Origin of the sequence: Caballeronia sp. LZ035 (assembly GCF_031451175.1) — a bacterium.
Taxonomy (GTDB): Bacteria; Pseudomonadota; Gammaproteobacteria; order Burkholderiales; family Burkholderiaceae; genus Caballeronia.
This window is the reverse complement of record NZ_JARUXS010000004.1, coordinates 1-200,977: the sequence shown is the minus strand read 5'-3', so window position 1 is coordinate 200,977 and position 200,977 is coordinate 1. Positions and strand designations below refer to the sequence as shown.

The window sequence follows — 200,977 nt, the reverse complement described above, 5'->3', positions numbered from 1 at the left end:
ATCTGTCGAGCTTCATGGAATTGTGGAGAAGCGGATGGGTTGCAGTATGTTTGCATCCGAACATAAGAGTCTGAGCGGAGACTGTTTGGCGCCTGATGCGGTCAACGTCATGAACGGCCCGAAGCCGTTGTGGTCTCAAACATCGAGGTTGACTTACGGGAGCCGATGTACCGCAAGGATCAGACGATCGCCCGCCGCCGGTCGATCGTGTAGGGCAAATCCGTGCTGTATAGAGAAAAAGAAGTCAGGCAGGTGCACCCACCTGCGGGGCTCCTATCATGCGAGGATTTACCTCGTTGGAGACGGAAGTCGTCTCGATCGTGGGCGTCTTGCACGGCGGCCAGGGCTATGAGGCAAGGCTTGCGCCGGATGACGGGTAGACGTTGGCAGGTAGCGAGTACAGACTGTACAAACGCATCGGTTGAACTCCTAGAGGTTACAAAATACTTGCTATCGAATTTTGTTAGCCGCCGCCCGGTTCGGTCGGTCGCTGGCCGAGCAGCTCCGACATTTCTCTCGCGACGTAGGCTCGGAATGCCTCGATACCCTCTGCGGGCATAAGCATTCGCACACCTTGTTCGCTCACTTGCGTAGCGGCGAGCGAGCCTGTCAGCCAGCCCTCGGCGCGGCCGATCTCCTTGGCGTCGTTGTAGATCGACTCCACCAACGTCAGCAGTTCATAGGTGCCGGACGCGGATACCTTGCGTCCGCCCAGCTCGCGCTCAATCGTGGTCACGAGCATCTTCACGATATCTTCTGGTTCAGTCGCGATAGCTGCTCCTAGAATTCGGGCCGGATTGCATCGGCGTTGCCTCTGCGGTCGACCAATCGCCGCGGCTTAGCAGGTGGTGTTCCCTGAATATGGACTCTCGACAGGCGCCGTTTGACATTATCGAGGAAATATAAAGCTGAAATGGTCGATAAATCAGTGGGTTGGCATGGAAAGGCGAGCATCGTAGTGAGCCTGAGGCTGGCTCAACTGGTTGCCGTTAGTTCGGCAAAACGCCTATAATAGATCGGCATATTGCCGAACGGAGGTTCCATGGCGACGATTGCATTTACGCCAACGGGGGGCGGTAACGTCCGACGAGCCGAATTCGCGCTGCTCGGCGAGCTACTGGATGCGCGCGTCCAGGATGACGCGGATCTAGCCGGGCTGGCGCGTGAGCGGGTCAACATCGATGTGATTGATCGCCTGGTGGCCCAAGGTTTAAAGGCGGATGAACTCGTCTTCATCATTCCGCGACGCACGCTGACGCATCGTCGGCAGCAACATGAACGTCTCTCGACCGAGGAGTCGGACCGAGCTATTCGTCTGGCGCGGATCGTCGCACAGGCGAATACGGCGTTCGGAGGCAACGACAAGGCGTTGGGCTGGTTGCGCAATCCGCAAAAGCGTTTCAAGGGCCGCACCGCTCTCGAGATGGCGGCGACCGAGCAAGGCGCTCGTCTCGTGGAGGTTGCACTGGTGCAGATCGACGAGGGATATTTCGCCTGATGGTGCTGTGGAGAATCAGCAACTACGCTGACTTGAAGGGCACAGGCGGTCTGCGTGCTCCTGGCCGCTGGCATTTCGCGGGTAGACCAGTGGTCTACCTGGCCGAACATCCCGCCGGCGCATTGTTGGAAACGCTGGTGCATCAAGAAATCCGTTCCACGGCGGATCTCCCCGACACGTATCGACTTCTTCGCGTCGCAGTTGGCGTTGAGGTTGGAATTGCGGAATTGGGCGAGGCCGCTTTACCTGGGAATTGGAGGGAGGACGCAGCGTACACACAATCCGCAGGCAGCGAATGGCTCGAAAGCGGATCAACGGCCTTGCTCAAAGTACCCAGCGCGGTGATGCCATATGCATACAACTACCTCCTCAACCCTGTACATGCGGATGTAGGCGAAATCAACGTTGAGGCGGTGATCGATGTGCGGCACGATCCGCGCATCTTGCGCTTACTCGCCCGTCCGTGATCGAGCATGACAGTCGAGTCGGTGCGACCGAACTACGGACGAAGGTGAGAATTCTGACTGAGCAAGCCAAGGCCATCTATCGAGCTCATTTGATCCACGCGCAAGCGACGGGGAATCGCCGGAGTGGAGGAGTGATGTTGCGGTTGAGAACAAGCGTGTCGTCTTTGCCTTGACTGAACGAGAGGCCAGAGCAGAATCGAATGGTGGTATCACGACTGGTCGTTGTACTCTAATACGCCGCTCGCGGGAGCGAGACGGATTCGTGGTGCCGCGCGAGCTTTGAACTTGTGCACCCAACCCTGACGCGAAGAGGCGGCGTTCCTTTCCGAGCACCTTTGACTTCTGAGCTACATGCGCATGGAAAAGGGCTCCGTCTCGCAGGAAAAGTGATCGTTCTGCGCATAGCTCGAGCGGACAGTAATCTCTAAGACCGAAAGATGCGTGACACGCCCGCGTAGCTGCCTCGATCGGTTGTCATTCTCACCTAAGCATCTCTCGTTAGTCTGTGGATCTTGTTTGTCTATCCAATTCGAGGTGAATCATGATTCGCAGATGGCCTATGCATTTGACGGCTCTCGCTGCATGCCTGCTGATGACGGCATGCGCCACCCCGGCCCAGCGCGCCACTCAAAAAGACGATCTTTTGTCAGCCGCCGGGTTCCACATCGTCCCGGTCACGACGGACCAACAGCGCCAACAACTGAAAACCTTGCCGCCGAATCGCGTGGTCCAGAAGATCAAGGACGGCAGGCCAATCTTCGTGTACGCAGACCCTTATGCATGTGGGTGCTTGTACATCGGCGACGAAACTGCATGGGATACCTTCAAGCGCGACCAACTACAACAGAGCTTCCTCGATCAGGAACGCATGAACGCCGAAATGAACGAGAACGCGGCCTGGAACTGGGGCTTGTGGGGGCCTGGCTGGTGGGCGTATTGAGGGGCGCGGGCGCGGGTCAAACATGCAGCGGTTGTCACTTCACACGGGCGTCGAATCGAAAGCCCGCGTAGGACGCGGGTTCAATCCTGGTCGGCAACTTGATTCTCTCCCAAGTAAGACAGGCGGCGGGCAGCCTTCGCTTTCTCTCTGTGCCGGCATGCCCTCGGTATGAAGACGCATACGCAGATTTTTCGTTTCGTCCCACGCCAGAGTGTTCATCATGCGCCGCATCGCAGTCCGCAACTCGCCGATTCACGGTCGTGGTGTTTTCGCCGTGGCGACTTCTCCGTTGGTGACCCGAACCTCGAATACAAAGGCGAGATCATCTCGGCGAAAGAAGCACAGCGCCGATATGAGCGATCCACCGCAGAAGACGGACATACTTTCTTCTTCGGGCTTGACGACGGACGCATGATCGATGGCGCACAGGGCGGCAGCTCCGCGCGTCGAAAGAGAGGTTCATGAGCGCGCGTTGAACGAGACGATGCGTCAGCATACGTCAATGCGACGCGCTTTTCCTCCGCCTCGATAAGTGCCAGCGCTGTCCCGAAGACGCATCAGCAGTTGAGCGTTTCAAGAAGCACGATGCGTGTGTGGTCGCATGCAGTGATCGACAGCGCCGCCTCGTTGCGCGCCGCCGCGCCATCGCGCGCCGCGAGACAGACATCGTTCACTCGTATGCGCCCGGTCATGGGCACGAGATAGGCCTGCGCATCCTTCGCCAAAGCGCGCGCACGGCATTGTCCATTGCGCATGTCCGCGACCAGCAGGCGGGCATCGGCATCTATCGGTAGAGCGCCGGCGTCAACGTCGGCGGATGCACCGCTCGCCACGATGACGAAGCCTGCCTCAGTCTGGCCCAGACCAAAACTTCGCCGGGCCCATCGCGGTTCAGCGTCGCGAGTGCGCGGCGTCAACCAGATCTGAAACAGCTGCGCGGGCTCTTTTTCTTCGTTGCGCTCGGCATGCCGAATACCGCGTCCGGCGCTCATCACCTGGACATTGCCTGCCTCGATGCGACCCGTGTTGCCGAAGCTGTCCTCGTGCGTGATCGCGCCCGAGCGCACCAGGCTCACGATCTCGACGTTCGCGTGCGCGTGCATGCCAAAGCCTGACTGCGGCGCGAACGTATCGTCGTTCCAGATATACAGCGGGCCGAGCGCCGAGTGCTCCGGCCGACCGATCTCGCCGAAGCGAAAATGCAGGCGCGCGTCGAGCCAGTCTCGCTCGATACGCCCGAGCGTTTCAAAGGGGCGGTGCTCGATCATGGCGTTCCTCGTCAGACGCGTATGGCAAGGCAGTCTCGCCTTGCCACACCAGGAAGCCGCCTCAGACTTGCGCCTGACCGCCGTCGACGAACAACTCTGCGCCGTTCACGAAGCTCGCGTCGTCGGATGCCAGGAACAGCGCCGCGGCAGCGATCTCGTTCGGGTCGCCCACACGGCCCAGCGGGATGCGCGACGCGAGGTAATCCAGCAAGCCTTGTTGCTGGGTAGCGTCCGGCCCGGCAAGCTCGACCAGACCGGGCGTTTTGGTCGCGCCGGGACTGATGGTGTTGACGCGGATGCCGCGGTCCTTCAGGTCGAGAATCCAGCTGCGCGCGAAGTTGCGGATCGCGGCCTTGGATGCCGAATAGACGCTGAACGCCGCCGTGCCTTCGATGGTCGTCGTCGACCCGGCGAGGATGACCGATGCGCCTTTCGACAGAAGCGGCAATGCCTTCTGCACGGTAAAGAGCGTGCCTTTCACGTTGCGGTCGAAGGTGTCGTGGTAGTGCGCCTCGGTGATTTCGCCGAGGGGGATCATCGCGCCGCCACCTGCATTGGCGAACAACACGTCCAGCCGGCCTTGCTCCTCACGGATCTGCGCATACAGCGCATCCAGCTGTTCCAGCTTCGACGAATCGACGCGTACACCCGTCGCGTTGCCGACTTCCACCACGGCCGCATCGAGTTCAGCCTGGCGACGGCCGGTGATGTACACATGCGCGCCCTCTGCCGCGAAGCGCCTGGCCGTCGCGAGGCCAATGCCGCTGGTGCCGCCGGTGACGAGAGCGATTTTGCCTTCGAGCTTGCCTGCCATGGTGTTTCTCCTTGAGCGTTCGGTTGAGTGCTTCGTTGAAGCGATGGGAGAAGAATATCGACGCACCGATCTTTTCGAAATAGAATCGCCTGCAAACCATCATTGCAAAAATGAAATGAACCGATTCCCGGATTTTGAAGGGCTGGCGATGTTTGCCAAGGTGGCCGAGGAGGGCTCTTTTGCGGCGGCGGCTCGGGCCATGGGCGTGTCGGTCGCTACTGTCTCGCGGGGTGTCGCGCGGCTGGAAGAGCGGCTGGGCGCGCGGCTGTTCAATCGGACCTCGCGGCAACTTGCGCTCACCGAGTTCGGCGGAACGATCGCCGGGAAAGCCGGAGACATCTACCGGCAAGCCGAGGAAGCGGAAAACGCGGCCCGTGAGATGTCGGTTCAGCCGCGTGGCCTCGTGCGTCTGGCCGTGCCCATGTCGTTCGGCTTGCGTTGGGTCGCGCCGTTATTGCCGGGCTTCTTCGAGGTCTGTCCTGAGGTGTCGATCGACCTGCATCTGTCCGATGCCACGGTCGATATCGTGGCGCAAGGCTTCGATGCGGCGTTGAGGATCGCCGCCTTGCCGGACTCGTCGCTGGTGGCCAGACGCCTGTGTCCGATGTCGCAACTGGTCGTCGCGTCTCCCCGATATTTGCAGCGACACGGTCGTCCGATGCATCCTCGTGAGCTCGTCGACAGGCCATGCCTGTCTTATGCGTACCGCGCGCGCAGCGACGTGTGGCGTTTCGTGAACGATGCAGGCGACGAAGAGCCGATTACGCCCGTCGGTCCGCTGCGGGTGACCAACTCCGACGCGCTGCTGCCCATGCTGCTCGAAGGGCTCGCCATAGCGGAACTGCCGGAGTTCATCGCGGGTGAATATCTGGCGGACGGACGCCTGGAATCGATTCTGACGGACTGGCACCTGACGAGAGGCGGACTGTTTTTCGTGACGCCGTCGGCGCGCGCGCGACCGGCCAAGGTCACAGCGCTGGCCGATTACTTCGCGCAGCATCTGTCTGCGCCAGTCTGGAATCAGGTGTTGTAGGAGGCGGAATGAACGAACCTGGTGGCGAGTGTTTTTGGAGACCATCGGCCAATAAATAAAGCCAGGAAGCGACGTTCATTCTTGCCGAGTGTGGGCATTTCATCGTCCGTGACACCTTGATGGTACTCAGTCGAATGAAGCAGCGAGCTAGCCGGAAACCGGCCGAATGTCGTCACGGTGCGGGCGCAAGGAGAATACTGCAGGGCATGTCGAAAAGCTTGTTGAGTTGCGATGCAACCATGCGCAGATCCGTAAGGTCGATGGTCGCGATACTCAGCACCGCGCCCTCGCCAGCATGGGTCCCACGCGCCGCGCTGTTGAGCCGGAAACGCCGCCGGACGCCGGGTTCGTTGCCGAGCTGAACATCGTGCGGATAAAGAAGCAGCATCGTCGTGCAGCCATAGCAGTGCGCATAGGCGTACATCTGATAAAGATCCGCCTGCGCGACGCCTTCCTTCGACTCCTCCGGCGACAAGCGTTTCCATTTCGTATCGACGATCAGTTTTGCCAGCGCGCCTTCTGTCGCGACGAGATCGGGTTTCATCGCGAATACAGGTTTCGCTTCGGCCATGTCGTTCGCCACATATTTTCGGGGGCCCTGAAGCCGTCCGCGAAGCCCGCGCTTTCGCAGCACAGGCAATGACATTCGGCCGATGTATTGCTCGAACAGTACGTTCATGTCGAAGAACAACGAGAAGCCGTGTGCGTTGCCCGCTGTGACATCGGGCGATGTCTGGTGGAGAAACATCCGCGCAAGCCTGAAAACCGGCTGGTAGCGCTCGTTGAGTCGGTCGAAGCGCACGCGTGACCAGGGTAGCGACGCGATCGAGCAATCACTGACGCCTTCGAACGCAAGCAGCAGTTCCGAGAGCAGACGTTGATTGCCGGACGAACGAGAATGCCGCAGCAGCATTCGGAGCGACGCTTTCAGAATGATGTTCAACGGGTTATCTTCCCGAAACTCCTCGAAACGGCAATACAGGCGTTCAGGATTTGCGGCGTTCCTTCGTGTCTGGTCCGCGATCGACAGGCGGCCGCGCACGAATGCGAGATTCTCTTCATGCGCTTCGTAGCGTCGCACGAGGCCGCGGCGCAATTGCTCGGACAGCTTGTCACAGTAGAGGCGGATGAGCACTTCCAGCAAACTCTGCGTCTGTTTTCGGACGCGTGCCATCTCGCCTTCGCCTATCTCCAGGTCGAGCGCGACGTTGAGCATGCCGACGAGATTGCGGCGCACCTGATTGTCCTCGCCAGCGATTTTCGGCAAGACCTCGATAGTCTGCGATTCAGTCTGAAGCACGCCGACGTACTGCTGCGCCGCGATGGTTGTGGCGTTGACAAACCTGAACACTTCGAAGCCGTATTGCTTCTTGAGTGACGTGAGTTGCGAAGCCGCCCTGGCCGACACGAAGGCTCGCCCCTGATCCAAATCGGCCGAACCGACGCGAATCTTGCCGTGTTCACGAACAGAGAGAAGGTTCACACCGAATACTGGTAGATATTCATGTACGCCTGCAACCCGAAAGGTTCGGGATTCACGCGAAAGCGCGTGCGCATCTCGACCTCGTCACGCTCCTCCGACATGCCCTTCGGCAGCCAATTGCTCGTTTGAATGAAACCGCCGCTCGTGTCGTTGAGCGCAAGCCGTACTTTGGCCCAGTCTTCATGGAAATACTCCTGAAGCAGCGGAATAATCTTTCGCCTGAACGCGCGGTCGAGATCTTCCATACTGGCGGAACCGAGTAGATAGGCATGTCCGATCGTATGGTCGCGGTCGTAGAGAAATTCCACACGTTCGTTGATCGCCTCAAGCATTTTCCCGAGGTCGATGCCAGCAATCACGCGCTCCGACAACGCTGTATATACCGGTTGCAATTCCTCGAACTCGAAGCGGCGCCGCAAGGCCGTGTCCAGCAGCGCGATCGACCGATCGGCAGTATTCATGGTGCCGATGAGATGCAGGTTAGGCGGCACGCTGAAGTCGTCGCCCGAATAGGGCAGCCTGACCGTCACCGCGTTCAACGCGCCTTCGCGCTTGTCCGGTTCGAGCAGCGTAATGAGTTCGCCAAAGACCTTGGAGATGTTGGCGCGATTGATCTCATCGATGATCAGCACATAAGGAAGATTGCTCGCCGTGCGCTGCGCCTGCACGAGCGCGTCGAGCGCTTCGGTCTTGATGAAACCCGAGTTGAGCCGGTACAGCGCCGGCATCGAAAACGAGCGGTCGTAGATTTCGCTGACGTCGTGCGCCTTGTCGAGCACTGCAAGCCATCGGACCGGGCGCATCTGATGATTGGCAAACACACCTTCTTCGAGATACTCGTACTCGCCCGTCACTTCCCCGATTGCACGGAAGGCGCTATTGCCCTTCGAGACGATGATCAAGTCGCCCAATCGGACTTCGTTCTTGAACACATTGACGAAGCGCGTGTGCGAATTGATTCGATTGTCTTCCGGCCGTTCCTCCTTGACCCGCTCGCGGACCTGGGCTTCCGTATCGCATTCCGAGAAGTCGATGTCCTTGCCCCAGCCGAGCAGCACGTAACCCTTCTCGATGCACGCGTTGAACATGGCGCTGCTCTTGGCCCAGCCGACCGCGCCGAGCGACATCTTGTAGACGGTGCGCTCCTTTACTGGCGCGCCGTGAAGTCCCGAACGGACGACGGTGTTGAGCCGGGCGGCATCGGCCACCATGCGGAACACGCCTGGCTGGATGTCGTAGGAGATCTGGCCGCCATTCCCGACGTTCGGGCGCAAGCCTTCCACGAAGTCTTCGTAGCCGTAGGACTGGTGGAAGGTCACGAAGTTGATCCGTCCTTCGCGGCGCAGGGCTTCGTAGCGGGCCATGAGCGCTTCGCGTGAGAGGCTCGCGGAGCCATCGCAGAGCGTGACTGCGATTTCGGCGGTCCGATAGGTTTTACCCGTGCCGGGCGGCCCGAAGAGGATCGTGTTGGTTGGTGATTTCATGCGGTGTTCAGGTGCGGAATCGGGAAGGGCAGTTGACGTTGGGCTCGGAACCGACACAGGCGACTGGCCTTTCATTCGGCTGATCGCCAGTTCGAGATCGGCAAGTTTGACGATTCGATAACGGTGACTCGACGCCCCGTCCGTGTCGTGAGCCAGAAGACAGTGCGACAGTCCGGGCACGGCCAGCGCCATCTCGATGGCGATGACGTCGTTCTTGAACTCGATATCGATCGGAGCCGCATTCGGTTCGAGCCGATACGACCGACGAGTCGGCGCAGTGTCACGCACCGACCGAAAATGAAAGTTCGCGTCGAGCAGGTCGAGCGCGGCGTGCCACAGTGGCCAGTCGACTTCAGCCGCCATGCTTTGTACGCTCCTGCTCGATGAAACTGCGGCTCACTTCTTCGACGTCGCCCGGCTGGCACGTCACGGTGCCGATATTGCCGCGCTCGTTGCGCCGTCGGAAGCGCGGCTGCTCCATCGCCAGCAGCTTGTCGAGGGCTGTCCAGTAACCCTCGATGCCTCTTTCTTTATCTCTTCGGCGCGCACCAATTTCATAGCCGCCGGACAGGCGGCAGTCTGGAAGGAAGAAGGTCTTCTTGCCACTGTCTTCCCGATAGAAGGGAACACGCACGAAGTGATCAGCCACGGTGGCCTCCCGCAGCATCCGTTTGCGCCAATTGCTCTTGCAGATATCTCAGGCTGACGTCTTCGGCATTGCCAGGCTGGCAGGTCACAATGCCTCGGTTGCCGTTCCCGTTCGGGCGGCGGAATGCGGGCGAGGCCATGCCCTTGAGAAAGGCCAGCGCCTCCCAGTAGTCGCTGATGTACTGTTCTTCTCCTTTCCTGCCGACCTGATATCCCTTCGGATGCTTCAATGCCGGCGCAAAGAAAGTCTTCGAACCATTCCCCTCGACATAGAACGGAACGGAGATGAAGCCGCCGGTCGTCCGTGCCGGACGCGGGTTGGCGACTGCAACGGGCGTCGTCAGTTCGCGCCACGCATCGAGGAACGCCGCCAGTTCGTCTTCCGAGCTGATGCCCACGCGCTTGTAACCATAGCGCGCGTTCTCGTGCACCTGGCGGCCGGTCGCGGCCCGGCGGGCTTCGACCCAGGCTTGCAGTTGCGCCGCATCGTGATTGATCGCAGCCGCGACCGCCTCGACGTTGAACGCGACTTCAATCGCATTGGTGCCGATCTTCTCGCCATATACAGCGATCGTTGTCACCGACGAACTCCCGATTCTCCGTTGAAATCTGAAATACCCCGACTCCGCTTGCGACGCCGTTCCGACGGTGGCGAATGCGTGCGTGAGCGTCTCTCTTGTTTCAAGCCAATCCATTCTGCTACCGCCCTTTACGCGTTCTGATTATTTTCATTGCATCGATCGGGTGAATACCGGCCTCGCAGACAAGTATTTTCGGCAACTCGGCGCGAAACTTGATCAGAAAGTGCTGTGTAAGCGCTAATCCACAAATCAGTCGGAAACTTTTTGTAACATCCTGTTACAACCTGAAAATTCGTGTGTATAGTACTTCGCTATGCAAGCGGGGATGGGATGATCAAGAAAAGAATATCGGTCAGTTTCCGGGTTTCTCCGCGCTTCAAGGCATTGCTCGAACTTGCCGCGGACCGTGAGAATCGCAGTCAGACCAATCTGCTCGAAACCCTGTTATTTGACTTTTGTTGCGCACAAAAAATAGAAACAGACACCGAGAGACCAAACACCGTGAGTACCTGACCCATCCCCAGCCGGGGCGTTTGCTGGCGGCGACATTCGCTGCACTGCGTCCATCGTTTTACGTCGATCGCATCTACCACGCTCGTCGCCGTGCGATGGCGCCTGCTCATCCGCGCCTCGCCTGATCGCTGCGTTTTGATGCGCTAGTGTTTTGGTAACCCAGGTTCCGTGCGTTCATGAACTTATCGTCCGATTCGCTCTCGCATTTTCTGCATTACTTCGTCTTTATCTCGCTGTCGGTCGCGTTCGTATTGTTTCTATGGCAGTTCGTTTTGCCATTCTTTCGCGTGCGCGCCCAGTTGCTCGGCGTAACCCGGGCAATCGCGGCACTGAAGTCGGCGGCCGGGCATGTCGATGCCGACCAGATCGGCAACACCATCCGGAACGAGGCGCTGCGGCATTGCTGGGACGAATATCGCGACACGCTTCACGCGCAGAAAATGATCAATGCGTCGGGCGTCACGGAAACTGGGCGCTGGCGTGCGACCGCCATTGCGAGCACGTTCTTCACGGAGCAGGCGCTGATCAATGCGCCTCTTCGCACCGAGTTCTACAAGCATTTGCCCGGCATTCTGACGGGGATTGGCATTATCGGGACGTTCGGCGGGCTGATCCTCGGCCTCAACGACTTCAAGATCACCGACGACCCGCTCGTGGTCCGCACCAGTCTCGAATCGCTGGTGGCGAGCGTGGGCGGCGCGTTCAAGCTCTCTGGCCTTGCCATCGTGCTGGCCATGTTTATCACGACCGTCGAAAAGTCGATGATCAACAAGCTGTACACGCATCTCGACCTGCTGTGCGGCCTGATCGACGGACTGTTCGAATCTGGCGCCGGTGAAGAGTATTTGCAACGCCTGGTCGAAGCGTCCGAAACGTCCGCCACTCAGGCGATGCAGATGAAGGAATCGCTCGTCACCGATCTGAAACAGGTGTTGGGCGAACTCACGCAACAACAGATTCAGGCCATGCGCACGACGAGCAGCGACCTCGGTGCATCGATCACAAACAGTCTGTCCGAAGGTCTCGCTGAACCGCTTGCGCGCATCTCCAACGCCGTGCAGTCGGTCGGCAACAGTCAGGGCGAAGCGGTCAGCCGTATCCTGACCGATGTCTTGTCGAGCTTCACTGCGCAGATGGAAAACATGTTCGGTTCGCAGTTGCGCGGCATGAACGAAATGCTGCTGAAGACGGCGAATACCATCGAGTCGGCGTCGCAGGGTTTCGGCGCACTCGCCGCGCAGATCCAGGATGCCGGCACCGGCGCCGCCGATGCCATGGCGCGACGCGTCGAAGAGGCGCTCGGGCAGATTCAGAGCCGGCAGAGCGAGGCCAACGCGCAGATGCAGGCCTTCGTCGACAGCCTGAAGGACAGCGTGGCGCGCGGCCAGGCGGAATCGGCGGACCTGACGCAGAACATGCTGCGGCAGATGAGCGAGAGCACGGCTTCGTTTGTCAAAACGCTGCAGGACCAGAACCAGGCAAGCCACGCACAAGCCGAAGCGCAACAGAGCGAAGCTAATGCCCGGATGCGTGCCTTTGTCGATGATCTGAAAGACGGCGTGACGCGCGGTCAGGCCGAATCGGCGGACATGACGCGCGACATGCTCCGTCAGATGAGCGAAGGAGCGTCGTCGTTCGTGAAGGAATTGCAGGAGCAGAACCATGCCAGCCACGCTGACGCGGCCGCGCGCCAGGCCCGCGCCAGCGAGCAGATGCACGCCTGGATGGAAGCGACGCGCGTGAACATGGCGAAGGGCCAGAGCGAAGCCACGGAAGCATCGTCCCGTCTGATTGGCCAGTTGGGTGACAAGGCGAGCGAGATGATCGATGCACTGAAGGCACAGACCTCCTCCGCCCACGAAGAGCACGGCAGGCGTCAGGCGCAACTCGCCGCACAGATTGCCGATTTGCTCGACAAGCAGACCAGCCAGATCGACAAGGTGACGCTGGCCGTGCAACAAGGCAGCCTCGCGATGAGCAACGCGATCGACAAGCTGAATGCGGCGACGCAAGGCAACATCGAGCGCATGGGACAGGGTGCAGAACGTCTGCACGACGCATCGACGCGCTTTGCCGACAACCTGCAGGGCATGAAGGCTGCCACCGACGGCGTGGCGAATACGGCCGAGCGCTTCAGCCAGGCGGCAGCTTCGCTCGACGGATCGCTCGGGGCCGTGCAGCAGGCACTGGCGGATCAGCGCACCGTGCGCGACACGCTCGCGGGCATGGTGACAGAACTGCGCACCGTGATCGAAACGGTGTCCTCGGAGGCCACGCTCAAACGCGATCTGGTCCAGTCGATGGAACAGGCGGGCAAATCGCTGCGCGAGGCGCAGGACGCGACGCGCGGTCATCTCGACGATCTGATCGAAGATCTCGCGGAGGTGCATCAGGAATTTGCGGATCAGGTCAGAAAGACATTGCGCGAGAGCAACAGCGCATTCCATTCGGAACTCGCGCAGGCGACCGGGCTGCTGAAGAGCGCGATCGTCGATCTGGGCGACGTGTTCGACCGTCTGCCCGCAGCGGCCTGATTCGACCTCGAGGTGACGCATGTTGGGAATTCAGACACCGGCGCGCCGCCGGAGCCGCGACGACGGCGAGAAGCCATTTTGGATCTCGTTTTCCGACCTGATGACCGCGCTGATGGTGTTGTTCCTCGTTGCGCTGAGCGTCGCGCTGCTTGCCGTGACGAAACACGTTTCGGAGGCGGAGCGCGAGGAGAAGCAGCGCGCCGAGCAGATCAACGCGCTGATGCAGGAGGTGCGGCGGGTGGCGGAACAGTTCGACGGCGTGCGCGTGATCGGCACGACAATTGATTTCGGACCGCGCGGGCGCTTCGAGCGTGAAGGGCAGAACACGCTATCGGAGCCGCAGCGCGCGCTGCTGCGCGCGTTCACGCCGCGTCTGCTCGAACAATTGCGGACCACGGACGCGGGCAAGCACTGGTTCAAGCGCGCGACCGTGGAAGGCTACGCGAGCCGCAGCGGCAAGTATCTGTTCAATCTGAACCTGAGCCTCGAACGCAGCGAGCGCGTGCTGTGCGAACTGCTGCGCGATCCGGGGCACGATGAACCCACGTTGTCCTTCGCGGACCGCGCACTGGTCGCGACGCGCTTCTTCGTCGGCGGCGCGTCGTTCAACTCGTTGCGCGCGACGGCGGACGACAGCCGCCGCATCGAAATCAAGCTGGAATTCAAGTCGCGTCAGGAACGCAAGGACGAAGCCGCGCAGCACTCGCCCGGCGCGGACGACGGCGCACTCGAACAAGCTCTCGACCCGAAAGAACGATGCCCGCTGAGCGACCGCTGACCCCATCCGGCGCGCGGCTGCGCGAGGCCTTGCTGCGCAGCGGCTCGTCCCTGACGGCGGATGGGCGTGTCATGAGCCTGGCGCTGAGCGAGATCAGGCGGGCCTTCGGCGGCCGCGACGACGCGCCGTCGCTCGATCAGTTGAGAATCGCGCTCCGCGTCTTCTTTGCGGGCCATCAGGAACTGAGTCCGACACAGATTCGTTATGTCTGCCATGGCGTGGCGGTTCCGCTGGACGAGCAGCAGGGCGGACGGCTGATCGACGATAGCGCGCTGTTCGAATCACTGATGGCGCTACTGGGCAAGTATGAACGGCAGGAACGGCGCTTTCGCAAGTTCTATCAGGGCCTGTTGCAGGGCTACTTCAGCTTTACGAATGATGCCGGCCCGCAGTCCAACGCGCAAATCAACTGGACCGGGCTGCGCCGCTATCTCGACGAGCATCTGCCTGCCTTGCATGCTGATGCCCGTCGGCGCGGCATCGTTCCCGAATGGCTGGATACGCTGCGCGACCACGCCAACCTGCTCACCGATGATCCGTGCAGCCGTTACGCCTCGCATCTCGCGACAGGTGAGACGGCCGAGCTTACGCAAGTGTTCGATGGACTGGGCATCGACTCGAATTCCTGGGTCTGGGAAGAAGTGGTCATGGCCTACGTTCGCTCGGTCTGCGAACGTGACGACGCGGGGTTTCAGGACGCGCTCGGCGACGTCCTCGCGTATGTCAACGGCCGAGCGCACATCAAGCTGCCGCAATTGCTCGCAGTACGTGCCGCGGCGCTTGTGGTCAGGCGCTATTCGGACTGCCGCGAACGCCCGGAGCATGAACGGCTGCGCGACGCCTGTCTGACGCTGATCGGCAATCCGTGGATCGATCCCACCGCCTGGGACGCGCATGTGAACCACGAACCCGCGCGGCAGATGGTGGAAGGCTGGCTGAAGCGCCGCCTGATCCGTGATTTCTTCGAACTGCTGGCCAAGGACGGCGCCGCGGATCTGCGGCGGCTGAACTACTGGCTGAAGTGGGAGCCCGAGATTTCCGACATGTGGTTCGTGCTCGGCCGGGACGCGCAACGAAACAAGAGCGCGGCGTTCACCAATGTCCGCAAACGGATGGCCGGCAAGGACCGCCGGCTCACCGACGCCACCGACGACAACAATGCCTTCGTCATGCGTATCGGCTCGTTGCTGGTGGTGGAATTCGGCGTGACCGGCAATGCCTGCTATGCCTTCGAAGCATCGCGTTTCCCCGTCGATCTCGACGCGCCCGCTTTTAGTCTCTACGCCATCAAGAACCGCAGGGTGGCGGCACTCTGGTTGTCTCACAGCGGCTACTCGTGGGAACAGAATTTCGATGTAAAGCTGCGCGGCCTGCTGCGCACCACGCCTGTGACGCCTGTGACGCCTGTCGCGCCTCGCGCCACGGCTACGCAGTCACGCGCTGCTCCTACGCCGCCGCGCCGCCCGTCGCCAACCCCGCCGCCCGTTCCCAACACGTCGAACCGCCCCGCCGGTCCATTCGATGGCCTCATGCCGCGCGTAGCGCCGCCGCTCATGTCCCCGCCGCCCGAGCATCCCGCCGCGCCGCTCGCGGGCGTCGTCCCGCGCGATGCCCGCCGAACCCGCTCGGAGTCTTTCGAACATGAACTGCGGGATGCCCTGTCGCTGTGCGAAGCGAGCGGATTCGAGTGGGAAGACAACCGGTCCAATGGCGGCGCGCTGTGGGTATTGCTAGAACAGCGACGCCAGCGTCCGCATCTCGCCAATCGGCTCGATGCGCTCGGTTTCGAATTCAAGCCCGGCCAGGGATTCTGGCTGAAGTGAAGGAACGATGATGCTCGCGAAGATCTTTGGCTGGGGAAAAACAGGGAAATCGGATGCAGGAAAAAAATCCGCCGTCGACGCCGTTGCCCCGCTACCAACGATCGACGAAGAGGGCTTACGTTACGCCTCGCCCGCGCCGCTTGCCCGACAATGGCTCGCTGCGCCGTACGACTATCCCGCTCACGCCGAACTCGGCGCGCACCTCGCGCTGGTCGTGCAGGAAGGCTTCGGCGTCGCCGTCGGCTCGGGCGTGCTGCTGTCGTGGGAAAACGTCTTCGGCATCTTGAGCCGCGAGGAGTTGCGCGCCTTTCGCGCGCCGTTGCGCTTCCCGCCCGACACGCTCATGCGTCCGCGCGTAATGAACGCTGGTGCTCTGGGCGACGCGGACTTCGGGCTTCACATCGACGAATGGGTGGACGCGCAGGGACGCGGCGCGCGGCCTGCGCCACGGCTTGTCGGCAAAGTGCTGCGCACCGGCGATACCGACGCGCTGCTGCCGGCCGCCGTCAGCGAGATGCTCGACATGTTGGCCCGCTTTCGCGCCACGCCCGTCGACGCGCGCACGCTGTCCTTAAAGGAGCACATTTACGGGCGCGTGCGCGCGCTCGCGGCCGAGAGCGGCAGCCCGGTTTCTGACTACATGGCGAGCACTATCGTGCTGGCGCCCGATCATCTCAGGCTCGAAGTCGAGCGACGGGGCGAGGGAGCCGCCGCGGTGCTCGAAGTGTCGCCCGGATTCGAAGGCGCGCCCGGCAACTGGATTACGCATTTCGACCGTCTGCCGCTCGACGATCGCTACAACATTCCCGAGGGCCCGGCGCTCGTGCGCGTCGTGCCCACGCCCGAAGTGAAGGCCGTGCTCAGCGAGATCAAGCGCAGCATGCCTGGCCGGCGCGTGACGGGCACGCGTGCGCAGGCGTTCGTGCGCAATCCGTTCGCAACGCTCGGTGAAAGCGCGCGCGAGGTGCTCGACGCCGGCGAGTTCGAAGCCGCGTGCGAGGCGGCGGGCATCGTCTTCAAGGCGTTCGTGCCGCAAGTGGAGCGCGGCGAGCGCGGTGAGATCGAGCGCGTCGGCCTCCTCGTGCAACCCCTCGCAGCCAGTGACGAGCCTGCTGCGATGACGTGGTTCACGTCCCCCGATGAACTCGCGCGCTTCACGGGCCGCCTGTCGCGCGCACTCGACGACGGCTCGCAATGCACCGTCTGGAACGACGACGAACTCGAAATCATCGGTGACACGGTCGAGCATGTGCAGGTGCTGTCCGGATGGCTGCGCGAGTGGCTAACGCCCGTGCTGTGGACGGCGTCTGAAGTGCTCGATCTGCGTCACTATTCGGAGCGCATCGACGAGATTGGGGTGGAGAAAGCGTTCGCGGTGCCGGTCATCGCCAAGAATCGAGAAGAGGGTGGATGGTTCGAGCAGAACACGTCGATCGGACTGCGCGTCGACGATCCGTCAGGCGGCACGCGCTACGTGCCTTTCGAGTTCGGTGAAATTCCGTCGCTTCAGGAGTCCGTGAACGCGGCGCAGGCAGCTGGCGCGGATCTCATGACGCTGCCCGGCCTCGTGCAGCCGATTCCCGTCTCGGAGGCGCAGCGCGCACTCGAAGCCCTTGCGCGCGCTGCCGCCGACGTGCAGCGTGGCACGTTCCCGCCGCGCGCCGCCGTCTTGCCATCTGCGAAGAAGCGGCTCATCATCAAGCGCAATTTCGAGGAAATCGAATACAACGAGGTGCGCGCCGACGCGCTCCAGATGCCGCCGCACCACGTACCCGCGATTCCGCAGACGCTCAGGCCGGAAGTCGTGCTCAAGCCGCATCAGGAAACCGGCGTGGCGTGGCTCCAGCATCTCTGGTCACTATCGCCCGCCGCGTGCCGCGGCACGGTTCTAGCCGATGACATGGGCCTCGGCAAGACCTTGCAGTTGCTCACCTTCATTGCGTCGTGCTTCGAACGTGAGCCACAGCTCGAACCGGCGCTGATCGTCGCTCCGGTCGCGTTGCTCGAAAACTGGCGCAATGAACTCGCGCGCTTCTTCGCGCCGGACACGCTGCCGCTGCTCCTGCTGTATGGCGACACGCTCAAATCCTTGCGGGCGAGCCGTCAGGAGATCGATGAAAGTCTCGCCGCGCAGGGCGTGACGCGTCTGCTCAAGCGCGACTGGACTGGCGGCGCGCGGCTCGTATTGACGACTTACGAAACCATGCGCGACCTCGAATTCGCGATGGCGCGTCAGTCGTGGTCGATCATGGTGTGCGACGAAGCGCAGAAGATCAAGAATCCTGCCGCGCTCGTCACGCGCTCGGCCAAGAAGCAAAAAGTGCGCTTTCGGATCGCCTGCACCGGCACGCCGGTCGAGAACACGCTCGCAGATCTGTGGTGTCTGTTCGACTTCGTGCAGCCCGGCATGCTCGGTGCGTTGAATCACTTTTCGCGGACCTATCGACGGCCGATCGAGGCGAAGACCGAGGAACAGCAGGCCAGGGTCAACGCGTTGCGTAAGGTCATCCAGCCGCAGATCCTGCATCGGAAAAAGACGGATGTCGCAAAGGACCTGCCAGTGCCGGTCGAAAACAAGACGTGTAAGCAGCTGCCCATGTCGCCGTATCAGCAACGCAACTACGAGAACGCGCTCGCGACCTTGCGCGCGCAACGTGAATCGAACCCGTCCGCGCAATTGCAGGCGCTGCTGGCCATCCGCAAGATCTGCACCGATCCGCACGGTTTCGCGGAGCCCGACGTGCGCGACGTGCCGATCACGCGCCTGGTCGATGAATCGCCCAAGATGGGCTGGCTCGTCGACACGCTGAAAATGCTCGCCGCCGATGCGCCGGGGCGGCACAAAGTCATTGTGTTTTGCGAGTTCAGAGAGTTGCAACTGGTTTTGCAGCGTGTTGTGGCCGCGATGTTCGGCTTCGCGCCGAGCATCGTAAACGGCGATACGTCGGCAGACCCGCGCGCCATAGGCAACCGTCAACAGCTCATCGATGCCTTCCAGGCAAGCGAAGGGTTCGACGTCATCATTCTTTCACCGTTGGCGGTCGGATTTGGCGTTAATATCCAGGCGGCCAATCATGTCATACACTTCACGCGCACGTGGAATCCGGCGAAGGAAGATCAGGCCACGGCGCGTGCCTATCGTATCGGGCAGACGCGGACAGTTACGCTCTACTACCCTGGCGTGGTCAGCGAAGTCTTTCCGAGTTTCGATGTCCGTCTGGACGCACTGTTGCAGCGTAAGCGCGAGCTGGCGGCAGACATGCTCAACGGATGCAGTGACATTACGGCAGCCGACTTCGCCGATTTCGGCTGACATGCGCCTCGTCGTGTTTCTGGCGACAGTGAACCATTACCCTCAAAACTACTGGGACGCCACGTGGATCCAGTCCTAACTCGTCTTTGATGAAACGTTGGCGCGACGCATTGCCCCAGACGCAGGCTGAGGCGCTGTTACAGGTGTGCGAGTCAAAGTGAGTGGTCGGAAGGGAAATATCAACCGAGAAAGAAGCGGCCGACACTTTGTTAGTCGTTTAGCCGTTGGCGAGGAAGAGCCGTAACGCACTATCCTGAAGCGTACCGAGATGCGACGCGGGAGGGCGAGCCACCCGTTGAGATACGCACGGAGAATTCAGTCAACCCTCACCAGGCTCTCGGAGCCTACCTGGACCGTCCATGATTGCGCCAGACGGGAGACCTTGAATATGCCGAATCAGCATGGCGAGCCGTTGCTCGAGGCGCTTTGCCTCTTCATGCAAGTCGGTCACATGCGTGAGGACGTTGAATGTGGCGGATTGCACCGCATAGTCTATGCGGATTCTCATCTCATTCTCGATGAGTGGGTGAACGCAATGAGCTCGGGCGTTTCAGACAGGCCGACCAAGCGAGCCTCTTCCATGATGTCTTCGATTGTCAGCATTGAAGTATCCTTTGCGCTTGTGTTCTATGTGATCATTTCCAGCTACATCTGGGCAGTCGTTTTCTCAACGGTGTTCCCGGACTCTTCGGACGCGACCTCGAGGACTGAAAAGTACCCACAGAGGCGAAAACCTCAAGGCAAAGATCTGCATGGAGAATTTCGCGGACTTAGACAAAATCTGTCCGACGTGCGTCAATCACTGTTTGCCAAAGGGCGATCGCAACGTGCATGCGACCGCCTGCACGAATTCGCCGTTAGCCTCCGCGGTACCGCACGTTCAAACCCGCACGCATGATCTCACGTCCACGCAAGGCGCCGAGCGCCAACAAACAGAATCTTCTTGTTCATGTCTGCCGCTACCGACAATCCAGACAGTGATTGTTCTTTTCGCCGGTATTACGCGCGAGTCAGTCAAAGACATTTGCGTGTAGATATTTATTGCATACGTGCTGGCGTTGTTAGCCGCGTTTGACGTCATCTCAGCGATCGCCGATGTCCCAGTCGGCATCGAAATATGCACCGCATTGCGGGCACAGCACGTTAGTGATCTGATCGGCGACCGTGTTGTGATAGGTCCATCGCGTACCGTTCTTGAACAGCGACGCCGTTCGGCACGAATAACAATGCGTTCGATTCGATCGCGCCTGACACTGCGCGCAGTGAAAGTGCCAACTTGTGGATTTGCCCCGCGTCGCGCGCGCATCGATGCCGGCTTCGGTGTCAGGTTCGCCGCATTCCATGCAGAAACCTTCGGATTTCCAGCGCGGCTCTCCATCCGGATGCGTTCCCGCTTCAACGGGAGCAGGAACAGCCTTCCGAAAAAACATGATGAGCAGTCGTTTTAGATGATGCACGGAGGCAGCTCCCGCGAACGACTCGCCTGCCTGCACCCAGCCGCTTTCATGCGACTTGGTGCTGCCGTAGTTGCAATGTCTTCCTTTTCGGTCAGCGTAGCCCGCGGCGCCGGATTTGCCGAATACCCGGGGGGAGATCCGCGACTGTCCCAGCCGCAGGCCTGCGCATCGCTGATTGGCGGCTTTGCCGATCATGGTCTTCAGCCGCCGCGGGAGGTGGAGGGCGGATTGATGCTTCCCGGGCGACTGGGTTCGGAATTCAACGCGCCTTGTTGCGATGTGCAGTGCCGATGGTCCAGGCGTATCCCTGCTACTCGGGGACTTTCGCAGCGAACCCATTCCGGGCACACGCGCTCTTGCACGCTCTTGCGAGACCTTTCTCAAGCAGCCCCCGCGCCCGCGTGTCCTTCTCCGTCCCCCTGTATCTGCATCCTCCGTTTGATGGACGCGGGAGCAGTCTGCGATCCATCTGCTTTTGCACACTTGGGTGCATGCAGTGGCGCGCTTTCCTCTGGATCTTCATTGCGTCTTCGCGGGCGATCGCCGGCGGACGGTGCGCGTGCGACAAATAGCGCCAGTCGATCCGCACCCGCGAGGCGCGCATGTCTCCGATCAATGTGCTTCTGGTGGCCGTATCTCCGGACGTGAAGGCCGAGGGAATCAGTGCGTGCATTGCGGACCGGCCTGACATGCTCCTGGTTGGCAACGGCATCACCACGGTCGAGCAGGCCAACGCGCAACTCTTCGACCTGCCGGTGGATCCGCAGTGCGCGGTGATCGTCGTCGGATTCGCGGAACAGACCGCCAGGCTGGCGGAGCAATGGCTTGCCGCACGCACGGATCTGGTCGTGCTGTGTGTCGATATCGTCGAGGACTTTGTCCGCCTGTCGTGGCGCGATCCATCGCTCGACGCGTTGCTGTCTGCGCTGTGCGGCCTCGTGCAGCGAGCAGGCTCCTACGGCGATGATCGCGTGTCGCGGATCTCGTTTCCGGCGATGGCGCTCGGAGGTCCTTCCCGCGCCCGCGCCGCGCCCGGGCAAGCGCTGATCGACGCGCTGCTGCACTGGGTGCACGAGGCGCTGTACGAGGCGATCCTGCGCAACCCCGGCGAGCAGGGCGATATCACGGGCCTGTCGGTCACGGCGCGAACGCTTCTGCGGATGCTCGACGACGCGCGCGAGAACGCCGAACCGGAAGCGCCGCAGCAGCTTGCGGAAGCCAAGGCGTGCTTCAGCGACGCCCTGGCGCGTGCCGATACCGAAGCAGAGCCGTTCGCCGGGCTCTGCCGCCGGTTGAGATTCGATGTTGCGGAAGCGCGCATGCTGGCGCTCGCGCTTGCGCCCGAACTGGACTTGCGCTGCCAGCGCTGTTTCGGATTTCTCCTCGACGATATGAGCCGTCGCACGGGAACGATCGTCCTGTTCTCATCGCTGGTCGGCACGGCGACGCGCGTACGCAGTCAATTGGCGAGCACGCGCTCGCTCACGCGCTGGCGCATCTTCGACAGCGCTTGTCGCGGCATGCTCGCCGCCGACGAGGCTGCGCGGCTCGATCCGCCTCTGGCGGCTTGGCTGCTCGGCGACCGTGATGCGCTCGATGAAGATGCCCGCGTCCGCCACGCGATGCGTACGGCCGCATGGCCAGGCGCCGCGTTGCTTGACGTGTTGCCACGCGCGCGTGCGTGCTCGCTCATCGCGCGCCTGCGCGAGGCGCCCGCGCCGCACTGGAGCGTGGTCGCGGAGGCGTCGCCGACGTGTCGCGCGATGATCGAGTGCGGAGCGGAACATTCGGGTGTCCGGCTCGCGCGCGTTGAAACGCATCGGCTGGTGGGACTGGATATCGGCGAGATCGAGGAAACAGCGGTTCGGATCGCGCGCCTGGCGCACCTCACCGGCCGGCTCATCGCGATCGACGTCACGCCGGGCGAAAATGCGTCGGACGAGGACGAAGCCCTGCGTGCGCTGTTCGAGAGCATCCATGCAAGCGCGGCTTCGGCCATGATCGTGTGCCAGGACGGTGCGCGCATCGCGCGGCTGCTGGCAGACATGCCGTACACGCTGATTGACGTGGGCGCCTTGCGGTCCGATGAACACGAGCGCGCCGTTGCGCTTGCAGCGCGCACCGCCGGCATCGAGCTCGATGCCGGCGAAGCAGCGTGTTTCGCGGCCCGCTATCCGCTCGGCATCGACGGATTCGCGGAAGCGGGGCGGCTCGCGAGCGCCCACTCTCCGCGAACCGACGGCCACGATGACAGCGACAGCGACGGTGCGTTGCGCGAACGGTTTGCCGAGGCGTGCAAGCTCGCATCGGCGCGCGGCAATGCCGATCTGTTCGAGCGTATCGAGCCGGCGTTCCGGCTGGACGATATCGTGCTGCCCGTCGCGGCGCGCCTGCAGCTCAAGGAAGTCGTCGACAGCGTGCGGCTGGCCGGGCGCGTGCTGGACGAGTGGAAATTCGGTGCGCAGCTTCCCTACGGCCGCGGCGTTACAGCGTTGTTTCACGGCCCGAGCGGCACCGGAAAGACGATGGCAGCGCTCGGCATCGCACGCGAGCTTGGCGTCCAGGTGCTGCGGATCGACCTGTCGCGGGTGGTGAGCAAATACATCGGCGATACGGAAAAGCATCTCGATCGCGTGTTTGGCGACGCACAGCGTTCCGGCGCAGCGCTTTTGATCGACGAGGCCGACGCGCTGTTCGGTAAGCGCGGCGAAGTGCGGAACGCGCATGACCGCTACGCGAACATCGAAGTCGCGTACCTGCTGCAACGCGTGGAAGCGTTCACCGGGCTCGCGATGCTGACGACCAATCTCAGCGAGAACGTAGATGCGGCGTTCCTGCGCCGTCTGCGCTTCATCGTCGAGTTTCCGCGGCCTGATCTCAACGCCCGCATCCAGATCTGGCGCCGCTGCTTGCCGAACGGCTCGCACACGCTCGACGACGCTGCTTTCCGCCAGCTCGGTCGCTCGATCGAACTCACCGGCGGACATATTCGGCAGATCACGCTCAGGGCGGCCTTTCTGGCCGCGGCGGCGGGCGCGCATATCGATACGACGCATATTGCGCACGCAGCGCGCGCCGAACTCGCCAAGCTGGGCATGCCGCTCGCCGATTTTCCGTTCGCCTGCAGGCGGAATGCAGCATGAGCGCCGACGCCATCCATCAGGTGACGCACGCGCTCAGCGCGCGGCTGGAGCGTGCGCTCAAGCAGGCGAGCGACCCGGGACGGGTGTTCATCGGCCCGCTCGATGATGTCAAGGCAAAAAGCGCGTCGCTGATCCTGTTCCTCTATCGCATCGCGCCCTGCGCGAGTCTGCGCAACCGGGAACATCGCGTGACATCGAGCGCTCCGCCGCCACCCGTGCTGGTGTTCAGGAACGCGCTGCCGCTCGATCTTGGCTATCTGCTGACCATCGGCGATACGCGCGAAGGCGCGAGCGAAGAGATTCGGCTGAGCTCGCTCGGCTACGCGATGCGCGAGCTGAACGTCGATCCCGATCTGACCGGTCCGGAAGTGGGCAACGAAACGGCGCACATATCGCTCGATGTGCTTTCGCTCGAAGACATGAGCCGCGTCTGGGCGCTGTTTCCGCAAGTGAACTACCGCACGTCCGTGGCGTATCTCGTGACGCCGGTGTGGATCGATCCGCCGCTCCCCGAACCGGCCGCGGCCCGGGTGCTGCAGGACTCGCTGTCGGCCGGTCACGTCGATGCGGAGGCCGGTCATGTCTGACAGCTTCCTGCGTGGGTCCATCGAGCAGAGCTATGTGCGACGCGTGCTGTTTGCCGTGGAGATCGTCGATGCGGTCACGCTCGATCCGGTGACGACAGATATCGTCGTTTCGGCGGAAGGGCTGTTGCGCAAGCCGGTCGTCAATCATGCCGGTCTGTACGTGTTCCTCGCGGAAGGCGATGCGCTGCCGGCGAATGTCATCGTCAGCGCAGAAGGATCACCGTACGAAAGCGTCACGGTGGCCGCGCCCGTCCCGCCGGCGCGGATGGTCCGGGTTCAGCTGGCGCCCCGCTACGCGTATCCGTTCGTGGCGGGCGTCACGGCGATGCGCGGAGCGCTGATCGAAAGTGTCGCGGATGACCGCGTGCCGGTCGTGGATGCGGTGATCGGCCTGCAATGGCTCGATCAGCTCGACGATGCAGGCGTTGTTCCAGACGCGAGGGCCGGGGATGAAGCCGACCTCGGCGGCCCTGATGACGACGTCAACCCGAAGGCCATCTGGATCGATCCGGGCCTGCGTTCACACAGCGCCGCGACCGGGGATTTCGCTGCCGTTCTGCGCCTGACGCCGTCCGACCGACCGGCCAGGACCATTGACGGCGCGCTGCGGGTACGGCTGCGCGTGGAGCGCGGAAACGCGGTCCGCATGTCCGATGAATTCCCGCTTTGGCAAGGCCGCGTCGCGGACGCGTTGCCACCATTTGCCTGGGACGAGCTTGAGCTCTGAGTCCGCTATTCAGGAGGCTGACGCCATGAATCAAGAGCCGAATCCGCCCCAGGGCCAGGTACCCTCGGAGCATCCGTGCGCCACCCCGCAGCCGCCCGCGCCGGTATCCACTCCGCAGCCCGCGACTTGTCCGCCCGTGCCGCAGCCCGCACCCGAGCCGCAGCCCGCACCGTGTCCGCCCGTGCCACAGCCCGCACCCGAGCCGCAGCCCGCACCGTGTCCGCCCGTGCCGCAGCCGACGCCCGAGCCGCAGCCCACGCCTTGTCCGCCCACGCCCACGCCTTGTCCGCCCACGCCCGCGCCGGCGCCGCAACCTCCGGCGCCTCCGACCTCCAGGTGCGCGCCGCTGCCCGCGCCGCCGTGCACACCGAAACTTCCCGATCCTCCATCGAGTGAGCCGCGCTGCTGCTGTCCCGCCAAACCCACGTCGGGCGTCTCCTGCTTCGACGGCCTCATCAGCTCGCAAGCGAAGCTGCTCGCGGAAGCGGATCGCGCGAAGACGTTCAAAAGCGATCTGGAAGACATCCGCAAGAAGGCACTCACGGCGCAGCAGCAGTACACGGTGGACAAGCGCGAGGCGCAACTCAAGTTATGGACCCGGACCGATACGGACATCGTCGCGCTGATCAGCACCCTGGCGTGCTCGCTGACGTGCTGGGAATGCCTGATCGAGTGCAGGCTCTGTCCGCTGATCTGCGACATCCGCAATCTCGAGAACCGCCTCCACGGCACCGGGGGGCTTACCCACGAGGTGTATTCGCTGTACGACCTCAACAACTGGCAACTGCGCAATCAGACCATCCGGAAGGACGTGTTCGAACGTATCAGGGACGTGCTCAGAGCTTGGGAAACGCCGGCGCAGACAATCGACAAGGCGCTCGCCGATAACAGCAAGCTTTATGGCGAGATCCAGCTGAGCATCGCCAAGGAACCGGCGGGGGCGCTCGTCGATCTGGTCACGCGCCTGGTGCCGAAGCACATCGCGATTGGTCCGCGCGACGCCAGCGGCAAGGTGAGCACGGGCATCGACGTCCGGTTCATCGATCTGTGCGGGTGCGACACCTGCGTGCCGGACAACTGCTGCGGGCCAGACGTGGGCCGCGTGCCGGTCTTGATGGAAATCACCGGGCCGCAGCCGTACCTGATCGAGCCCGACAAGCTGTTCGACGTCATGTGCTGCCTCGTCACCGAGCGTTACGAACCCGCAAAACAGGCACTGGCGCAGGCGGATTCCGCCGTGGCCGCGAGCAAGGCCGAGATCGACAAAGCCATCGCCGACATCGCCAGCAAGAAGAATTCGCTGACGGCCGACTTTCTCTTCGGTCTGGAAAATCCGGTCGATTGCAGGAACTACCACCCGAAGACGCCTGCGTGCAACGGCGCCCCGGCGCCTGCCGATCCGCCGTGCAACTGCACGAAACACGACAGCGACAATCCGGCGCCGCCGCGCTGAACGCTTTCGCTCATCGCGAACTTCGCGCCCGAACCCGAGCGCTCCAGTGAACCCGGAGAATTCTCATGTCCGAATATCTGCATCCCGGCGTTTTTATTGAAGAGATCGAACGCGGACCCCGGCCGATCGAAGGCGTTCCGACCAGCACCGCCGCGTTCCTCGGGGAGACTGAGCGCGGGTCCATCAGGCCCCGTCTCGTCACGAGCTTCAAGGAATACCAGCGCTGGTTCGGCGGCGTCTATGGGCCTGACAAGTTTCTGCCGTACGCAGCAAGCGGCTTCTTCGAGAACGGCGGCACGCGGGTGTATGTGTGCCGCCTGGTCGGACAGGCCGCGACGCCGGCGCAAGCCGCGTTCGGCGATTTCTTCGTGCGCGCCGCCGGACCCGGCAGCTGGGGCCGGCGCGTGTGGGCAACCATCCAGGACAGCACGACCAGAAACAAGGACAACCTGCCGGTCGGGTTCCGGCTGCGCCTCGCCTATTGGGTCGACGGCCAGGAGCCGTTCGATCCGTTCACTCCGGAAGGACGGACCAGGACGCCCCAGCCGTCGTACGCCGAAGACTTCGACGATCTGGTGGTCGACGAAAATTCGCCGGACTACTTCGGCAAGCGCGTGCCCTTCATCGATCTGGACAAGGGCAATGTGAATCAGGGTCCTGAGAGTTCGTCGCTCGGCATGCTCGTGCGCAACGCGGGCGCCGCCGCGGGCACGCGACCCGACAACAACAGCCAGGTGCTGGGCGATGCGGGCGCGGACGATCCGAATCCGCTCGGCAGCGACGACTATGTCGGCCTGCCCGCCGACGCGCGTGTGGACGCGCAGGGGCTTTCCGCGCTTGAACTCGATCCGTACCGGGACGTCGCGCTGGTCTACGCGCCAAACGTCGCCGACGACATCGCGCAGAAGATCATCGATCACTGCGAGCTGCTGCGCTTTCGCTTTGCCGTCATCGACAGCCCCAAGGGGCAAAACGATTCCGGCGCGCTCGACCCGCGCACCAACATGCCGACCGATTCCAGCTACGCCGCGTTTTATTACCCTTGGATTGTCATCTCCGACCCGCTCACGGGAGCGCGCAAGCTCGTACCGCCCGGCGGCCATTCGATCGGCGTCTATGCGCGCACCGACACCGAACGCGGCGTGTTCAAGGCGCCCGCCAACGAAACCTTGCGCGGCGTGCTCGACCTCGAATACGACATCAAGGACGCGACGCAGGACGTGCTCAATCCGCGCGGCGTCAACGCGATCCGGCGCTTTCCGGGCCGGGGCATCCGGGTGTGGGGCGCCCGCACGCTTACCTCGAACCCGCTCTGGAAGTACGTGAGCGTGCGGCGCCTGTTCATCTTTCTTGAACGTTCCATCTACGAAGGCACGCAATGGGTGGTCTTCGAGCCGAACGATACGCGCCTCTGGGCGCGCGTGACGGACACGGTTCGTCTGTTCCTGCGCACGCAATGGCGACTCGGCGCGCTGTTCGGGCGCACCGAGGAGCAGGCGTTCTTCATCGTCTGCAACGAAACGGTGATGTCGCAGGATGACATCCTCAACGGCCGCCTGATCTGCGAAATCGGCATCGCGCCGGTCCGTCCCGCGGAATTCGTGATCTTCCGCATTTTTCAGAACACCGCGGAATCTCAACGATAGGAGCGCGTCATGGCACGCATCGATCCACTTCGCAATTTCCGGTATCGGCTGGAGATCGACAACATCACGCAGGCGGGTTTCAGCGAAGTCGCCATCGCCGAGACCACCATCGACGCGGTCGACTATCGCGAGGGCACCGATCCGCCGCACATGCGCAAGCTCTCCGGACTCACGAAGTATGGAAGCATCACGCTGAAGGCCGGCATGACCGTCGGTGCGAGCGGGCTGGAACTGTTCAAGTGGCACAGCGATATATCGGCCGGCCAGATCAAGGACAAACGGAAGAAAGTGGTGATCGTCGTGCAGGACGAGTCCGGCGACGAAAGCGCCGGCGCGCGTTTCGTGATCACCGATGCATGGCCGATCAAATACGACCCGAGCGATCTCAGCGGCAAGGGCAACGAGGTGATGATCGAGTTGCTCGAACTGGCCAACGAAGGCATCGAGCGCGTTAAGTAAGACGGAGGACATCATGAATGCGACCGCTCATCCCGCGTTTCAGACCGAAGTCGACTTCGAATTGCCCAAGGGCTATGTGGACGCCGAAGGCGTGCTGCATCGCCGGGGTGTCATGCGGCTCGCCACCGCCGCCGACGAGATCCTGCCGTTGCGCGATCCCCGCGTGCAGCAGAACGAAGCCTATCTCGTCGTGATCGTGCTGGCGCGGGTGATCGTGCGGCTCGGGTCCCTGCAGGACATCCATCCGGGCGTCGTCGAGGGCCTGTACGCATCCGATCTCGCCTATCTGCAGCGGCTCTACGACCGCCTCAACGCCGCCGACGACACCGAACCGGAAGCCGCGCCCCTGCGCGCATCCATGGGCGGCGCAGGCGCAGCGAGCCCGCGGAGGATCACCGCGCTGGGGGAGGCGTGAGGGCCTATCCCGCGAACTGGCTTTACGAGGAGATGGCCTTCATCGCGCATCACTTTCACTGGAGTCATGCGGACCTCGTGAGTCTGGAGCATCGCGAGCGCCGCCGCTGGTGCCGCGAGATTTCACGCATCAACCGTACGCTCGACGGCGTACCCGCGAACCCGTTCGACGTTTGAAGGAGAGCGACGATGGACCGGCAAGACCCGCTGCGTGGATTTCGCTATCTCGTCGAAATCGAAGGCATCACCTCGGGCGGATTCGTGCGTGTCAAGGGCATGCAACGCGAGGTGAAGCACGAGTCGTTTCGCGAAGGCGGGGTGAACGACTACGAGCACAAGCTCATCACGCAGGTGTCGTATCCGTCCGTGGTGCTGGAGCGGGGACTTGCCCTCGACGACCTGTGGAACTGGGCGCAGGCGGCCGCCGACGGCGAGGTTACGCGCAAGACCATTCGCATTCGCCTTCAAAACGAAGCCGGTGAGAAGGCTTGGGCATGGCAGCTCGATTACGCCATTCCGGTGAAGTGGTCGTCGTCCGATCTGGACGCGACCAGTCCGCAAGTGGTGATGGAAAGCCTCGAAATCGCCCATCACGGATTGAGGAAAGCGACATGAGACTGAGCGCCGCCGTCGCCGCCGGCCGCTTCGCGGCGCGTCGGCCAAAAGCGCCGGCTGCGCGAGCGCGAGCCGGGCACGCCCGTGTGCTGCTGCGCTGGCGCCGCGCGGCGCGGCGCCACGCGCGCGCGGCGTCCCGGTTCGCCGGGACGGCTGCGCGCAAGCGCGATGCCAGTTGGACCCTGGCGCTGCACATGCACTGCGTGATGGCGCGAGAGGGCCGTCCGCGCATGCCGGAGTCGAGCGCACCTCCGGCACGCGGCGCGTGGCGCGCGTGGACCGGAACGGCGCATCCGGTGCGCCGGCCGTTCGTGCCATCGCGGACGCTGCCGGCAGGCTCAAGGATCAAGGCTGCGTTTGCCACGGCGCTGCCTCGCTCCGGGCATCGGCCGATGCCGCGCGTTTGGCCTGCCCGGCAGATCGATCGGGCGTCCATGGCACAGGCGGGGCCGCACGCCGTTTGTATCGAGGCGGCGCGTCCGTCGGGTCGCGGCATGCGGCGACCGGCCGGAATGCGTGTCGCGCAAATCGCGCGCATCGGCATGCGCTCGCTCCCGGTGCGCGCCGGCGCTCCGGCCGCGCACCGTTCCGAGCGGTCGCCGCTCCGGCGTGCGTCGATGATCGGACCGGTCAGTCACTCGACGCCATGGATGCCACAGGCGAAATCGCCCACGGACGCACCGCGCGGCCTGCGGCCACTGGCGATGGCGCGCGCGCCCGAGCTCGTCTGGCGCAAGCACGCCACGTCCGACACGGGCGTCGTGCATCACGAAATTCGCGGAGAACTCGCCCCGCGCCGATCCTCCACGCCCCCATCCGCGCTCACGGCACGCACCGGCTGGCCGGCCGATATGCCCGCTGCGGCCATGACCGCAGCGGCAAACGCGGCGCTGGACGCGGCCCAGGTGCAGCGCATCGCGGATGACGTGATCCGCCGCGTGGAGAAGCGCGTGCGTATCGAACGAGAAAGAAGGGGGCTTTGACCCGCATGAGCCAGAACCATCTCCAGAAGGCGACGATCACGGTCCTCGAAGGCGTGGACAGCAACAAGGTCATCACCGTGCTGTTCAACCCCGCCGAGTACAGCTTCGAGCGCACGAACTCCTACAAGTCGACGCCGATCCCGGGTCTTGGCGCGCCGCTGCTGCAGTTCGTGAACGGCGAATGCGACCAGCTCAGCATGGAGCTGTTCCTCGACGACTACACGGATCCGCAAGGCCCGACCTCGCAGCGGCAGAAGGAGTCCGATCCCGTCATGAAGCGCCTGCGCGATTTGACCAGGCTGCTCGAGATCGATCGCACGCTGCACGCGCCGCCGCCGGTTCGCTTTAACTGGGGACCCATGGAATTCGTTGCCGTCATCGAGAAGCTCGGGCGCAAGGTCACCAAGTTCCACCCCGATGGCACGCCTGCGCGGGCGTCGTTGTCGGTCAGCTTCAAGGAGTACCGGACACTGCGCGAGCAACTCGAGGATCCGCGCCGGGAATCAGCGGACAAGACCAAGCGGCGCGTCGTCGTGGGGCGCGACAGCCTGTGGGCGCTCGCCGCGCGCGAATACGGCGACGCGACCGAATGGGTGCGCATCGCCCAGGCGAACGACCTCGACGATCCACGCGACATTGCACCGGGCGACTGGCTGGAGTTGCCGCCCATCGAGAATCCAGATGGAACTGTCTACACTTTCTGAGCGGTACGCAAATTTTCGCGCGCCCGCCTTCTCGGTCCGCATGGGATCCAACGATCTCACCCGCGATCTTCTGCTCGCCATCAGCCAGGTCGAGGTGGACCTGACACTCGGCGCGTCGGCACGCTTCAACTTCACGGTCCCTCAGGCGTACGACATGGAAGCGCGCACGTTTCTCACAGGACGCGGCAGCCGCGTGCTGGATCTGCTGAAATTCGGCGCGCAGGTGGACATCTGCATGGGCTACGGCGATGCGCGCACCGTGCCGCTTCTGGCGAGCGGGGTGATCACGGAGATCACCACGAGCTTTCCCGAGTCAGGCGCGCCAGAACTGTCGATCGCCGGCTATGACCACGCCTTCGCGTTGACGGTGGGCAAGAGTTCGCGCGCGTGGAGCAAGGCGCTTGAGAGCGATGCGGTGCATCAGATCGCGAGCTTCCACAACCTCGGCGCGCGCATCGAATCGACGCAGGAGCGGCTGGATCAAATCGAGCAGAACCAGGAGAGTGATTTCGAATTCCTGAAGAAGCTCGCCGATCGCAACCACTTCGAATTGTTCGTGGACGAGCGTCGCACGCTGCATTTCCACAAGCCGAACGACACCGCGCCGCCCGTCGTGCGTCTCGCATGGGGCGAGGGCCTGCTCTCGTTCAAGCCCGAGGCGAATCTGGCCGGACAGGTGACGCGCGCCGAAGTCTACGGCTGGGATCCCAAGCGCAAGGTACGGGTCGTGGGCGTTGCGACGGCCGGTGAAGAATCGGGAAAGAAAGCGAGTGACGAGAGCGCCGCGCAGTACCTGAAGACATTCGTGAAGGATCCCGACAAGCAGCCGGTATTGCGTCTGCGCCAGCCCGTGACGAGCCAGGCCGAGGCGGAGAAGCGCGCGCTGGCTGCCCTCAACGAGCGCGCCAAGCAGTTCCTCACCGGTGAAGCCGAGGCGATCGGCCTGCCGGAACTGCGGCCCGATCGCAACGTGACGCTCGACAACCTCGGCGCGCCGTTCTCGAAGTCGTATTACATCCAGCAGACGACCCACAAGGTCGATGCGAGCGGCTACCGGACGCGCTTCAAAGTCAAGGAGACCGGACTATGACCCTGCTTGCGCAAACCTCGCCGCGCGAGACCGAAGTCGAGGCGGGCGGCTACGTGAAGGGTGTGGCGATCGCGGTGGTCACGCAGAATAAGGACCCGGACCACCTTTGCCGCGTGAAGGTCCGATACCCATGGCACGAGAAGCCGCGCGAGAGCGACTGGGTCCGGCTCGCCATGCCGATGGCGGGCAAGGGGCGGGGCTTCATGGCGATTCCGGAGGTCGGCGACGAGGTGCTGGTGGCGTTCGAGCGCGGCGACCTGACCCAGCCGTATGTGCTCGGCGTTCTATGGAACGGCGAGGACAAGCCGCCGGGCGCCAACGACGACGGCCGCAACGATCAGCGACGCTGGGTATCGCGCAAGCGCCATTACCTGTCTTTCGATGACGGCGAGCACGGCGTGGTCGAGCTCGCGCACGAGAAGGGCCGCAAGGTGCTGATCGACGACAGCGGCGTGTCCATGGAGGACGAGCACGGCAATCAAGTCACTATCGACAGCGACAGTGGCGCGATGACGATCAAGGCGAGCGGCGACCTGACCATTCAGGCGCGCAACGTGAGGATCGAAGCGTCGGGCACGCTTGACCTGTCCGCGCAGACTTTTCTCACCGTGAGCGGCTCGCAGGTGAAGATCAACTGAACGGAGATGAAGACATGGGACAGCCTGCCGCACGCGTGATGGATCTCACCGGCCACGGTTTCCCCCTCGTCCCGGGCCCGGGTTGCCCGACCGTGCTGATCGGCGGCCGTCCGGCCTGGCGTGCGACCGCCGACGCGATGCAGTGTCCGCTCATCGACGGCGTGAAGCCGCACGTGGGCGGTGTCGTCGGCGCAGGGAGTATGACGGTGACGATCGGGGGCGTGCCGGCTGCGCGCCAGGGCGACCTGGTGATCGAGGCGGGCGCACCCAATCCGATCGTCCAGGGCGAGCCGACGGTGCTAATCGGATAGGGGCGCGAGATCATGGACGAGCGCAAGGATTTTCTCGGACGTGGCTGGGCGATGCCGGTTCGGCTCGACCCGCGCACCGGTCTCGTGGCGAGCGCCGAGTATGAGGAGGACATCCGCCAGTCGATCCGCATCATCGTGGAGACCGCGCCGGGCGAGCGGGTGATGCGGCCGAATTTCGGCTGCGGCATCCACGAACTGGTTTTTGCCGCCATTGACAGCACGGCGCTGCAGCGCATCCGCTCGAACATCGAGGAAACCCTGCGTCGCTGCGAGGCGCGCGTCGAGGTGCTCAACGTCAACGTCGACGAGGATCCGGACGCCGACGGACTGCTGCTCATCGAGCTCGAATATCGCGTGCGCAAGACCAATCAGATTGGCAACCTGGTGTTTCCGTTCTACTTCCGCGAGGGCGGGCGGCCATGAATGCGCGCAAGCCGCCCGGGCTGGAGCCGCGTCGCTTCGACGATTTCCGTCGGGAGCTGTTCGCGCGCGCCCGGGTATGGCTGCCTGCATGGGGCTTCGAGGACAATGAGGGCGATTTCGGGCGCGCGCTGCTGGAAGTTGCGGCCCGGTTGAGCGCCGAGGTCGCCGAGCGGCTGGACCGGGGCGGCGACAAGCTTTCTCGCGCGTTTCTCGACTGGCTTGGCGTGCGCGGGGCGGCCGCCCGTCCGGCGCGCGTGCCGGTGGTCTTCAAGCTCGCCGACACGGCCCTCGAACCGGTGCCCGCGCCGCCGCCGGTGCGCATGCAGACCGACGTCCGGGACGCGACGGTCACCTTCGAGACGCAGGCTGACGTATGTATCGTCCCGGGCCGCACCGATGCGGTCATCGCCGTCGATCCGGCCGCCGACGCGTTCTACCTGGCGCCGCCCGGGCTGGGCGATCCCGCGCCACGCCCCCCGACGCCCGACCGCTGGCGCCTGAAAAGCTTCGCCGGGCCGCAGGCGAACACGCTGCAACTCGATGCGCCGGCAGACCTGGCGCCGGGCATGATCGTGGCGATCGGCGGGACGCAATACCGCATCGCCTCGGCAAAGGATGATCTCGTGGGCATCGATCCGCCGTTGCAGACGGGAGACGGCCTGGCAGCGGGAACGGACGTCGTTCGTGTCGATGCCTTCGCGCCGTTCGACGGCGCGCGCAACCAGCAGCAGCACCTGCTCTATCTCGGTCATGCCGACCTGCTGAACATCGAGGCCGACGCTGTCATCGACGTAGTCGGCGCGCAGACGCTCGGCGCCGGCGTGACATGGGAAATCTGGAGCAAGGCAAAACCGGCAAAGGACACGCAAGGCGACGTCGGCGAACGCGTGGACGATGCCGCCGCCAGGTCGGACTGGCGTGAGTTGAAGCCAGCGGAGACGCAGCGCGAGGACGCGCTTGTGCTCGTCAAGCAGGCGGGCGAGGTCGAGCCGCTGCAGCTAGGGGGGGCGCAGGCCCGCTGGATCCGCGCACGCGTTGCGCATCTCGAGGGCGCGATGCCGTCGCTGACAGCCAACGGCATCGCGCTGCGCATCAACGCGACGCCGCAAAACAACATTGCAGTGCCGTTCGGGTCGCCGGTGGACGGCGCGTCCGCGCAGCCGCAAGTCGAGGTCATGGTCAATTCGACGCCCGATACGCCGCGCGGTTTCTATCCGCTCGGTCGCGAGCCGCGCATGTTCGACACGCTGTACATCGGATGCGCGGAGGCGTTCTCGAAGAAGGGCGCGCTGGCCACCGTGGCCTTCGACCTCGCCGACGGACGCTTTGTTTCCTTCAGCGCGATCCATGCCGGCGCGATCGGCCGCGTGCTGGCCGGCGTCGACAAGGCAGGCGCGCTGCATCTCTATACCCTGTGCGAGGACACCCGCACGGGCACGCTGACCGCCGTGCGACTGCGGGAGCCGGTCATGCCGCCGGGCCGAAGCGTGAATCCGGCGCCGATGAGCTTTCCTCCCGTGATGTGGACGGAAGGCGACACGTTGAGCGTGGCGTTGGCGGCGTCCGGTCAGGTGTTCGTCCTGGCGGGAATTCGCCCGGACGGGACGTCGAAAGACTGGCTCGCGCTCGGCGCGCCGCCGCACCCGAACCAGCCGGACGCGCCTGTCACGGGTCTCGTGACGGTCTCGGCATCGCACGCGCTGGGCGTTCGCGGCAGCGCGACTCTGGTTGCCCTGCGTGATGGCCGCCTCTACCAGCTGGTGCCGGTGGAGAGCGAAACGTGGTCGCGTGTGGGCGACGAGGCGCTGCACGTCCAATCCATCGCGCAGGTTCGGCACGAACTGTCCGACACGCTGCCCGAGCACTTTCTGGCGATCGTTGACGACGCGGCGGACGGGTTGTCGCTGCAAGCCGCCGACGCGTCCGGAAAGCTACAGTCCATGCTCACCGGCATTGAACCCGCAGTTGTCCCATTCGGCATGCAACGCTCGGGCGGCGAGCTTCTGGCGGTCGCCGCGAGCACGGACGGCCGGGCCCTCTCGGCGACAACTCAGGGCGGCGACCCGACCAGCGCTAAGCTGCCGGAACCGTACAGGCTGACGGGCGGCGCGCTCGATGGCGCCGTCGAAAATGGCCAGGTCACGGTGCGTGGCGTGCTCAGGTCGTCCGACGCCGACGCTGACGCCGCGGACACGGCCCTGCTCAGCTGGCGTCCGTCCGATCCGAAGTACGGCGGCATCGTCTTCGCGTCCACTTGCGACGCGGGCGTGGGCCTACCGGCAGGGCACGTGGCAGCGTTGACCGACCTCGCGCTCATGCCGGGCGCCAACGAAGCCACGGTGCTTGCGGCGCGCTATACGGCCGCGGCCCCGCCCTTGACAGCGCCCGTGAAGGCGTTTGTCTCGGCGCTGGCCGTGCCGCATCCCGCGCCGGCACTCGACGCAGGCGACACGATCGTCAGCTTGGTGGCAAAGAGCCGCCATTGGGCCCGTCTCGCGGATGCCGTCCCGGTGATCGGGCGCGGCCGGCATGCGAGTGAGCATTTCTTTCTACTGGATAAATCGCTCCCGGAACCCTCTCATGCCGATGGCTTGCTGCTCGCCAGGACGGCGAGCCAGCCCTTTGCCGGCGCGTACTCCGACCCGTCCGCGTCCGGTCCCTTCAAGAACATGACGCTCGACAACGACGACGCAGACCTTCCCGAAGTGCCCTTCTGGCTCGTCATCGCCCGCGACGGCGCGAACACCCGGCCGCTCGGCGCGTTCGAGGTCGAAACGGTCTCGGAGAACCGAGTGGCCGTGCTCAGGCAGCCGCTGCCCGCGCCGTCGGGCAACAAGAAGCTCGTCTACTGGCACGCCGCGCCGCTTGCCGCGAACCTGCATCCGGCGTTGCGCCTCGACTCGAGCAACAACCAGTGGCCGCTCACCGCGCTCACGCATGGAGCGCTCTATTTCCCGGATCTCGTGCCGACGCGCCAGGTCGTAAGCGCGCTCGCCAGCAGCGACGAACAGCCGCCCTTGCCCCGCTGGCTCGCGCTCGATGCCGCGTGGGACGTAAAACCGGCGCCCGCCGCGGCGGCTGTGTCGTTCCTCGTCGATGGCACGCTGTCGGACTGGGTGCAGGTACTGGGTGACACGTCGTCGAATCCGGCGCTTTCGTGGGAGTACTGGAATGGCACCGGCTGGTGGCGGCTACCGCTCACGCAAGAAGACACGGGCAACCTGCGTAACTCGGGACCGGTGCGCTTCGTCGTTCAGAGCGATCTCGCGCCGCTCGCGTGGGCGGGACGCACGAATTACTGGATTCGCACCCGGCTCGTCGGGGGCGACTTCGGCAAGGAAACGGTCACGGTTCTGACGCGGCCCGCACTGCTCGGTGACGGCACCGTGCAGACCGTCACGCGCACGACAGAAGGCGTACGCGCGCCTTTCGCCACCGATATCCGGGTGAGCTACGAGGTGAACCAGCCCGCGCTGCCGACCTTCGTGCTGACGCAGGACAGCGGCAATCTGCGCGATCAGAGCGATGCGAACCGGGCGAAGGATGCATCGGTCGATGTGTTCACGCCGCTCGCCTATACGCTGCGCCAAATCGACCGCGCGGGTATCACGCCTGAGCCAGGGTCTTCGGACGGGGCCTGCTGCGGCGGCTGCGCGGGAGGCAGCCACGACCCGGCGCAAGACCTCTCGCGACGGTGCGCGCCCCAGGCCGGCGCGCCCGGCATGTCCGGGCCGGAAGACACGCCGGCTCAGGCGGACGCACGCGGCGATCGCCGGGCATTGTTCGTCGGGGTGAACGGCAGGCTGTCCGGCGAGCCGGTGAACATCCTGATGCGCGTCGAGGAGGAGCGGCCGCACGACGCGTTCGCGCCCCTCGCTTTCGACGCGCTCGCTGGCGGCCGCTTCACGCCGCTGATCGCGTCGGATGAGACGCGTGCGCTGGGCGAGTCCGGCATCGTGTCGATGTCGCTCGCGGTCATGCCGACGCCCGCCGAACTGTTCGGCCGTAGTCTGTCGTGGGTCCGCCTGACGCCCGCCACTGCCGCCGGCGCCTGGCGGCCGTCGTTGCGCGGCGTCTATCTCAACGCGGCCTGGGCGCTCGCGGCGGAAACGCTGACGCGCGAACTGGTCGGTTCGTCGCAAGGAGCGCCCGGACTCGCGTTGCAGCTCGCCCGCCCGCCGCTGCTGCGCGACTCTCTCGAATTGCGGGTGCGCGAGCCGCTCGGCGATGAGGATCGCGAGGCATTGCTGCGCGACGATTCGCAGCGCGTCAAGAGCGCCGAGCCGAATCTGCCCGGCGACTGGGTGCTTTGGACCGCGGTGCCGGACCCGGCCGATTGCGACGCGCAAGCGCGCGTCTATGCGCTCGATGAGGACACGGGCGTCATCACGTTCGGCGATGGCCTGCATGGCATGATTCCGCCAATCGGCGAGGGCTCGATCGTCGCGTTCGCGTATCAGCGCACGGAACCCGCTACGGACGGCGTCGTGCCTGCGAATCAGGTCGTCGCGGGCGCGCCGCTCAATCTGGTTACACCGATCGAGAATGTCGAGTCCGCCATCGCCGCCGATCAATCTGCCGGCGGCGTCGCGCCCGAGGACGCCGGACGCGTGCTGCGCTTCGGAGCGGCGCGTCTCAGACATCGCGGCCGGGCGCTGTCTGCGCGCGATTTCGAAGATCTCGCGCTCGAATGGTTTCCGGACATCGCGCAGGCACGCTGCGTCGTCGAGCGCGGCAGCGTGCGGCTCGTCGTCGTGATGCGCGGCGACACCGTCGCGCCGCCGCGCGCGAAACTGCGCGAACTGAGGCGCGCGTTGCTCGAGGTCGCGCCCGGCTGGATCGGCGCGGCCGGGGCACTGCGGATCGAAGGGCCCGTGCCGCGCCGCCTGCGCGTGAAGCTGACGCTGCGCGCCGCCACGCTCGACGTCACGGGCCGGCTCGCGACATGGGTCAAGCGCCGCTTGCGCACCTGCTTCGATCCGTCGGCGGATGACGCAAGTCCATGGCCGCTCGGCTCGAGCCCGAGCGAGGACGATATCGCCGGGATGCTGCTTGACGCGCCTGACTTGCGCGGGATTGTCGCCAGCGCGCTGTTCGAGGTGGACGGCGAAGGCGACGAAACGCCGTGGCCCCTGTCGCTGGCGCCGGACGAGCTGGCTCTGATCGCGGACGACGGCGTTCGCATCGCCTTCGACATCGTGGAGGCCGTCGAATGAACCGGCTCGCGCCCAATCTCTTCGATCGCCGCTTCGACGATCTCATGCAACTGGCGCGTTCGCGCCTGCCCGCGCTCGCGCCGGGTTGGACAGACTACAACGCACATGACCCAGGCGTCACCTTGCTGGAATTGCTCGCATGGGTGGCCGAAGCACAGTTGTATGCGCTCGGCCGCGATCGCCGCGACGAGCGCGCGGGCTTCGCGAGGCTGATGGGGCTCGCGCCGCGTGGTCCGCGCCCGGCGCGTGGTCTGATCTGGCCGGACCACGGCGACGCCGGTGCGCAGGCCGCGTCGCGTCATCCACGCCTGATACCACGCGACGCGCTCGTGCATGTCGTCGATACGCCGGTGCCCGCGTTCTCGCTCACGCATGCAATCGCGCTTGCGCCCCTGCGCATCATATCGCTGACGTCGCATCTCGCCGGTGGCGGAGTCGTCGATCAGACTGCCGCGAATGCGCGCGGCCGGCTCGCGTTCATGCCGTTCGGCGCGTCCGCTGGGCCGCGCGATATCCTGCGTATGACCTTTGAGCCGTCAGGCGACATGCCTTTTCTGCCGCCGGATCCGGACGGCGACGCGCGTCTCGCGATCGGCGTGCGGGTGGACGGCCCGTACGACGCTCCGCGCGATGACGAGACACCCGCCGCGCCTGTGGAAGTCACGCTCGTCGGAGCCGATGCGCGCCGCGTGCTGCCCGTCGTCGAGGACACGACCGGCGGCTTCTTGCGCACCGGCGTATGCGTGCTCGATGTCTCCGGCGTCGATCGCGGAGCGCCGCCGGTCGCGCTCGAATTTCGCGCGTCGCGCGGTTTCGAGCGCGCGCCGAGGATCGTGCGCATCGAGCCGAACGTCTTGCCGGTCGAACAGGGTCGCGATATCAAGCGCGAACTGCACGTCGCGCAAGGGCTTCCGGCACAGAGCTTCGATCTCGAGGCGGCCGGGATCGCGTTCGATCCGCAGCGCCCGGCCGTCGTGCTGGAAGTCGCCGGAGAGGGCGAATTCGCGACGTGGCGTCAGGTCGAACGCCTCGGCGAGTGGGGCCCGGACGACCGCGTCTACTCGCTTGATCCCGTGGCTGGCCGGGCGCGTTTCGGCAATGGTGTCAATGGCAGCGTGCCGCCAGCCGGCGCGCAGATTCTCGCATCGTATCGCGTGAACGATGGGGCCGCCGGCAACGTCGCGCGCAACCGCCGCTGGGCCGTGGAGGGCTTTGACGTGGCGATCGGCGTCAATCCCGATCCGGTCGCAGGCGGCGCGGCGCTTTCCGGCTGGCGCGACGACCGGCGCGAGGCGCGGCGCGAAGCGCAGGAGGCGCATCCACTGGTGAGCGCCGCCGATCTCGAGCGCGCCGCGCTGGCGCTGCCGGGACTGGCCGTCGGGCGCACATGGATGCTGCAGCCACGCGCGGGCGCGCCGCGCGCGGGTACGCTGACGCTGGTCGCCATGCAGACGCGCGCCGGCGGTGTCGAACCGGCCGCGATAGCGGAGACGCCGCGCTGGCTGGAGGCCGTACGCAAGCGGCTCGCATCGCGCATTCCGCTGGGCGCGCAGCTTGCCGTCGTCGCGCCGCGCTATGTGACCTTTGGCGTCGTGTGCCGTGTGGAAAGCGCTCACGAACGCGATCCCGTCGCTGTCGCCAAAGCGGTCGAGACCGCACTGCGCAACCGGCTCAGTCTCGTCGGGGGCACCGCCGTCGCGCCGCAGCGGCCCTTCGGGCTGTCGCTGACACGGCGCGATGTCGTCTCGTGGCTGCAGAGGCTTCCCGAGGTGCGGCGTGTGCAGTCCCTGAAGCTCGTGCGCGTGGACGGAACGCCGGTGGATGAAGTGAAGGTCGCGCGCCACGGTTTGCCGCGCATCGATTTCTCGCTGAGCTCGATCGAAGCCGTACGCGCGGCGGGAGGGGCGCAATGAGCCAGCCCGCCCTCGACGGATACCGCTTCGCCACGGCGGCACAGTTCGGCGCCTGTATCGGAACAGGCGCGGATATCTCGGCCGCGGGGCTCCAGCCCTTCGCGCCCTATCCGGGCGCGGCGGTGCGCCTCTCGTCGGCGGGCGGCCACGCGCCGGCGGTCACGCGCGCGGGCGATCTGCTATGGCGCGACGATACCGGGCGTCTGTACCGGCTTGCCTACGCGGACGCCACGTCATCGGAGGTGACGGCTCCCGTGGAAATCGCGCAGGCGGCACGTCTCGTCGCAGGTGCCGACATCTTATGGGCCGCGGGCAGCGCCGAAGGCTCAATCGCCGCGTTCGATATCGACGGCCTGGCGCGGCGTTTCGTCGTCGATATCGCGGATTCGGAAATCGTCGATATCGCCGGCGATGCCCGCGACGGCGTCTTCGCGCTGCTCAGGCGCGACGGTGCGGTGCAAGTCGCGCATGTCGACTGCGCGGGACGACTCGTGGCGCGCTTCGACCTGCCAGGCGCGGGCGATGCGGTGCAACTGACGTATCTCGCGCGCGGCGAGCGGCTTGTCGTGCTGACCTCGCCGAGTCCGGCGCTCATGGGGTTCGTGACGAAGGCCGGCGCGGCTGAGTTCGCTTTCAGCATGTTGATCGCCGGCCTGCGTCCGTGCTTCGACGCGTGGGCGCTGTCCAGCGATGCCTGCGCGCGGCTATTCATCGCCGGCACTGATGGCGCGCCCATGGGTGGCCGTCATCACGCACTCACGCTCGACGCCGAGGGCGAGCTCGTGGCCGATCTGATCATGGACGAACGGCCGGCGGGCATCGCGGGCGACCGGTCCCGGCTCGTTGTTGCCGACGCGCGCGGCCTCGTGCGCTTCGAGGCGGGCGCAGCCGGCGCGCCGGCCTCGTCCGATACGCGCGCGGAGCTCCTGACGCCGCCGCTCCGTTCGCCGTCGCAGGACCGAACCGCGCGCTGGCTCCGCATCGATGCGCGGGTGCATCTGCCGCCCGGCGCCATGCTCGAGATTGCCTGGGCGAGCACCGACGATCCCGAGCGGCTGGCGCAGGCGCAGAGCATCGCCAGCAACGGCAAGCTCACGCGCGCACGGCGGCAGCGCGCGCTGCGAGACCTGCTCGGGCCGTGGAAGACGCTGAGCTTCCACGGCGACGAAACACCGCTTGCGGATGAATCCGTGCCGTTGTCCGCGCCGCTCTTCGACGTGGGCGACGCCTGGCTATGGGTGGACGTTGCGTTGAGCGCGCCGGCGGGCGCGGGCATGCCCTCGCTTTCCGAATTGATGGTGCTGTATCAAGGCGGCACGCTGCTCGACGAACTGCCCGCCGTGTACCGGCGGGACGACGCGGACGGCGGGGGCGGCTTCCTGCGCTCGCTCGTCGGACTGCTCGAATCCACCACGCAATCGCTCGATGCGCGCATCGCGCACATGGCCGCGAATGTGAGCCCGGACACCGCGCCCGACGCGTGGCTCGATTTCGTCGCGCGCTGGCTCGGCCTGCCGTGGGACGACGCGTTTTCGCCCGGGCAGAAGCGTGCCATCCTCGCACGCGCGGAAACCATCATGGCGGCGCGCGGCACGCGCACGGGCGTCGAAGCGCTGCTCGACGGCCTCTTGTCCGATGCGGCTCCTGGCTCGCGGCGCCGTTTTCGAATCGTCGACTACACCGCCGACTACGGCATGGCAAGACTGAATGGCGCGCAGTGCGCGGGCAGCCGGCTGCCCGCGATGCTCGGCGGCCTGCCCGCAACGGCGACCGAACTCGGCATGAAGGCGGTGCTCGGCTGCGCGCGTCTGCCGCAGGAAAGCGACACCGGTTCCGCCTCCAATCCGGTCCAGCGCTTCGTCGGCCGCATCAGTATCGAACTGATGGCGAGCCCGCGCGAGCAGGTGGCCTGGGAGCCGTGGCTCGCGGCGCTGATCGGCGACTTTGTGCCGGCGAACGTACGCGTGAAGCTGCGCTGGCGGGGCGCGACGTCGGACCGCAGCGTTCCGGTACTCGACGATTTCGTGCTGGAGGCCCCCCCCGCTCCCCGCCTGGGCGACAACGCGGTCACGGGCGTCGCGCGTCTCACGGAAGGACGCGGCAGCGCGCTGCGGGGTGCGGGCGCCGCGCCGGACAGTTCACTCTACTGACGCGCGCCGCGCGCGGTCATGAGGGGTTGACGACCCGAACGAAACCGGATTGCTGCACAGGAGGACATGATCATGGACACGCCCACCGCCAACGGCGCGGCATCGACGCCGCGTACCGCGCGTCCCGGCAAGTGCGCCGACGCGGCGTGCGTCTCCGGCAGCCGCAATCGTTATTTCGTCGGCAAGCGCATGACGCCCGACGCACTCGGCGTCGAGCAGGGCTATCTGATCGGTCGGCGCAGACTGCTCAATCGCGCAATTCACGGCTGGGGAGTCGTGTATGGCTTTCCCATCGCGATTCCCGCCGCCGACGCCTCGTCCTGCGCGTCGGAACCCGGCACGCTCCAGATCGGCGAAGGTCTCGCGCTCGACGAGGCGGGCCGCGAACTGGTGCAGCCGGACGCCGTCACGCTCACGCTCGACGATCTCGTCGTGCTGGACAGGCAAGGCGCGCCGGTGCGAACGACGGGTGGCGGCGCAACAGGCGGCATCGCGTCGATGCAGCCGAAGGCCGATGAGTGCTGGCTGTTGCAGGTCCATTACGCCGAACGCCGCATCGGCCCGGTCACGCTGCGCGATCCGTGCAGTTGCGAGCGCTGCGAGTGGAACCAGATCTGCGAGACGGTGTGTTATTCGCTTCAGCGTGTCGACTGTGCCGGGTGCTGCATCGATCACCCTTGCGAACTGACCTGCGATTGCGGCAGCGGCCCATGCTGCGAGACGCACGCGGATCGGACGGGCGCGCCGAAACGGGGCGGCAGCCAGTGCCTGTGCGAACACCTCACCGCGTTGTCGCCTAACCCGCCGTGCGAATGCCTGCAGGACCTCGACGAGATCACCCGCGCGGATCTGTGCAACGGCGTGGCGCTTGCCTGCGTGACGCTCGAACCGGATGCCCGCTGCGGCGGCTGGCGGCTGAAATCGGTGTTCGACGCCTGCGGACCGAGGCGTCTGGTCAAGCGAAATGATGCGCTCTACGACCTGGTACGCGGCTGCGACCTCACGACCATCAGCGCGTTCGGCTGGGAGAGTCTTGTCACGGAGGCCCAGCCCGCCTCATTCGATGCATTTTCCAAGGCATTCGGACCCGATGGCATCGACGAACCCGAATACGTCACGGCGCTGTTCTGGGTGGAGTTCTCGCGCCCGGTGCTCGCCGGCACGCTGTTGCCGTCCTGCTTCGCTATAACGGTCATCGGTCCCGAGGACGAGGGCAAGTGGTGGGGCGTTCAGCGCGTGCCGATCGTGGCCGTGCAGACCGACCCCGTCCCGGGTAAGGATGCCACCGGCCGGTACACGCGGCGCGCAACGATGGTTGTGAACGGCGGATGGCTCGAGAGCGCCATGCGCGGGCGCGACAGCATTTTTCTTGATGGCGTCACGCATATCGAAGTGCAGGTGCATGGCGATCTGATCGTGGACTGCAATCAGCAGGCGGTGGACTGCGGCGCACGCGGCGCCGTGCCGGCGGGGAGCGGCGTGCCCGGCGGGACCTTCTTGTCGGTATTCACGGTTGCGCGCCGTCCCGAACTTCCGCCGAAGCAGAAACCCGTCGCATCGTCTCCATCTTCTGGAGGAGCCTCGTCATGAGCGCGAATGGAAAGATAACCGACCCGGTGACGGGCAATGCAAGTCTAGTGCGGCCGCGCTTCAGTCCAGGGCTGCTTCTGCGCGACGATGACCTGAATCAGGCGATCGACTACACGCGCGATCTGAGCCGGCTGCTGTTCCGCACGATGTTCGGCTGCGGCGTCGTATGCGGCCTGCGTGTGAGCGTGCAGCCGTTCTGCGATGGCGTGAGACTAACGGTCGGTCCGGGCGTGGCGCTAGATTGTCACGGTGACCCGATCCACGTCCCGCAATCGCGAACGCTGACGCTCGATCCCGCATGCGGTGCGCGCAAGGTTCCGTCGATTTTGTGGGTCGTGCTGCGACGAACCGACAAGTCCTGCGCGCCGCGTTCGTCCGTATGTTCCTGTGAAGACGACGACACCGACACGACAGTCTGCACGCGCGAGCGCGACTGCTACGAAATCGGCGTGCTTGGCGAGCGCCCGCGGTGCGTATGCGGATGCGAGATGCCGTCCGGCGAGGTGAGCCAGGAAGAGAGCAACAACGGGGGGGGCCGGCAACTCGGAGACGACACGAACGACCCGGCGGCGGATACGTCGATGGCGTTGCGCTCCCGCGCGGCCGGTGGGGGCGCCCCCTCGCCGGTGGAGACCGATTGCCGCTGCGCCGATCCAGCCAGTGCTTGCTACAAGGACCACTACGACGGGCTGTGCGCGTGCGACTGCTGCGACTGCACGAATCAGTGGGTCGTGCTGGCGCTCGCTCAAGCCACGCAGATCGACAAGAAGACCAGCAACGGCGCAACCGCGGATCCGGCCGCGCGCAACTGGCGCATCGATCATCGCGTGCGACGCTTCGTGCGTCCGGTGCTCATGCGCGATCCGGTCGCGTGGGAAGAGCAGCACCCCCAACCGGCGGCTCGCTGAACGGCGCTGCGGAGCCATCATGGCGCAGACGCGCACCGGACAGGCCAGGACGCCCGTGATCGCGCGCCGCGCGGCGCCTGCGGCGACACGGCGCGGCGGCCCGACTGGCGCGTCGGCGGCAGGCGCGCAGGCGCTACGCCAGCGCGGGGGCGTCGAAGGCGCGCAGGCGCTGATGTCGCGCGCGAGCGGCGCCTCGGCACCCGTGCCGGTGTCGCTGCGCGCGCCACCGGCGGTGCAATGCGCGCGCGTGTCGACGCCGTCTGATCCCGCTGAGCGCGAAGCCAGCGAAACCGCGCGCAAGGTCGCCCGCATGAGCGAGCCCGCGCGCCGCGCGGACGTGCGGCGCGACGAGGAGTCCGGCAAAGGCAAGGTGCAGCGCGCGCACGCTCCGGCGTCCCTCGCGCTGCCGCCGAGCGCAACGCCGCCCGCTACCACACAGGTTGCCGCGAGCGGTGGCGCGCCCTTGCCAGCGACCGTGCGTGGCTTCATGGAACCGCGTTTCGGCGCGGATTTCGGCAACGTGCGCGTGCATACCGACGAAGAAGCCGCCCGGCAAAGCGCCAGGCTCAATGCCCATGCGTTCACCATTGGCCAACATGTGTATTTCGGGCGTGACAAGTTCCGGCCGGAGAGCGGGCAGGGCCGCGAGCTGATCGCGCACGAGCTCGCGCACACGATCCAGCAGGGGGCGGCGCCGCAGCGTCACAACCCACCCCGCGTGGCCACGCGGGAGAGCACACACATACAGCGTGATTTCATCGAGATTCCGGATCCGCGCAAATATTTCGCCGACAAGGCGAGCCACATCCCAGGCTACACGATGCTGACCGTCGTGATCGGCTTCGATCCGATCAGCGGAGCGCGCGTCGAGCGCAGCGCGGGCAACATCCTGAAGGGTGCCATCGAGCTGATTCCCGGCGGCGCGTTCATCACCGACGCCTTGAACAGTCATGGCGTCTTTGCCAAGGTGAGCGCGTGGGCGCAGGACCAATTCGATGCGCTCAAGGACATCGGCAGCGGCGTGTCGCAGGAAATCGACGGCTTCCTGCAGCAGTTCACGCTTTCCGATCTGACCGATCCCGGTGATCTCTGGAATCGCGCGCGCGCCATCGTCGACCGGCCTGTCGCGCGCATCACCGCGTTCGCGATCGCCCTCAAGGACGGTATTGTCGGACTGATCAAGGATGCCATCCTGTTGCCGATCGCGGCATTCGCACGCACGACGAACGGCTACACGCTGCTCTGCGCGGTCATGGGCAAGGATCCGATCACAGGCGAAAGTGTTGCGCAGGATCCGGAATCGCTGCTGGGCGCGTTCATGAAGTTCATCGGCGAGGACGAGATCTGGGACAACATGCAGAAAGCCAAGGCGGTGCCGCGGGCCTTCGCGTGGTTCAAGGGAGCGATCGCGGCGCTCAAGGGTTTCATCAGTGAAATTCCCGGGCTGTTCGTGCAGGCATTCCATGCGCTCGAGGTCGTCGACATCATTCTCATACCGAGCGCGTTCGGGAAACTGGCCGGCGTGTTCGGAGGCTTCGCGGGGCGCTTCATCAACTGGGGCGCGACGGCGGTCTGGAACCTGCTCGAGATCATCTTCGATTCGGTCAGTCCCGGAGCGCTCGCTTATATCAAGCGCACCGGTGCGGCGCTCGGAAGCATCCTGCGCGATCCGCTGCCCTTCGTGGGCAACCTCATCAAGGCGGCGAAGCAAGGCTTCTTGAATTTTGCCGATCATTTCCTCGATCATCTCAAGGCCGGTCTGATCGACTGGCTGACCGGCTCACTGCCAGGCATCTACATCCCGCGTGCGTTCTCGCTGGTCGAGATCGCCAAGTTTGCTCTATCGGTGCTTGGGCTCAGTTGGGCGAACCTTCGTCAAAAACTCGTCAAGGCGACGAACGAAACCTTCGTCAAGGGACTGGAGACGGGGTTCGACATCGTGGTCGCGCTGGTGCGGGACGGGCCCGCCGCAGCATGGGACCAGATCAAGGAGCAACTGGCCGATCTAAAGGAGATGGTAATTGGCGGCATTCAGGATTTCGTCGTCGACATGGTGGTCAAACGCGCGATTCCGAAGCTCATCGCGATGTTCATTCCGGGCGCCGGATTCATCTCCGCGATCATCTCGATCTACGACACCGTCATGGTCTTCGTGCGCAAGCTGTCGAGCATCGCGCAACTCGTCGCGGGCTACATCGATTCAATCGTCGCCATCGCGAGCGGAAACATCGGTGCGGCGGTGGCGCGTGTGGAAGGCGCGCTGGCGAGCGGGCTTTCCCTCGCGATCAACTTCCTCGCAGGCTTTGCTGGCCTCGGCAAGGTCGCCGACAAACTGATGGGCGTCTTCAACAAGGTGCGCGCTCCGTTCGACAAGGCGCTCGACTGGCTCGTCGGGTGGATCGCCAAAGCCGCAAACTGGGTCAAGGCGGGCGCACAACGCGCGGTGGCGGTGGGAAAAGAGGTAGTCGGAAAGCTCTTTAACTGGCTCGCCGTGAAATCCGGGTTCAAGGACGAAGACGGCGAAAGTCATTCGGTATTCGTGCAGGAGAAGGGCGCAGAACCTCATCTGGCGATTGCGAGCCAGGAAATGGCCGCCGAAGCGTTCCTCGATGCCTACGTCAAGAAGCGGGGCGCGGAATTTGCCAGGAGCAAGACCGCGGAAATCGCGGCGGCCCGCACGGCCATTGCCGCCGCGCAGCGGCTGATCAAGGAGGTCGTCGCAGCGCAGAAGAAGGGCGCCGGGCACGAAGCCGCGTTGGGCGAGCTGCAAAAGCAGTTGCTTGACAAGAACGTCGCTGTCTCGGCGGCCATCAGCAAGATTGTCGGGGCGGGCGAATTGCCCGTCGACATTCGAGACCGCTATCTGCTCGAAGGTCTCACCGGAACATATGGGTCGATGCCCAAGCCCAAGGGCGACAACTTTACGGCGGATCATCAGCCCCAGGCCGCGGTGCTGCAGGCGGCGCGCGAGTTCCCTTATTTCGATCCCAAGGGCAACCTGTATTCCCGTGCGGCTAACCGTGCTCAGGAGGGTTATGCGATCAATCTGTACAAAGTCCGGCACCAGGCTGGCGCGACCTATGGCAGCAAGGGCAAGGCCACGAAGCAGGAGTTCATCAATCGCGTCCAGAAGAAGGTGGCGAAGAACGCGACCGTGCTGGAGCAGCGACGCGCGGTCATTGCGGAGCTCCGCCTGGATCTGCATCGGGATGTCGTGGAGATGCGGGAAGCGAGTGCGCCCGGCAAGGAAGCCAACTGGGCCGATCTGTCGCCGGAGAAGTCCGGGCTGAGCAAGGCGCAGAGCACCAGGCTCATCGGAGAAGTCAGCGAGCGCATCATCGCGGGCGAGAACCAGATCGAGAAGCAGGACCTCGACTCCCTGCTCGATTAACTCGCGATCCTAATCATGCGACTCCCGCGCCGGACGAGACATTGAAATACCCACTGCTCTGTCCTATAAAGTTTTCAGACGACAATTGCGAGGCTTTCGGACGCATTCCAGCGACACAAGGGAATCGGACGTTTCGCACCGCTGCTCCCGGAAAGGAAGAACCGTTGACGGTGATGCCGCCAGAAACGGCGCCGATGATGCCGGGCATGCGGGAGGGCTCATGGCCTGCTTGCAAACCAATCGACTAGAACGCGTCGTGCGCGCGCATCCGGTTCGCGCGTTCCATCGCTCTGCATTTTTTGACGTTACTGGGGCGGCGCAGTTTCGGCAAGCACGGGGTTGCCCATGAACGTCATCGTGCTCACTCCGGTGCGCCTGCTCGGTGACGGCCTCAGGGCATGCTTCAGCCGGCGCCCCGAGATCACGCTGACAGCGGTCGTCAAGGACCTGACAGCCTTGCGCGACGCCTTCGGCGCGAGTTCGGCCGACCTTGCGCTCATCGATGTCACACAAGGCATCGATCTGTATGATGTGCGCGCCGTGGCGGTCGAATGGCCGGACGTTGCGCTGGTCGCCCTCGGGCTCGCCGAACAGCGGCAAGAGGTCATCCGGTGCGGACGGGCGGGTTTCAGCGGCTATGTCGCGCGTGACTGCTCGATCGACGCGCTTTGCATCGCGCTCTCCGATGTGGTGGTGGGACGGCTCGCGTGCCCCGCGGAGATCTCCGGTGGCCTCTTGCGCGCGCTGTTTCGCATGGACAGCACACCGGAAAGAGTAGTCTCCGACCAGATGCTCACGCGGCGCGAAGGCGAAGTGCTGCATCTGATCGGCTGCGGACTCACCAACAAGGAGATCGCGCGCGAATTGTGCCTGAGCGTGGCGACGGTCAAGCATCACGTTCACAGCATTCTCTCCAAGCTCGAGCTACCCGGCCGCATGCATGCGATGCGAACCGTGCGGGAGGCACCCTGGCTCGCGACGTCATCGCCCAAGCGGCGGCAGTCGGCGCGCTCGCAGTCGAAATCATGAGCGCGGCGGCTCCCGCGAACGACTTGACGATCTCATTGATCTGTATCATCCGACCGTCTGCCGGGACCGGCTGGTAGATGGTTGCTGGAGCGTTTTCGAGCGTGTCGAACTCGGTTGCCCGGTATCAGTAGGGAGGCGTTAGGGCAATGCATTGATAAGGTTGTCACCCACTGCTCGCGTCGACGTTATATTTTACATAAGGTTGATGATCAATTTTTTTGTTGTATGTCCCAGATTCGAATGTCGCGTTTCCGCCAAATAAATGGAATAGTCGCCTCCCGCCCTAACGGTCTTCAGTCGCCGCATCTCCGTTGACGGAAGCTTGCGACATTGCTTTCGGCATGCCCGCCGCAAAGGAGAACCAGATAGAACGTTTAATCATCCCAATCGCTCTGTCCAAGGACGTCTTCCAGATTCGCTGCGTCGATCCTCAAAGCGGCGCGGTTCACAACAATACGCTCAAAGGTGCACAGTCAACCAGCCGGCTTGCCGAGTCTTCAAGGAGGCCTACGTCAGCGCTCATCATTGGGCCCGAACTCTGGGACGACTCGGCCACGACGTGTGGCTTATAGTGGCCCAGTTGGCGTGGCCGTTCGTGCAGTCGAACAAGAACGACGCGGCTTATATCGCCGCGATCTGAGAAGCCGCCCAGCGCCCCAGCATGCTGTTCGTCTCAATCAAGACGATCAGCAGGCCGTGATCGCCCTGCACCGGATCCGGCAAGATCAAGTCTTGCGACTCCATACGCTTGACGAGCAAATCGAACGGCTCAAACGTCGCATTCAGGATTGGTGGCGCAATGACGAAGCACGTCGCCGCCTCTCCAGAATAACAAGATGGCACGAACGATTTGGGCGCTGCTTGCGTACGGATGAACGTATCAAGCGTGGCCATCGCCGTTAGCAAACGCCGCAACTTGAAAACCCATCCACGATTGCATGGGTAGATTGAACGATGGCAAGACAGATTGGACCGCCCAAAGGCAAGCCTGAGACATTTCTCGGACTTCAAGACCGCCAATTAGATGAGGACCTTTGCAGCGAAATCTATCAGGACCGACGGGCACGCCCGCGATCGAGTCGGATATAGGTCCGCAATCACCCTCCTCGCCACGCAAAATCACCTTGCAAATCGGAGGCGACCCTATAAGAAATGCCGTGTGTTGCCGTAGCTTGTTTGCCGGACAAACGTTTGAGGAGCGCCCGCGATGAACACGACCGGGATCATGCCAATACTCGCCACCGTACGACTCCGATCGATGCGCGTCAGATAAATACGTGGAGCACGACAGTCAGGATAGGCAAACCGTGTCAGATCGTGCAGGATACGACTTTTCTTTGTCCGCGCTCCGGCATTACGATGGATGTACGCCAACTCAGGTATTTTGTAGCCATCATCGACTCGGGCAGCATGTCGAAGGCGGCGGAGCGCTTGTTCGTCGCTCAGCCGTCGCTCAGTCAGATGATGGTCACGCTGGAAGCCGAACTGGCGGAACCGCTCCTGATCCGCAGTCCGCAAGGCGTCACGGCCACGGAGGCTGGCAAGTCGCTCTATCAGCTCGCACGCGACGTGCTGCGTCGCATGGACGAAATTCCGCAGCGCGTGAAGTCGGGCGGAGGCAGCGAATCGGGCACCGTCGCGATCGGCTTTCCCACCACCATCGCGTCCGTGCTCGCTACGCCGCTCTTCACCAGCATCGCGGACAAATACCCCGGCATTCGCCTGCAGATCTTCGAGAGCATGAGCGGCTACATCACCGAGTTGCTCGCCAACGGGCGACTCGATCTCGCCATTCTGTTCCGCGATACGGAAAGCCTCGGCGTTTCCGTGCATCCCCTGTTCGATGAAGACCTGTATGTCGTCGGCGGCACCATCGACGGTTTGCCGGCCGAAGCCGATACCTGCTCGCTTTCCTTGCTCGCGAACATGCCGATGGTCGCGCCCGGCCGCTCGAACGGTCTGAGGCTGCTAATCGAGCGCACCTTCTTTCAGGCGGGCGTGGATCTGAATATCGTCGCGGATATCGACTCGTTGCCGACGATGCTGGAAATCGCCGAGTCCGGGATGGCCTGCACGGTATTGCCCGCGTCGGCGCTGGCGCGGCGGCACTTTCAGAAGAAGCCGCGGATTGCGCGTATCGAGACGCCGCGCATGACGCGTGCCGCGAGCCTGTGCTGGTCGAAGGCCGTGCCGATGATCGCCGCCACGCAGGCCGTGCGCAACACGATGATCGAACTGATCCGCGAGTTGCAACAGAACGGCGCGTGGCAAGGCATTACGCTGCGGGTCTAGGCCCCGCGCAATCCGTCTCCATCCCGAGGATGCGCTGCGCCTTGCGCGCGACGGGTGCGTCGACCATCTTGCCGTCGACGGTCGTCGCGGCGCCCTGGCTTGCCGCCAGGGCTTCCATTACCCGCTGCGCCCAGTCGCGTTCTGCCCCGCTGTAGTCGAAGGCCGCGTGAATCGACGCGATCTGCCGTGGATGGATGCACAGCTTCGCGCCGAAACCGAAGTCGCGTGCGTAGCGTGTTTCGTCGAGGATGCGGCGCTCGTCGTCGATCGATTCGGTCACGCCATCGACCGGTGTGCCGATTCCCGCCAGAACGGATTCGAATGTCAACATCGAGCGGAAATAAAGCAGTGTCTCGCGCACGCCGCGCACGCCCGTGTCGACTTGAAAATCCAGTGTGCCGAATAGCAGACGCGCCACGCGCGGCGAGCGGGCGATCTCGCGCAACGCGTCGAAGCCGGCGGCACTTTCGATGAGCGGCAAAAGCACCGCGCCATCCGGAAGACGCGCGGCCAGTTCATGCAGTTGCGCACCCTGCGCCGCCTTCGACACGACCACGCCCTTCAGCCCGCCTTGCGTGACAAGACAGGCAATGTCGTCCGCGTAGTACGGCGTATCCGCGGCATTGATGCGCACATAGGCGCGGCCGCCCTGCGCCAGCCACGCGCCGACCGACTCGCGTGCCGCCGCCTTGTCAGCGGGCGCGACCGCATCCTCGAGGTCGAGAATGACGGCATCCGCGCCGCTTGCACACGCCTTGTCGAAACGCTCCGGCCGGTTCCCGGGCACAAACAGGTAGCTGCGTTCACTCGTCAGTGTTGCGGAGGCGTCATGCGTTCGTTGCATAATCCTCGTTCTCTGCGCGCGCGAACCCCAGTTCCTTGAGGATCGCAGCCGTATGTTCGCCCAGCGCGGGAATCGGGTCCATGCGCGGCATGAAGACGTCCGGCACGCCGGGTGGATACATCGCCGGCATCTTGCCCGCCGGACTGTCCACTGTGGTCCAGCGGCGGCGCGCTTCCAGTTGCGGATGACGCCATACGCCATGCATGTCGTTGACGTTGGCGTTGGCGATGCCCGCCGCATCCAGACGCGCGATGATCTCCGCGCCGGTCATCGTGGACAGCGTCGCGGTGATGATGGCGCGCAATTCAACCTTGTGCGCCACGCGCTTGTGATTGGCGTCGAAACGCGCATCGGTGGCGAGTTCCGGCTGCTCCAGCACCTGCCGGCAGAAGACCTCCCATTCGCGCTCGTTCTGCAGGCCCAGCATGACCGTGCTGCCGTCGCCGGCATCGAAAGGCCCGTATGGAAAGATGGTCGCGTGCGCGGCGCCCGAGCGCGGCGGCGGCGCCTGTTCGTCCATCGCGTAGTACAGCGGGAAGCTCATCCACTCCGCCATGCTTTCCAGCATCGAGACGTCGATGCGGCAGCCCTCGCCCGTCTTCTGCCGCCGCAGCAGCGCCGCCAGCACATTGGTGAACGCGTACATGCCTGCGGCGATGTCCGCGACCGAACACCCCGCCTTCGCGACCTCGTCGCCCGAACCGGTGACGGACAGGAAGCCTGCCTCGCTCTGGATCAGCAGGTCGTAGGCCTTCTTGTCGCGATACGGACCATCCGGCCCATACCCGCTGATGTTGCAGACGATCATGCGCGGATAGCGCTCGCGCAAGGCCTCGTAGCTCAGGCCCAGCCGGTCCGCCGCGCCGGGCGCGAGGTTCTGTACCAGCACGTCGGTATCGGCGAGCAGCGCGTGCAGGATGGCATCGGCGTCGCTGCTCTTCAGGTCGAGCGCAAGGCTCTCCTTCGAGCGGTTGGTCCAGACGAAGTGCGACGACATGCCCCGCGCGCGCTTGTCATAGCCGCGCGCAAAATCGCCGACGTCAGGCCGCTCGATCTTGATGACGCGCGCGCCCAGATCGGCGAGCTGCCGTGTGCAGAACGGCGCGGCAATCGCGTGCTCCAGGGCGACTACCTTGATTCCGTCGAGCGGCCGCATGCTTGGCTCCTGTAGTGATGTGTGTCGATGCCCGTTCAGCGAACGAAGCGGTTGACGTAGTCCGCGCCCAGCCCGATGCGCTCGTAATGCGCGCGGCAACTTTCGATCTTGGTGAAGACGTCTTCATAGCCGATCGCCTTACCCTTCTCGTCGAGATAAACATAGCCGCCGGTCGCATGAAACAGCGTGATCATTTCCTTCACGTCTTCCGGCACGAACAGCGTGTGGATCTCGCCCGGCGGCTCGAAGGCATAGCCGCCCGCCTCCGCGACCCAGTCGTGTTCCAGGTAGTACCAGCGGCCCTTGATCGGGAACGCATGCACCGGCCCCGTGTGATGGTGCACGGACAGCACGCCCGAGCGCCGCACCCGCAGCAGGTTGATGAAGTAGCCCTGCGTCGCGTGCAGCATGATGGGCTTGAAACTGACGCCTTCCGACTGCGGCACCCACAGATGGTCATCGTCTTCCGCGCCGGAAATGGCGGCGGGCAGCACCAACCCCTGGGCATCGTGGAATTCACGGGGATACTTGAAGGCTGCCGGTTCCGGCAGGCCGTTGTTGCGGTTCATGGCTCGATCGTTCATGTTCGTGGGACCTTTTTGTGGTGTTGCGTGTCATGTCATCAACCAGCCGCCGGCCACATCCACGACCTGGCCGGTGACGAATCCTGCTTCTTCCTTCGACGCGAGATAGAGGCACAGCGAGGCCACCTCGCGCGTTGTGCCGAGCCGTTGCAGCGGCGTCTGTGCAACGTACGCGGCGTTGGTCGCCGCGCCCGCCACGGCCACCATCTCGGTGTCGATGCGGCCCGGCGCAATCGCGTTCACGTTGATGCCGAACGGCCCGAGCTCGCCCGCGAGCTGACGCGTGAGGCCGATCACGGCCGCCTTGGTCGCGGCGTAATGCACGGCGCAGACGTCGAGATACGCCTTGCCCGCGACTGACGACATCGACACGATGCGGCCGAAGCGCTGGCGTTTCATCGCCGGCACGGCCAGCTTCGCGAAATAAAAAATACCGTTGAGATTCACATCCACCACGCGTCGCCATTCGTCGATATCCATGTCATCGACGCTCACGCCGCGGCCGTTGGTCTTCGGCGAGATGCCCGCATTGTTGACGAGCGTGTCGATGGAACCGATCAGCGCCGTGGCACGCTCGTACGCGGCCTGACATGAGTCGAAGCGGCCGACATCCGCCGCCACGAAATGCACGCGCGCGTGCTCCTGCCGCAAGCGGCGTTCGGCTTCGCGGCCGAGCTGTTCGTCGTAATCGACGAAGACCACGCTCGCGCCGCTTTCGAGAAATCCGCGCACGATACCCAGTCCGATGCCGCGTCCGCCGCCGGTCACCAGCACGTTGCGTTCATTGAAGTTCATGACCCTGTCCTCGCCCCGACGCGGTTCACAACACGACGACCATCTTCTCGACCTCCTGCGGATGGTCGATCGAATAGTCCATCATGGCGGGCAGCGTATCGAGGCCCTGCGAGATGGAGATGATCTGCTCCACCTTGGCGACGTTGCGCTGCATGAGCGCGACGGCATCCGCGAACACGTTCGAACTGTTGCGCGAGCCGATGATGTCGATCTCCTTCGCCACCACGCTGCTGATCGCGATCGGCAGGTTCTTCCCCGACATGCCCACCAGCACATAGCGCCCGGCGGCGCGCAGCACGTCGATGCCGAGCTTGATGGCCGGCTCCACCGCGACGGCATCGATCACGGCCGTCACGCCGCCGCCCGACCATGCGCGGATCGCTTGCGGGTCGTCGCGCTCCGGATTGAAGACGTGGTCTGCGCCCAGTGCCGTGGCCTTGTCGAGGCGCGAGGCCATCACGTCCGAGATGACGACGCGTGCGCCGATGTCCTTGCACGCCAGCACCGTCGCAAGCCCGATCGGGCCCGCGCCCAGGATCAGCACGATATCGTCCGCCGTGATGCGCCCGCGTTTGACCGCCTGCACCGCGATGGACAGCGGCTCCGCGAACGTGGCCACCTGCGGCGCGACATCGCCGCTTGCATGCATCAGATACTCCGGCACGACCACGCGCTCCTGGAACGCGCCCGGCCGGTGCACGCCGAAGATCGCCAGACTCTCGCAGCAGTTATAGCGCCCTTGCTGGCAGGCGTAACACGTGCCGCAACGCAGCAGCGGTTCGATCACGACCTGGCTGCCCACCGGAAGCGCCTGCTTGCAATCAGGCCCGTAGGCAAGGATGCGCGCGCAGAATTCGTGGCCCTGCACCATCGGCAGCTTTGCGTAAGGATGATGGCCGAGATAGATGTGATGGTCCGAACCGCAGATGCCGACCGCGCGCACTTCGAGGAGCGCCTGACCCGGTCCCGCCTGCGGTTCGTCCACTTCGGCCAGGGTGAGCTGGCGGGCTTTTTCGGTAACGTAAGCTTTCATGCGTCTCTTCTCTTTTTAGTGGTCTTGCGAGAGTGGGGAGCGTCAGGTCCGGTTCAGCCGAGCGATTCCGTGCTCGCGGCGGGCAACGCATTCGGGCGGAACGTGTAATACAGCCCCTTGATGCCGATAGCCGAAGCCGCGACGGCAGCCGGCGCGGCGAGCGCCATGAAGATCTCGTGCGACTCCCAGCCGCGCGACATCAGGATGCCGCCCATCGATGCGCCGAAGACTCCGCCGAAGCGGCCGATGCCCAGCACCCAGCTTACGCCGGTCGCACGGCATTGGGTGCGGTAGAACTGGGTCGCGAGGATCACGGTCTGCACCTGGCTGCCCATCGCGAAGCCCGCAAGGAAGACGAGCGCTTCCTGCATCGGCACGTCATTGAGCGGATGCATCGCGATGGCGACAAGGCACAGCGCCGAAGCCGCATACGCCGTCGCGATCACCACATAGCCGCTCATGCGGTCCATCAGCCAGCCCATGATGATGTTGCCCACGGTGCTGCCGGTCAGGAACATGCCCGTGACAATGGCCGCCTGCGCAACCGGCACGCCGGCGTCCCTCATCATCGTCGGCATCCAGCCGGTCACCGTGTAGACGATGATCAGCCCCATGAAGTAGGTCAGCCACAGCATGACGGTGCCGAGACCGTTGTTGTTCTGGAACAGCGCGATCACCGGCGACGACGATGCATTCTGCGGATTCACGCTTTCCGGCAGCACAAAGCGCGCATCGGTGAAATCGGTCTGTGCGGAAATGCGCCGGAGAATGCGCGCGATCTTCTCGGCCGGCGCATTGCGCACCACGAGAAAGCGCACGGACTCGGGCATGATGAAGGTGAGGAACGCCACGCAGATCAAAGGCAGCACGCCGCCGATGATCAGCAGGCTGCGCCATCCATGCGAGGGAATCACCGCGGATGCGACGAATCCCGCCGAGGCGGAGCCGATCGACAGGCCGCAAAACATCAGCGTGGACAGCAGCGAACGGCGGCGGTGCGGCACGTATTCGCTCATCAGCGTGACGGTGTTCGGCAACGCGGCGCCGAGGCCGAGACCGGTGACGAAGCGGAACAGCGTCAGCGACCACAGCGACCACGCCGCCGCGCTCGCCAGTGTCATGAGGCCGAACAGCAACGCGGAAATGACGATGACCTTCTTGCGGCCGAAGCGGTCCGCGAGCGGCCCGGCGGTCAGTGCGCCGAACGCGAGCCCTAGCAGCGCTGCACCCATGACAGGCGCGAGCGCGGCCTTTGAGACATTCCACTCCGCAATCAACGAAGGCGCGATATAGCCCATGGCGGCGGTATCCAGGCCGTCGATGGACACGATCAGAAAGCAGAGGATAAGGATCGTCCATTGAAAGGGCGAAAAGCGGTTGTCGTCGAGAAACTGCTCGACATCGATTATTTTTTTACTCACGGAGTTGTCTCCTCAAATGTCCTGAGAGTGGGTGTTTCAGGTCCTGTGCCGGAATTATTCTTTGACGACGAACGGCGGTACTGAGTGGCTGAAATGCTAAACGGATATGCGCGAGCCCAGGAAAGACGAATTTTCCATACCCGCTATCGGTTCAGCCTATCGCTTCTATTGGGGCTTCTTTTGGTGCATCCAATGGGCATTTGGCGCATCGGAATAGCTCACTGAAATAAAGCCCAAACCAAGGGTTTGCCCTGCTACGAATCCGAAAAATGATTCTTTAGCATTCGTATCGCCTGCCGCATGCAGGCGCTTCGCAAAGGCCCCAAAGGCGTGGCCGCGCGAAGCCGGTTTGCCACCTTTGCTGTTCTACGTCGACAAGGGCGTCGACGTTCTGGCCGGATTCCCGGCACGCACCCACTACTCGAATACCACCCATCCGCGCGATCGTTCGCGACGGCTTGCATGCGCGCGTTCGCGTCCATGTCGGTCGTTCGTCCGGCCTCGCCACAGGAGCGCATTTCATGCCCGTGAATCGCCGCCGCTTCCTTTCATCATCCGCCGCCACGGCAGCCATGCTCGGTCTCGCGGGAACGCGGGCCATTGCCCAGACCAGCGACAAGATCACGGTCGATGCCATCTACGACCTCTCCGGTGGTCTCGATATCTACGGAAAGCCGATCGTCAACGCCCTGCATCTCGCAGCGGAAGAAATCAATGCATCGGGCGGGTTGCTCGGACGCCAGCTCAACTTCACGGTCTTCGATCCGCAGTCCAACATGCAGCTTTATCCGCAGTTCGCGCAGCAGGCGGCGCTGCGCGACAAGGCGGCAGTCGTGCTGGGCGGCATCACGTCGGCATCGCGCGAAGTCATGCGGCCCGTGTTCGACCGCTTTCGCACCCTGTACTTCTACAACAACCAGTACGAAGGCGGCGTGTGCGACCGCAACTACTTCGCCACGGGCGTTACGCCGGCACAGACCGTCGCGAAGCTGGTGCCGTGGGCGGTGCACAACTGGGGCAAAAAAGTCTACATCGTCGCGGCGGACTACAACTACGGCCAGATCACCTCGGAGTGGGTGAAGAAGTACACCGCGGACGCGGGCGGCAAGGTCGTCGCGACGGAGTTCTTTCCGCTCGACGTGACCAACTTCGGCGCGACCATCTCGAAGATCCAGGCAGCATCGCCGGACTTCATCTATTCGGTGCTCGTCGGCGGTGCACACATGGCGTTCTACCGGCAATGGAAGGCGACCGGCATGACGGGCAAGATACCGCTCGCATCCACCTCGTTCGCCGGCGGCAACGAGCACATCATCCTGTCGCCGGAAGAATGCAACGGCTTCATGGTCTGTCAGAACTATCTGCAGGAACTGCCCGGCCCGACCAACGCGGACTACGTCAAACGCTTTCATGCACGCTTCGGGCAGAACTACCCGTACATCACTGAACTGGCGACGGCTGCCTATCAAGGCTTCCACCTGTGGGCGGCGGGCGTGCGCCGCGCGGGCAGCGTCGAGCGGATGAAGGTCGTCGAAGCGCTCGAATCCGGCCTGTCCATCGACGGACCGAGCGGCAAGGTGACCATCGATCCGCAAACGCATCACTGCGTGCTCGACGTGCACATTGCGCGGGTCCAGAACCACAAGCTCGAACTCGTCGAAAGTTTTCCGCAGCAGAGGCCTGCGGATACCGCCGCGGTCTGCGACCTCAAGAAGAATCCCGCGGATAGCCGCCAGTATCAGATCAAGATCTGAGCACGCTGATGATCCTCGCCACGGAGCCGGAATGGACCTGATCCTGATCTACGCAATCGATGTGATCGGCGCAATCGCGATGCTCGCGCTGCTCAGCATCGGGCTGGCCGTCGTGTTCGGCATGATGAAGATCATCAACCTCGCGCACGGCGACTTCATGATGCTCGGCGGCTACGTGACGATCCTTGCGACCAACAAGCTCGGCGTGCCAATCTGGATCTCGATGCTCGTGTTGGCGCCGCTGGCGGTCGGGCTGTTCGGAATCATCGTTGAACATCTGATCGTGCGACATCTGTACGGACGCATGATCGACACGATGCTGGCGACCTGGGGCCTGAGCCTCGCTATCGTCGGACTCGGCACGATGATCTTCGGCAACACGACGCTCGGCATTTCGACCCCGCTCGGCAGCGTGACCATCGGCGCCCGGCAGACGAGCGGCTACACGCTGTTTCTCGTTGCGCTCGCGTGCGTCGTCTCTGCCGGCGTCTACGCCGCGTTGCGCTTCACGAGCGTCGGCATGCGCGCTCGCGCTTGCATGCAGAACGCCGACATGTGCGATGCGCTCGGGATGAATCCCGATCTCGTCTACAAGCTCACCTTCGGCGCCGGCGCCGCGTTGTCGGGACTCGCGGGTGCCGCGTTCGCACCGTTGAGCGGCGTGATCCCAACCATCGGCGCGGCTTATGTGGCGAAGGCCTTCATCACCGTGATCTGCGGCGGTACGGCGGTCGTGGCGGGCACGCTATCGGCGTCGAGCCTGTTCGGCATCGTAAGCCAGGCGGTGACCTTCGTGGCGACGCCCGTATTCGGCGAGATATCGGTGTTCATCGCGGCGATCGTCCTCGTGCGTCTCCTGCCGCAAGGCATCACGGGACGCTTCTTCAGGCGGGCCAGCTGATGCCAACGTCCACGCAAAAGTCGATGCAAACGTCTTCGTCGATCCGAGCCGTCGCGGGCGTGGCCGCCGTGGCATGCGCCCTCGCCGTTCCGTATCTCGCCGATACGTTCACGGTGCTTGCCATGACGGTCTACGTCGTCATGGCGATCCTCGCGCTGAGTCTCGCCTTTGTGTGGGGTCACGGCGGCATCCTGTGCTTCGGCCAGTCCGCATTCTTCGGGCTGGGCGCTTACGGCTACGCGATCGCCTCGCTCAATCTCGGGCCGGGCGTGGGCGCCATCGTCATCGGAATCGGTGTCGCGACGCTGGCGGCGCTGCTGCTCGGCTACTTCATGTTCTATGGCGGCATCAGCGACGTCTATCTCGGCGTCATCACGCTTGCGGTGACGCTGATTCTGTTCAACGGCATGAACTCGACCTCGGGCGATGCCTACCGGATCGGCGCGGCGCCGCTCGGCGGCTTCAATGGCATTCCGTCCATTCCGGCGCTGCTGCTCCCCGGCTTCGACGAACCGCTCTCGCCCGAAGCCATGTTCAAACTCGCGGCCTTGGTGCTCGTGTTCGTCTACTTCGGCCTGTGGCTGCTGCAACGATCGCGCTTCGGCCGGATCGTCGCCGCCGTGCGCGAGAACGAACAGCGCGCACTGCTGCTCGGCTATCACGTGAACCGCTTCAAGCTCGCGACCTTCGCCATTGGCGGCGGTATCGCGGGACTCGCGGGCGTGCTGTACGCCAATTGGGGCGCCTTCGTCAGTCCGGGCGTGTTCGGCATGTCGCAGTCCGCGCAGATCATCATCTGGGTGCTGGTCGGCGGGCGCGGCACGCTCATCGGGCCGGTGATCGCGTGCATCGGCCTGCAGTGGCTCGTCGCCGCGCTCGGCACCCAGCAGGTCGTCGATACCGGTCTTGTGCTGGGTGCGATCCTGACGCTGTTCGTGCTCGCCATTCCGCGGCATTGCGCCGACGGTGGCGGATGCCTGCCGACGCATCGGCGCACGCCGCACGGCCCACGCCATCGAGGCCGAGTCGCAAGCCCGGAGGGACGCCACATGAACGACATCCTGTTGGAGACGCGCGGGCTCGGCGTGAGTTTTGGCGGCGTACATGCCGTGCGCGACGTCAATTTCGCGCTCGCGCGAGGCGAAGTGCGCTGCCTGATCGGCCCGAACGGGGCCGGCAAAAGCACCTTCTTCCGGATGCTCTCGGGTCAGCTCGCGCCCACGCGCGGCGAGATCACCTTCGACGGAGTGCGTCTCGACCGACTCGATACATGGGAAGTCGCGCGCCTGGGCATAGGCATCAAGACGCAGGTGCCGAGCGTGTTCGAAGGCCTGTCGGTGCGGGAAAACCTCGCGCTGGCGGCCGCGCGCCGCCCCGGCGCGCACGGCAGGCGCGATATCGCGGCCATCGTCGACGAAACACTCGCGATGACCGAACTCGCGGCTTTCGCCGAAGTTGCCACCAATACGCTCGCTCACGGGCATCGTCAGTGGGTCGAACTGGGCATCATCCTCGCGTCGCGCCCGACACTCGTGCTGCTCGACGAACCGGCGGCCGGCATGACCTTCCGCGAAGTGCGGCGCACGGCTGAACTCGTCGGCGCGATCAATGCGCACAGCACGATCGTCGTGGTCGAGCACGACATGGCGTTCATCGGTCTGATCGCGCAACGCGTGACGGTCTTCAACCAGGGCTCGATCCTGGCCGAAGGCACCTTCGAAGAGATCACGGCGCACCCGGAAGTGCGCGCCGCGTATCTGGGACAACATGGAGGCCGGCATGCTTGAAGTCGACGATCTCCATGCGGGCTATGGCCGCGTTCCTGTGCTCAACGGCCTGCGTTTCGGCATGGTGGCCGGCGAGTTCGTCGGCGTGTTCGGACGCAACGGCATGGGCAAGACCACGCTCATGCGCGCGCTGATCGGCGCGCTGCGAACGACACGCGGTCTGGTGCGCTTCGAGGGCGGCGACCTGACCAACCGGCGCGCGCATATTCACGCGCGTGCCGGTATCGGTTATGTACCGCAGGGCCGGCAGATATTCCCGACGTTGAGTGTGATCGACAACCTCCGCATGGGTTGCGTGAAGGCGCCGCGCGAAGCGGAGGCGACCGTAATGTCCGTGCTCGAACTCTTCCCGCGTCTGCGCGGATTGCTCGAACGCACGGGCGGCAGTCTGTCCGGCGGCGAGCAGCAACTCGTGGCGCTCGCCCGCTGCCTGTGCGGCAAGCCGCGCCTCATGCTGCTCGACGAACCCACGGAAGGCATTCAGCCATCCATCTGCGACGAGATCATGGAAACGCTGGCGCAGCTGCGTGAACGGCACGGCATCGCCATACTACTGGTCGAGCAGGACATCGATTTCCTGCGCGCGTTGTCGGATCGCATCCTCGTGATCGAAAGAGGCGAGATCATCGCGGAATTCCCATCCGGGTCGATGTCGACGGAGGACATCGCGCACCGATATGGCGGCCTTGGTGCCGCAAACCTGAAATGACCATGCGAACAGCGCACCGCGACGGCCATCATGTTGGCCTTCTGTTTTCGAAAGTCAGCATCACGGCTGCGAACGAAACGACCCAGGAGAACGCCAGCCGGCTCGCCATCGACGAAATCAACGCCGAAGGCGGCATTCGCGGCGTGCCGCTGGTGCCGGTAGCGCCCGAGGTTGGCGTGAGTCCCGAGGCGTTCCGGATTGCCGCCGAATGGCTGTGCGACGTGCAGAAGGTTCCGGTGATCTTCGGCACCCATATGTCAAGCACTCGCAAGGCCGTGTTGCCCGTGGTCGAAAGCCGGCGCACGCCGCTTTTCTACGCCACACTCTACGAAGGCTTCGAATATTCGCCCTACTGCTTCTACACCGGCTCGGTGCCGAACCAGAATTCGGTGCTGCTCGCGAGCCACGTGATCCGCCACTACGGCAACCGCGTGATGTTCATCGGGCACCAGTACGTGTATCCGCGCGAGTCGAACCGCATCATGCGCGAACTCTACGAGCACGCGGGCGGCACGGTCGTCGCGGAAACCTATCTGCCGCTCGATGCACCGGAGGAAGATTTCGAGCGCGTGCTCGCGCATGCTCGCGACCTGCGCCCCGATGCGATCTATTCGACGGTTGTAGGCCACGACATCGTCAAGCTCTACCGAGCCTATCGCAGGCTCGGCTACGACCCGGCGACGATGCCGATCGCAAGCCTCGCCACCATCGAAACCGATCTCGCGGCCATGCCCTCGGAAGCCTCGGAAGGTCACGTCACCGCCGCGCCGTGGTTCGACACGCTCGACACCGAGCGCAGCCGTGGATTCGTCGCTCGATATCGCGCCCGCTTCGGCGCCGACGCGCCCATCACCGCGTGCGCCGAGGCTGCCTATTTTCAGGTGCATCTCGTGGCGGATGCCGCACGCCGCGCCGGCACGCTCGACGCGGCCGAACTCGTTCCCGCACTCGACGGCGCGCATTACGACGCTCCACAGGGACGAGTCACGATGGACGGCGACACGCATCACACGTGGCTATGGCCGCGCATCGCGAGGGTCAACAGCCGGCGTCGCTTCGACATACTCTATTCGTCGCCCACGGCAGTGCGCCCCGTGCCCTATCTCGTCGATCACGCGCTGAACTTCGACGCGCACTCGCTGCGATGAACGGCGGCCCTATGCGTGCGGTCATGCAAAACACGCAGCCCACCCTGCGCGAACTCAACGACCTCCGCGTGCTCGTGATTCATCCGCACGACGGGGAGGCGCAGTTGCTGGTCGCCCATCTGCGTCGGATCGGCTGCCGGCCCACGCATCAGTGGCCGATGCCTGTGCGCCTGGGCACTGACACAGATGTCGTGCTGCTGACCATTGAGGAAGGTCATCGCGACGCCATTCTGACGCTCGCCACGGGCTTCGACGAATGGGGGCCGCCTGTCATCGGCATCGTCGAATACGAGAATCCGGCCACCCTGCAACTGATCCTGCAAAGCGGCTGCGCGGGGGTGATCGAGCGGCCCGTGCGCCCGTTTGGCCTGCTTACGCAACTACTTTTGGCGCGCACCGCGTGGAAGCAGCGCCTCGCCAGGCTTGCGGCGCTCGATGCCCTGCGCGCCGATGCGCACACGAGCCTCCTCACGACCGCCAAGACCTTGCTGATGACCCGCGAAGGCATGACGGAAAACGAAGCGCATCGCTCGATTCAGGCGCGTGCGATGCACGCCCGCGCATCGCTTCACGACATGGCGCGGATCGTCATCGACGAGATGACTTGAGCCGAACCTGGCTCGATACGAGTCGACCTTCACACTCACTTAGGATCACAGATGACCATCAAGCGCCCCACCCTGAGCCAGCTAAGCGACGTCGCGTCTGATCTCGGCATGCATCTGTCGGATGCGCAGTTGCGCGACTTCGACGCCGTGATGCAGGCGAGCTATGACGCCTACGATCTTGTCGATGCGCTGCCCGACTTCGTGCCACGCGTGACGTATCCGCGCACGCCGGGATATCGGCCCGGCGCTGAGGAAAACCCATACGGCGCGTGGTACGTGAAAAGCGAAGTGCGGGGCGCGCCGGAAGGCAAGCTCACAGGCAAGACGGTGGCGCTGAAGGACAACGTCTGTCTCGCAGGCGTGCCGATGATGAACGGCGCGTCGACGCTGGAAGGCTATGTGCCGGATATCGATGCGACCATCGTGACCCGGTTGCTCGACGCGGGCGCGACCATCACCGGCAAGGCCACCTGCGAATATCTCTGTTTCTCCGGCGGCTCACATACCAGTTCGCCGGCGCCGGTGCACAACCCGCGACGTCACGGTTACTCGGCGGGTGGCTCGTCGTCAGGCAGCGCGGCACTCGTTGCGGCGGGCGAAGTCGACATGGCCATCGGCGGCGATCAGGGCGGCTCGATCCGCATGCCGGCATCTTATTGCGGCATCTATGGCATGAAGCCCACGCATGGTCTTGTTCCCTATACGGGCATCATGCCGATCGAACTCACGCTCGATCACACCGGGCCGATGACCGCCAGCGTCACAGACAACGCGCTGATGCTCGAAGTGCTCGCCGGTCCCGATGGCCTCGATCCGCGCCAGTACGCGGAGCGTCCGTCGCAGCCGTATCGCGAGTTGATGAAACGCGGGGTGGAGGGCCTCAGGATCGGCGTCGTACGCGAAGGCTTCGGCTGGCCGCATTCGCAGGAGGCATCCGATGCGAAAGTGAGCGAAGCAGCCAGGCACTTCGCGGAACTCGGTGCGCAGGTGTGCGAGGTGTCCGTGCCGATGCATCGCGTGGGTCCGGCGATCTGGTTGCCGGTCGCGTGCGAAGGCGCGACACAGCAGATGATGAAAGACAACGGGATGGGCTTCAACTGGAAGGGTCTGTACATGACCGGCCTGCTGGATTTCCACGCGAACTGGCGCCAGCGCGCCGATGAACTGTCGGACACGCTGAAGATCACGATGCTGTTGGGCGAATATTTCATCAAGCACTATCGCGGCCACTACTACGCCAAAGCGCAGAACCTGTCGCGGCAGCTCAGGCTCGCCTACGACGCGGCGCTCGCCAACTGCGACGTGCTGCTCATGCCCACGCTTCCGCTCACCGCCACGCCACTACCCAAGCCCGGCGCGCCGCTCGACGAAGTGATCAGCCGCGGCACTGAACTCACGACCAACACGTGCCCGTTCGATGTGACCGGACACCCCGCCATGAGCATTCCGTGCGGCACGGTCGACGGCTTGCCAGTCGGCCTCATGCTCATCGGGAAGCACTGGGACGAGGCGGCGATCTATCGCGCGGCCTACGCCTTCGAGCAGTCGGTTGACTGGACGGCGCTGTAACGCGCAACAGGACACGAGAGGACACGACTGACATGACTCACGACACACTGCCGCAATTCATGCGCGATCGCGGCGCGCTTCGCGGCGTGACCGTACTCGACCTGACGCGCGTGGTCGCAGGCCCCTACTGCGCGATGCTGCTCGCCGATCTCGGCGCGACGGTCATCAAGATCGAGCATCCCGCCGATCCAGATCTCACCCGCGAGTTTCCTCCCTTGCACGACGAAGACGGGGAACCCGTCAGCGGCTTCTTCGCGCAGTTCAACCGCAACAAGCTCGCCGTGTCCCTCGATCTCAAGCAACCCGACGGCCGCGCCACGTTCTTGAAAATGGTCGAAAAGGCCGACGTGGTCATCGAAAATTTCCGGCCGGGCACGATGGACCGCCTCGGCATCGGCTACGAGACGCTGAGAAAGATCAACCCGGCGCTCGTGTTCACGGCGATCAGCGGCTTCGGCCAGCGCGGCCCCAATGCGGCGCGACCGGCCTTCGACAGTAGCGCGCAGGCATCGGGCGGCTTGTGGTCGATGAACGGCACCGTGGAGGAGCCGATGCGCGTGGGCACGGTCCTGGGCGATCTGTCGGCGGCGCTGTACGCGGCCATCGGCACGCTCGCCGCGTTGCGCGAAGCCGAACGTGGCGGGGCCGGAACCGGATCCGGCCAGCTAGTCGATATATCGCAGCAGGACTCCATCGTCTCGCTCACGGAGAACGCGCTCGTCACCTACACGGCGACGGGGAAGGTCACTGTACCCGAAGGCAATGGGCATCCGTTCGTCAAGCCCTACGGCCGCTATGCGTGCAAGGACGGCTTCGTCTTCTTTGGCGCCTACACCGACAAGTTCTGGCGCGAGGCCTGCACCGTGTTCGGCGACACGGAGTTGGCGAACGATCCCGACACCGCGACGATGGCGAAGCGCTTTCTGCCAGAGAACTATCGACGCAAGGTCGACCCCGCCGTGCGCCGCTGGCTTGCGGAGTACACCAAGGCCGAACTCGAAGCAATGACCGGCGACCGGTTTCCGCTCTCGCCGATCAAGGGCATCGACGAAGTCGTTGACGATCCGCATCTGCGCGAGCGTGACATGGTCGTGCCGGTGCGCTATCGAGGGACGACATTCGACGTGTTCGGCAATCCCGTCAAGCTCTCGAACGGCACCTTCGAACACGGCGCGAGCGCGCCCGTTGTCGGGCAGCACAACGACGCGGTGTATCGCAGCTGGCTCGGCCTGTCTGAAAGCGAATACGCCGCGCTTCGTGCGCAAGGAGCAATCTGATGCCTGGCCCGAGCCTCATCACCGAGGACATGCGCAGCCGTATCGGCGCGACGCTGCCGCCCTTTCGCTTCGAAATCAGCCGCCAGGACGTGCGCAAGTACGCGGTCGCCACAGGTCAGCGTCAGGCCCGCTTTCTGTCGGGCGACGAAGCGCCGCTGCTGTTTCTCTTCAGTGCGATGATGCCCGTGCTGCCGCTCGATGCGCTGCGCGCCGATGGTCACGCGCCTGACAATCCGCTGATTCCGGAGCTGCCTCTCAAACGGATCATGGCCGGCGGGAGCGAATACGAGGTGCGTGGGCGTTTGCGCGCAGGCGATGTGCTGCACTGCACGCAGACGCTCGTCGATCTCTTCGAAAAGCAGGGAAGCGACGGTCCGCTGATTTTCCTCGTGTTCGAAAACCGCTTCGACGACGATTCGGGACATACGGTCGTGATCGAACGACTGACGAGGATCGCACGATGAAGTACGACCACGACACGAACGACCTTCGGCTGCCGTTGCGCGAACACCGGGCGGATGCCGTGCAGCTTTTTCTCTACAACGCGGCGATCTGGAACGCGCATCGCATCCACTACGACCTGCCGTATGCGCAAGAGAAGGAGGGCCATCCCGCACTGCTGGTGGACGGTCCCTTGCAGGGCGACTGGCTGATGCAACTCGTCTACGACTTCATGCGCGAGGACGACGAGCTACTCGCGTTCAGCTACAGCAATCGCCGCGCGGCATACGCGAACGAGTTGCTCACCGCGCACGGCGAAGTCGTGGACGAAGACTCGCAGCGTGTGCGGCTCGCGCTGCGCCTGGTCAATGCCACGGGCGATGTGACCACGACGGCCAGAGCGGATTTCCGGCGATCGCCGCGAGGTTAATCGCCTCTATAGCGGTATGGCGCGCTTCGCATATCAAATGTGGGAGGCCTTGATTGGCGGGGCCACTACAAGCCCGCCAGCTTCGTCAACGCGGGCACGCTCAGCACGGCCGTGTAATAGCCCATGAACTGCACGCCTGTATTGAAGCCGAAGTGCCGAGAAAGCAGCCCGCCCAGCAGCCCCATGCTCAGAATCACAAGCAACCCGAGCAACGCGCCTTCCCACACGCTGATCACGACGATCAACCCGACGAAGGTTGCGATGATCGCCTCGTGACTCAGCTTCCTCGCCACGAACGACGCCGCGCGATGCGCATAGTTCATCGACAGCGGATACGCGATGAGCGCCGCCAGCACTACCGCCAGCAAGCCGTAGCCCAGGAACTGCCACGTGGTCATCATCGTGTGGAGATTGTTGATGTGTCCGGTCGCGGCATCGACGGTGAAGCGCGGCGGCGCATTGAAGAGCGGCGCGGCCGGCCCGGCCGCCACGGGACTCAGCGGCAGGCCGAACGCGATCAACGGAATCAGGGCCTCGGCGATATACGTCGCCTCGGTCACGCCGTTGCGCGCGGCGATGACCGTCGTCAGCCGGTGATACGCATGTTTCACGCGCGAGCCGACCAACTCGCCCAGCACCACCGTCATCGCAACCGGGCTGAACACGAAAGTCGCGCTGGATACGGCAGCGGTGGCGGCGGTCCATGCGCGTTGCTGACCGTCGAGGACCTTCAGCGGATTCGGGAAATACCCGCTCCAACCCTTGACGTCGGGCGCGAGCGAAAACGTGCGTACGCGTTCCCGGCTCATCTGCTTGCGGCCCGCGGGCGAGAGAATGGAGAACAGATCGGCCACGAGCGGCCCGATCGCGATGCCCAGAAAATAGCTCACCGACAGCTTCACGCCGTACTTGCCCGTCAGCGCCTGCAACGCGACGATCACCAGCACGAACGGCACGAGCAGCAGCACGGCAGCCCATCGTCCGGCGGAAAAATACGCGATCAGAATCGCCGCGATCAGAAACACCCAGGGCGCGGCCTTTGTGATGATCGGGCCGAACGGTGCGAGCAGCACCGCGAACAGCACGGCCAGCGGCACCGCGACGAAAGCGGCGATGATTGCGCCGGAAATCATCTTGCGCAGCGCGATATGCGGCACGCCGAGATTGCGCAGCATGGTCGCCTGTTGCAAAAGGGGCGTGGCGAGCGTGTCGCCTGGAATGCCGAGCAACGCGGTGGGGATCGCATGTGTCATGTGCTTCGACACCGCGCCCGCCATGAAAAACGAGAATACGCCCACAGGCGGCACGCCGAGCAGCACGACGAGCAGCGTCAACGGAGCGAGCGTGGTGGTCTCGTCAGTGCCGGATATCAGGCCGATACCCGCGAACACGACTGCGCCCATGAGTCCCATGCCCAGCGCGACGGCGAACTGACTGATCAGCGGTTCCATCATTGCGCTCCCGGTCGGCTCACGTTGCACTTGTCATCGCGCTTGTCCTCGCGCTTTTCATATTCGGCGAAAAGCTCGTAGAGACCCAGTTCCTTCATCTCCGCGACGACGGCGGGCGGCAGGTCGGCCACGCGGCCGAGACCGCCCGCTTCGTTTGCCAGTTGCGCGAGCACTTCCTGGCGGCCCGCATCTCCATGCGCCTCTTCGATTACCTCGCGTTTGGGCTTGAAGAGCCTGGCGCAGACGGCGCCGGACAACAGGCATCCGCCGAGTCCCACGAGCATCGCGTACGCGCGGGCCATCGCGGGATCGGGCACCGTGCTCCCGAGGATGCGGTTGGCGATCAGAAACGCGCCGAAGCTGATGACCACGCCGAGCACGACGGACCAGGCGAGATGCCGCGTATCGACGGTATCGCCCCACACTTCCACGAGTTGGTAATTGGCGCTGGCGACGCTCGCCGGCCGAAAGCCGCGTTCGTGCGCGGCGATTCCCTGTTCCATGTCTCTCGTCCTTTATCGGAGTTTCGTATCGTTTTTAATGCTCGACGATGCCGGCCATTCACGTGATCCGGTCAGTTGCGCTTCGAAGAATCAGGCATCGCGCGGGCCTTGCAGCAGCGTCATTGCGTGATCGACGCTCACGTTGCGCGCCGCCACCATCTTCTTCACCACCCAGTCGATATCCTGCCCCGCCGCACCCGCCGACAGCGCGATATTGCGTGCATGCAGTGCCATGTGGCCGCGCTGGATGCCCTCGGTCGACAGCGCGCGCAATGCGCCCATGTTCTGCGCGAGACCGACCGCCACCGCGGTCTCGCCCAGGTCCTGCGCCGAGCGCACGTCCATGACCTTGAGCGCGAGCCGCGAGAGCGGATGGGTCTTGGTCGCGCCGCCAACCAGTCCCACCGGCATCGGCATTTCGATGGTGCCGACGAGGTCGCCGTTGTTGGCCACTTCCCACGTGGTGAGCGACGTATAGCGACCGTTGCGGCTCGCATACGCATGCGCGCCCGCCTCGACCGCGCGCCAGTCGTTGCCGGTCGCGAGGATCACCGGATCGATGCCGTTCATGATGCCCTTGTTGTGCGTCGCTGCGCGATACGGATCAATGGCCGCGAACAGGTAGGCATCGACCACGCCCGCGATCACGTCTTCGCCTGAATACTCCTTCGTTTGCAGCGTCGCGGCGCTGTAGCTCACCTGCGCGCGCGCCAGTCGCAGATCGGCGAGATTCGACAGGATACGCAGGCGCACCTTACCGCCCGTAATCTCCTCGATACGCGCCGCGACCGTCTCGGCCATCGTGTTGACGGTGTTCGCGCCCATTGCATCGCGCACATCGACAATCAGATGCGCGACCACCATCGCGCCGCGCGGCGTGTCCGGGAACACGTGGACTTCGACATCGCGGCAGCCGCCACCGAGCCCGATCAACACCTGGTCACGCGCGTTCGCCATCTCGATCAGTTCGTCTCGATGCTTGAGGATCGAAAGGCGCGCGCCGTAGGGATCCGACACGCCGACCACTTGCACCTGCGCGCGCATCAGCGGCCCCGTGCTCGATGTCCGGAAGCCGCCCGCCTCGCGTGACAGCTTCGCCATGAACGAAGCCGCCGCAACGATCGAGGGCTCTTCCACCGCCATCGGCACCAACACGTCACGTCCGTTGATCTGGAAATAACCCGCGATCGCCATCGGCAACTCGAAGGTGCCGACCACGTTCTCGATCATGCCGTCCGCCGTCTCGATGGTCAGCGCGCCGGGCTTCTCCAGGAGCGCGCGCTCGGCCTCGTTCAGTCCGGCGATCTCCGCGATGTGATGCAAGCGTTGCGACGGCGACATGGCGCGGAAATTCGGCAGTTTCGAATCGATCATCGGTGTCTTCCTCTTCGCTCAGGCGTTTGAATTTGATGGATGCGCCGGGCTTGCGACCCGACGGCAAGTGAGCGAATATTAGGCCGACTGTACCTGCTCGAAAGATACAATTATGGGGAACAGTCTGGTATCTGTACCTGGTACGGATACACTCACTCTTCAAGCGGAGACTCGGATGCGCACCGAAAAGCCCAGCCTGTCGGCGACACTGGCGGACAATTTGGCTAAACAGATCACAGACGGTCTGCTGCGTGCCGGCGAACGCCTGCCCTCTATCAGGGAATATGCCGAGGCGAACGGTTGCTCGAAGAACACCGTGATCAGCGCCTTCGATGTGCTGACAGCCAACGGGCTGATCGAGCCGCGCCGGGGTTCGGGCTTCTATGTGTCGAGCGTGACCGCCCCGCCGCTGCAAACGGAAGACGCGCCGACACTCGATCGCGCGATGGATTCCGTCTGGCTGATGCGCGAACAGTTGCAGAGCAAACCGGATTTTCTGAATCTCGGCGAAGGCTTTCCGCCGATGGCGTGGCTCGAAGATACCCGGCTCGATCACTTTCATCAGCGCGTGGTGCGCACGGGCGTCGCGTCGCTGTTCAGATACGGCAGCCGTTTCGGTTATCTGCCCTTGCGCCAGCATTTGCAGCAAAAGCTCGCCGGCTACGAGATCGAAGCCGCGCCGCCGCAGATCGTGCTCACGCACGGCGCCAATCAGGCGATGGACATGGTCGTGCGTTACTTCGTCCGCGCGGGCGATACCGTGCTGGTCGACGATCCCGGCTATTACGCGCTGTTCGGCAAGCTCAAGTTGTCGGGCGCGAATATCGTGGGCGTGCCGCGCGGTGTGGATGGACCGGACATCGAGGCGCTGGAAGACCGTTTGCGGACGCATCGCCCGAAGCTGTTTTTTACGCAATCGGTCGGCCACAATCCGACCGCGACCGATATCAGCGCGGCGAAGGCTCATCGCATTTTGCAGCTGGCTGAAGCGTACGATCTGATCGTCGTCGAAAACGATTCGCTCGCCGATCTCAAGCCTCGTTCCGCTACGCGCATCTGCGCGCTCGACCAGTTGCGCCGCACGATTTATATCGGCAGCTTTTCGAAGTCAGTGTCTGCGGCGTTGCGGGTGGGCTTCCTGGCATGCGATGCTGCCCTCGCAAGCGATCTCGCGGACGTGAAGATGCTCACGCACGTCAGCAGCTCTGAATACTGCGAACGCACGCTGGATGCCATCCTCAGCGACGGCCACTACCTGCGGCATACCAATCGCCTGCAGGAGCGGCTCAAGCGCGCGACCGCCAACGGCGTGGATATTCTGACGGGACTCGGCGCGGAGATTTTCAAGGTCAGCGATCAGAGTCTCTATCTGTGGGCACGATTCCCCGGACGCGACGACTCCATTGCCTTCGCAAGCGAGATGCTCCAGCGACACGTTATTCTCGCGCCGGGAACGATCTTCTCGGCACAGGCGAATCGTGTTTCGCCATGGTGCCGGTTCAATGTGGGTTATCTCGGCGACACGCGGTTCTCACGAGCGCTCGACGGCTGACCGGGGTGGTTGGCATGTTAGTCCCTGGAAAGGCGTCTGTTGAAGAACTGAAGCCCTCGCATCAATCCCAAAGCGTCCATCCGTGTTCGGCTGAAGTGATGTTATGCATCGGCTTGACGACGCGCTCGACCAATGTCAGCAGAGAAGACTGTCACACGCGAGCTGCTTCACCAACGACAAATCGACATGCAGCAACGCCTTCTTGGTCACGAATCAAAGTTATCCGTCGGCATATCCGGGTTATCGATTGCCGCGACATGAAAGTCGTCGAGCGGCTCAGAAAGGCCGAGAATGATGCGATGCCCTTCGATCGCCGCGCCGAGCTCGTCGATCTTTTTACGATGTGCGACTGGCTGCGCATCGGTTCGGCAAGGGTCCGCTCAAATGGTCCGACGTCTACATGTCGGCGCTCGCAGCACAGCGCTCGCCGCGCCGCGCCGTATTAGTCGGAATGCCGATGTGATGCAGTGTGCAGGTCCCGCCTCCCCGTTCCACGGCTGCCCTTTTCTCGACCGTTGAATCTGCAAGAGCGTATGGGAGTCGAAGATCAGAAACGAAAGAGCGCCAGCGCTGGCCGTCCATCTACCGCTGAAGTCTGCGGCCGAGCGCGTTATTGCCCGTCGAACCGTTCACGCGCCCCGCCGACGCTGCGCATTACGGCTTCTGAACACCGCGCGTATTCAGATACACGGCGTACAAAGTCGATGTCGCGGCGATAAACAGACGGTTGCGGCGCGCACCGCCGAACGTCACATTCGCCACGGTCTCAGGCGTAAGAATCTTGCCGATGAGTTTGCCGCTGGAATCGAAGCAATGCACGCCGTCTCCCGCGGCGACCCACAGATTGCCGTCTTCGTCGAGACGAAAGCCGTCCGGCACGCCAGGATCGATCTCTGCGAACACGCGGCCGTTCTGTAAGCGACCATCGCTTGCGACATCGAACACACGGATATGATGCGGCGCGTCCGCTGCGTGCGAACGCCCCGAGTCGGCCACGAAAAGCTGCTTCTCGTCGGCGGAAAAAGCCAGGCCATTGGGCTTCACGAAATCGTCTGCGACGCGCGTGATTTCCTTCGTGTGCGGATCGATCCGATACACATGACATCCGCCAATCTCGCTCTCGGCTTTGTGACCTTCGTAATCCGTGAGAATTCCGTACGGCGGGTCCGTGAACCACACGCTGCCATCCGAGCGGACCACGACATCGTTCGGCGAGTTGAGGCGCTTGCCGTCGACACGGTCCGCCAGCACGCTGAGCGTGCCGTCCGGTTCGGTGCGCGTCACGCGCCGGTTGCCGTGTTCGCAAGTGACGAGCCGTCCTTCGCAGTCGCGCGTATTGCCGTTCGAAAATCCCGACGGATAGCGGAACACGCTCACATGGCCTGACTCCTCTTCCCAACGCAGCATGCGATTGTTCGGGATGTCGCTGAACACGAGATAGCGTCCATCGGCGAAATAGACCGGACCTTCTGCCCAGCGCATGCCCGTGTGCAGTGTCTCCATGCCGCAAACGGGAATAATGTACTTGGCGAACCGCTCGTCCAGCGCTTCGTAATAAGGCATCGTCATCTCCATTTATTTTTCGTGTCGCTTCACACTCGCCGCTTCATTCTTTAGCCGATGGCGCCTTGGGCTGGCGCCGGCGAATGTCCCAGTAATACGCTTCCACGTCCGTCAGATGACGGCGCATCTCGGCTTCCGCGCGGTCGGGATCGCGGGCGGCGATCGCATCGAATATGCGCCGGTGGCAAGTGATGGCCGCATTCAGCGCGTCGCCATGTTGCAGTGACGTATGGCGCTGATCCTGCAACACGCTCAGCACGCTGCGATACAGCGCATTGACGAGCGGATTGTGCGAGAGGCTGGCGATACCGAAGTGAAACTCGTCGTCGGTGGTGGCGAAGGCCGCTTTGTCGTTGCCGGTGGCTTCGTTCTCGCGGAGCAGGCTTTCGAGTTGCTTCAGGTCTTCTTCCGACGACCAGCGGCACGCCTCGCGCGCGAGCGCCACTTCCACGAACAGCCGCGTCTGCTGGAACGACTGCATGCCGTGCGGCGTCGAGGCGAACAGCAGCGCCGCACCCGACAAATGTTCGAGCAACTCCATCGGGTCCGGCTCGACCACGCGCGATCGCTCGCCCGCGCTGACCGAAATGAGTCCCTTCTTGTTGAGCCAGAGCAGCGCTTCGCGCACGGCCGGACGTCCCACGCCGAAGCGGTCCATCAGTTCGCGCTCGGACGGCAACGGGTCGCCCACGCCGACCTCGCCCGAGAGAATCATTGCCTCGAGGTGTTGCGCGACCTGATCGAACAGACGCTGGCGCTTGATGATCGGCGGGGGCGAACTAGACATGGGGACGGTCCGTTTTTATCTGCAAAACGTGCAATGCTACACGCTCTGCTCTTCACTCATGATGCGCCGTTTGGCAGCGACGAGCGCGGCGAGCACGCGGTCGCGCCACGCACGGCGCGCGGGCAGCGCATCGGCCGCGGTCAGGGTGCGGCGCTGCTTTTCGACTTCGGCGATGAGCGGCGCGCTCCATTCGCGCGGATCGGCTTGCTCCTTCGCGAGGCCGTGATACATCGGCCCGAGATTGCGGCAATATTCGGCCACGCCCTGTTGCGCGTTCAGATCGATGGTCTCGAACGGGCCCATGAAGAACCAGCGCAGGCCGAGTCCGTCGGCGACCGCACGATCGACGTCCGTTGCGCTGCACAGTCCGTCCTCGACGAGACGGAACGCCTCGCCCAGCATCGCGCTCTGCAAGCGGTTGACGACGAAGCCATTGATCTCGCGCGCCAGGCGAATCGGCGACTGGCCGATGCGCTCCATCAGTTCGGCGGCGCGCTCGACCGCGGCAGCGTCGGTCCACGGCGCGGGCACCAGTTCCACCAGCGGAATCAGATGCGGCGGATTGATCGGATGCACGACCAGGCAGCGCGCGCGATGCTTCAGATGATCCGTGAACGACGACGCGGGCAGCCCCGAGGTCGAACTGGCGAGAATCGTTTCGGGCGCGGCGATGGCATCGAGTTTTTCGTAAAGCTCGCGTTTGATCGCGAGCCGTTCGGGCGCGCTTTCCTGCACGTAGTCCGCGCCGGCGAGCGCCTCTTCCAGCAACGCGCACGGACGAAGCCGCGCGACGATGGTGTCCACATCGTCACCATTGCCGAGACCCGCTTTCGCAAGACTTTCGCTGCCGCTGCGGACGAACGCGAGCGCCTGTTCGACGGCGGCGGCCGAGGCGTCCCAGACGGCGACCTCGAAGCCCGCGCGCGCGAAAACCAGCGCCCACGACGAACCCACTACTCCGCATCCGACGACTGCAATTCGTGTCATGTAACTCACTCCCTGATTGAATGTTCTGGTGCTGCATGCCCATCGGTGCGCGCATCAGCCCGCGGCTTTCACGGCGGCCTTGCGGCGACGGATGGAGGCGTACACGGAAAGCGCGACCGCGACGATCAGAATGCCGCCATTGAAGAAATATTCGACATAGAACGGCGCGCCGAGCTGTTGCACGCCCGAGAACGAAAACGCGACGATCAGAATGGCCAGCACGGTGCCCCCGACATTCACGCGGCCCGGACGGATCGAGGTCGCGCCGAGCAGCGAGCCGGCGAACGCGGGCAACAGGTATTCAGCGCCCACCGACGGGGTGCCCGAGCGCAGGATGCTGCCGAGCAACACGCCCGCGATCGCGCACAACAAGCCCGAAGCCGCGAACGCACCGCCGATATAGCGTCCCGTGCGCAGGCCCGACAATTCGGCGGCGCGCGCATTCGAACCGATCACATAGAGGCTGCGTCCGATCGGCAGGCGTTCGAGCACGATCCACAGCACGATGGCGACGATCGCCACGAACACCGCCGGCAGCGGCACGTAGCCAATGATCTGCGAGAGATTCGTGTAGCCCTCCGGCAGGTCGAAACCGGCGATCTGCTGCCCGCCCGTGTACCAGTTCGAGACACCGTAGAGCAGCGAGCCCATGCCCATCGTCGCGATGAACGAATCGATCTTGAAGCGCGTGACGAGTACGCCGTTGATGCCGCCGACGACGAGTCCGATCAGGATCACGATCGCCGCCGCGACCGGCCACGGCAGATGCGAATTCACCTGCAATCCGACCACGAGAACCTGCGCCATGCCGACGTGATAACCCACCGACAAGTCGAAGCGGCCGGTGGCGAGCGGCAGCATTACTGCAAAGGCGAGCAGCGCCGTGACCGACTGGCTCGTCAGCAAATTGCCGATGTTGCCGCTCGATAAGAATGTCGCGGGCCGCAGCGCGAAGAACACTGCGAGCACGAGCAGGAAGACGAATGCCAGCCCGTAAGTGGCGACGATATCCGCGAGTTGCTTGCGCGGCGGACGCGCGCCCGGCCGCGACGGTGCGCCCGAGGGAGTGTGAGTGCTGGTGCCGTTCATACGCTATCCAATTGATTGAGCAAGGTTCGACGAAGCGCCGCCGTGATCGTGGTCGCTCATCGACGAAGCGGCGATGAGCGCGTCCATCGACAGCGCCGCGCCGCCGACTTCGGCGACCACGCGGCCGCGATCGATGACGAGCACGCGATCCGCGACGGCCGCGACTTCCTCGAGGTCCGACGACACCACGATCACTGCCGCGCCGGCCGCTGCGGCCGCACGCAACATCTGGTGGATCGCGAGCTTCGCGCCGATGTCGACGCCCGCAGTCGGTTCTTCGAGAATGACCACGCGGGCGCGCGCTTCGAGCCAGCGCGCGAGCACGACTTTCTGCTGATTGCCGCCCGAGAGCCAGTCGATGAGCGAGGCCGGATTGCGCGGCCGGACATCGAACTGGTCGAGCCGCGCGCGCACGATGTCGCGTTCGGCGGCGGGCCGCTGCGCCTCCCAGATGGTGCGTTTCGCGAGCAGCGGATTGGGAAACAGGTTCTCCGCGAGCGTCATGCCGGGAAAGGTGCTTTCGCGCATGCGGTCGCCCGCCAGCAGCACGATGCCCGCTTCAATGCGTTCGCGGATGCCGTCTTTCGCGGGCAGCGCGTGACCGTCGAGCAGCACGCGCCCCGCTTCCGCCTGCAGCGCGCCGAAGATCGCGCGCCCGGCCGCCTCCTGTCCGCCGCCGCGCAAACCGACGAGGCCGAGCACTTCGCCGGGACTTGCGTCGAAACTGAGCGGGCCGCGCCCCTCGACCATCAGCGACTCGACACGCAACACGGGTGTGGCGCGCGTGGCGTCGGTGCGATCGCTTTCGATATGCTGGAAGGCGCGCCCGAGCATCTGCTCGACAAGCTTTTCGACGCGCGTGTCGGCGATCGCCGTCGTATGCACGTGACGTCCGTCGCGAAACACGGTGACGCGATCGGCCAATCCGAACAGTTCGTTCAGCCGATGCGACACGTAGATGATGCTCGTGCCCGCATCGCGCAGACGGCGCACGGCCTCGAAGAGGCGTTGCGCGTCCGCTTCAGGCAGCGCGGCGGTCGGCTCGTCCAGCACCAGCGCGCGCGGCTTGCCCGCCAGACCGCGCACGATACCGAGAATCGCCTTCTCCGCGAGACTCAGTGTGACGACGAGGCGCTCCGGATCCGGCGGCTCGATGTCCATCGCGGCGTACAGGCGCGTGGCCTGCCGCATGGTTTCGGGCCAGTCGATCAGGCCGCCCTTCTTCGGATAACCCGCGATCAGCGCAATGTTTTCGCCGACCGTGAGGTCATCGACAAGCGCGAGATCCTGGTGCACGAACGCGATCGGCAATGCGTCCACGGCGGGATCGACCGGCGCGCCGTCGAGCAGGAATTCGCCGCCGTCGGCCTGATACACGCCCGCGAGAATCTTGATGAAGGTGGACTTGCCCGCGCCGTTTTCACCGATCAGCGCGTGGATTTCGCCGCGTCGCAACTCGAACGACGCGGCGTCGAGCGCGAGCGCGCCGAAAAAGCGCTTGGTGACGCCGCGTGCGACGAGCAGTTCCGTCGTGCCCGCACTCATGTCAGCTCCCCGCGCCGGCGGCGCAGGCCGTCTGTGTGCCCTTCCAGATGTTCTGGTAGTGACACGCGAAGCCGTTGCTCGGGATGAACTCGTTGCTCTTGCCACCTTCCTTGTCGGCGTTTTCCTTGGTGACAAGATAGGTCGGCTGCACGAACTTCGACGGTTCCTGGCCGGCCATCGCGCGCACCACCGAATCGACCGCCTGGTAGCCGAACAGCGTGCTCGGCTCGGGCACGGTCGCGACTTCGTATTCGCCCTTGCGGATCATGTCGTAGGCGGACGGCGGGCCGTCGGAACCGACGAGTTTCACTTCGTCCGGCTTCACGCCCGATGCGCGCAGCGCCGACGCCACATACGGATAGAAGTTGTCGCAGCAGGTCGTGCCCCACCAGCCCTTGCCCTGATTGGCGACGATGCCCGACATCACGGACGGAATGCGGCGCGTCTGATCGGCGATCGGAATGTTGACCATATCGACGAACTTGCAGCCCGTGCACGACTTGATCGGATCGGTCGCGGCCTGTGCCTTGAAGCGCGCGATGGCGAAGCTGTTGTCGAGGAAGTGCAACTGTTTGGCCGTGCCGTTCGACTGCGCTATCACGTAAGCCGCCTGCGTCTCGCCGATTTCAGCGGGATTGGAGGTGATGTTGTTGAAAAGACCGAGCTTCGGATCGGGGCCGGGAAAAGCGGCGGCGTGAATGCCGATCACGGGAATGTTCTGCGCGATGGCCTGCTTGATCGGCACCTGCATGGCGCTGGCATCCGCCGACGTGACGATGGCCGCGGGCTTGAGCGACACGGCCTGCTGCATGGCGGCGAGCGTGCCGGTCACGGTGCCCTGCCCGTTCAGCGTGACGGCTTTCCAGCCGAGCGACTTGGCGGCTTCATCGACGCCGCGACCCCAGTTCACGAACGACACATACGACTGATCCGCCGATACGTAGACGATGGTCTGCGGCGTGGTCAGCGCCTTCGGCCCGGTCGTCGGACCGTTCCAGGCCGTTTGCGCCTGTGTGCGTTCTTTCACGATGGCCTTCGCCTCGTCCACGCTGATCGATTTGCGAATCTGCGTCTCCGGCCACGCGGCGAACGGCGTTGCGCGCGTATCGGCAAGCGCGGCATGAGCGCTCAGAAGCCCCGCCGCTGCCAGACCAAGCGCGGCTGCCGCGCGTGTGAACCGGCTCGTGCGCCGGGATTGACCGAGCGCCGCTTGGCGCATCCGTTGTTGTTCGATGTCACCCACGTTTGTCTCCACCAGGTTTCACGCCCGGAACGGCCGCGTCTCCAACATTCGGGCCGGTAGCGTTCAACTAGTATGACAGGTTGACATGTTGACATGTCATACGGGAAATCCCGAACGCACAATTTCACTTCATATGATCAGCGCTCAACGCCATTGCCGTGGAGCTTGCGGGGTGCGGGAACGGTCTTCTCCAGTGTGGAATTGAAGTTTTCCAAGGGCGTGCTCGTGCGCGACACGGTCACCGGTCGCGTCGTGGTGGAGTCGGTGCGTGAGGACAAGCCCATCTGCACGCTCGAGGTCGAGGTCATCAATCAAAAGGGCGAAATCTGCCTGAGCGGCACGACGACGACTTACACGATGCCGTTGAAAAAGGCCTGAGTTTCACTTGCTGTCTGATGGTCACGGCGACACACGGCCGGAAACTGCCTTTAGGTCCGACCGAGTTCTGGGGCCCGGTGGCTGCAACGGTTGCGCAGCAAACTCGCCAGACGGCGTTCCGCCCGGGTCACATCAGCATCATTTCGGTGTCACGCCTGGCTGGGCGATGTCGTTATGGATCCGCTTCGAAACAGTGTTCTCGCGCTGGTTCAACCGATGTTGTTCCCCGGCGGTCAGATGGCCGCCGTTCGCAGCGAGGTCGGCCCATCTCGCCTGATTGATGGATGCTTCGCGATTCTCGAGGTCATTGGCACCGTGCGCGGTGATCTGGCCGCTCTGCAGTCCCTCTTCTATACGGTCCTGCTGATTGGCCTCGCGGTTGCGTACTTCCTGAGAAAACGCCAAGAGCGGTGCGGCCACGATCAACGCAGCAGCGATCAGGCGAAGCGAGGTTGAGTTCATGCTCGTATCTCCTTCGAGGTGAGCGATGCGTTACACGAGTCGGAGCCGTTGATCCGTCGAACGAGAATGAAGCAACGGGTAACGGTTGATCGTGACACCGCAGCGGATATAGATCGATCTGATCTGACCGAAGCCGGAACCTCGTGGCATCGACGCTCAGCGTTCTGGATTGAGCGGCCGTCTTCTCCGCCGCGATTTTCCTGGCGTGCCGACCGCCCAACCGGAAGGTTGCACAGGCGATCGAACGCGGGCCATGCCCAACACCGGTGCATCGATAACGCGCTGATATGCATCGACCGGCGAAGATCAATCTCCGCCAAAAACCGCCCATGTTCCGCGTGACCTGAACCTTCCATCGTGCTGGCCAAATATCCTGCACGGTTGGCGGAGTTTCAGCGCGACTGTGCATGTTCGCGGCGAATTTGGCTTCCTACATTGGCCACAACTTTTACCGCTCGGCAAAACTCCATCGTTGAGTTGGACGAGCGCGAGGCTGACGGTTTCGGAGCCGATGTTGCCCCAGTGAAAAGGTCGCACTGAAAAATTGTGGCTGGAACTCGACATCCACGCCGGTTGTACGTCGATATTTGGCTTTCTAGAGTGCACCTGATCCTTCCGCGAACACTGCGGGCCTCCGATACCACCCTCGTTCAGTGCTGGCCCCCACCCCTCTGCACCCGGAGTTCGAGATGCTTAGAAACTACTTCCCGAAGTGGCAAGTTCCTGCCAATCGTGGGCCAAATGAACCTGTCGGACCCGACGAGCGCTTGCCCTGGGGACCGACGATCGCCATGGGCATGCAGCATGTCGTCGCCATGTTCGGCGCGACCGTTATCGCTCCCCTCATCATGGGCTTCGATCCGAACGTCGCCATTCTCATGTCGGGCGTCGGCACGCTGGTGTTCTTTTTCATCGTCGGTGGACGGGTGCCCAGCTACCTCGGTTCCAGCTTCGCCTTCATCGGTGCGGTGGTGGCCGTAACGGGCTACGCAGGGCACGGCGCCAACCTCTCGCTGCCGGTCGCGCTGGGAGGAATCATCGTATGCGGCGCCATTTATGCACTGATCGGCCTGGCGGTCATGGCCGTCGGGACGAACTGGATCGAGCATGTGATGCCGCCCGTGGTCACCGGCGCAGTCGTTTCGGTACTCGGGCTCAACCTGGCCGGCGTGGCCGTGAAAGGCATCAGTCACACCCTCTTCGATGGCGTCTTCGGTCTCGTGACCATCGTGCTGATCACCGCCGTGGCTGTGCGCGCACGCGGACTCCCGCAACGCCTGATGTTGCTGCTCGGCGTGATCTCCGCTTATGCCCTGTACGTGTTGTGCACGAATGGACTGGGTTACGGCAAGCCGGTCGACTTTGCTCCCGTGATGAATGCCGCATGGCTGGGCCTTCCCCGGTTCGCCTCGCCTGTTTTCTCGTCGCATGCGGCGCTCATGATGGCGCCTATCGCGATCATCCTGGTGGCGGAGAATCTCGGGCACGTCAAGGCCGTCGGCGCGATCACGGGCAAGAATCTGGATGCCTATGCGGGCCGTGCATTTCTTGGCGATGGCCTCGCAACCATCCTCTCCGGCTCGGTCGGCGGAACGGGCGTAACCACTTATGCTGAAAACATCGGTGTGATGGCCGTCACCAAGATCTATTCGTCGCTGACGTTCGTGATCGCCGCTCTGGTCGCCATCTTCCTCGGATTCTCGCCCAAGTTCGGGGCAGTCATCCTGACCATTCCGTCACCCATCATGGGTGGCGTCTCGGTCGTGGTGTTCGGTCTCATCGCCGTGGCAGGCGTGCGTATCTGGACCAATCACCGCGTGGATCTGTCGTCGAACCGGAATCTCATTGTGGGTGCAACCATCTTCATCCTGGGAACCGGCGATTTCACCATGACGTTCTTCGGCTTTTCGCTGGGCGGCATCGGCACCGCAACGTTCGGGGGCATCGCACTCCATGCGATTGCTCGTGCACTCAGCCGGGATCCCATCGTGACGCCGGCGGCGGACGAAGGCATGCCGGTATTCGAAGTCAGCAGCCCGACGTCTCGCCATTGAGTCATGGTGGCGTGGCCGGGTGGGAGCGCACATTCACTCGATCTCTCACGCGGCCAAGCCGTCACGGCTCAGTCCCACGAAGCGTCCTTGATGTATTCAAGCGGCGACTGACCCGTGGCCGCATGGAACGCCGAGACGAACGCCGAAGGGCTCGCATAGCCGGCGGCGCTCGAAGCGCTCTTGACCGAGCGGCCACAGAAGAGCAAGGCAATCGTTGCTGCTACCTGGAGTCGCAGGCGCCAGCTCCGGAAGCTCATGCCCGTTTCATCGCGGAAGATGCGCGTCAGGGTCCGCTCACTGGCTCCCAGCACCTCGCCCCATTCCTTCAGCGTGCGTTGATCGTGAAGTGCGGAGACGAGCCTGAACGCAATGGGCCGGGCTCGACGGTCCTGCGGTACGGGAACGCCCGCAAGGAACTGGTTGAGTCTGACATCGGCTTCGTCCGTCGAGATGGCCCGTGTCTGGGTGAACGTGCGGATCAGACGGTCTTGCACGGCCGCGTCATGATCACCGGAGAGCGCCGGCACGACCTTGCGAATGAGTGGTCTGGACGCGTCCAGGCCACTCAACCCCGGATCGTCATGCTGTATGCAGATCGTCCGCAACGAGGCATGCGTGTTCGCGACAACGGTGTGCATGACACCCGCACGAATGTAAGCAGCGTGCGACTGGGGCACGATGCTCAGCCAGTCACGGACGAACAGGGCCACGGCGCCCTGCTCCGGGTTGAGCACCTGCGCGAATTCATGCGCATGCCAACCGACGACGGTGCCGTCGTCGAGCGTCTCTGTCAGGTCGATCTGTGGCTGCGACTCAGACAGACGAACATCCAGAGACGCCGACTCGATGAGTTTCGGTTTCGACCAATGCTGTTTCATATTCGGCAAGCACAGCCCGCAGCGGCAACGGCGCGGGGATTTTCGACACATCAGCCCACCGCGTGAGCAAGCGAGTGATATCGACGGGCAAAGTACACCAGTCCGCCATGAGGCGGGTCGCCATCGCGGATGGCGGCGACCTGGCAGAAGAACACATCATGCGTGCCTTGCCGGATCACTTCCACGACACGGCAATCGAACGCCACAAGTGCATCGTCGAGCACGGGCGCGCCAGTCGCCAGCTTACTCCATGTTCCGCTGGCAAACCGTTCGGCCGACGGGGTCTTGCCGCCAAACGCCCGGGACAGGTCCTCGTGCCGATCGCTCAAGGTATTGACGCATAGCACCTGGTTATCGAGCACGGGACCATACGACGACGATGTGCGATTCATGCAGACCAGCAGCGTCGGAGGCGTGTCCGTGACGCTGCACACCGCCGAAGCGGTGAATCCGCACCGGCCGGCGGGTCCGTCGGTGGTGATGACGTTCACTGCCGCTCCCAGGCGGGCCATCGCATCGCGGTAGATCGTCTGCGTCACGACAGACGCGGCGCTGCCGGCTGGCGTTCTTGTTGTATCGGGTGACATGGTGCTTCTCCTGTGATCCGGGGATAGGTGCCCCGGTGAGCGGTCCGTCGCCCGCCGGGGCATTCTTCATGCGACGTCCGGCTCAGACATAACGGCCGAAGTCTGCGATCACCCGGCATGACAGGCCGCTGAAGCCGCGCAGGCCAGTCCAGCCCGTGAAGATCCTGAAGTCCCCATCCTGCGCGGCGCGCGCGAGCTCGCCGATATTGTTGAGGTTCTCGATGATGTACACCCCGCCTTCTTCGGCGCGCCGGTCCGCCACGCCATGCTCGTCGCCGCGGCGCACGCCGGCGGCGTCGATGCCCAGGAAACTGACGCCCGCGCCAATCAGATGGTCGATGAGTTCCCAGGAAAGCTGCGGATGATCCTTGAAGTATTCGCGCGTCCCATAGCGGTGCTTCTCGAGGAAGCCGGTGTGGAAGATGGCGAAGTCGCCCGCCTCCGCAGGCTGGCCTTCGAGCACGCTGAGATCGACGTCCCGACCGGCGAAACGCGTCGCGTCATAGACCTTGCCCTGGCGGACGCAGAACTCGGGCGGAATCGGCGACTGCAGGTAGGTATCGAGGTGCGTGCCGATGTGTCCCGCCGACATGAAACTGTGCTGGTCCATGTTGGCTTTTCCGACCACCGGGTCGTTCATGTCGATTGAAAGGGTAAGGTCGTAAAGCATGGACGTCTTCGTGAGGTTGAGTGAGACTCCAGCTTAAAATCATGACTTGTCTGGAACTATCGAAATACTGCCAACCGTGTGAGGGAAAAAGTCAACGTGCCGCTTGCGTGCATGTGAACAATTTGAGGTAGAAGCCGCCACCGGAAATCAGACGCCATGTTCCGCGCGTCCTGTCGCATAGAACTGTTTCGGCGGACAACCGAAAAGCGAGCGAAAGGCGAAGATGAATGCGGAGGTGCTGCTGTAGCCCGATTCGAACGCCACTGTCGTCACGCTCATGCCATCCTTCAGCAGTTCCAGAGAACGAAGGAGCCGAAGTCTCTGCCGCCAGTGGTGCAGCGTCATTCCCGTCTCTTTCAGGAAATGCCTCGCAAGCGTCCGCTGCGAAACATGCAGCGTCTTCGCCCAATCGCTCACACCCAGCGTGTTTCCCGGTTCCTGCTGGATTTGCTCGCACATGGTGCGCAGCTTCGGGTCTTCAGGCAGCGGCAGATTGAGCGGCGCATCAGGCAATGCTTCGAGCAGGTCGAGCAGCACCTGCACCATCGCCCCTTCCTTGCCGTGTTCGTCGTAGGTCTCGCCGATGACCGAACACAAGTGATGAATGAACGCCCGAACGAGGTCGCTGACCATGACCACCCTGCATGTGAGCACGGTGCTCACGATGGCTGGCGCGTTGATATAGATGCTTTCGAGATCGACATCCTCTGCCGCCCAGACCGAGTGCGGCGTGTTCACCGGCAGCCACATGCCGAATTGCGGCGGAACGATCAGTGTTGAAGTGCGCACGCGCACGTGCATGATGCCCCGGCGGGCAAATGCAAACTGGCACCAGTCGTGTGCGTGGGGCTCGATCAGCGTGCCCGCCGGAATGCGATACGCGCGAAAGTACGCGGGGCGGGAGAATCCTTCCAATGGCGCCGTCTGCGCCCGGCGCGTGACATGGTCTGGTTTCCGTGCCTTCATGTCCCGTCTTGCTCGATAAGAGATGTTTGCTTGATCTGCATCGCTGCGCTTGCCCCTACCGGACCCTGCACGCAGTCTGAAAGCGCGGAAGGGAGACGCGAATGCGCCTCCCCTGAACGTCATGCGCGGCTCGGGACGCGGTCAGGCTATCTGCTGCAGCGCCTTGCGAACGGTTCCGAACAGCTCGTCGATCTGTGCCTCATTGATGATGAGCGGCGGCGAGAACGCCAGCGTATCGCCGGTGAAGCGGACAAGGACGCCCATCTCGAAGCACTTGAGGAATACCTCGTATGCGCGGGCGCCGGGCTGCCCGTCACGCGGCTCGAGTTCGACACCGGCGACGAGCCCGAGATTGCGAATGTCCTTCACATGGGGCGCACCATGCAGTTCATGCGCCGCTTCTTCGAACTGCGTCTCCAGACGGCCTGCGCGCTCGAAGAGTTGCTCGTGACGATAGATGTTCAGCGTGGCGATCGTCGCTGCCGCCGCGACGGGATGCGCGGAATACGTATAGCCGTGGAAGAATTCAATGGCGCCTTGAGATGCACCGCCGACCACGGTGTCGTGCACTTGCCGGCTCACTGCCACCGCCCCCATCGGGATGGCGGCGTTATTCAGCGCCTTGGCCATGGTGATGAGGTCCGGCGTAACCCCAAAGCGCTCGCTCGCCGTGGGCGCGCCGAGACGCCCGAAGGCGGTGATGACTTCGTCGAAGATCAGCAGAATGCCGTGCTTCGTACAGATCTCGCGCAACCGCTGCAGATAGCCGGCCGGCGGCACGAGCACGCCCGTCGACCCCGCCAGAGGCTCCACGATGACCGCAGCGATGGTCGATGCATCGTGCAAGGCGACGATGCGTTCCAGGTCGTCCGCCAGATGCGCGCCCCACGCGGGCTGTCCGCGCGTGAAGGCGGCTTCCGCGATGTTGAGCGTATGAGGCAGATGATCGACGGAGGGCAAGAGATTGCCCGAGAACGTCTTGCGATTCGGAGCAATGCCGCCGACCGAAATGCCGCCAAAGCCCACGCCATGATAGCCGCGCTCCCGTCCGATGAACCGCGTGCGCTGTCCTTCGCCGCGCGCGCGATGATAGGCGAGCGACATCTTGAGCGCCGTGTCGACCGATTCCGAGCCCGAGTTGGTGAAAAAAATGCGATCGAGTTCCGGCGGCATGAAGGCAGCGACCTTCTGCGCGGCTTCGAAGGCGAGCGGGTGTCCCATCTGGAACGTCGGCGCAAAGTCCATGCGCCCTAGCTGGGAAGCCACCGCATCCGCTATTTCATCGCGTCCGTGGCCTGCATTCACGCACCAGAGGCCCGCTGTGCCGTCGAGCACCTTGCGGCCATCGTCGGTCGTGTAGTACATGCCCTTCGCTTCGACGAACATGCGCGGTGCGGCTTTGAACTGGCGGTTTGCAGTAAAAGGCATCCAGAAATTCGAAAGATCATCAGTGAAGCTCATTGCGTTCTCCAGAGGTGAAAGAATCAGTCGATGGACTTGACAATATCCTCGACGACCTTCTTCGCATCGCCGAAGACCATCATCGACTTGTCCATGTAGAACAGCTCGTTGTCCAGCCCGGCATAACCCGCCGCCATCGAGCGCTTGTTGATGATGACGGTCTTCGCTTTCCAGGCATCGAGAATGGGCATGCCGAAGATGGGGCTGCCCTTCTCCAGCGCGGCGGGATTGACCACGTCGTTGGCGCCGAGAACGATCGCGACATCTGCCTGACCGAACTCGCCGTTGATGTCCTCCATCTCGAAGACCTGGTCATAGGGCACTTCCGCCTCTGCCAGCAGGACGTTCATATGGCCCGGCATGCGTCCCGCGACGGGATGGATCGCGTATTTGACATCGACACCTTTCTCCGTCAGCTTCTGCGCCATTTCCTTGACCGCATGCTGTGCGCGAGCGACGGCCAGCCCGTAACCCGGAACGATCACCACGCTCTCCGCGTTGCCGAGCATGAACGCGACATCGTCGGCGCTTCCTGACTTCACGTTCCGCTGCGGTGCCGCTACGCCGCCCTGACTGTCCCCTGCTGCTCCAAAGCCGCCCAGCAGCACGCTGAAGAAGGAGCGGTTCATCGCGCGGCACATGATGTAGCTCAGGATCGCGCCCGAGCTTCCAACAAGCGAACCCGCGATGATGAGCATGGTGTTGCCGAGACTGAAGCCGATTCCCGCGGCAGCCCAACCGGAATAGCTGTTGAGCATGGACACCACGACCGGCATATCCGCACCGCCGATGGGAATGATGAGAAGGACGCCGAGCGCGAGCCCGATGGCGAGCACCATCAACACGCCGAGCCATTCCTGTGTCGCGACGAAGTGGTAGCAGAAGTAAAGCGCGGCCAGTGCCAGCACGAGGTTGAGCTGATGCTGTCCGCCAAAGCGCACCGGCGCACCCTGGAACAGCCTGAACCGGTACTTGCCGGCGAGCTTGCCGAACGCGATGACCGAACCCGTGAAGGTGACGGCGCCGATGAAAAGCCCTAACGCCAGCTCCACCCGGTTTCCCGCCGGCAGCGTTTCGCCCTTTGCGACGACGCCGAACGCCCACGGCTCCGCGACTTCGGCCACGGCGATCAGTACCGCGGAGAGACCAATCATGCTATGCATGAACGCGACCAGTTCCGGCATTTTGGTCATCTCGACGCGACGGGCCATCGTCCCGCCGATCCCACCGCCGACGATGAGCGCGCCTGCCGCCCAGAGCATGAGTTGGGGGGCGCTCTGCACATGCTGAACGATCACGGCGCATGTGGTGAGCACTGCAATGGTCATCCCGCCCATGCCGAACAGATTGCCCCGGATAGAGGTCGTAGGGTGCGAGAGTCCCTTCAGCGCCTGAATGAAGCAGACGCTCGCGAGCAGATAAGACAGCGCTACGGTATTGGGTGCCATGTTATCGCTCCCCGCCTGCGGCTTTCGCTTTCTTCCTGAACATCGCGAGCATGCGACGCGTCACCATGAAGCCGCCGAACACATTCACCGCCGCGAGCGCGACAGCGAGGACACCCACGCTGCGTCCGAGTATCGTTTCGGTCTGCACGGCCGCGGGCAACGCGCCCACGATGACAATCGCCGAGATGGCGTTGGTCACCGCCATGAGCGGGGTGTGGAGCGCCGGCGTGACGTTCCACACGACGTGATAACCGACGTATATCGCAAGGACCAGCACGGTCAGGTTGGTCACGGTATGACTGACGAGCATGTCCATATTCATTGCTCCCCTTTCGCTTTTCCGTTGTGCGCCACGAGACAGGCGGCGACGATCTCGTCCTCGAGATCGATATGCAGGCTGCCGTCCTCCGCCGTGAGCAGACGGACGAACTCTTGGACGTTGCGCGCGTAGAGACTGCTGGCGTCCGAGGCGACGAGACCCGGAAGATTGGTCTCCCCGACGATCGTCACGCCCGCCACCTCCACCGTCTTTCCCGGCTCGGTCAAGGGACAGTTGCCGCCCGCTGCCGCCGCGAGATCGACGATGACGGACCCGGCTTTCATCGACCGCACCATCTCTTCCGTCACCAGGACAGGTGCCGCGCGTCCAGGGATCAGGGCGGTGGTGATGACGATGTCGGCCAGCGCGACCCGTTTCGCAACTTCCCTCTGCTGACGCGCAAGCCAGCTCGCCGGCATGGCCTTCGCATAGCCGCCTTGTCCCTCGGCCGCGTCGCGCTCTTCCTGCGTCTCGAAGGGAACGTCGACGAACTTCGCGCCCAGCGACTCGACCTGCTCTTTCACTGCCGGCCGCACATCGGACGCTTCCACCACCGCGCCAAGCCGCTTGGCGGTGGCAATCGCCTGCAGGCCGGCCACGCCCACGCCGAGCACGAAGACGCGAGCGGCCTTGACCGTGCCAGCCGCAGTCATCAGCATCGGGAAGATGCGCTGATATCGGTCGGCGGCCATCATCACGGCCTTGTAGCCCGCAATGTTCGCCTGTGAACTGAGTACATCGATGCTCTGCGCGCGGCTGGTTCTCGGCGCGGCTTCGAGCGCAAACGCGCTGATGCCGGCACTCGCCAGTCGCGACACGCCGGGCTGATCGAAAGGATCGAGCAGGCCGACCAGCGCCGTGCCGCTCCTCAGCTTCGTCAGTTCAAGATCGGATGGACCGCGCACCTTGAGGACGAGATCGGCCCCGAGCGTGCCGGAGTCGTCGGACAGTTCTGCGCCTGCATTTGCGTAGTGCTCGTCGAGCATGCCCGCCCGGTGTCCCGCGCCGCGCTGGACGCGCACCGTATGTCCCTTCGCCACAAACTTCTTTACCGTCTCCGGTGTCACGGCGACTCGCCGTTCGCCGTGCAACGTCTCCGCCGGAATGCCTATCAACATTTCGACTGTCTCCATGGATTGTTTCGCCGGACGTAGACCGCGAACCGCGTGCGCGAAGGCGCGCGGCAACCATCAGCGGCCGGCGTTTGATCAACCGAGCATGTTGTCGGCACTGACGAATGCGTAGCCGAGGTCGGCTGCGACCGCCGCGTGCGTGACGTGTCCCTCGCACACGTTGAGGCCGTTGCGCAGGTGCGGGTCGGCACGCAAGGCTTCGCGCCATCCCTTGTCGGCGATCGCGAGCGCGTGCCCCAGCGTGGCGCCGTTCAGCGCAAACGTCGACGTGCGCGCGACCGCCCCCGGCATGTTCGTCACGCAGTAGTGGATGACGCCGTCTACCTCGAAGGTCGGGTCCGCGTGCGTTGTGCCACGGGAGGTTTCGAGACAGCCACCCTGATCGATGGCAACGTCCACGACGACTGCGCCTGCCTTCATCTTCGATACCATCTGGCGCGTCACGAGCTTCGGCGCCGCGGCCCCGGGAACCAGCACGCCGCCGATCAGCAGATCGGCGTCGATCACGGCATCTTCGATGCTCGATGCCGTCGAATAGACGGTAGAGATGCGGTTGCCATAGACGAGGTCCAGCGCGCGCAGGCGCTGCACGCTCTTGTCCAGCACGGTGACTCGAGCGCCCATCCCGACCGCCATCTGTAGCGCGTTGGTGCCGACGACCCCCGCGCCGATGATGACGACGTTGGCCGGGGCAACGCCTGGCACGCCGCCGAGCAATACGCCGCGACCGCCCTTGCTTTTCTCGAGATGGGCCGCGCCGGCCTGAATGCTCATTCGACCGGCCACTTCACTCATGGGCGCAAGCAACGGCAAACCACCGTCCGCGCCGGTAATCGTCTCGTACGCGATGCACACAGCTCCCGACTCGATCAATGCCGCCGTTTGCTCCGGGTCCGGCGCGAGATGCAGATAGGTGTAGAGCACCTGACCCTGGCGCAGCATGCTCCACTCTGCGCGCTGCGGCTCCTTGACCTTGATGATCATGTCGGCCTGGGCGAAGACATCTTCCGCGCTGTCCACAATCTGCGCGCCGGCGGCTTCATACAGGTCGTTGCCGAGGCCAATGGCGACGCCGGCATCGCGCTGAACGATCACACGGTGCCCCCTGCTCGCCAGTTCGCGCACGGAAGGCGGGGTGAGGCCCACACGATATTCGTGATTCTTGATTTCCTTCGGAACTCCGATAAGCATGACGACTCCTCCATTGAGTGATGAGCGTTGTCTCGTTCGCAATCAGACGACCTTTGCCCTTTCGAGCATGGCGTGCATCAGCACGTTGCAACCGGCGGCGAGGTGGTCGGCGCGCGCGTCCTCGATTTCGTTGTGACTGATCCCGTCCTTGCAGGGGACGAAGATCATCGCGGCCGGCGCGACGCGTGCCGCGTAGATGGCATCGTGTCCCGCACCCGAGACCACGTCCATGTGCGAGTAACCGAAGCGCTCGGTGGCCGAGCGCACGGCATCGACACAACCGGCATCGAAGGGACACGGGGGATAGTGCGACACCCGCTCGAGCGAAACCTTCACGCCACGGCTTCCCTGAACTTTCGCGATACAGGCGAGCAGTTCCTCGTGCATCTGGTCGAGCAGCGGGCCGGTCTCGTTGCGCAAGTCGATGGAGAAGCGCACCTCGCCGGGAATCACGTTGCGGCTGTTCGGAAACACCTGCACGTAGCCCACCGTGCCGCGTCCGGACGGCGCATGGCGGTTGGCAATGGCGACCACGTCCTGCATCAGCACCGTCGCTGCCTGGAGTGCGTCGCGCCGCAAGGGCATGGGCGTCGGACCCGCGTGCGATTCGACACCCGTCACCACGCAGTCGTACCAGGACAAGCCCAGCACCGCGGGCACGACGCCGATGACCCGGTCAGCATCTTCCAGAACCGGACCCTGCTCGATGTGTGCTTCGAAATACGAGCCGACCGGATGATCGCCGCAGTGCTCCGTGCCCAGATAGCCGATGCGCTCCAGCTCGTCCCTGACGCTGACGCCATCCACGTCCTTCATGGAATAGGCGTGTTCGAGCGTGAAGGCGCCGCAAAACACGCCTGAACCCATCATCACGGGAACGAAGCGGGAGCCTTCTTCGTTCGTCCAGACCGCGACTTCGATAGGCGCATCGGTTTCGATGCCCTGCTCGTTCAGCGTGCGCACCACTTCGAGACCAGCCAGCACGCCGTAATTGCCGTCGAACTTGCCGCCGGTCGGTTGCGTGTCGATGTGGCTGCCGGTCATGACCGGCGCAAGCCCGGGGTTTCTTCCCGCGCGCCGCATGAAGATGTTGCCGATCTGATCGACGGTTACGGTCAGGCCGGCCTCTTTCGCCCACGAGACCACCTTGTCGCGGCCTTGCTTGTCGAGGTCGGTCAGAGCAAGACGCTTGACACCGCCCTTCGGCGTCGCGCCGATGGATGCAAGCTCCATCAGCGAGTTCCACAGCCGCTCCTGGTTGATGGACAGCGCCTGATCCGTCACTGCATGGCTGCTCATGGCAGACACTCCTTTGATATCCGTTTCGAGCAGCACGTCAGGCTCTTCCTGCGAATGCCGGAATCACCTCGCGGCCATACGTTGCGATGATGTTTTCTTCGTCGCCGTTGTCGAGGTAGATGTTGAACTGGGTGACACCGGCTTCCTTGAGCTGGTTCAGCTTCCGGACATGCTCCTGAGGCGTGCCGAGCACGCAGAAGGATTTCACGACATCGGGCGTGATGAAGTCCAGGAACGGGTTGTCGCTCTGGCCGTGCTTCGAGTAGTCGTAGCCGCGGCGCTTTTCCACGTAGCTCGTGAGGCTCTGCGGGACCAGATCCGTGTCCTTGCCGTATTTCTCCACGATATCCGCGACGTGGTTCCCGACCATGGCCGGAAACCATTTGGTCGCCTCGATGCCTTCCTCCATGCTGCGGAAGTACGCCGGCGCCGCTGCCATCACACGGAACTTGCCGGCGTCACGCCCTGCGGCACGGGCAGCCGCCTTGCATTGGTCCGCGAACCACTGGCACAAACCGGGATCGGCGATCTGCAGGACGACGCCTTCCGCGTGTTCGCCCGCGCACTTCAGTGCAAGAGGACCATAGGCGCCGATCCACGCGGGCATGTCGTAGCCGTCGGCCCACGGAAACTTCACCGGATTCGGGCACCCTTCGTAGGTGACTTCCTCGCCGCGCACCATGGCCTTCACCTTGTGCACGAACTCGGCGACGCGTTCGAGCGGCGCGGGCTTGTTGCCCATGACGCGGCGCGAACTGTCGCCACGTCCAACCGCGAATTCGAAGCGATTGCCGCTTTGCTTCGCCAGCGAGCCGAAGAGCGATGCCGCCAGCGACCAGTCACGCAGGTCCGGATTCGTGACCAGCGGACCGAAGCGCATCTCCTTGGTGTGCTCCATCAGCATGGCCATCGCCGGATAGGGCTCGCGCCAGAGAATGTGCGAGTCATAGAACCAGCAGTATCGGAAGCCGGCGACTTCCGCCATGCGAGCCAGGTAGCGTGCGCGGTCGGCTTCGACGAAGCCCTTGAAGCAAATGCCAAATTCCATGTCTACTCCTTCGTTGTGTGCGGAGAACGTCGGGATCAATCAGGCGGCCGCCATGCCGGGCGCCCAGATGCGGATGCCGGCGTGGCTGAAAGGAACTTTCTTGCTGATGTTGAGGCGGATGAGAATCGGGGTGATGGCTTCGACGCATCGTGCCGAGGCGGCGGGACCGGCGTCGTACACGTTCACGTTCAGCTTTTCGATCAGGGCGGCGACTTCTTCCTTCGCACTGGTCTCGTTCCCGACGATGAGCACGTCACAGTTGATGGGCGCATCCATATGATTCAGCGTATGAGCCGACACGTTGTGAAGCGCGCCCACCACCGGAACCGAGTCGCCCAGGAGTTGCTGGGCTGCTTCGGTCGCCGACCCCTCCGGCGGCATCGCGACCGCGCGCGGATTGCCCTGCGCCAGCGGAACGACGATATCGACCAGGATCCGGTTCGTCAGTCCGTCGGCGACGGATTGCAGCGTGGCGTCGTGCGCGGCATACGGCACCGCGAGCACCACGATGCGGTCCGATCGGGCCACGGCCTCTTCATTCGAATAGCCTGACACCGGCGTGAAAGTCGCGCCGCGCACGGATGGATCGCTCGCAAGCGAGTCATTGAGTGCTTGCGCGATCTCGCTGGCTCGTGCGGCATCGCGTGAACCGAGCGCGACGGGAACACCCGCGACGGCGAAGCGCTTTGCCAGCCCCTGCCCTTGCGGGCCGGTTCCTCCAAGAATGGCGATGGTCATTTGAAAAGGTCCTCATTAAGGGGGCGTACGTAGCGGCGCGCACTCGCGTCGGGGTCCGCACGCCATTGCAGTCCACGGAAGATGACGACCGGAGTCGCAGCGTCCTTGGGCATCAGCAGGCCGCTTGCGGCCGCGATTTCATCGGCGAATGCTTGTTGAGACACTTGCAGTTCCCGCCCGAAGGCGTCCTTCTGTCCGACCCAGTCGATGATGGGCGGCACGTCGGAGAGGCCGATCGCGACATTCACCAGCGCATTGCGCCAGGCCCGGCCGAACGTGTCCGTCACGATGACGCCGGGCCGGATCGCCGTTCTCGCTGCAATGCCATGCGCGATGCGTCGCGCACTCGCATCGGGATCCACGGGCAACAGAAGCAGCTGGCCTTCGTTGCCGCCGAGATTGCTTTCATCGATGCCGGCATTGGCACACACCCATCCGGATACGTGCCGCGCAATCACCAGCCCCGCGGGCCGCGCGGGCACGACGCGCAGGATGTCAGTGCTTTCATCGAGGATCGCCTGAACCTTCCGTGCGTCCTTTCCGCACGCCGCCGATATCTCCCTGGCCTCGCGGCCCGGTTCGATCTCGGCGACATGGCGAATGCGGTTCTCGGCCTTCGAAACGATCTTTTGCGCCACCACGACGATGTCGGAGGGTTCCCACGTGCGCCCGGACGCCTCCATGGCATCGGCAATGAAAGCCGCGATATCGTCGTCGGGACGCACTTCGGGAATACCGCTCAGTGCGAAGGCTTCGACGGACGAGCGGTCAGACATGGCTGACCTCTTCGCAATGAAATCGCCGCGCCTTCCACGCCGAGCCGTTCTGACTGACATCACGGTTGTCTTCCCACTGACTGCGCAGCCGTGCGTAGTCGTCCAGCGTGTCGACATCGAACGCGAGGCCCGGCAACGCCAGGCACGTCACGCGGAGGCCCTCGTTCTTCAGCAACGCGGCGTGGCGCTCAGCAGACTTGCCGCCGTAATTGAAGGACCAGGACGAAGACAACCCGCCCACTGGAAGAAGCAACGCGTTCGTGCCTCCGTCGCGGGAGGCAACGACAGTCGCACAGCCCGGTGCGCGCGTCGCCAGAAGCTGCCGGAACTCATCCGCGCGCAGACAGGCGAGGTCGCCGGGCAGCAACAGCAGCCAGTCGAATCCCGTCTGCCGCGCATGGTTCAGCGCGATCATCGCCGCGTTGTTCAGCCCTGCTTGTCCGCGCTGGGCCACTGCCGGGGCGGGCACATCGGACAAGGTGAACGTTCGGGTTTCCGACGCGGCTTCTGCGACGAACGGGCAGTTCGTCACGACGATCCGGACGAGTTCCGGAAACTCTGTGGACAGGAATTGCTGCCCGCGAATGAATAGTCGAAGCGCGATACGCTCCCGCTGTGCGCAATCCAGCCCAGTCGACAAGCGGGATTTCGCGGCGCTGAGACGCTTCATCGGAACCGCCACCAGGGTCTTCATGCTGTCCTCCACACATCGTGGTTCAGCTCGACGCCGCTCGCCAGCAACACCGCCCGGGCCAGTTCCGTCGCGGCGGCCCGGTCGCCGATCCGTGTTGCAGCAAGCTGAACCTGTGGAACGCCTGCGGCTTTCAGCCTGTCGACATCGGCATGATCGGATTCGTCGATCACCAGACGGTCCAGCAGGTCGCCGTAGAGCGTTGCGATCGCCGCGTTGCCCTCTCCTATCGCGAGGTCGCCCAGCATCCTGTCGAGCGGGCCTTTGATCGCTCTGCCGCCGATCAGCGGCGACACGGCAACACGCTGCGCACGTGTCTTCGCTAGCGCGTCACGAAATCCGGGCAGCGCGAGCATCGGGAGGATCGACAGCAAGGGATTGGACGGAGCAATCACGATGAGGTCAGCCTCGGCCAGCGCCTGAGCGGCAGCGCCGGACAGCCGCGCCTCGTCGGTCATGTAGCGAAGCGCCCGCACTGCGGGTTGCGCGCGTTGCTGGACGAACCATTGCTGGAAGCGTTGGCTCCCTTCATCGGTTTCGATGAGCGTCGGCGCGGGGTCATCGCTTGCCGGCATGACCGCAGCCTTCACTTTCAATGCCTTCGCGATGCGTGCCGTGATCGAGGTCAACGACGCGCCTTCGGCAAGGCACTGCGCCCGAAACAGATGCAGGCCGATATCGCCGTCGCCGAGATGCATCCACGTATCGGCGGCGCCGAGCTTGCGCAGCATCCCGAGCGCGTTTGCCGTGTCCCCCGCGACGCCCCATCCCTGCTGCGCGTGAACCACGTTGCCCAAGGTGTAGATGACCGTATCCAGGTCCGGGCAGACGGTGAGACCGTGAAAGCGCTCGTCATCGCCGATATTCACGATGACCGAGAGACTGTCCGGCGGCAGCGCGCCCACCAGACCGCGCGCCATCCTCGCCCCGCCGACGCCGCCCGCGAGCAGCACGACCTTCGGCGGACGCCTAGACATGGCTGGTCTCCAGAGCCGACACCGGCCGCGTCATGAAGCGGACCGGACTCTGCGCGCGCGGCTTCAGCGTACCGATGTCGATGGGGTCGTGGTCGTGGTACACCTCGAGCGTCTTGTAGAGCGTCGAACGACGCACCGCATCACGTTCCGCGTGCCGGATGATCTGGACCATTTCGAACGCGGTGACCTCCTCGCCGTGCGACGAACCTGCCGAACGCGAGATCGTCTCGTCCATCAGCGTTCCGCCGAGATCGTTGACACCCGCGCGCAGCAGCGTCTGAGCCGTCTCGGTACCGAGCTTGACCCACGAGACCTGAATGTTGTCGATCCAGCCCGCCAGCATCAGACGGGATACCGCGTGAACCTTGATGTGCTCCGCTGGCGTGGCCCCCGGTCGAACCCCTGGAATGCGCTTTTCCACGTACAAGGGCGCATCGGCATGCACGAATCCAAGCGGCACGAACTCCGTGAATCCGCCCGTGTCCTTCTGGATGCTCCGCAGACGGTCGATATGGTGAGCCCAGTGGCGCGGACTGTCGATGTGGCCGTACATCATCGTCGAGGTGCTGCGAAGCCCCACGGCGTGCGCTGCGCGAATCGTGTCCTCCCACGCGGCCGCCGAAAGCTTGTCGCGCGTGAGTTGCCGGCGAATCTCGGTGTCGAGGATCTCGGCTGCCGTTCCTGGGATCGAACCCAGTCCTGCTTCCTTCAGTTCCGCGAGAAACTCGGTGACCGGCATCTTGCGTTTGCGTGCGCCGAACCAGACCTCGAAAGGCGAAAACGCGTGGACATGCATCGCCGGCACCTGCCGCTTGACCGCGCGCAGCACATCGCGATAGTAAGTGGGCGGCAGATCCGGATGAAGACCGCCCTGCATGCATACTTCGGTCGCCCCCCGGTCCCAGGCCACCTGGGCGCGATGCGCGACTTCATCGAAGTCGAGCCAATAGGCACCCGCGCTTTCACGCCGTTTCGCGAAGCCGCAGAAGCGGCAACCCATGTAGCAGACGTTGGTGAAGTTGATGTTCCGTGTGACGACGAAGCTGACGTTGTTGCCGCACCGGGACGCGCGAACCACGTTCGCCGACGCCGCGATGGCCGGCACATCCGTCAGCGGCGCTCCGAGCAGATGTTCTGCATCCAACACGCCAAGCTCCGCCCCGGACAGCGTTCGTTCGAGGATATGACGGGTCCGGTCCGAGGCTGAGTTCAGCACATCGCCGATAGCCGCGCTATCGGCGGGAACCAGTTCTGCATAGGTTTGGGGATTCATACCTGTACCTCCTGATGCGATTGCAGGCGCTCATGTGCCTGGTGACGGGCGAGGCCGTCCACGCGGGCGAGTGCCGCGAGGGCGACCAGCGGTTTCGCGCCAAAGAAGCGGCTCACATGCTGCGGTTGCAGGAACGACGGATACGCCGTCAATCGCTCGACGAGTTCGAAGCCGAGCGTTGCGCTTCTCCGGGCAATTTCACCGACGGCCGGCCACGCGCGCTCGGGATTGATGTGATCCGCGGTCACCGGCGAGATGCCGCCGAAATCGTTGATTCCCGCAAGCAGGTAGCGCTCGAACGCCTCGTTCAGATTCGGCGGCGCTTGCAGCGAAATCCCGGGCGGAAGCAGCAGCCGCGCGACAGCGAGGGTGCGCAGCATGTCGTCCATGTCCGGCTCTGCGCACAGCGCCATCGGCGTGCCGGGCTTCGCGCGGAAGTTCTGCACGATGACTTCCTGAATGTGGCCGTATCGCACATGGAGTTCGGCAATCGCGAGCAGGCTATCGATGCGTTCTTCCCAGGTCTCCCCAATGCCGATGAGAATGCCCGTGGTCATCGGCAGGCTCGCCTCTCCTGCTCGCTCCAGTGTGCGAAGCCGTTGCACCGGCACCTTGTCCGGACAGGCGAAATGCGCTTGTCCACGAGCCGTCAGCCGCCGGCTGATCGTCTCCAGCATGATGCCGGCGCTGCCGGCCACCGCCTTGACGCGGCGCACCTCGCCCGGGTCGAGCGTTCCGGCATTCACGTGCGGAACGAGCGACGTTTCTTCGAGCACGCGCTTGCACATCGCAATGACGTAATCGATGGTGCTCTCATAGCCCAGCGCGGCCAGCATGTCTGCCGCCTCGGGGTGCAGAAGTTCGGGCTTCTCGCCCAGCGAGAACAGCGCTTCCTTGCAACCCAGGGCCTCGCCGCGCCGGACGATCTGGAGCACCTGTTCCGGCGTCAGATAGCCTGCACCCGGCGTGCCGGGCTGCTTCGCAAAAGTGCAGTAGCCACACTTGTCGCGACACAGATTGGTGAGCGGCACGAAGACCTTGCGTGAGTACGTGACGTTGCGCCCCCAGCTGCCGTCGCGTATTCCAGCCGCACGGTCCATCAGCCGCGCGAGTTCCGCTCCGCTCACAGCGGCGAGCGCGCAGGCTTCTTCACGGGAGATGACGCTCATAGCGACCTCTCGACCGCGCGCGGTACGTTGCGCTCGTTTCGTAGCTGGTTTGCGTTGAACTGAGTCGAGAATGGCGCCCGATGCACATAACGCCCCTGTCCTCGTTCGGCCCTCAAGTCGCCGCGGGCGAACGCGATGCTGCCTGCCGTGATGGTGTAAGCGGGAAGGCCCCGGACTGTACGTCCTTCGAAGATGTTGAAGTCGCCCTTCGAAAACTGGGTCGAAGCCGACAGCGTTCGGGTCGCCTGGGGATCCCAGACCACGATATCGGCGTCCGCGCCAGCCGCGATAACGCCCTTGCGCGGGTAGATATTGAAAATGCTCGCGGCATTGGCGGACGTGATCCGAACGAATTCTGATGGCGTCAGCCTTCCGGAATTGACGCCGGCATCCCAGATGACGGCCATGCGCTCTTCTACGCCGCCACAGCCGTTGGGAATGCGGGTGAAGTCGGTTTCGCCCATCGCCTTCTGCGACGCGCAGAACGTGCAGTGATCGGTCGCAGTGGTGTGAAGCGAGCCGCTTTGCAGACCATTCCAGAGCGAGCTCTGGTGCGCGGCATCGCGGAACGGGGGACTCATGACATGCGCTGCCGCGCTTGCGAAGTCGCGGTTCAGATAGACCGATTCGTCCACGACCAGATGTCCCGCCAGAACCTCGCCATAGATTCGGAGCCCGCGAGCGCGGGCGCGCGCGATGGCGTCGGCGGACTCGGTGCAGCTGACGTGGACGATATAGAGTGGCACGCCCATCGCTTCGGCAATGGCAATCGCACGTTGAGCCGCTTCGGCCTCGACGACGGGCGGACGCGAAAGCGGATGCGCTTCGGGTCCGCTGATCCCGGCCGCGAGAAGCCGCTGCTGCAACGTGTGGACGAGCTCTCCATTCTCGGCATGAACGGTGGGAATGGCGCCCAGTTCCAATGCCCGGCTGAAGCTGTTCACCATGATCTCGTCGTCCGCCATGATGGCGTTCTTGTAGGCCATGAAGTGCTTGAAGCTGTTCACGCCCTCTTCTTCCACGAGCCGGCCCATGTCCGCGTGCACGCTTTCATCCCACCAGGTGACGGCGACGTGAAAGCTGTAGTCGGAGGCGGACTTTTCCGCCCATCCGCGCCAGGTTCTGTACGCGTCCATCAGCGGTTGTCGGGGTGCGGGAATGACGAAATCGATGATCGAAGTCGTTCCTCCGGCCAGGCCGGCAGCGGTGCCGGTGAAGAAGTCGTCGGCGGCCACGGTCCCCATGAACGGCAACTGCATGTGCGTGTGCGGGTCGATGCCGCCGGGCATGACATACGCGCCGCCAGCATCGATGACCTGAGCGCCGTCTGCGCCCTTCAGGTCGAGCCCGACCTCGACGATCCGGTCGCCGACACACAGCACGTCGGCACGTCGTTCATGGTCCGCATTGACCACGATGCCACCACGAATAAGCACGCACTTCATCGCTCCTCCTTACTTTCACTTGCCATCGAGCCGTTTCGAACCCTGGAGCCGCGCAAAAAAATATTTTTGTCCGTTAGGTCAATATTTTTCCAAGCGGTAAAATGTGAACTCAATGTAGGAAACCAAATTTGCGGCGAACATGTACAGCGGCGGAAAAACTCCACCAACCGTGCAGGCCAGATGAGCAACACAGCCGAGCAACACAGCGGGAGGACCGCACGATGGATGACGACTCTCAGTTGCCGGGAGCGTGGCAGCGCCTGGTCATCGACCGCTCCAGACGGGGGGAACTCGTGAGCCAGCTTGTCGCCGGCATCGCGGACATGATGACGGCGGGCAAACTGCCCGCCGGCGAGCGCCTGCCCTCCGTGCGCCGGATCTCCCGGGTGCTCGGGCTGAGCACCTTTACCGTGGCGGAGGCCTACAGCCGGCTGGTCGCCGACGGCCTGTTGATCGGCCGGCCCGGGGCGGGCTATTTCGTGAACAGCCGGGCGCCTGCAAGGACCGCAACCCGGCGGCCATTCGATCTGGCGACACCGCAATACATCGATCCGCTCATGGCGGAGCTGTACACGCCCAGCACGAGCGTGCTCCCGGTCAGCGCGGGATGGTTGCCGGCCTCATGGCTCGACACGGAATGGATGCAAGGGATCGGGCGTCAGGCAATCAGGCTGAGCCAGCAAAGAGCGCAAGGCTACGGGCATCCGCTCGGCCTGCCTGAATTGCGCGAAGTGTGGTCGCAGCGACTGTCCGTCGCCGGACTGCTGCATGTGGATCCGGGCCATATCCTCCTTACGCACGGCGCAACGCACGCTTTCGACATCGTTCTGCGGACGCTGACCCGCCACGGTGACACCGTGCTGATGGAAGAACCGGGATACCCGCCGCTTGCAGCCCTGATCGAGCAACACGGCTGCGAACTCATGCGTGTGCCGCGCGGCGCGGGCGGACTCGACCTCGACGCATTCGACCGCCTGTGTGCGCAACATCAGCCGAAGCTCTTTTTCGTTCAGACCGTGCTTCACAATCCTCTGGGCACGACGCTCAATGCGAGCGACGCGCATCACCTGATCAATATCGCTGAACGTCGCGGTCTGCGTCTGGTCGAGATGGACGTATCACGCGAGCTAGCCCGTCCGGGCGACCCATCACTTGCGGCATTGGACGGCTTGCAGCGCGTCATACGCATCGACAGCACGTCGAAGACGCTGTCGCCTCAATTCCGGGTGGGCTCCATCTGCGCGTCGGAGGATCTGATTCGCGATTTCGCCCGCACGAAGATGGTGACGGGCTTGCCGAGTTCGGAGCTCGAAGAGCGCATCGTCAGGCATGCATTGGTGTCGAGTGAATATCGGCGCACGGTTGCGCGCCTCGAAACCCGACTGGCCCTCGCCATCGACAAAGGCGTGGCCATACTGGAGTCCTATGGCATGCGCCCGCTGACCAGGCCACAGGGCGGCTTCTTCATCTGCGCGGAATTCGACTCCCACGCAGGCGACTCGCCCAACGCAACATCCGGTGCGGCCATTGCGAACGCCGCGCTGGAAGCCGGGCTGCTGCTCTTGCCGGGAAGCTTCTTTTGCGGGAAGCGATCCGCCGACCCACCCTGGTTTCGCTTCAATCTGGCGTGGATCGACCATCCGCGTGTGCAGCACTTTTTCCAAACGATCAAGAGGTAACGTGCATGGCCAGCCCAGACACCGCAGCGCCCGCGACCCCGTCTCGCCGTGCTCGCCTGCGCGGCGACATGGAACAGAAGATCCTGCTCCAGGCCGAGGAAGTCTTCGCGCAACTCGGCTTCGATGGTGCGTCGATCAATATCATTGCAGAGCGCGCAGGCGTCTCGAAGCAGAACCTGCTGTATTACTACCCGAACAAGCTCTCGCTGTACAAGCGCGTCCTCGACGATGTCATGAGCGCCTGGCTTCAGAGTCTCGATGCTCTTGCACACACCGACTTGCCTCCCGCCGAGGCGCTTGATGCCTACATCGACGCGAAGATCGATTTCTCGGTCAACCGGCCCAACGGGTCCCGAGTCTATGCGCTCGAAATCATCGGCGGCGCGAGGAACTATGGAAAGGAGATCAAGGCGCGTCTGGTGCCGATGCTCCATCAGAACATCGCGACCCTCGAGAGCTGGATGGAGGCCGGACTGGCCGACCAGGTCAGCGCGGAGCATCTGATTTTCGCGATCTGGGCATCGACGCAGGCTTACGCCGACTTTTCTTCCCAGATGCAATTGGTGCTTGGCAAGAAACGGCTGACATCGGCGGATCAGAGCATCGCGCGCGCGACACTCAAGACGCTTGTCAAACGCACGTTGAAGCTCGAAGAAGAATGATGCGTGGCGCCTGACCGATTGTCTGGCGAGCATTCCGGCAGGTTTCGCATGCCGATGATTCGCTCACCCTTCGAGCGTCACCGGCGTGAGCGGTATGGCGACGCAGGGCAGGCACTTCCCGGCTTCGACCGTCGCTGTGCCATCGGGATGCATGACCTCGCCCTCGACCAGTCTCAGCACGCAACTCTCGCACTGCCCGGTTCGGCATCCGCTGGCCAGGGCCGCACCTGTCTTCTCCAGCTGGTCGAGCAGGCTGCCGGCGGCGGGATCCCACGTGATGCCTGTGTTCGAGCGCGACAAGCTCACGGGTTGCGGCCCGTTGTGTTCCAGGACCGCTTTCCTGCTCGAAGGCCCGAACGCCTCCATGTGAATCCGGTCCTTCGCTACCCCGGCTTGTCGAAGCATGTCGGTCACGATGTCGACCATCATCGGCGGCCCGCACATGTAGAAATCGGCCTCGACGCCATGGTCCGCGAGCAGCGCTTCGAGCGAGATGTTGCCCTCGAAGTCGAAGCAGTTTCCGGTGCGGTCACACGCCTCGACGACGCCATAGAACGTGACGACCTGCAAGCCAGGCATCGAGGCCTTCAAGTCCGACAATTCCTGCCGGAATGCGTGATCCCTGCCAGAGCGCACGCCATACACTAGCCGCACCGGGCTCGTGTTCCCTTGTGCGCGCAACTGGTACAGCATGGAAACGAAAGGCGTGATGCCGATGCCACCCGCGATGAACACCGCCGGCCGCTCGAACTGCACGTTCTCATCGACGAACGGCAGATGGAACTTGCCCTTCGGCGCTTGCAGCTCGACGCGCGCGCCTGCCGTCAACGTATGCAAAAGCCCGGACATCTGCCCGACATAGTCATTCGCGCCACGGGCGAGCTTGACTGAAATTCGGTAGGAACCCTCCTCCTGTGCGCCCGATAGGGAATAACACCGCACGATCGTCGCGCCCTCCGCCGTGCGCACACGGATATTCAGATGCTGACCGCCACGAAACGGCGACAGCGGCTTGTTGTCCACGGGACGGAACACGAACGACATGACGCCATCGGCCTCGAGACGCGTCGAGGCGATGCGGAATTCACGCCAGCCAATCCAGCCGCGCTCCGTGCCCGTCAGGACCGGCACGACGTCGCAGAGGTAAGAGCGGTGTCCAACCGAGCCGCTGATCGGGTCGGTGGCTTCGTCGGAGATGAGTCTGTTCAGGTTGGCGTCTTCGGCCGACAACGGCGCGGGCGCGGGCAGTCCCATCGTCTTGTTGCCGGCCCACCAGCCGTACTGCGCCCAGACGACGCGAGGGTCCAGCGTCGCATCGAGTTTCGCCCGCATCCTGACCGCGCCGAGATGGGTTTTGACGTCCACCATCATGCCGTCGTCGATTCCGCGTTCTCCGGCCGCGTCCGGATGCAACTGTACTTCCGGTTCCGGCGAGCGCTTGCGCAGCGACGGAATATCCCGATGCTGGCTGTGACAGAACTGGACCACCTTCGCCGATGTCAGCACCAGCGGATAGTCGGGCGAGTCTTGCCGCATCGGCGACATGGCCGGTTCGACGAATTCAGGCAGAGGATTCTGCCCTGCGTCGCGGAAGACTTCCGAGAACACCTCCATCTTTCCGGTGTGAGTCTTGAATCCGGTGTCGCGATACTTGTGATATCGCGTGGTCAGGCTCTTGCGAACGCCATTGGGCTGCAAACGCAGCTGGTCGACGGTCAGTTCGAGCGGCGCCAGCATATGATTCATGCCGGCCTCGATGCTGCCGTTCCAGAACAGGTCGCCATGACCCAGACGCTGGGCCAACTGGAAGACGATCTCGGCATCGGAGCGCGACTCGCCACGGCTCTCGATGGCGGCCTGGCGAAACTGAACATGGCTTTCCGCGCTCTGGCTGCCTTCGAAGCCAATGCGCAATGCCTCCCGCTCCCACGGCGTATTGACGGGCAGGAAGATGTCCGCATAGGCCGCGGTCGGCGACAGCACGACGTCAGCGTGTACGTAGAATTCGAGCGCCTTGAACGCTTCGACGCCTCGCGGGACATTGCCGTGCGTGACGAGGAAGTTGCGTCCGAAGCCCATCATCCCGCGAATCCTGTAGGGCTCGCCATCGAGAATGGACGTGTAGAGCGAGTCCGAGGTCACCCAGGCGTTTCGTCCCGGCCCGAGCGGCGAGTGGCTGAGTTCAATGCACTTTGCCCGTTGTTCGTCGGTCAGGAGGCTCGTGTCGGCCACATTGTTCGATGGCGGTCTGGCGAACTCGACGTTGCCTCCTTGCGTGTCGAAACTGCCGGTGAGTCCCATCAGAATGGCAATGGCCCGGTCGGTTTGCGTGGCGTTCGTGTGCTGGCCCGTGCCCGTCCACATGTAGTAGCTCACAGGCCGCGCGTCATGGAGCATGCGCGCCGTCTCCGCAACCTGTTCCCTGCGTACCCAGCACACACGTTCAACGACGTCCGGGGTGTATTTTTCGCATAGCTCCCAGTACAGCTGGAAGGCGCTCCTGCATTCGATACGCTCGCCATCTGCCGTACGCACTTCGGTGCTTGCCATCAGCGTGGGCTGTGCGCCTTCTGCATAGCGCTTCGACTGCCTGCCGTAGCCCACCAGTCCGCCTGACTTGTCCAGCGCGACCAAGGTGTCTTCATCGAATGGCCGGGCAACGCTCGCGTCCGCGAGGTCCTTCGCTCGCAGAAACCGCATGGTGTCCGTCCGTACGAGCAAAGGGCCGTTGCTCCATTGCGTGACGAAGTCCTCGTCGTACCACCGGTTGGCGATCATCTCCCTCGCGATGCCCAACGCGAGCGCGCCATCCGAACCTGGCCTTACACGCAGCCATTGATCCGCTCTCGAAGCGAATCCGGCCCGGCGCGGATCGACCACAATGATCTTCGCGCCGCGATTCGCTGCGGCGCCGGTTGCGGTCGCGTGATCAAGCCAGGTCGCGCTGGGATTGTGGCCCCAAAGCACGACGCATCCTGTCTTTTCGAAGTCCGGCGACGCGATCGAACGGCCGAACGTGTAGGCATGAGCGAAGTCCTTATGCCAGTTGCAGACCTCGACGCCGTACGCAATATTCGGACTTCCGAAGGCGTAGGTGAATCGTTCGACCCATTGAATGCTGTCGGAAATGGGCGTACCGCTGGGCGTGGTCCAACTGAAGGCGACAGCTTCGGCTCCCGATTCTTCGCGAATCTTGCCCAAGCCCGCTGCGACCCGGTCAAGCGCCTCATCCCAGCTGATCTGCTTCCAGCCGGGGTCGGGATCTCCCTTGGGTCGCGTCCTCATCAATGGGAAGAGTTGTCGTTCGGGCCGGTACACGATCTCCGGGGCTGCACGCCCTTTCACGCACAAGGCCACGCCGGTTGGGTGGTCAGGGTTCGGCTCCTGCCCGATGAATTTCCCGTTTTCAGTCACCATGACCGATCCGCAACGGGACTTGCAAAGGGCACAGAATCCTGGCGTGCGTGATAGGGACATCGAATACTCCGGTTGGATCTTTGGCTGGGCTTCGGAAGAGGTTGTTTGGCGGTGCGGAGTGCCGCTGAGCTTGCACGTGCGATCTTGAGCTTGGTGATGCTCATGCAGATGCAGGCAACTCGTTCTTGCGCAGCAGCGTGTGGTGGCACACGATCGGTTTCACCACGCGTTGGGGTGGCCACGAGTGACCTGGATCATGGACTCAATTGTGCGGCGTCATATGAGCGCGAACAACGGCGGATGATGTCGAATTCCAGACAAGACCGACGGGGCGTTCTGGGGAGCCGAAATTCACGGCCGGAGAGGATGAAGCGAATTAGCGGTCATTCGGGCCCTTGCGGCAAGGTACTTGTGTGCGGTCGGGACTTGGGGTCGAGAATGGCGGTGCGGTCGATGACACTATGCTCAGCAGAAGGACCGCAGCGAATTCTTCGACCACACCGCCGAGGACAATCCTAGGGCGCGCTCGAGTTCGACGACGAATCAGTCACGAAAGCCGACGCCCTCTCCCCGAGTCTGGGGTTCAATACAATCGTTGCTGCAAGCCAGAGTCATCGGTGGCGGGCGAAGGGATGACGAGCATCACCGCGGCTTGTCGGCCTTTGCGGTCGACCAGCACTCGGTCCGCCTACGACCGCGGTGTCACGCGAAGCAGCCGTTGCTGCTTGCGAGCTGAGATTACTTGCGGGCGCGTCTGCTAGCGGCCACCAGGCGTCATTCGCCGCGTCTTTCGTTTTGATATTTGACCGGCCGCCACCGCCGAGCAGCGGACATACAGCGGCATGACGAAAGGTCGCCGGCAGTCTTCGCTTCAAATATCGATCGTAGTCCGTGGCCCGACAGCATGTCTCAAGCCGCCGACCATCGTCACGCGACGTCGGAAGGCGATAGCGACAACGGTCATCGACGCGCCCGCCACAAGATCGATGGCGTGGTGTCCGCCATAGACTGGCGTGGCAGACAGCATCATCAGGTTCAGAACGATAAAAGGCGCAAATGCCCGAGTATCACGCACGGACCAGCACAGCAGCGCACCGATCACCATATGCATCGACGGCATCGAAATCAAACCTTGCATGTGCGCGACATCGATCGTTCTCAATGTGCCGGATCGCAGCAGTTCAAATTCTGTCCAATCAGAAATGTCCGCGTGATATTTTCCCCAGTAATATTTTGCTGCGCCGGTTGCCGGAGCGAGATACGAGACGATGATCGACACAACCAGCGTCGAAGCCAGTAACTCGATGAGTTCGACGAGTCTTTCGCGCCGGTCGCTCAGGGCGAGAAATGCCACCTCACCTAACAGTATCAAAATGGTACTGGAGTAAAGAATGCCAGCAAGGTGCGCGTAGTCGGGATGGCTGGTGAACCATTGGTAATAGCCGCCCCAATGGAAGCCGAGACTTAGGTCGGCCGCCGCCAGGAACGAATCGGTCAGCGGGTGCGCAGTGCTAGCGACGAGATAGGAAAAGATCATCGCGGCCGTCGAGAATGCCGTCGCGACTGCATACGCTTCGCAGAGAATGCGTATCCTTCTCGAACGGCGGCACCTCCGGAACACAAGGGGTAGAAAACAAGCGGCGATGAACGTCGCTCTGTTCAGCAGGCTTTGCCACTGTATATGCCATTCGCCACAGGCCAGCCAGACGACATCCACGAGTACGATCGTCGTCAACAGCGCCCATGTGAAGCCGAACGTCTGGCCCGACGGGGTGTGATCGAAACTGCCGCGCTGCCATGCCATTCGAAGGGTTAACTTCATCTTCTCGCTTGTTTTGTCTCGACTTAATCGCTGGTTTAACGGCGCCTCGTTCAAAGACTTGAATTCGCGAATGGTGCAGTTCAGAAGGCGCGGACTTAAAGCAGCCCCTACTGCTGGCAGCAAGCGAAGACCGGTTTAAGTAGCCTTACATATGCGAGATTAAGAAATGGCCGATGGCTTGCCCACAGAGGCGATGCGAGATTGACCGTTGTGGCCTGAAAAGCGCCCTCGGACCAAGTTGCAGCGTGTAGCGCAAACGGCTCGGCTTCCGCCAATCGTATTCGGTCCCGCGAGGCCAGAACCTGCCCCCCGTACATACCTGCGCGATCGCTGCCACCCAGATCAAAAATTCAATCGCTTCACGTTGTCATCCCGGCCCGACGCAGCGAATCTCAAAGTGCCCGAGTGTCCAGCTCGGCGGCACGATCAATACCGAGATGCTCCCTCAAACCCTCCCAGCCAGCATCCGTCACCGTCACAACGCGGCTCTCCCGACCTCTCTTCATCCATCCCTTCGAACAGAATGCATCCATCAGTTGCGCACCGAGCGCGCCGGCGACGTGGTATTGGCGCTCGGTCCAATCGAGGCAACGATGCGCATGTCCTGCCTGATCGGCGAAGGACTCGCCGGGGTCGATGCCAAGTGTCCGCAGCCACGACTGCCCGCGCGGTGTCAGCGCGTAAGCGTATTCGTCGTTCTCCAGAAGGCAGCCACGCTCGATCATGCGCTGCGTGATGGCTACGCCGATTTGCCCCGCGAGATGGTCGTAGCAGCAGCGCGCGAAACGCAGCTCCCGGGCGGAGCGGTTCGGTGTCGTGCGCCAGGCCCGAGTGACCGGGCCAACTGAGGCGAGGCTCTCGAGCACGCGCGCAATGTGCGGGCCGGCCAGTCTGTAGTAACGGTGCCGTCCCTTGCTCTCCACCTTCAGCAAACCGCCATCGAGCAGTTTGGTGAGGTGCGAACTCGCGGTCTGCGCGGTCACGCCGGCGACTTCCGCCAACCCACTCGCCGAGCGTGCACAGTTGTCGGTCAGCGTGATCAGGATGATGGCGCGGACGGGCTCTGCGATCAGATGGGCAACGGTGGAAATCGTGTGCTGGCTCACGGCAACGCTCCGGTTCAAGCTGATTCTTGTCGTGTATCGCGACGCCAGAATGGCTTCGCCATACTTCGATACGCATCGAAGCATTGTTGATGGCATACCACTTATAGTCAACCCGTCATCGTGTCGGGAGCCTTGTTCCGTGAGTGAAGCAGCCAGCTACAAGCAGCGCATCATGTGGGCGACCAGTCTCAGCTATGTCGTCGTCATACTCGATACCTCGATCGTCAACATTGCCCTTGCGCGCATTGCCGTCACGTTCGGTTCGGACGTGTCGGGCCTGCAGTGGGTGGTCACCGCCTATACCCTGACCTTCGCCTGCCTGCTGCTGACCGGTGGCCTGCTGGGCGATCGTCTCGGCGCGAAAAACGTCTATCTGACCGGTTTGCTGGTATTCGCGGCCGCATCGGCCTTATGCGGCGCAGCCCCGGATCTCGCGACGCTCGTGATTGCCCGCATGCTGCAGGGCGTTGGCGCGGCGCTGCTCGTGCCATCTTCGTTGACGCTCATCAGCATCGGCTATCCGGTAGCGACAGAACGGGCGAGCGCGATCGGCGTATGGGCCGGTTGCGGCGGCATGGCGATGGCAGCCGGGCCGCTCGTGGGTGGCCTGCTGATTCACTGGTTCGGGTGGCGCAGCATTTTTTTCGTGAACGTACCGCTCGCCATCTGTGGGGCATGGTTGACCGCGCGTATTCCGTCCGCATCGCATCGGCGTAGCGAAGCGCATCTGGATCTTGCCGGTCAGGTAGCGGCCATCGCCGCACTCGGAAGCTCCGTCGCGATTCTTGTCGAAGGCGCGAAGCTGGGCTGGACGTCGACGCCCCTCCTCGCTGGTGTTGCACTCGCGGTAACGGCTTGGGGCTGTTTCATTGCAATCGAGCGTCGCCGCACGCAGCCGATGCTTCCGCCCGGTCTTTTCCGCCTTCCGGTGTTCTCTGCATCGGTCTTCGTCTCGCTCGTTTCCGCGCTGATTTTTTATGGATTGCTGTTTCTGCTGAGTCTGTATTTTCAGGAGAATCGCGGCTGGTCCGCCCGCCAGACAGGCCTCGCATTTTTGCCGCTCACTGTCATGGTCGCGATCGGCAGTTTTTCAGCAAGCCGACTGTGCCGGGCTTTCGGTGCGCGCCGGATCGTGGCAGCTGGATTGTTGCTGTATGCAGCGGGGTTCGCGGGCTTGCTGACGTTGTCGAACGACCCGTCGTATTGGCGGGTCGCGCTGTGTTTTCCGGCGATCGGATTCGGCTCGGGCTTGGTGACGCCGGCCAGCACCGCTGCGATGATGAGTACCGTCGATCGATGTCGCGCCGGTATCGCGGCTGGCGTGCTCAATGCAAGCCGGCAGAGTGGTTCGGCCTTTGGCGTGGCGATCTTCGGTGCACTGACAGGCGCAGCGCAGACGCATGGAGCGGGCGTGCGCATCGCCGTGTTCCTGGCGATCGGTCTGTCGCTGGCGGCGGCCGTGTACTGGCGCGTCGCCGTGCCAGCCAACCACGACGATATCCGATTACTCGAAGCCCGTCGGATCGATGCATAGCCCGCTCATCAGCGAGGCTCTCAACACCATTCTGCCGACTACGTCCCGCGGCCTGATGCCTCCTGCTTGCGCATCGGCATGGCGTCGATGGTCTTGAACAAATCACGGGATTCGATCGGCTCGTGCGAGTCCAGCTTTACGCCGCCGTCCTTCCCGACGAGCAGCACGCGAAACGTGCCGGCCTTGACTCCATATCGTTGACGCAGGGCGCTGGCGGAATCGCCGACGCCTTGCACGTCATCCCCAATCACTTCGATCACCAGGAGATCGCGCTCCGTAAAGCCCTTGCTTCCCTTGATAGTCGCGCGCTGTTTCGACAGTGCAGCAGAATCCGCATTCCCGGCGAAAACAATGAGCAAACGCTTCTGCCACGCGTACTGCTCGACGGACGACGGCGCCGCGCCCGCTCCGGCCCTCGAGATCGTGGCCATTCCCATCAGCATCGTTCCAATGATGCCTGCAAGTATCAGAGACCGGTTCATTGGCAAGCCCCTTGGACATATTCCAAGACGTCAGTTGGCCGACGATCTCGTTCCGATCGCTTCGCCAAGCAGATCCGTCAAATCGATTCCGTTTTTCGCGGCATCCAGTTGCTCGTCCGGCACTGGCCCCTGGCGCTCCGGATCGACCAGTGCCTGGTTCAGATCGACATACGGACGCATGCGGTTCTCGTAGGCAGCAAACGCCGCCGCACGATCCGACCCATTGCGCACAAGCGCATGCGCGAGCACGAACGCGCCGACGAGCGCCAGGCTCGTCCCCTGCCCCGAAAACGGCGATGCACAATGCGCCGCATCGCCGATCAGCACGACACCGCGCTTCGACCACGCAGGCATGTGAATCTGCGCGAGTTCGTTGTAGTAAAACTGATCCGTGGTTTTCATTGCATCGATGAAGCGGGGAAACTCGCCTTTCAGATGCGCGCAGCTCTCTGACACGACGCGCTTCTGCGCGTCGACATCGTTGCGGGACAATGGCGGTTCGGGCGCGGCGAAGCCCGCACCGATGCGCAACTCACGCTTGTCGCGGCTCGGATAAATGATGTAACCGACGTCGGCGACGCGATGCCCGATCTGCCAGTCATCGAGCGCAATGAAGTTGGGCGTCGAGAACAGCGCAAGGACCACACCCAGCGGAAAAACAGACGCGGCTTCGTCGTCGAACACCTGCTTGCGGACATTCGAATAGATTCCATCCGCACCGATCAAGAGATCGAACGATCTGTCGACACCGCTTTCAAACGCGACGCTGACACTGTCCTCGCGGGAGTGGATCGCGCGAATGCTGTCGCCATAGAGGAACTCGACCTTCGCGCTCAATGCGTTCATCAGCAATTCGCAAAGGTCGTCGCGAAAGATCTCGATGTCGGTGCTGTCCAGACGGCCCGCGCTGTAGGTGCGTTCTTCTGTCCGATGTATCTCGTTTCCGTCGGCATCTAGCATCGACATGCCTTTGAGCTGCGTGCGCAACGCTCTTGCATCGTCGAGCAAACCCATCGCTTGCATGACATCCAGCGCGACGCCGCGAATATCGACAGCCTGACCGCCGCGTCGGAACTCGCCGGAACGTTCCACGAGCGTCACATCGTACCCGGCACGGTCCAGCCAGAAGGCAGCAGCCAGGCCAGCGACGCCGGCGCCTGAAATCAGAACGTTTCGAGTCATCGAAGATCTCCTCGCTGTCGGTCTTGCCGGCGATTCTATCGCAATCGGCCAGCGTGCCATGCGCCATTCGCGTAAGCGCTTCTATCCAAAACCAGACCTTCGTTGTACCCTTGTCACCCTTTCCGCGGGCCAGGGCGATACCGACAATTCAAATGGACATCAACCGCCTGGACCTCAATCTCCTCAAGATCTTCGACGCTGTTTACCGCCTGCGAAACCTGTCGGAAGTCGCCAAGGAAGTCCATCTCAGTCAGCCTGCAGTGAGTCACGCGCTCGGACGGCTACGCGAGGCCATCGGCGACCGCTTGTTCATCAGAACGTCCGCCGGACTCGAACCGACCGCGCGCTGCGAGCGCCTCGCGGAACCCATACGTTTCGCGCTCGCGACCATTCAGGATTCGCTGCTGGACTCGATCGAATTCCTGCCGGAAGAATGCACGCGCGAATTCCGCCTGCTGCTGTCGGATGTGGGCGAGATCCTGTTCATTCCTCGCCTGCTCAGCCGCCTCAACGAGATTGCGCCGAAGGTGAAGCTTGCGATCTTCCAGGCGCCGCGTTCGAGCTATGAGCAGATGCTGGTTGGACGCGAAGTGGATCTGGTGGTGGGTCACCTGAACATGACCCGCCAGACCATTCGGCATGCCCATGTGTTTCGCGACCAATGCGTGGTCGTGACGCGCAAGCGGGAACGTGCTGACAGCGTCCCGAATGCGCTGACGCTCGATGAATTCCAGTCGAGTTCGCATGTCGCCATCAAACAACTGGACGACCCCGTCGAGTCCGCGTTCGAGGATCTCAACATCCGGCGCACGGTCGTCATGCGCATGCCGAACTATTTCGCCTTGCCAAGCGTCATCGCGCAGTCCGACCTGCTCACCACGGTGCCGTCACGCGTCGCCGCGCACTTCCAGCGCAGCATGTCGCTCGACGTCTACAACGTTCCCTTCCCCTGCCCGTTCTTCGATGTCCGCATGTACTGGCATACCCGCTTCGACACCGATCCCGCGCACGCATGGCTGCGCGAAACCTTCCTTTCCCTGTTCAAGTCAGACGAGCAGTCGGTCGCGGCGCTGACAGCGCGGTGATGGTTACCGAACGTGATCGACATCGCCCTTCGGATCAGAGACCGCCGCGCACATCCATCAGGCAGCCCGTCACATAGGACGCAGCGGGCGACGCCAGCCACACCACCGCTTCGGCAACTTCATCCGCCGTCCCCATGCGTCCCATAGGAATCATGCTCGCGAAGCGCGCCAGCGAATCAGCCGTGCGCTGCTGGTGCAATTCGGTGTCGATGACGCCGGGCCGTACCGCGTTGACGCGAATGCCTTCCTGCGCCAGTTCCTTCGACAGGCCGATGGTCATCGTATCCATTGCGCCCTTCGTCGCCGCGTAGTGCACCCATACGTTGGGCGCACCCAGCACCGACGCACCCGAAGACATGTTGACGATGACGCCACCCGCGCCGCCTTGCGCCGTCGACATGCGCCGCACTGCTTCGCGCGTAGCGATGAATGCGCCGATCACATTGACGCTGAACACCTTCGAAAGCGTGTCGCTAGCAAGATCCGCCACGCGGGACATGCCGCCTGTGATCCCCGCGTTGTTCACCAGCACGCCGATGCGGCCCAGTTCATCGATCCGCCGAAACGCTTCGAGTAGCGCCTGCTCGTCGCTCATATCCGCGCGGATTGCCCACGCCTTGCCCGCTTTTGCTTCGATCTCGTCGACGACACCTTGTGCTGCAAGCGCGTCGTCTTTATAGAGAACTACCACGGGATGCGTAATCGCCGCACGAAGCGCAATGGCCGCGCCAATGCCGCGGCCGCCGCCCGTGATCACGAACAGTTGCTTATCGCTCATCCAGCGTCCTTTCCAGTCTGATAGAGGTCTAGTAAGCGCCGTCGTTCGGCTGAGACGCGCTTTTCGCGGCAAGTGCCGCGTCCCCGAAACTGCGCGCAAGCTCGGTCGCCGCGCGCACCAGCAAGGTCGTGTCGACACCGACGGCCACGAACTGCGCGCCCGCCTCCAGATAGTCATGCGCGAGCTGGCGATCCGTCACGAGGACGCCCGCCGCCTTGCCTGCCCGTCGCACCACCGCGATTCCTTCGATGATCGCCGCGCGCACATCGGGGTGATTGGCCTGTCCGCGCAATCCCATGTCCGCCGACAAGTCGGACGGGCCGAAGAACACGCCGTCGACGCCGTCGGTCGATGCGATCTCGTGCAGGTTGCCCATGGCTTCCCGCGTCTCGGCCTGAAGCAGCAGCGCAACTTCGCCGTTGGCCTGATTCAGGTAATCGTCGATCTGGTTCCAGCGCGACGCCCGCGCCAGCGCGGCGCCGAGCCCCCGTACGCCCTCGGGCGGATAGCGCATGGCCTGAACCATCCGGCGCGCTTCTGCGGCGGTGTTGATCATCGGAATGAGCAGCGTCTGCGCGCCGATGTCCAGGTATTGCTTGACGAGCGACACGTCGGCACGCACCGGACGTACCACCGCGTGCGACGCATACGGTTCGATCGCTCGAAGCTGGTCCAGCGTCGTGCGTACATCGTTGGGCGCGTGCTCGTTGTCGAGCAGGAGCCAGTCGAAGCCGGTCGCGGCGAGCAACTCGGCGGCATTGGCGTCGGCAAGTCCCACCCACAGCCCGATCTGCCGCTCTCCCGCGCGCAGCGCCCGTCGAAACGAATTTTGCCGAATCTGCATCTGAAGGCCTCAATGGAAACGGAACGAGATCGCGCCGAGCGGACCATAGTCGACATGGAAGCTGTCGCCGAATGTCGCGAAACACGGCCGCGTGAACGAGCCCGCCAGCACGATGTCGCCCGCCTCGATCTGCTCGTCGTAACGCGCGATCTTGTTCGCGAGCCATGCCACGCCGTTTGCCGGATGATTCAGCACACCGGCCGCCAGCCCGGTTTCCTCGATGACGCCGTTCTTGTAGAGCATCGCGCCGATCCAGCGAAGATCCACTTCCTGCGGATTCATCGGACGTCCGCCGAGAACGATGCCGGCGTTCGCCGCGAAGTCGCTGATGGTGTCGCAGACCCGGCGCATGGCGCCCGTCTCGCTGTCGCGCTGTTCTATGCGCGCGTCGATGATCTCGATGGCTGGGACCACATAGCTCGCCGCGGACAGTACATCGAACATCGTGATGCCCGGCCCCTTGAGCGGACGGTTCATGACGAAGGCCAGTTCCACTTCGACGCGTGGCGCGATGAAGCGATCGAACGGGATATCGCCGCCGCCCTCGAAGAACATGTCGTCCATCAGGGGCGCAAAATCGGGCTCGGTAATCTGGCTCGCCTGCTGCATCGCGCGTGACGTCAGGCCAATCTTTCGTCCCTTGATCTTGCGGCCGTCCGCGACTTCGAGCGCGACCCAGGCACGCTGGATTGCATAGCCGTCGTCGACGGTCATCTGCGGATACTGTTTCGTGAAATGCGGCAACTGGACGCGCGTCTTGCGCGCCTCATGCAACTGGCGGGCGAGTTGCGCGATGGTGTCTTGCGGAAGCATGAATCGACCTTTTACTTGTGGCTGTCGGATGGAGGTTGCATGGGACCGTCATGAATCAGCCGGCCATGCGCGGACCGACATAACCCGTCTGCCCGGCTTCGGACCCGAGGTTCAGAATGGGGCCGTCCATGCGCTCCTGCCAGATCAGCGATTCCATACCGATGTGCAGCGGATGATCCTGGATCGTGAGAATGAAGGTCGCCTCGTCGTCGTAGTAGTGCGCATGCTCCGACCACGACGGTCCCGAGAGCAGCAGGTCGCCTGCCTTCCATGGAATCTCGACGCCATCGACGATGCTTCTTCCGTGCCCCGTGAAGTGATAGTTGATCGCGACCGAGCTGTGCTTATGACCACGTCCGACCTCGCGTGCCGGCTTTCCCACGGGATGCGAGAAGATCGTGGCGAAGAACGAGTGAGTCGTGCCGTTGCGGCGTTCCGTGGCCGGGTTATAGAGAAGAATGATGTTGCGCTTCGCATCGCCGTTCTCCATCGTCAGCATGTCTGCGACGGCTTCCCACGGCCACACGAGCGGCCGGTTTCGCACCACTTCGATATCCGTCAGGAACTCATAGCCGCGCAGCCGCGCGCCCGCGTCGGAAATCTGCCGGTCGGGCGCGTTGTTGCGGTTATAGCTGTGGTCGAGTCCGGTCGCGGCGGTCTCGACGTTGCGCTCGGCGACCGAATCGGCATAGTTGATCCAGTGCACGGCGAGCTTGCGCAACAAGGGGGCGTTGGAATAGGTGAGGCGCACCCAGGGCTCGTCGCCGGTGTTCTTGTGCGAATACGCCTGCATCGAAGGGATCGTGAGCGTTCCCCACTTGTTCAACTGATGCGCCTCCGTCCCGACCCTGACGCTGCCCGAGCCACGGATGCAAAACTCGATCTGATTGGAATTGCGCATCAGCGCACGCGTCTCTTCGCCTGGATTGACTACGCTGATGGTGACGTCGATGCCGGGCGCGAAGCCCATGGAGCCATCCGTGCACGACGGATGAACGATCAGCGCCGCACGCCGGCCGTCCTCGGGCAGCGGCATCTCGCTCAGTCGGCTGATCTCGCGCTCGATCTCCTCGCGCGGGACCAGCAACGGTTGCCAGGGTGTGATGGGCGCCGGTGCGGCTGCGCTGCCGTCCAGCATCGTGAATGTGGGTTCGCTCATGGTGTTCTCCGATATGCCTGAACTGGTTGTGAGGTGGGAGCCGGTCAGTTCCTGGACCAGCGGATCGGCGCAGGACCGCTGAGCGGCAGACGGATCTCCGCGCCGTGTCCCGAAACTGCGCGCTCGTAGGCGAGCTTGGCGACAGCCAGATCCGAGATACCCATGCCCATGGCCTTGAAGAGCGTGATGTCGCCGTCGCGCTTCTGGTCGAGTCCGTGTCGAATGACGTCGGGCAAGGTCTGGACGTGTGCCCAGCCTTCATTCGTGGAGCCGAAGAAGTCGATGAATTCGCGAGATGCCTTTTGTGTGTTGACGAGGTTGTCGACCACGATCGCGCCGGCGCGCTCGAACACGTCGGGAGAAAACTCCGCGTTGTGCGGCAGGATCGCGCCGACCGCATTCAGGTGCGCATTGGGCGCAAGCAAGCGAGCGTTGAAGAAAGGCTGCGTCGCCCGCGTGACCAGCGTCACGATCTCGGCGCCGTCGACTGCATCCTCGAGCGAGGTTGCCTCGACGACCTGCACCCCACCGAGACTGGCTGCCACCTTCTCGAAGAACGCGTGACGCTTGTCGGCGGTCGGACTCCAGATGCGCAGGCGCTTGAGCGGCCGAACCGCGTTGACGGCGAAGATCTGCGCGAGCGCCTGACGCCCGCTGCCGATGATCGCCATGTCGCTCGCGTACGTGCCGGCCATCCAGCGCGTGCCGACGGCGGTCATCGCGGAGGTCCGGATCTGGCCGAGCGTGTTGGCTTCGAGCATGGCGAGCAGCCGGCCATTCTCGGTGCTGAACAGCGAGAACACCGCCTTCGCGCCGGCGTTGGTATGCACCCATGTCTTGAAGCCGCACACGCCCTCGCGCAGCGAGGCGGAGCCGAGCGCATGCATGGAACCGCCGTCACCAATATCGCCGATTGCCTTGGGCACGTTGAACGCTGTGTCGTTCGCGATCTCGCCGAGGCTATTCTCCAGCGCATCGATGGCGTCGTCGAGCGGCACCAGCTTCGATACGTCGGATTCAGTTATCCAGATTGCTTCTTGTGTCATAAGTCATCCTGCCAAATGTGAATGGAGTGTGGAGCGGCGGTGGTCGCTACCGGCTACATCGAATCAGATGAACGGAAGATGACGCTCGCTCGACTTGCTCGCGATCAGCCAATGCTCGCCATCGAAGACCAGCGTATCGATGCAACGTCGCACTGCCGAGGGTGTCATCGACGACGTGTCGCTTGCGTCCGTGCGTTGGGCTTCGAAGGCCATCAGGAAGAAGCGCACTTCGGCATGGGTACGATCCACCCGCGAGACAAGCGGATTGCAGACCGCATGGAACGTTCTCCGGGTCTCCGGGCGCGCAGCGAGCGCCCGGCCGATACTTTCCCGGCCATGCAGTGCTTCGCCGTTCCGATGCCACACGCCATCCGGCGCGAACAGCGACACCGCCAGCTCGTGGGTACGCTCGTCGAGGCAGCGGAAGAAGGTGAAGACGGTTTCGGTACAGGCCATCGACGCTGCAAGCGTTGCTTCATCCGACATGCGTCCTCCGCTCGTTGGCCACCGTATTGGCAAGCGTGCCGATGCTCGACACATCGACCTCGAAGACATCGCCCTCCCGCAGATAGCGTGGCGGCTTCCGGGTCATGCCCACGCCCTCGGGCGTGCCGGTGGCGATCACATCGCCGGGATCGAGCGTCGTGAAGGAACTGAGGTAAGCAATCAACTGCGGCACGCTGAAGATCAGATCGTCCGTTCCGGAGCGCTGCACCACTTCGCCGTTGAGCCGGCCAGTCAGCACGAGCCTGCCCGGATCGGGCACTTCATCGGCGGTGACGATCCACGGACCCAGCGCACCCGAACGCTCGAAGTTCTTGCCCGGCGTCGCCTGCGTGTTGTGCTGCTGGAAATCCCGCACCGAGTTCTCGGCCATGCACGTATAACCGGCTACGTATTCAAGCGCGTCCTCGACGCTCACATGCCGCGCAGGCTTGCCGATGACAACCGCGAGTTCCGCTTCGTAGTCGAAGCAGTCCGAGTTGAAGGGACGAACCACCGGCTCGTCATGTCCGACCAGCGAATTGGCAAAACGAACAAAGATGGACGGATACTCGGGAAAGGCTCGCTTCATTTCCACCAGATGCGCGCGATAGTTCAAGCCCGCGCAGAGGATCTTCGCATCGCGCCCGACCGGCGGAAGAAGCCTCACGGCGGAGAGCGGCACGGTCTCGCCAGCGGCGCCGGAGCGCGCCCGTGCGACGGCCTGTTCGAACGTGTCGGCACCATCGATCGACGTCACCTGGTCATCATTCAGAACGCCCCACCGCTGGCGACTTGCGTGCTCAAAACGAATAATTTTCATCTCGAACTTCCCATTGAAGAATTCACTTGCGTATCGAAACCATGCGTCGCGACGCGAGGATCAACGCGGATACCTGTACGGCCCGATCAAGGTGATCGCGAATGCACTGACAACGCATGCTGCCGACGCAAACATCATCACGGGCGTGTAGCTTTGCAGGCGATCGAAAGCGATGCCGAACAGGATCGGTCCGCCCAGCGTGCCGAGACAGAACAGCGAAATCATCACGCCGTACACGGAGCCGAACGAGCTCAGACCGAAATAGCGCTTCACCAGGAAGGGCATCAGATCGCCTTCCGCGCCCACGAGCATGCCGGTCAGTGCCGCGCCCGTTGCCAGCAACGCGTAGGACGGGTTGTTCGAGGAGGTCGCGAGGATCAGCCCGCCGACAGCGCCCAGCAGAAACGCGCCGCACGCCACCACGCGAGCCGGAACGATGTCCAGCAGCACGCCCGCGCCGAATCGGCCGATGGTGAGGCCAATCGCCGAGAACGCCGCGCCGGCCACGGCCTGGTTCGCCGACAGGCCCTTGTCGGTCAGTAACGCGGGAATATGCACGATGCTCCCCAACCCGACCGCTGCCACAATCGCGATGCTGATGCTGATGATCCAGAAGCGCGGCTCTGCCAGCGACTCGCGCAGCGAGTTCGACGGTCCGTGCTGGCCGCCGCGGGAGGCCGCCGGAATTGGCAGCGTCGCCTGACGGTCGACGCGCAGCAGCAACAGCGCGGCCATGCCCATAACTGCCGCGAGCACGCCGAGCACGGCATAGGCTTGCTCCCAGCCGTAGCGGGTCATCGCCCAGCGCGCGACCCAGGGCGCCGATGCCGCACCGATCCCAGCGCCGATCGAGGCCACGCCGAACGCAAATCCCGTCCGGCGCTCGAACGACCGCGCCAGGATCGGCAGATAGCCGACCGGCGAAGTCGCGACGGCGAGCAGACCGATCACGAAGGTCTTGAAGCCGATCAACATTGGCGTTGCGGGGCCGACGCAGATCAACAGGAGACTCGCCACGAACAGCGCGAGCGACCACGCGATCACGCGATAGGCGCCGTAGCGGTCCATCAGCTTGCCGGCGATCGGTGCACCCAGCGCAAGTCCGAGCGATGCCATGGCAAGACAGGTGGACGCGACCGCACGGCCAGAGCCGAGCGATGACGCGATCGGCAGCAAAAAGACGCCCGTCGTGCCGGCGAACAGCGAGGTATAACCGCCTGCCAGTCCCAGCGACGTCGCAAGCAGCAGAATGGCGCTGCGCAGGACGGAGTGCTGGGCCTCACTCGAAGATGCGGCAATCGGCTCAGAGAGGGCCGTGTGCGAGCCTTCCATCGTGGTGTCTCCTGGATTTGATCTGGATTTTTTATGAATGAAATCTAGCGGATCTGCGCGGGCGTTGACACTGAAACCTGTGCATTCGCCAAGTGCACGCGCTGCATCGGGCCTAGAAGCGATGGGCGATGTCGGCCCGCACGGCGGTCTGGGCATGGTTCGCGGACGGACTCAGACCGGAGATCGAGGCGACCGCGGCATTGCCGGTCGAATCGATTCCGCTCGCGCGCTGATAGACGGCGGTGGTGTAGATCGTGGTGCGCTTGGACAGCGCGTAGCTGGCTCCCAGACCGAGCTGGCGATACCAGGCGCCGTCGTGCCCGCCCACTGACGCCGAGCGTGTCAGGCTTGCCATCACCCCGGCGAGCAGCGCCGCCGAGAACTGGTAGCGCAGGTTCAGTTCGACCGTGTTGATGGCCGCCGTGCCCGTGTATCCCAGCGGATTGGGCCCGGACGTCGCGACATCGCCGAGACCTGTGTAACGGACGTTGGTATAGATGACGCCAGCGGTGGCCGCCTGCCACGTGACGGATGCGCCGGCCCCGAAGAGATCGAACGCATTGGCCGACGCGTAGCCCGCATACAGCGGATTGCTCTCGGGCGTCGTCGCACTGCCGAGAGAGCCGAGATTGTTTGCCCCGACACCCGCACCGTTCGGATTCGCGCCATAGAAGGCGACGTTCGGATTGCGCACAGAGAGCCAGGCTGTACCGGCACGCAGCGCTCCGCCGTCGTAGGCGGCGCCGAGCGACCAGGCCGAATTGCGCGCATTCGATCCTGCGGCACCTCCCACGCTGTACAACGCTTCCGCCGTGATGCCTCCGATCTTCGGCATCACGTATTTGATGCTGTTGTTCAGCCGGCGCGTGCTCAACAGGTTGTCGATGTCGCCTGGATGCGTGGCCGCATAGCCGCCGAACTGCCATGCGGCGGAGAACGACGCGACGATGTCGAGATGCGGATCATATTGCCGGCCGAGCGTGACCCGACCCAACCCCGACTCGATGCCCGCGAAGGCCTGCCGGCCGAACTCACTGCCGCCTTGCGCGAAGGCGCCATTGTTCAGCGTGAAGCCGCTTTCGAGCGTGAAGATGGCTCGCAAGCCGCCGCCCAGTTCTTCGGTGCCGCGAATGCCCCAACGACTTCCGCTCAGACCAAACGCGCCGTCGGTCATGGCGAGCTGGTTTCCGCCGCCGACCGGTTGACCCTTGACCACGGCTCGCTGCGAGCCGACGGCATAACTGACGCCGACATCCAGAAGACCATACAGCGTGACGCTGGATTGTGCGTAGGCGGGAACCGCGAGCACGCCAGGGATGAGTGCCAATAGCACGTACCTTTGCATCCAATCTCCTCCGAATTGTTTTATATGCTTTGCTTGAGTGGAAGCGTGTCTGTTCGCGCTGTTGCAGAAGCTGCGAGCGCAAACGGACGCCGCAAATCTATCGGATGACGGATGCAACCGACACTGAAACCTGCGCATGAGAGACATGCACGAGGCGAATCGAGGTGCGTCGGTTGGGCTTGGGGCAATGCGCCTTCAAAGCCCTTGGATGAGGTCGGCTCGTAAGCGAGCGGTGCACGGCACGGTGGTGCGTGCGGATTGAAGTCGGCGTGGTCGTCGCGAGGATTTCGCGACTTGTCCGGAGCGATGGATCGTGCTTTCGCCGGCGAGCGGCAGTGGGTGAACCTGGCAGGGTATGGGACTGAATGTGGGCGGCGGCAAATACCTGGAACGCGAAAGGATGCACCAAGGGCGACGGGTGGCTGCCTTGCTGTCGCTGGCGTCGCGGAAAGCTTGAATGTCGGCTTCCGCGAACTGCGATGGGACTTCACGACCCGAAGCGAATTCTCGACGTGGCCGCTTTAGGGCGGATTGCCGTCCAAAGCGGCCGGCCCTATTCGACCGGCAGCCCGTCGCCATGTGCCACGTAAATGTCAGGAATCGACGGCCTGACTACCGACGCTCGAATGCCCCATGCGTCCGCAAATTGTCATCGATTCATGGCCGCAAGTCCCCGACGCGTCACCCAGGCTGCACCGGAATCGAAAAGTCCAGCAGCGGCGCGTGCTGCTGACAGCCGTACATGTCCGACTCCCCCAAGCGCCCTTGCGGCAACTGCCGGCGCATGGTCACCTTGATCGCCTGACCGCGCGGCACCGCGAAGATCGACGTGATCGCGCCCTCCTCCACGCCGAACAGTTCGGCCATCGCGGCCTTCGTGAAGCGGCCCGATTCCCACACCGTGTCGAAATGCGCGGCGTCCTCGAACAGCACGTCGAACGTGAGCAGGAAAGGACCGGCGTTCTTGCTGCGGATCACCGTCGCGAGCGACGAAAGCGGAACGGTCGTCATGATGCGAGCGCCTCGTAATGAACGGGAAAGAGCGCCGTCGCCGACGCGGTCTTGAGCAGGTGATAAGCGGAGAACTCGTACACCGGGCCGGCATCGACTTCGGATGGCGAATACGGAAATGCGAGATTGCCCGCGGTGTTGTACATGCCCGGAAAGCTCACGTGCAACAACGTCCCGCTGATGAAATGCGCCGCCGCGTGCGCAAGCGACTGCTCGTGCGCGACCGCTTCGATCACGAGACCGAGTTCGTGGCTCGCCGTCTTGCGCACGGGTTCGAGTCCGCGCATCACGCCATCGCGGCCGTAGACGTGGAACTGAACATCGAGGTCGGGCGCGTCGAAATACGCGAGCGCGGCGGCCTTCGCATCCGCGAGCAGCGTGTCGATGCGCGCGACCATCGTCGGGCAACGCACGCCCGCCACGGTGATGGTCCGGTAGCCGCGCCTTCGCGCGCCTTCCAGCTTGACCCAGTAATCGTCCGCCTCGATGAACCGCGAGCCCGTCACGCGCACCTCGCGTTCGCTGATCTGCACGAAGTCGCAGGCGGACAGATCGAGTTCATGCCCCGGTCCCGCCTGCAAAAACGGGTTCTCGCGTTCATACAGCGTGTGCGCGGCCACGGACGTGAGCGACGCGCGCCGGTTCAGTCCGCCCGGCTCCAGCGTGAAACCCGTCTCGTCGATGGTGCCCATCATCACGTCCGTGCCGTGCGGCTCGGCGGAAAACGCGCCGCATTCGAGAATCTTGCCCATGTGAATGGCGAGTCCCGGATCGGCGCCCTTCCAGATCGGGAACGCGGCGATCACCGAGTCGTCGCACGCGCGGCCCGCGATGATCACGTCCGCGCCGGCTGCAAGCGCCTCGACGATCGGCTCGTGTCCCATCTGCGCGACGATCGCATGGCTCGCGCGCGCCTCCTCGGCGCTCAGTTCCCAGCCCGCCTCGAAGTCGCGCACCTCGCCCAGGCCCACGGCATCGGCGACGACGCCCGCCGGAATATCGGCGTAAATCCACGCGAGACGCAGGTTCAGCGCCTGCTCCGCGACGATCCCGCGCACGATGCGCACCACTTCGTCCACGTGCGCGCGCGTGCCCGCGCCGCCCGCGCTGCCGACAATCACCGGAATGCCCGCCCGCTGCGCGGCGACGATCATCGTCGTGAGTTCGCGGCGGATGCTGATCTCCGACACCAGCGCTTCGCCCGAGCCGAGATAATGCGGGCCGGGATCGGTCGATCCGGCGTCGACGGCGATCACGTCGGGCCGCATCGACATCGCGCGTTCGAATGCTGCGTCGGCGAATCCATAGCCCAGCGTGCAGGTGGGCGTGAGTACGCGTATTGGCTTGTCCATCCGGGGCCTCATGATGACGCACGATGCGTCGTGGAAGATCAAAGCGCGCCGCCTCGGTCGCGCAACAGTTCGAGCCGGGCGACCTCGTCGATGCGGTTGATGCCGAGCAATCCCATGTTCGTGCTGATTTCGCGCTTGAGGATCGCGAGCGCGTGCGCGATACCGGCCGCATCGGCGGCGGCTGCCGCCAGCAACATCGGCCGGCCGACGAACACGAAGCGGGCGCCGCCATGCAATGCCTTCAGCACGTCCGAGCCGCGCCGCACGCCGCCGTCGAGCATGAGCGTCAGCGTATCGACACGGGCGGCGATGGCCTCGAGCGCATCGAGCGAACCGACCGCGCAATCCACCTGACGGCCGCCATGATTCGACACGATGATGCCGTCGATCCCCGCCTGTTCGGCGATTACCGCGTCGTCGGCGGACATCACGCCCTTGAGCACGATGCGTCCGTTCCAGCGCCGGCGAATGTGCTCCAGATGCACCCACGACAGCGCGCCGCGCCGCCCGATGTCGCGCACCAGCGTGCGCGAGAACACCGGCGGCCCCGCGACCGCATCCATGTTTTCGAAGCGCAGCGGACGGCGCGTGACGACGCTCTCGCCAAGCACGCGCCAGCACCACGACAGCCGCGTCAGCGCCTGCCATGCCAGCCGCACACTCGGCCTCACGGGCGACCGGAAGCCGTGTTTCTCCGCGTATTCATGCTGGCCATGCACGGCTGTATCGACATTGATGACGAGCGTATCGAAGCCCGCCTGCGCGATGCGGTCGAGCATCGGATCGATGCGCGCGGCATCGCCCGGAATGTAGGCCTGGAACCAGCTCGTCGGACCCGCCGCGCGCACGGTCTCCAGCGGCGTCAGCGACGCGCCGCTCAGGATGAACGGCACGCCCGCATCGGCAGCGGCGCGGGCGAGCACTTCGTCGCCGTGAGCGGCCGCCATCCGGCTGAAACCCATCGGCGCAATGCCGAACGGACTGTCGTATTCGACGCCGAACAAGGTGGTGCGCGTATCACGCCGCTCGATGTCCACCAGCACGCGCGGCACGAACGCACGCGACTCGAAGCCACGCAGATTGCGCCGGTGCGCCGCGCCGTCTTCGGACCAGCCGGACACATACGCATACATCGCCGCGGGCAGGCGACGTTTCGCGAGCGCCGCGAAATCGTTCAGGCACAGCACGTCGCGCAGGCTCGCCGGCAGATCCGGCGCCTCGACGCGGCGTGCATGCATCTGCGCTAGCGCTGCGGTTCGCTCGTCTGCGCCTGCGGCAGCGAGAACATCTCGCTGATCGACACCCCGCCCCGAATGCCATCGATCCACTTCGCCTCCTTCAACAGATGAGCTTGCGCCGCTTCGAGCACCTGGTCCGCGATCGCGAGCGGCACGATCACCACGCCGTCGTCGTCGCCGAGCACGATATCGCCGGGGCTGACGGGCGCGCCCGCCGCCGCGATGGTCGAATCGACCGTGCCGCCAAAACCGTGATGCGGGCCGCGCGGCACGACCGAGCGGCAGAACATGTTGAACTTCAGGCGCCGCATGTCCGCGACATCGCGCACCGCGCCGTCGACCACCGCGCCGCCGAGCTTGCGATGCACCGCTTCCTCGGCCATCACGCCGCCCCACACGGCGATGTCCTCCGCGCCGCCCGCGTCCACGACGAGCACTTCGCCGGGCCGCGCGCTGCCGATCACGTTGCAGATCGGACCGCAGTCTCCGACCATCGTGGCGATCGTGCGCGCCTGACCGCATAGCCGCGCGCCCGCGAAGATCGGCTTGATGACCGACGCCATCACCTGCGTACGGTTCATGCAATCGGACGCGACGGCCGGCGGGATCAGCCGCCACTGCGCGAGCACGGCGTCGGACAGTTGTTTGAAATTCACATCGAGCTGGTGATAGGCCATGGTGTCGCTTTACCGGTGTGATGCGGGCACGGCGTCGCGCCAGCCCGGGTTGACGTTGTTGCGCAGGCGTCCGTGCACCAGATAGTCGACGAGCATCTGCGCGGAGAACGTGCGCATGTCGAGATAGCCGGCTTCGGAATAGAACGCGGCGTGCGGCGTGACCACGAGACGCCCCGCGAGCCAGGGCTCGTCGTTGCGCCATGCGTCGAGCAGCGGCGGCAGCGGCACCGGCGGTTCGGACGGCAGCACGTCGAGACCGGCCGCCGCGAGATGCCCGCCGCGCAACGCGCGATAGACCGCGTCCACGTCCACCAGCTTGCCGCGCGCGATGTTGATGAAGATCGCGTTCGGCTTCATCGCCTGGAACTGCGCGTCGCCGATCATGAAGCGCGTTTCGTCGGACAGCGGCACGTGCAGGCTGACCACGTCGGCGCGCGCAAGCAATGCATCGAGCGAACCGACGCGCTCGTAGCCCAGACCGAGTTCGTGCCCTTCCGGCAGGTGCGGATCGTGATAGACCACGTGCATGTCGTGCGCCGCCGCGCGCCGCGCGATCGCCGTGCCGATCCGCCCCATGCCGATCGCGCCGAACGTGCCGCCGCGCAGACGTCGCACCACCGGCACGTTCTCCGCGACGAAGCCGCGCTCGGGATCGGCCTTCAGGCGCGCCTCATACGTGCCGAGTCCGCGCGCCAGAAACAGCATCATGGCGATCGCGTGATCGGCGACTTCGGTGGTGCCGTAGTTCGGCACGTTCGACACCGGAATGCCGCGCTCGCAGCACGCCGCCGTATCGACGTTGTCGAAACCGACCCCGACGCGCACGATCATCCGGCAGCGCGCCAGACGGTTCACCACGTCGCGCGTGATCTTCATCCGATGCCAGACGAGGATCGCATCGCACGAAGCCCAGGCTTCGTCGGGAATCGCCGCGGCGTCGGTTTCATCGAAGACCTGATAGTCGATGAGCGCGCCCGTCACGCCCCGTTCGACATCGAGATCGCGCAGATGCGCGTCGGGCACCAGTACCTTGAGTGGTTTTGACACTTCTCCTCCGTTTGAATCACGCCGCCGTGCGCGACAGGATCTTGCCGAGAAAGCTTCTGAGGCGCGCATCGCGCGGTGCGTGAAAGATGTCGGCCGGCGCACCGGATTCGACGATGGTGCCGCGGTCGGTAAAGAACACGACGTCAGCCACTTCCTCCGCAAAGCGCATTTCATGCGTGACCAGCACGCAGGTCATGCCGTCGCGGCTCAGATCGCGGATCACGGCGAGCACTTCGCTCACCATTTCAGGATCGAGCGCGGCCGTTACTTCATCGAACAGGATGATGGCGGGCTGCATTGCCAGCGCCCGCGCAATCGCGACGCGCTGCTGCTGCCCGCCCGACAACTGCGCCGGGTAGGCGCTTTCCTTGCCGGTCAGGCGCACGCGCGCGAGCAGTTCGAGCGCGCGCTGCTTCACTTCGTCGCGCGGCTGATGCAGCACCTGCATCGGCGCCATCATGATGTTTTCGAGCACAGTGCGATGCGGAAACAGGTTGTACTGCTGGAACACCATCGACACCTGATGTCGCAGCGGCACGAGGTCGCGGTCGCGCTTCAGTTGCTCGACCGCGAACGACCCGACGCGAATCGTGCCGCGATCCACCGGAATCAGGCCGTTCAGACAACGCAGCAGTGTCGACTTGCCCGAACCCGATGGCCCGATGATGCACGCCGTCTGCCCTTTGCGGATCGTCATCGACACGCCCTTGAGCACGTCGGTGCCGCCGAACGCCTTGTGCACGTCGACCAGTTCGATCAGCGGCGCCTGTGGATGAATCACGTTCATTGCTTCTCCCGGATCTGGCGTTCGAACCGACGGCTCAAGGTCGCAAGCGGAAAACTGAAGAGGAAGAACAGCAGCAGCACATAGAGCTGCACCGCCGTTGCGTAGTTCGAGCCGTCGCTCGCGGTGATCGTGTTGGCTACCGAAAGCACATCGGAGGTGCCCGTCACCACCGCGAGACTCGTGCCGATGAAGAGGCCCGCATAGACCGTCATCATGTTGGGCAGGATCAGCGGAATGGCCTGCGGCACGACCACGTAGCGCAGAATCTGGTTCTTGCGATAGCCGAGCGCCCGCGCCGATTCCCACTGTCCGCTCGGTATCGCCTCGATGCCGCCACGCATGACTTCCGCGACGTTCGCCGTCACCGGCAGCGAGAGCCCGACCACCGCCTTCACGAACGGCGAGAACGGAATCACCATGCCGAATGCCGGCACGTAGAACGGCAGCAGATACAACATCGCGTACAGCGCGATCAGCCAGGGCGTATTGCGCAGCAGATTGACGATGCCGAGCGCGACGAAGCGCACCGCGCGCGTGTTTGCAATCGTGCCGACGCACAGCAGCACACCGGTGCAGAGCGACACGCCCATCGCCGCGAGGCTCATCAGGATGTTCGCGCAGAAGCCGCCGGCGAGTCCCGTGCCGGGTGCGCCGGTCAGCAGCAGCGCGCTGCGCGAGGCGAGCAGCGCGAAGGCGTCGCCGCTCGCGCGTCCGTAGCAGCCGATAAGCGCCGCCAGCAGCAACAGCGGCACGCCGATCATCCCGTACACGAATGCACGCGTTTCCGGCTGCATTCCACGCGCGTTCGACGGCGCTTTGAATGTGGTCGTCGCGTTCATATGCCATACCCCGGAATCCGCACCGCGCGTCCTATACGCCCCGCCACCATCGACGCGAACGAAGCCAGGATCAGATAGCAGACCCACACGACCAGCATGACTTCGAGATTGCGGAAGTTGTCGAGCGTGATCTGCGTGGCGTAGTACATCACGTCGGCCACCGCGACGAAGGCGGCCTGCGAGGAAGTCTTGATCAGACTCACGATGTTGTTGGTCATCGGCACCATGGACAGGCGCATCGCCATCGGCAACTGGATATGCCAGAAGGTGCGCAACCGCGAATAACCGAGACTGCGCGCGGCATCGACGGTTGCTTGCGGCACCGCATGCAGGCCGGAGCGCACGATCTCGACTGCAATCGCGCCGTTGTAGAGCGCAAGCGACAGCACCATGCACGTGAAGCCGCTGAACACCGGAATCTGCTGACCGGTCGCCAGATTGCGCAGCGACAGACCCAGTTCCGACAGCGTGAAATACAGCACGAACAACTGCACGAGCGGCGGCGTGTTGCGCAACAACTCGACGACGATGGTCGTCAGCGTTTCCAGCAGCGGCATGCGGAAATAGATCACCGCCGCACCGATGATGCCGATCACGAACATCAGCGCGATCGCGCACACGCACATCGCGACCGTCGTGCCCACGCCGCGCACAAGCCAGGTCTGATACAGCGGATCGGCCAGCCAGGTGAAGTCGAGACTCATGAACGCCCCTTGCGCATGTCGTCCGGCAGGCGGTCGCGGTTACTTCGCGGAAGCCTGCTGCTCGGTCACGAACTTGCTCGTGCCCATGTTGTAGGTCTTCTCCGCGTTGACGAGCACGCCGGCCGCTTCCGCACGTTTGATCGACTGATTCAGCGCGGCGAGAAACTTCGGTTCGTTCTTGCGCACGCCGCCGACGATGGGCACATATTCATACGCATCGAGCGCGATCTTGTCCTTGTCCTTCCAGCCGTCCTCGTTCACCTTCAGCGTGAGATTCGGGCCGTCGTAGGCAATCGCCTCGCACCGGTTGTCCCGGAACGCCTTGTACATCTGCGCCGTGCCGGTGAAGAGCACCGTGTCCGCGCCGAGCTTCTCCTGCAGCGCGCGGTTATACATGTTGCCCTGGCTGCCGCAAACCTTGCGGCCCTTCAGGTCTTCCCATTTGCCGATCGTCGTGGTCTTCGGCGTGAGCAGCACCATGCCGGCCATCATGTAGTACGGGTCCGTGAAGTCGATCACCTTCGCGCGGTCCGGGTTCTTGCCGAGCGTCGCGAAGATCACGTCGATGCGGCCGGCATTGAGCAACTCGATCCGGTTCGACGCCACCACGGGCACGAATTCGATCGCCGTATCGGAGCCGAACATGTCCTTGGCGACGAACTTCGCGAGATCCACTTCGAAGCCGATCAACTGGCCCTTGCTGTCCAGATAACCGAACGGCACGTAGTCGTTGCGGATGCCGACAACCAGCTTGCCGCGTGCCTTGACCATGTCGAGCTGATCGGCGCGCGCCCCGCCGGAAAGCCAGCCGAAGCCGAGCGCGAGCATCATCAGAACGACCCACCACGAACGCTTCGACATGAACATCTCCAGAAGAAGAAACAGGTGAAACGCGTCAGCCGGTCGCATCGGCGAACGGCGTCTGGCATGGCTGTATTCTTTGATCGCGTCCTATAATAGTCAAATAGGACAAAATTCACTGCTTATAAGGCTGGCTTATGGAGGCATCGAGTCATGAATGTTCGTCAACTTGAAGCATTCCAGGCCGCCATGTCCGCCGGAAGCCTGACTGCGGCCGCCGGCCTGCTCGGCGTATCGCAGCCGGCGGTGAGTCAGTTGATTGCCCAGCTGGAGAGCAATTGCGGGTTTTCCCTGTTCACCCGGACGGGCACGAAGATGCGTCCCACCCGCGAAGCCGAAGTGCTTTACGCCGAGGTGCAGCGCATGTTCATCGGCGTGGGGCGTGTTGCGGGCATTGCCAAGGCGTTGCGCGACCAGTCATGGGGGGCGCTCAGCATTGCGTCGTTTCCCGTGCTGACGCGGCGCGTGCTGCCGGGCATCGTCACGACGTTTTGCGAGGATCGGCCCGATGTGAAGTTCAGCGTCGAGAGCATGCGATCAAACTCCCTTCTCGACGCCATCGCGACGCAACAGGTCGATCTCGGCTTCAGCGTGTTGCCGGGCGATCGGCCCGAGCTCAACAGCACCTATGTGTGCACCTTGCGGGGTGTTTGCATTCTGCCGAAGGGGCATCGACTTGCCACGCGGCGGCTCATTCGCGCAAAGGATCTGGATGGCGAGGCTTTTGTCGCGCTCGGGCCGCAGGACCATTCGCGCTTCCAGATAGACCGGATCTTCGAAGAGGCGGATGTGCAGCGGCGTATTCAGATCGAGGTCGGTCAGTCCGAGACCGCGTGCGCCTTTGTTGCGAACGGCATGGGTGTTGCGGTGGTCGATCCGATCAGCGTGTACAACAACGCCGGAGCGGACTTCGTCGTATGCGCATTCGAGCCGAAGATGGAATTCGAAATCTGGCTGATCCGGCCGAAGATTGCGCGGCCCTTCGCGCTGATCGAGACGTTTGCTGCGTACGCTTCCAGGGAACTCGTTCGTCTCGCGAATGAGGCGTTTCTTGATCGGCGGTAGTTGTGGAGTCGTGGCGAGTGGTTGGTTCGGATGGTGGTGATGTTCGTTGCATGCGCAAGCGGCGCGTGACGGGTCGGGCTGGTTGGGGAAAGGTCGCTCGATCAATGGTTGTCGAGGGGAAAGCTGGGGGCTGGTGAGTGGTCGCTCCGAAGTGGCGCTTGCGACCCATTGCGGAAGTGTTCGACGGATCAAGGTCTATAGCAGCTTTGCAGCGATTGCGGTCCTTGGTTGCCGTCGCGCGTAGTCAGTCTGACTGCCATGAAATAGTTGTTGAGACTAGCGACCTGTGCGGATCTGAGCGCCGGCGCAGCCGCCCTCAGGGGCGGAACCACTTCTGGTACGCCGACTCGATGTCGGTGGCTAACATCGACCGCATCCTTCACGCTTAAGCCCCGCTTCTTGATGGACAGGTCGTGACGGAACGTGGGTGGGCCTGAACCGTTGTAAATCGCAGGCACCAGCAGGTACGAGCCGCTCCGCCGCCCACCTTGAAAGGCCGACGAGATGCTCGGCCCGTTCCGCACGAACAACGACAAACTGGTCGCGAGCGCGGATGTCTTTGTCGTCGACGGCGAGCGGGTCGTCGCCGCTGCGGAGGACAGCATCTATCTGCGCCGGCTCGACGAACTCGAGATCAAGCGCGAGCCGGCTCCCCCCGTGGCCCCGACCGTCTACAAGCTTCTTCTGCTCCGGGAAGGGAGCAAACCCAAGCCGATCGATTGGCCCGGCGGCGGCGAGGACAAGACCCGCGAGGCGTTGCGCAGGTTTCTGGGCGACGACGCGCCAGCGGACCTCCCCTTCCTCGACAGCGCGCAGAAGGCGGTCCCGCTCGACATGGAGGCGTTCGAGACCGTCGCCTTCACCGCCGGCATCGACTGGGCAACGTTGAGCGAACACGTACTCTACAAGCCGCTCAGCATTAGCGGTATGCCGATTTCATCGGGCGCCCGAACCGCGCGATTGACCACGTCAGGGAAGGCAACGCCTGGGTGCGGAGTGTCGGCCGAGTCGAAGGCGAACAAGTGCTGCTCACATGCGGACCATCCACTTGCTACTCGAAAAAAACCGCCGACGCCAACACGCCATTCACCGCAACCTTCAAGATTTGAACGATGCTTTCATCGTGTCTCCGAGGTGCGCAACCGCACGGCTGAAATTCCCGATGTGAGGTGCATGCAACAGCCATACATCGAGCTTAGGCGCGAATCTCGCCACCTTCACGACTTCGAGCCGCCGCCGCCAGACGCTATGGGTAAGCACGCTGCGCGGAACCAGGCCCAATCCCAGGCCGGAGGCGATGAGTTGCAGCTGCATCTCGCTGCCGTGCGTATCTGCCTTGACGCGCATGGCATAACCGGCCGCTTCGATCGCGTTTTGCAGCGCCACCCGATAGCCGCATCCTTCAGGGTTCAGGATCCATCCGCCATCCGCAATGGCAGGAAGCGTCGCACGACTCGAAACAAGTGGACGCCTTTTGCTCTGCACTATCACGAGATCCAGGGTCGCGATGTGTTGGCCCACATAGCCATCCGCGGGTTGCTTGCCCTTTGGAGTCAGAATCGCCGCGACATCCAATCCACCTGCATCGAGCAGACGATGAAGGCCGGGACTCCAGTCCGATCTCAATGTCACTTCGAGTGCCGGGAATGCGTCCCTGAGCGCGGTCAGGGCGTCGAAGAGAACGATATCGGCGATGCCCTGCGGCAAACCAAAGCGCAGCTTGCCCGAAGGATCGCCATCTTCACGGGTGACGTCCATCAGCCGGTCGAAAGCAGCCAGCAGCGGAACGGCATGCTCGTGGATCCGATGCGCAAGCGCGGTTGCACGCGGCGGTTTGGAATTGCGCTCGAGAAGGGGTGCGCCCAGCACCTCTTCCAGTCGCTGAATGCGCTTCGACACCGCAGACTGCGTGACGCACAGCTTTAGCGCGGCACGGGTCAACGAGGTTTCCTCGACCACCGCCACGAAGGATTTCAATTCGTCGATCATTATTCCATTCCGTCGCTCAAGGCAGTCCGAATATTCGCTTTTGGAAAGTATGGATTGAGTCTAGCCTAGTCGGCGCTATCACACACACTCTTATTGAGGCCGCTATGCCGCTCGTCCGAATCGATCTTTCGAAAGCAGCGTCACCCGCCGTCGCTCAGGCCGTCAGCGACACCGTCTACGAGGCGATGATCTCGATCGCCAATGTCCCTGCCAATGACAAATTTCAGATCGTCCACCGCCACGACGCCGACGAACTCGTCTATCCCGCCGATGGCTATCTCGGCATCGCTTACTCTCCGTCGATCGTTTTCATCCAGATCACGTGGAACACCGGTCGTTCGATCGATGTGAAGAAGGCCTTCTATGCCGCCGTTGCCAACGGCATTTCGGTAAAGACGGGGCTGCGAAAGGAAGATGTCTGGATCAGCCTCGTCGAGGTCGCGCGCGAGAACTGGTCGTTCGGCAACGGGGAGATGCAATACGCACCCGCCGACTAGCCTGGATCAGCGCTCGCAGCGCATGGAGGAAGACATGAAGCCACTGGAGCAGTTGACCTTTCATTCGCTGGAATTGCAGCCCGTGCTGATCCCGTTGAAACGACCGATCGTATCGCGGGTCGGCAGCTACTCGAACTGGCCGGTGGTCGCCATTACGCTCAGAACGAACGAAGGCGTCAGCGGATGCAGCTATCTCGAACCGTACCTCGCTCATTCGATGAAGTACATCGTGTCGATCATGAGCGATCTGGCGGCCAGCAAGAAGGGCAAGCGCATCGCGCCCTTGTGCGACTTTCAGGCCGACCGCAAGTCCCTGAGTCTGGTCGGCTACGAAGGTCTCGCGATGATCGCCATCGCCGGGCTGGACATGGCGGCCTGGGACGCCCTGGCGAAAGCCGCGAATCTTCCGCTGGCTCGCCTACTGGGCGGCGACGTCGGCGCGGTGCCCGCTTATAACAGCAACGGTCTGTGGCTGACGGATACCGGGAAGCTTGCCGACGAAGCGCTTGCGCTGATCGCGGAAGGCGGCTTCCGGGCTGTCAAACTCCGGCTTGGGCGCGATCAGTTGCAGCAAGACGTCGACGCCATCGAAGCAGTCCGTGATGCCGTGGGCGGCGATATCAAACTCATGGTCGATTTCAATCAGGGCATGCGATTCGGCGATGCCGTGCGCCGCTGCCATGAACTGGACGACTTCGGGCTGTACTGGTTCGAGGAGCCCATCGCCTACGACAACATCGAGGGACATGCGGATCTGGCGGTCGGCCTGAAGACGCCCCTCTGCCTCGGTGAGAACTTCTACGGGCCGCGCGCACTGTCGCGGGCGGTCACGGCCAAGGCAGGAACGTTCATGATGCCGGACATGATGCGCATCGGAGGCGTATCGGGCTGGCTTCGCTCGGTGCCGATCGCGGGCGCGCTGGGCATCGACGTGTCCAGTCATCTGTATCCCGAGGTTTCCGCGCATCTTCTGCGGGTCACGGAAACGGGTCATTGGCTCGAATGGCAAGACTGGACGGAGCAGATCCTGCAGGCCCCGTTTCCCATCAAGGACGGGTTGATTCATGTTCCCGACCGACCGGGCACGGGCGTCGAATTCGATCGGGAGGCGCTGGCGCGGTTTGCTGTTCACTGAGCGTCAGCCGGGCGCGCGATCGCGAACATTATTAAGCTGTCCATCCTCCGTCGATACGCAGACTCGTACCGGTGATCATCGCGACCGCAGGAGACGCAGGATACAACACCGCCGCCGCGACCTGCTCGCCTTGCAGCAGACGGCCCATCGGGATCCGGTCGAAGACCCAGTTCCTGAAGTGCTCGTTCTCGAAGAACGGCTGCGTCATCGGCGTATCGACGAAGGTGGGCGCCACCGTGTTCACCCGTATCCGCGGCGCGAACTCGATAGCGGCTGCTTTCGTCAGACCTTCCATCGCGTGCTTCGTCATGCAATACACGGATCGTTCAGGTGCGCCCACATGTCCTATCTGCGACGAAATGTTGATGTTGGCCCGGTCATCGGCCGCATCGCCTTCGAGCATCTTGCGCACGGCGGTTTTGATCTGCTGCGCTTCGAGGCGGCCGGCAGCTTGCGCGCGCGCCTGCAATGCACTCGCCGCCTGATAGCCGATGAACACGGCTTCCTTCACGATGCGCTCCGCCAGCCAGTCGATGTAGGCCGGATCGAACTTCATCTGCAGAAACTTCAAGGCGGCGAGTCTTTCGCCCGGCGACGCGCTTTGCGAGAGCTGCCTCACGAATGGCACGGCGGCGAGCCCCAGCCATTTCATGCGCGCCGCGACTCCTCTCATCCTGAGTGTGCGCTCAATGCCGAAAGGCATCGCGGAGCGCAGTGCTTCGTATTCCGTCGCGAGTCTGGCGAGCGTCGGAAGGACGTCGCTGGCTTTGTCGGCCGGCACGGCGTCCAGAATCCGTTGCGCCGATTCACGGTCCTGCTCCGACGGAACGGATGGCTCGCCGATCGGCGGACTCACGCTGTGATCCGGCTTCGACAGCACTTCCTGGATCGTCTCCCGCAACGAGCCATGGTAGGAACGGACGAAGGCGCCTTGAAGGAAAAGACGGGTGTACAGGTAGCCGCAGATGAACCCGATCAGCGGGTTGCCGACGATCAATGCGGTCGCGGCGGAGATCGCGGCGCTGCTTGGCCGCAGCAACAACGCGCCTGCGGCCCTGACGCTCACACAGACGATGTAGTCCCGGATCTTGGCTTGTTCGTCGGAAGGTCCGCTACGAGGAGCGATTGCAGCGGCACGGCCTTGCCATCCGGCGCATGAGGGTCAATCGAACCATTCGCGTACAGCCCCCATCCGGCAGCCGTCGAGATAGCGCCCCTCGTGCAGGCTTTCGTGGTTGATCGGGCTGAGCCACTCGAGGTGATCGCTGAAGTGTTCGCAAATCGAAATCGCGAGCGCACGGCCCCGCTTGCGGCGGCAGCTCGCAGGCCGTGTTGCCAGCACGACAATCGAGAGAACACGCCTGAGACCGTCGCGGCGCTGAGCGGACGGAAGTGGCGGAAGCGCAAGAGCTGAGTGAGAAGCCAGGCAAACAGCGGCGATGTCGATGCGAGCCGCATGCAGAGCACGCCGACGTGCGGCGAAGCGAGGCTGATAGGCCGCCATCGGCAGGAGTACGTTGACCGCCAAGGCGCGTGTCTAGCGGAGTGAAAGAATGATGAGCGCTCGCTTGACGACGAGAACGACACGATGTGCGCCGCCAATAAAAAGCGCGCGGGGTAAGCCGCGCGCCTCTCTTGCTACGTCATCCGCCGGGCGTTACGCCGGCTTGATGTTGGATGCTTGCTTGCCCTTGGGGCCCATCTTCTCTTCGTAGGTCACTTTCTGCCCTTCCGCCAGCGACTTGAAGCCTTCCGAGCGGATTTCCGAGAAATGCGCGAAGAGGTCTTCGCCGCCACCATCAGGCGAAATGAAGCCAAAGCCCTTCGCATCGTTGAACCACTTGACCGTACCCGTTGCCATATTTGTCTCTTTAACCAAAGTCACGTGAAATGGCCAGCGCTACCTGCACGCGCCAGCCACCCATATTGTACCGACAGAATCGCTATGGCGACCTCCGGCGCGTTCCTGTAGGTCGAGTCCGTAGTCTGCGAGCATTTTCTCGGTGTTCGCAAGAATGAGAGGCGGGTCTTCGACCGTCCACAGGCCGGTGGTGGCCTTGGCAGGAGGACGACGACCGTTCGAACGTATCATCAAGACGCGTCACGCGCTCGTAGCCTCGAATTTTCTGCATTCCCAGTATGCGGATGCCGCACTGGCTGGAGACGTGCGAAACGAACAGGAATTCGCGCTGCTTTGTATGAACCCACGTAGGGCCGCGCCGTGCCCCGTCCCGCCCGATTTGGAATTGGGCCCTGCCGGACCGGCATGGCGTTGCTTCGAAGGTGACCAGGCAGACCAGCGCGAGCAGACGCGGAAGGTCAACGGAGTGAGACGGCAAGCGCTGATGTCCATGCGCATCCGCAAAAAAACGCGCCTTAGCGCCGAGGTGCAGCGTCGGCCGATTGTTATATACCTCGGCTCTCTCTCAGGTTCTGGCGGGCCGAATGATGAAGGTCCGACGCTGCGGGACACATGATATCGCTGGGACCGGTTCCAAATCACGCATTATTCGCAAATTAATGCAAGGCACACACATGATTTCGGTAAAAGAGTCCTTATGGCGAAAAAAAAGCCGACCCGGTTAAGGGGTCGGCTTTAAAGTCCTGGCCAATCCGAGGGCCGTGCCAGAACCTGAGAGAAGGTGAAGCTGAACGTGCATGCGGAGTTTCAAAGGGACCTGCTCAAGCTCGCTTAGGTTCCGATCGCACGTTCGTGCCTGTAACGTGTGTAGATTGTAACAATATGTTGCGAAAAGGTTTCATTGCAAATTTGCATGCGTGCGATAGGTCTCGACGTGATGCAAAGCCCGACTCGATCGGGAGACAACGGTCCGTTGAAATACCGTCTCTTGCTATCACACAGAGACACAGCATCCATAAAAAGCTCGTCCGCCGGGGCCAAAACGCTAACTTCATTGGTAAACGGTCGCTGATAAACGAACTTGACGGTCGTTCGAAAGAAACGGCGCGCCAAAGGTTCGCATCAGGCGTATCCGCCCACCTGGCCCTGAAGCACGCCTCGAAAAAATCACCTCAGGCTGTCGGTCTGCTGTCACAAAGCTTTCGTAGCCTCTCTGCTTCGACGAAAACGCGGCTCTGCCCCGAGCCGACGACAACGAGTGGAGAACCCAGGATGACGATGGAACGCAACGCGCTGCTGGCTTTGGCCCTGACCTCGACGGCCCTGCTTGCCGCCTGCGGCAGCAATGACGACAACAGCGCGCCCGCCACGCCCGCCGTCGCGGACGGCACGAAGGCGACGCTCGCGATGCTGGAAACAACCGACATCCACACCAACGTGCTGAGCTACGACTACTTCAAGCTCGCCGAGGACAAGTCGATCGGTCTGGAGCGCACTGCGACGCTGATCGCCGCGGCGCGCAAGGAATTCCCGAACACCATGCTGCTCGACGACGGCGACACGATCCAGGGCACCGCGCTGTCCGACTATCAGGCGCTGGTCTCGCCGATCGACTGCAAGACGACGCTGGCCGTCTACAAGGTGATGAACGCGCTCAACTACGACGCAGGCACGATCGGCAATCACGAGTTCAACTACGGCCTGCCGTTCCTCGCGCAAGTGACGGGTTCGAAGCTCGATGTGCCGAACCTGCCGCCCGTCGCGCAGCAGCAGGCATGCTCGGGGCCTGCGTTTCCGCTGGTGCTGTCCAACGTGTTCGGCGCGAAGAGCGCTCAACCGATTTTCAAGCCGTACACCATCGTCACGCGCAACCTGCAGGCGACGGGTCCGGACGGCAAGGCCGTCACGGTGCCGGTCAAGGTGGGCGTGATCGGCTTTACGCCGCCCGCGATCATGTCCTGGGACAAGCGCAATCTCGACGGCAACGTCTACACGCAAGGCCTCAAGGAAAGCGCCGAGAAGTACGTGCCGCAGATGCGCGCGGAAGGCGCGCAGATCGTGGTCGCGCTGTCGCATGGCGGGCTGGACAACTCGCCTTATTCACCGTCGATGGAAAACGGCAGCTACTACCTCTCGACCGTGCCGGGCATCGACGTGCTGATGATCGGTCACTCGCACCAGGTCTTTCCGGACGCGACCAGCACAGTCGCCCAGTTCAACCTGCCGGGCGTAGACAAGGTCAAGGGCACCGTCAACGGCATTCCGACCGTGATGGCGAACTTCTGGGGCAAGCATCTCGGCGTGGTCGCGCTGTCGCTCGCCTATTCTAAAGGCGCCTGGACCATCGATAAAAACGCGACCAGGGTCGAAGCGCGCCCTATCCAGAACGCCGACAAGACCTACGTGGCCGCCGATCCGTCAGTATCCGCCGCGATCGCCGCCGAGCATCTGGCGACGATCAACTACGTGAAGACGCCGATCGGCTCGACGGACTTCCGCATGACCACGTACTTCGCCGATGTCGGCGACGTCTCGGCCGTCGAGATCGTCAACCAGGCGCAGGCGCAATACGTGTCGGATTATGTCGCGGCGAACCTGCCGGAATACGCGGGCATTCCCGTGCTTTCCGTGAGCGCGCCGTTCAAGAGCGGTTTCGGAGGCGGCACCGATTTCACGGACGTCTCGGCGGGCAATGTCGCGATCAACAATGCCGCGGACCTGTATCTGTATCCCAACACGGTCTACGCGGTGAAGGTCACGGGCACTGACCTCAAGGCATGGCTCGAAACGGCGGCGCAGCGCTTCAATCGCATCGATCCGGCCAGGACGGCCGCGCAGGAACTCGTCAGTTCCTATCCGGGCTATAACTTCGACATGATCACGTCGAAGGACTTCAGCTATGAGATCGATGTCACGCAGGCCGTCGGCAGCCGGATCCGGAATCTGAGTTACAAGGGCACGCCGGTGGCGAGTGACCAGGCGTTCATCGTCGCGACAAACAACTATCGCGCGAGCGGCGGCGGCAACTTCCCGGGCCTCGACGGCAGCAAGACGATCTACGCCTCGCCCGATGCGAACCGCGACGTGTTGATCTCCTACATCAAGAAGATCAAGGCGATGACCTCGGCGACGAACGGCATCGACCGCAGCTGGCGCTTCACCAAGGTCAGCACGCAAGGGCCGGTCACGTTCAAGTCGGCGCCGAATCTGGCCGCGCTCGCGCAGACGCAAGGCATCGGCAACATCACGCAGACCCAGGCCGACGACGGCACCGGCAAGGGTCTCGCGGTGTACTCGATCAATCTCGCGCAATGAACGCGCGTCTGATCAGGATCGGCGCGTTCGTGCTGGCCGCCTCGCTGGCGTGCAGCGCGGTCGCGCTGTCGCGCACGACCGGGCGGCAGATCGACGAATGGCGCATGCGTGCGCTGTCCACCCGCGACTGGACCTCGCTCACGAAACTGCGCGCGGCCTCGTGGACGGGCAATGAGGCGGCGGCGTTCGCGCTCGGCTCGGTGCTCATCGGTGACGGCGATGCGGCGCGCGTGCGCGAGGGCATCGGCTGGCTCGAACGCGCGGCAGGAGCAGGCGACGTGCAGGCGCAGCTGTTGCTCGGTCGCGTCTTTCTGAACGGCGCATCGGGCGTCGCGGTGGATGACGTGCGCAGCCGCATCTGGCTCGAACGCGCGGCGCGTTCGCTGCCTGCCCTGCCGCCCGCGCCTGCGCTCGCCGTTGCGGACGATCACGCCGACGACCACGCGCCGCCCGCCGGCGCCCTCGCCGCGTACTCGCTCGCGTCGATTCATCGCAACGGCTACGGCGTCCCGCGCGATGCCGCCGTGGGTTTGCGCTGGCTCACGCTGGCGGCGACGTGGGGCGTGCCGCAGGCCCAGTTCCAGCTCGCCAACGTCCACCGCGAACGCGGCGACGAGCGCCAGGCGCTCATCTGGCTGCGCCGCGCGGCGGCTGCCGAAAATCCCGAAGCGAATCTGGCGCTTGCCATCGCGTATCGCAACGGCGAACTCGGCTTGCGCAAGAACGAAGGCGAGTATTGGAGCTATGTGAAGGAAACCTTGCACGACTACAAGCATCGCGCACAGCCCTGAAGCATGGCGCGCGGGATCGGCGCGTTCGGCGGTGGCGTCGACGGGAAGCGGTGTTCACGTCGAATGCCCCGGTTTTTAGCGCGAGGGCGGCAAGCGAGCGCGCCGCCGAATCTACACCGTGATCTCGCTCAGGTTCATCTCCGTCGCGATCTGCTGGTCCATCGGGTCCGATACGACGAAAGCCATGACCGCGCGTTGCAAGCCGGTGCCGTCCGATGCGCGCGAGACACAAGAACCACTTTGAAGATTGTGTTGCCGACAGGGCCCGCGTCGGGTAAGTTTTTGCTCAGTCAAGGACGCCCAAGACTCGCCGCCAGGCGCTCGCCGTAACACGGGCGGCCCCGCTGTCGACGGGCCCGCGCTGAACATGGACAAACCCGGTTCCGTCAGACGTGCCTCGAAGAAGCCCGGCGAGCGGCATGCGGCAAACTTTGTCGTCGTTTCGTGGCTCGACCTGACGATCTCGATCGGGCTGACGTTCGTCGTTGGCGCGTTGCTCGTATGGGCGGCGATCCGCGTGATCCAGCCCGCGCCGCCCGATACCTTGACGATGGCGGCAGGTCCCGAACACAGCCGCTTCTGGTACGCCGCGCTGAAGTACAAGGAAATCCTCGCGCGCAACCACGTCAAGCTGAACGTCCTGGTCACGTCGGGCACGCTCGACAACCTGAAACGACTCACCGAACCCGCCAGTCATGTCGATCTCGGCTTCGTGCAAAGCGGTCTGAATCGCGAGCCGAATGTCGTGTCCGCAGAGCCGCGTCACGCGGGTCTCATGTCCCTCGGCACCATCAACAACTGGCCTCTGTTCGTTTTCTATCGCGGTCCGGAACTCACGCGGCTATCGGAGTTCGAGGGAAAGCGTCTTGCCATCGGCCGCGAAGGCAGCGGAACGCGGCAGATCGTGCGGATGCTGCTCAAGGCAAGCGGGATTGATCCTGACGTCGGCGGGCACACGCTGCCGATCGAGGGCGAGGTCGCGGTGAACGCGCTGCTCGATGGAACGATCGACGCCGCCTTTCTACGCGACGACTCGGCACGCCCCTGGCTGATGCAGAAGATGATCCGCGATCCCGGCATACGCCTTTTCGATTTCACGCAGGCGCGGGCCACGATCCGCATTTTTCCGTTTCTGACGCAGTTTGAAGTGCCGATGGGCGCATTCGATCTCGCCGACAACCTGCCGCCCGAATCCGCAACGACCATCGCGACGACGATCGAGTTGATCGCACGCGATTCGCTGCATCCGGCGCTGTCGGATCTGATCATCGAAGCGGCCGGCGAGGTGCATGGCGGCGCAAGTCTGCTGCAGAACGCGGGCGAATTTCCCGCGCCTGTTGCGCATGATTTTCCGTTGAGCCCGGACGCCGCGCGTTACTACAAGTCGGGCAAGAGTTTCATTTACAGAGCGATGCCCTACTGGCTCGCGAGCCTGGTCGATCGGCTGATCGTGCTGGTCGTGCCGATCGTCGTCGTATTGATACCCGCGTTGCGCTTCGTGCCGCCGCTCTATGCATGGCGTGTCAAATCCCGCTTTCGCCGCCACTACGGCGAGTTGCTTGCGCTCGAACGCAAAGTGTTCGACGACCCGTCGGAACGAAACTACGAAGAATTTTCGCGAAGGCTGAATCGCATCGAGAAGCACGTTAGCGGGCTGAGGGTGCCGCTCGCTTACGCTGACGCGTTCTATACGCTGCGCGAGCATGTGAGTTATCTGCGCGCACAGGTGGAAGCATTGCGACGCGCTGATGATGTTTGAAATCGACGGCTGTCGGGCTCCCGTTACGGTGGGGACGTCGATTCGCGAGAGAGCATTCACTGCCGCCGTCCAGGGCAGCAGACTGGAACGAGTATCTTGCCAAACAGCGCGCTCAGTCCAGGTGTCCTTGCTCAGCGAGTTCCACGAGCGTATCAACGACATGGCGTATCTTGGGTCGCAAATGAGCGACCTTTGGCCAGACAGCGTGCACCTCGATCAGGTCTCTTGAGATATCGTCAAGCACGGAGCGCAGCGCTCCTGACTCCAGATGCGGCCGCAACAGCGACATTGGCATCTGGCACAGTCCCAGACCTGCACATGCCGCCTCGATGATGGAGTCGCCATCGCTTATCTGATGCGTTCCCGGGGGCAACACACGCTTCGCCTCACCGTCGACATGTACCCTCCATGACAATGGTTGCCCACGTCGATAACCGACGACGCACGAATGGGCCTCGATGTCTTCAAGCCGGTCCGGCGTCCCATGCTGTGCAAGATAATCAGGCGAGGCTGCAATAACCATCCGTTGGCTGGTGAGCCGGCGGGCGACAAGGCCGCTCGAGCTCTGCAGTTCGCCAAAGCGGACAACCAGATCGACGCCTTCTTCAATCGGGTCGATGAGATGGTCCGAAAACGTCATCGTGAACTGCAGGTCGGAATTCTTCCGCGCAATGTCCAGCAAGATGGGAACAAGTATGCGGCGTCCAAACGCTGCCGGCATGTCGATGCGTAGCCGACCGACAGGACGGTGTAGTTCCGGCCCGAGCGCGGTTTCTGCAGTGGAAATTTCGTCGAGCGCCGAGGCGCACGCAGCGAAATACGCTTCGCCGTCGGCCGTGAGGGAAATACTTCGGGTCGTGCGATGGAACAGTTGAGCGCCCAGGCGCTCCTCCAGCTTCGCAATGGCTTTTCCGACAGCGGACTTGGTAAGCCCAAGTTGCTCGGCGGCGTCCGTGAAACTGCGTGACCGTGCCGCCGTGACGAAGATAACAATTCCGCTGAAACTGTCGACTTGTGCCATTGCTGGCCTCATTGAAGCGTTTTATTCTTCATTGGGTTCTACAGGCTGATTATTGTCAACCCAGCGTAACCCCCATGCTATCTAAAGCCGCCGGACTCCGGGATCTTGACCGCGCAACCTGAGTTGGCCGCCTCGATAGCCGCGTTCGCGAGGCGCAGTGCGCGGATACCGTCTCTGGGCGTTGCCGGCATGGGTGCGTTCTGTTCGAGTGCCGTCAGGAACCGGTCGAGTTCGACCCTGTACGAATCCGCATGTCGCTCCAGGAAAAAGTTGAGGAGCGGCTCGCGCGCCTCCGTCCTCTCGCTGGTCCAACGGCGCAAGCTCGATGGCCGATGGTTCTCGTTCAACAGCATCCCCTTCGAACCGAAAACTTCGACACGCTGGTCAAAGCCGTACACAGCCTGACGCGAACCGTTGATATGGCACTGCTTGCCCGAGGCCGTCCGAAGCAACACCATCACGCTATCGTAATCCGGCAGCTCTTCAAGGCCTCGGTCGACCAGGCAGTTACCCATTGCCATCACCTCGACCGGATCCTCGCCAAGCAGCCATCGAGCCGTATCGAAATCGTGGATGGTCATGTCACGGAAGATGCCGCCGGAGTGACGAAGATACTCGCGCGGCGCGAGACCCGGGTCGCGGCTGGTGATGATGACCTGGCGAACATCTCCGACTTCGCCTTCATCGATAGCCTGCTTCAGGCGCATCGCGTCCGGGTCGAAGCGCCGATTGAATGCCAGCATCACGCGGCCATCAAGACGCTCGATTTCCTCGACAGCCGCCAGCGCACGGTCAATGTCAAGGTCGATGGGTTTTTCGCAGAGCACGGGCTTACCCAGCCGGACGGCTTGCAATGTCAGGTCGATATGGGTGTCGGTCGGGGTTCCGACAATGACAGCATCGACGTCCTCGCGGCCAACGACTGATTTGCAATCGAGCGAAGCATCGCAACCGAGGTCGGCCGCGAGCGCCTCGACCGCATCCGTGTACGGGTCTGCAACCGCGACGAGCTTCACGCGACGGTCCGCAGCAACGTTAGCGGCGTGAATTTTTCCGATGCGGCCTGCACCAAGAACGGCAATTCTCAGCATATGAGTCTCCCATTATTCGTCGACGCATCAACGTGCGCCAATTGTTCAAAGTTGCATTCAGAGGTCCAGGACGTCCGTCGTCGACTTGCGTGTGCCCAGGTCCTTCGAACCGCTCTTGTGCGGGTCAGCACCAGGGTCGTCAGCGAGTTGTCGGCTTAGACGCAGGATGTCGTCGAGCTCAAAGTCCTGGACATCGGGAAGCCGGTCGCCGCGTGTTGCGGCCACAGCGGTCGCAATGCGCAACGCGTTGGCGCGCTCACGCATCAACAGTTCCAGTGCTTCGACGAGAAACGCTCGCTCTCTGGACGACACGCCAGAAGCAAGGAAGCGGTCATGAGCCGACATGCGCTGGTCCTCTTTACAGTTCATACGAGCAAGCCGTTCACTATCCGGCCCGTTTAGATAAGGCTGCGGATACTGCCCCCGTCGACGCCCCATACCGCAGAAGTGACGAACGACGCGAGGTCCGAGGCCATGAATACAATCACATTGGCGACTTCATCCGGCTGCCCCAGGCGGTTGAGCGGCAAGTGACGCAAGGACAGTTCGTGCTCGACTGCGTCCTTCGGCGCCATACCGTGGAACTTCCCCATGGTGTCAGCGAAGCCGCCTTCCTTGGTCCAGAACGGCGTCCAGACGGGTCCCGGCGCGACAGCGTTCACGCGAATCTTCGGCGCCTCGGCACGGGCAAGACCTTTCGTCAAGGCAAGCACGGCAGCCTTGGATGCGGAGTAATCAATCGGCACAGGCTCCGGCTGCCGGGCCAGGTCCGACGCGTTGTTGATGATGACGGTCCTTTCGCGCTTGCGCAGCACCGGCAGCAGGTAGTGGCAAGTCCGCACGTAACTCATGAAGTTGAGATTCATCGTGAATTCCCAATCTTCATCCGAGAGTTCGTCGAAGGTGCGAACCTTGCCGGCACCGACGTTGTTCACGAGAACGTCGACCTGACCGCTGTAGGGCTTCAGCGCCGTATCGATACCGCCTTTCACCCCTTCCGCCGTGGACAAGTCCGCTTGTGCAATCGTCACGTTCGTGCCGAGCGCTCGCAGTTCGGACTCGGCTTCTTTCAGCGCGTTGCCGTCAATGTCGATAAGGCAAAGCCGCGCGCCCTCACGCGCAAACCCAAGCGCTGTCGCTCGTCCGATGCCCTGCGCAGCGCCCGTGATGAGCACGATCTTTCCGTCAAGTCCTGTTTGCATGATGTCTCCGATCTGATGGTATGGGTCGGCGCGAACGCTGGTAATCGAGAGCGTCGTTATCCGGTTCGCCCTTCTTCGAGGACGAACTTTCCCTGCTCCTGGCTTACGCGAGGAGCACTTTCAAACAGCGATGAAACAAGGGGTTTAGCGGTTGTCTACCCGCTTGATGAATGGTCTGATGTCGACCGAAGCCCAGATTCCTGCCTGGTTGAACGGATCGGCGTCGACGAACTTCTGAATGGCTTCGATGCCATCGGCTTCGTAGAGGAAGAAGCTGCCAATCATCGTTTGTCCATCCGGCTTCGTCAGCGGGCCGGAAATCAGCGTCTTGACCGGTGCCGTCTGCAAATGCGCCTTGTGGGCATCGTAATTTTCAAGGCGACGTTCGACCATGTTCGGATGGTCGAGGCAATAGACGGTGAAATTCATGGTTGTCTCCTTGCTTCGTTTCCTGGGTCAGGCGGATGCCGCACTCGGTGCGACGCCGTCAAACGCGTTCTGCAGAAGTTCGAGAAGCGCGTCGTGCTCAATCGGACGCGGGTTCCAGTAGGGGTTCGAGCTGGCAATGTCTGCTGCCTTCGCTACGTCCTCGGCCGCCATCCCGACATCTTTGAGCGCGAGCGATGCGCCGCAGCGTTTCGCGAGTTCGTAGACACCCGTCGCGGCGTCATCCGAACCCAGCGCGCGTGCGATGCGTTTCATCGCTTCCGGGGCAGCTTGCCGGTTGTACGCAAGCGCGTGCGGCAGGACGATGGTATGCGTCGGCGCGTGAGGAAGATTGAAGCTACCACCGAGCGTGTGACACAGCTTGTGATGAAGGGCCATGCCAACGCTGCCCAATACAGTTCCGCAGAGCCAGGCGCCATATTGCGCGTCGGCGCGGGCGTCAATGTTTTGCGCGTCGGCGACGATGGCTGGCAGCGCACGAGCAAGCGCTGCGATACCTTCTTCCGCCATCAAATTGGTCACGGGGTTGGCTTCGCGGGAATACAACGCTTCCGCCGCATGTGCGATTGCGTTGATTCCACTGGTGACCGACAGCCCGACCGGAAGCGACATGGTCAGGTCGGCATCGTAAATCACGGTCTTCGGCAGAACCCGCAGGTCTGTACCGGTCTTCTTCAAGCCTGCGTCGGTGATGCCATAGATGGGTGTCATCTCGCTGCCGGCGTAGGTTGTCGGCACCGCAAGAATGGGCAAGTCCGACTCCAGTGCGATTGCCTTGCCCAGCCCGATCGTCGAACCGCCGCCCACGGCGATTGCACAATCAGCCTTCAGTTCACGCGCCAGCGCGCGAGCTTCCTTCGCCAACTCGAGCGGCACGTGCATGACCGCGCGGTCGAAAACACCCGCAGCCCGTGCACCGAGGCGCGCCGCCACGGCTTCGCCCGTTTCCTTCTGTTCCGGGCTGCACAGGATGAGCGCCCGCTCCGACTTCAGCTCGAGCACTTCTCGCTCGAGGTACTGCAGGCTACCCGGTCCGAACACAACCCGGCCGGCCCGCGCTTGATATACAAACTCACGCTTTTGCATGAAGGGACTCCGCTTTACGTTCAGTGCTCGCACCCGTGTCCGGTTGGTAATCAACCTGGAATCGCGCGGTGCGCAGGTCTCCGAGCTCGGTGCGCACGCGCAGGTGCTCCGGATGCGATGCATAGGCTTCCAGGGCTTCCTGCGAGTCGAACTCGGTGACGAGCACCGCATCGCATGCGTAATCAACCCGGCTATGATCGAGCCCGACTTCGAGGTGACTCATACCAGGAATCCGGCCCCGCAAACCTTCGAAGCTCGTCTTTACGCGATTCAAAGCGACCAGGCGCTCGGCCGGCGTATCGCCCCGGACTCGCCACATGACGATATGTCGAATCATGCGTGCACCTCCGACGGGTTGAGTACGAAGTCGTATTCGAGCGAGTACCACGGGACCGCAATTTCTCTGCCGTCAGGTGCGACGCCGGGCTCGTGTCGCTTCCACTCCGAGATGAGCGATGAGCGCACACCGAATACAACATCCGAATCGAGGTAGGGGTCACCGTCCCGGAAGACGTGAGTGATGAGCGTCTCGTAGCCGGGGGCTTCGACCATGAAATGCAGGTGTGCGGGGCGCCATGGATGGCGGCCGACTGCCGTCAGCATGCGGCCCACGGGTCCATCGTGAGGAATGGGATAGGCCTCAGCCAGAATCGAGCGAAAGTTGAAGAATCCTTCCGCGTCTGTTCTCAATCGGCCTCGCGCGCTATGGACTACATTGCCCGCTTTGTCCGGGTTCTGCACATCGTAGAAGCCGTCTTCGTCCGATTGCCAGACGTCGAGCAACGCGTTTCCAATGGGGTCGCCGCCGGCGCCACGCACCTGGCCGCTGACATGGCAGGGCGCGCCCTTGGCGCCGTTCGAGATGTCGTCGCCGTTGCTGTAGACCGGAGCGCCCTCGACAAAAAAAGGCCCGAAGACGGTCGCCTCGGTGCAGTTCGCCGGCTTGCGATTGTTCTGGGACATGACAAGCATCGAAAGGCCGAGCGTATCGGACAGCAGGATGAACTCCTGTCGCTTGTCGTCCGTGATATGACCGACTTCGGTCATGAAATTGATTGCCTTGAACCACTCGTCCTCGGTGAGATGAACGTCGCGGGCAAAAGCGTGGAGATGTTGAACCAGGCTCGTCATCACGGTTCTCAATCTCGCGTTCTCGCAGTTCGCGAATGAGGCAATGACGGCTTGTGTGATGGTGTCTTCGTTGATGTTGCGCATCGTGCGTGTCTCCGTTGTGCGCTCGGGCGTCCTTCTACGAAAGGTAAAGGGTCGCCTGAGTAAATAAAATGCCCGGAAGTGAAATGACATTTCCTCCCGAAGGAAAAATTGGCTCGTGAACCCGCGGGCCCGAGCTGTCAGCCACCGCCGGCTCCACCTTTCGTCGGATTGTAGAAATCCGCTCTACAAATCGATGACTTTCAGTCTGTTTATCTATTGCAGCGTCTTCGGCATAGTCGGCCTCATTGAGTCTGGAAGAATCGCGCCTGATTTTTCCAGTACAACGCGAAGAGGAATACGATGGATCGCTGGACACAACTGCAGCTCTTCGTGCTTACCGCAGACCTGGGCAGCCTGTCGAAGGCCGCAGAACAACTCGACATGTCCAATGCCGCTGCAAGCCGCACCCTCAGCGCTCTCGAGGAGCGTCTCGGTGCGCGGCTCATCGAGCGCACGACGCGGCGCATGTGGCTGACTGACGCCGGCCGCGAGTATCACCGCAGATGCACAGCCGTGATTTCCGAGCTGGCCGAAGCTGACGCGATTGCTTCCGAGGAGGCGGTCAGTCCCAGGGGCGTGCTCCGGGTGACTGGCTCCGTCTCGTTCGCGATGATGCATATTGCTCCCGCGCTCCCTGAGTTCGTCCGGCGCTATCCCAATCTGTCAGTTCAAATCGTCGCGGCGAATCAATACCAGAACTTCATCGAAGCGGGAATCGATATCGCCATACGTACCAAAGAGCATGAAGGAGATTCGGGCATCACGATTCGACGTCTGGCCGAGACGAGACGCGTCATGGCGGCATCGCCAGCCTATCTTGCGGCACGAGGGCGCCCTCTGACTCCCGAGGACCTTGAACAGCACAACATGCTGGTCTACAACCTCGCCGTCGACCCCTGTCTGCTCCACCTGCGCAGAGGCAAGGAAGAACGCAATATCCCGATTGAGAGCGCTCTCGACTCAAATGAAGGTCAGGTCATCGTCGCCGCGGGGCGCGCAGGTTTGGGCATCGTTGTTCAGCCTCTGTACATCATTCACGATGACATCGTATCCGGGCGCCTTATCCCCGTGCTCGAAGACTGGCAGTTGCCACGGCTGACCATCAACCTGGCCTACCAAAGCCGGCGATATCAGCCCGCGAAAATTCGAGTGTTCACCGAGTTTCTGATCGAGCGCGTGAAAAGCCTCAAGCTCGAGGAGCGCTGGATGACCTGTGCGACCTAGTTCATCGATACAGTCGCAGATGGGCAGCAATGGGGAGTCTGGATCAAGACCCTCATTCGCGAGCGACAGCTGGTGAGGGCATCGTCCGACCGGTTCAAGATGACGAGATACTGACGCGCTCTGCAGGCACGCGTCGGACGGCGTCGATGTGAGCAAGCGTCAAACAGGCGCGGATGCCTTTCTGCGGCCCAACCGTTCGAGCGGCGACGCCAGCACCGCACCGAGACGCCCGTCGAGCAAAACCACAATGAGGAGCAGAAGCCCATTCACAAGAAGAATCTGCGTGGATGTGGCGTTCAATAGTCCAAGGCCATTGTTCAGAATGGTGAGAATCAGGACGCCCATTGCGACACCAAGCGGCGAACCAATGCCGCCGCCCAGCGCAACCCCACCGACAATGGCCGCCGAGGCCGCCTGGAGCAGGATGTTGCCGCCCATCGTCGCGGAGGCAGTCGCGAGGCTCAGTGAAAGCAGGCCCCCGCCCAGCGCCGACAAGCCACCGGAGATGACGAAGCCGACGGTCAGGGCCTTACCGACCCGAGCACCGCTCTGAATCGCCGCCTTCCGATGCCCGCCGGATGCGTAGATGTCACGACCGAGCGTCGTAAAGCGGAGAAACAGCGAGACCACGACAAAGCAGCCGATGGTGATGAGACTACGCGGCGAGAAGATTCCCGCAACGCTCTGATCAAGGAAGTCGCTCACATCGAGGTTGGCGTAGCTCAACACGCGTCCGCCCGCGAGCCAATAACCGACACCTGTCAGAAACATCATCGAGCCGACCGTGGTGACGAGGGACGAGACACCCAACCAAGGCAGCAGCGCCGCGTTTGCAACGCCCACCACCACCCCGAATATGGCCGCGTACACCATGCCGAGCATCGCGCTATCACCGCCGAACTTCACGGTGATGAGGCCGGCCACCGTCGAGATGGCCGCCACGCTGAGGTCGAACTCGCCGGCAACCATCGTGACCGAAAGACCGAGTGCGATGATGCCAAGGAACGAGAACGCCTGGAAAATCGCGTACAGGTTAGCCTGCGAGAAGTAGTGATTGACACTGAGGCCGAAGATGACCGGCATGCCGACGAGCAGGACGAGCCGAATCGCCAGATTGAGAAGTCGTTGAGGTTGGTCCATTTCCGAGTCTCCTGTTATTTCCGTCCCGGACCGAGCCGGGCAAGCAAAGCGCCGAACACGACCGCTGCGAGAACCACGATGCCTTTTGCGACCAGTTGATACTCGTAGCTCACGCCGCTGACCAACAGGATGTTGCTGATGACCGCAAGGAAGATGGCGCCAGTGATCGCATCCGATATCTGCCCACGACCCCCACGAATCGAAATGCCGCCGACCAGCACGGCCGCGATCGCGTTGAAGTCGAGGTCGATACCGTACGTCAGATTGCCCTGTGCCGAGGATGATGCAATCAGAGAGCCGGCCAGTGCCGCTGCGGCGCCAGCAAATGCGTAACAGACGAGTGTCGCGGCCATCGTCCGAAGCCCGGCAATTCGCGCAACCTCGGCCCGCATTCCGAGCAAGCGGATTTCACGTCCAATCCGCGACTTCTGGAGAATGAAGCTTGCGATTGCAGCGAAGATGGCCAGCACGAGGATTTGAGTCGGCAGCCAGCCAAACAGCTTGCCTTGGCCAAGCCAGCTGGCGTCGCCTTTCCCGATGACCGTCAGGCCGCCGGTGTAGATGACACCTGAGCCGATGATGATTGACGAGGTGGCAATCGTCGTAATGATGGGGTTCGCTTTGCCTAGCGCAATGACACCGCCCTGGACGGCGCCCATCAGCAGACCGCTCAATACGACAATCAACAATGTCGCACCCAGGCCCACATGAATGAGCGCGGCAAACATGACGGTCGAGACCGCCGCCGTTGCCCCCATCGACAGCATGAACAGATTGCCGCTCAGGGTGACGAGTGCCATGCCGATAGCGCCGATACCGACCGCCGCCACCGAATACATCAGCGACTGCAAGTTCCCGTACTCCGTGAAGTGCGGCACGATGGCCGCAGCGATAACAATGAGGACAAGCGTGGCGATTCGAATCGACGCAGCGTGAATGCTCGTCGCCCCAAAAAGCGCAGACGCCCACCGTCGCAACGCAGTTGGCGACACGTGTGCAGCGGGCTCCAGAGCGGTCTTATGCATGACCCACCTCCGCAGGTTGATTTCGGAAAGAGACATGTCCGTGAGATGCGTCGCTGTCACCCGCGACGATGTCGTGGAGCAGCGTGTCACCATCGATTTCGAATCGAGGCTTATGGCGGACCATACGACCTCGGAAGACGGTGAGAACGGTGTCCGCGAGTTCCAGAATTTCTTCGAGGTCGGTCGAGTAGAAGACAATCGCCAGGCCGTCGTCAGCCATCTTGCGAAGCGTGGCGTAGATTTCCGCGCGAGCACCAATGTCCACGCCGCGGGTGGGCTCGTTCAACAGCAACAGTCGAGGAGCAAGCGCCACGGCTTTCGCGAGCGACACCTTCTGCTGATTGCCACCGCTGAGCGTTGAGACTTCATGAGGCAGTCGCTTTGGGTCGATAGCGAACATGGAGGCGAGACGGCGGGCCTCTTCCTGCTCGCCGGCACGTCGCATGATGCCCGCCTTGCTGAACTTCGCCATGACGGAGGCCGTGATGTTGATGGCAATCGGTGCATCCAGAAATACGCCCTTATCTGCGCGGTCCTCGGCAACGTATGCGATTCCGGCTTTCAGGGAACCGCGGATGCTGTCGAGCCTGATGGGCTGTCCATCGACCTTGACAGAGTTGGAGATATCGCCACGAAGTCCGGCAAGCGCCTCGACAAGGACTTCGGCTCCGGAACCAAGCTGGCCGACGACCGCGAGAATCTCTCCGGGCGCTACATCGGCCGACAGGTCCTTGACCTTGTCTGCCACCGTCAGGTTGGACACCGAGAGTCGCGGCGGGACGTCGGCGCGGCTCTCGGGCGGCTTGACCATGCTGTGCACCAGTTCTCGCCCGATCATCGCCTTGACCACTTCAGCGGTCGTCATATCGGCGGTACGTTGCGTCAGGACGTGCTGACCGTTGCGGAACACCGTGACCCGGTCCGTCAGCGCAAAGACCTCATCGAGCCGATGGCTCACGAAGATCATGGCGGTGCCCTGATCGCGCAGCTTGCGCGCAACATCGAAGACTCGAACAATCTCCGCATCCGACAACGTGGCAGTCGGCTCGTCGAGAAGGAGCACTTTCGCCTGCCGGGACATGCCCCGCGCGATTTCAACGAGCTGGCACTCGGCGAGGCTGAGCCGGGACGCCGGGGCGTCGAGCTTGACGTGCGACAACCCAACCGAGTCGAGATGCTCGCGAACAGAGTCGCGGTACTGACTGCGTCGGTAGATTTCGCTCTGGTCTGCGCCACCGAGAAGGATGTTGTCGAGCACCGAGAGCGTCGGGACAATCGCGAGCTCTTGGTGAACGATGGAAATGAGTCGCGGGTCGGTGCGACTCCCGAGTTTCAGATTGTGGCCATCGACAGCGATTTCGCCGTCGTCAGGCTGAACCAGGCCGCCGAGGATCTTGATGAATGTGCTTTTGCCAGCGCCGTTCTCTCCACAGAGCGCATGAATCTCACCGGGCGCCAATTCGAGACTGACGCCTGTCAGCGCCTTGACGCCACCATAATGTTTGGTGAGATTGCGAGCGCAGAGCAGACTCTGAGCAGCTGCCGGCCTGGCGCCGGAATTCGCGTCTTGCAGCATTGTCTTCCTCCAAACGCGGAGACTCTTCGGTCGTCCGCTGTCAAGGTCTGATGCCTGTCACAGTCGCCCACCTCGTGCGCGTAGCGGGTCGTGAGTGAGTGACAGCATTCGTGTCGAATAACGATGTCCTGCGCCAATGCCGGGCAGTTTTTGCCCAGGGCTCAGAACGATCCGTAGGCGCTGCGGCACAAGCGACGTTGCTGCGGGTGGTCTTCGCGGAGAGGAATGAGCAGGGAATCGCTGCGTGCGCAGGAATGCATGTCGTCTCCAGCAGAAACTCGCGTCAGCGGCTTCGTTATCGTTGAGTCACAGGTTATTGGTTCGCCTGGAAAAGAGAAATGCGCTGCGGCGAAATGATATTTCCGGTGGAAGGAAATATCGCGGTGTCCATAACCGAAAAAAAGCGCGCGGAAGTCGGGGCGTGATGCCCGACTCACCGCGCGCAATCCGAGCCAGTCGCCCTCTTAGAGAGTGATTCGCTGTCCCTGTGCCGACGAGCGAATCGCCGCGTCGACGACGCGCTGGATTTCCCAAGCCTCCCGGAAATCCGGGAACGTGGGCACGCCGTGTTCGATGGCTGCGATGAACTCCGCCATCTCGATGGTCTTCAAATCATTGAAGCCGAGCTGGTGACCGCCCGCCACCGTGAAGTTCTCGTAGGGAGGATGATCCGGACCTGCATCGATACGGGTGAACCCCGATATCCGGGGGTCTCCCCCGGCCTTGAAATACTGAAGCTCATTGAAACGCTCCTGTGAGAAACATAGGGCGCCCTTCGTCCCATAGACCTCGAACTCGAGCTGCATCTTGCGGCCGGTTGCGGCCCAGTTCGCCTCGACCGTCCCTGAGCATCCCCGCTCGAACGTCACCATCAGCCGGGCAATGTCGTCGACTTTGACTTCACGCCGCTCGGACGAACCTGGCGCCACCGGTCGAGTTTTGTTGACGGTCTCAAGTTGCGCGTTGACCTGTGCGATGCTCCCAAGAAGGAATCGAGACATGCCGACGATGTGGTTGCCGATTTCAGCCAGTGCGCCGGCCCCGTTCCGGGGGTCGACTCGCCATCCATAGGGAATCTCCGGGTCGGCCATGTAGTCTTCAGCGTGGATCCCTCGAAAGCTCGTTATTTCACCCAGCTCACCCGAGACAATCATCTCCCGAGCCAGCTTGAGCACGGGGTTTTTGATGTAGTTGTAGCCGACCTGCGTAACGACCTTCGCAGCCTCGGCAGCCTTCATCATTTCAAAGGCGTCCACCGCCGACGGAGCAATCGGCTTCTCGCAATGAACGTGCTTTCCCGCGGCAATCGCCGCCAGAGCCATTTCCCGATGCAGGCTGCATGGGGTCGTAATCGAAACGATCTGGACGCCCGGGTCGTCCAGCAGCGTGCGCCAGTCGGCCGTGGCGCGTTCGAATCCGAAGTGTTCTGCCGCTTGCCGGGCACCTGCCTCGTTCACATCGGCCACTGCTACCATTCTCGGCTTCAGCGAGTTTGGAAACGCGTTTGGCACGGCTCGGTATGCCAGCGCGTGCGCCTTTCCCATGAAACCTGTGCCGATCACGGCTACGCCAATCTCTCGTCTCATCGTTGTCTCCGTTCGTCAAACGAAAGCGACCCCGAAGGGCCGCGAAACACCTTCTGTCGCCTGTACGACGTGTAACCCTGCAGCGCGCGTTACTTCTTCTGCGAATAGCAGACGTTGAGCGTTGCCTTGGTCGCAGCGGGATTCGGCAGATACTGGATGGCTTGCGGCGCCTTGCCCGCTGCGAGGTCCTTGGCGGCCCGTGCAGCATACGCACCGTCATCAAACGGCGACTGCTCGACCGTGGCGTAGGCCTTTCCAGCGGCGATGGCATCCACCGCACCGGAGTCGCAGCCGTGGCCGATGATGACGAGCTTCGACGGGTCGAGTCCGAGGCGCTGAGCAGCAGTCACGACGCCGCGAAGTTGCGAATCGTTCTCCGTGTAAACGCCTTTCACGTCCTTGAATTGGGTGAAAAGCGCCGACGCTGCGGCCTCTGCCTTCACAGCATCCCAGTCGGCCGGCTGCGAGCCGACGACCTCTATTCCAGGCGCATTCTTCTTGAGGCCATCCACGAAGCCTTGATAGCGCTGAACTTGAGGCGGCGTACCCATCGGCCCGTTGATGACGATGACCTTGCCTTTGTCGCCATAGCCCTTTTCCTTGAAGCCCTGAATCATGGTCTTCGCGGCCACTTCGCCGTTGCTGATGTCGTTGGGTCCCGTGAAGACCTTCCAGTACTTCGAATACTTCTGGTCGGGCATCGAGTTGGAGATGACCAGCGGAATCCTGGCCTGGTCAATCTTGCGGATCGACGGGACCATGGCGCTCGAGTCCACAGGGATGAGAACGATGACGTCGGGCTTCTGTGCAAGCGTCTGGTCGACCACGGTGGCTTGTTCGTTTGCGTCGTAGTTGCTGACCTTCACGTCGAGCTTGAGGCCCTGGGCGGCCGCTTCCTTCTCAAAGCCCTTCGCGTAGAGCGCCCAGTATTCGACACTCTGCGTCGGCATCAGCAACGCAACACGGGCCTGATCGGCTGCATGGGCGCTGGTGCCCAATGCGCTTGCCATGGCCGCCAGGGCGAAACAGGAAATGAGGGATTTACGGAAGTTCATGCTGTGTCTCCAATAGGCCCATGGGGTCATCGAGCCGGGTTTTGATGTTTTGATGGAGGCACAGTAAGGCTTGATATAGGAAAGAAAAATGCGACAGAACGAAAAGTTATTTCCTCTCACTGGAAAAGTGGTGGCCACATCGGAGCGATTGCGTCAGGAGGCTTGAAAAGTCGCGCGACGAGCCTTACGCGAGGGTCCAGTAGGCGGCGCCTGGATCGATTGTGTAGTTTTTCTCTACGGAAAGACGATTCGAGGGCTGTTTATCTGCTGTGACTTCTACGTGATAGTTCAGGACATCAATTCCCAGCGACCGGCATCCCACCGCCGTCGTCACTTTCAAGAGGTCTCACATGTCCAGGTCCAAAATCGAACTCGTCGCCGCTTACTTCACGCTCTCGGGCGATGTCTATCCCTTCGGTCCGACCGAAATCAGCCCCTTCAGTTTCAAGGACCGAGTTGAAGCAGCGGCGAAAGCGGGTTGGGACGGCATCGGCCTGATTCACTCGGACATCTACGCCACCGCCGACAAGATCGGCTTCCCGGAAATGCGCCGCATCCTCGAAGCCAACGGAATCAAGCACGTCGAGTTCGAGTTCCTGGTCGACTGGTATCAAACCGGCGAGCGTCGCCGCACCTCCGACAGCCAGCGCTACTACTACCTGAAAGCTGCTGAAGAACTTCGCGCGCGTGTCGTGAAGGTTGGCCCCGGCATCGGTGAAGACACCGCGAATGTCCCGCTCATGGTTGAAGAGTTTGGCAAGTTGGCCGAGGACGCCGAGAAGCGCGGCACGCAGGTCATGCTCGAGATCATGCCGTTCAGCAACGTACGCACGATTGAAACGGGCAAGGCCATCGTCGAAGGGGCTAACAAGGCCAATGCAGGCCTGCTGCTCGACATCTGGCACCTGAGCCGCGGCAACATCGACTTCAAGGAGATCGCCACCATCAAGCCGGAGTTCATCAAGGGGATTGAACTCGACGACGCAGACCGCTATGCCATCGAACCTCTGTGGATGGACACGTGTCACAAGCGTCGCCTGCCGGGAGAAGGCGTCCTCGACGTCAAGGGCTTCATCAAGGCGATTCAAGCCACCGGTTGGGAAGGCCCGTGGGGCGTCGAAATCCTGTCTGAGGTCGAGCGCAAGCTTCCGCTCGAAGCAATGGCCGCGCGTGCGTATAACGCCACGATCAGCCAGTTCGACAACTAGTCGGCATCCAGCGGGATGAATGTAAAGCGGCAGCGCGCGATAAGTAAAACAGCCTCACCTCACCTGTTCGAGGCATTGCGCCTCATCCGCGCTATCGCTTGCGGTTCTGAAGAAGTCGATGCAACAGTCGACGAAGTTTCTAAGCCGTGCCGGCAACATTTCGCGGTGAGGATAGAAAAGACATATTTCGACGCTGCCGTTCGAACCCGTGCATTCGGGAAGCAGTTGCACGAGATGCCCCGTATCGATGTCTTCACGAACCATCGTCTCGGGCAAAATGGCGATGCCCATTCCCGAGACGGCTGCCGCGCGTAGCAGCACTTCGTCGCCTTCCATCGAAGAGATCGGGGCTACGGCCACCTTTCTTCCCTCTTCGTACAATTCCACGACCTGGGGACTCTTCGCTTTCGCGCCATGATGAACCAGCAGGAAATGAGCGGCAAGATCTGCAGCACGCTGCGGCAAGCCGTATTCGGCAACATAGGCCGGTGAAGCGACCAATATCCACGGCGAGCTCAATAACGTGCGTCGAATCACCGTGGACTGCTCGACCAGATGCGACGGAAGCATCGCGAGATCGAAGCGGCCTCCGTAGAGATTGACCGGCCCGTCTTCCACGGAAATCGTGAGCCTGATGTGCGGTGCGATGCGCCGATAATGGCGCAACAGTCGCGCGAATTCCACGTTCATGAGCGTGGGATGAATCACCAGTCGAAGGCTGCCTCCATCGAACTCCCGCTCTTGCGAGACGCGCCGGTTGGCCTCGTCGAGTTCTTCGAGCAGACGGCTGCAGGTGACGAAGTACGGCCGTGCGGCGTCGGTGAGAAAGACAGAGCGCGTCGTTCTCAGCAGGACTCTCGTCTGCATGCACGCTTCGAGCTTCGCAATCGCCTTCGATACCGAGCCCGTGCTGACATTCAACGACTCGGCGGCCTTGCTGAAACTCTGAAACCGCGCGGCCGCCACGAATGCTCGCAACATGTAAAGCTGGTCCATCGCGCACCTCAGTCTTCGATCTGAAAGAAGACTAGGTGCAAAGCGCCGGCGACTCCAGCGTCCGTTGGGGTGCCGAGCCCATGCTTGCGTATATCGACGTCATACCACCGGATATTCCTGCTTGCGCCTCCCCACTGACAGGCATATTCACCCACGCGAAAAAGCTGTTTTTACCGTCGTTCGTTTGAACAGCATCGCATCGAACGGTACGCTGTAGACACGCACTTGTCCTGTCCGCTCCGGGGTGTGACATGAAGAGACTCGCTCTAGTTGTGTTATCCGGCATCGTGTCGGCGTCGGCCCAGGCTCAGTCCTCTGTCGTGCTGTACGGACTGATCGATGCCGGACTGTCCTATACAAACAATGTCGCCAAGGGCGGCTCTCAAGGCGCGCTGTTTCAGACGACCAGCGGCCAGATCAACGGCAGCCGCTTCGGTTTGCGCGGCACGGAAGACCTGGGTGCGGGACTGCACGTCATCTTCGTTCTGGAGAACGGCTTCAATCTTCAAACCGGCAGGCTCGGACAGGACAACCGTTTCTTCGGCCGGCAAGCATTCGTCGGCCTCGATGCGAAAGGCCTCGGCACCCTCACCCTGGGTCGCCAATATGACTTCCTGACTGACTTCGTCGAGCCTTTGACGGGCGTTGCCACCACCTTCGGCGATGCAAGCTTTGCTCACCCCTTCGACAACGACAATCTCGACCACTCGATCCGTATCAACAATGCCATCAAGTACACGAGCGACGACTATTTCGGCTTGAAACTCGGCGGACTTTACGCATTCTCGAACAGTCCGGCCTTCACGAACAATCGTGCTTACAGCGTCGGCGCGACCTATACCCACGGCGCGTTCAATGCGGCCGCCGCGTACTCGCAGGCAAACGGGTCGGACTCGACGACGAACACTTCAGGCGCAATCGATTCGGCAGAGAGCCAGTCCAACGGCACCGCCGGATTCCAGCTCGGAGCCGATGTTCAGCGCACCGTCGCGGCCGCAGTCAATTACGCCTTCGGAAGCGCAACGGTGGGCTTCGCTTATTCGCACAGTCAATTCCAGGGTACGCGATCATTTGGATCGCAGAACGGCACACTCAGATTCGACAACTACGAACTCAACGCAAAGTATGCGTTGACGCATGTGCTGATCTTCGGCCTGTCCTACACCTACACGGACGGACATGTGACGCAGAGCCAGACCTACAGCGCCGACCCGAAATGGAATCAGGTCAATGTACAGGCCGTGTATTCCTTGTCGAAGCGTACCGATGTCTATGTGGAAAGCATGCTTCAACATGCAATCGGTCACGGCTATGTGGCGTTTATCAATAACTCGGGCGGCGCTTCGTCCACGTCGAATCAGGTGGTCGTGGCGATCGGGATGCGCGCGCGGTTCTGAGCACGCGAAGAAGCATCAGCGCACGGCGAACGCCATTCCTGAACAGTGATACTTCCTCTGACCTTTCGGCTTGCGCCCCACTATGTTCAACAAGCTTGTCGTTCCGCTGGACGGCTCACCCCAAAGCGAGTGTGTCGTCGACCTCGTGACACATCTGACGTCGCCCGCCGCGACTGTCTATCTTCTATGCGTGGTCGATCCGTCGTACATGATCTCGCCCGATGGCAGCGACGACGCACCCGATGGCCTCGTGTACCCCGCTGCCCACGCGCAGACCCTTCTTGCGCAAGCCATCCTGACTCAAGCCGAAGCACGACTCGCCGGGCGCGACCTGGTGGTTGAAAAAGCGCTTCGCGGAGGCGCTCCTGCCGACGTCATCGTCGAGCAGGCAAAGTTGCTCACCGCCGAGATCATCGTGATGGGACATCACCACTTATCCAGATTGCGCCGCTGGGCGACGCCGTCGACCAGCGATGGCGTCATCGATCGATCACCGTGTCCGGTTCTGATCGAGACCCGCGACACGATGTGACGGACGACATGAACTCGAGACAGGAGGAAGCGATGAGCGAAGCAAGCGATTCGAACGCGCACACAGTGCGAGAGCTGGGCCATTTCATTGACGGTCGACGTGTCGCCGGCACCGGCGGGTCGTTTTCCGACGTATTCGATCCTGCACAAGGGCGCATCTCCGCGCGCGTGCCCGTCGCAACGCCGGACGAAGTTGCCGCCGCCGTGAGCGCTGCGCAGGCCGCATTCCCGGCCTGGAGCGAAACGCCACCGCTGATTCGTGCGCGCCTGATGTTCAAGTTCAAGGCGCTGCTCGAAAAACATGCCGACGAAGTCGCGGAGCTCATTACCCGCGATCACGGCAAGCTGTTCGACGATTCCAGGGGTGAAGTGGGACGCGGTCTCGAGATCGTGGAATTCGCATGCGGCATTCCCGACCTCCTCAAAACCGACTTCACCGATCAGACCGGCGTGGGTATCGACGCATGGAATCTTCGTCAGCCGCTAGGCGTTGCGGCGGGCGTCACGCCGTTCAATTTTCCGGTGGTGGTGCCGTGCTGGATGTTCGTCATGGCAGCGGCCACGGGCAATACCTTCATCCTCAAGCCCTCCGAGCGCACGCCATCGGCGTCCTTGCGGCTCGCCGAGCTGTTCGCCGAGGCGGGCTTCCCGAAAGGGGTCTTCAATGTCGTGAATGGAAGCAAGGCCGTCGTCGACGCATTGATGGCGCATCCCGACGTGAAGGCGATATCGGCTGTCGCCTCGACGCCCGTCGCCGAGTACATCTATACGGAAAGCGCACGGCACGGCAAGCGCGTGCAGGCGCTCGGCAGCGCAAAAAATCACCTGGTCGTGATGCCCGATGCCGATCTCGACCAGACGATCGATGCCTTGATCAACTCGTCGTACGGCTCCGCAGGCGAACGCTGCATGGCGACGTCGGTGGCGGTGGCCGTCGGCGATATCGGCAATGAACTGGTCGAGCGCCTCATCCCGCGCGTGCGCTCGCTCAGGATCGGCGGCGGCATGGAGCCCGATCTGGACATGGGTCCGCTCATCAGCGCGGCGCATCGCAGCAAGGTCATTCGTTACATCGAAGCGGGCGTCGCGGCGGGCGCCAGGCTGCTTGTCGATGGCCGCGGACACGCCGTGGCCGGTCACGAAGAAGGGTTCTTTCTCGGCGGCTCGCTGTTCGACGATGTGACGCCCGACATGAGCATCTATCGGGAAGAGATCTTCGGGCCGGTGCTATCGGTCGTGCGCGTCCCCGATCTTGCGAGCGCCATCGCACTTGTCAACGCGCACGAACTGGGGAATTGCGTCTCCCTCTACACCGCTGACGGCCTCACGGCGCGTACCTTCTCGCGCCAGATCCAGGCGGGCATGGTGGGCATCAATGTTCCGAGTCCGACGCCTTCGGCGTGGCATTCGTTCGGCGGCTGGAAGCGCTCGCTGTTCGGCGATCATCACACTCACGGCGAAGAAGCCGTGCGCTTCTACACGAACTACAAGAGCGTCATCCAGCGTTGGCCGATCAAGGCGGGGAAAAACGTTTGAGTATCGATCACAGATACTCGACATTCCCATCGACGCTGATCGCCTGCCCCGTGATATTGCGGCCGGCGGGCGACGCAAGAAACAGCGCCATCGCGGAGATATCGTCGACCGTGACCATGCGACGCAGCGAGATCTTCTTCAGATAATCATCACGCATGGCCGACTCGCTCACACCGAGCGACTCGGCCCGTGCCGCGATCACGCGATCCATCCGCTCGCCCTCCACCACGCCGGGAAGAATGGCATTGACGCGGATGTCGCTCGGCCCAAGCTCCACGGCCAACGACCGGGTCAGCCCGACCAGCGCCCACTTCGTGGCTGCATACGGCGTGCGAAATGCGTAGCCGAGCCTTCCCGCAACGGACGACATCGTGATGATGCCCGCACGCTGCGAAGTCGCCTTCATCAGCGGCACGGCCTTGCGCAGGAAGTTGAACTGCCCGTTCAGATTCGTCGTGACGGTTCGCTCCCATTGCTGCGCGTCGATTTCTTCGATCGCGCCGGTCGGCCCCGCAATGCCCGCGTTGTTGATCAGCAGATCCAGGCCGCCCAGCGCGCGTTCGGCCAGCGCAACCACCTGATCGACCTGAGCCGCATCGCTCACATCCGCAACGCAGCCATATAACGAAGCACTCGTCGACGTGAATCGATCGACGGCGGCCGCATCGACATCGCAGATCACGACTTTCGCGTCCACTTCAACGAACGCCTGGGCCATCGCCGCTCCGATGCCGGAGGCCGCGCCGGTGATCAACACCCGCAGACCAGGCTGCGGCTTCAACAGTTCAAAAGGTTTCATGGCAAGGGAAAGGTTCTAGAGCGTCATGCCGCCCGACACTTCAATGACGGCGCCGTTGATGTAGCTCGCCTCGTCGCTTGCAAGAAACGCGTAGACGTTCGCGACTTCTTCAGCCGTACCGAGCCGCGCCAGCGGAACCTGCTCGCGCATCTTGCGCAGCACGTCTTCAGGGATCGTCGACAGGATCGCCGTGTCGATGAACCCCGGCGCGACCGCGTTCACGCGAATGCCCTTCGGACCCAGTTCACGGCTCCACGTCTTCGTGAATCCGATCACGCCGAACTTCGATGCCGCGTAGTTGGTCTGCCCGAAGTTGCCATGAATCCCCACGACCGAACTCGCGTTCAGGATGACGCCTGAACCGCGTGCGACCATCCCATGCGAAACAGCCTGGCTCAAGTGGAAAACAGCACGCAGATTGACGTCGATAACCGCGTCGAACTGGTCGAGCGTCATTTTCTGAAGACGTGCGTCGCGCGTGATGCCTGCGTTGTTCACCAGCACGTCGATCCGGCCGAAGCGATCGATCACGCTCGCGATCACCTCGTCCACACCGTGCCGGTCCGTCGTATCGATGCAGTAAGCCGCCGTCTGCGCGCCTGCGTTCATGCATGCTTCGGTCACTGCCTGAAGCGAGGATGCGTTGATATCGCACGCGACGACCACCGCGCCTTCGCGCGCGAACTTGAGCGCCGTGGCGGCGCCAATCCCCTGCCCCGCGCCCGTGATCAACGCGACCTTGTCTTGTAGTCTCATGGTTTCTCTCTTGCGTCAGTTGTTCAGGAATGCACGCCTGCAGCACTGCCGTTTGCAAGCGGCCGCGACGCTTCGGCTTCGCGGCGAATGGCTTTGGCGAACACAGGCACGAGCAGCAGGCCCAGCAAGGACGCTACCAGAATGATGTAAAAGCCGGAATCGCTGCGTCCGGTAACCGTCTCGGTCAGACCGAACAGATACGGTCCGACAAAGCCGCCAATCAGCCCGATCGTATTGATGAATGCAAGCCCCGCCGCCGCCTGAATGCCGTGCAGCCGCTTCATCGCAATCGCCCAGTACGAGGGCAGCACGCCGCCCGCAAAGAACGCGGTGACCGCAAGCAGCACCATGCGCGCGGCGGGGCTCGACGTGGCGATGAACGCACACGCACCGGCAATGAGTCCGATCGTGAGAATGCCCAGAAACGCGCAGTCATTGCCATAGCGCCGATGAATCCGGGGCAGCACGAGCACGCCCAGCAGGAAGCCAAGCCCGACACTTGCCGACAGCACGCCGATGAGAAACGGCGTCTTCACATGCATCTGCTGGATCATGGAGGGCGCAAAGAAATACAGTCCGACGAACGCCACCTGATTAAGGAAGTAGATCAGGCCCATCAGCACCGTCGTGGGACGCTTCAGCGCGGCCATCCAGTCGGATGAGGTCAGTTCGGGATGAGCGTGGGCATCGGCGGCGGCGCGTGCTTCCAGCACCTGGGCTTCTTCGGCGGACAACCAGCGTGCATCGCTCGGACGTTCCGGCATCTTGAAGAAAAGCAGGATGCCCACGAGCACGCTCGGAATGCCTTCGATCATGAACATCCATTGCCAGCCGTGCAGGCCGCCCAGGCCGTTCATCTGCATCAGCGCCCCGCCGAGCGGGCTGCCGAGCATCAGCGCGAGCGCCGGCGCGATATAGATCCAGCCCACCACGACCGGCTTGTCGTTCGGCGCGAACCACAACGTGACCATGTACATCAGCGCCGGGAACAGTCCGGCTTCAGCGATGCCCAGCAACACGCGCAGCACGTAGAACGACCACTCGCCCTGCACCAGCATCATCGCGGTCGAGAGAATGCCCCATGTGACCGCAATGCGGGCTATCCATCGACGCGGTCCGATCCGGTGCGCCGCGAGATTGCTCGGCACTTCCAGCAGCGCATAGCCGATGAAGAAGATGCCCGAGCCCAGTCCGTATGCGGCCGCGCTGATGCCGACATCAATGGCGAGCTGCGCCTTCGCCAGCGCCACGTTGGTGCGATCCAGAAACGACATGAAGTAGATCGCGCACATGAGGGGAATCAGACGCTGCATCGCCTTGTGCGTGGCGACGCGATGCAGCTTGTCGAGGTCGTTGATGAGGTTCATGCTGTCTCCGGGATGGGTCTGCGCCCTGTCTTTGAATATCGAAAGTCTTATGGTGCAACCGTGTCGCGTCCTTTCAGTCCGAGCATGGCGCGCGCCTCGTCCGGCGTGGCGATCTCGAACGACAGCTCTTCGAGAATGCGGCGGATCTTGCGCACTTGCTGCGCATTCGACTCGGCCTTGACGCCCTTCGCGATGTAGACGCTGTCTTCCAGCCCGACGCGAACGTTGCCGCCGAGAATGGCGCTCATCGTGACGAGCGGCATCTGATGACGGCCCGCGCCGAGCACCGAGAAGTGATAGTTCTCGCGCCCGAACAGACGGTCGGCCGTGGCACGCATCACCGTCATGTTCTCGGGATCCGCACCCATGCCGCCCAGAATGCCGAACACCGACTGAATGAAAAACGGCGGCTTGATCAAACCCTGATCGACGAAATGCGCGAGATTGTAGAGATGGCCGAGGTCATAACATTCGAACTCGAAGCGCGTGCCTCGCCCGCCCAGTTCGAGAAGGATGTGCCGGATATCCTTGAAGGTGTTGCGGAAGATCATGTCTTCCATGCCTTCCACATAATCCTTCTCCCAGTCATAGCGCCATGACGACACCTTCGCTGCGAGCGGGTGAATCGAAAAGTTCATCGACCCCATGTTGAGCGAACACATCTCGGGCGCGGCCAGCAAGGGATAAGCGAGCCGCTCCGCGAGCGTCATGCGCGTGCTGCCGCCGGTCGTGATGTTGATGACCGCGTCCGTCGCTTCCGCAATCGCGGGCACGAACTGGCGGAAGATCTCGGGGTTGGGCGTCGGGCGGCCATCGTGCGGATCACGTGCATGAAGATGGATGATCGCGGCGCCTGCCGCGGCGGCCTCGATCGCCTGATCGCGAATCTGGGCGGGGGTGATCGGCAGATGCTCCGACATCGTCGGGACATGCGTCGCGCCGGTCACAGCGCAAGAAATGATGACCTTGCGGGCGGAATCGATCATCGGTGTGTCCTCGTCTCCGTTATGGGTCAGCGCCGCGCTCGCACGGAGTGGCGCCTTGTGACGGAAATATTATTGAGATAGCATGCCGGGCGAAAGGTCTTTTCCGGACACCCGAAGGTCATCAGAGGACATCTGACACGCATGGCTACCGTTCGACCGCCGCTGAACGAGCGCATGTTCGCGCCCTACAAGATCGCCGCGCTGGTCGAGGTGCTCGAAGAGCAAGGGATTGCGCCCGAAGACAGCCTGAACGGCTCGGGCGTCACCTTCGGCGAACTACAGGACGCATCGGTACTGACGTCGGTCGGCCAGTACGCGACGGTCTGCCGCAATGCAGTCCTGCTCGGTTGCGAACCGGCGACGCCGTTCAAGGTGGGCCGCAAGCTGCATCTGTCGGCGTATGGCATGTACGGCTATGCGCTCATGTCCTGTCTGTCGTTGCGTGACTATTTCAAGCTGGGCGTGAAATACCATAGCCTGGCCACGCCGACTGTCGCGATTGAATGGACCGAGTATCCCGATCGCATGGTGTGGACGTTTCCCGACGCGTTCGTCTCCAGTCCGTCCCGCGAGTTGCGCGAATTCATTATCGAGCAGCAATACACTCAGCATGTCACGCATCTTCAGGATGTGGCGGGCGGTCTCTGTCCGCCGGTGAGAGCGTGCTTTTCTTATGCCGCGCCGGTGCATGCCGATCTTTATCCCGAGTATCTGGGATGCGAGTGCCTATTCGAACAGGATCAATGCGAACTGATTTACGACAGCGCTATCCTCGGTCGCAAGCCGCAACTCGCGCATCCGCTCACCACGGCGATGCTTCAGGAAACCTGCGACCGCCTGATAGGACAGGCCAAGACATCGAGCGGCATTTCGGGCGAGGTGTATCAGAGCCTGATGTCCACGCCCGGAAGCTTTCCAGACATGGAAACCGTGGCGAAGTCGATGCATCTGACTTCACGCACGCTCAGGCGGCGGCTGAATGACGAAGACACGACGTTTCAAGCTATCGTGGATGATGTCAAACGCTCGCTTGCGCTCGAATACCTCAAGACGACCAAGATGAGTTCGGAAGACGTCGCGATGCTGCTCGGCTTCAGCGACGCGGCGAATTTCCGCCGGGCACTCAAGCGTTGGACGGGAAAGGGAATCGAAGACCTGCGTGATTAACCCGATTGCAATTCAAATAACTTCTTGATTCGGTTTTGCACTGCGCCACGGCAGGGTGTGACCTGCCGTGGCGCTTCCCGATCAGGCCGGCTTGATATTGGACGCCTGCTTGCCCTTCGGGCCCATCTTCTCGTCGTAGCTCACTTTTTGTCCTTCCGCGAGCGACTTGAAGCCGTTGGACTGGATCTCGGAGAAGTGCGCGAACAGATCTTCTCCGCCTGCGTCCGGCGTGATGAATCCGAACCCTTTTGCATCGTTGAACCACTTGACCGTACCGGTTGCCATGTTTGCTTGACCCTGAATGATGAAAGATAGCGCCGCCCTCGCAGTCGCCGGCCGCTATCATGACCTGACATCGGCAACAAGACAACTAGTCAAAACACTGGATCAATGCATTACTGATCCCGGACTCGGCCAATCCGGGCGGCACTCGGTTCCCATTCAACATACTTATCGGGAAACACGCCATGCAGGGCACCACGCTTTCCTGGCTTCAGGTGTCGAGCTTCGCCTGGCCGTGGACCCCTGCGCCTGACAGCGTGCTGTCCGTGTCCAGCGCGCCCGGCGACAGCACGAACTCCCCGGATTCCATCGACTTCGTTTCCGGCAGCAGGATGAAACCCGCTATCAGGCACAGATAGATCAGCACCGACGACTGGATCGCATGTTCGAGCCCGATGTAATGCGCGAGCAACTGGGTCACCGACGGCGCAGCGATCGAGATGATCCGTCCGATGCCGAGCGACCAGCCGAATGCCGACGCCCGGATCTCGGTCGGGAAGATCTCGCACAACACGATCAGCGCGATCGTCCATTCAAAGCCGATGAAGGTCGAGCCGAGGAATTCGAAAATCCCGAACCAGTGCAGCGGCAGATTGCCTTGCCACCAGAGCGTCGTCACGATCATGCCGAGCACCGCGCCCACCAGCGCCGACTTGCGCCGTCCGAAGCGGTTCGCGGCGAACACCGCGATCGGGATGCCGACCATGTCGCCGGCGACGAACAGCATCGTGAACCAGCCCGCGCTGGTCGGCGTCATGTGATACGTGCCCACCACGAACGCGGAAAGGTAGAAGGCCAGCGCGTAATAGCCGTAGGTGATGGCCGTCGCAATCAGGATCGCGGCAATCAGGCGGCGGCGATACTTCGGCACGCGCCACGCCTGGGCGAGCGTGGTTTTCTTGGCGTCGAGTTTCTTCAGCGCTTCGAGCACGTGGACGAAGCGCGGCGATTCCTCGAGGCGCAGCCGTGCGAACAGGATCACCGCCGTCGGGATCAGCGCGAAGAAGTACGACGCGCGCCAGCCGAACTGCGGCACCAGCGTCTCGAACACGAAGATCGTGAAGAAGTAGCCGAGTCCCCAGAACGCGTAGGTCAGCCCGATCGCGCGTGCCATCTTCGCGCGGGACCATACCTCCGATACATACGGAAAGCCCACCGAGAACTCGCCCGCCCCCCCGACGCCGGTCACGCAGCGCAAGCCGCCGAGCACCAGCAGGTTGTTCGCCATGCCGGTCAGCGCGGTCGCCACGCCGTAGCCGACGATTGAAATGCCGAGCGTCAGGCGCCGGCCCAGCCGGTCCGCCAGCACGCCGAACAGGATCGTGCCGAAGGTATAGCCGACCAGGAACACCGAGCCGAAGGTGCCGGCCAGCAAATGCGGCGAGACGTTGAATTCTTTCGACACCAGCGGCACCGTGACCGTGTAGATGACGGACGCGAACGCGTCGAAGAACAGGCCGAAGCCGGCTGCGAGCGTGATCAGCCAGGACGCGGACGTCGTCAACGTATTCGGTGACGACGATGAAGCGTGATTGGATTCCATGGGGTATGTCTCCTCCCTTCTTCGAAACGAACCGCGATGATGGTCTGACGCGAACGGCAGCCCGAGGTCCCTCAGCGCATGTAGAGACCGCCGTTCACGTCGACCACCGTGCCCGACACATAGCTCGCGCCGGGGCTGCACAGGAAGACCATCGCGTGGGCGACTTCCAGTGGTTCGGCCAGGCGACCGAGGGGAAACTTGCGCAGGTCGTGATTGGCGCCCTGTGTCATCGGTGTCGCGACCGGACCCGGCGCGACACCATTGACGCAGACGCCGTGCGGGATCGCGAACTGGGAAAACCAGCGCACCAGCGCATGAATGCCGCCCTTGCTCGCGACATAGTGCGGACTCGACATCAGTCCGCCCGTCCAGCCCGCGATCGAACCGCACAGCACGATGCGGCCGCTCCGCCGCTCGATCATGCCCGGCAGGAAGGCGCGCACGAGATTGATCGGGCCGCGCAGATTGACGTCGATCACGCGGTCGAATGCCGCGTCCCAGTCGGGCGCCATCCAGTCGTCGTGCGGCCAGACACCGGCCGTGTCGAGCAGGACGTCGACCGGGCCGATCTGCGCCGCAATGGCCTCGACCTCGGCGCGGCGCGCGACGTCGCAGCGGTGCACCGACGCGATGCCGCCGCACGCTGCGTTGGCCTCGCGCGTCTCGGCGGGCGCGCGGATGTCGAGCAGATGCAGCGTCGCACCGGCCGCGGCCAGCAGCGCGGCGGCCTGCCGTCCGATCCCGCCTGCCGCGCCGGCAATCACGACACGTTGACCGTTCAAATCGCTCATGAAGTCTCCCGGGGTGAATGGAAGGTCGCGCCACCGGCCGGCATGCGAGGAAAGCCGCCGTAGGGCGCCCAGCCGGAACCGGCGACATAGCCGCCGTCACAGTTGATCGTCGAGCCCGTAACAGCGCTGGACGCAGGCGAGAGCAGGAACAGGATCACCTCGGCGATCTCGGCCGGATCGAGCAGGCGAGCCTGCGGTGTCGCGTCGATGATCGACTGGAAGTCCTTGTCGGTGCGCCCTTTGCGCCGCACGAACGGGGTGTCGGTCCAGCCCGGCGCGACCGCATTGACGCGCACCCCGCGTGCCGCCCAGTGCGCGGCCAACGATTCGGTCAGGCTGAGGATGCCGCTCTTGGCCGCTCCATACGCGAGCACGGGCCCCGGCCGATGCGCCAGTACCGACGCGAGCGTGACGATCGAGCCGGACACGCTTGAGCGCGCGAATGCGGCGCCGAAAACCCTGCAGCAGATATAGGTGCCGGTGAGATGCGACTCGAGTACGCGCGACCACGCCTCGACGGTGGTGTCCTCGATCGGAGCCGGGATCGGTGCAATTCCGGCGCACGTGACCAGTCCGCTCAATGGAATCTTGGACGCCGACGACGCAACGTCGAGGATGTCTTTCAACCGCGCTTCGTCGGCGACATCTCCGGTAAAGCACTGAAGCCGCCCGGGAAACCGGCGCAAGAGGTCGTCGCAGCGCGTCACATCCAGGTCGATGACCACCGCGTTGCCGCCCCGTTCGAGGATCGATTGCACGGTCGCAAGACCGATGCCGCTGCTCCCGCCCGTCACGACGACGGACAGTGGACCTGGAGCTGGATTCGAGTTCATCAGTCCATCCTAACGACCGTAAAACTATGTAGTAAAACGGATGATCATCGGATTGGGCATCACTGCTTCCCTGCTGCCGGGATGATCTGAAGAGTGCTTCTTGCTCAGCGTTACAGTGCGCCCAGTGTTGCGGCGGACGAGTTCGCTGGAAATCGGGGAAAACACTATTCGCGTCATTTGACGGAGCCGCATTACTATGTAGTAACTCGGACGCAGCCCGCAGCGCCTTTTGAAACCGGCGTGCATGGAAGTCTGCACGGGCGCATCATGCCGCGTGGGATTGCGCGGCCATCGCCCTGCCTGATTCGAAGTCGAACATTGGAGAGAGCTCATGAACAGCACGCGAGTCGTCAACGGCGAACGAGGTCATCGATACGACGCCATCATCATTGGCGCCGGGTTCTCCGGCCTGTATCAGCTCCACATGCTGCGCGACCGCCTCGGACTCGACGTACGGCTGCTGGAAGCGGGAGACGGCGTCGGCGGGACGTGGCACTGGAATCGTTATCCGGGCGCACGCTGCGACTCGGAAAGCTACTACTACTGCTACACGTTCTCCGACGAGCTTCAGGACGAATGGGAATGGAGCGAGCGCTACCCGGATCACAACGAGATTCGCCGCTATCTGAATCATGTGGCGGACCGGCTGGCGTTGCGGCCGGACATCCAGCTGGATACCCGCGTGACACAGGCGTCCTATGAGGAGACGCAGAATCTCTGGCGCGTCTCGACTGAAAACGGCGAACAGTTCGAAGCACGGTATCTGGTGACGGCGGTCGGCTGCCTGTCCACGGCGAACGTGCCGTCGCTTCCGGGCCTGGCGACATTCGCCGGCGAGCGCTATCACACGGGACGCTGGCCGGCGCAGGGCGTGGCGTTCGAAGGCAAGCGCGTCGGATTGATCGGCACGGGCTCAACGGGCATCCAGGCGGCGCCGGTCATCGCGCAGCAGGCCGAACGCCTGACGGTGCTCCAGCGAACGGCAAACTACAGCGTTCCGGCGCGCAACGGCCCGGTCGATCAACGCTTCCGCGACTGGGCCGCGACGCATCGCAAGGAGATCCGTGCGAAATCGCGCGGTTCGATCAACGGTCACCCTTTCGATGTGTCCACGCGATCCGCGCTGGAAGTCTCCGCTGACGAACGCGAACAGGCTTATCACGCCGCGTGGGAACGCGGCGGACTGCGTTTCCGGGCCACCTTCAAGGACCTGCTGACCGACCGCGAGGCGAACGAGACGGCGTCGCAGTTCATTCGCGAGCGGATCGCCGATATCGTCAAGGATCCGGCCATTGCGGAGAAGCTGACACCGCGCGATCACCTGTATGCGACGAAGCGGCCGCCGATCGATACCCACTACTTCGAGACCTTCAACCGTGACAATGTCGAACTGGTCGATCTCAAGGCCACACCGATCGTCGAGGTCGTGCCGGAGGGAATCCGCACCAGCGACGCGTTGATTCCGCTCGACGTGATCGTGTTCGCCACAGGGTTCGACGCGCTGACGGGTCCGCTGATGGCGCTCAACATCGAGGGCCGCGGCGGACTGAAGCTGAAGGACGCATGGGCGCATGGCCCGCGTACTTATCTCGGACTACAGTCGCCGGGCTTTCCCAACCTGTTCACCATCACGGGACCGGGGAGTCCGTCGGTATTGACGAACATGCCTATCGCCATCGAGCAGCATGTCGAATGGATCACGGCTTGCATCGGGCGGATGCGCGATCAGGGCGCGACGCGTATCGAGCCGGCCGACACCGCCGCCGAGAACTGGGCCAGGCATGTCAACGAGGTTGCGGACGCGACCTTGATGCCCATGGCGAGTTCATCGTGGTACCTCGGGGCGAACATACCAGGCAAGCCGCGTGTCTTCATGCCTTATGCCGGCGGCATGGCGCGTTATGCGGAGATCTGCGGCGAAGTCGCGAGCAAGGGATACGAAGGCTTCTTGATCAGCTGACGTATCGAACAGGATACGGATGCCGTTGTGTCATGGGCACATGTCAAAGGTAAATCCGCGGGCCACCGGCAGGCAAATACAGCTGCTGGTAGAACACGGGTTCTCCGCCGGGGCTGCTGCCCATGATCTCGAGATGCGTGCCGTAAGTCTTTTGCGGCAACTTCAATGCTTCGCCTACGTGGCGCGGCAGCACCGCAGTGCGTACCGTATGCACGATGCGCGACGCGGAAACCTGATAGATCTCCTTGATCAGCTTCACGAAGTTCTCGCTTCGCAAGGTTTCGAAAGGCGCATCGATGAAGTGCGGGAAGCGCGCAGCGTCCAGGTAGAAACAACTAAAGAACGTGTAGTCTTCGGCAACGATGATGCGGTCGGTCCGGACAATGCGCCGGTCTTCGACATCGCAGCATAACCAGCGCGCCCACGCGGCATCCGACTCGACCTCGACGCGCCGCGACACGGAACTGGTCATTGGAATGAAGCGATGGCCGTCCGCTGACAGGATCTGGAAGATCCACGGTTCACCCAGGCGCTTCTCTCTTGGAATGATGAAGGTTCCGTGGCCGCGTTTGCGCTGCACATAGCCTTCGCTGACGAGAGAGCCGACCGCTTTCTGGACGGTTCCCAGACTGAACGGCGTGATCTTCGCCAGGGTTTGTTCGGTCGGCAACTTGTCGCCGTCGCGCCAGTGACTGTCCTCGATGGCCGCGATCATCACCGCCTTGAGATACTCGTGCTTGAGCGGACTTTCCGCGGCTTTCGATTGATATAACTGGAAGAAGTTGTCGACGATCATATTCTCTCGGTACTATCGCGCGCGCAGGTGAGCACGCAATCAAACTGCGACGCGCTCCTGCACGGTGTCGTCTCTTGTGTCTGGCCTGTGCACAGGATTGATCCGGTGACTGTGCTTGTGTTTCCTGCACTTGCATGGTCACCGGGATCCAGAGTCCTTATTGTGCGACACGCGCCGTGGCAACGCTAGTCGGTATTCGTCCGTCGCGAGATCAGCATTCCACCGGGACAATCCACTCCCCATCCGAATCTCCTCTACTCCGGGAAAAGAGTCGCGCTCAGGAAGTCTACAAACGCGCGCACTTTTGGCGGCGTCATCCGTCCCGACGGCCACAGTGCGCGGAACGGAATTCGGTCATGCAGGAAGTCGCTCAGCACGATAACGAGCGAGCCCTCCGCCAATTGCGCGCGCACCGCGAAGTCCGGCGCATTGGTGAAGCCCAGCCCTTGCTCCGCCAATGCGATCAGCGGCTCGACCGCACTCGCCACAGCCGTCGACGGCAGTTCCACCTCGACAGGCACGCCATCGCGCACGAACGCCCAGCGTCGCAAGCGCCCCGTGCGGGAGAAGCGATGTTGCAGGCACGCATGCGTCACGAGATCTTCCGGCTGAGCCGGTGTGCCGTGCTGCGCGAGATACGCCGGCGAAGCGACGATCACATGCGTGTAGTGCCCGAGCGTGCGCATCGTGAGTTGCGAATCGAGTGCGTCGCCGGTGCGGAGCACGACGTCGAAGCCGTCCTCGATGACATCGACGATGCGATCGCTGAAGTCGATGTCCAGCTGCACGCCCGGATAGCGGCGCATGAACCCGGACAGCACCGGCATGAGCAAGGTGCCGACCAGCGGAATACTCACGCGCAACCGGCCGGTCGGTGTGGTCCGGGAAAGCGCCAGTTCAGCTTCCGCTTCCTCGATCTCGCCAAGAATGCGCTGGCAGCGCGCGAGGAACAGCTCGCCTTCGTTCGTCAGACGCACGCTGCGGGTGCTGCGATGAAAGAGCCGCACCGCGAGCCGCGTCTCGAGGCGCGCGATCGCCTTGCCGATCGCCGATGCGGACAGCCCGAGCTGCCGCCCCGCTTCCGCGAAGCTCAGCGTCTCCGCCGCGCGCGTGAAGACGACCATGCCGCTCATGTGATCCAGCGCGCCGCCCGCGCTTGCATTGGCTGCGCTCGCGCGCGCAAGGGAATCCGGTTCAGTCATCGCAAGGCTCTCCTTTGTGCGCTCACTCTGCTGTTCGTGCGTCCGGACATCGTTGTCCGCTGCGCCGCGTTCAGTAAATGCGCAGTTTGCGCGTGTCGATGCAGGCGTGCGCCACAAACTGACTGTTCGTCTCGACCAAACAATGCAAGCCCGTCCGCGCCGAGCCACCCCAGCCGGGACGCGGCGGATTGTGGACGCGCGCGTCCGCAGTGCCGCGACTCGCAGACGGTTTTTCCCGCTTCGGCATGGCGCTACATTGCCGTCAAGCGTCGCCGCGCAGCGCGTCGGCAGCATCCAACCCGAAGCTCACTCCTTGTGGAGATCAACATGTCCAAGCTCTTCTCGACCGTCCAGATCGGTTCGTATGAATTCGCGCATCGCGTCGTGCTGGCCCCGCTCACCCGCATGCGTGCCGAAAGCGGCGCACGCCCCGGCCCGCTGATGGCCGAATACTATGCGCAACGCAGCTCGCCCGGCGCGCTGCTGATCGGCGAGGCGACCATTGCATCGCCCGAAGGCAACGGCTATCTCGGCGCGCCTGGCCTCTACGATGACAGCCAGATCGCTGGCTGGAAAGCCGTCACGGATGCCGTGCATGCCAAAGGCGGCCGCATCTTCCTCCAGCTTTATCACGCGGGACGCCAGTCGAATGCACAGTTGCAGCCGAACGGCGGACAACCTATCGGGCCGTCGGAGATTGCGCACGGCGGGGTCGCTTATACGGAGTCCGGCTGGGCGCCGAACACGCCGAATCGCGCGCTTCGCACGGAAGAGATGGCGGGCATCGTCGAGCGCTTTCGCCAGGCGGCGGCGCGTGGCGTGAAAGCCGGTTTCGATGGGGTCGAACTGCACGCGGCCAACGGCTATCTGTTCGATCAGTTCCTTCAGGACGGCAGCAACCAGCGCACCGACGAGTACGGCGGCTCGATCGCGAATCGCGCGAGTCTCTTGCTCGACGCGACGCGTGCGGTGATCTCCGTGTGGGGCGCGGACAAGGTCGCCGTGCGGCTCGGTCCGAGCGGCTCCTGGGGCGACATGTCCGACAGCGATCCGCAAGCGCTCTTCGGCTACGTAGCGGATGAACTGAACACGCTGAACATCGCGTATCTGCATCTGATCGAGCCTCGCATCGCCGGCAACATCGAGGACGACACGCGCGATCAGCGGCCGGTCGCGGCGCCATCGCTGCGCGCGCGCTTTCACGGTCCGATCATCGTGGCGGGCGGCTTCGACGGCGACAGCGCCGAAGCGATCGTCCAGTCAGGCGACGCGGACCTGGTCGCATTCGGGCGACACTTCATCGCGAACCCGGACTTGCCCGAGCGGCTGCGCAAACATCTGCCGCTGAATCCGTACGACCGCCCCACCTTCTTCGGCGGCACGGAAGCGGGGTATACCGACTACCCGTTCTATCGCGGGACGGCGATTGCGGCGTGATGGCGCTGCGCTGGAACGTGCTCGTTTGCTTTCCAGCGCGCCCGACGTGTCCGCGCGGATCGTGCCCGGAGGAAGACAACAACCTTAGCGATCTTCGGTCAACGCCTTCACTAACGCATTCACACGCGCGGCACGCACGCGCGATCCGGGCAACACGAGACTCACCGCCAGCGGCGCAGGCCGGCAGTTCGGCAACACTTCAACGAGCGAACCTTCAGCGATATACGGCCGGGCGTAAAACGCAGGCATCTGTGCAATGCCGATGCCATTCACCGCTGCCTCTGCAAGCGCCTCGCCGTGGCTGATGCGAAACGGAGAATGAGGCGTCATCGTGATCTGCTTGTCGTTCTCGATGAATTCGAGTGGACGATCGCGGCCATTCGTCGGCATGCGAAAGGCAATCACCGCGTGATGCTCCAGATCGCGGACAGCGCGAATCTCGTCGTGGGCGACGAGATAGCGTGGACTCGCGCACAACACGAGCGGCTGTTCATCGATCCGATGCGCGATCAGCGACGAGTCTTCGAGCGCGCCGAAGCGAATGGCGGCATCGAGGCCTTCATCGAGCAGGCTCACGCGTCCATCGGAGAGGCGAAGATCGAACTCAAGCGCGGGATGGCGTTCGCGAAGCCGCGCGAGCATTGGCAGTACGATCCGTACCCCGTAGCCGATTGGCGCGCCGATCCGCAGGACGCCAGCCGGCTCGTCGGACTCTCCGACCGTCGCCAGATCCAGCGCTTCGATCTGCGCGAAGAGTTGCTCGCACTTCGAAAAAAGCACCCGCCCTTCGTCGGTCAGCGACACCGCGCGCGTCGTGCGATGAAACAGCCGCGCGCCGAGATTCTGCTCCAGACGCGCAACGCTCTTCGCCACCGACGAAGGTGCGAGCCCCAGATCGCGTGCGGCTTGCGCAAAGCTGCCGTGCCGGGCCACCGCCAGAAAATGAACGAACTGGTTTAGATTTTTCATGCGTGATTCGCGACTCGGCGTCGTCAAAGTGATGACAGGGCGGGCGCCATTCTGCGGCCGCTTCTCCCCTACAGTGCATGCAGATGCGGCGTTCCTTGATCGCGCCGAACTTTTGATCGCTTCAACTACTGGGAGATACCGGCTATGTCCGTCATTCACGCCGATGCCATCGAATACGACTTCGGCGGCTCTCGCACACGCATTCACGTATCCGGCGCGCACACCGGCGACGCGTATTGTGTGCTCGAAATCGCATCACCGGCTGGGCGTGCCACGCCCATGCATCATCACGACAGAGAGGAAGAAACGATCGTGATCGTCGAGGGCGCACTCAAGGTCGTCGTGAACGGCGCGCCGAAAGTATTGCACGCGGGTGAATCCCTGACGCTCGCGCGCGGCGAACGCCATCAGTTGATCAACGTCGGCGCGCAGACGGCGCGGTATCTCGTGATCTGCGTGCCGGCGGGTTTCGATCGTTTCGTTCAGGCCTGCGCGGACCCGCAGCCCGCGCCCGCCGAATTGCATGAACCCACCGTTGCGGCCAAATCGCGCATGGTCGAGGCCGCCGCGCGCTTCGGCATCACGATCCATCCGCCAGCGGCCGCGCGTGAATGACGTCAGGCGTGGCCTATGAGGTCCGCAGTGCCCTTGAACGGGAGCGGGTTTTCTGGAAGGCGGCTAACGCGGGCGTTTGCTACGGCCACCCACAGGTTTGTCTGCCGGCTTGCGGGATCCCGCAGGCGGCTTGCCGACGGGTTTGCTCCGTGGCCTGGTCACGCTGAATGGATTCGGGCCTGAGAGGCTTGTGCCTTCGCCTCCAGTCGCGGGCTTGCCACCTTGCGGCTGCTGCTTTTTGCCGATTCCCTGCACTGCCTCCGGCGCTTGCAACGCCTTGTGCTTCTTCGGCTTCTTCGGCTTCTTCGGCTTCTTCGGTTTCTTGATGATCTGTCCCGTCGCGCTGGTTTGCGGTACGCGGTGCTCGGCTTCAAAGCCCGGCACCTCTTCGCGACGCAGCGTTTGCCCGATCAACGCTTCGATCGCCGCCAGTTGCGGCGCTTCGTCGGCGCACACGAGAGACACGGCCACGCCACTCGATCCCGCCCGGCCGGTACGCCCGATTCGATGAACATAGTCCTGCGGCTTGATCGGCAGATCGACGTTGATCACGAGCGGTAGCGCGTCGATATCCAGCCCGCGCGCGGCGACATCGGTGGCAACCAGCATGTGCACTTCGCCTGTCTTGAAGCGTTCCAGCGCACGCAAGCGCGCGGGCTGCGGCTTGTCGCCGTGGATGGTATCCACCGCGTAGCCCGCTTCATCCAGCATGGCGGACAGGTAGTCTGCGCCGTCGCGGGTCTTGACGAACACCAGTGCGTGCGTCCACTTCTTCTCAGCCACGAGATGCATGAAGAGACCTGGCTTGTTTCGCTTGTCCACCGTCACCACCCATTGCCGGATCTTGCTTGCAGTGACATTGGGCGGGCTGACGCTGATATCGACCGGGCTGCGCAGAATGCTCGCCGCCATGGCGCGGATCTCGTCGGTGAACGTGGCAGAGAACAAAAGGGTTTGCCGCGCAGCGGGCAAGGCCTCAAAGACAGCGTCGAGCTCGCGCGCGAAACCCAGGTCGAGCATGCGATCGGCTTCGTCGAGCACCAGCGTTTCTATCTGATCGAACTGCACCGCGTTCTGACGATTGAGATCCAGCAGACGGCCGGGCGTGGCAACGAGCACGTCCACGCCCTTGCGCAGCTTCATCATCTGCGGATTGATACTGACACCGCCATACGCTGCCGTCATTCGCAGATCGAGCCCTTCGCCGTAGTCAACAAAGCTTTGCAGCACTTGTTCAGCCAGCTCGCGCGTGGGCACCAGCACGAGCACGCGCGCACGGTTGCTGGACACTCGCGGGCCTTGTTGCACGAGTCGTTGCAGCAGCGGCAACGCAAATCCCGCTGTCTTGCCCGTTCCGGTCTGGGCCGAAGCCATGACGTCACGGCCATCGAGCACGGCCGGAATCGCCTTGACCTGAATGGGTGTCGGTGTCTGGTAGTTGAGACGCTGCGCGTTCTTCAGCAGCGGGTCGATCAGACCAAGCGAGGCAAACGACATACAGGGAATCCGGGCTAAAGCCGCAATTTTAACGGCTACGGGGTTGAGCGCGCCCTCCGGCGTGACGCCATCAATCCGCACAGACCTGCATATCACTCACAACCGCTCAATCTTCTGCTCAAAGTAGCTTCTACCTGCGCGCGCTTTTCGTACTTCGCGATTAACAGAAATACTGCTAACCACTCAGGGTTCCTTTACTAAACTCGTAATGCCCTTCCTTCGCGACATGGTTTCCGGAGGCTGCCCGTGGCTGAGAATGGACCCGCCAAGAAGTCCGACAACGCGCATCCTTCCCTCCGGGAAACGATACTGCGCACCATCAGCGCATGCGTGATCGGAGCGCTCGTCGCGATTGTCATTCCGTCGCTTTTCGGCGAGGAGTTCGCCACCCGCAAGGCGGCGCGCGTCGTCGCGCCGTTGGTGGGCGCGTTCTACAAGCCCGACGTGCGCAACGACGACATCACGGTCGTGCTCGTCGACGAAAAAGCTGTCGAAGACAATCAAGAAAGCTGGCCGCCTTCGTACAACTTTTATGCCAAGATCGTCGACGACGTCGCTCGATACCGGCCTCGCGCGATCTTCGTCGACCTGATCTTTTCCTCCGTGCGCGCCGACGCGAATGTGAAGGGACTGCAAACCGTCCTCAAGAACGCGCAGGCCGAACATATTCCTGTCTTCCTCGCCGCCGCACTCAATGACAAGCGCGAGCTGTTCGTGCGCGACGGACTGGAAGGACTCGCGACCAAGGTTGCCGTCGAATACGACCCCGACGAACTGGATCATGTCGTCTGGACCTATCCGATGGTCGCACGCGATTCGAAGCATGCGCGCAGCGCAGCGCTTGCCATCTACGAAGACGCGCTGCATCACCGGATAGAAGACCCCAGGGAGGAACTCGCGCTCACGTGGGGCTTGTATCCCGTGCGCGATGGCATCGAATGGACGGTCCTGAATGGCAACGGCCGGCGCGAAGCCGCGCACCAGGATGAAAAGGGCGAGAAAGGTCGTTATCCGGATCCTGCCTCCGATGTCTTCAAGGAAAACTACGATCTGTATTGCAACGAAAACCAGCAAGCAGCGCCGCTCGTCATCGGCGCCGTGTGGCACGCGCTCGTTGCCAGGCATGGCAGGCCGGTCTGCGTTTTTCATCACACGCTCTATGCGCGCGAAATGAACTATCCGAGCACGGCTCAAAGCGATCGCTTTCAGTGGCTCCTGAAGGACAAGGTCGTGATGATCGGCAGCGCATACGCCTATTCGAACGATGTGATTGTGTCTCCGATTCAGGATCGCGTACCCGGCGTGTATCTGCACGCGATGGCGCTCGACAATCTGATCACGCGCGGCCCCGACTACACGAAAGCGATCGAGCTTCACGAACTGGAGGCCGATGGCCCGCACGCGCGCGCGCTGCTGCTGCTCGTCATCGGCGGATGCTGCGTGCTGCTGCTCGGGCTCTTCAAGGAGCGCGTGATCGAGCCGATGAAGGAACGCTACCGGGACATGCGGGAACCGGAGCGGATCAAGATCGACGAAACGATCGTCACGACCACGCGCGCGCCGGATTCCGACCAGTCCGACAGCGCCGACAGCGAACAGCGCGTGACCCTGCACATGCACGCCGAAGTGGTCACGCAGCGGCGCGGGCGCAAGCCCGCACGCTTCGCACGCTTTGTCGCCAGGCTGGCCGAAGGCGTCTTCCTGACGTGGCTGAAGGCGCTGGAAGTGCTGCTGTCGGTCGTGATGATCTGCGTGCTGCTGTACCTCGGGCACTGGGTGTTCAACGTGCCGTATCTGGCGATCGTGCACGTGACGTTGTTCGCGCTCGTGGCCGAATGGTTCGAATGGAACAAGAAGCTCGTCGACTGGTATCTCGGAGACAAGGAGAAATCATGAACAGCAATCCGATATCGCATCATGTCGCCGTTGCGCTGCTCGCGCTTGCGGCCAGTGCGCTCGCGCATGCGGAGGGCACGGACATCATCTCGGCGAGTCAGTCGGACGTGCAGTTATACACAGGGCCGTCGATCGCTGATAAGGGCGCAAAGATACCGGCAGGGAACTTCCCATGGGCGATCATCCAGAAATCGAAAGGCTTCTACGAGATCAAGACGGCAACCGGCTCCGCCTGGGTCAATTCGATGGACGTGCGCACGGCCCCGGCCACCGCGTTCGTATGCAGCACGCCGCCCGCGGCCGCGCATGTCGCCGGTTCGAAGAATGCGGGCTCTGCGAGGTGCAACTGATCATGACCCCACGTGCGCTCAGGATCGGCCTCGCCGTGGCGTGCGGCCTGATGACATCAGCCTGCTCGGATACCCGACTGCCGACCAGCATCACGGATCTGATGCCCGGCGCCAGGAAGGACGCCACGATGCAGAAGGCCGGGCAGATACCGCCGCCCGTGCAGCGCGACTGGCCATCGGTGACCGAAGACCTCGACAACAATCGCGCAGACGGCTGGGGTCTCATCGCGATGCCCGAGATGGAGCGCTATCTGAACGGCCTGCTCGCCAGGATCAAACGGACCGCCGGCGTGCCGGACTATCCCGGCACCGTGCACATCACGGCGGATACGGCGCTGGCGGCATCGTCATCGGCGGCGGGCAACATCTATATCTCGCAGTACTGGATCTCGGTCGTCGAGAGCGAGGATGAGATCTTCGCGGTGCTCGCGCATGAATTCGGTCACGTCTATCTGAATCACTATGCCGCGAACAACGTCAAGACCGCCGGAGAAGCCGGCGCCGCGTTGACGACGCTCGCCTGGACGTATGCAAACAAGCGCGCGAGCACGACGCAATGGTCGGGCGTGGACAATATTTTCGTCGTGCAGGCGCTCGGCACGCGCGCGCTGTTTCCCGCATGGGAGCGCACCCAGGAAGAGCAGGCCGACCTGTTCGGTGCGACCATCAGTTTGAAAAACGGCTACTCCTACCCCGAGGGCTTCAAGACTTTCCTCGAACGCATCGGTGCCTACGACAAGCAGGCAAAGGAACGGCAAAAGCAGCTCAGGGCGATGCAGAGCGCCGCCGAGCGCGACAAGACCGTTAAAGACGCCAACGCTCAACCGATCAAGCTGCCGACCCTTGGTGGCGCGCTGCCCTCGCTGGGTTCGCAGGCAGGCACGATCAACACGCTCACCGATGCGCTCTCCGCCGGCACGAACAAGGAAGTCGACGTGAAAGGGACGATGGGCGGCGTCGCGTTCGATACGCAACATCTGATCGAGGATCAGGTGGGGACGGCGGTGGAAGCGTTGCAGGAAACCCATGGTGATGCCGCCGAACGCGAAGCCGACTTGCGCAAGGCGGTCGAACCGCTGCTCGGCGCCGACATGCCCGACGCCCGCGTGCAGCCGTGGACGAACGTCCGCAAGCAAGGCACGACGCCGACGATTCTCGCGCACTACGCGCTCGTGCCCAAGGCGCAAGAGCTGCAGGCGCAGCGGCGCTATGCGGAAGCCGCATCGACCGTGCAGACCATCGCATCGGGTCCGACCGCCAACGACGGCCTGCCGCTCTACATGCTCGCCAACTTGTCGAGCCTGTCCGCGCCCGGGCGACAGGATTCGACCATCGCCATACTGCGGCGCAACCAGAACGCGCGCGAGCGCTCATGGCAAGTGCAAGTGAATCTCGCGACGCGCATGGTGGCCGCGCACGACAAACCCGGCGCACAGACACTGATGCAGCAGCAGTTCGACGCATTCAGCCGCGCCCCGCTCACGTGGGTGTCCATGGTGTCGTTCTATCGACAAAACGGCGACATCAAGACCGCGAAAGACATGGCGACGAATTGTGCGGTCGCGCACCCCGACTACCGCGTGCCGTGTCAGACGGCGGCGCAGACGCCCACTGAAAGCAAGATGGGCGAGAAGAGCGGCGGCATGGGGCACATTCACGAAATACTCGACAAGTGGATCGGCACGAGTACGAACACGAGCAAATGAGAGATGGACTGTGCCGAACCCCGCCGTCTCCCGCAAGGCACCGTACCCTTCATTCCTCTGCGGGCGCCAAAGCGGGCAAAGGCTCGTCCATCTTCGTGCTTGTCCGCCGTGCCTGGATGCGACCTTGCCTCGCCGCGTCCGCACTTCGGCCTCGAAGTGTGTCAACGCGCTATCCAGCGAAGACGATGAGTCGCATCTGAGTATGCACGACTGCACTCAACCGCTGTCGCCCTGTCGCGCGCCTCCCTCCAGAGCAGCACGCTTCGTCCGCGCCAGACGAATGACCACGGTCAATGTCCCTCGATCATGGCACGGCGTTCTCACGGCTGCGGTAACAGCGGACGCAGCGCGTCGATCAGTTCCGTGGTGCCGTAGCAGACCTCACCCACGTTCTCCTCGATGTCGACGACACCACCTTGATTCACGGCGTCATTGGCCTTCATCAAGAGATCTGCGAGGGTTGCAGACGTATTGCGTTTCATGATCTCGTCCCAGTGCATGCGCGGCACGGATTGAGCATGAATCGGCCGGCCCGAAAGTTCGCCCAGCACCGTCGCTACATCGCTGGCACTGTATCGCCGTGGTCCTTCTGCGTGGTAGATTTCCAGGCCTTCCTTTCCGTCTGCTCGCATCAACAACGCTGCTGTGATCTTGCCGAGGTCGGGAGCCGAGATTGTCGGAACCAGCCTGTTCACGGGGTCGAGAAATGTCGGGAGGCTGCCAGACTCGATTGCCGCCGGAATCACTCTCGCCCAGTTTTGCATATGTTCCGCCGAACGTACGACGAGCGTATGGCCGGAAACTTGAACCAGTTTTTCTTCGAATTCACGGAAGACACTCGGCATGCCGATGTCATGCGCGACATGCGCGCCATAGTCCGAGATTGCCAGCGTGCGCCTGGGGCGCGCCTGCGCGAGCGCTGCGGCCAGACTCGCGATTGATCGCCGCAGGTCATCGGCCGGATCCTTGGCCCGCGGCATCAGCGGAGCGACGACCTGGACAGCCTCCACGCCGGCGATCGCGCTCCCAAGGGCGTCCGGGTCCTGCAGATCAGCAAACACGATGTCGCATCCGATCTCGGCGAGTCGAGCCGCCTTCGATTCATTGCGCAGGACAGCTCTTACTTCCATGCCGGACTGGCGCAGTGTCAATGCTGTTGCATAGCCAACTTTTCCGGCGGCGCCCACGATTGCGTACATTGCAAATCCCCGTTGAGATGAAAACTCGACAATGCAGGATTCGAAAAAGCAGGTCGCTCAGATTCGGGCAGACTTTTGCAGATTCGGTCATGTTTCTCAATCCGGACGACGGATGTCGCCTGGAATCACGCCGAGGACGCGCCGCATCGTGGTGCTCATATGGCTCTGATTGGCAAAGCCTGCGGCAAGGGCGACCTCCCTCGCCGGTGTCTTCGTGGTAGCGATGAGCGCCCGCGCGTACTCGACGCGACGGCGAATGACATATTGATGAACAGGCGTCCCGGTGCTGTTACGAAACAGCGTTTTTAGCCACGTCACACTGATACCGGCCAACGTTGCCAAGTCGGCAAGACGCAAAGGCTGATCAAGATTCTCTTCGATGAACTCGTTCAGCAACTTCAACTGGCGTGGTGACAGCCTCGGCTCCTTGTATCCCTTCGAGTCAGGGCGACGATCGGTGGCGGTCTCGATGAGCCGAATCGCTAGCGCACTTGCCAGATGATCGATAAAAAGCGAATCGGAGGGGGTATCTGCCTCGAGGTCCGCCTTGATGGCGAAGCCAATCGCTTCGATTCGCGCATCGTGAAGCTGAAGGCGCGGAATGGCATCGATTTTTGAGGGGTCGCCACGAAGCTCCTCGGCAGCCTGTTCCAGCAGCGACGGATGAAGCCCAAGCCGCAGAATCTGACATTCCGCATCGTCCTCCCATGAAGAATCGAACCCTGCCGGAACGAATGCCAGGTCGCCAGGCTTTTGAATACGCCGCAACCTCGTTCCGTCACAAAAGCAGTCGGCATTGACCGGCGGCCCGACGTGCATGGCCAAGGTATGAACATCGACGCCGCGCACGTTCGACAAGCCGCGCGGAATATGCACCAGCGCGGCTGACAACGCATTCCATCCTCGATCAGCGCTTGACTGAAGGACTCTGGGCAAGATCTGCAAAGTGGTCGTCATGGTTGATTGATACCGGATAATCCAGTTACGACAGCGCAGTGTACGATCGATTCAGAGGCTTGCGCGATATCTTCACCATTGCTCAAAGCCGTCCGCACTGCCTCAACGGTTGACTACCTCCGCCGCGATCCCACGCAGAATCATCATCGACGCGATCAGCAAGCACGCCGCGACAACGATCACACCGGCGGTGAACGAATGGCTCGTTATGTACAGCCTGCCGAGCAAAGCCGGTCTACACGTCCTGGCCTTTCGGACTTCTTTTGCCTCTGCGTGAAGCAGAGCGCCGGCTGACCTCCTTCGGCAAGCGCTGAGTTTGCCCAAGGCTCTCGACCAGTCGGGTCTCGCATTCGGAAAACGCGTACCCGCGCCGCTGCGAGACCACGAAGATGAGCGGACGCATATGCCATGCACGCCGTTTCAGTGCGACAAGCGATCCGTTCGCGAGATCTTCCGCGACCATATGATGCGGCATGTGCCCCCAGCACAAACCTCCCCTGAGCAAATCGTGCTTCGCGCCAAGATCGTTCACCCACCACTGGCGCTCGCTGACGACCCCCTGCTGCGTCTTTTCCGCATCGGGCTGATTGTCGGTGACAACGAGCTGAATGTGCCGGCCGAATTCCTCTCGGGGGATCAAGCCTGCGATTGCAGCCAGCGGATGCGACGGCGCACAGACGGTCACCATCTGCGCTTCGCATAGATGCTGCCTTTCGATGGTCTCCGGGCTCAGCTCCGGCACGTCCGCGATCGTCACCGCCAACCCGCACGTGCCTTCGAGAACCAGACGCTCGCCGCCCTGCATGGTGGTCATGCGCAGATTGATGGCAATCGTTGGAAAGTTCGCTTGCAAGGCGCGCAGGCATTCGATCAGGTGCGTACGCGGGAAATAGGTATCCACGGCAATCGAGACCTGTGGCACTCCCGCTTCAGCAATCGAAGCCGCGCGCATCTTCATTTCCTCGGTGCGTGAGATCACTGCACGCGCATCCGGCAGGAGACTGCGGCCCGCGGCGGTAAGCGTCGCCTTGCGAGCGTTGCGCTCGAACAGCACGCAGTCGAAGGCACTTTCGAGTGCGCTGATCGCGTGGCTGATCGCCGACTGAGCACGCCTCAACTCCCGGGCAGCGCCGGAAAAGCTTCCCTGGTCACACACGGCGACGAAGGCGCGGAGCTGATTGATGGTGACGTTGTCGAGCATACGTATCCAAAGAGTAGATGGGAATTATAGATATTTAGTGAATTGGCTTCATGCATCATGCGCTTCAGAATGGCTGTTCTCGCTTTTCATTGAAGGACCCACGACATGAACAGACTGCATGGAAAAACCGCGGTGATTACCGGCGGCGCGACCGGCATCGGCCAGGCCGCAGCAAAGCGGTTTATCGAGGAAGGTGCGTTCGTCTTCATCTTTGGCCGCCGGCAGGACGCGCTCGACGCAGCCGTGGCCGACCTCGGGCCCTCGGCCCGCGCGGTACAGGGCTCGGTCTGCGATCCCGCCGACCTCGACCGCCTTTACGCCGCAGTGAATGCCGAGCGCGGACGACTCGACATCGTCCTTGCCAATGCCGGCGCGGGAAGCCCCCTTCCGCTCGGCGACATCACGACCGAGCACATCGACGAAACGTTCGACACCAATGTGAAAGGGACCATCTTCACGGTCCAGAAAGCGCTGCCGCTGATGGGCGATGGCGGTTCGATCATCCTGACCGGATCGAGCGCAGGCACCACGGGCGCGCCCGCCATGAGCGCCTACAGCGCGAGCAAGGCGGCCGTGCGCAACCTCGCGCGGTCCTGGGCGGAGGACCTGAAGGGCACCGGCATCCGGGTCAACGTGCTGTCTCCGGGCGCAACGGCGACCGAACTCGCGAAGCAAGCGCTAGGCGAGGAAGGCCAGAAGGTCTTCGCCTCGATGACGCCGCTCCGGCGCATGGCAGATCCTGCCGAGATCGCCGCTGCGGCTGCCTTCCTCGCGTCGCCGGACAGCAGCTTCATGACCGCCAGCGAGCTCGCCGTCGACGGCGGCCTGGCGCAACTCTGACGCGCATTATCGTGCGGCGCTTCATCCACTATAGGGAGCGCCGGAAGACGTGATCAACCGAAGGAATTAGATATGAGCTACGCAATTATTGGATTCGGCAAGATTGGCCAGGCCTTGGCCAAGGCGTTCGCCCGGAGCGGCATCGACGTATCCGTTGCAACCACGCGCGACCCGCAAAGCTTCGCAGCCGATGCCGCCGCAATCGGACCCGAGATCGTTCCGAGGACGCTGGCGGAAGCCGTCAAGGCAGACATCATTTTTCTGGCGGTCGGTTTCGGATCGCATCCGGATGTCGCGAAGTCACTTCCCAACTGGGACGGCAAGATCATCGTCGATGTGACCAATGCTTATGGCGTCCCGCCCGAGAAACTGGACGGACTGCCGCCCTCCAGATTCGTTGCGCAGGCCTTCACGGGCGGACAACTGGTCAAGGGCTTCAACCACCTGGGGGCCTCGGTTCTTGCACAGGATCCGGCCGTGCATGGCGGAAGACGAGTCGTGTTCCTTTCGAGCGACGATGACGGCGCCGTAGCGGAAATAGGTGCGCTTGCGGAGAAGCTCGGTTTCGCGCCGGTCGAACTCGGCGGACTTTCAGAAGGTGGACTGCTGGTCCAGGGTCTCGGCACTCGCTGGGGTCAATTGATCTTCAAGGACTTGCACAAGTTCGATTGATGAAGCAATCGCAATGAAGAGACCTCGATGAGCATTGAAGAGAACAGCAAGTTCGATACATCGAGTTCTCTTACGACCCCGCGAACAAGTAAGCTGAAGGTAAATCAGTGCGACAAGATTGGTAAGGATAGTGAATCAATCGGGAAGATGTGACCACTTCTTGCCATGCTGACGATGAGTTCTTCATGCCTGTCACGCGCGCGACACCGGAGCGCGTCACTCTGCGGTCACGAAACCGGAGAGCGCGCTGCCATGCGCACTGCACCGGCGATCACCGGACAAGGAGCTTGCGGATGCAGACCCATGCGGCTGTTGGCGATTTGAAAACGACGTCCGTCAAATCGGTGCAGGAATACATCGATGAACATCCGATGTGGCCCGATGGCACGCGTCTCCCTTCCATTCCAATGACGAAGATGCAATGGCGCATCTGGTCGCTCGCCGCCGCAGGGAAGTTCTTCGAAGGTTTCGTCGTCTTCATGACGGGTGTCGCGCTGCCGCTCATGTCGCGTGAATTCGGCATCGGCGCCGCGCAGAATGGCTTCATCAGTGCCGCGAGCCTCTGCGGCATTCTCGTGGGCGCCATCGGACTCGGCGGCATGTCCGATCACTTCGGACGCAAGCGGATGTTCATCGTCGAGATGATCATCTTCGTCGCCTTTCTCGTGCTTCTGGTCTTCTGCACCAACTTTGTTTCGCTCGTGGTGTGCCTGTTTGGGCTGGGTATCGCACTCGGTTGCGACTATCCGACGGCGCACATGATCATCTCCGAAAGCATTCCGAGCGCGAGTCGCGGCAAGCTTGTGCTCGCGGCGTTTGCGTTCCAGGCGGTCGGCGCGCTGGCTGGAACGGGCGTGGGCTTTCTGGTGCTGACACTCACGCCGACGCTCGAAGCATGGCGGTGGATGTACGGTACGGCCATCGTTCCCGCAGCGCTTGTCACTATCGGACGCTTTTTTATCACCGAGAGCCCGAACTGGTTGCACATACATGGCGCAACCGACCGTGCCGAGCTCGCTGCCCGTCGCTTGCTGGTTCGTTCGCCGCAGTATCCGTCCGAGATCGTGCTTGCGCGCGAAAGCGTCACGATCAATCACGGTGGGCATGAGAAGGGCAGCTTCCTCGCACTGTTCAAGCGCAAGAACCTGCGCGCTACGGTCTTTGCATCGGCACCCTGGTTCCTTCAGGATCTGGGTACGTACGGTATCGGCATCTTCACGCCGACGATTCTCGCCGCCGCATTCGGCGCCACCTCCGATCATGTGCGCAGTGTCGCAGACCTGATTCTCAACGATATCCTCGCTGCGAAGGGTGCGGCGCTCATCACCGCTCTGCTTATCATCGGCATCCTGTTCGCGGTGGCGCTGGCAGACAGCTTCGGGCGTATCCGGCTGCAGGTTATCGGCTTCATCGGCTGCGCGGCGGGATTGCTGATCGCGGCACTTTCCGATGGTTTCGATGGAGCGACGAAAACCGTCATGATTTTCACGGGTTTCATGCTGTTCAATTTCATGACGAACCTCGGGCCGAACGCGCAAACCTATCTGCTCGCAGGCGAGGTCTTTCCCACTTCCATACGTGGGACAGGTGCGGGATTCGCCGCTGCCGTCGGCAAGATCGGCGCGGTCGCCACGGCCTTCCTGTTCCCTGTTCTGCTCGGCAGCATCGGCACCGGTCCGGTGCTGTATATCCTCGTCGGCACTTCCATTCTGGGTGCGGTCGTGACGTGGATCTTCCGCATCGAGACGAATGGCGTGAACCTCGATGAAATCGGCCGATAACTTGGGCATAACCCGATAGCGGTTCAACGAAACAATGACGGAGACACCGATTGGCTGATCCGCTCTTCACTCACTTATCAAGGTCACGGTTGAAGTTCATCGGCATCACGGCGCTGACACTCCTCTTCAGTGCGGCTTGCCTTGCACAGGACATCACGCTCAACGAGACCGGTTCGACGCTGTTGTATCCGCTTTTTACGACATGGGTCACGCATTACACGATGTCGCACCCGGGCGTTCATATCCATATCGGCGCGACCGGTTCAGAAGCGGGCATCCAGCAGGTCGAGGCGGGCAAGGTCGAGATCGGTGCGTCGGATGCCTATATGTCCGACGCGCAAATCACGCAACATGCGCGGATCATCAACGTGCCCCTGGCGATCGCCGCTCAGACAGTCAACTACAACGTTCCCGGCCTGAACGAGGTCCACCTTAAACTCGACGGTCCGACACTCGCAGCAATCTATACCGGCACAGTGCGCTCATGGAATGCCCCGCAGATCGCGGCCCTGAACCCGGACGTGAGGCTCCCCGCTCACGCCATTGTCCCGATCCGGCGTGCCGAGGGTTCCGGAGAAACCTTCGTGTTCACGCAGTTCCTGACGTTCTCGACCCCTTCCTGGGAGACCAATCCCGGATACGGCACGACGATCGCATGGCCCGACGTGCCCGGCAGTGCCACGGCTATGGGCAACGCTGGCATGGTCAAGGCCATTGCGTCGACTGACTATTCCATTGGTTATGTCGGGGTGAGCTATAGCGACAGTGTCGCGCAGGCGAAGATCGGCACTGCCGCGCTCAAGAACGGTGCGGGCGAATTCGTCATGCCCACCACTGAAACGATCATGGCAGGCGCTGCGTCGCTGGGTGCGCGCACGCCGCCGGACGAGCGCTTGACGCTGGTGTTCGCACCCGCCAGCGGCGCCTATCCACTCGTGAATTACGAGTATGCAGTCGTCTCCACGCATCAGGCCGACCCGGCCGTCGCGGCCGCCATCCGCCGCTTCCTGCTATGGACGATCGTGCCGTCGGAAGAGAACCAGGCCTGGCAAAGCGAGGCGCATCTCATTCCCTTGCCGCCGCACATCTGGGAATTGAGTCAGGCGCAAATCCAGTCGATTAGATGACACGCTGAAAGTCATGGGCTGGGACGACGCCGGCCTTGGCGTTTCATACGAACGACACGACACGCTCCGCTCGCCTCCGATGCGCGCTGCCGCCCGCTTGCTCACACCCTCCCCGACGCATCTCCCCGAGGCGAAAAAATGTTGATTGCGTGTGTGGCCTATCAGGAAGGACGCAAGCTCAGTGACATTACCATCGAGCAGATCAGCGACTACGTCCAGAAACCGGAATGCTTCGTCTGGGTCGCGCTCAAGGATCCCGACGATGCCGAACTCGATGCCATGAAGGAAGAGTTCGGACTTCATGAACTGGCTGTCGAAGACGTGCGAACGCATCATCATTGGCCGAAAATAGAGGAATACGGCGACTCGCTCTTCGCGGTGATGCATCCGGTCGAGCTTCAGCAGGATGGCAGTCTGCATTTTGGAGAAGTCGATGTCTTTGTCGGCAGGAACTACGTGCTCTCCGTCCGCATGCACACGCAGCACGGCTTCCAGAAAGTGCGCGAGCGGTGCGAGCACGAGCCGCCGCTTCTCAGGCAAGGATCGGCGTTCGTCCTGTACGCGTTGATGGACGATATCGTCGATGGTTACTTCGCCGTGCTGGAAACGCTCACCGCTGAGCTGGAAGAACTCGAGGACCGCATTTTCAGGCCGCAGGAGCACAACGAAGCCCGTGAGATCGTCGAAGAGCTGTACCGCTTCAAACGCCGACTGGTCGTGCTTCGGCACCACATCGGTCCGTTGCTCGAGGCCGTGGGCAGGCTCACGGGCGGCCGTGTTCCCAGCATCTGCGAAGGCATGACGACCTATTTCAAGGATGTGTACTTCCACCTGGAACGCATCGTCAGCGGCATCGAGGGACGGCGCGAAATGGTCATCACCGCGGTCCAGGTCAATCTGGGCATGATTGCCCTGACAGAGAGCGAGATTACCAAGCGGCTGGGCACGTTCGCTGCATTGTTCGCGGTTCCGACGATGATCGCCGGAATCTACGGCATGAATTTCGAACACATGCCCGAACTTCACAGCCCTTACGGCTACCCCGCGGTGATCGGCGCGATCATCTTAATCGACACGCTCCTGTTCCGCTATTTCCGCAAGGCAAGATGGATCTGAGCGCAATCGAAAACGATGTCCTGCATGTCGTGCTGAAACCGTCGATTCAATTCGCGATGCGTTTCACCCGCCGCGAAGCCGCACGCATCCGCCGGCGCTTTTGCTCGTGCAACCATTGAAGCGATTCCCGCACGATTTCAGGCGAGACCTCGTCGAACGCGGTCCTGCGTATCAGCGTCTCGCTCGCTGCGATATCGTTGAACTGCCCCAGCTTTTCCTGTGCCGATGACAAGCGCTTGATCAGCCGGCCATGATCGCCCTTGACGACGGGCTGGAAGAACTCAAGCAGGTATCTGAGTTTCTTCCCGGCCTTTCTGACGTCGTGAAGATCTTCTTCCTGAGCAACCTCGTTACGCGCCGCATGCACGCTGCGCTTCTTGAGCGCGCGCTGCGCACGGCGAACACGATCTCTGGCGAACGATCCGACCGGAAGCTCGTTGCAGCTCGACTGTAGCGAAGCGACTGCACGCTGCAAGACATCGCTCAGAAAGGCTTCGACGTCGTCCCCGTTGATCATGGTGCGGCTATGCACTACCGCTTCAGCGCGCTTCTGTTGCGCAGCGACGAGCAGCGTCTCGACCGCTGCACCCGACTCGCGGGCCCCTTCGAGAAGATCTCCGGCGATGTCCCAGTCGCGTGTTCCACCCGCCACGCCCGCCAGACGTTTGAACTCCTCGGTTGCCTGCGTGCTGACTTCCTCGCCGAGATACGGGGAATAGGCCCAGTAGAGTGCGCGAAGCTTTCGCAACGCGACGCGGAGCTGGTGAAATCCTTCTGCATCACCTTGCGTCGAGAGATCCCGTGCTCGCTGCACGGCGTCCGCCACGACAGGCCTGGCAAGCAACGAGAATGTGCTTGCAAGCGAGCTTGCTTTCGAGAGGGACGAACTGACGGTCCGCCGATGATCCTTGAAGAGAGTGTTTGGCCGTGGCAAGGGCCAGTCACCATCCATATCCATGTGTGCCTCGTGTCGGACAAAAATTCGTTTGCCCGGACCTTACCATATCGCTACTCGAGCGCGGCTGTTGACTAATACTTTTCGATGAACGTTTTATGTCAGACACACCAATATTGATACTCGTTGTTTGATTTATCGTTCGCGACTGCACGGGTTTTTGTAATAGCATTCAGATACGCGATGTCCGCGCCGTTGGCGACATTCACACGGCGACACGTATAAGAACAACGTGGAGATGAGGTTTGAAGAAACGCGCCACAGTCATCTGCCGAAAGGGAAAACGAATCCTGCTCGTTGCACGCGAGTCCAAGTGGGCCTTGCCGGGCGGGATTCTGAAACGCGGAGAACATCTTTCCGACGCCGCGCTTCGGGAACTCAAGGAAGAGACGCGTATCGCGGGCAAATCGGCCAAGTACCTGTTCGACTTCAAAAGCAAGCAGAAGCATCACCATGTCTTCTACTGCGATATCCCCGAACGCGCGAAACCGCGTCCGAGTAACGAAATCTCGAAATGTCGCTGGGTGCAGCCCGAAGACATCGCTCGACTGCTGACGAGTACGCCGACGAACAACATCGTGAAGCTTGTCGGTCAGAAGCGTAAAAGCAGCCGGGGCAAATAGCGCCTTTGCGCGATCCCACCAGCCGGCTCGACAAGACCGCCACTCAAAACACGTGGCGAAACACCCAATACAGCCCCGCAGCCAGTGCGATCGACGCCGGCAGTGTCAGCACCCACGCGAGCACGAGGCTGCGCACCGTGTTCCATTGCAGTCCCGAGCCATTGGCCGCCATCGTCCCGGCGACGCCTGAAGACAGTACGTGTGTCGTCGAGACCGGCAGTCCGTACATGTCGGCGGCGCCGATGGTCAGCATCGCCACGAGCTCAGCCGACGCACCCTGACCGTAAGTCAGATGCTGCTTGCCGATTTTCTCTCCAACCGTGACGACGATGCGCTTCCAGCCCACCATCGTCCCGAGTCCCAGCGCGATGGCGACTGCAACCTTCACCCAGGTCGGAATGAATTTCGTCGCGACATCGAGCTGTTTTTTATACGCATCCACAATGGCGCGGTCCTCAGTTGCGAACACCGGCTGCTGCGCCTTTTCCATGAGTCGGATGGCTTCGGACGCGAGGTACATGTTGTTGCGCACGTTGTCCACTTCGTTCTGCGGTACCGCCGCGAGCGACCCCGATGCGCCCACCTGTTTCGCGATCATGTCCGTCAGCTGTTTCAACGCGGGCATCGTCCCCGACGAGAGCTGACGGGTCCGCACGTAAGCTTGCGTATCGGCGCGAGGATCGGATGAAGCAGGCGCGCCATTCGTATATTTTGCAAAGACAGCCGAGGCTTCGTGCGCCACCGCGACGAAGGCCTGCGTTTCGGCCGGGCTCACCGCCTTGTTCAGCGCGTAGGCCGTCGGCACCGTGCCGATCAGAATGAGCATGATGAGGCCCATGCCTTTTTGCCCGTCGTTGCTGCCATGTGCGAACGACACGCCCGTGCAGGTCAGGATCAGCAGCGCACGAATCCAGAACGGCGGCGGATGGTTCTTTTTCGGTTCCTTGTAGAGCGCGGGCACGCGCACCAGTGCTTTCAACGCGAGCAGCAACAGTGCCGAAGCCACGAAGCCCACCAGCGGAGAAAATAGCAAGGCTTTGCCGACGCCCGATGCCTGCGACCAGTCGACGCCGCTCGTGCCGGAGGGCCCGCGCAAAAGCTGATTCATCAGGCCGACGCCGATGATCGAACCGATCAATGTGTGCGAACTCGAAGAAGGCAAGCCGAGCCACCAGGTCGCGAGATTCCAGATGATCGCGGCGATGAGCAGTGCAAAGACCATCGCGAAGCCCGCGCTGCTGCCGACCTGCAAGATCAGTTCCACCGGCAGCAGTTGCAGGATGCCGAACGCGACCGCGCCGCTCGATACCAGCACGCCGACGAAATTCCATGCGCCCGACCAGACCACGGCGAGGTTCGGCGTAAGCGAATGCGTGTAGATGACGGTGGCCACGGCGTTGGCCGTGTCGTGGAAGCCGTTGACGAACTCGAATCCGAGCGCGATGAGCAGTGCAATGCCGAGCAGCACATAGGGAAGCGCGGAGCTTTGCTGGACCGGCTTGAGATCGGCGGCGAGGTGGAGCGCGACATAGCCCACGCCAACGAGAAGAATCAGGACGAATACGCCCAGGCTGAAGCGACGCGTGCGTTCGTTCGTGCCGGTTTGCTGAGGGAATGCGATGTCCGGCATGTTCGCTCCTGGGCTGACGATGCGCCAGACAGCTTAAGGCGCGGCCAACACAATTGCGTGAACATTTGATGTCATTTAAGTCAGAGGATCTCTGTTTTCTGTTCCGGCGGTAATCGAAGTGCGGACGCTCGACGCAGTGACCTGGACGCGCCCAAAGACGCTATTAACCAGGCCCCTTGTCTATCGAAGCCGCATCTGAAAAAACCGCAACACGTCCTCGTTGAATCGGGCATGAAACGCGACACGGTCAAATCCACCCTCGTCGACGCATAGGCGGGGAATTCTCGCGGCCTGCTTTGGCGTGCACGGTGCCAGGAACGCGAAATGAGCGGCGTCCGCGACGAGGTGGTACTCGGGCCTCTTGGGCAGCAGTTTTGAAAGCGCAGGGGTCGTCTCTGGCAACACACCATCGCCACCGTATTCCGATGCCCACAGCTGGATGGGGACGCTGATGTCCTGGACCGTCGCGGCGGTCGGAAAAGCGTCGAGCGGGTCCGCGAGCACGAACGCCTTGATCCGCCCGTCACGAATCCAATGTTGCGGCGGCAGCTTTCCTTCCCGGATGGTTTTGCAAATGGGAAGTTCGTCAGGGCACGGTATGTCAGCATGCTGAAAGTCCGGGACGCCTCCGGCCAGAACAAGGCCGGTATAACCGCCCCGGGAAAAGCCGAAGAACCCGATCTCGCGCGCGTTGATGGTCCCCGCTTCCGGCGACGAATCCAGCATGTAGTCGATGAGCCGCTTGATGTCCATCGGGCGTTCGACAAACTCCGATGGCTCCGACGCCCGCGACATGTCCGAGGATGTGTCGCCCGGGTGATTGATCGCCGCAACGACGAAACCCGAATCGGCAAGCTTTTCGGCAAGGTCATGGTGGCCGAGGCGCGTACCGCCGTGCCCGTGCGACATCACGACCAGAGGAAGATCCTTGCCGACAACGGCGCAGTTCTCTGTTCCTCGTAGAAGTGTCGTTCCCACTTCGATGGGTTCAGGGACGTTGGCACACGGCGTCCAGACGGCTGCCTGGAGAGCAGGCCCACTGGCGTCCGCCGGGATGTCGAAGAGTCTCACGCCAGCACTATGGCCAGTCGAAGCCAGGAGACAGAGAAAGGTCGCCGTAATCAGCGTTTTCACGATCTTCTCCCCTCACGCCAACGTGGCGGCACTCGATGTTAGCAAGCATGAGGGATGCAGCCAAGCGATCCTGGATGAAGAACGTTCTTCAATGCGAATCGACGAGTCTCTCGGCATCTTCGAGCATGCCTCTCGCAGCCTGCCGCAATAGCGCGATCAGCTCATTGCGATCGAAATCCGCTTCCCGGTTTCTGGGCCACACCGCAAAGTAGTCGAAGAAGATGGCCGGTTCGAAGCGGCGGAACACCAGCCGGTCACGCCGCGCGACATCCATTCCGAACACGTCGGTGAGCGTCACACCGACGCCCTCCTCGGCCATCCGGATCGCCGCCGCCATCAGCGGCGCCTGCATCACTTCGTTGGGCCGCGCGTTCTCGACAAGGAACATCCGGTCGATGCCCGCCTGAGCGCTCTCGACTCGCGAGAGGCTGACGTAATCGATGCCGTCCAGATCGCTCGCGCGAATCAGCGGCCGTTGCGCGAGCGGGTGATCCTTCGGCACCGCGCAGTAGATCGGACTGCGGATCAGCGCGGCCGTCTCGAGCCCGTGACTCTGCTGCCCGCCCACCGCCACCCCGATCTCCAGCCGCCGCGTGGCCACCACGTTCAGCAGATTCGGCGTGTCGTAGGTGTAGATCAGGATCGAACGTCCGGTGCGGCGCTGCCAGTCGGGCAACACCTTCGGCAGCAGCGACACCGCAATCAGCGGCACCGCGCCGAGGGCGATCGGCTGCACTTCGCTATGGATCACGCGCGAGACGATCTGATCGATGTGATCGATGGTCGAGAACAGCACGTTGGTCTCGTTGTACAGCCGGTAGGCAAGCGGGGTCGGAATCAGCCGTCCGAGCTGCCGGTCGAACAGGTGAATGCCTGCGTACTCCTCCGCCTGCGCAATGATCTTGCTGACTGCGGGTTGCGACAGGCCAAGCGCGCGCGCCGCCGCCGACGCGCTGCCGCCGATGACCACCGCGCGAAATGCCGCCACGTGCTTCAGCTGCAACTGTCCACGCTTCATCCCGGCTCCCTATAACAAAACGCATGCAAGCATAACCAAAAACGCAGTTACGTCGATAAAAACGGAGTGATAAGGTGCGCATGTTCACCCGACAACCCTTGTTTAATAAGGGATTACGCGCATGTTGACCGACGCGTCGACCCTATGCGTTAAAGAATAACGATGGAGGCAACATGTTCGAAAGCATTGATGTCGGACCGAAACGTCCCGGTCATCCGATCTCCGGCGTGGTCCGCAAGGGAGGCCAGGTTCTCACCGTGCAGACCCCGACCGACAGTGCGACCGGCAAGCTGATCGACGGCGGCATCGAGGCGCAAGTGCGCCAGGTATTTCACAAGCTCGATCGCGCGATGCAGGCAGCCGGCGGCACGCTCGCCGACGTGATGCTGGTGCAGATCTATCTCATCGATCCCGCCGACTGGGCGCCGATGCACGCGATCTGGACCGAGACCTTCGCCGATCCGTTTCCCGCGCGCGCGACGGTGGTCGTCAAGCAACTGATGCTGGACGGCATGCGGATCGAGATTGTCGTCAATGCGAATCTGGGTTGAGTCGGGCGCGGCCGTCAGGCGCGTCATCGTTGCGGATCGAAAGGAGAGGAATGCCATGAAGTGGTGCTCGAAGCTCGTCATGCAGGCGCTGGTGGTTGCGCTGGGTCAGGCCGTCGCCCTGTCCGCGCACGCGGAAACCGCCTTGACGAAAACGCTGCCGCAATCGGTTCGCGATGCCGGCACGCTGCGCGTGATCGCATCGCCGAACAGTCCGCCGATGATCTACGCGGGCAAGGACGCACGCACGCTCGAAGGCATGGAAATCGATCTGACGCAGGCGGTCGCCGATGCACTCGGCGTGAAGCTCGAGATCACGTCCGGCACCTTCGACAGCCTGATTCCGTCGATCGCCGCAGGCCGCGCGGATCTCGCGGTGGGTTCGATCGGCGATCTGAAAGCGCGCCAGTCGCAAGTCGATTTCGTCGACTACGTGAAAGCCGGTGTCGGCATGGCGGCGCCGAAGGGCGGCGGCGCGGGCATCAAGGATCTGGCCAGCCTGTGCGGCAAGACCGTCGCGGCGGTGCGCGGCACCTTCCAGGAACGCGAACTGTCGGCGCAGCAGGCCAAATGCAAGGCACAGGGCGGCGCGCTCGACATCCAGACCTTCAGCGATGCATCGGGCGCCGTGCTGGCGTTGCGCTCGGGCCGCGCCGACGTATGGTCCGGCGACACCGCCCAAGTCGCGTACGCGGTCAAGCGCTTCCCGAACGCGCTCGAACAGGTCGGCGACATGCGCATCATCGCGTTGCTCGGCTATGCGGTCAGCAAACAGAACCCGCAGTTGCGTGACGCCGTCAAGGCGGCGCTCGATCAGTTGCAGGCAAACGGTAAATATCAGCAGATCCTCGACAAGTGGGGACAAGGCGATACGCGAGCCGACAAGATCAGCATCAACGACGCGTGGCTCTGACGCGCACCGCCATCATGGGAAATCAATCATCGTATGGGGCGGGAGCGCCCGCCGCCGACGCGCCGTCCCCCTTGCCTTCTGACGCGCGCCCCCAGGCGTCGCCGCCGGAAGAATTCGTGGTCGTGCCGCTGCGCCATCCGGGCCGCTGGCTGTGCGCGGCGCTGATGCTGTTCGTGCTGCTCTCGATCGCCGATCTGCTGATCACCAATCCGCGCTGGGAATGGCGCACGGTGCTCGACTATCTGTTCAGCGCACCGATTCTGGCGGGCGTCGGCAACACGCTGTTGCTGACGGTGCTTGCCGAGATCGTCGGCATCGGCCTGGGCATTCTGCTGGCGATCATGCGGCTGTCGGAGAATCCGCTGCTGTCGTGGTCGAGCGCGGGCTTTACGTGGATCTTCCGTGGCATTCCGCCGCTCGTGATGATCCTCTTCATCTACTTCTTCTCCGCGCTGGTGCCGACGCTTTCCATCGGCATTCCGTTCGGTCCGTCGATCAAGCTCATCGCTACCAACAAGGTCGTCACGCAGATGGCGGCGGCCGTGATCGGCCTCGGTCTCGCGCAAGCCGCGGATGTGTCGGAGATCGTGCGCTCGGGGCTCCTGTCGGTGTCGGCGGGACAGAG

183 protein-coding genes and 1 pseudogene are annotated in these 200,977 nt (G+C 62.9%); 79 read left to right on the top strand and 105 right to left on the bottom strand.

The window, feature by feature from the left end; genetic code table 11:
• Window positions 1-463 precede the first annotated feature (463 nt).
• Window positions 464-748, bottom strand: coding sequence for a hypothetical protein (locus tag QCE88_RS31260; RefSeq protein WP_309909087.1), 285 nt, complete (start codon window positions 746-748; stop codon window positions 464-466).
• A gap of 294 nt (window positions 749-1,042) precedes the next feature.
• Here QCE88_RS31260 and QCE88_RS31255 point away from each other — a divergent pair, with 294 nt between their 5' ends.
• The 4 genes from QCE88_RS31255 (at window position 1,043) to QCE88_RS31240 (ending at window position 3,370) form a co-directional block, all read left to right on the top strand.
• Window positions 1,043-1,498, top strand: coding sequence for an antitoxin Xre/MbcA/ParS toxin-binding domain-containing protein (locus QCE88_RS31255; protein ID WP_309909085.1), 456 nt, complete (start codon window positions 1,043-1,045; stop codon window positions 1,496-1,498).
• Complete coding sequence (locus QCE88_RS31250) at window positions 1,495-1,965, top strand: RES family NAD+ phosphorylase (RefSeq protein WP_309910962.1); 471 nt, start codon at window positions 1,495-1,497, stop codon at window positions 1,963-1,965. The genes QCE88_RS31255 and QCE88_RS31250 overlap by 4 nt, the downstream gene beginning before the upstream one ends.
• A 559-nt stretch (window positions 1,966-2,524) precedes the next feature.
• Window positions 2,525-2,905: a hypothetical protein gene (locus QCE88_RS31245; RefSeq protein WP_309909084.1), complete on the top strand. Its 381-nt coding sequence runs from the start codon at window positions 2,525-2,527 to the stop codon at window positions 2,903-2,905.
• 168 nt (window positions 2,906-3,073) lie between these two features.
• Window positions 3,074-3,370 carry a hypothetical protein gene (locus QCE88_RS31240; protein ID WP_309909082.1) on the top strand — a complete coding sequence of 99 codons (297 nt, stop codon included), beginning with the start codon at window positions 3,074-3,076 and terminating at the stop codon, window positions 3,368-3,370.
• Window positions 3,371-3,462: 92 nt separating this feature from the next.
• On the opposite strand, the gene QCE88_RS31235 is transcribed toward QCE88_RS31240, so the two are convergent.
• Window positions 3,463-4,173, bottom strand: coding sequence for a pirin family protein (locus QCE88_RS31235; protein ID WP_309909081.1), 711 nt, complete (start codon window positions 4,171-4,173; stop codon window positions 3,463-3,465).
• Window positions 4,174-4,234: 61 nt separating this feature from the next.
• Window positions 4,235-4,987: an SDR family oxidoreductase gene (locus tag QCE88_RS31230; RefSeq protein WP_309813059.1), complete on the bottom strand. Its 753-nt coding sequence runs from the start codon at window positions 4,985-4,987 to the stop codon at window positions 4,235-4,237.
• A 115-nt stretch (window positions 4,988-5,102) separates the two neighbouring features.
• On the opposite strand from QCE88_RS31230, the gene QCE88_RS31225 reads away from it, so the two are divergent.
• Entirely contained in the window at window positions 5,103-6,020 is a 918-nt protein-coding gene (locus QCE88_RS31225; protein ID WP_309910961.1) for a LysR family transcriptional regulator, read from the top strand.
• Window positions 6,021-6,192: 172 nt separating this feature from the next.
• On the opposite strand, the gene QCE88_RS31220 is transcribed toward QCE88_RS31225, so the two are convergent.
• The 4 genes from QCE88_RS31220 to QCE88_RS31205 form a co-directional block, all read right to left on the bottom strand.
• A complete protein-coding gene (locus QCE88_RS31220) occupies window positions 6,193-7,320 on the bottom strand; it encodes an McrC family protein (protein ID WP_309910960.1) in 1,128 nt (375 codons plus the stop codon).
• Between the two features lie 179 nt (window positions 7,321-7,499).
• Complete coding sequence (locus QCE88_RS31215; protein ID WP_309909080.1) at window positions 7,500-9,350, bottom strand: AAA family ATPase; 1,851 nt, start codon at window positions 9,348-9,350, stop codon at window positions 7,500-7,502.
• The gene (locus QCE88_RS31210) at window positions 9,340-9,636 is read right to left on the bottom strand and encodes a hypothetical protein (RefSeq protein ID WP_309909078.1); all 297 of its coding nucleotides are present in this window, start codon (window positions 9,634-9,636) and stop codon (window positions 9,340-9,342) included. Before QCE88_RS31210 ends, QCE88_RS31215 begins: the two co-directional genes overlap by 11 nt.
• Window positions 9,629-10,216 carry a hypothetical protein gene (locus tag QCE88_RS31205; protein ID WP_309909077.1) on the bottom strand — a complete coding sequence of 196 codons (588 nt, stop codon included), beginning with the start codon at window positions 10,214-10,216 and terminating at the stop codon, window positions 9,629-9,631. The genes QCE88_RS31210 and QCE88_RS31205 overlap by 8 nt, the downstream gene beginning before the upstream one ends.
• A gap of 689 nt (window positions 10,217-10,905) precedes the next feature.
• Between QCE88_RS31205 and zorA the strand changes: the two genes are divergently transcribed.
• The 5 genes from zorA to QCE88_RS31180 all read left to right on the top strand — a co-directional run bounded on the left by zorA (window position 10,906) and on the right by QCE88_RS31180 (window position 20,075).
• On the top strand, window positions 10,906-13,263 hold the full coding sequence (zorA, locus tag QCE88_RS31200) for an anti-phage ZorAB system protein ZorA (RefSeq protein ID WP_309909076.1): 2,358 nt from the start codon (window positions 10,906-10,908) through the stop codon (window positions 13,261-13,263).
• Window positions 13,264-13,282: 19 nt separating this feature from the next.
• Entirely contained in the window at window positions 13,283-14,041 is a 759-nt protein-coding gene (locus QCE88_RS31195) for a flagellar motor protein MotB (protein WP_309909075.1), read from the top strand.
• Window positions 14,020-15,864 (top strand): EH signature domain-containing protein, encoded by a 1,845-nt coding sequence (locus QCE88_RS31190; protein WP_309909074.1) that lies wholly within the window; start codon window positions 14,020-14,022, stop codon window positions 15,862-15,864. The genes QCE88_RS31195 and QCE88_RS31190 overlap by 22 nt, the downstream gene beginning before the upstream one ends.
• 10 nt (window positions 15,865-15,874) lie before the next feature.
• Window positions 15,875-19,177 (top strand): DEAD/DEAH box helicase, encoded by a 3,303-nt coding sequence (locus QCE88_RS31185; protein WP_309909073.1) that lies wholly within the window; start codon window positions 15,875-15,877, stop codon window positions 19,175-19,177.
• A 382-nt stretch (window positions 19,178-19,559) separates the two neighbouring features.
• Entirely contained in the window at window positions 19,560-20,075 is a 516-nt protein-coding gene (locus QCE88_RS31180) for a hypothetical protein (RefSeq protein ID WP_309909071.1), read from the top strand.
• Between the two features lie 184 nt (window positions 20,076-20,259).
• Here the strand turns inward: QCE88_RS31180 and QCE88_RS31175 are convergent, their stop codons facing one another.
• Window positions 20,260-20,829: a hypothetical protein gene (locus QCE88_RS31175; protein ID WP_309909070.1), complete on the bottom strand. Its 570-nt coding sequence runs from the start codon at window positions 20,827-20,829 to the stop codon at window positions 20,260-20,262.
• Between the two features lie 407 nt (window positions 20,830-21,236).
• Between QCE88_RS31175 and QCE88_RS31170 the strand changes: the two genes are divergently transcribed.
• The 3 genes from QCE88_RS31170 to QCE88_RS31160 are packed head-to-tail and all read left to right on the top strand — an operon-like array spanning window position 21,237 to window position 25,091.
• Window positions 21,237-23,777: an ATP-binding protein gene (locus tag QCE88_RS31170; RefSeq protein ID WP_309909069.1), complete on the top strand. Its 2,541-nt coding sequence runs from the start codon at window positions 21,237-21,239 to the stop codon at window positions 23,775-23,777.
• Complete coding sequence (locus QCE88_RS31165) at window positions 23,774-24,364, top strand: DUF4255 domain-containing protein (protein ID WP_309909068.1); 591 nt, start codon at window positions 23,774-23,776, stop codon at window positions 24,362-24,364. Before QCE88_RS31170 ends, QCE88_RS31165 begins: the two co-directional genes overlap by 4 nt.
• 34 nt (window positions 24,365-24,398) lie before the next feature.
• Window positions 24,399-25,091 (top strand): hypothetical protein, encoded by a 693-nt coding sequence (locus tag QCE88_RS31160; protein ID WP_309909067.1) that lies wholly within the window; start codon window positions 24,399-24,401, stop codon window positions 25,089-25,091.
• 30 nt (window positions 25,092-25,121) lie between these two features.
• Here QCE88_RS31160 and QCE88_RS31155 read toward each other — a convergent pair whose 3' ends face one another.
• Window positions 25,122-25,547: a hypothetical protein gene (locus tag QCE88_RS31155; protein ID WP_309909066.1), complete on the bottom strand. Its 426-nt coding sequence runs from the start codon at window positions 25,545-25,547 to the stop codon at window positions 25,122-25,124.
• A 106-nt stretch (window positions 25,548-25,653) separates the two neighbouring features.
• Here QCE88_RS31155 and QCE88_RS31150 point away from each other — a divergent pair, with 106 nt between their 5' ends.
• From QCE88_RS31150 to QCE88_RS31065, 18 genes are all read left to right on the top strand, one after another.
• A complete protein-coding gene (locus QCE88_RS31150; protein ID WP_309909064.1) occupies window positions 25,654-26,544 on the top strand; it encodes a hypothetical protein in 891 nt (296 codons plus the stop codon).
• A 65-nt stretch (window positions 26,545-26,609) separates the two neighbouring features.
• Window positions 26,610-28,190: a phage tail sheath family protein gene (locus QCE88_RS31145; protein ID WP_309909062.1), complete on the top strand. Its 1,581-nt coding sequence runs from the start codon at window positions 26,610-26,612 to the stop codon at window positions 28,188-28,190.
• Window positions 28,191-28,199: 9 nt separating this feature from the next.
• Window positions 28,200-28,649, top strand: coding sequence for a phage tail protein (locus QCE88_RS31140; RefSeq protein ID WP_309909061.1), 450 nt, complete (start codon window positions 28,200-28,202; stop codon window positions 28,647-28,649).
• Between the two features lie 13 nt (window positions 28,650-28,662).
• On the top strand, window positions 28,663-29,064 hold the full coding sequence (locus tag QCE88_RS31135; protein WP_309909059.1) for a hypothetical protein: 402 nt from the start codon (window positions 28,663-28,665) through the stop codon (window positions 29,062-29,064).
• Window positions 29,061-29,240: a DUF6760 family protein gene (locus QCE88_RS31130; RefSeq protein ID WP_309909057.1), complete on the top strand. Its 180-nt coding sequence runs from the start codon at window positions 29,061-29,063 to the stop codon at window positions 29,238-29,240. Before QCE88_RS31135 ends, QCE88_RS31130 begins: the two co-directional genes overlap by 4 nt.
• 12 nt (window positions 29,241-29,252) lie before the next feature.
• Window positions 29,253-29,678 (top strand): phage tail protein, encoded by a 426-nt coding sequence (locus QCE88_RS31125; RefSeq protein ID WP_309909056.1) that lies wholly within the window; start codon window positions 29,253-29,255, stop codon window positions 29,676-29,678.
• On the top strand, window positions 29,675-30,661 hold the full coding sequence (locus QCE88_RS31120; RefSeq protein WP_309909054.1) for a hypothetical protein: 987 nt from the start codon (window positions 29,675-29,677) through the stop codon (window positions 30,659-30,661). Before QCE88_RS31125 ends, QCE88_RS31120 begins: the two co-directional genes overlap by 4 nt.
• A gap of 5 nt (window positions 30,662-30,666) precedes the next feature.
• Entirely contained in the window at window positions 30,667-31,365 is a 699-nt protein-coding gene (locus tag QCE88_RS31115; RefSeq protein WP_309909053.1) for a LysM peptidoglycan-binding domain-containing protein, read from the top strand.
• On the top strand, window positions 31,343-32,455 hold the full coding sequence (locus QCE88_RS31110) for a contractile injection system protein, VgrG/Pvc8 family (RefSeq protein ID WP_309909051.1): 1,113 nt from the start codon (window positions 31,343-31,345) through the stop codon (window positions 32,453-32,455). The genes QCE88_RS31115 and QCE88_RS31110 overlap by 23 nt, the downstream gene beginning before the upstream one ends.
• Window positions 32,452-33,093, top strand: a complete 642-nt coding sequence (locus QCE88_RS31105; protein ID WP_309909050.1) for a phage baseplate assembly protein V — start codon at window positions 32,452-32,454, stop codon at window positions 33,091-33,093. Before QCE88_RS31110 ends, QCE88_RS31105 begins: the two co-directional genes overlap by 4 nt.
• A 14-nt stretch (window positions 33,094-33,107) precedes the next feature.
• Window positions 33,108-33,404, top strand: coding sequence for a PAAR domain-containing protein (locus tag QCE88_RS31100; RefSeq protein WP_309909049.1), 297 nt, complete (start codon window positions 33,108-33,110; stop codon window positions 33,402-33,404).
• Between the two features lie 12 nt (window positions 33,405-33,416).
• Window positions 33,417-33,827, top strand: coding sequence for a GPW/gp25 family protein (locus QCE88_RS31095; protein WP_309909047.1), 411 nt, complete (start codon window positions 33,417-33,419; stop codon window positions 33,825-33,827).
• Complete coding sequence (locus QCE88_RS31090; RefSeq protein WP_309909046.1) at window positions 33,824-39,043, top strand: hypothetical protein; 5,220 nt, start codon at window positions 33,824-33,826, stop codon at window positions 39,041-39,043. The genes QCE88_RS31095 and QCE88_RS31090 overlap by 4 nt, the downstream gene beginning before the upstream one ends.
• The gene (locus QCE88_RS31085) at window positions 39,040-40,956 is read left to right on the top strand and encodes a putative baseplate assembly protein (RefSeq protein ID WP_309909045.1); all 1,917 of its coding nucleotides are present in this window, start codon (window positions 39,040-39,042) and stop codon (window positions 40,954-40,956) included. The genes QCE88_RS31090 and QCE88_RS31085 overlap by 4 nt, the downstream gene beginning before the upstream one ends.
• On the top strand, window positions 40,953-43,106 hold the full coding sequence (locus QCE88_RS31080) for a phage tail protein (protein WP_309909043.1): 2,154 nt from the start codon (window positions 40,953-40,955) through the stop codon (window positions 43,104-43,106). The genes QCE88_RS31085 and QCE88_RS31080 overlap by 4 nt, the downstream gene beginning before the upstream one ends.
• A 72-nt stretch (window positions 43,107-43,178) precedes the next feature.
• Window positions 43,179-44,696: a hypothetical protein gene (locus QCE88_RS31075; RefSeq protein ID WP_309909042.1), complete on the top strand. Its 1,518-nt coding sequence runs from the start codon at window positions 43,179-43,181 to the stop codon at window positions 44,694-44,696.
• Window positions 44,693-45,604 (top strand): hypothetical protein, encoded by a 912-nt coding sequence (locus QCE88_RS31070; RefSeq protein ID WP_309909040.1) that lies wholly within the window; start codon window positions 44,693-44,695, stop codon window positions 45,602-45,604. Before QCE88_RS31075 ends, QCE88_RS31070 begins: the two co-directional genes overlap by 4 nt.
• A gap of 19 nt (window positions 45,605-45,623) precedes the next feature.
• Complete coding sequence (locus QCE88_RS31065) at window positions 45,624-48,995, top strand: DUF4157 domain-containing protein (protein WP_309909039.1); 3,372 nt, start codon at window positions 45,624-45,626, stop codon at window positions 48,993-48,995.
• 13 nt (window positions 48,996-49,008) lie between these two features.
• Here the strand turns inward: QCE88_RS31065 and QCE88_RS31060 are convergent, their stop codons facing one another.
• Window positions 49,009-49,203, bottom strand: coding sequence for a hypothetical protein (locus QCE88_RS31060; RefSeq protein ID WP_309909038.1), 195 nt, complete (start codon window positions 49,201-49,203; stop codon window positions 49,009-49,011).
• Between the two features lie 137 nt (window positions 49,204-49,340).
• On the opposite strand from QCE88_RS31060, the gene QCE88_RS31055 reads away from it, so the two are divergent.
• The 3 genes and pseudogenes from QCE88_RS31055 (at window position 49,341) to QCE88_RS31045 (ending at window position 52,316) form a co-directional block, all read left to right on the top strand.
• On the top strand, window positions 49,341-50,024 hold the full coding sequence (locus tag QCE88_RS31055) for a response regulator transcription factor (RefSeq protein ID WP_309909037.1): 684 nt from the start codon (window positions 49,341-49,343) through the stop codon (window positions 50,022-50,024).
• A gap of 341 nt (window positions 50,025-50,365) precedes the next feature.
• Window positions 50,366-50,899 (top strand): annotated as a pseudogene (locus QCE88_RS42115) (hypothetical protein).
• Between the two features lie 484 nt (window positions 50,900-51,383).
• Complete coding sequence (locus QCE88_RS31045; protein ID WP_309909036.1) at window positions 51,384-52,316, top strand: LysR substrate-binding domain-containing protein; 933 nt, start codon at window positions 51,384-51,386, stop codon at window positions 52,314-52,316.
• On the opposite strand, the gene QCE88_RS31040 is transcribed toward QCE88_RS31045, so the two are convergent.
• Genes QCE88_RS31040 through QCE88_RS31015 form a run of 6 tightly spaced genes read right to left on the bottom strand, consistent with a single transcriptional unit; the run spans window position 52,300 to window position 58,149 of the window.
• The gene (locus tag QCE88_RS31040; protein ID WP_309909035.1) at window positions 52,300-53,160 is read right to left on the bottom strand and encodes a CoA ester lyase; all 861 of its coding nucleotides are present in this window, start codon (window positions 53,158-53,160) and stop codon (window positions 52,300-52,302) included. The genes QCE88_RS31045 and QCE88_RS31040 overlap by 17 nt on opposite strands.
• On the bottom strand, window positions 53,144-54,316 hold the full coding sequence (locus QCE88_RS31035) for a CaiB/BaiF CoA-transferase family protein (RefSeq protein ID WP_309909033.1): 1,173 nt from the start codon (window positions 54,314-54,316) through the stop codon (window positions 53,144-53,146). The genes QCE88_RS31040 and QCE88_RS31035 overlap by 17 nt, the downstream gene beginning before the upstream one ends.
• 35 nt (window positions 54,317-54,351) lie before the next feature.
• Window positions 54,352-54,885, bottom strand: coding sequence for a 2,4'-dihydroxyacetophenone dioxygenase family protein (locus QCE88_RS31030; protein WP_250518749.1), 534 nt, complete (start codon window positions 54,883-54,885; stop codon window positions 54,352-54,354).
• A 45-nt stretch (window positions 54,886-54,930) separates the two neighbouring features.
• Complete coding sequence (locus QCE88_RS31025) at window positions 54,931-55,695, bottom strand: SDR family NAD(P)-dependent oxidoreductase (protein WP_309909031.1); 765 nt, start codon at window positions 55,693-55,695, stop codon at window positions 54,931-54,933.
• A 25-nt stretch (window positions 55,696-55,720) separates the two neighbouring features.
• A complete protein-coding gene (locus QCE88_RS31020) occupies window positions 55,721-56,728 on the bottom strand; it encodes a zinc-binding dehydrogenase (protein WP_309909029.1) in 1,008 nt (335 codons plus the stop codon).
• 53 nt (window positions 56,729-56,781) lie between these two features.
• Window positions 56,782-58,149: an MFS transporter gene (locus tag QCE88_RS31015; protein ID WP_309909028.1), complete on the bottom strand. Its 1,368-nt coding sequence runs from the start codon at window positions 58,147-58,149 to the stop codon at window positions 56,782-56,784.
• A 521-nt stretch (window positions 58,150-58,670) separates the two neighbouring features.
• On the opposite strand from QCE88_RS31015, the gene QCE88_RS31010 reads away from it, so the two are divergent.
• From QCE88_RS31010 to QCE88_RS30965, 10 genes are read left to right on the top strand one after another with little or no spacing between them, the layout of a single operon-like run.
• Window positions 58,671-59,903, top strand: a complete 1,233-nt coding sequence (locus QCE88_RS31010; RefSeq protein ID WP_309909027.1) for a transporter substrate-binding protein — start codon at window positions 58,671-58,673, stop codon at window positions 59,901-59,903.
• A gap of 31 nt (window positions 59,904-59,934) precedes the next feature.
• Window positions 59,935-60,804 (top strand): ABC transporter permease subunit, encoded by an 870-nt coding sequence (locus QCE88_RS31005; RefSeq protein WP_309909025.1) that lies wholly within the window; start codon window positions 59,935-59,937, stop codon window positions 60,802-60,804.
• A gap of 23 nt (window positions 60,805-60,827) precedes the next feature.
• Window positions 60,828-62,591, top strand: a complete 1,764-nt coding sequence (locus tag QCE88_RS31000) for an ABC transporter permease subunit (protein ID WP_309909024.1) — start codon at window positions 60,828-60,830, stop codon at window positions 62,589-62,591.
• Complete coding sequence (locus QCE88_RS30995; protein WP_309909023.1) at window positions 62,584-63,300, top strand: ABC transporter ATP-binding protein; 717 nt, start codon at window positions 62,584-62,586, stop codon at window positions 63,298-63,300. The genes QCE88_RS31000 and QCE88_RS30995 overlap by 8 nt, the downstream gene beginning before the upstream one ends.
• Before the next feature lie 2 nt (window positions 63,301-63,302).
• Complete coding sequence (locus QCE88_RS30990) at window positions 63,303-64,448, top strand: transporter substrate-binding domain-containing protein (RefSeq protein ID WP_309909022.1); 1,146 nt, start codon at window positions 63,303-63,305, stop codon at window positions 64,446-64,448.
• 23 nt (window positions 64,449-64,471) lie between these two features.
• Window positions 64,472-65,056: an ANTAR domain-containing protein gene (locus QCE88_RS30985; protein ID WP_309909020.1), complete on the top strand. Its 585-nt coding sequence runs from the start codon at window positions 64,472-64,474 to the stop codon at window positions 65,054-65,056.
• A gap of 51 nt (window positions 65,057-65,107) precedes the next feature.
• Window positions 65,108-66,625: an amidase gene (locus QCE88_RS30980; protein ID WP_309909019.1), complete on the top strand. Its 1,518-nt coding sequence runs from the start codon at window positions 65,108-65,110 to the stop codon at window positions 66,623-66,625.
• Between the two features lie 32 nt (window positions 66,626-66,657).
• Window positions 66,658-67,902 (top strand): CoA transferase, encoded by a 1,245-nt coding sequence (locus QCE88_RS30975; protein WP_309909017.1) that lies wholly within the window; start codon window positions 66,658-66,660, stop codon window positions 67,900-67,902.
• On the top strand, window positions 67,902-68,366 hold the full coding sequence (locus tag QCE88_RS30970) for a MaoC family dehydratase N-terminal domain-containing protein (RefSeq protein ID WP_309909015.1): 465 nt from the start codon (window positions 67,902-67,904) through the stop codon (window positions 68,364-68,366). The genes QCE88_RS30975 and QCE88_RS30970 overlap by 1 nt, the downstream gene beginning before the upstream one ends.
• Window positions 68,363-68,773 (top strand): hypothetical protein, encoded by a 411-nt coding sequence (locus QCE88_RS30965; RefSeq protein WP_309909014.1) that lies wholly within the window; start codon window positions 68,363-68,365, stop codon window positions 68,771-68,773. Before QCE88_RS30970 ends, QCE88_RS30965 begins: the two co-directional genes overlap by 4 nt.
• A 65-nt stretch (window positions 68,774-68,838) precedes the next feature.
• On the opposite strand, the gene QCE88_RS30960 is transcribed toward QCE88_RS30965, so the two are convergent.
• The 3 genes from QCE88_RS30960 to QCE88_RS30950 all read right to left on the bottom strand — a co-directional run bounded on the left by QCE88_RS30960 (window position 68,839) and on the right by QCE88_RS30950 (window position 72,101).
• Window positions 68,839-70,224, bottom strand: coding sequence for a tripartite tricarboxylate transporter permease (locus tag QCE88_RS30960; protein ID WP_309909012.1), 1,386 nt, complete (start codon window positions 70,222-70,224; stop codon window positions 68,839-68,841).
• Entirely contained in the window at window positions 70,224-70,727 is a 504-nt protein-coding gene (locus tag QCE88_RS30955) for a hypothetical protein (RefSeq protein ID WP_309909011.1), read from the bottom strand. Before QCE88_RS30955 ends, QCE88_RS30960 begins: the two co-directional genes overlap by 1 nt.
• A gap of 90 nt (window positions 70,728-70,817) precedes the next feature.
• The gene (locus QCE88_RS30950; protein WP_309909009.1) at window positions 70,818-72,101 is read right to left on the bottom strand and encodes a hydroxymethylglutaryl-CoA reductase, degradative; all 1,284 of its coding nucleotides are present in this window, start codon (window positions 72,099-72,101) and stop codon (window positions 70,818-70,820) included.
• Window positions 72,102-72,276: 175 nt separating this feature from the next.
• On the opposite strand from QCE88_RS30950, the gene QCE88_RS30945 reads away from it, so the two are divergent.
• Both QCE88_RS30945 and QCE88_RS30940 read left to right on the top strand, forming a co-directional pair.
• A complete protein-coding gene (locus QCE88_RS30945; RefSeq protein ID WP_309909008.1) occupies window positions 72,277-73,653 on the top strand; it encodes a PLP-dependent aminotransferase family protein in 1,377 nt (458 codons plus the stop codon).
• 257 nt (window positions 73,654-73,910) lie between these two features.
• Window positions 73,911-74,099, top strand: coding sequence for a hypothetical protein (locus QCE88_RS30940; RefSeq protein WP_309909006.1), 189 nt, complete (start codon window positions 73,911-73,913; stop codon window positions 74,097-74,099).
• A gap of 208 nt (window positions 74,100-74,307) precedes the next feature.
• On the opposite strand, the gene QCE88_RS30935 is transcribed toward QCE88_RS30940, so the two are convergent.
• From QCE88_RS30935 to QCE88_RS30910, 6 genes are read right to left on the bottom strand one after another with little or no spacing between them, the layout of a single operon-like run.
• Window positions 74,308-75,222 carry an SMP-30/gluconolactonase/LRE family protein gene (locus QCE88_RS30935; protein WP_309910959.1) on the bottom strand — a complete coding sequence of 305 codons (915 nt, stop codon included), beginning with the start codon at window positions 75,220-75,222 and terminating at the stop codon, window positions 74,308-74,310.
• Window positions 75,223-75,259: 37 nt separating this feature from the next.
• Window positions 75,260-76,003 (bottom strand): FCD domain-containing protein, encoded by a 744-nt coding sequence (locus QCE88_RS30930; RefSeq protein WP_309909004.1) that lies wholly within the window; start codon window positions 76,001-76,003, stop codon window positions 75,260-75,262.
• Between the two features lie 36 nt (window positions 76,004-76,039).
• The gene (locus QCE88_RS30925) at window positions 76,040-76,990 is read right to left on the bottom strand and encodes a 3-hydroxyacyl-CoA dehydrogenase (protein ID WP_309909002.1); all 951 of its coding nucleotides are present in this window, start codon (window positions 76,988-76,990) and stop codon (window positions 76,040-76,042) included.
• A 54-nt stretch (window positions 76,991-77,044) separates the two neighbouring features.
• Window positions 77,045-78,079: an ABC transporter permease gene (locus QCE88_RS30920; RefSeq protein WP_309909000.1), complete on the bottom strand. Its 1,035-nt coding sequence runs from the start codon at window positions 78,077-78,079 to the stop codon at window positions 77,045-77,047.
• Window positions 78,080-78,082: 3 nt separating this feature from the next.
• The gene (locus tag QCE88_RS30915; RefSeq protein ID WP_309908999.1) at window positions 78,083-79,624 is read right to left on the bottom strand and encodes a sugar ABC transporter ATP-binding protein; all 1,542 of its coding nucleotides are present in this window, start codon (window positions 79,622-79,624) and stop codon (window positions 78,083-78,085) included.
• A gap of 1 nt (window position 79,625) precedes the next feature.
• Window positions 79,626-80,867, bottom strand: a complete 1,242-nt coding sequence (locus tag QCE88_RS30910) for a substrate-binding domain-containing protein (RefSeq protein ID WP_309908998.1) — start codon at window positions 80,865-80,867, stop codon at window positions 79,626-79,628.
• 201 nt (window positions 80,868-81,068) lie between these two features.
• Here QCE88_RS30910 and QCE88_RS30905 point away from each other — a divergent pair, with 201 nt between their 5' ends.
• On the top strand, window positions 81,069-81,245 hold the full coding sequence (locus tag QCE88_RS30905; RefSeq protein ID WP_309908997.1) for a hypothetical protein: 177 nt from the start codon (window positions 81,069-81,071) through the stop codon (window positions 81,243-81,245).
• 138 nt (window positions 81,246-81,383) lie between these two features.
• On the opposite strand, the gene QCE88_RS30900 is transcribed toward QCE88_RS30905, so the two are convergent.
• Complete coding sequence (locus QCE88_RS30900) at window positions 81,384-81,707, bottom strand: hypothetical protein (RefSeq protein ID WP_309908995.1); 324 nt, start codon at window positions 81,705-81,707, stop codon at window positions 81,384-81,386.
• A 689-nt stretch (window positions 81,708-82,396) separates the two neighbouring features.
• On the opposite strand from QCE88_RS30900, the gene QCE88_RS30895 reads away from it, so the two are divergent.
• Complete coding sequence (locus QCE88_RS30895; RefSeq protein WP_309910956.1) at window positions 82,397-83,761, top strand: solute carrier family 23 protein; 1,365 nt, start codon at window positions 82,397-82,399, stop codon at window positions 83,759-83,761.
• Between the two features lie 68 nt (window positions 83,762-83,829).
• Here QCE88_RS30895 and QCE88_RS30890 read toward each other — a convergent pair whose 3' ends face one another.
• From QCE88_RS30890 to hydA, 18 genes are all read right to left on the bottom strand, one after another.
• A complete protein-coding gene (locus QCE88_RS30890; RefSeq protein WP_309908994.1) occupies window positions 83,830-84,639 on the bottom strand; it encodes an AraC family transcriptional regulator in 810 nt (269 codons plus the stop codon).
• A gap of 50 nt (window positions 84,640-84,689) precedes the next feature.
• Window positions 84,690-85,226: a flavin reductase gene (locus QCE88_RS30885; protein ID WP_409018254.1), complete on the bottom strand. Its 537-nt coding sequence runs from the start codon at window positions 85,224-85,226 to the stop codon at window positions 84,690-84,692.
• Between the two features lie 82 nt (window positions 85,227-85,308).
• Complete coding sequence (locus tag QCE88_RS30880; RefSeq protein ID WP_309908991.1) at window positions 85,309-85,896, bottom strand: cyclase family protein; 588 nt, start codon at window positions 85,894-85,896, stop codon at window positions 85,309-85,311.
• 147 nt (window positions 85,897-86,043) lie between these two features.
• Window positions 86,044-86,862 (bottom strand): helix-turn-helix transcriptional regulator, encoded by an 819-nt coding sequence (locus QCE88_RS30875; RefSeq protein WP_309908989.1) that lies wholly within the window; start codon window positions 86,860-86,862, stop codon window positions 86,044-86,046.
• Between the two features lie 141 nt (window positions 86,863-87,003).
• Window positions 87,004-88,323: an aspartate aminotransferase family protein gene (locus QCE88_RS30870; protein ID WP_309908987.1), complete on the bottom strand. Its 1,320-nt coding sequence runs from the start codon at window positions 88,321-88,323 to the stop codon at window positions 87,004-87,006.
• Between the two features lie 23 nt (window positions 88,324-88,346).
• Entirely contained in the window at window positions 88,347-89,771 is a 1,425-nt protein-coding gene (locus QCE88_RS30865; RefSeq protein ID WP_309908986.1) for an NAD(P)(+) transhydrogenase (Re/Si-specific) subunit beta, read from the bottom strand.
• Window position 89,772: 1 nt separating this feature from the next.
• A complete protein-coding gene (locus tag QCE88_RS30860; RefSeq protein WP_409018291.1) occupies window positions 89,773-90,081 on the bottom strand; it encodes an NAD(P) transhydrogenase subunit alpha in 309 nt (102 codons plus the stop codon).
• 8 nt (window positions 90,082-90,089) lie between these two features.
• The gene (locus QCE88_RS30855; protein ID WP_309910954.1) at window positions 90,090-91,208 is read right to left on the bottom strand and encodes a Re/Si-specific NAD(P)(+) transhydrogenase subunit alpha; all 1,119 of its coding nucleotides are present in this window, start codon (window positions 91,206-91,208) and stop codon (window positions 90,090-90,092) included.
• A gap of 90 nt (window positions 91,209-91,298) precedes the next feature.
• Window positions 91,299-92,414 (bottom strand): alanine dehydrogenase, encoded by a 1,116-nt coding sequence (gene ald / locus QCE88_RS30850; protein WP_309908984.1) that lies wholly within the window; start codon window positions 92,412-92,414, stop codon window positions 91,299-91,301.
• A gap of 42 nt (window positions 92,415-92,456) precedes the next feature.
• Complete coding sequence (locus tag QCE88_RS30845; RefSeq protein WP_309908983.1) at window positions 92,457-93,713, bottom strand: Zn-dependent hydrolase; 1,257 nt, start codon at window positions 93,711-93,713, stop codon at window positions 92,457-92,459.
• Window positions 93,714-93,750: 37 nt separating this feature from the next.
• A complete protein-coding gene (locus QCE88_RS30840) occupies window positions 93,751-94,761 on the bottom strand; it encodes a TIGR03842 family LLM class F420-dependent oxidoreductase (protein ID WP_309908981.1) in 1,011 nt (336 codons plus the stop codon).
• Window positions 94,762-94,800: 39 nt separating this feature from the next.
• On the bottom strand, window positions 94,801-95,499 hold the full coding sequence (npdG, locus tag QCE88_RS30835) for an NADPH-dependent F420 reductase (RefSeq protein WP_309908980.1): 699 nt from the start codon (window positions 95,497-95,499) through the stop codon (window positions 94,801-94,803).
• On the bottom strand, window positions 95,496-96,275 hold the full coding sequence (gene cofE / locus QCE88_RS30830; RefSeq protein ID WP_309908979.1) for a coenzyme F420-0:L-glutamate ligase: 780 nt from the start codon (window positions 96,273-96,275) through the stop codon (window positions 95,496-95,498). The genes npdG and cofE overlap by 4 nt, the downstream gene beginning before the upstream one ends.
• The gene (gene cofC / locus QCE88_RS30825; RefSeq protein ID WP_309908978.1) at window positions 96,268-96,969 is read right to left on the bottom strand and encodes a 2-phospho-L-lactate guanylyltransferase; all 702 of its coding nucleotides are present in this window, start codon (window positions 96,967-96,969) and stop codon (window positions 96,268-96,270) included. Before cofC ends, cofE begins: the two co-directional genes overlap by 8 nt.
• Entirely contained in the window at window positions 96,966-97,919 is a 954-nt protein-coding gene (gene cofD / locus QCE88_RS30820) for a 2-phospho-L-lactate transferase (RefSeq protein ID WP_309908974.1), read from the bottom strand. Before cofD ends, cofC begins: the two co-directional genes overlap by 4 nt.
• 16 nt (window positions 97,920-97,935) lie before the next feature.
• Window positions 97,936-99,216 (bottom strand): 5-amino-6-(D-ribitylamino)uracil--L-tyrosine 4-hydroxyphenyl transferase CofH, encoded by a 1,281-nt coding sequence (gene cofH, locus QCE88_RS30815; protein WP_309908972.1) that lies wholly within the window; start codon window positions 99,214-99,216, stop codon window positions 97,936-97,938.
• Entirely contained in the window at window positions 99,213-100,385 is a 1,173-nt protein-coding gene (gene cofG, locus QCE88_RS30810; RefSeq protein ID WP_309908970.1) for a 7,8-didemethyl-8-hydroxy-5-deazariboflavin synthase CofG, read from the bottom strand. The genes cofH and cofG overlap by 4 nt, the downstream gene beginning before the upstream one ends.
• On the bottom strand, window positions 100,382-101,830 hold the full coding sequence (gene hydA, locus QCE88_RS30805; protein ID WP_309908968.1) for a dihydropyrimidinase: 1,449 nt from the start codon (window positions 101,828-101,830) through the stop codon (window positions 100,382-100,384). Before hydA ends, cofG begins: the two co-directional genes overlap by 4 nt.
• 221 nt (window positions 101,831-102,051) lie before the next feature.
• On the opposite strand from hydA, the gene QCE88_RS30800 reads away from it, so the two are divergent.
• Both QCE88_RS30800 and QCE88_RS30795 read left to right on the top strand, forming a co-directional pair.
• The gene (locus QCE88_RS30800; RefSeq protein WP_309908967.1) at window positions 102,052-103,509 is read left to right on the top strand and encodes a PLP-dependent aminotransferase family protein; all 1,458 of its coding nucleotides are present in this window, start codon (window positions 102,052-102,054) and stop codon (window positions 103,507-103,509) included.
• A gap of 5 nt (window positions 103,510-103,514) precedes the next feature.
• On the top strand, window positions 103,515-104,171 hold the full coding sequence (locus QCE88_RS30795; protein WP_309908966.1) for a TetR family transcriptional regulator C-terminal domain-containing protein: 657 nt from the start codon (window positions 103,515-103,517) through the stop codon (window positions 104,169-104,171).
• Between the two features lie 63 nt (window positions 104,172-104,234).
• Here QCE88_RS30795 and QCE88_RS30790 read toward each other — a convergent pair whose 3' ends face one another.
• The 3 genes from QCE88_RS30790 to QCE88_RS30780 all read right to left on the bottom strand — a co-directional run bounded on the left by QCE88_RS30790 (window position 104,235) and on the right by QCE88_RS30780 (window position 110,516).
• A complete protein-coding gene (locus QCE88_RS30790; protein WP_309908965.1) occupies window positions 104,235-107,648 on the bottom strand; it encodes a molybdopterin-dependent oxidoreductase in 3,414 nt (1,137 codons plus the stop codon).
• Window positions 107,649-108,459: 811 nt separating this feature from the next.
• Window positions 108,460-109,533, bottom strand: a complete 1,074-nt coding sequence (locus QCE88_RS30785) for a phosphatase PAP2 family protein (RefSeq protein WP_309908964.1) — start codon at window positions 109,531-109,533, stop codon at window positions 108,460-108,462.
• Window positions 109,534-109,802: 269 nt separating this feature from the next.
• The gene (locus tag QCE88_RS30780; protein ID WP_309908963.1) at window positions 109,803-110,516 is read right to left on the bottom strand and encodes a helix-turn-helix transcriptional regulator; all 714 of its coding nucleotides are present in this window, start codon (window positions 110,514-110,516) and stop codon (window positions 109,803-109,805) included.
• 31 nt (window positions 110,517-110,547) lie between these two features.
• On the opposite strand from QCE88_RS30780, the gene QCE88_RS30775 reads away from it, so the two are divergent.
• Complete coding sequence (locus QCE88_RS30775) at window positions 110,548-112,050, top strand: MFS transporter (RefSeq protein WP_309908961.1); 1,503 nt, start codon at window positions 110,548-110,550, stop codon at window positions 112,048-112,050.
• A 38-nt stretch (window positions 112,051-112,088) separates the two neighbouring features.
• Here QCE88_RS30775 and QCE88_RS30770 read toward each other — a convergent pair whose 3' ends face one another.
• Together QCE88_RS30770 and QCE88_RS30765 are read right to left on the bottom strand one after the other, a co-directional pair.
• Entirely contained in the window at window positions 112,089-112,532 is a 444-nt protein-coding gene (locus QCE88_RS30770; RefSeq protein WP_309908959.1) for a DUF4174 domain-containing protein, read from the bottom strand.
• 30 nt (window positions 112,533-112,562) lie between these two features.
• A complete protein-coding gene (locus QCE88_RS30765; protein ID WP_309908956.1) occupies window positions 112,563-113,714 on the bottom strand; it encodes an FAD-dependent monooxygenase in 1,152 nt (383 codons plus the stop codon).
• 152 nt (window positions 113,715-113,866) lie between these two features.
• Between QCE88_RS30765 and QCE88_RS30760 the strand changes: the two genes are divergently transcribed.
• Entirely contained in the window at window positions 113,867-114,799 is a 933-nt protein-coding gene (locus QCE88_RS30760) for a LysR family transcriptional regulator (RefSeq protein ID WP_309908955.1), read from the top strand.
• 34 nt (window positions 114,800-114,833) lie between these two features.
• Here QCE88_RS30760 and QCE88_RS30755 read toward each other — a convergent pair whose 3' ends face one another.
• The 18 genes from QCE88_RS30755 to QCE88_RS30670 form a co-directional block, all read right to left on the bottom strand.
• On the bottom strand, window positions 114,834-115,577 hold the full coding sequence (locus QCE88_RS30755) for an SDR family oxidoreductase (protein WP_309908953.1): 744 nt from the start codon (window positions 115,575-115,577) through the stop codon (window positions 114,834-114,836).
• 28 nt (window positions 115,578-115,605) lie between these two features.
• Window positions 115,606-116,421, bottom strand: a complete 816-nt coding sequence (hpaI, locus tag QCE88_RS30750) for a 4-hydroxy-2-oxoheptanedioate aldolase (protein ID WP_309908951.1) — start codon at window positions 116,419-116,421, stop codon at window positions 115,606-115,608.
• A 9-nt stretch (window positions 116,422-116,430) separates the two neighbouring features.
• Window positions 116,431-117,234 carry a 2-oxo-hept-4-ene-1,7-dioate hydratase gene (gene hpaH, locus QCE88_RS30745; protein WP_309908949.1) on the bottom strand — a complete coding sequence of 268 codons (804 nt, stop codon included), beginning with the start codon at window positions 117,232-117,234 and terminating at the stop codon, window positions 116,431-116,433.
• A gap of 55 nt (window positions 117,235-117,289) precedes the next feature.
• Window positions 117,290-118,393, bottom strand: a complete 1,104-nt coding sequence (locus QCE88_RS30740; protein WP_309908947.1) for a hypothetical protein — start codon at window positions 118,391-118,393, stop codon at window positions 117,290-117,292.
• 44 nt (window positions 118,394-118,437) lie between these two features.
• On the bottom strand, window positions 118,438-119,439 hold the full coding sequence (locus tag QCE88_RS30735; RefSeq protein WP_309908945.1) for an ornithine cyclodeaminase family protein: 1,002 nt from the start codon (window positions 119,437-119,439) through the stop codon (window positions 118,438-118,440).
• Window positions 119,440-119,502: 63 nt separating this feature from the next.
• Complete coding sequence (locus QCE88_RS30730) at window positions 119,503-119,925, bottom strand: nuclear transport factor 2 family protein (protein ID WP_309908944.1); 423 nt, start codon at window positions 119,923-119,925, stop codon at window positions 119,503-119,505.
• A complete protein-coding gene (locus tag QCE88_RS30725; protein WP_309908942.1) occupies window positions 119,915-120,745 on the bottom strand; it encodes a fumarylacetoacetate hydrolase family protein in 831 nt (276 codons plus the stop codon). Before QCE88_RS30725 ends, QCE88_RS30730 begins: the two co-directional genes overlap by 11 nt.
• 60 nt (window positions 120,746-120,805) lie before the next feature.
• Entirely contained in the window at window positions 120,806-122,077 is a 1,272-nt protein-coding gene (locus QCE88_RS30720; protein ID WP_309908941.1) for an MFS transporter, read from the bottom strand.
• Between the two features lie 112 nt (window positions 122,078-122,189).
• A complete protein-coding gene (locus tag QCE88_RS30715; RefSeq protein ID WP_309908939.1) occupies window positions 122,190-123,422 on the bottom strand; it encodes a porin in 1,233 nt (410 codons plus the stop codon).
• Window positions 123,423-124,103: 681 nt separating this feature from the next.
• Window positions 124,104-124,433: a DUF4387 domain-containing protein gene (locus QCE88_RS30710; RefSeq protein WP_309908938.1), complete on the bottom strand. Its 330-nt coding sequence runs from the start codon at window positions 124,431-124,433 to the stop codon at window positions 124,104-124,106.
• Window positions 124,430-125,785, bottom strand: coding sequence for an acyclic terpene utilization AtuA family protein (locus QCE88_RS30705; RefSeq protein WP_309908937.1), 1,356 nt, complete (start codon window positions 125,783-125,785; stop codon window positions 124,430-124,432). Before QCE88_RS30705 ends, QCE88_RS30710 begins: the two co-directional genes overlap by 4 nt.
• A 38-nt stretch (window positions 125,786-125,823) precedes the next feature.
• Window positions 125,824-127,023, bottom strand: coding sequence for an alpha-hydroxy acid oxidase (locus QCE88_RS30700; RefSeq protein ID WP_309908935.1), 1,200 nt, complete (start codon window positions 127,021-127,023; stop codon window positions 125,824-125,826).
• A gap of 5 nt (window positions 127,024-127,028) precedes the next feature.
• Entirely contained in the window at window positions 127,029-127,700 is a 672-nt protein-coding gene (locus tag QCE88_RS30695; RefSeq protein ID WP_309908933.1) for an RraA family protein, read from the bottom strand.
• A 9-nt stretch (window positions 127,701-127,709) separates the two neighbouring features.
• Complete coding sequence (locus tag QCE88_RS30690; RefSeq protein WP_309908932.1) at window positions 127,710-128,747, bottom strand: C-terminal binding protein; 1,038 nt, start codon at window positions 128,745-128,747, stop codon at window positions 127,710-127,712.
• Window positions 128,748-128,763: 16 nt separating this feature from the next.
• Window positions 128,764-129,534, bottom strand: a complete 771-nt coding sequence (locus QCE88_RS30685; RefSeq protein WP_309908930.1) for an amino acid ABC transporter ATP-binding protein — start codon at window positions 129,532-129,534, stop codon at window positions 128,764-128,766.
• Complete coding sequence (locus QCE88_RS30680) at window positions 129,531-130,328, bottom strand: ABC transporter permease subunit (RefSeq protein ID WP_309908929.1); 798 nt, start codon at window positions 130,326-130,328, stop codon at window positions 129,531-129,533. The genes QCE88_RS30685 and QCE88_RS30680 overlap by 4 nt, the downstream gene beginning before the upstream one ends.
• A 41-nt stretch (window positions 130,329-130,369) precedes the next feature.
• Window positions 130,370-131,077, bottom strand: a complete 708-nt coding sequence (locus tag QCE88_RS30675) for an amino acid ABC transporter permease (protein WP_309908928.1) — start codon at window positions 131,075-131,077, stop codon at window positions 130,370-130,372.
• Window positions 131,078-131,116: 39 nt separating this feature from the next.
• Window positions 131,117-131,938: a transporter substrate-binding domain-containing protein gene (locus QCE88_RS30670; RefSeq protein WP_309908927.1), complete on the bottom strand. Its 822-nt coding sequence runs from the start codon at window positions 131,936-131,938 to the stop codon at window positions 131,117-131,119.
• 153 nt (window positions 131,939-132,091) lie between these two features.
• Here QCE88_RS30670 and QCE88_RS30665 point away from each other — a divergent pair, with 153 nt between their 5' ends.
• Complete coding sequence (locus tag QCE88_RS30665; protein WP_309908925.1) at window positions 132,092-133,003, top strand: LysR substrate-binding domain-containing protein; 912 nt, start codon at window positions 132,092-132,094, stop codon at window positions 133,001-133,003.
• 360 nt (window positions 133,004-133,363) lie between these two features.
• Here the strand turns inward: QCE88_RS30665 and QCE88_RS30660 are convergent, their stop codons facing one another.
• A complete protein-coding gene (locus tag QCE88_RS30660; RefSeq protein ID WP_309908924.1) occupies window positions 133,364-133,900 on the bottom strand; it encodes a hypothetical protein in 537 nt (178 codons plus the stop codon).
• Between the two features lie 201 nt (window positions 133,901-134,101).
• The gene (locus QCE88_RS30655; RefSeq protein WP_309908922.1) at window positions 134,102-134,992 is read right to left on the bottom strand and encodes a LysR family transcriptional regulator; all 891 of its coding nucleotides are present in this window, start codon (window positions 134,990-134,992) and stop codon (window positions 134,102-134,104) included.
• A 104-nt stretch (window positions 134,993-135,096) separates the two neighbouring features.
• On the opposite strand from QCE88_RS30655, the gene QCE88_RS30650 reads away from it, so the two are divergent.
• Both QCE88_RS30650 and QCE88_RS30645 read left to right on the top strand, forming a co-directional pair.
• Window positions 135,097-135,489, top strand: a complete 393-nt coding sequence (locus tag QCE88_RS30650; RefSeq protein WP_309908921.1) for a tautomerase family protein — start codon at window positions 135,097-135,099, stop codon at window positions 135,487-135,489.
• Between the two features lie 34 nt (window positions 135,490-135,523).
• On the top strand, window positions 135,524-136,624 hold the full coding sequence (locus tag QCE88_RS30645; protein WP_309908919.1) for an enolase C-terminal domain-like protein: 1,101 nt from the start codon (window positions 135,524-135,526) through the stop codon (window positions 136,622-136,624).
• Window positions 136,625-136,655: 31 nt separating this feature from the next.
• Here QCE88_RS30645 and QCE88_RS30640 read toward each other — a convergent pair whose 3' ends face one another.
• From QCE88_RS30640 to QCE88_RS30630, 3 genes are all read right to left on the bottom strand, one after another.
• The gene (locus QCE88_RS30640) at window positions 136,656-137,690 is read right to left on the bottom strand and encodes an SDR family oxidoreductase (RefSeq protein WP_309908918.1); all 1,035 of its coding nucleotides are present in this window, start codon (window positions 137,688-137,690) and stop codon (window positions 136,656-136,658) included.
• Window positions 137,691-137,786: 96 nt separating this feature from the next.
• Window positions 137,787-138,152: a hypothetical protein gene (locus QCE88_RS30635; protein ID WP_309908916.1), complete on the bottom strand. Its 366-nt coding sequence runs from the start codon at window positions 138,150-138,152 to the stop codon at window positions 137,787-137,789.
• A gap of 129 nt (window positions 138,153-138,281) precedes the next feature.
• Complete coding sequence (locus QCE88_RS30630) at window positions 138,282-138,485, bottom strand: cold-shock protein (protein WP_309834859.1); 204 nt, start codon at window positions 138,483-138,485, stop codon at window positions 138,282-138,284.
• A 1,272-nt stretch (window positions 138,486-139,757) separates the two neighbouring features.
• Between QCE88_RS30630 and QCE88_RS30625 the strand changes: the two genes are divergently transcribed.
• The 3 genes from QCE88_RS30625 (at window position 139,758) to QCE88_RS30615 (ending at window position 144,350) form a co-directional block, all read left to right on the top strand.
• Complete coding sequence (locus tag QCE88_RS30625; protein ID WP_309908915.1) at window positions 139,758-141,800, top strand: bifunctional 2',3'-cyclic-nucleotide 2'-phosphodiesterase/3'-nucleotidase; 2,043 nt, start codon at window positions 139,758-139,760, stop codon at window positions 141,798-141,800.
• Window positions 141,797-142,591 (top strand): hypothetical protein, encoded by a 795-nt coding sequence (locus QCE88_RS30620; protein ID WP_309908914.1) that lies wholly within the window; start codon window positions 141,797-141,799, stop codon window positions 142,589-142,591. Before QCE88_RS30625 ends, QCE88_RS30620 begins: the two co-directional genes overlap by 4 nt.
• Before the next feature lie 367 nt (window positions 142,592-142,958).
• Window positions 142,959-144,350 carry a TAXI family TRAP transporter solute-binding subunit gene (locus tag QCE88_RS30615; protein ID WP_309908913.1) on the top strand — a complete coding sequence of 464 codons (1,392 nt, stop codon included), beginning with the start codon at window positions 142,959-142,961 and terminating at the stop codon, window positions 144,348-144,350.
• Between the two features lie 112 nt (window positions 144,351-144,462).
• On the opposite strand, the gene QCE88_RS30610 is transcribed toward QCE88_RS30615, so the two are convergent.
• From QCE88_RS30610 to QCE88_RS30575, 8 genes are all read right to left on the bottom strand, one after another.
• Complete coding sequence (locus tag QCE88_RS30610; RefSeq protein ID WP_309908911.1) at window positions 144,463-145,371, bottom strand: LysR family transcriptional regulator; 909 nt, start codon at window positions 145,369-145,371, stop codon at window positions 144,463-144,465.
• Between the two features lie 77 nt (window positions 145,372-145,448).
• A complete protein-coding gene (gene iolG, locus QCE88_RS30605) occupies window positions 145,449-146,462 on the bottom strand; it encodes an inositol 2-dehydrogenase (RefSeq protein ID WP_309908909.1) in 1,014 nt (337 codons plus the stop codon).
• Between the two features lie 57 nt (window positions 146,463-146,519).
• A complete protein-coding gene (locus tag QCE88_RS30600; protein WP_309908908.1) occupies window positions 146,520-146,807 on the bottom strand; it encodes a hypothetical protein in 288 nt (95 codons plus the stop codon).
• Window positions 146,808-146,860: 53 nt separating this feature from the next.
• Window positions 146,861-147,637, bottom strand: a complete 777-nt coding sequence (locus tag QCE88_RS30595) for an SDR family oxidoreductase (protein WP_309908907.1) — start codon at window positions 147,635-147,637, stop codon at window positions 146,861-146,863.
• A gap of 171 nt (window positions 147,638-147,808) precedes the next feature.
• A complete protein-coding gene (locus QCE88_RS30590) occupies window positions 147,809-148,093 on the bottom strand; it encodes a YciI family protein (RefSeq protein ID WP_309908905.1) in 285 nt (94 codons plus the stop codon).
• Between the two features lie 27 nt (window positions 148,094-148,120).
• A complete protein-coding gene (locus tag QCE88_RS30585) occupies window positions 148,121-149,197 on the bottom strand; it encodes a maleylacetate reductase (RefSeq protein WP_309908904.1) in 1,077 nt (358 codons plus the stop codon).
• A complete protein-coding gene (locus QCE88_RS30580) occupies window positions 149,184-149,534 on the bottom strand; it encodes a Dabb family protein (RefSeq protein WP_309908903.1) in 351 nt (116 codons plus the stop codon). Before QCE88_RS30580 ends, QCE88_RS30585 begins: the two co-directional genes overlap by 14 nt.
• On the bottom strand, window positions 149,531-150,412 hold the full coding sequence (locus tag QCE88_RS30575; RefSeq protein ID WP_309908902.1) for an intradiol ring-cleavage dioxygenase: 882 nt from the start codon (window positions 150,410-150,412) through the stop codon (window positions 149,531-149,533). Before QCE88_RS30575 ends, QCE88_RS30580 begins: the two co-directional genes overlap by 4 nt.
• A gap of 300 nt (window positions 150,413-150,712) precedes the next feature.
• On the opposite strand from QCE88_RS30575, the gene QCE88_RS30570 reads away from it, so the two are divergent.
• Entirely contained in the window at window positions 150,713-151,636 is a 924-nt protein-coding gene (locus QCE88_RS30570; protein ID WP_309908901.1) for a LysR family transcriptional regulator, read from the top strand.
• A gap of 159 nt (window positions 151,637-151,795) precedes the next feature.
• On the opposite strand, the gene QCE88_RS30565 is transcribed toward QCE88_RS30570, so the two are convergent.
• The 5 genes from QCE88_RS30565 to QCE88_RS30545 all read right to left on the bottom strand — a co-directional run bounded on the left by QCE88_RS30565 (window position 151,796) and on the right by QCE88_RS30545 (window position 158,156).
• Entirely contained in the window at window positions 151,796-152,776 is a 981-nt protein-coding gene (locus tag QCE88_RS30565) for an ABC transporter permease (protein WP_309908900.1), read from the bottom strand.
• Window positions 152,777-152,790: 14 nt separating this feature from the next.
• Window positions 152,791-153,801, bottom strand: coding sequence for an ABC transporter permease (locus tag QCE88_RS30560; RefSeq protein ID WP_309908899.1), 1,011 nt, complete (start codon window positions 153,799-153,801; stop codon window positions 152,791-152,793).
• Complete coding sequence (locus QCE88_RS30555) at window positions 153,794-155,377, bottom strand: sugar ABC transporter ATP-binding protein (protein ID WP_309908897.1); 1,584 nt, start codon at window positions 155,375-155,377, stop codon at window positions 153,794-153,796. Before QCE88_RS30555 ends, QCE88_RS30560 begins: the two co-directional genes overlap by 8 nt.
• A 464-nt stretch (window positions 155,378-155,841) precedes the next feature.
• Window positions 155,842-156,963: a Gfo/Idh/MocA family oxidoreductase gene (locus tag QCE88_RS30550; protein WP_309908896.1), complete on the bottom strand. Its 1,122-nt coding sequence runs from the start codon at window positions 156,961-156,963 to the stop codon at window positions 155,842-155,844.
• Between the two features lie 89 nt (window positions 156,964-157,052).
• The gene (locus QCE88_RS30545) at window positions 157,053-158,156 is read right to left on the bottom strand and encodes a sugar ABC transporter substrate-binding protein (protein WP_309908895.1); all 1,104 of its coding nucleotides are present in this window, start codon (window positions 158,154-158,156) and stop codon (window positions 157,053-157,055) included.
• 212 nt (window positions 158,157-158,368) lie between these two features.
• Here QCE88_RS30545 and QCE88_RS30540 point away from each other — a divergent pair, with 212 nt between their 5' ends.
• Window positions 158,369-159,226: a sugar phosphate isomerase/epimerase family protein gene (locus QCE88_RS30540; RefSeq protein WP_309908894.1), complete on the top strand. Its 858-nt coding sequence runs from the start codon at window positions 158,369-158,371 to the stop codon at window positions 159,224-159,226.
• Window positions 159,227-159,280: 54 nt separating this feature from the next.
• Here the strand turns inward: QCE88_RS30540 and QCE88_RS30535 are convergent, their stop codons facing one another.
• Window positions 159,281-160,207 (bottom strand): LysR family transcriptional regulator, encoded by a 927-nt coding sequence (locus QCE88_RS30535; RefSeq protein ID WP_309908893.1) that lies wholly within the window; start codon window positions 160,205-160,207, stop codon window positions 159,281-159,283.
• Between the two features lie 266 nt (window positions 160,208-160,473).
• Here QCE88_RS30535 and QCE88_RS30530 point away from each other — a divergent pair, with 266 nt between their 5' ends.
• The 3 genes from QCE88_RS30530 to QCE88_RS30520 all read left to right on the top strand — a co-directional run bounded on the left by QCE88_RS30530 (window position 160,474) and on the right by QCE88_RS30520 (window position 163,686).
• Window positions 160,474-161,619, top strand: coding sequence for a porin (locus QCE88_RS30530; RefSeq protein WP_309908892.1), 1,146 nt, complete (start codon window positions 160,474-160,476; stop codon window positions 161,617-161,619).
• A gap of 82 nt (window positions 161,620-161,701) precedes the next feature.
• Window positions 161,702-162,151: a universal stress protein gene (locus QCE88_RS30525; RefSeq protein WP_309908891.1), complete on the top strand. Its 450-nt coding sequence runs from the start codon at window positions 161,702-161,704 to the stop codon at window positions 162,149-162,151.
• Window positions 162,152-162,183: 32 nt separating this feature from the next.
• Window positions 162,184-163,686, top strand: a complete 1,503-nt coding sequence (locus QCE88_RS30520; protein WP_309908890.1) for a CoA-acylating methylmalonate-semialdehyde dehydrogenase — start codon at window positions 162,184-162,186, stop codon at window positions 163,684-163,686.
• 7 nt (window positions 163,687-163,693) lie between these two features.
• On the opposite strand, the gene QCE88_RS30515 is transcribed toward QCE88_RS30520, so the two are convergent.
• The 4 genes from QCE88_RS30515 to QCE88_RS30500 are packed head-to-tail and all read right to left on the bottom strand — an operon-like array spanning window position 163,694 to window position 167,594.
• The gene (locus QCE88_RS30515; RefSeq protein ID WP_309908889.1) at window positions 163,694-164,485 is read right to left on the bottom strand and encodes an SDR family oxidoreductase; all 792 of its coding nucleotides are present in this window, start codon (window positions 164,483-164,485) and stop codon (window positions 163,694-163,696) included.
• Between the two features lie 15 nt (window positions 164,486-164,500).
• Window positions 164,501-165,241, bottom strand: a complete 741-nt coding sequence (locus tag QCE88_RS30510) for a beta-ketoacyl-ACP reductase (protein WP_309908888.1) — start codon at window positions 165,239-165,241, stop codon at window positions 164,501-164,503.
• 23 nt (window positions 165,242-165,264) lie between these two features.
• A complete protein-coding gene (locus tag QCE88_RS30505; RefSeq protein WP_309908886.1) occupies window positions 165,265-166,608 on the bottom strand; it encodes an MFS transporter in 1,344 nt (447 codons plus the stop codon).
• Between the two features lie 47 nt (window positions 166,609-166,655).
• A complete protein-coding gene (locus tag QCE88_RS30500; protein WP_309908885.1) occupies window positions 166,656-167,594 on the bottom strand; it encodes a 3-keto-5-aminohexanoate cleavage protein in 939 nt (312 codons plus the stop codon).
• Window positions 167,595-167,735: 141 nt separating this feature from the next.
• Here QCE88_RS30500 and QCE88_RS30495 point away from each other — a divergent pair, with 141 nt between their 5' ends.
• Entirely contained in the window at window positions 167,736-168,761 is a 1,026-nt protein-coding gene (locus tag QCE88_RS30495; protein ID WP_309908884.1) for an AraC family transcriptional regulator, read from the top strand.
• Window positions 168,762-168,842: 81 nt separating this feature from the next.
• Here QCE88_RS30495 and QCE88_RS30490 read toward each other — a convergent pair whose 3' ends face one another.
• From QCE88_RS30490 to QCE88_RS30475, 4 genes are all read right to left on the bottom strand, one after another.
• A complete protein-coding gene (locus QCE88_RS30490; protein WP_309834876.1) occupies window positions 168,843-169,046 on the bottom strand; it encodes a cold-shock protein in 204 nt (67 codons plus the stop codon).
• 208 nt (window positions 169,047-169,254) lie between these two features.
• Window positions 169,255-170,586, bottom strand: a complete 1,332-nt coding sequence (locus tag QCE88_RS30485) for an MFS transporter (RefSeq protein ID WP_309908883.1) — start codon at window positions 170,584-170,586, stop codon at window positions 169,255-169,257.
• Between the two features lie 71 nt (window positions 170,587-170,657).
• Window positions 170,658-171,377 carry an SDR family NAD(P)-dependent oxidoreductase gene (locus tag QCE88_RS30480; RefSeq protein ID WP_309908882.1) on the bottom strand — a complete coding sequence of 240 codons (720 nt, stop codon included), beginning with the start codon at window positions 171,375-171,377 and terminating at the stop codon, window positions 170,658-170,660.
• Window positions 171,374-172,210 (bottom strand): SDR family oxidoreductase, encoded by an 837-nt coding sequence (locus tag QCE88_RS30475; protein ID WP_309908881.1) that lies wholly within the window; start codon window positions 172,208-172,210, stop codon window positions 171,374-171,376. The genes QCE88_RS30480 and QCE88_RS30475 overlap by 4 nt, the downstream gene beginning before the upstream one ends.
• A 331-nt stretch (window positions 172,211-172,541) precedes the next feature.
• Here QCE88_RS30475 and QCE88_RS30470 point away from each other — a divergent pair, with 331 nt between their 5' ends.
• The gene (locus tag QCE88_RS30470; RefSeq protein ID WP_309908880.1) at window positions 172,542-174,170 is read left to right on the top strand and encodes an NAD(P)/FAD-dependent oxidoreductase; all 1,629 of its coding nucleotides are present in this window, start codon (window positions 172,542-172,544) and stop codon (window positions 174,168-174,170) included.
• Window positions 174,171-174,213: 43 nt separating this feature from the next.
• On the opposite strand, the gene QCE88_RS30465 is transcribed toward QCE88_RS30470, so the two are convergent.
• Both QCE88_RS30465 and QCE88_RS30460 read right to left on the bottom strand, forming a co-directional pair.
• Window positions 174,214-174,885, bottom strand: a complete 672-nt coding sequence (locus QCE88_RS30465; RefSeq protein WP_309908877.1) for a GntR family transcriptional regulator — start codon at window positions 174,883-174,885, stop codon at window positions 174,214-174,216.
• A gap of 335 nt (window positions 174,886-175,220) precedes the next feature.
• Complete coding sequence (locus tag QCE88_RS30460; protein WP_309908876.1) at window positions 175,221-176,168, bottom strand: LysR family transcriptional regulator; 948 nt, start codon at window positions 176,166-176,168, stop codon at window positions 175,221-175,223.
• A 327-nt stretch (window positions 176,169-176,495) separates the two neighbouring features.
• Here QCE88_RS30460 and QCE88_RS30455 point away from each other — a divergent pair, with 327 nt between their 5' ends.
• Window positions 176,496-177,605 carry an alkene reductase gene (locus QCE88_RS30455; RefSeq protein ID WP_309908875.1) on the top strand — a complete coding sequence of 370 codons (1,110 nt, stop codon included), beginning with the start codon at window positions 176,496-176,498 and terminating at the stop codon, window positions 177,603-177,605.
• Between the two features lie 84 nt (window positions 177,606-177,689).
• On the opposite strand, the gene QCE88_RS30450 is transcribed toward QCE88_RS30455, so the two are convergent.
• Window positions 177,690-178,574, bottom strand: a complete 885-nt coding sequence (locus QCE88_RS30450; protein ID WP_309908874.1) for a LysR family transcriptional regulator — start codon at window positions 178,572-178,574, stop codon at window positions 177,690-177,692.
• 144 nt (window positions 178,575-178,718) lie between these two features.
• Between QCE88_RS30450 and QCE88_RS30445 the strand changes: the two genes are divergently transcribed.
• On the top strand, window positions 178,719-179,189 hold the full coding sequence (locus tag QCE88_RS30445; protein ID WP_309908873.1) for a cupin domain-containing protein: 471 nt from the start codon (window positions 178,719-178,721) through the stop codon (window positions 179,187-179,189).
• A gap of 63 nt (window positions 179,190-179,252) precedes the next feature.
• Here QCE88_RS30445 and QCE88_RS30440 read toward each other — a convergent pair whose 3' ends face one another.
• The gene (locus tag QCE88_RS30440; RefSeq protein WP_309908872.1) at window positions 179,253-180,686 is read right to left on the bottom strand and encodes a DEAD/DEAH box helicase; all 1,434 of its coding nucleotides are present in this window, start codon (window positions 180,684-180,686) and stop codon (window positions 179,253-179,255) included.
• A gap of 246 nt (window positions 180,687-180,932) precedes the next feature.
• On the opposite strand from QCE88_RS30440, the gene QCE88_RS30435 reads away from it, so the two are divergent.
• The 3 genes from QCE88_RS30435 to QCE88_RS30425 are packed head-to-tail and all read left to right on the top strand — an operon-like array spanning window position 180,933 to window position 184,638.
• Window positions 180,933-182,582: a CHASE2 domain-containing protein gene (locus QCE88_RS30435; protein ID WP_309908871.1), complete on the top strand. Its 1,650-nt coding sequence runs from the start codon at window positions 180,933-180,935 to the stop codon at window positions 182,580-182,582.
• Window positions 182,579-182,932, top strand: coding sequence for a hypothetical protein (locus QCE88_RS30430; RefSeq protein ID WP_309908869.1), 354 nt, complete (start codon window positions 182,579-182,581; stop codon window positions 182,930-182,932). Before QCE88_RS30435 ends, QCE88_RS30430 begins: the two co-directional genes overlap by 4 nt.
• A 2-nt stretch (window positions 182,933-182,934) precedes the next feature.
• The gene (locus QCE88_RS30425; protein WP_309908866.1) at window positions 182,935-184,638 is read left to right on the top strand and encodes a M48 family metalloprotease; all 1,704 of its coding nucleotides are present in this window, start codon (window positions 182,935-182,937) and stop codon (window positions 184,636-184,638) included.
• A gap of 320 nt (window positions 184,639-184,958) precedes the next feature.
• Here the strand turns inward: QCE88_RS30425 and QCE88_RS30420 are convergent, their stop codons facing one another.
• The 3 genes from QCE88_RS30420 to QCE88_RS30410 all read right to left on the bottom strand — a co-directional run bounded on the left by QCE88_RS30420 (window position 184,959) and on the right by QCE88_RS30410 (window position 187,995).
• Window positions 184,959-185,837 carry an NAD(P)H-binding protein gene (locus QCE88_RS30420; RefSeq protein WP_309908865.1) on the bottom strand — a complete coding sequence of 293 codons (879 nt, stop codon included), beginning with the start codon at window positions 185,835-185,837 and terminating at the stop codon, window positions 184,959-184,961.
• 96 nt (window positions 185,838-185,933) lie between these two features.
• Window positions 185,934-186,794 carry an AraC family transcriptional regulator gene (locus QCE88_RS30415; protein ID WP_309908864.1) on the bottom strand — a complete coding sequence of 287 codons (861 nt, stop codon included), beginning with the start codon at window positions 186,792-186,794 and terminating at the stop codon, window positions 185,934-185,936.
• A gap of 235 nt (window positions 186,795-187,029) precedes the next feature.
• The gene (locus QCE88_RS30410; protein WP_309908862.1) at window positions 187,030-187,995 is read right to left on the bottom strand and encodes a LysR family transcriptional regulator; all 966 of its coding nucleotides are present in this window, start codon (window positions 187,993-187,995) and stop codon (window positions 187,030-187,032) included.
• A gap of 105 nt (window positions 187,996-188,100) precedes the next feature.
• Between QCE88_RS30410 and QCE88_RS30405 the strand changes: the two genes are divergently transcribed.
• The 5 genes from QCE88_RS30405 to corA all read left to right on the top strand — a co-directional run bounded on the left by QCE88_RS30405 (window position 188,101) and on the right by corA (window position 193,531).
• Window positions 188,101-188,835, top strand: a complete 735-nt coding sequence (locus QCE88_RS30405) for an SDR family oxidoreductase (RefSeq protein ID WP_309908861.1) — start codon at window positions 188,101-188,103, stop codon at window positions 188,833-188,835.
• Between the two features lie 72 nt (window positions 188,836-188,907).
• Entirely contained in the window at window positions 188,908-189,507 is a 600-nt protein-coding gene (locus tag QCE88_RS30400; RefSeq protein WP_309908859.1) for an NADPH-dependent F420 reductase, read from the top strand.
• Between the two features lie 293 nt (window positions 189,508-189,800).
• The gene (locus QCE88_RS30395) at window positions 189,801-191,288 is read left to right on the top strand and encodes an MFS transporter (protein WP_309908857.1); all 1,488 of its coding nucleotides are present in this window, start codon (window positions 189,801-189,803) and stop codon (window positions 191,286-191,288) included.
• Between the two features lie 50 nt (window positions 191,289-191,338).
• Complete coding sequence (pstS, locus tag QCE88_RS30390; RefSeq protein ID WP_309908855.1) at window positions 191,339-192,415, top strand: phosphate ABC transporter substrate-binding protein PstS; 1,077 nt, start codon at window positions 191,339-191,341, stop codon at window positions 192,413-192,415.
• Between the two features lie 138 nt (window positions 192,416-192,553).
• The gene (gene corA, locus QCE88_RS30385) at window positions 192,554-193,531 is read left to right on the top strand and encodes a magnesium/cobalt transporter CorA (protein ID WP_309908853.1); all 978 of its coding nucleotides are present in this window, start codon (window positions 192,554-192,556) and stop codon (window positions 193,529-193,531) included.
• Window positions 193,532-193,577: 46 nt separating this feature from the next.
• Here corA and QCE88_RS30380 read toward each other — a convergent pair whose 3' ends face one another.
• Window positions 193,578-194,489, bottom strand: a complete 912-nt coding sequence (locus QCE88_RS30380) for a CHAD domain-containing protein (RefSeq protein ID WP_309908851.1) — start codon at window positions 194,487-194,489, stop codon at window positions 193,578-193,580.
• Window positions 194,490-194,731: 242 nt separating this feature from the next.
• Between QCE88_RS30380 and QCE88_RS30375 the strand changes: the two genes are divergently transcribed.
• On the top strand, window positions 194,732-195,109 hold the full coding sequence (locus tag QCE88_RS30375; protein ID WP_309908849.1) for an NUDIX domain-containing protein: 378 nt from the start codon (window positions 194,732-194,734) through the stop codon (window positions 195,107-195,109).
• A 43-nt stretch (window positions 195,110-195,152) separates the two neighbouring features.
• Here the strand turns inward: QCE88_RS30375 and QCE88_RS30370 are convergent, their stop codons facing one another.
• From QCE88_RS30370 to QCE88_RS30360, 3 genes are all read right to left on the bottom strand, one after another.
• A complete protein-coding gene (locus QCE88_RS30370) occupies window positions 195,153-196,739 on the bottom strand; it encodes an anion permease (protein WP_309908847.1) in 1,587 nt (528 codons plus the stop codon).
• Window positions 196,740-196,919: 180 nt separating this feature from the next.
• Window positions 196,920-197,873 carry a dienelactone hydrolase gene (locus QCE88_RS30365; protein ID WP_309908846.1) on the bottom strand — a complete coding sequence of 318 codons (954 nt, stop codon included), beginning with the start codon at window positions 197,871-197,873 and terminating at the stop codon, window positions 196,920-196,922.
• A gap of 88 nt (window positions 197,874-197,961) precedes the next feature.
• Window positions 197,962-198,891, bottom strand: a complete 930-nt coding sequence (locus QCE88_RS30360; protein WP_309908844.1) for a LysR family transcriptional regulator — start codon at window positions 198,889-198,891, stop codon at window positions 197,962-197,964.
• A 173-nt stretch (window positions 198,892-199,064) separates the two neighbouring features.
• Here QCE88_RS30360 and QCE88_RS30355 point away from each other — a divergent pair, with 173 nt between their 5' ends.
• From QCE88_RS30355 to QCE88_RS30345, 3 genes are all read left to right on the top strand, one after another.
• Complete coding sequence (locus tag QCE88_RS30355) at window positions 199,065-199,442, top strand: RidA family protein (protein ID WP_309908842.1); 378 nt, start codon at window positions 199,065-199,067, stop codon at window positions 199,440-199,442.
• Between the two features lie 55 nt (window positions 199,443-199,497).
• Window positions 199,498-200,352: an ABC transporter substrate-binding protein gene (locus QCE88_RS30350; protein WP_309908840.1), complete on the top strand. Its 855-nt coding sequence runs from the start codon at window positions 199,498-199,500 to the stop codon at window positions 200,350-200,352.
• A 14-nt stretch (window positions 200,353-200,366) separates the two neighbouring features.
• The coding region (locus QCE88_RS30345; RefSeq protein ID WP_309908838.1) for an ABC transporter permease subunit at window positions 200,367-200,977 on the top strand (611 nt) is incomplete at its 3' end.

Coding starts and splice junctions, on each gene's coding strand:
- QCE88_RS31255 (WP_309909085.1), top strand. CDS start 1,043: ATGGCGACGATTGCATTTACGCCAACGGGGGGCGGTAACGTCCGACGA.
- QCE88_RS31245 (WP_309909084.1), top strand. CDS start 2,525: ATGCATTTGACGGCTCTCGCTGCATGCCTGCTGATGACGGCATGCGCC.
- QCE88_RS31240 (WP_309909082.1), top strand. CDS start 3,074: ATGAAGACGCATACGCAGATTTTTCGTTTCGTCCCACGCCAGAGTGTT.
- QCE88_RS31235 (WP_309909081.1), bottom strand. CDS start 4,173: ATGATCGAGCACCGCCCCTTTGAAACGCTCGGGCGTATCGAGCGAGAC.
- QCE88_RS31230 (WP_309813059.1), bottom strand. CDS start 4,987: ATGGCAGGCAAGCTCGAAGGCAAAATCGCTCTCGTCACCGGCGGCACC.
- QCE88_RS31225 (WP_309910961.1), top strand. CDS start 5,103: ATGAACCGATTCCCGGATTTTGAAGGGCTGGCGATGTTTGCCAAGGTG.
- QCE88_RS31215 (WP_309909080.1), bottom strand. CDS start 9,350: ATGGCGGCTGAAGTCGACTGGCCACTGTGGCACGCCGCGCTCGACCTG.
- zorA (WP_309909076.1), top strand. CDS start 10,906: ATGAACTTATCGTCCGATTCGCTCTCGCATTTTCTGCATTACTTCGTC.
- QCE88_RS31195 (WP_309909075.1), top strand. CDS start 13,283: ATGTTGGGAATTCAGACACCGGCGCGCCGCCGGAGCCGCGACGACGGC.
- QCE88_RS31190 (WP_309909074.1), top strand. CDS start 14,020: ATGCCCGCTGAGCGACCGCTGACCCCATCCGGCGCGCGGCTGCGCGAG.
- QCE88_RS31185 (WP_309909073.1), top strand. CDS start 15,875: ATGCTCGCGAAGATCTTTGGCTGGGGAAAAACAGGGAAATCGGATGCA.
- QCE88_RS31175 (WP_309909070.1), bottom strand. CDS start 20,829: ATGATCGGCAAAGCCGCCAATCAGCGATGCGCAGGCCTGCGGCTGGGA.
- QCE88_RS31170 (WP_309909069.1), top strand. CDS start 21,237: ATGTCTCCGATCAATGTGCTTCTGGTGGCCGTATCTCCGGACGTGAAG.
- QCE88_RS31165 (WP_309909068.1), top strand. CDS start 23,774: ATGAGCGCCGACGCCATCCATCAGGTGACGCACGCGCTCAGCGCGCGG.
- QCE88_RS31155 (WP_309909066.1), bottom strand. CDS start 25,547: ATGAGGCCGTCGAAGCAGGAGACGCCCGACGTGGGTTTGGCGGGACAG.
- QCE88_RS31145 (WP_309909062.1), top strand. CDS start 26,610: ATGTCCGAATATCTGCATCCCGGCGTTTTTATTGAAGAGATCGAACGC.
- QCE88_RS31140 (WP_309909061.1), top strand. CDS start 28,200: ATGGCACGCATCGATCCACTTCGCAATTTCCGGTATCGGCTGGAGATC.
- QCE88_RS31135 (WP_309909059.1), top strand. CDS start 28,663: ATGAATGCGACCGCTCATCCCGCGTTTCAGACCGAAGTCGACTTCGAA.
- QCE88_RS31125 (WP_309909056.1), top strand. CDS start 29,253: ATGGACCGGCAAGACCCGCTGCGTGGATTTCGCTATCTCGTCGAAATC.
- QCE88_RS31120 (WP_309909054.1), top strand. CDS start 29,675: ATGAGACTGAGCGCCGCCGTCGCCGCCGGCCGCTTCGCGGCGCGTCGG.
- QCE88_RS31115 (WP_309909053.1), top strand. CDS start 30,667: ATGAGCCAGAACCATCTCCAGAAGGCGACGATCACGGTCCTCGAAGGC.
- QCE88_RS31110 (WP_309909051.1), top strand. CDS start 31,343: ATGGAACTGTCTACACTTTCTGAGCGGTACGCAAATTTTCGCGCGCCC.
- QCE88_RS31105 (WP_309909050.1), top strand. CDS start 32,452: ATGACCCTGCTTGCGCAAACCTCGCCGCGCGAGACCGAAGTCGAGGCG.
- QCE88_RS31100 (WP_309909049.1), top strand. CDS start 33,108: ATGGGACAGCCTGCCGCACGCGTGATGGATCTCACCGGCCACGGTTTC.
- QCE88_RS31095 (WP_309909047.1), top strand. CDS start 33,417: ATGGACGAGCGCAAGGATTTTCTCGGACGTGGCTGGGCGATGCCGGTT.
- QCE88_RS31090 (WP_309909046.1), top strand. CDS start 33,824: ATGAATGCGCGCAAGCCGCCCGGGCTGGAGCCGCGTCGCTTCGACGAT.
- QCE88_RS31085 (WP_309909045.1), top strand. CDS start 39,040: ATGAACCGGCTCGCGCCCAATCTCTTCGATCGCCGCTTCGACGATCTC.
- QCE88_RS31080 (WP_309909043.1), top strand. CDS start 40,953: ATGAGCCAGCCCGCCCTCGACGGATACCGCTTCGCCACGGCGGCACAG.
- QCE88_RS31075 (WP_309909042.1), top strand. CDS start 43,179: ATGGACACGCCCACCGCCAACGGCGCGGCATCGACGCCGCGTACCGCG.
- QCE88_RS31070 (WP_309909040.1), top strand. CDS start 44,693: ATGAGCGCGAATGGAAAGATAACCGACCCGGTGACGGGCAATGCAAGT.
- QCE88_RS31065 (WP_309909039.1), top strand. CDS start 45,624: ATGGCGCAGACGCGCACCGGACAGGCCAGGACGCCCGTGATCGCGCGC.
- QCE88_RS31060 (WP_309909038.1), bottom strand. CDS start 49,203: ATGCCCGGCATCATCGGCGCCGTTTCTGGCGGCATCACCGTCAACGGT.
- QCE88_RS31055 (WP_309909037.1), top strand. CDS start 49,341: ATGAACGTCATCGTGCTCACTCCGGTGCGCCTGCTCGGTGACGGCCTC.
- QCE88_RS31045 (WP_309909036.1), top strand. CDS start 51,384: ATGGATGTACGCCAACTCAGGTATTTTGTAGCCATCATCGACTCGGGC.
- QCE88_RS31040 (WP_309909035.1), bottom strand. CDS start 53,160: ATGCAACGAACGCATGACGCCTCCGCAACACTGACGAGTGAACGCAGC.
- QCE88_RS31035 (WP_309909033.1), bottom strand. CDS start 54,316: ATGCGGCCGCTCGACGGAATCAAGGTAGTCGCCCTGGAGCACGCGATT.
- QCE88_RS31030 (WP_250518749.1), bottom strand. CDS start 54,885: ATGAACCGCAACAACGGCCTGCCGGAACCGGCAGCCTTCAAGTATCCC.
- QCE88_RS31025 (WP_309909031.1), bottom strand. CDS start 55,695: ATGAACTTCAATGAACGCAACGTGCTGGTGACCGGCGGCGGACGCGGC.
- QCE88_RS31020 (WP_309909029.1), bottom strand. CDS start 56,728: ATGAAAGCTTACGTTACCGAAAAAGCCCGCCAGCTCACCCTGGCCGAA.
- QCE88_RS31010 (WP_309909027.1), top strand. CDS start 58,671: ATGCCCGTGAATCGCCGCCGCTTCCTTTCATCATCCGCCGCCACGGCA.
- QCE88_RS31005 (WP_309909025.1), top strand. CDS start 59,935: ATGGACCTGATCCTGATCTACGCAATCGATGTGATCGGCGCAATCGCG.
- QCE88_RS31000 (WP_309909024.1), top strand. CDS start 60,828: ATGCAAACGTCTTCGTCGATCCGAGCCGTCGCGGGCGTGGCCGCCGTG.
- QCE88_RS30995 (WP_309909023.1), top strand. CDS start 62,584: ATGCTTGAAGTCGACGATCTCCATGCGGGCTATGGCCGCGTTCCTGTG.
- QCE88_RS30990 (WP_309909022.1), top strand. CDS start 63,303: ATGCGAACAGCGCACCGCGACGGCCATCATGTTGGCCTTCTGTTTTCG.
- QCE88_RS30985 (WP_309909020.1), top strand. CDS start 64,472: ATGCAAAACACGCAGCCCACCCTGCGCGAACTCAACGACCTCCGCGTG.
- QCE88_RS30980 (WP_309909019.1), top strand. CDS start 65,108: ATGACCATCAAGCGCCCCACCCTGAGCCAGCTAAGCGACGTCGCGTCT.
- QCE88_RS30975 (WP_309909017.1), top strand. CDS start 66,658: ATGACTCACGACACACTGCCGCAATTCATGCGCGATCGCGGCGCGCTT.
- QCE88_RS30970 (WP_309909015.1), top strand. CDS start 67,902: ATGCCTGGCCCGAGCCTCATCACCGAGGACATGCGCAGCCGTATCGGC.
- QCE88_RS30965 (WP_309909014.1), top strand. CDS start 68,363: ATGAAGTACGACCACGACACGAACGACCTTCGGCTGCCGTTGCGCGAA.
- QCE88_RS30960 (WP_309909012.1), bottom strand. CDS start 70,224: ATGGAACCGCTGATCAGTCAGTTCGCCGTCGCGCTGGGCATGGGACTC.
- QCE88_RS30955 (WP_309909011.1), bottom strand. CDS start 70,727: ATGGAACAGGGAATCGCCGCGCACGAACGCGGCTTTCGGCCGGCGAGC.
- QCE88_RS30950 (WP_309909009.1), bottom strand. CDS start 72,101: ATGATCGATTCGAAACTGCCGAATTTCCGCGCCATGTCGCCGTCGCAA.
- QCE88_RS30945 (WP_309909008.1), top strand. CDS start 72,277: ATGCGCACCGAAAAGCCCAGCCTGTCGGCGACACTGGCGGACAATTTG.
- QCE88_RS30940 (WP_309909006.1), top strand. CDS start 73,911: ATGAAAGTCGTCGAGCGGCTCAGAAAGGCCGAGAATGATGCGATGCCC.
- QCE88_RS30935 (WP_309910959.1), bottom strand. CDS start 75,222: ATGACGATGCCTTATTACGAAGCGCTGGACGAGCGGTTCGCCAAGTAC.
- QCE88_RS30930 (WP_309909004.1), bottom strand. CDS start 76,003: ATGTCTAGTTCGCCCCCGCCGATCATCAAGCGCCAGCGTCTGTTCGAT.
- QCE88_RS30925 (WP_309909002.1), bottom strand. CDS start 76,990: ATGACACGAATTGCAGTCGTCGGATGCGGAGTAGTGGGTTCGTCGTGG.
- QCE88_RS30920 (WP_309909000.1), bottom strand. CDS start 78,079: ATGAACGGCACCAGCACTCACACTCCCTCGGGCGCACCGTCGCGGCCG.
- QCE88_RS30915 (WP_309908999.1), bottom strand. CDS start 79,624: ATGAGTGCGGGCACGACGGAACTGCTCGTCGCACGCGGCGTCACCAAG.
- QCE88_RS30900 (WP_309908995.1), bottom strand. CDS start 81,707: ATGAACTCAACCTCGCTTCGCCTGATCGCTGCTGCGTTGATCGTGGCC.
- QCE88_RS30895 (WP_309910956.1), top strand. CDS start 82,397: ATGCTTAGAAACTACTTCCCGAAGTGGCAAGTTCCTGCCAATCGTGGG.
- QCE88_RS30890 (WP_309908994.1), bottom strand. CDS start 84,639: ATGAAACAGCATTGGTCGAAACCGAAACTCATCGAGTCGGCGTCTCTG.
- QCE88_RS30885 (WP_409018254.1), bottom strand. CDS start 85,226: ATGTCACCCGATACAACAAGAACGCCAGCCGGCAGCGCCGCGTCTGTC.
- QCE88_RS30880 (WP_309908991.1), bottom strand. CDS start 85,896: ATGCTTTACGACCTTACCCTTTCAATCGACATGAACGACCCGGTGGTC.
- QCE88_RS30875 (WP_309908989.1), bottom strand. CDS start 86,862: ATGAAGGCACGGAAACCAGACCATGTCACGCGCCGGGCGCAGACGGCG.
- QCE88_RS30870 (WP_309908987.1), bottom strand. CDS start 88,323: ATGAGCTTCACTGATGATCTTTCGAATTTCTGGATGCCTTTTACTGCA.
- QCE88_RS30865 (WP_309908986.1), bottom strand. CDS start 89,771: ATGGCACCCAATACCGTAGCGCTGTCTTATCTGCTCGCGAGCGTCTGC.
- QCE88_RS30860 (WP_409018291.1), bottom strand. CDS start 90,081: ATGCTCGTCAGTCATACCGTGACCAACCTGACCGTGCTGGTCCTTGCG.
- QCE88_RS30855 (WP_309910954.1), bottom strand. CDS start 91,208: ATGTTGATAGGCATTCCGGCGGAGACGTTGCACGGCGAACGGCGAGTC.
- ald (WP_309908984.1), bottom strand. CDS start 92,414: ATGCTTATCGGAGTTCCGAAGGAAATCAAGAATCACGAATATCGTGTG.
- QCE88_RS30845 (WP_309908983.1), bottom strand. CDS start 93,713: ATGAGCAGCCATGCAGTGACGGATCAGGCGCTGTCCATCAACCAGGAG.
- QCE88_RS30840 (WP_309908981.1), bottom strand. CDS start 94,761: ATGGAATTTGGCATTTGCTTCAAGGGCTTCGTCGAAGCCGACCGCGCA.
- npdG (WP_309908980.1), bottom strand. CDS start 95,499: ATGACCATCGCCATTCTTGGAGGAACCGGCCCGCAAGGGCAGGGGCTG.
- cofE (WP_309908979.1), bottom strand. CDS start 96,275: ATGTCTGACCGCTCGTCCGTCGAAGCCTTCGCACTGAGCGGTATTCCC.
- cofC (WP_309908978.1), bottom strand. CDS start 96,969: ATGAAGACCCTGGTGGCGGTTCCGATGAAGCGTCTCAGCGCCGCGAAA.
- cofH (WP_309908972.1), bottom strand. CDS start 99,216: ATGAATCCCCAAACCTATGCAGAACTGGTTCCCGCCGATAGCGCGGCT.
- cofG (WP_309908970.1), bottom strand. CDS start 100,385: ATGAGCGTCATCTCCCGTGAAGAAGCCTGCGCGCTCGCCGCTGTGAGC.
- hydA (WP_309908968.1), bottom strand. CDS start 101,830: ATGAAGTGCGTGCTTATTCGTGGTGGCATCGTGGTCAATGCGGACCAT.
- QCE88_RS30800 (WP_309908967.1), top strand. CDS start 102,052: ATGGATGACGACTCTCAGTTGCCGGGAGCGTGGCAGCGCCTGGTCATC.
- QCE88_RS30795 (WP_309908966.1), top strand. CDS start 103,515: ATGGCCAGCCCAGACACCGCAGCGCCCGCGACCCCGTCTCGCCGTGCT.
- QCE88_RS30790 (WP_309908965.1), bottom strand. CDS start 107,648: ATGTCCCTATCACGCACGCCAGGATTCTGTGCCCTTTGCAAGTCCCGT.
- QCE88_RS30770 (WP_309908959.1), bottom strand. CDS start 112,532: ATGAACCGGTCTCTGATACTTGCAGGCATCATTGGAACGATGCTGATG.
- QCE88_RS30765 (WP_309908956.1), bottom strand. CDS start 113,714: ATGACTCGAAACGTTCTGATTTCAGGCGCCGGCGTCGCTGGCCTGGCT.
- QCE88_RS30760 (WP_309908955.1), top strand. CDS start 113,867: ATGGACATCAACCGCCTGGACCTCAATCTCCTCAAGATCTTCGACGCT.
- QCE88_RS30755 (WP_309908953.1), bottom strand. CDS start 115,577: ATGAGCGATAAGCAACTGTTCGTGATCACGGGCGGCGGCCGCGGCATT.
- hpaI (WP_309908951.1), bottom strand. CDS start 116,421: ATGCAGATTCGGCAAAATTCGTTTCGACGGGCGCTGCGCGCGGGAGAG.
- hpaH (WP_309908949.1), bottom strand. CDS start 117,234: ATGCTTCCGCAAGACACCATCGCGCAACTCGCCCGCCAGTTGCATGAG.
- QCE88_RS30740 (WP_309908947.1), bottom strand. CDS start 118,393: ATGAGCGAACCCACATTCACGATGCTGGACGGCAGCGCAGCCGCACCG.
- QCE88_RS30735 (WP_309908945.1), bottom strand. CDS start 119,439: ATGACACAAGAAGCAATCTGGATAACTGAATCCGACGTATCGAAGCTG.
- QCE88_RS30730 (WP_309908944.1), bottom strand. CDS start 119,925: ATGTCGGATGAAGCAACGCTTGCAGCGTCGATGGCCTGTACCGAAACC.
- QCE88_RS30725 (WP_309908942.1), bottom strand. CDS start 120,745: ATGAAAATTATTCGTTTTGAGCACGCAAGTCGCCAGCGGTGGGGCGTT.
- QCE88_RS30720 (WP_309908941.1), bottom strand. CDS start 122,077: ATGGAAGGCTCGCACACGGCCCTCTCTGAGCCGATTGCCGCATCTTCG.
- QCE88_RS30715 (WP_309908939.1), bottom strand. CDS start 123,422: ATGCAAAGGTACGTGCTATTGGCACTCATCCCTGGCGTGCTCGCGGTT.
- QCE88_RS30710 (WP_309908938.1), bottom strand. CDS start 124,433: ATGACGACCGTTCCGCTTTCGTCGCTCGCGACGGTGATCCGCAGCAAG.
- QCE88_RS30705 (WP_309908937.1), bottom strand. CDS start 125,785: ATGGACAAGCCAATACGCGTACTCACGCCCACCTGCACGCTGGGCTAT.
- QCE88_RS30700 (WP_309908935.1), bottom strand. CDS start 127,023: ATGCATGCACGCCGCGTCGAGGCGCCGGATCTGCCGGCGAGCCTGCGC.
- QCE88_RS30695 (WP_309908933.1), bottom strand. CDS start 127,700: ATGGCCTATCACCAGCTCGATGTGAATTTCAAACAACTGTCCGACGCC.
- QCE88_RS30685 (WP_309908930.1), bottom strand. CDS start 129,534: ATGAACGTGATTCATCCACAGGCGCCGCTGATCGAACTGGTCGACGTG.
- QCE88_RS30680 (WP_309908929.1), bottom strand. CDS start 130,328: ATGCAGCCGGAAACGCGTGCATTCGTGTACGGGATGATCGGCGTGCCG.
- QCE88_RS30675 (WP_309908928.1), bottom strand. CDS start 131,077: ATGAGTCTCGACTTCACCTGGCTGGCCGATCCGCTGTATCAGACCTGG.
- QCE88_RS30670 (WP_309908927.1), bottom strand. CDS start 131,938: ATGTCGAAGCGTTCGTGGTGGGTCGTTCTGATGATGCTCGCGCTCGGC.
- QCE88_RS30665 (WP_309908925.1), top strand. CDS start 132,092: ATGAATGTTCGTCAACTTGAAGCATTCCAGGCCGCCATGTCCGCCGGA.
- QCE88_RS30655 (WP_309908922.1), bottom strand. CDS start 134,992: ATGATCGACGAATTGAAATCCTTCGTGGCGGTGGTCGAGGAAACCTCG.
- QCE88_RS30650 (WP_309908921.1), top strand. CDS start 135,097: ATGCCGCTCGTCCGAATCGATCTTTCGAAAGCAGCGTCACCCGCCGTC.
- QCE88_RS30645 (WP_309908919.1), top strand. CDS start 135,524: ATGAAGCCACTGGAGCAGTTGACCTTTCATTCGCTGGAATTGCAGCCC.
- QCE88_RS30630 (WP_309834859.1), bottom strand. CDS start 138,485: ATGGCAACGGGTACGGTCAAGTGGTTCAACGATGCGAAGGGCTTTGGC.
- QCE88_RS30625 (WP_309908915.1), top strand. CDS start 139,758: ATGACGATGGAACGCAACGCGCTGCTGGCTTTGGCCCTGACCTCGACG.
- QCE88_RS30620 (WP_309908914.1), top strand. CDS start 141,797: ATGAACGCGCGTCTGATCAGGATCGGCGCGTTCGTGCTGGCCGCCTCG.
- QCE88_RS30615 (WP_309908913.1), top strand. CDS start 142,959: ATGGACAAACCCGGTTCCGTCAGACGTGCCTCGAAGAAGCCCGGCGAG.
- QCE88_RS30610 (WP_309908911.1), bottom strand. CDS start 145,371: ATGGCACAAGTCGACAGTTTCAGCGGAATTGTTATCTTCGTCACGGCG.
- iolG (WP_309908909.1), bottom strand. CDS start 146,462: ATGCTGAGAATTGCCGTTCTTGGTGCAGGCCGCATCGGAAAAATTCAC.
- QCE88_RS30600 (WP_309908908.1), bottom strand. CDS start 146,807: ATGTCGGCTCATGACCGCTTCCTTGCTTCTGGCGTGTCGTCCAGAGAG.
- QCE88_RS30590 (WP_309908905.1), bottom strand. CDS start 148,093: ATGAATTTCACCGTCTATTGCCTCGACCATCCGAACATGGTCGAACGT.
- QCE88_RS30585 (WP_309908904.1), bottom strand. CDS start 149,197: ATGCAAAAGCGTGAGTTTGTATATCAAGCGCGGGCCGGCCGGGTTGTG.
- QCE88_RS30580 (WP_309908903.1), bottom strand. CDS start 149,534: ATGATTCGACATATCGTCATGTGGCGAGTCCGGGGCGATACGCCGGCC.
- QCE88_RS30575 (WP_309908902.1), bottom strand. CDS start 150,412: ATGCGCAACATCAACGAAGACACCATCACACAAGCCGTCATTGCCTCA.
- QCE88_RS30570 (WP_309908901.1), top strand. CDS start 150,713: ATGGATCGCTGGACACAACTGCAGCTCTTCGTGCTTACCGCAGACCTG.
- QCE88_RS30565 (WP_309908900.1), bottom strand. CDS start 152,776: ATGGACCAACCTCAACGACTTCTCAATCTGGCGATTCGGCTCGTCCTG.
- QCE88_RS30560 (WP_309908899.1), bottom strand. CDS start 153,801: ATGCATAAGACCGCTCTGGAGCCCGCTGCACACGTGTCGCCAACTGCG.
- QCE88_RS30555 (WP_309908897.1), bottom strand. CDS start 155,377: ATGCTGCAAGACGCGAATTCCGGCGCCAGGCCGGCAGCTGCTCAGAGT.
- QCE88_RS30550 (WP_309908896.1), bottom strand. CDS start 156,963: ATGAGACGAGAGATTGGCGTAGCCGTGATCGGCACAGGTTTCATGGGA.
- QCE88_RS30540 (WP_309908894.1), top strand. CDS start 158,369: ATGTCCAGGTCCAAAATCGAACTCGTCGCCGCTTACTTCACGCTCTCG.
- QCE88_RS30535 (WP_309908893.1), bottom strand. CDS start 160,207: ATGTTGCGAGCATTCGTGGCGGCCGCGCGGTTTCAGAGTTTCAGCAAG.
- QCE88_RS30530 (WP_309908892.1), top strand. CDS start 160,474: ATGAAGAGACTCGCTCTAGTTGTGTTATCCGGCATCGTGTCGGCGTCG.
- QCE88_RS30525 (WP_309908891.1), top strand. CDS start 161,702: ATGTTCAACAAGCTTGTCGTTCCGCTGGACGGCTCACCCCAAAGCGAG.
- QCE88_RS30520 (WP_309908890.1), top strand. CDS start 162,184: ATGAGCGAAGCAAGCGATTCGAACGCGCACACAGTGCGAGAGCTGGGC.
- QCE88_RS30515 (WP_309908889.1), bottom strand. CDS start 164,485: ATGAAACCTTTTGAACTGTTGAAGCCGCAGCCTGGTCTGCGGGTGTTG.
- QCE88_RS30510 (WP_309908888.1), bottom strand. CDS start 165,241: ATGAGACTACAAGACAAGGTCGCGTTGATCACGGGCGCGGGGCAGGGG.
- QCE88_RS30505 (WP_309908886.1), bottom strand. CDS start 166,608: ATGAACCTCATCAACGACCTCGACAAGCTGCATCGCGTCGCCACGCAC.
- QCE88_RS30500 (WP_309908885.1), bottom strand. CDS start 167,594: ATGATCGATTCCGCCCGCAAGGTCATCATTTCTTGCGCTGTGACCGGC.
- QCE88_RS30495 (WP_309908884.1), top strand. CDS start 167,736: ATGGCTACCGTTCGACCGCCGCTGAACGAGCGCATGTTCGCGCCCTAC.
- QCE88_RS30490 (WP_309834876.1), bottom strand. CDS start 169,046: ATGGCAACCGGTACGGTCAAGTGGTTCAACGATGCAAAAGGGTTCGGA.
- QCE88_RS30485 (WP_309908883.1), bottom strand. CDS start 170,586: ATGGAATCCAATCACGCTTCATCGTCGTCACCGAATACGTTGACGACG.
- QCE88_RS30480 (WP_309908882.1), bottom strand. CDS start 171,377: ATGAGCGATTTGAACGGTCAACGTGTCGTGATTGCCGGCGCGGCAGGC.
- QCE88_RS30475 (WP_309908881.1), bottom strand. CDS start 172,210: ATGAACTCGAATCCAGCTCCAGGTCCACTGTCCGTCGTCGTGACGGGC.
- QCE88_RS30470 (WP_309908880.1), top strand. CDS start 172,542: ATGAACAGCACGCGAGTCGTCAACGGCGAACGAGGTCATCGATACGAC.
- QCE88_RS30465 (WP_309908877.1), bottom strand. CDS start 174,885: ATGATCGCGGCCATCGAGGACAGTCACTGGCGCGACGGCGACAAGTTG.
- QCE88_RS30460 (WP_309908876.1), bottom strand. CDS start 176,168: ATGACTGAACCGGATTCCCTTGCGCGCGCGAGCGCAGCCAATGCAAGC.
- QCE88_RS30455 (WP_309908875.1), top strand. CDS start 176,496: ATGTCCAAGCTCTTCTCGACCGTCCAGATCGGTTCGTATGAATTCGCG.
- QCE88_RS30450 (WP_309908874.1), bottom strand. CDS start 178,574: ATGAAAAATCTAAACCAGTTCGTTCATTTTCTGGCGGTGGCCCGGCAC.
- QCE88_RS30445 (WP_309908873.1), top strand. CDS start 178,719: ATGTCCGTCATTCACGCCGATGCCATCGAATACGACTTCGGCGGCTCT.
- QCE88_RS30440 (WP_309908872.1), bottom strand. CDS start 180,686: ATGTCGTTTGCCTCGCTTGGTCTGATCGACCCGCTGCTGAAGAACGCG.
- QCE88_RS30430 (WP_309908869.1), top strand. CDS start 182,579: ATGAACAGCAATCCGATATCGCATCATGTCGCCGTTGCGCTGCTCGCG.
- QCE88_RS30425 (WP_309908866.1), top strand. CDS start 182,935: ATGACCCCACGTGCGCTCAGGATCGGCCTCGCCGTGGCGTGCGGCCTG.
- QCE88_RS30420 (WP_309908865.1), bottom strand. CDS start 185,837: ATGTACGCAATCGTGGGCGCCGCCGGAAAAGTTGGCTATGCAACAGCA.
- QCE88_RS30415 (WP_309908864.1), bottom strand. CDS start 186,794: ATGACGACCACTTTGCAGATCTTGCCCAGAGTCCTTCAGTCAAGCGCT.
- QCE88_RS30410 (WP_309908862.1), bottom strand. CDS start 187,995: ATGCTCGACAACGTCACCATCAATCAGCTCCGCGCCTTCGTCGCCGTG.
- QCE88_RS30405 (WP_309908861.1), top strand. CDS start 188,101: ATGAACAGACTGCATGGAAAAACCGCGGTGATTACCGGCGGCGCGACC.
- QCE88_RS30400 (WP_309908859.1), top strand. CDS start 188,908: ATGAGCTACGCAATTATTGGATTCGGCAAGATTGGCCAGGCCTTGGCC.
- QCE88_RS30395 (WP_309908857.1), top strand. CDS start 189,801: ATGCAGACCCATGCGGCTGTTGGCGATTTGAAAACGACGTCCGTCAAA.
- corA (WP_309908853.1), top strand. CDS start 192,554: ATGTTGATTGCGTGTGTGGCCTATCAGGAAGGACGCAAGCTCAGTGAC.
- QCE88_RS30380 (WP_309908851.1), bottom strand. CDS start 194,489: ATGGATATGGATGGTGACTGGCCCTTGCCACGGCCAAACACTCTCTTC.
- QCE88_RS30370 (WP_309908847.1), bottom strand. CDS start 196,739: ATGCCGGACATCGCATTCCCTCAGCAAACCGGCACGAACGAACGCACG.
- QCE88_RS30360 (WP_309908844.1), bottom strand. CDS start 198,891: ATGAAGCGTGGACAGTTGCAGCTGAAGCACGTGGCGGCATTTCGCGCG.
- QCE88_RS30355 (WP_309908842.1), top strand. CDS start 199,065: ATGTTCGAAAGCATTGATGTCGGACCGAAACGTCCCGGTCATCCGATC.
- QCE88_RS30350 (WP_309908840.1), top strand. CDS start 199,498: ATGAAGTGGTGCTCGAAGCTCGTCATGCAGGCGCTGGTGGTTGCGCTG.